The 226111-nt window shown below is 62.7% G+C and carries 223 protein-coding genes, 6 tRNA genes and 1 pseudogene (1 of these 230 cut by a window edge); 88 read left to right on the forward strand and 142 right to left on the reverse strand.

All coding sequences use genetic code 11. The features are described 5' to 3' along the window. Positions 1-81: 81 nt before the first annotated feature. The 8 genes from C7441_RS04870 to C7441_RS04905 all read right to left on the reverse strand — a co-directional run bounded on the left by C7441_RS04870 (position 82) and on the right by C7441_RS04905 (position 8807). Positions 82-1020: an outer membrane protein transport protein gene (locus C7441_RS04870; RefSeq protein ID WP_109611939.1), complete on the reverse strand. Its 939-nt coding sequence runs from the start codon at positions 1018-1020 to the stop codon at positions 82-84. 356 nt (positions 1021-1376) lie between these two features. After that, positions 1377-4160, reverse strand: a complete 2784-nt coding sequence (locus C7441_RS04875) for a valine--tRNA ligase (RefSeq protein WP_109611940.1) — start codon at positions 4158-4160, stop codon at positions 1377-1379. Positions 4161-4442: 282 nt separating this feature from the next. After that, positions 4443-5198, reverse strand: coding sequence for a PopZ family protein (locus C7441_RS04880; RefSeq protein ID WP_425326562.1), 756 nt, complete (start codon positions 5196-5198; stop codon positions 4443-4445). 195 nt (positions 5199-5393) lie between these two features. Continuing rightward, complete coding sequence (locus tag C7441_RS04885; RefSeq protein ID WP_019170486.1) at positions 5394-6779, reverse strand: TolC family outer membrane protein; 1386 nt, start codon at positions 6777-6779, stop codon at positions 5394-5396. A 180-nt stretch (positions 6780-6959) separates the two neighbouring features. Continuing rightward, entirely contained in the window at positions 6960-7634 is a 675-nt protein-coding gene (locus tag C7441_RS04890; RefSeq protein ID WP_109611942.1) for a protein-L-isoaspartate O-methyltransferase family protein, read from the reverse strand. A gap of 86 nt (positions 7635-7720) precedes the next feature. Continuing rightward, positions 7721-7794, reverse strand: a tRNA-Cys gene (locus tag C7441_RS04895). 219 nt (positions 7795-8013) lie between these two features. Further along, entirely contained in the window at positions 8014-8382 is a 369-nt protein-coding gene (locus C7441_RS04900; RefSeq protein ID WP_109611943.1) for an RcnB family protein, read from the reverse strand. Between the two features lie 146 nt (positions 8383-8528). Further along, the gene (locus C7441_RS04905; RefSeq protein WP_019170489.1) at positions 8529-8807 is read right to left on the reverse strand and encodes a hypothetical protein; all 279 of its coding nucleotides are present in this window, start codon (positions 8805-8807) and stop codon (positions 8529-8531) included. Positions 8808-8998: 191 nt separating this feature from the next. On the opposite strand from C7441_RS04905, the gene C7441_RS04910 reads away from it, so the two are divergent. From C7441_RS04910 to C7441_RS04925, 4 genes are all read left to right on the forward strand, one after another. Then, positions 8999-9073 (forward strand) — tRNA-Asn (locus C7441_RS04910). A gap of 318 nt (positions 9074-9391) precedes the next feature. Then, complete coding sequence (locus C7441_RS23950; RefSeq protein WP_170125016.1) at positions 9392-9691, forward strand: hypothetical protein; 300 nt, start codon at positions 9392-9394, stop codon at positions 9689-9691. 156 nt (positions 9692-9847) lie between these two features. Further along, positions 9848-10153, forward strand: a complete 306-nt coding sequence (locus C7441_RS04920) for a hypothetical protein (RefSeq protein WP_109611945.1) — start codon at positions 9848-9850, stop codon at positions 10151-10153. A gap of 283 nt (positions 10154-10436) precedes the next feature. Beyond that, complete coding sequence (locus C7441_RS04925) at positions 10437-11885, forward strand: MFS transporter (protein ID WP_109611946.1); 1449 nt, start codon at positions 10437-10439, stop codon at positions 11883-11885. Between the two features lie 24 nt (positions 11886-11909). Here C7441_RS04925 and C7441_RS04930 read toward each other — a convergent pair whose 3' ends face one another. Together C7441_RS04930 and C7441_RS04935 are read right to left on the reverse strand one after the other, a co-directional pair. Beyond that, entirely contained in the window at positions 11910-12599 is a 690-nt protein-coding gene (locus tag C7441_RS04930) for an RlmE family RNA methyltransferase (protein ID WP_109612180.1), read from the reverse strand. Continuing rightward, positions 12596-13987: a Ppx/GppA phosphatase family protein gene (locus C7441_RS04935; RefSeq protein WP_109611947.1), complete on the reverse strand. Its 1392-nt coding sequence runs from the start codon at positions 13985-13987 to the stop codon at positions 12596-12598. Before C7441_RS04935 ends, C7441_RS04930 begins: the two co-directional genes overlap by 4 nt. 270 nt (positions 13988-14257) lie before the next feature. Between C7441_RS04935 and C7441_RS04940 the strand changes: the two genes are divergently transcribed. From C7441_RS04940 to C7441_RS04950, 3 genes are all read left to right on the forward strand, one after another. Beyond that, entirely contained in the window at positions 14258-15187 is a 930-nt protein-coding gene (locus C7441_RS04940) for a lysylphosphatidylglycerol synthase transmembrane domain-containing protein (RefSeq protein WP_109611948.1), read from the forward strand. A gap of 130 nt (positions 15188-15317) precedes the next feature. Further along, positions 15318-15391: transfer RNA gene (locus tag C7441_RS04945), tRNA-Gln, on the forward strand. A 109-nt stretch (positions 15392-15500) separates the two neighbouring features. Next, on the forward strand, positions 15501-15875 hold the full coding sequence (locus tag C7441_RS04950; protein ID WP_109611949.1) for a hypothetical protein: 375 nt from the start codon (positions 15501-15503) through the stop codon (positions 15873-15875). A 127-nt stretch (positions 15876-16002) separates the two neighbouring features. Here C7441_RS04950 and C7441_RS04955 read toward each other — a convergent pair whose 3' ends face one another. Genes C7441_RS04955 through C7441_RS04980 form a run of 6 tightly spaced genes read right to left on the reverse strand, consistent with a single transcriptional unit; the run spans position 16003 to position 23146 of the window. Next, positions 16003-17625 (reverse strand): AMP-binding protein, encoded by a 1623-nt coding sequence (locus C7441_RS04955; RefSeq protein ID WP_109611950.1) that lies wholly within the window; start codon positions 17623-17625, stop codon positions 16003-16005. A 4-nt stretch (positions 17626-17629) separates the two neighbouring features. Then, positions 17630-18787 (reverse strand): acyl-CoA dehydrogenase family protein, encoded by a 1158-nt coding sequence (locus tag C7441_RS04960; RefSeq protein ID WP_109611951.1) that lies wholly within the window; start codon positions 18785-18787, stop codon positions 17630-17632. A 1-nt stretch (position 18788) separates the two neighbouring features. Then, positions 18789-19601: an enoyl-CoA hydratase family protein gene (locus C7441_RS04965; protein WP_109611952.1), complete on the reverse strand. Its 813-nt coding sequence runs from the start codon at positions 19599-19601 to the stop codon at positions 18789-18791. After that, positions 19594-20088 (reverse strand): MarR family winged helix-turn-helix transcriptional regulator, encoded by a 495-nt coding sequence (locus C7441_RS04970; protein ID WP_109611953.1) that lies wholly within the window; start codon positions 20086-20088, stop codon positions 19594-19596. The genes C7441_RS04965 and C7441_RS04970 overlap by 8 nt, the downstream gene beginning before the upstream one ends. Then, positions 20085-20849, reverse strand: a complete 765-nt coding sequence (locus tag C7441_RS04975; protein ID WP_109611954.1) for an SDR family NAD(P)-dependent oxidoreductase — start codon at positions 20847-20849, stop codon at positions 20085-20087. The genes C7441_RS04970 and C7441_RS04975 overlap by 4 nt, the downstream gene beginning before the upstream one ends. Further along, on the reverse strand, positions 20846-23146 hold the full coding sequence (locus C7441_RS04980) for a bifunctional salicylyl-CoA 5-hydroxylase/oxidoreductase (protein WP_109611955.1): 2301 nt from the start codon (positions 23144-23146) through the stop codon (positions 20846-20848). Before C7441_RS04980 ends, C7441_RS04975 begins: the two co-directional genes overlap by 4 nt. Before the next feature lie 169 nt (positions 23147-23315). Between C7441_RS04980 and C7441_RS04985 the strand changes: the two genes are divergently transcribed. Both C7441_RS04985 and C7441_RS04990 read left to right on the forward strand, forming a co-directional pair. Then, positions 23316-24146 (forward strand): alpha/beta hydrolase, encoded by an 831-nt coding sequence (locus tag C7441_RS04985; RefSeq protein ID WP_109611956.1) that lies wholly within the window; start codon positions 23316-23318, stop codon positions 24144-24146. A gap of 134 nt (positions 24147-24280) precedes the next feature. Beyond that, positions 24281-24517 carry an Lrp/AsnC ligand binding domain-containing protein gene (locus C7441_RS04990; RefSeq protein WP_019170502.1) on the forward strand — a complete coding sequence of 79 codons (237 nt, stop codon included), beginning with the start codon at positions 24281-24283 and terminating at the stop codon, positions 24515-24517. Positions 24518-24627: 110 nt separating this feature from the next. On the opposite strand, the gene C7441_RS04995 is transcribed toward C7441_RS04990, so the two are convergent. From C7441_RS04995 to C7441_RS05010, 4 genes are all read right to left on the reverse strand, one after another. Continuing rightward, complete coding sequence (locus C7441_RS04995; RefSeq protein ID WP_109611957.1) at positions 24628-25431, reverse strand: amino acid ABC transporter ATP-binding protein; 804 nt, start codon at positions 25429-25431, stop codon at positions 24628-24630. A gap of 12 nt (positions 25432-25443) precedes the next feature. Then, the gene (locus C7441_RS05000) at positions 25444-26598 is read right to left on the reverse strand and encodes an amino acid ABC transporter permease (RefSeq protein WP_109611958.1); all 1155 of its coding nucleotides are present in this window, start codon (positions 26596-26598) and stop codon (positions 25444-25446) included. 4 nt (positions 26599-26602) lie between these two features. Then, on the reverse strand, positions 26603-27793 hold the full coding sequence (locus C7441_RS05005) for an amino acid ABC transporter permease (protein ID WP_109611959.1): 1191 nt from the start codon (positions 27791-27793) through the stop codon (positions 26603-26605). 63 nt (positions 27794-27856) lie between these two features. Beyond that, the gene (locus C7441_RS05010; RefSeq protein ID WP_040692334.1) at positions 27857-28894 is read right to left on the reverse strand and encodes an amino acid ABC transporter substrate-binding protein; all 1038 of its coding nucleotides are present in this window, start codon (positions 28892-28894) and stop codon (positions 27857-27859) included. Between the two features lie 437 nt (positions 28895-29331). Here C7441_RS05010 and C7441_RS05015 point away from each other — a divergent pair, with 437 nt between their 5' ends. The 5 genes from C7441_RS05015 to C7441_RS23955 all read left to right on the forward strand — a co-directional run bounded on the left by C7441_RS05015 (position 29332) and on the right by C7441_RS23955 (position 31524). Further along, on the forward strand, positions 29332-30504 hold the full coding sequence (locus C7441_RS05015; RefSeq protein WP_109612181.1) for a cystathionine beta-lyase: 1173 nt from the start codon (positions 29332-29334) through the stop codon (positions 30502-30504). A gap of 129 nt (positions 30505-30633) precedes the next feature. After that, positions 30634-30710: transfer RNA gene (locus C7441_RS05020), tRNA-Pro, on the forward strand. 22 nt (positions 30711-30732) lie between these two features. Next, complete coding sequence (locus C7441_RS05025) at positions 30733-31038, forward strand: ETC complex I subunit (RefSeq protein ID WP_019170508.1); 306 nt, start codon at positions 30733-30735, stop codon at positions 31036-31038. 35 nt (positions 31039-31073) lie between these two features. Then, positions 31074-31150, forward strand: a tRNA-Arg gene (locus C7441_RS05030). A 224-nt stretch (positions 31151-31374) separates the two neighbouring features. Further along, on the forward strand, positions 31375-31524 hold the full coding sequence (locus C7441_RS23955) for a hypothetical protein (RefSeq protein WP_170125017.1): 150 nt from the start codon (positions 31375-31377) through the stop codon (positions 31522-31524). 64 nt (positions 31525-31588) lie between these two features. Here the strand turns inward: C7441_RS23955 and hdaA are convergent, their stop codons facing one another. Genes hdaA through C7441_RS05045 form a run of 3 tightly spaced genes read right to left on the reverse strand, consistent with a single transcriptional unit; the run spans position 31589 to position 34004 of the window. After that, positions 31589-32290 (reverse strand): DnaA regulatory inactivator HdaA, encoded by a 702-nt coding sequence (gene hdaA / locus C7441_RS05035; RefSeq protein ID WP_109611960.1) that lies wholly within the window; start codon positions 32288-32290, stop codon positions 31589-31591. Between the two features lie 12 nt (positions 32291-32302). After that, positions 32303-33475, reverse strand: coding sequence for an AI-2E family transporter (locus C7441_RS05040; protein WP_109611961.1), 1173 nt, complete (start codon positions 33473-33475; stop codon positions 32303-32305). Further along, positions 33447-34004 (reverse strand): CDP-alcohol phosphatidyltransferase family protein, encoded by a 558-nt coding sequence (locus C7441_RS05045; protein WP_109611962.1) that lies wholly within the window; start codon positions 34002-34004, stop codon positions 33447-33449. Before C7441_RS05045 ends, C7441_RS05040 begins: the two co-directional genes overlap by 29 nt. Before the next feature lie 224 nt (positions 34005-34228). Between C7441_RS05045 and purM the strand changes: the two genes are divergently transcribed. From purM to C7441_RS05060, 3 genes are read left to right on the forward strand one after another with little or no spacing between them, the layout of a single operon-like run. Then, positions 34229-35293, forward strand: coding sequence for a phosphoribosylformylglycinamidine cyclo-ligase (gene purM, locus C7441_RS05050; protein WP_109611963.1), 1065 nt, complete (start codon positions 34229-34231; stop codon positions 35291-35293). Beyond that, a complete protein-coding gene (gene purN / locus C7441_RS05055; RefSeq protein WP_109611964.1) occupies positions 35290-35994 on the forward strand; it encodes a phosphoribosylglycinamide formyltransferase in 705 nt (234 codons plus the stop codon). The genes purM and purN overlap by 4 nt, the downstream gene beginning before the upstream one ends. Positions 35995-36039: 45 nt before the next feature. Beyond that, positions 36040-36558, forward strand: a complete 519-nt coding sequence (locus C7441_RS05060; protein WP_109611965.1) for a SixA phosphatase family protein — start codon at positions 36040-36042, stop codon at positions 36556-36558. A gap of 6 nt (positions 36559-36564) precedes the next feature. On the opposite strand, the gene C7441_RS05065 is transcribed toward C7441_RS05060, so the two are convergent. From C7441_RS05065 to C7441_RS05080, 4 genes are all read right to left on the reverse strand, one after another. Then, positions 36565-37461, reverse strand: coding sequence for a cation diffusion facilitator family transporter (locus C7441_RS05065; protein WP_109611966.1), 897 nt, complete (start codon positions 37459-37461; stop codon positions 36565-36567). 63 nt (positions 37462-37524) lie between these two features. After that, positions 37525-39633: a molybdopterin-containing oxidoreductase family protein gene (locus tag C7441_RS05070; protein ID WP_109611967.1), complete on the reverse strand. Its 2109-nt coding sequence runs from the start codon at positions 39631-39633 to the stop codon at positions 37525-37527. Positions 39634-39762: 129 nt separating this feature from the next. Then, on the reverse strand, positions 39763-41640 hold the full coding sequence (locus tag C7441_RS05075; protein ID WP_109612182.1) for an ABC-F family ATP-binding cassette domain-containing protein: 1878 nt from the start codon (positions 41638-41640) through the stop codon (positions 39763-39765). A 148-nt stretch (positions 41641-41788) separates the two neighbouring features. Next, positions 41789-42631, reverse strand: a complete 843-nt coding sequence (locus C7441_RS05080) for a hypothetical protein (protein ID WP_109611968.1) — start codon at positions 42629-42631, stop codon at positions 41789-41791. A gap of 417 nt (positions 42632-43048) precedes the next feature. On the opposite strand from C7441_RS05080, the gene ndk reads away from it, so the two are divergent. Continuing rightward, the gene (ndk, locus tag C7441_RS05085) at positions 43049-43471 is read left to right on the forward strand and encodes a nucleoside-diphosphate kinase (RefSeq protein ID WP_019170521.1); all 423 of its coding nucleotides are present in this window, start codon (positions 43049-43051) and stop codon (positions 43469-43471) included. Between the two features lie 93 nt (positions 43472-43564). On the opposite strand, the gene C7441_RS05090 is transcribed toward ndk, so the two are convergent. The 6 genes from C7441_RS05090 to C7441_RS05115 form a co-directional block, all read right to left on the reverse strand. Beyond that, a complete protein-coding gene (locus tag C7441_RS05090) occupies positions 43565-44350 on the reverse strand; it encodes an META domain-containing protein (protein WP_109611969.1) in 786 nt (261 codons plus the stop codon). 99 nt (positions 44351-44449) lie between these two features. Beyond that, the gene (locus tag C7441_RS05095; protein WP_019170523.1) at positions 44450-44917 is read right to left on the reverse strand and encodes a molybdenum cofactor biosynthesis protein MoaE; all 468 of its coding nucleotides are present in this window, start codon (positions 44915-44917) and stop codon (positions 44450-44452) included. Between the two features lie 7 nt (positions 44918-44924). Beyond that, positions 44925-45191: a molybdopterin converting factor subunit 1 gene (gene moaD / locus C7441_RS05100; protein ID WP_019170524.1), complete on the reverse strand. Its 267-nt coding sequence runs from the start codon at positions 45189-45191 to the stop codon at positions 44925-44927. Further along, positions 45188-45778 carry a CDP-diacylglycerol--glycerol-3-phosphate 3-phosphatidyltransferase gene (pgsA, locus tag C7441_RS05105; protein WP_019170525.1) on the reverse strand — a complete coding sequence of 197 codons (591 nt, stop codon included), beginning with the start codon at positions 45776-45778 and terminating at the stop codon, positions 45188-45190. Before pgsA ends, moaD begins: the two co-directional genes overlap by 4 nt. A gap of 127 nt (positions 45779-45905) precedes the next feature. Beyond that, positions 45906-47984 (reverse strand): excinuclease ABC subunit UvrC, encoded by a 2079-nt coding sequence (gene uvrC, locus C7441_RS05110; protein ID WP_109611970.1) that lies wholly within the window; start codon positions 47982-47984, stop codon positions 45906-45908. Further along, a complete protein-coding gene (locus C7441_RS05115; RefSeq protein WP_109611971.1) occupies positions 47981-48745 on the reverse strand; it encodes an SDR family oxidoreductase in 765 nt (254 codons plus the stop codon). Before C7441_RS05115 ends, uvrC begins: the two co-directional genes overlap by 4 nt. A 402-nt stretch (positions 48746-49147) precedes the next feature. Between C7441_RS05115 and C7441_RS05120 the strand changes: the two genes are divergently transcribed. Next, positions 49148-49807 (forward strand): outer membrane protein, encoded by a 660-nt coding sequence (locus C7441_RS05120; RefSeq protein WP_019170528.1) that lies wholly within the window; start codon positions 49148-49150, stop codon positions 49805-49807. Positions 49808-49869: 62 nt separating this feature from the next. On the opposite strand, the gene C7441_RS05125 is transcribed toward C7441_RS05120, so the two are convergent. The 7 genes from C7441_RS05125 to C7441_RS05155 form a co-directional block, all read right to left on the reverse strand. Next, complete coding sequence (locus C7441_RS05125) at positions 49870-50466, reverse strand: glutathione S-transferase family protein (RefSeq protein ID WP_109611972.1); 597 nt, start codon at positions 50464-50466, stop codon at positions 49870-49872. A 65-nt stretch (positions 50467-50531) separates the two neighbouring features. Further along, the gene (locus C7441_RS05130) at positions 50532-51257 is read right to left on the reverse strand and encodes a ribonuclease T2 family protein (RefSeq protein WP_109611973.1); all 726 of its coding nucleotides are present in this window, start codon (positions 51255-51257) and stop codon (positions 50532-50534) included. A 20-nt stretch (positions 51258-51277) separates the two neighbouring features. Continuing rightward, positions 51278-51718 carry a hypothetical protein gene (locus C7441_RS05135; RefSeq protein ID WP_109611974.1) on the reverse strand — a complete coding sequence of 147 codons (441 nt, stop codon included), beginning with the start codon at positions 51716-51718 and terminating at the stop codon, positions 51278-51280. 66 nt (positions 51719-51784) lie between these two features. After that, positions 51785-52645, reverse strand: a complete 861-nt coding sequence (locus C7441_RS05140) for a 23S rRNA (adenine(2030)-N(6))-methyltransferase RlmJ (RefSeq protein ID WP_109611975.1) — start codon at positions 52643-52645, stop codon at positions 51785-51787. A 2-nt stretch (positions 52646-52647) separates the two neighbouring features. Beyond that, positions 52648-53250: a hypothetical protein gene (locus tag C7441_RS05145; RefSeq protein WP_109611976.1), complete on the reverse strand. Its 603-nt coding sequence runs from the start codon at positions 53248-53250 to the stop codon at positions 52648-52650. Positions 53251-53437: 187 nt separating this feature from the next. Then, the gene (locus C7441_RS05150) at positions 53438-54052 is read right to left on the reverse strand and encodes a P-loop nucleotide/nucleoside kinase family protein (RefSeq protein ID WP_244916064.1); all 615 of its coding nucleotides are present in this window, start codon (positions 54050-54052) and stop codon (positions 53438-53440) included. Continuing rightward, the gene (locus C7441_RS05155; protein WP_019170534.1) at positions 54010-54459 is read right to left on the reverse strand and encodes a DNA polymerase III subunit chi; all 450 of its coding nucleotides are present in this window, start codon (positions 54457-54459) and stop codon (positions 54010-54012) included. Before C7441_RS05155 ends, C7441_RS05150 begins: the two co-directional genes overlap by 43 nt. Before the next feature lie 155 nt (positions 54460-54614). On the opposite strand from C7441_RS05155, the gene C7441_RS05160 reads away from it, so the two are divergent. After that, a complete protein-coding gene (locus C7441_RS05160) occupies positions 54615-54809 on the forward strand; it encodes a DUF1059 domain-containing protein (RefSeq protein ID WP_109611978.1) in 195 nt (64 codons plus the stop codon). Between the two features lie 55 nt (positions 54810-54864). Here the strand turns inward: C7441_RS05160 and C7441_RS05165 are convergent, their stop codons facing one another. Next, on the reverse strand, positions 54865-56361 hold the full coding sequence (locus tag C7441_RS05165) for a leucyl aminopeptidase (RefSeq protein WP_109611979.1): 1497 nt from the start codon (positions 56359-56361) through the stop codon (positions 54865-54867). 373 nt (positions 56362-56734) lie between these two features. Here C7441_RS05165 and lptF point away from each other — a divergent pair, with 373 nt between their 5' ends. The 6 genes from lptF (at position 56735) to rsmA (ending at position 64320) form a co-directional block, all read left to right on the forward strand. Next, positions 56735-57937, forward strand: a complete 1203-nt coding sequence (gene lptF, locus C7441_RS05170; RefSeq protein WP_109611980.1) for an LPS export ABC transporter permease LptF — start codon at positions 56735-56737, stop codon at positions 57935-57937. Further along, positions 57934-59022: an LPS export ABC transporter permease LptG gene (gene lptG, locus C7441_RS05175; RefSeq protein WP_210205607.1), complete on the forward strand. Its 1089-nt coding sequence runs from the start codon at positions 57934-57936 to the stop codon at positions 59020-59022. Before lptF ends, lptG begins: the two co-directional genes overlap by 4 nt. 39 nt (positions 59023-59061) lie before the next feature. Beyond that, positions 59062-61431: an LPS-assembly protein LptD gene (locus C7441_RS05180; RefSeq protein ID WP_019170538.1), complete on the forward strand. Its 2370-nt coding sequence runs from the start codon at positions 59062-59064 to the stop codon at positions 61429-61431. Positions 61432-61526: 95 nt separating this feature from the next. Beyond that, positions 61527-62465: a peptidylprolyl isomerase gene (locus C7441_RS05185; protein WP_109611982.1), complete on the forward strand. Its 939-nt coding sequence runs from the start codon at positions 61527-61529 to the stop codon at positions 62463-62465. Further along, positions 62462-63499 (forward strand): 4-hydroxythreonine-4-phosphate dehydrogenase PdxA, encoded by a 1038-nt coding sequence (gene pdxA, locus C7441_RS05190; protein ID WP_170125018.1) that lies wholly within the window; start codon positions 62462-62464, stop codon positions 63497-63499. The genes C7441_RS05185 and pdxA overlap by 4 nt, the downstream gene beginning before the upstream one ends. Next, positions 63496-64320, forward strand: a complete 825-nt coding sequence (gene rsmA, locus C7441_RS05195) for a 16S rRNA (adenine(1518)-N(6)/adenine(1519)-N(6))-dimethyltransferase RsmA (protein WP_109611983.1) — start codon at positions 63496-63498, stop codon at positions 64318-64320. Before pdxA ends, rsmA begins: the two co-directional genes overlap by 4 nt. Positions 64321-64439: 119 nt before the next feature. On the opposite strand, the gene gmk is transcribed toward rsmA, so the two are convergent. The 7 genes from gmk to fabD form a co-directional block, all read right to left on the reverse strand. Continuing rightward, positions 64440-65096 carry a guanylate kinase gene (gmk, locus tag C7441_RS05200; protein WP_109611984.1) on the reverse strand — a complete coding sequence of 219 codons (657 nt, stop codon included), beginning with the start codon at positions 65094-65096 and terminating at the stop codon, positions 64440-64442. Positions 65097-65099: 3 nt separating this feature from the next. Continuing rightward, positions 65100-65990, reverse strand: coding sequence for a YicC/YloC family endoribonuclease (locus C7441_RS05205; RefSeq protein ID WP_109611985.1), 891 nt, complete (start codon positions 65988-65990; stop codon positions 65100-65102). A gap of 106 nt (positions 65991-66096) precedes the next feature. After that, entirely contained in the window at positions 66097-67275 is a 1179-nt protein-coding gene (mltG, locus tag C7441_RS05210; protein WP_019170543.1) for an endolytic transglycosylase MltG, read from the reverse strand. 117 nt (positions 67276-67392) lie between these two features. After that, entirely contained in the window at positions 67393-68655 is a 1263-nt protein-coding gene (gene fabF, locus C7441_RS05215; RefSeq protein WP_109611986.1) for a beta-ketoacyl-ACP synthase II, read from the reverse strand. Positions 68656-68688: 33 nt separating this feature from the next. Further along, the gene (locus C7441_RS05220; protein ID WP_019170544.1) at positions 68689-68925 is read right to left on the reverse strand and encodes an acyl carrier protein; all 237 of its coding nucleotides are present in this window, start codon (positions 68923-68925) and stop codon (positions 68689-68691) included. Positions 68926-69172: 247 nt separating this feature from the next. Beyond that, entirely contained in the window at positions 69173-69910 is a 738-nt protein-coding gene (gene fabG / locus C7441_RS05230) for a 3-oxoacyl-[acyl-carrier-protein] reductase (protein ID WP_109611988.1), read from the reverse strand. Positions 69911-69964: 54 nt separating this feature from the next. After that, the gene (gene fabD / locus C7441_RS05235; RefSeq protein WP_109611989.1) at positions 69965-70906 is read right to left on the reverse strand and encodes an ACP S-malonyltransferase; all 942 of its coding nucleotides are present in this window, start codon (positions 70904-70906) and stop codon (positions 69965-69967) included. 310 nt (positions 70907-71216) lie between these two features. On the opposite strand from fabD, the gene C7441_RS05240 reads away from it, so the two are divergent. After that, positions 71217-73073, forward strand: a complete 1857-nt coding sequence (locus C7441_RS05240; RefSeq protein WP_483407028.1) for an LTA synthase family protein — start codon at positions 71217-71219, stop codon at positions 73071-73073. 105 nt (positions 73074-73178) lie between these two features. Here C7441_RS05240 and C7441_RS05245 read toward each other — a convergent pair whose 3' ends face one another. Next, complete coding sequence (locus C7441_RS05245) at positions 73179-74822, reverse strand: pilus assembly protein (protein ID WP_109611991.1); 1644 nt, start codon at positions 74820-74822, stop codon at positions 73179-73181. Positions 74823-75282: 460 nt separating this feature from the next. Here C7441_RS05245 and rpsF point away from each other — a divergent pair, with 460 nt between their 5' ends. The 5 genes from rpsF to C7441_RS05270 all read left to right on the forward strand — a co-directional run bounded on the left by rpsF (position 75283) and on the right by C7441_RS05270 (position 78622). Continuing rightward, positions 75283-75720 (forward strand): 30S ribosomal protein S6, encoded by a 438-nt coding sequence (gene rpsF / locus C7441_RS05250; protein WP_109611992.1) that lies wholly within the window; start codon positions 75283-75285, stop codon positions 75718-75720. Further along, the gene (gene rpsR / locus C7441_RS05255) at positions 75720-75968 is read left to right on the forward strand and encodes a 30S ribosomal protein S18 (protein ID WP_019170551.1); all 249 of its coding nucleotides are present in this window, start codon (positions 75720-75722) and stop codon (positions 75966-75968) included. The genes rpsF and rpsR overlap by 1 nt, the downstream gene beginning before the upstream one ends. A 239-nt stretch (positions 75969-76207) precedes the next feature. Continuing rightward, on the forward strand, positions 76208-76783 hold the full coding sequence (gene rplI / locus C7441_RS05260) for a 50S ribosomal protein L9 (protein ID WP_019170552.1): 576 nt from the start codon (positions 76208-76210) through the stop codon (positions 76781-76783). A 154-nt stretch (positions 76784-76937) separates the two neighbouring features. Then, entirely contained in the window at positions 76938-78236 is a 1299-nt protein-coding gene (locus tag C7441_RS05265; RefSeq protein WP_109611993.1) for a cyclopropane fatty acid synthase, read from the forward strand. A 62-nt stretch (positions 78237-78298) separates the two neighbouring features. Beyond that, positions 78299-78622, forward strand: coding sequence for a YnfA family protein (locus tag C7441_RS05270; protein WP_019170553.1), 324 nt, complete (start codon positions 78299-78301; stop codon positions 78620-78622). A gap of 40 nt (positions 78623-78662) precedes the next feature. Here the strand turns inward: C7441_RS05270 and C7441_RS05275 are convergent, their stop codons facing one another. Both C7441_RS05275 and C7441_RS05280 read right to left on the reverse strand, forming a co-directional pair. After that, a complete protein-coding gene (locus C7441_RS05275; protein ID WP_109611994.1) occupies positions 78663-79496 on the reverse strand; it encodes an AraC family transcriptional regulator in 834 nt (277 codons plus the stop codon). 92 nt (positions 79497-79588) lie between these two features. Then, positions 79589-80173, reverse strand: coding sequence for a hypothetical protein (locus C7441_RS05280; RefSeq protein WP_109611995.1), 585 nt, complete (start codon positions 80171-80173; stop codon positions 79589-79591). Positions 80174-80457: 284 nt separating this feature from the next. On the opposite strand from C7441_RS05280, the gene C7441_RS05285 reads away from it, so the two are divergent. From C7441_RS05285 to C7441_RS05305, 5 genes are all read left to right on the forward strand, one after another. Continuing rightward, positions 80458-81948, forward strand: coding sequence for a replicative DNA helicase (locus C7441_RS05285; RefSeq protein WP_019170556.1), 1491 nt, complete (start codon positions 80458-80460; stop codon positions 81946-81948). Positions 81949-82061: 113 nt separating this feature from the next. Further along, entirely contained in the window at positions 82062-83459 is a 1398-nt protein-coding gene (radA, locus tag C7441_RS05290; protein WP_109611996.1) for a DNA repair protein RadA, read from the forward strand. Between the two features lie 60 nt (positions 83460-83519). Then, positions 83520-84119: a CvpA family protein gene (locus C7441_RS05295; protein WP_109611997.1), complete on the forward strand. Its 600-nt coding sequence runs from the start codon at positions 83520-83522 to the stop codon at positions 84117-84119. A gap of 59 nt (positions 84120-84178) precedes the next feature. Then, entirely contained in the window at positions 84179-85645 is a 1467-nt protein-coding gene (gene purF, locus C7441_RS05300) for an amidophosphoribosyltransferase (RefSeq protein ID WP_019170559.1), read from the forward strand. Between the two features lie 117 nt (positions 85646-85762). Then, a complete protein-coding gene (locus C7441_RS05305; protein WP_109612184.1) occupies positions 85763-86512 on the forward strand; it encodes an SDR family NAD(P)-dependent oxidoreductase in 750 nt (249 codons plus the stop codon). A gap of 6 nt (positions 86513-86518) precedes the next feature. Here the strand turns inward: C7441_RS05305 and C7441_RS05310 are convergent, their stop codons facing one another. Beyond that, positions 86519-87046 carry an OsmC family protein gene (locus C7441_RS05310; RefSeq protein ID WP_109612185.1) on the reverse strand — a complete coding sequence of 176 codons (528 nt, stop codon included), beginning with the start codon at positions 87044-87046 and terminating at the stop codon, positions 86519-86521. Positions 87047-87231: 185 nt separating this feature from the next. On the opposite strand from C7441_RS05310, the gene C7441_RS05315 reads away from it, so the two are divergent. From C7441_RS05315 to C7441_RS05325, 3 genes are all read left to right on the forward strand, one after another. Continuing rightward, entirely contained in the window at positions 87232-88119 is an 888-nt protein-coding gene (locus C7441_RS05315; RefSeq protein ID WP_109611998.1) for a DMT family transporter, read from the forward strand. A gap of 77 nt (positions 88120-88196) precedes the next feature. Further along, a complete protein-coding gene (locus C7441_RS05320; protein ID WP_109611999.1) occupies positions 88197-89087 on the forward strand; it encodes a DMT family transporter in 891 nt (296 codons plus the stop codon). A gap of 245 nt (positions 89088-89332) precedes the next feature. Continuing rightward, positions 89333-91558, forward strand: a complete 2226-nt coding sequence (locus C7441_RS05325) for an AMP-binding protein (protein ID WP_109612000.1) — start codon at positions 89333-89335, stop codon at positions 91556-91558. 14 nt (positions 91559-91572) lie between these two features. Here C7441_RS05325 and C7441_RS05330 read toward each other — a convergent pair whose 3' ends face one another. The 5 genes from C7441_RS05330 to C7441_RS05350 all read right to left on the reverse strand — a co-directional run bounded on the left by C7441_RS05330 (position 91573) and on the right by C7441_RS05350 (position 97059). Continuing rightward, positions 91573-92394 (reverse strand): CDP-alcohol phosphatidyltransferase family protein, encoded by an 822-nt coding sequence (locus C7441_RS05330; protein WP_019170564.1) that lies wholly within the window; start codon positions 92392-92394, stop codon positions 91573-91575. Between the two features lie 3 nt (positions 92395-92397). Beyond that, positions 92398-93096: a phosphatidylserine decarboxylase gene (locus C7441_RS05335; RefSeq protein ID WP_109612001.1), complete on the reverse strand. Its 699-nt coding sequence runs from the start codon at positions 93094-93096 to the stop codon at positions 92398-92400. A gap of 93 nt (positions 93097-93189) precedes the next feature. Next, positions 93190-95073 carry an ABCB family ABC transporter ATP-binding protein/permease gene (locus C7441_RS05340; protein ID WP_109612002.1) on the reverse strand — a complete coding sequence of 628 codons (1884 nt, stop codon included), beginning with the start codon at positions 95071-95073 and terminating at the stop codon, positions 93190-93192. Positions 95074-95077: 4 nt separating this feature from the next. After that, positions 95078-95428, reverse strand: a complete 351-nt coding sequence (locus C7441_RS05345; protein WP_109612186.1) for an ArsR/SmtB family transcription factor — start codon at positions 95426-95428, stop codon at positions 95078-95080. Positions 95429-95541: 113 nt separating this feature from the next. Then, positions 95542-97059: a LysM peptidoglycan-binding domain-containing protein gene (locus C7441_RS05350; protein ID WP_170125020.1), complete on the reverse strand. Its 1518-nt coding sequence runs from the start codon at positions 97057-97059 to the stop codon at positions 95542-95544. Positions 97060-97171: 112 nt separating this feature from the next. Between C7441_RS05350 and C7441_RS05355 the strand changes: the two genes are divergently transcribed. Continuing rightward, positions 97172-97783: an LOG family protein gene (locus tag C7441_RS05355; RefSeq protein ID WP_109612004.1), complete on the forward strand. Its 612-nt coding sequence runs from the start codon at positions 97172-97174 to the stop codon at positions 97781-97783. A gap of 31 nt (positions 97784-97814) precedes the next feature. Here the strand turns inward: C7441_RS05355 and rarD are convergent, their stop codons facing one another. From rarD to C7441_RS23715, 7 genes are all read right to left on the reverse strand, one after another. Continuing rightward, on the reverse strand, positions 97815-98732 hold the full coding sequence (rarD, locus tag C7441_RS05360) for an EamA family transporter RarD (protein WP_109612005.1): 918 nt from the start codon (positions 98730-98732) through the stop codon (positions 97815-97817). A gap of 86 nt (positions 98733-98818) precedes the next feature. Then, positions 98819-100435: a citramalate synthase gene (gene cimA / locus C7441_RS05365; protein ID WP_109612006.1), complete on the reverse strand. Its 1617-nt coding sequence runs from the start codon at positions 100433-100435 to the stop codon at positions 98819-98821. A gap of 50 nt (positions 100436-100485) precedes the next feature. After that, positions 100486-101451 carry a prolyl aminopeptidase gene (gene pip / locus C7441_RS05370; protein WP_109612007.1) on the reverse strand — a complete coding sequence of 322 codons (966 nt, stop codon included), beginning with the start codon at positions 101449-101451 and terminating at the stop codon, positions 100486-100488. Beyond that, on the reverse strand, positions 101448-101945 hold the full coding sequence (locus C7441_RS05375; RefSeq protein WP_019170573.1) for a GFA family protein: 498 nt from the start codon (positions 101943-101945) through the stop codon (positions 101448-101450). The genes pip and C7441_RS05375 overlap by 4 nt, the downstream gene beginning before the upstream one ends. A 13-nt stretch (positions 101946-101958) precedes the next feature. Further along, positions 101959-102342, reverse strand: a complete 384-nt coding sequence (locus C7441_RS05380; RefSeq protein ID WP_109612008.1) for a VOC family protein — start codon at positions 102340-102342, stop codon at positions 101959-101961. After that, positions 102339-103757 carry a cysteine--tRNA ligase gene (gene cysS / locus C7441_RS05385; RefSeq protein ID WP_109612009.1) on the reverse strand — a complete coding sequence of 473 codons (1419 nt, stop codon included), beginning with the start codon at positions 103755-103757 and terminating at the stop codon, positions 102339-102341. Before cysS ends, C7441_RS05380 begins: the two co-directional genes overlap by 4 nt. A 118-nt stretch (positions 103758-103875) precedes the next feature. Further along, the gene (locus tag C7441_RS23715) at positions 103876-104121 is read right to left on the reverse strand and encodes a hypothetical protein (protein ID WP_146201429.1); all 246 of its coding nucleotides are present in this window, start codon (positions 104119-104121) and stop codon (positions 103876-103878) included. On the opposite strand from C7441_RS23715, the gene C7441_RS05390 reads away from it, so the two are divergent. Then, a complete protein-coding gene (locus C7441_RS05390; protein ID WP_244425200.1) occupies positions 104120-104257 on the forward strand; it encodes a transcriptional regulator in 138 nt (45 codons plus the stop codon). The two genes, C7441_RS23715 and C7441_RS05390, sit on opposite strands and share 2 nt — an antisense overlap. Here the strand turns inward: C7441_RS05390 and C7441_RS05395 are convergent. Next, complete coding sequence (locus C7441_RS05395; RefSeq protein WP_109612010.1) at positions 104237-104860, reverse strand: LysE/ArgO family amino acid transporter; 624 nt, start codon at positions 104858-104860, stop codon at positions 104237-104239. The two genes, C7441_RS05390 and C7441_RS05395, sit on opposite strands and share 21 nt — an antisense overlap. Before the next feature lie 28 nt (positions 104861-104888). Continuing rightward, a complete protein-coding gene (locus C7441_RS05400; protein WP_109612011.1) occupies positions 104889-105659 on the reverse strand; it encodes an SOS response-associated peptidase in 771 nt (256 codons plus the stop codon). 141 nt (positions 105660-105800) lie between these two features. Here C7441_RS05400 and C7441_RS05405 point away from each other — a divergent pair, with 141 nt between their 5' ends. The 4 genes from C7441_RS05405 to C7441_RS05420 all read left to right on the forward strand — a co-directional run bounded on the left by C7441_RS05405 (position 105801) and on the right by C7441_RS05420 (position 107896). Further along, positions 105801-106211, forward strand: coding sequence for an NUDIX hydrolase (locus tag C7441_RS05405; RefSeq protein WP_109612012.1), 411 nt, complete (start codon positions 105801-105803; stop codon positions 106209-106211). A 58-nt stretch (positions 106212-106269) separates the two neighbouring features. Next, positions 106270-106644, forward strand: coding sequence for a TIGR02301 family protein (locus C7441_RS05410; protein WP_019170580.1), 375 nt, complete (start codon positions 106270-106272; stop codon positions 106642-106644). A gap of 133 nt (positions 106645-106777) precedes the next feature. Beyond that, entirely contained in the window at positions 106778-107035 is a 258-nt protein-coding gene (locus C7441_RS05415) for a hypothetical protein (RefSeq protein ID WP_019170581.1), read from the forward strand. A gap of 75 nt (positions 107036-107110) precedes the next feature. Beyond that, the gene (locus tag C7441_RS05420) at positions 107111-107896 is read left to right on the forward strand and encodes a hypothetical protein (RefSeq protein ID WP_244916065.1); all 786 of its coding nucleotides are present in this window, start codon (positions 107111-107113) and stop codon (positions 107894-107896) included. A gap of 99 nt (positions 107897-107995) precedes the next feature. Here the strand turns inward: C7441_RS05420 and C7441_RS05425 are convergent, their stop codons facing one another. Continuing rightward, the gene (locus C7441_RS05425) at positions 107996-109327 is read right to left on the reverse strand and encodes a dihydroorotase (protein ID WP_109612014.1); all 1332 of its coding nucleotides are present in this window, start codon (positions 109325-109327) and stop codon (positions 107996-107998) included. A 70-nt stretch (positions 109328-109397) separates the two neighbouring features. On the opposite strand from C7441_RS05425, the gene ygfZ reads away from it, so the two are divergent. Together ygfZ and C7441_RS05435 are read left to right on the forward strand one after the other, a co-directional pair. Beyond that, a complete protein-coding gene (gene ygfZ, locus C7441_RS05430; protein WP_170125021.1) occupies positions 109398-110261 on the forward strand; it encodes a CAF17-like 4Fe-4S cluster assembly/insertion protein YgfZ in 864 nt (287 codons plus the stop codon). After that, positions 110262-110876: a YfbR-like 5'-deoxynucleotidase gene (locus C7441_RS05435; protein WP_109612016.1), complete on the forward strand. Its 615-nt coding sequence runs from the start codon at positions 110262-110264 to the stop codon at positions 110874-110876. A 92-nt stretch (positions 110877-110968) separates the two neighbouring features. On the opposite strand, the gene C7441_RS05440 is transcribed toward C7441_RS05435, so the two are convergent. The 9 genes from C7441_RS05440 to rpoZ form a co-directional block, all read right to left on the reverse strand. Then, positions 110969-111451, reverse strand: a complete 483-nt coding sequence (locus C7441_RS05440; RefSeq protein ID WP_109612017.1) for a GNAT family N-acetyltransferase — start codon at positions 111449-111451, stop codon at positions 110969-110971. A gap of 98 nt (positions 111452-111549) precedes the next feature. Beyond that, complete coding sequence (recO, locus tag C7441_RS05445; protein WP_109612018.1) at positions 111550-112311, reverse strand: DNA repair protein RecO; 762 nt, start codon at positions 112309-112311, stop codon at positions 111550-111552. Positions 112312-112329: 18 nt separating this feature from the next. Beyond that, the gene (era, locus tag C7441_RS05450; protein WP_109612019.1) at positions 112330-113238 is read right to left on the reverse strand and encodes a GTPase Era; all 909 of its coding nucleotides are present in this window, start codon (positions 113236-113238) and stop codon (positions 112330-112332) included. Continuing rightward, positions 113235-113957, reverse strand: a complete 723-nt coding sequence (rnc, locus tag C7441_RS05455) for a ribonuclease III (RefSeq protein ID WP_109612020.1) — start codon at positions 113955-113957, stop codon at positions 113235-113237. Before rnc ends, era begins: the two co-directional genes overlap by 4 nt. Position 113958: 1 nt before the next feature. Then, positions 113959-114708: a signal peptidase I gene (gene lepB / locus C7441_RS05460; protein WP_019170589.1), complete on the reverse strand. Its 750-nt coding sequence runs from the start codon at positions 114706-114708 to the stop codon at positions 113959-113961. Positions 114709-114783: 75 nt separating this feature from the next. Further along, entirely contained in the window at positions 114784-115200 is a 417-nt protein-coding gene (gene acpS / locus C7441_RS05465; RefSeq protein WP_109612021.1) for a holo-ACP synthase, read from the reverse strand. 11 nt (positions 115201-115211) lie between these two features. Then, positions 115212-115790, reverse strand: coding sequence for an orotate phosphoribosyltransferase (gene pyrE / locus C7441_RS05470; protein ID WP_109612022.1), 579 nt, complete (start codon positions 115788-115790; stop codon positions 115212-115214). 21 nt (positions 115791-115811) lie between these two features. Then, the gene (locus tag C7441_RS05475) at positions 115812-118037 is read right to left on the reverse strand and encodes a RelA/SpoT family protein (protein ID WP_026060073.1); all 2226 of its coding nucleotides are present in this window, start codon (positions 118035-118037) and stop codon (positions 115812-115814) included. A gap of 117 nt (positions 118038-118154) precedes the next feature. Then, on the reverse strand, positions 118155-118556 hold the full coding sequence (gene rpoZ / locus C7441_RS05480) for a DNA-directed RNA polymerase subunit omega (protein WP_019170593.1): 402 nt from the start codon (positions 118554-118556) through the stop codon (positions 118155-118157). Positions 118557-118858: 302 nt separating this feature from the next. On the opposite strand from rpoZ, the gene C7441_RS05485 reads away from it, so the two are divergent. Both C7441_RS05485 and C7441_RS05490 read left to right on the forward strand, forming a co-directional pair. After that, positions 118859-119446, forward strand: a complete 588-nt coding sequence (locus tag C7441_RS05485; protein ID WP_019170594.1) for a LabA-like NYN domain-containing protein — start codon at positions 118859-118861, stop codon at positions 119444-119446. Positions 119447-119460: 14 nt separating this feature from the next. Then, complete coding sequence (locus C7441_RS05490) at positions 119461-120126, forward strand: uracil-DNA glycosylase (RefSeq protein WP_109612023.1); 666 nt, start codon at positions 119461-119463, stop codon at positions 120124-120126. A gap of 63 nt (positions 120127-120189) precedes the next feature. Here the strand turns inward: C7441_RS05490 and smpB are convergent, their stop codons facing one another. Beyond that, on the reverse strand, positions 120190-120666 hold the full coding sequence (smpB, locus tag C7441_RS05495; protein WP_109612024.1) for an SsrA-binding protein SmpB: 477 nt from the start codon (positions 120664-120666) through the stop codon (positions 120190-120192). A 25-nt stretch (positions 120667-120691) separates the two neighbouring features. Further along, entirely contained in the window at positions 120692-121573 is an 882-nt protein-coding gene (dapA, locus tag C7441_RS05500) for a 4-hydroxy-tetrahydrodipicolinate synthase (RefSeq protein ID WP_109612025.1), read from the reverse strand. Between the two features lie 245 nt (positions 121574-121818). Here dapA and C7441_RS05505 point away from each other — a divergent pair, with 245 nt between their 5' ends. Beyond that, a complete protein-coding gene (locus tag C7441_RS05505; RefSeq protein ID WP_109612026.1) occupies positions 121819-123852 on the forward strand; it encodes a lytic transglycosylase domain-containing protein in 2034 nt (677 codons plus the stop codon). A 58-nt stretch (positions 123853-123910) separates the two neighbouring features. Then, positions 123911-124816, forward strand: coding sequence for an alpha/beta fold hydrolase (locus C7441_RS05510; RefSeq protein WP_109612027.1), 906 nt, complete (start codon positions 123911-123913; stop codon positions 124814-124816). Positions 124817-124999: 183 nt separating this feature from the next. On the opposite strand, the gene C7441_RS05515 is transcribed toward C7441_RS05510, so the two are convergent. Next, positions 125000-126148, reverse strand: coding sequence for a porin (locus C7441_RS05515; RefSeq protein ID WP_109612028.1), 1149 nt, complete (start codon positions 126146-126148; stop codon positions 125000-125002). A 485-nt stretch (positions 126149-126633) separates the two neighbouring features. On the opposite strand from C7441_RS05515, the gene C7441_RS05520 reads away from it, so the two are divergent. Both C7441_RS05520 and C7441_RS05525 read left to right on the forward strand, forming a co-directional pair. Continuing rightward, positions 126634-126724 (forward strand) — tRNA-Ser (locus C7441_RS05520). 192 nt (positions 126725-126916) lie between these two features. Beyond that, positions 126917-127126, forward strand: coding sequence for a hypothetical protein (locus tag C7441_RS05525; RefSeq protein ID WP_026060074.1), 210 nt, complete (start codon positions 126917-126919; stop codon positions 127124-127126). A 156-nt stretch (positions 127127-127282) separates the two neighbouring features. Here C7441_RS05525 and C7441_RS05530 read toward each other — a convergent pair whose 3' ends face one another. Further along, on the reverse strand, positions 127283-127987 hold the full coding sequence (locus C7441_RS05530) for a TetR/AcrR family transcriptional regulator (RefSeq protein WP_244916066.1): 705 nt from the start codon (positions 127985-127987) through the stop codon (positions 127283-127285). 14 nt (positions 127988-128001) lie between these two features. Between C7441_RS05530 and C7441_RS05535 the strand changes: the two genes are divergently transcribed. From C7441_RS05535 to C7441_RS05570, 8 genes are all read left to right on the forward strand, one after another. Then, positions 128002-129204, forward strand: a complete 1203-nt coding sequence (locus C7441_RS05535; RefSeq protein WP_109612030.1) for an efflux RND transporter periplasmic adaptor subunit — start codon at positions 128002-128004, stop codon at positions 129202-129204. Continuing rightward, positions 129201-132287, forward strand: a complete 3087-nt coding sequence (locus C7441_RS05540; RefSeq protein ID WP_109612031.1) for an efflux RND transporter permease subunit — start codon at positions 129201-129203, stop codon at positions 132285-132287. Before C7441_RS05535 ends, C7441_RS05540 begins: the two co-directional genes overlap by 4 nt. 128 nt (positions 132288-132415) lie before the next feature. Beyond that, complete coding sequence (locus tag C7441_RS05545; protein ID WP_109612032.1) at positions 132416-133528, forward strand: pyridoxal phosphate-dependent aminotransferase; 1113 nt, start codon at positions 132416-132418, stop codon at positions 133526-133528. Between the two features lie 143 nt (positions 133529-133671). Continuing rightward, positions 133672-134301: a TetR/AcrR family transcriptional regulator gene (locus tag C7441_RS05550; protein WP_109612033.1), complete on the forward strand. Its 630-nt coding sequence runs from the start codon at positions 133672-133674 to the stop codon at positions 134299-134301. Next, positions 134282-135445: an isovaleryl-CoA dehydrogenase gene (locus tag C7441_RS05555; protein ID WP_109612034.1), complete on the forward strand. Its 1164-nt coding sequence runs from the start codon at positions 134282-134284 to the stop codon at positions 135443-135445. The genes C7441_RS05550 and C7441_RS05555 overlap by 20 nt, the downstream gene beginning before the upstream one ends. A gap of 1 nt (position 135446) precedes the next feature. Continuing rightward, positions 135447-137054, forward strand: a complete 1608-nt coding sequence (locus C7441_RS05560) for a carboxyl transferase domain-containing protein (RefSeq protein WP_109612035.1) — start codon at positions 135447-135449, stop codon at positions 137052-137054. Positions 137055-137123: 69 nt separating this feature from the next. Beyond that, a complete protein-coding gene (locus C7441_RS05565; protein ID WP_109612036.1) occupies positions 137124-137891 on the forward strand; it encodes a VOC family protein in 768 nt (255 codons plus the stop codon). A gap of 34 nt (positions 137892-137925) precedes the next feature. Next, the gene (locus tag C7441_RS05570) at positions 137926-139881 is read left to right on the forward strand and encodes an acetyl/propionyl/methylcrotonyl-CoA carboxylase subunit alpha (RefSeq protein WP_109612037.1); all 1956 of its coding nucleotides are present in this window, start codon (positions 137926-137928) and stop codon (positions 139879-139881) included. Positions 139882-139958: 77 nt separating this feature from the next. Here C7441_RS05570 and C7441_RS05575 read toward each other — a convergent pair whose 3' ends face one another. Further along, positions 139959-141077, reverse strand: a complete 1119-nt coding sequence (locus C7441_RS05575; RefSeq protein WP_425326565.1) for an ABC transporter substrate-binding protein — start codon at positions 141075-141077, stop codon at positions 139959-139961. Between the two features lie 282 nt (positions 141078-141359). After that, positions 141360-141626 carry a sel1 repeat family protein gene (locus C7441_RS05580; RefSeq protein ID WP_019172212.1) on the reverse strand — a complete coding sequence of 89 codons (267 nt, stop codon included), beginning with the start codon at positions 141624-141626 and terminating at the stop codon, positions 141360-141362. A 400-nt stretch (positions 141627-142026) separates the two neighbouring features. On the opposite strand from C7441_RS05580, the gene C7441_RS05585 reads away from it, so the two are divergent. Beyond that, positions 142027-142368, forward strand: coding sequence for a DUF2147 domain-containing protein (locus C7441_RS05585; protein WP_109612039.1), 342 nt, complete (start codon positions 142027-142029; stop codon positions 142366-142368). A 45-nt stretch (positions 142369-142413) separates the two neighbouring features. Here the strand turns inward: C7441_RS05585 and C7441_RS05590 are convergent, their stop codons facing one another. After that, on the reverse strand, positions 142414-143124 hold the full coding sequence (locus C7441_RS05590) for a glutathione S-transferase family protein (RefSeq protein WP_109612040.1): 711 nt from the start codon (positions 143122-143124) through the stop codon (positions 142414-142416). Between the two features lie 173 nt (positions 143125-143297). Here C7441_RS05590 and C7441_RS23960 point away from each other — a divergent pair, with 173 nt between their 5' ends. From C7441_RS23960 to C7441_RS05605, 4 genes are all read left to right on the forward strand, one after another. Beyond that, positions 143298-143468, forward strand: a complete 171-nt coding sequence (locus tag C7441_RS23960) for a hypothetical protein (protein WP_019172209.1) — start codon at positions 143298-143300, stop codon at positions 143466-143468. Positions 143469-143494: 26 nt separating this feature from the next. Continuing rightward, a complete protein-coding gene (locus C7441_RS05595; protein WP_019172208.1) occupies positions 143495-143689 on the forward strand; it encodes a hypothetical protein in 195 nt (64 codons plus the stop codon). A 66-nt stretch (positions 143690-143755) separates the two neighbouring features. Next, positions 143756-145258, forward strand: coding sequence for an AMP nucleosidase (locus C7441_RS05600; protein ID WP_019172207.1), 1503 nt, complete (start codon positions 143756-143758; stop codon positions 145256-145258). A 122-nt stretch (positions 145259-145380) separates the two neighbouring features. Next, a complete protein-coding gene (locus tag C7441_RS05605) occupies positions 145381-146415 on the forward strand; it encodes an endonuclease/exonuclease/phosphatase family protein (protein WP_109612041.1) in 1035 nt (344 codons plus the stop codon). Here C7441_RS05605 and C7441_RS23965 read toward each other — a convergent pair. The 3 genes from C7441_RS23965 to C7441_RS05615 all read right to left on the reverse strand — a co-directional run bounded on the left by C7441_RS23965 (position 146406) and on the right by C7441_RS05615 (position 148943). Then, positions 146406-146564, reverse strand: coding sequence for a hypothetical protein (locus C7441_RS23965; RefSeq protein WP_170125022.1), 159 nt, complete (start codon positions 146562-146564; stop codon positions 146406-146408). The two genes, C7441_RS05605 and C7441_RS23965, sit on opposite strands and share 10 nt — an antisense overlap. Before the next feature lie 11 nt (positions 146565-146575). Next, positions 146576-147169 carry a DUF922 domain-containing protein gene (locus tag C7441_RS05610; RefSeq protein ID WP_244916067.1) on the reverse strand — a complete coding sequence of 198 codons (594 nt, stop codon included), beginning with the start codon at positions 147167-147169 and terminating at the stop codon, positions 146576-146578. 94 nt (positions 147170-147263) lie between these two features. Continuing rightward, on the reverse strand, positions 147264-148943 hold the full coding sequence (locus tag C7441_RS05615; RefSeq protein ID WP_109612043.1) for an electron transfer flavoprotein-ubiquinone oxidoreductase: 1680 nt from the start codon (positions 148941-148943) through the stop codon (positions 147264-147266). A gap of 268 nt (positions 148944-149211) precedes the next feature. On the opposite strand from C7441_RS05615, the gene C7441_RS05620 reads away from it, so the two are divergent. Further along, positions 149212-149871: a hypothetical protein gene (locus C7441_RS05620; protein ID WP_019172203.1), complete on the forward strand. Its 660-nt coding sequence runs from the start codon at positions 149212-149214 to the stop codon at positions 149869-149871. A 35-nt stretch (positions 149872-149906) separates the two neighbouring features. Continuing rightward, positions 149907-150752: a uracil-DNA glycosylase gene (locus C7441_RS05625; protein ID WP_109612044.1), complete on the forward strand. Its 846-nt coding sequence runs from the start codon at positions 149907-149909 to the stop codon at positions 150750-150752. 5 nt (positions 150753-150757) lie between these two features. On the opposite strand, the gene C7441_RS05630 is transcribed toward C7441_RS05625, so the two are convergent. Then, positions 150758-151156: a hypothetical protein gene (locus C7441_RS05630; RefSeq protein WP_109612045.1), complete on the reverse strand. Its 399-nt coding sequence runs from the start codon at positions 151154-151156 to the stop codon at positions 150758-150760. A gap of 132 nt (positions 151157-151288) precedes the next feature. Here C7441_RS05630 and C7441_RS05635 point away from each other — a divergent pair, with 132 nt between their 5' ends. Next, positions 151289-152095 (forward strand): helix-turn-helix domain-containing protein, encoded by an 807-nt coding sequence (locus tag C7441_RS05635; RefSeq protein WP_109612046.1) that lies wholly within the window; start codon positions 151289-151291, stop codon positions 152093-152095. 67 nt (positions 152096-152162) lie between these two features. On the opposite strand, the gene C7441_RS05640 is transcribed toward C7441_RS05635, so the two are convergent. Both C7441_RS05640 and C7441_RS05645 read right to left on the reverse strand, forming a co-directional pair. Next, a complete protein-coding gene (locus C7441_RS05640; protein ID WP_109612047.1) occupies positions 152163-153113 on the reverse strand; it encodes a DMT family transporter in 951 nt (316 codons plus the stop codon). A 133-nt stretch (positions 153114-153246) separates the two neighbouring features. Beyond that, positions 153247-155556, reverse strand: a complete 2310-nt coding sequence (locus C7441_RS05645) for a xanthine dehydrogenase family protein molybdopterin-binding subunit (protein WP_109612048.1) — start codon at positions 155554-155556, stop codon at positions 153247-153249. 166 nt (positions 155557-155722) lie between these two features. Between C7441_RS05645 and pepN the strand changes: the two genes are divergently transcribed. Together pepN and C7441_RS05655 are read left to right on the forward strand one after the other, a co-directional pair. Continuing rightward, the gene (gene pepN / locus C7441_RS05650) at positions 155723-158368 is read left to right on the forward strand and encodes an aminopeptidase N (RefSeq protein ID WP_109612049.1); all 2646 of its coding nucleotides are present in this window, start codon (positions 155723-155725) and stop codon (positions 158366-158368) included. Positions 158369-158508: 140 nt separating this feature from the next. Further along, complete coding sequence (locus C7441_RS05655; protein ID WP_109612050.1) at positions 158509-160833, forward strand: PAS domain-containing sensor histidine kinase; 2325 nt, start codon at positions 158509-158511, stop codon at positions 160831-160833. A 67-nt stretch (positions 160834-160900) separates the two neighbouring features. Here the strand turns inward: C7441_RS05655 and C7441_RS05660 are convergent, their stop codons facing one another. The 31 genes from C7441_RS05660 to C7441_RS05810 form a co-directional block, all read right to left on the reverse strand. Continuing rightward, complete coding sequence (locus C7441_RS05660; protein WP_109612051.1) at positions 160901-163870, reverse strand: bifunctional [glutamine synthetase] adenylyltransferase/[glutamine synthetase]-adenylyl-L-tyrosine phosphorylase; 2970 nt, start codon at positions 163868-163870, stop codon at positions 160901-160903. Further along, the gene (locus C7441_RS05665; protein WP_026060399.1) at positions 163867-165321 is read right to left on the reverse strand and encodes a sensor histidine kinase; all 1455 of its coding nucleotides are present in this window, start codon (positions 165319-165321) and stop codon (positions 163867-163869) included. Before C7441_RS05665 ends, C7441_RS05660 begins: the two co-directional genes overlap by 4 nt. A gap of 2 nt (positions 165322-165323) precedes the next feature. Further along, on the reverse strand, positions 165324-165998 hold the full coding sequence (locus C7441_RS05670) for a response regulator transcription factor (RefSeq protein ID WP_170125030.1): 675 nt from the start codon (positions 165996-165998) through the stop codon (positions 165324-165326). Positions 165999-166171: 173 nt separating this feature from the next. Continuing rightward, positions 166172-167704 (reverse strand): DegQ family serine endoprotease, encoded by a 1533-nt coding sequence (locus C7441_RS05675; protein ID WP_109612053.1) that lies wholly within the window; start codon positions 167702-167704, stop codon positions 166172-166174. Positions 167705-167828: 124 nt separating this feature from the next. After that, positions 167829-168263: a cytochrome c-type biogenesis protein gene (locus C7441_RS05680; protein WP_019172191.1), complete on the reverse strand. Its 435-nt coding sequence runs from the start codon at positions 168261-168263 to the stop codon at positions 167829-167831. A 38-nt stretch (positions 168264-168301) separates the two neighbouring features. Continuing rightward, complete coding sequence (locus tag C7441_RS05685; RefSeq protein WP_109612055.1) at positions 168302-170293, reverse strand: heme lyase CcmF/NrfE family subunit; 1992 nt, start codon at positions 170291-170293, stop codon at positions 168302-168304. 3 nt (positions 170294-170296) lie between these two features. Next, positions 170297-170746, reverse strand: coding sequence for a cytochrome c maturation protein CcmE (ccmE, locus tag C7441_RS05690; protein WP_019172189.1), 450 nt, complete (start codon positions 170744-170746; stop codon positions 170297-170299). A gap of 6 nt (positions 170747-170752) precedes the next feature. Next, on the reverse strand, positions 170753-171895 hold the full coding sequence (gene ccmI, locus C7441_RS05695; RefSeq protein ID WP_109612056.1) for a c-type cytochrome biogenesis protein CcmI: 1143 nt from the start codon (positions 171893-171895) through the stop codon (positions 170753-170755). Positions 171896-172008: 113 nt separating this feature from the next. Further along, complete coding sequence (locus tag C7441_RS05700; RefSeq protein ID WP_026060397.1) at positions 172009-172473, reverse strand: hypothetical protein; 465 nt, start codon at positions 172471-172473, stop codon at positions 172009-172011. A gap of 111 nt (positions 172474-172584) precedes the next feature. Beyond that, positions 172585-173958, reverse strand: a complete 1374-nt coding sequence (locus C7441_RS05705; RefSeq protein ID WP_170125023.1) for an ATP-binding protein — start codon at positions 173956-173958, stop codon at positions 172585-172587. 34 nt (positions 173959-173992) lie between these two features. Further along, on the reverse strand, positions 173993-174658 hold the full coding sequence (locus C7441_RS05710) for a response regulator transcription factor (protein WP_019172186.1): 666 nt from the start codon (positions 174656-174658) through the stop codon (positions 173993-173995). A 75-nt stretch (positions 174659-174733) separates the two neighbouring features. After that, a complete protein-coding gene (locus C7441_RS23970; RefSeq protein ID WP_170125024.1) occupies positions 174734-175033 on the reverse strand; it encodes a hypothetical protein in 300 nt (99 codons plus the stop codon). 99 nt (positions 175034-175132) lie between these two features. Then, on the reverse strand, positions 175133-175339 hold the full coding sequence (locus tag C7441_RS05720) for a hypothetical protein (RefSeq protein WP_019172184.1): 207 nt from the start codon (positions 175337-175339) through the stop codon (positions 175133-175135). Between the two features lie 27 nt (positions 175340-175366). Next, a complete protein-coding gene (locus C7441_RS05725; protein ID WP_109612058.1) occupies positions 175367-179263 on the reverse strand; it encodes a baseplate multidomain protein megatron in 3897 nt (1298 codons plus the stop codon). Positions 179264-179279: 16 nt separating this feature from the next. After that, entirely contained in the window at positions 179280-179717 is a 438-nt protein-coding gene (locus C7441_RS05730) for an NlpC/P60 family protein (RefSeq protein ID WP_109612059.1), read from the reverse strand. After that, a complete protein-coding gene (locus C7441_RS05735) occupies positions 179714-180601 on the reverse strand; it encodes a DUF2163 domain-containing protein (protein WP_109612060.1) in 888 nt (295 codons plus the stop codon). Before C7441_RS05735 ends, C7441_RS05730 begins: the two co-directional genes overlap by 4 nt. Next, on the reverse strand, positions 180598-181239 hold the full coding sequence (locus tag C7441_RS05740; RefSeq protein WP_109612061.1) for a DUF2460 domain-containing protein: 642 nt from the start codon (positions 181237-181239) through the stop codon (positions 180598-180600). The genes C7441_RS05735 and C7441_RS05740 overlap by 4 nt, the downstream gene beginning before the upstream one ends. Before the next feature lie 8 nt (positions 181240-181247). Then, positions 181248-181823 (reverse strand): phage tail tape measure protein, encoded by a 576-nt coding sequence (locus tag C7441_RS05745; RefSeq protein ID WP_109612062.1) that lies wholly within the window; start codon positions 181821-181823, stop codon positions 181248-181250. Next, positions 181808-182050 (reverse strand): rcc01693 family protein, encoded by a 243-nt coding sequence (locus tag C7441_RS05750; RefSeq protein ID WP_109612063.1) that lies wholly within the window; start codon positions 182048-182050, stop codon positions 181808-181810. Before C7441_RS05750 ends, C7441_RS05745 begins: the two co-directional genes overlap by 16 nt. Continuing rightward, entirely contained in the window at positions 182047-182379 is a 333-nt protein-coding gene (locus tag C7441_RS05755; protein ID WP_109612064.1) for a gene transfer agent family protein, read from the reverse strand. Before C7441_RS05755 ends, C7441_RS05750 begins: the two co-directional genes overlap by 4 nt. Then, the gene (locus tag C7441_RS05760) at positions 182376-182792 is read right to left on the reverse strand and encodes a phage major tail protein, TP901-1 family (RefSeq protein ID WP_109612065.1); all 417 of its coding nucleotides are present in this window, start codon (positions 182790-182792) and stop codon (positions 182376-182378) included. Before C7441_RS05760 ends, C7441_RS05755 begins: the two co-directional genes overlap by 4 nt. Positions 182793-182849: 57 nt before the next feature. Continuing rightward, positions 182850-183260 (reverse strand): DUF3168 domain-containing protein, encoded by a 411-nt coding sequence (locus C7441_RS05765; protein WP_019172175.1) that lies wholly within the window; start codon positions 183258-183260, stop codon positions 182850-182852. Continuing rightward, positions 183241-183426 carry a hypothetical protein gene (locus tag C7441_RS05770; RefSeq protein ID WP_146201430.1) on the reverse strand — a complete coding sequence of 62 codons (186 nt, stop codon included), beginning with the start codon at positions 183424-183426 and terminating at the stop codon, positions 183241-183243. The genes C7441_RS05765 and C7441_RS05770 overlap by 20 nt, the downstream gene beginning before the upstream one ends. After that, complete coding sequence (locus tag C7441_RS05775; RefSeq protein WP_109612067.1) at positions 183423-183755, reverse strand: phage head closure protein; 333 nt, start codon at positions 183753-183755, stop codon at positions 183423-183425. Before C7441_RS05775 ends, C7441_RS05770 begins: the two co-directional genes overlap by 4 nt. Further along, positions 183755-184324: a head-tail connector protein gene (locus C7441_RS05780; protein WP_109612068.1), complete on the reverse strand. Its 570-nt coding sequence runs from the start codon at positions 184322-184324 to the stop codon at positions 183755-183757. Before C7441_RS05780 ends, C7441_RS05775 begins: the two co-directional genes overlap by 1 nt. 124 nt (positions 184325-184448) lie before the next feature. After that, positions 184449-185696 (reverse strand): phage major capsid protein, encoded by a 1248-nt coding sequence (locus C7441_RS05785; RefSeq protein ID WP_109612069.1) that lies wholly within the window; start codon positions 185694-185696, stop codon positions 184449-184451. Next, the gene (locus C7441_RS05790; RefSeq protein WP_109612070.1) at positions 185693-186376 is read right to left on the reverse strand and encodes an HK97 family phage prohead protease; all 684 of its coding nucleotides are present in this window, start codon (positions 186374-186376) and stop codon (positions 185693-185695) included. The genes C7441_RS05785 and C7441_RS05790 overlap by 4 nt, the downstream gene beginning before the upstream one ends. Next, complete coding sequence (locus C7441_RS05795; protein WP_019172169.1) at positions 186366-186722, reverse strand: DUF6107 family protein; 357 nt, start codon at positions 186720-186722, stop codon at positions 186366-186368. Before C7441_RS05795 ends, C7441_RS05790 begins: the two co-directional genes overlap by 11 nt. Positions 186723-186754: 32 nt before the next feature. Then, positions 186755-187933, reverse strand: coding sequence for a phage portal protein (locus C7441_RS05800; RefSeq protein ID WP_109612071.1), 1179 nt, complete (start codon positions 187931-187933; stop codon positions 186755-186757). A 13-nt stretch (positions 187934-187946) separates the two neighbouring features. Beyond that, positions 187947-189227, reverse strand: coding sequence for a DNA-packaging protein (locus C7441_RS05805; RefSeq protein WP_109612072.1), 1281 nt, complete (start codon positions 189225-189227; stop codon positions 187947-187949). After that, on the reverse strand, positions 189190-189660 hold the full coding sequence (locus tag C7441_RS05810) for a hypothetical protein (protein WP_146201431.1): 471 nt from the start codon (positions 189658-189660) through the stop codon (positions 189190-189192). Before C7441_RS05810 ends, C7441_RS05805 begins: the two co-directional genes overlap by 38 nt. A gap of 299 nt (positions 189661-189959) precedes the next feature. On the opposite strand from C7441_RS05810, the gene C7441_RS05815 reads away from it, so the two are divergent. The 4 genes from C7441_RS05815 to C7441_RS05830 all read left to right on the forward strand — a co-directional run bounded on the left by C7441_RS05815 (position 189960) and on the right by C7441_RS05830 (position 194765). Next, positions 189960-192116, forward strand: coding sequence for a transglycosylase domain-containing protein (locus tag C7441_RS05815; protein ID WP_109612074.1), 2157 nt, complete (start codon positions 189960-189962; stop codon positions 192114-192116). A gap of 129 nt (positions 192117-192245) precedes the next feature. Further along, positions 192246-192830, forward strand: coding sequence for a DUF1214 domain-containing protein (locus tag C7441_RS05820; protein WP_170125025.1), 585 nt, complete (start codon positions 192246-192248; stop codon positions 192828-192830). Next, entirely contained in the window at positions 192823-193374 is a 552-nt protein-coding gene (locus tag C7441_RS05825) for a DUF1254 domain-containing protein (protein WP_109612075.1), read from the forward strand. The genes C7441_RS05820 and C7441_RS05825 overlap by 8 nt, the downstream gene beginning before the upstream one ends. Positions 193375-193814: 440 nt before the next feature. Beyond that, positions 193815-194765, forward strand: a complete 951-nt coding sequence (locus C7441_RS05830; RefSeq protein ID WP_109612076.1) for a hypothetical protein — start codon at positions 193815-193817, stop codon at positions 194763-194765. On the opposite strand, the gene C7441_RS05835 is transcribed toward C7441_RS05830, so the two are convergent. The 3 genes from C7441_RS05835 to C7441_RS05845 all read right to left on the reverse strand — a co-directional run bounded on the left by C7441_RS05835 (position 194752) and on the right by C7441_RS05845 (position 197765). Then, complete coding sequence (locus C7441_RS05835; RefSeq protein ID WP_109612077.1) at positions 194752-195099, reverse strand: DUF1491 family protein; 348 nt, start codon at positions 195097-195099, stop codon at positions 194752-194754. The genes C7441_RS05830 and C7441_RS05835 overlap by 14 nt on opposite strands. A gap of 100 nt (positions 195100-195199) precedes the next feature. Further along, entirely contained in the window at positions 195200-195985 is a 786-nt protein-coding gene (locus C7441_RS05840) for a peptidoglycan-binding domain-containing protein (RefSeq protein ID WP_170125026.1), read from the reverse strand. Then, complete coding sequence (locus C7441_RS05845) at positions 195960-197765, reverse strand: sensor histidine kinase (protein WP_109612079.1); 1806 nt, start codon at positions 197763-197765, stop codon at positions 195960-195962. The genes C7441_RS05840 and C7441_RS05845 overlap by 26 nt, the downstream gene beginning before the upstream one ends. A 457-nt stretch (positions 197766-198222) precedes the next feature. Between C7441_RS05845 and C7441_RS05850 the strand changes: the two genes are divergently transcribed. Together C7441_RS05850 and C7441_RS05855 are read left to right on the forward strand one after the other, a co-directional pair. Then, positions 198223-198558 (forward strand): DUF5330 domain-containing protein, encoded by a 336-nt coding sequence (locus tag C7441_RS05850; protein ID WP_109612080.1) that lies wholly within the window; start codon positions 198223-198225, stop codon positions 198556-198558. Positions 198559-198617: 59 nt separating this feature from the next. Then, positions 198618-199046: a SufE family protein gene (locus C7441_RS05855; protein ID WP_019172157.1), complete on the forward strand. Its 429-nt coding sequence runs from the start codon at positions 198618-198620 to the stop codon at positions 199044-199046. Here the strand turns inward: C7441_RS05855 and C7441_RS05860 are convergent, their stop codons facing one another. After that, positions 199047-199817, reverse strand: a complete 771-nt coding sequence (locus tag C7441_RS05860) for a DUF6456 domain-containing protein (protein WP_244916068.1) — start codon at positions 199815-199817, stop codon at positions 199047-199049. Positions 199818-199839: 22 nt separating this feature from the next. Continuing rightward, complete coding sequence (locus C7441_RS05865) at positions 199840-200262, reverse strand: helix-turn-helix domain-containing protein (protein WP_244916069.1); 423 nt, start codon at positions 200260-200262, stop codon at positions 199840-199842. A gap of 204 nt (positions 200263-200466) precedes the next feature. Between C7441_RS05865 and C7441_RS05870 the strand changes: the two are divergent. After that, a pseudogene (locus C7441_RS05870) lies at positions 200467-200736 on the forward strand (cytoplasmic protein); the annotation flags it as partial. A 118-nt stretch (positions 200737-200854) separates the two neighbouring features. On the opposite strand, the gene C7441_RS05875 reads toward C7441_RS05870, so the two are convergent. The 8 genes from C7441_RS05875 to C7441_RS05910 all read right to left on the reverse strand — a co-directional run bounded on the left by C7441_RS05875 (position 200855) and on the right by C7441_RS05910 (position 207429). Continuing rightward, positions 200855-201280, reverse strand: coding sequence for a Ros/MucR family transcriptional regulator (locus tag C7441_RS05875; RefSeq protein WP_109612081.1), 426 nt, complete (start codon positions 201278-201280; stop codon positions 200855-200857). Positions 201281-201570: 290 nt separating this feature from the next. Then, entirely contained in the window at positions 201571-201927 is a 357-nt protein-coding gene (gene mnhG, locus C7441_RS05880; protein WP_109612082.1) for a monovalent cation/H(+) antiporter subunit G, read from the reverse strand. Continuing rightward, entirely contained in the window at positions 201924-202253 is a 330-nt protein-coding gene (locus C7441_RS05885) for a cation:proton antiporter (protein WP_019172151.1), read from the reverse strand. Before C7441_RS05885 ends, mnhG begins: the two co-directional genes overlap by 4 nt. Further along, a complete protein-coding gene (locus C7441_RS05890) occupies positions 202250-202723 on the reverse strand; it encodes a Na+/H+ antiporter subunit E (RefSeq protein ID WP_019172150.1) in 474 nt (157 codons plus the stop codon). Before C7441_RS05890 ends, C7441_RS05885 begins: the two co-directional genes overlap by 4 nt. After that, positions 202723-204273 (reverse strand): Na+/H+ antiporter subunit D, encoded by a 1551-nt coding sequence (locus C7441_RS05895; protein ID WP_483407027.1) that lies wholly within the window; start codon positions 204271-204273, stop codon positions 202723-202725. The genes C7441_RS05890 and C7441_RS05895 overlap by 1 nt, the downstream gene beginning before the upstream one ends. A 23-nt stretch (positions 204274-204296) precedes the next feature. After that, positions 204297-204674, reverse strand: a complete 378-nt coding sequence (locus C7441_RS05900) for a Na+/H+ antiporter subunit C (RefSeq protein WP_109612084.1) — start codon at positions 204672-204674, stop codon at positions 204297-204299. After that, positions 204674-205093, reverse strand: a complete 420-nt coding sequence (locus tag C7441_RS05905) for a Na(+)/H(+) antiporter subunit B (protein WP_109612085.1) — start codon at positions 205091-205093, stop codon at positions 204674-204676. The genes C7441_RS05900 and C7441_RS05905 overlap by 1 nt, the downstream gene beginning before the upstream one ends. Next, the gene (locus tag C7441_RS05910; protein WP_170125031.1) at positions 205090-207429 is read right to left on the reverse strand and encodes a putative monovalent cation/H+ antiporter subunit A; all 2340 of its coding nucleotides are present in this window, start codon (positions 207427-207429) and stop codon (positions 205090-205092) included. Before C7441_RS05910 ends, C7441_RS05905 begins: the two co-directional genes overlap by 4 nt. A 305-nt stretch (positions 207430-207734) precedes the next feature. Between C7441_RS05910 and C7441_RS05915 the strand changes: the two genes are divergently transcribed. After that, a complete protein-coding gene (locus C7441_RS05915; RefSeq protein ID WP_109612087.1) occupies positions 207735-209855 on the forward strand; it encodes a S9 family peptidase in 2121 nt (706 codons plus the stop codon). A 46-nt stretch (positions 209856-209901) separates the two neighbouring features. Here C7441_RS05915 and C7441_RS05920 read toward each other — a convergent pair whose 3' ends face one another. The 4 genes from C7441_RS05920 to C7441_RS05935 all read right to left on the reverse strand — a co-directional run bounded on the left by C7441_RS05920 (position 209902) and on the right by C7441_RS05935 (position 213106). Then, positions 209902-210855, reverse strand: coding sequence for a cytochrome c (locus C7441_RS05920; protein ID WP_109612088.1), 954 nt, complete (start codon positions 210853-210855; stop codon positions 209902-209904). 10 nt (positions 210856-210865) lie between these two features. Next, entirely contained in the window at positions 210866-211306 is a 441-nt protein-coding gene (locus C7441_RS05925; protein ID WP_109612089.1) for a c-type cytochrome, read from the reverse strand. Positions 211307-211462: 156 nt separating this feature from the next. Continuing rightward, positions 211463-212059: a superoxide dismutase gene (locus C7441_RS05930; RefSeq protein WP_019172142.1), complete on the reverse strand. Its 597-nt coding sequence runs from the start codon at positions 212057-212059 to the stop codon at positions 211463-211465. Between the two features lie 168 nt (positions 212060-212227). Further along, positions 212228-213106 (reverse strand): branched-chain amino acid aminotransferase, encoded by an 879-nt coding sequence (locus tag C7441_RS05935; RefSeq protein ID WP_109612090.1) that lies wholly within the window; start codon positions 213104-213106, stop codon positions 212228-212230. A 149-nt stretch (positions 213107-213255) separates the two neighbouring features. On the opposite strand from C7441_RS05935, the gene C7441_RS05940 reads away from it, so the two are divergent. Both C7441_RS05940 and C7441_RS05945 read left to right on the forward strand, forming a co-directional pair. Beyond that, positions 213256-213924 (forward strand): haloacid dehalogenase type II, encoded by a 669-nt coding sequence (locus C7441_RS05940; protein WP_109612091.1) that lies wholly within the window; start codon positions 213256-213258, stop codon positions 213922-213924. 207 nt (positions 213925-214131) lie between these two features. Continuing rightward, a complete protein-coding gene (locus tag C7441_RS05945; protein ID WP_109612092.1) occupies positions 214132-214866 on the forward strand; it encodes a L,D-transpeptidase in 735 nt (244 codons plus the stop codon). A 107-nt stretch (positions 214867-214973) separates the two neighbouring features. On the opposite strand, the gene C7441_RS05950 is transcribed toward C7441_RS05945, so the two are convergent. Next, positions 214974-216488 (reverse strand): helicase HerA-like C-terminal domain-containing protein, encoded by a 1515-nt coding sequence (locus C7441_RS05950; RefSeq protein ID WP_109612093.1) that lies wholly within the window; start codon positions 216486-216488, stop codon positions 214974-214976. A gap of 273 nt (positions 216489-216761) precedes the next feature. Here C7441_RS05950 and C7441_RS05955 point away from each other — a divergent pair, with 273 nt between their 5' ends. From C7441_RS05955 to C7441_RS05970, 4 genes are all read left to right on the forward strand, one after another. After that, a complete protein-coding gene (locus C7441_RS05955) occupies positions 216762-218204 on the forward strand; it encodes a methylmalonyl-CoA mutase subunit beta (protein ID WP_109612191.1) in 1443 nt (480 codons plus the stop codon). After that, complete coding sequence (gene scpA, locus C7441_RS05960) at positions 218201-220327, forward strand: methylmalonyl-CoA mutase (protein ID WP_109612094.1); 2127 nt, start codon at positions 218201-218203, stop codon at positions 220325-220327. The genes C7441_RS05955 and scpA overlap by 4 nt, the downstream gene beginning before the upstream one ends. Positions 220328-220392: 65 nt before the next feature. Continuing rightward, on the forward strand, positions 220393-220623 hold the full coding sequence (locus C7441_RS05965) for an AbrB/MazE/SpoVT family DNA-binding domain-containing protein (protein WP_109612095.1): 231 nt from the start codon (positions 220393-220395) through the stop codon (positions 220621-220623). After that, positions 220620-221006: a type II toxin-antitoxin system death-on-curing family toxin gene (locus tag C7441_RS05970; RefSeq protein ID WP_109612096.1), complete on the forward strand. Its 387-nt coding sequence runs from the start codon at positions 220620-220622 to the stop codon at positions 221004-221006. Before C7441_RS05965 ends, C7441_RS05970 begins: the two co-directional genes overlap by 4 nt. A 4-nt stretch (positions 221007-221010) precedes the next feature. On the opposite strand, the gene greA is transcribed toward C7441_RS05970, so the two are convergent. From greA to C7441_RS05990, 4 genes are all read right to left on the reverse strand, one after another. Further along, the gene (gene greA, locus C7441_RS05975; protein WP_109612097.1) at positions 221011-221484 is read right to left on the reverse strand and encodes a transcription elongation factor GreA; all 474 of its coding nucleotides are present in this window, start codon (positions 221482-221484) and stop codon (positions 221011-221013) included. Positions 221485-221546: 62 nt separating this feature from the next. Further along, positions 221547-222548 (reverse strand): asparaginase, encoded by a 1002-nt coding sequence (locus C7441_RS05980; protein WP_109612098.1) that lies wholly within the window; start codon positions 222546-222548, stop codon positions 221547-221549. A gap of 110 nt (positions 222549-222658) precedes the next feature. Next, positions 222659-223402 carry an SDR family NAD(P)-dependent oxidoreductase gene (locus C7441_RS05985; protein ID WP_109612099.1) on the reverse strand — a complete coding sequence of 248 codons (744 nt, stop codon included), beginning with the start codon at positions 223400-223402 and terminating at the stop codon, positions 222659-222661. A gap of 13 nt (positions 223403-223415) precedes the next feature. Beyond that, a complete protein-coding gene (locus C7441_RS05990) occupies positions 223416-224582 on the reverse strand; it encodes an acetyl-CoA acetyltransferase (RefSeq protein WP_109612100.1) in 1167 nt (388 codons plus the stop codon). Positions 224583-224969: 387 nt separating this feature from the next. On the opposite strand from C7441_RS05990, the gene betI reads away from it, so the two are divergent. Next, positions 224970-225563: a transcriptional regulator BetI gene (gene betI, locus C7441_RS05995; protein ID WP_109612101.1), complete on the forward strand. Its 594-nt coding sequence runs from the start codon at positions 224970-224972 to the stop codon at positions 225561-225563. After that, on the forward strand, positions 225560-226111 hold the beginning of the coding sequence (betC, locus tag C7441_RS06000) for a choline-sulfatase (protein WP_109612102.1). It continues 975 nt past the right edge of the window; 552 of the gene's 1527 nt are visible here — the first part of the coding sequence; its start codon is at positions 225560-225562; the stop codon falls past the right edge of the window. Before betI ends, betC begins: the two co-directional genes overlap by 4 nt.

The following is a 226111-nucleotide window of genomic DNA, read 5'->3' on the forward strand; positions in this document are numbered from 1 at the left end:
CTACGTGCGGCTGAAAATCACAGGTCGCCGCCTCAACGAGCCGCCCCGACGGCGAACGCCGCAGATGGCTCAATCCTTAAGTTAGCGCTTATGGGTGCAAGGCCCCGCAGCCAATGTCGCCTCCGAGCAGAAGAGGATGCTTTGCAGCTTGCTCCACTGCACCCATTTGACGGAACCGAAAGCGAGCCAGTCAGGCGCGATGCCGGATTGAACTCGTAGCTCGAGCGACTGCGGCATGACAGCCGAACTGGTCACCTCCGTGCTTTTGCCGAGAAACGGGTTGTCCGGTCTGATGAACCCCGGAATCTGCCTCAGATCCAGCGTTCCGTAAACCTTGTCCAGCTTGACCTCGGAATTGTAGACGAGGCTCGCGCGCAGTGCGATTTCGGGAATTTCGTAAGCCGTTCCGATGCGCCAGCCCGTCCCGTTGGCGGCCATGTCCAGCCGACCGATACCATTTCCGAAAAGATTGCTGCCGGTCATCGTCGGAACCGGCGCTACAAGGCGCTCCTGGAAGCCGTCCAGTTCCTGATAAGAAAGCCCGCCAAGGAAGCGAAGCTGGCCAGGCCCAACCTGGAACTTGTAGGAGCAGGTCGCCGCGTAGCTGTGGCTGTTGACCTTGGTTTCGACATTGTCATTGGCGCCCATCCAGTTCGGGCCGGGATCGCTATGGACGCCCCACGGCTGGGAATAGTTCGCGAGACAATCGATGTTTTCACCGAAGCCCGCCTTGAAGCCAATGCGCGGTATCCAGTAGTCGGACGCCGGCTTGACGCCATTCGCGGGGCCGCCGCCGATCCCGTTCGAGCCGATGCCGTTGTCCGGATTGGTGTCGCGGACGTTGTTCAATTTTCGCTGAGGGTTGACATAAGTTGCCGTCGCTTCCGTCGCGAAGCCCGGTTCGAACAGCAGATCGATGTTGTAACCGTCCCGCTCAAGACCTCCTGCGCCGGCTGTCCCCGACCATAAAACAAAGGCAAGGCCCGCACCGAGAAATGCGCACGGACGCAACAGTGTCATTCATGTGTCTCCCCGAATTGATGACCGAGCTAGAACCATTTCCGCATCGGGCTGCAACCGGGTTTTTCGACGTCCCGGGCCAAAGTGAAAATGCGAGGCCGGACGCAGCTTTTTGCTAGGGTTCGGAAAGGAAAGAAACTGCAGGTTTCCTATTAAAACATGCCTAATAAATGGGCATTCGCGGCCGAGAAAAGGCGCCAAATCAGCATTATCAGTTCAGAATCATGCGCTTGTTGCATAGCAGCAACATCAGGCAGAAAGTTCCTGGCCGGCCATGACCCGGTGTGCCAGCGCCGCCCTGCCGAGGCAGCTTGCCGCCCCCGGAAGGGTGGCAAGCAGAATCATCCATCCCGCCGTCAGCCCGCTTCGCGAACCCGCGCCAGGGCGAGATTGAGCCGCTCCTGCGTCTCCTGGAATTCGGCAAGCTTCTCGCGTTCACCCGCCACCACTTCGGGCGCGGCGTTGGCAACGAATTTTTCGTTCGACAGCTTCTTGTGAATGCGGGCGACCTCGTCGGTCACCTTGGCCAGTTCTTTTTGCAGGCGTGCGGCTTCCACCTTCAGGTCGATCAGGCTGCCCAGCGGCAGACACGCCGTCGCCTCGCCGATCACGATCTGCGCCGAGCCCTTTGGCGCGGCCTCCGCAAAGGTGATTTCCTCGACGCGAGCCAGCCGCTTGATCGCCTGATCCTGACGTGCAAGCCGCTCGCGGGTCGCCTCGTTGGCGCCCACCATCGCCAACGGCGCCATGGCGGCCGGAGGCACGTTCATTTCGGAACGCACCGAGCGGATGCCTGTGACCAGATCGACCAGCCAGTTGATTTCGGCAGCCGCCTCGGCGTCTTCGAAGGAAGGCTCGGGCCACGTGGCGTGGCAGATCAGCGAGGAACGCTCCTGCCCCTCACCCGCGGTAAGCGCCCACAGTTCCTCGGTCATGAACGGCATGAAGGGGTGCAGCAGCTTGTAGATTTCGTCGAGCACGAAAGCCGCGACCGCGCGGCTTTCCACCTTGGCCTGCTCGTCATCGCCCATGAAGACCGGCTTGAGCAGTTCCAGATACCAGTCGCAGAACAGGTTCCAGACGAATTTGTAAGCCGCCCCAGCCGCCTCGTTGAAACGGTAGCTGGTGAGGCCTTCCGTCACCTCGCGCGTGGCGCGCGACAGTTCGGTCAGGATCCAGCGGTTGACGGTCAGCCTGGCGTCCTGCAGCCAGAATTCGTCGTTGCGCTCCACGCCATTCATCTGGGCAAAGCGCGTGGCGTTCCACAGCTTGGTGCCGAAGTTGCGATAGCCGGCGATACGGGCCGGGTCGAGCTTCACGTCGCGGCCCTGTGCGGCCATGATAGACAAGGTGAAGCGCAGCGCGTCCGCACCATATTCATCGACCAGTTCCAGCGGGTCGATGACGTTGCCCTTCGACTTCGACATCTTGGCGCCGTTCTTGTCGCGAACCAGCGCATGCACATAAACCGTGTGGAATGGCTCCTCCTGCATGAAATGCAGGCCCATCATCATCATGCGAGCGACCCAGAAAAAGATGATGTCGAAACCAGTGACCAGCACGTCGGTCTGGTAGTAGGTTTCCAGTTCGGGCGTCTTGTCGGGCCAGCCCAGCGTCGAGAACGGCCACAGCGCCGACGAGAACCAGGTGTCCAGAACATCCTCGTCGCGCGTCAGGATATCGCCTGGCTGGAAGTTCTCCAGCTTATCCTCGACCCAGGCCTTCCACGGGCCTTCCAGCGCCAGATAGTATTCGACCGCCGCGTCAAGGGCTTCCTCCTCGCTCTTTTCCACGAAGATGTGGCCATCGGGACCGTACCAGGCGGGAATCTGATGGCCCCACCAGAGCTGGCGCGAAATCGTCCAGGGCTGGATGTTCTCCATCCAGTCGAAATAGGTCTTTTCCCAGTTCTTCGGAACGAAGTTGGTGCGGCCCTCGCGCACGGAGGCGATGGCCGGCTTGGCCAGCTCGGCCGCGTTCACATACCACTGGTCGGTCAGGAAAGGCTCGATCGGCACGCCGCCGCGATCGCCGTGTGGAACCGTATGGCGGTGCGGCTCGATCTTGTCGAGGAACCCGCCCTCTTCCATGATCTGCACGATCAGCTTGCGCGCCTCGAAGCGATCCATGCCCTGAAGCTGGTCCCACACGCCTTCGCGCATCGGCGTGACTTCAAGGCCCTCAAGGAAGTCCTCATTATCCTTGATGTTTATCGTCGCTTCGGTCGTCAGTACGCTGACGGCGCGCAGCTTGTGCCGCTTGCCCACCTCGAAGTCGTTGAAGTCGTGGGCCGGCGTGATCTTGACTGCACCGCTGCCCTTTTCGGGGTCGGAATACTCGTCCGCCACGATCGGGATGCGGCGGCCGACCAGCGGCAACACCACATTCTTGCCGATGAGATGCTTGTAGCGCTCATCGTCGGGGTGGACGGCAACGCCGGTGTCGCCCAGCATGGTTTCAGGCCGCGTGGTGGCGACGGTGATATAGGTGTTCGGATTCTCCGGATCATAGGTTTCACCCTCGATCGGATAGCGAAAGTGCCAGAGGTTGCCATTGACCTCGATCTGCTCCACTTCCAGATCGGAGATGGCCGTCAGCAGCTTGGGATCCCAGTTCACAAGGCGCTTGTCCTTGTAGATCAGGCCCTGCTTGTAGAGCGTGACGAAGACTTCCAGAACCGCCTTCGACAGCCCTTCGTCCATGGTGAAGCGCTCGCGCGACCAGTCGCAGGATGCGCCGAGCCGTCGCAACTGGTTGAAGATCGCGCCGCCGGATTCGGCCTTCCATTCCCAGACCTTTTCGACGAATTCCGCGCGCGTCAGATCGCGGCGATGGATCTGCTGTTCCATCAGCTTGCGCTCGACCACCATCTGGGTGGCGATGCCGGCATGGTCCATGCCCGGCTGCCACAGCACGTTCTTGCCGCGCATGCGCTCGAAACGCACCAGCACGTCCTGAAGCGTGTTGTTGAGCGCATGGCCCATATGCAGCGAACCGGTGACATTGGGCGGCGGAATTACGATCGAGAAGGCTTCCGCACCCGGCTTGGAACCGGCTCCGGCCTTGAAGGCATCGGCCTCTTCCCAGAGTCTGGCAATTTTCGGTTCGACGGTCTTGGCGTCGTAAGTCTTCTCAAGCATGGGAAATCGATCCGTTTGTGCGGAATTTTGTACTCCGGTGTAAATCGGAAGGGCTCTGGCAAGTCAACAGCAGCAGACTGCCTGCCTGCGCTCACTTCACGCCTACCGTACCGCCTGAGTGCCGAAAGACACCGGCCAGCTGCCTTATGTTGGCGATTGGAGCATGCGCGTAAAGGGTCGGGCGGCGTCAAACCGCTCCGCCAGGCAGCAGCCAAAGACGGCCGCCATCGATTGCCTCCTTGAAAAGAGGCTATTCCAGGTGCGAAAAATCCAGGTTGGGACTCAGCCGCCGCGCGCGACGCGCTCAATCTCCTCGCGCACAAGGCGCTCGACCAGCGTAGGCAGGTTGTTGTCCAGCCATTCCTGCAGCATGGGCCGCAGCATTTCGGCGGCCATATCGTCGAGACTCTTGCGGCTGCGCGCGGCAAAGGCTTCCGACAATTCACCGAAGGCGGCAGCCACCTGCCGTCCGGTATGCTCCGAAATGATCGCAGGCCTGCCGGGTTCAGGCGTTGCGGCCTGTTCGGATGCAGGCGCGGAAACGGGTTGGTCAACGCGCGATTCTTCCGGCTCAAGCGGCATTTCCCGCAGCGCGGCCGTCAGTTCGTCGTCATAAGCGGCTTCGGGCTCCGGTCGCGAGGGTTGCATCTCGGCGGAGGCTTGCACCTGCGCGGCGCTGCTGCTCCATTCCGGCTCAACCTGGGTCGGATTCATCGACTCCTGTCGGTCTGCTGCCACCGCTTCGGACGCCAGCGCCGCTTCAGCCGCAAGTTCGTTTTCCGCGTCGGAAAGGCTCGCCTGCACCTCGGACAGCGAGGATGATTTGTAAGGATCGGTTGCGCGCGCCGCGCGCAACTCGGCGCGGAAGGCATCAACCTCGATCACGGCATTGTCGAGACGGGTATCCGCCGCTTCGCCGGTCGCCTCGTCGGGCCCCTTGCGGACGCTGTCGCTGTCTTCGATGATCCTGCGGATGGAGGCCAGTATCTCCTCCATCGAAGGTTCGCGCTGTACGCTGCTCGTCTGTGCCATCGTCACGTCCGCCGCCCCACATTCCAGGATCGTTCGCGATCCAGCCGCGAACGAATCAACCTGCTCTAACGTAGCGCGCTGACGGGAGTCCGAGAATCCCCAAAGTCGGGGCACTTTCGATTTCAACAGATTAGAAAGGAATCGTGAACATGAAAAAGGGCGCCCGAAAGCGCCCCGATTCGAAACACGATCCCGTCGAACTCAGCGACCGTCCGGCGTGCGCAGGCCGAACCACTTGTCCTTGACGGCCTTGTAGTGCTCTTCCGGCTTGTATTCGGCCACCTGCAATCCCAGCCGCGACGCATAGAGCTGACCCGTCGCCTGCAGAATGCCGTAGCTCGCCACGACAAGCTGGTTCTGCGAATTGGCAAGGTTGATCTGCGCGGTGATGACATCCTGCTGCGAGGTCAGCACGTCCAGCGTGGTGCGCTGGCCGACATTGCGCTCCTCGATGACACCGTTCAGGGCGAGCTGCGCGGCCGAAATGGCCGTGCGGTTGGCGACCACGCCTTCGCGCGCGGAATTGTAGGCCGACCACGCCGAAGCGACGGCAGCGCGAACCTGATCGCGCGCCACATCGACCTGGATGCGCGCCTGGCCGAGCGATTCCTTGTTCTGTCGCACCTGCGCCGATACACGGCCACCCTGGTAGATCGGCACCGTCAAGGTCGCGCCGATCTGCGCGGCGTTGTAGCTCTGGTTGCTCACCCCCGGCAGGCCGGTATTCGGATTGATGCCGTGGCTTTCCTGAAAATTGCGCGACATGGAGGCCGAGCCGGAAAGCTGCGGGAGCAACTGGCCTTCGGCCGACTTGACCGCAAAACCAGCAGAATCGACCAGATGCTGGTTGGCCAGAATCGCCGGGTGGCGCGCGGAGGCTACCGCATAGGCCTGATCGAGGCTCTTCGGCAGCATTTTTGCCAGCGGCGACGCGGCATTGAGCTTGCCCGGCTGGTCGCCAACGATCTGGCGATAGGTCGCCTCGCTGACCGCGACCTGCGCCCGCGCGGCCGCAAGCTGAGCCTGACCGTTGGAAAGCGCGGCTTCCACCTGCGCAACGTCGGTGCGCGTTCCCTCACCCACTTCGAGACGCGAACGCGCCGCACGAACCTGTTCGTCGAGGAATTTGAGATTCTGCTCGCGCAGGACGGCTATCTGTCGGTCACGAATGACGTCCATGTAAGCCTGCGCGGCACCAAACAGCGTGTTCATTTCGCTGTTGCGCAGATTTTCGTTCGCGGCGAACACCTGCGATTCGGCACCCTGCACGTTGTTGTAGGTCTGGAAACCGTCGAAAAGCGTCTGGTTCAACTGCACGGCAAAGCTGCTGGCAGTGATGCGCGTGCCATTGTTCGATGTATAGCTGAAATTGCCGACACCGGTCACCGTCGGGCGATATCCGGACTTGGCGATGGCGACGCTTTCGTCGGTCACGCGTACGCCGGCACGGCCGGAATTCAGTGTGGAATTGTTCTGATACGCCTTGGACAGCGCGCCCAGAATGGTTTCAGCCGAACCCGAATATGTGGAGAGCGCGGTGGCAGACAAAAAGACGGCGGCAAAAATGCCTTTGCGTACAAATGACACGACTTATCCCTCATCCGTTTCAGTAGGAGCCGCATCGATTCGGCGAGCCGGGCGCCCGCTTCGTTGATCCGTCAATGCTCCCTGCTGACCCCTCTTCCCCCACTCAAAGGCACGAGTACTCAGCAATGATGATTCGACATTAAGCCACCACGGCAGCGAGGCAGTCGCAAGACATTCCCATCAAAATTCGAAAGTATGAACACGTTCGAATCCGGGCAGTGGCCGAATTGCCGCATTAAATGCCCTGCGGCCGGTGACAACGCCAGTAGTCTTTAAAAACAGACGAGCAACACCGGCGTTACCCAGGCCCTCGACCGCCACCAGGCGACCGCCATCCTTGAGCTGCTCGAGCAGTGCCTGCGGCAGTTCCTCGATCGCGCCATTGATGAAAATGGCATCGTAAGGCGCCTCGGCGGCGTAACCGTCCTGCAACAGGCCCTGCACCACCGCGACATTGTCGTAACCGAGATGCGAAAGCGTTGAGGACGCCTGTTCGGCAAGCACCGGGTCGCTTTCCAGCGCCACCACCGAACTTGCCAGACGCGACAGCACCGCAGACGAATAGCCGGTGCCGCAGCCGATATCGAGAACGAAGTCGGTGGAGCGAATTCCCGCCAGCTGCGCCAGCTTGGCGAAGGGCGACGGCTCCATCAGATAGCGCGCCGGCTTGCCGGGTTCGGCCGGCGAAATCTCGATATCCTCATCGATATAGGCAAGTTCGCGCCGCCGGGCGCTCACAAAAGCCTCGCGCGGCACGGTAAGCATGGCCTCCAATATGGCGGTGTCCGTCACGTCGGTTGTGCGGATCTGGCCGTCGACCATTTTCACGCGCTGTTCGGTAAAATCAGTATCCATGCCCAAAACAACCCGTCTCGGCGCCAGAGATGCGCATTTCATTGCGGGTAGAACGGCAGATCCCGAATCGGATCACGGCAGCAGATTGGAGGCCTCGCCCGGAATCGAACCGGGGTGCAAGGATTTGCAGTCCTCTGCGTAACCACTCCGCCACGAGGCCTCGCCGCTGCCGGCGCTCTACGCGGGTTCAATATGTTAGCCCCTATCGCGCGTCAAGCCGCTCGCATCCATTCTGAACAAAATCCCCCGCCTCGTTCCGAATGGCCACTTTTCCGTCGTATCGGCTCGGCCATGCCCGGCATACCGTCACCGGCAAGAGCGACGTATGCGTAAAATCGGGGCGATCCCTAGGATCGCCCCGATTGCAGGTTTCGGTCGCTTAACGGCCAGCCACGATGCCCGCGATGATGCCCGAGGCCAGGTTGACCAGCATGTAATTGTTGTCGACGCGCACCCACTGCTGCCCGTGACCGGGGCGCTTCAGTCCATGGCGATGATAGTCGCGCACCGCGGGGCGACGCTTCCAGTCCGACAGTCGCTTGCCCTTGCTCCAATGGGACCGATAGTGCTTCTTCTGGACCTTGTGCGGAGCAACCGGCTTGTGCGCCGACGGCCGATGCGCGGAAGGCTTGTGGCTCTGGGCGTTCTTGTGGCGATATTCCACCTGATGCCCATAGCCCTGCGCCTGCGCCGCGACCGGCGCCACAAGGATGGAGAGTGCGGTAAAAGCAAGGGCGATGCGCTTCATTGGGAGGTTCCTTTCCTGATTGGATAAGGCGACCCTAGCGTCCGCCCGATGAACGCAAACTGAATGGAAGAATTACATTTCCGTAATGAAATCCGTATCTTGACGCATGCGTTTCACAAGCAGGCGCCGACTGGCCTCGCGTCCGTTCAATCGCGCTTCCCGTTCCGTTGCCACCAGCGCCCCAGCTTGACCGCGCCCTTGCGACGGTAGCGGCGTACCAGCGCGAACTCGTAGGAAAGCACGAGCAGACCGACGGGAATCATCCAGAAACCGAGAATCGGCAAAAATCCGAGAAATCCAAGAAATGTGAGACCGATGCCCAGCGCGATGCGCTTGCCGCGCGATTCCGGCAGCGGGATCTCGCGCCCGAGAATCGTGATTCTGCGGCGCGGCGTATTTTCGTCGGTGGTTTCGGGGTCCGCCATCAGCGTCCTGTCTGCTTTTTCACGTTGAAACGGATACCAAGCCGGTGCCAGCCACCGGCGATGCAGCCCTCATATGAGATATTTACGCCTGTTTTCGAGAGCGGCGCAGAAATTTCGGGGAAAATGCATTTTCGCGCTTTGCAAAGCTGAAAGGGGTTTGCTATAGGCTGCCTCGTTCACATGAGCGCTGTTCCCCGGTAGCTCAGCGGTAGAGCAACCGGCTGTTAACCGGTTGGTCGCTGGTTCGAATCCGGCCCGGGGAGCCATTTTCTAGCAAGTGCTCAATTGAATCTCACTTTCATCTGGAATCGACTGACCACCCTCAAGATGCCTTGCGGGAAGAGGCGAGGAATAACCTCAGTCGGGCGCTACGCCATAGCTGGGCCTTTGGCTGCGGTCACAATCGCCCCCCTCCGCGTTCCCTTCTCCCACCTCACCGTCGGCTTTTGGTGTTTAACCTGACTCCCCGTGTGGCCCGTGAAGGGATAATGCGGGTTCAGTAAGGGTCCCTCGTTTTCGCGGGGCTTCGGGCAGTTCAACCTTGAGATGCGGGCGATTTACCGTGTCGATGAAAGGAACCTGACGTGAAAAAGCTTTTCCTCGTCACGACAGCGCTTTTCGCCATCACGACCGTCGCGGTTGCCGGCAGCAACAATGGGAACGGAAACGGAAACGGAAACATCGGCTCCTTCAACGGCAACAACAGCGGTAACGGCAACACGGGCTCCAACAACGGCAACTTCAACGGCAACAACAATTGGGGCTCTTTTTTTGGCAACAACTGTGGCAATTACGGCTCGTCGTTCGGAGGTAATTTCTGCGGCAACGACAACAGACCAACGCCAAAAACCAACAAGCGCCGCAACGACAATGACAAAGGCTAGCTGGGAAGCCTGATAGGGCGCGCCGAACACCGCTGAAGAACACCGAACGGACTGACCTCCATTTGCAACTCCACGTTGGCCAGGCCGTCGGATGGTGACAATGTGGCAGGGCTTCCACTTCGGCACATCTCCCAGGCATAAGGTCTGCGTGCCCGTATGCAGGACGTTTTCCTGCAATCGAAACTTAAAATCCTAGCTATTCCATTGAGCCTTTTGAAAACGCTCTCGAGCAATCTTGCGACTCGGGAGGGCGAATGGAGGCTCAACGTGAACTCGGATTTCGCCGTAGCAAGGCAATTCTTGGAAAAAGCAGAGCAGAGCTTGTGCGGACGCGACACCGCAAGCCGTCAGTTGCGAGAAGCCATCGAATTGTTGGTGGAAGCGGTGCTGACGGCAGAGCATACCGCGCCGCGAGGCGAAGTGGTGATGTTTCCGGCTCAAAAGCGCTCCAACATACGATAAGGACGATCCGCGCCGGGCGGCCGGTATTCCATGACGGGACCCGGCCCCTGTCCCGGCGTGCCTGGCACGTCCTTCCATAATATCCATGCGCGCCTCCCGCACGCGAAACCTGCATCCACATCTGGGGCGGCTTCCCTCACGCAGAAGTGACGCCGCCAGGCTGCTGGCCTAATGGCGCTCGGCTTGTTTCAGCCAGGAAGCGGCGACATATCGGCGCCGCTCATGTAAGTATCACTGGTCGGCGCGGCCGTGCCGGCCAGCTCAGAATGCCCCGGATAGTTTCGTGAATCGCACCATTCCGCTCATTCTCGCGGTCGCCCTTTTCATGGAGAACATGGATTCGACCGTCATCGCGACCTCGCTGCCGGCAATCGCGGCCGACATCGGTACAAGCGCGATCGCATTGAAGCTGGCGCTCACTTCCTATCTGGTATCGCTGGCGATCTTCATTCCGGTGAGCGGCTGGATGGCCGATCGATTCGGCGCGAAAAATGTATTTCGCGCCGCCATCGCCGTCTTCGTGCTGGGCTCGATCGCCTGCGCCGTTTCAAACTCGCTGGCCGCCTTCGTGCTTTCGCGCTTCCTGCAGGGCATGGGCGGGGCGATGATGACACCGGTGGGCAGGCTGGTGCTGATACGCTCGACGCCCAAGCACGATCTGGTCGCCGCAATGACGTGGCTCACCATCCCGGCGCTGGTTGGGCCGCTGGTCGGCCCGCCCGTCGGCGGCTTCATCACCACCTATTTCAGCTGGCACTGGATTTTCCTGATCAATGTGCCGATCGGTATCATCGGCATGTGGCTTGCCACGCGATTCCTGCCGCAAACCGAGACGACCGGCGCACCGCCGCTGGATGCTCCCGGTTTCATCCTGAGCGGCATTGCGGCTTCCGGCATCGTCTTCGGCCTTTCCGTTGTCAGTCTGCCCGCCTTGCCGCCCATCATCGGCATCACCACCGTGGTGATCGGCCTGATCGCCAGCGTGATCTATCTGCGGCATGCCAGGGTTGCGCCGCATCCCCTGCTGGCGCTTTCGCTGTTCCGGAATCAGGTGTTCCGCTCGGCTGTCGTCGGCGGCAGCCTGTTTCGCGTCGGCATCGGCGCAGTCCCCTTCCTGCTGCCGCTGATGCTCCAGATCGGATTCGGGCTGACGCCATTCCAATCGGGCATGATCACCTTCGTTTCGGCACTCGGCGCCATCGGCATGAAGCTCGTAACGGCCTGGGTGTTCCGCAGGTCGGGCTTCCGGCAGGTGCTCATCTTCGGCTCGCTGATCTCGGCGGCGACCATCGGCGTCTACGGCTTCTTCACGCCGGAGACCTCCTATCCGCTGATGCTGTCCATCCTGCTCGTAGGCGGCTTCATCCGCTCGATGTTCTTCACCGGCGTCAACGCGCTCGCCTATGCCGAAGTCAGCGAAGCCGACACCAGCAAGGCAACGCCCATCACCGCCGTTTTCCAGCAGATCAGCATTGCGCTGGGCGTGGCGATAGCGGGCGGCATATTGGAAGTCTGCACACAGTTCCACGGCGGCCCACTGGTCTTGAGCGACTTCCACATCGCCTTCTATCTGGTCGCGGCGATTTCGGCTGCGGCCTCGCTGTTCTTCATCGGGCTTCCCGCAGATGCTGGCAGCGCTGTTTCGGGGCACGGCGGGCGCACCGGCCGGCCGTCGGAAACGCAGCCGCCGGCAACCTCGTCGCGACCGCTTGCACGCAACCGTTCCAAGTGACCCGGAAGGCTTGCCGGCGGGAAGCTACCCCTTGAAATCCTTGGCCAGCAGGTAAAGCTCGGCCGATTCGTCGCGTGAGGCCGGCGGCTTGACGTGATGGACGCTACGGAAGCTGCGTTTCAGCCGGTTGAGCAATTCCGCCTCGGTGCCGCCCTGGAAGGTCTTGGCGAGGAAATGCCCGCCCGGCTTCAGCACCGACATGGCGAAATCGGCCGCCACTTCGCACAGATGCATGGTGCGCAGATGGTCGGTGCGCCGATGGCCGGTGGTCGGCGCCGCCATATCCGACAGCACGATATCCGGTTCGCCGCCCAGCACCTCGATCAGCTTTGTCGGCGCTTCGTCGTCCAGGAAATCCATCTCCAGCACCAGCGCACCCGGCACGCCATCCATGCCCAGATAGTCGATGCCCACCACATGCGGCGTTTCCGGCGCCGATTTCGTGCGTGCCGCCGCCACCTGGCACCAGCCGCCGGGCGCCGCGCCCAGGTCGATCACCTTCAGGCCGGGTTTCAGCAGGTTGTAGCGGTCATCTATCTCGATCAGCTTGTAGGCTGCGCGCGAGCGATAGCCCTCGGCCTTGGAGCGCTGCACATAGGGATCATTCATGTGCCGCTCGAGCCAGCGCCGCGAGGATTCCTTCAGGCCGCTCTTCTTCTTGATCTTGGTTCTGAGAACGCGGCTCGCGCCCGTCTTGTCCGGTTTCTTGTTCATGGGCGTGATCCGTTTCGCCATTGGCGGCGCCAAACGCCGTCATCGGCCATCAATTCGCTCAATATGCCCTCCCGCAGGCCGCGATCGGCTACGCGCAGGCGCTCCGAAGGCCAGACCCGCCGAATTGCCTCCAGGATCGCACATCCCGCCAGCACCAGATCGGCGCGATCCGCCCCGATGCAGGCATTGGCGACACGAGCCTGGAAATCCCAGCCGAGCAGCTTCTCGATCATGCTGTCAACACTGGCATTGTCCATCCAAAGGCCATCCACGCGGCGGCGGTCATAGCGCTCCAGCCCCAGATGGACGCCGGCCAGCGTCGTCACCGTGCCGGACGTGCCGAGCAGATGGAAGCGCGAGCCCTTCATCAGATGGCGTATGCGGTCGCGTTCCTTGAAGGCGGCAAGCAGCGCGGCGACATCGTCCACCATGGCCGCGAAAGTCTCGCGGGTAACGTTACGCCCGCCGAATCGCTCGGCCAGCGACACCACACCGACGGGCAGCGAGGTCCATGACACGATGTGGTTGGCGAGCCGTGGAGAACGCCGGCCGGACAGGTCGATCAGCGCAATCTCCGACGAGCCGCCGCCGATGTCGAACAACACCACCCCGCTGGTATCGCGCTCGACCAGCGAGCCGCAGCCGGAAACCGCAAGCCGCGCTTCGGTCTGCCGGTCGATGATTTCCAGCTTCAGCCCGGCCTCGCTCTCCACGCGCGCCAGAAATTCGGCGCCGTTTTCGGCGGATCGGCAAGCCTCTGTCGCCACCAGCCGTGCGCCGCGGATGGGACGGCTGCCCAGCTTGTCGGCGCAAACCTTGAGCGCCTCGACCGCCCGGTCCATCGCGGCCTGCGAAAGCCGGCCGCTGCCGCTCAGTCCCTCGCCAAGGCGCACAATCCGCGAGAATGCGTCGATGACACGGAACTGGCCCGGCCGCCCCGGCACCGCGACCAGCAGGCGGCAATTGTTCGTGCCGAGGTCCAGCGCGGCGAATATCGGCAGGTCGCCGACATCGTGGCGACGCACCGGTTCGGCCCGATGTTGCGTCGATGCGGTCCTGTGTTCGCGCACCGGCATCGGTGCAGCGCGACGCGCACCGGCGGGTTCCGGTTGTTTTGGCATCGCGCCCTGCCCGCTTGCCGAAGGCTGGCCGGGCTGCTGGCCGTCGCGCGCAAAAACCTTGCGGCCGCGCTTGCGCTTGCGGCGCTTCTTGCCCTTGTGAACGATATGCTGCGGTGCATCGGCCTTCGATTGCCCGGCGGCGTTTCGATGACCCGGCGCCCTTCTCTTCGGGCTACCCGCCTGGTGCGCTCGACCGCCACGCGACGGCCTGCCCACTCTGGACGCACCCGCTTCCGGCGACCTGGCGCCAGCTTCGGGGTCTTCCACCTGCAATGTCCCTCTTGCGCCGCGCGTACTGGAACAGACGCCGCATGCGCATCGAATTTTTCAGTTGCACCAAAGATAACAGCGCTGCGTTCGATCACCAAGCCCGCCGTCGAAAAATCGCATCCGGACGCTCCCGGATCGTCCTTCACGGTTGAACAGCCGGCTTTGATCAGGCATTCCTGAAATAGCAATATTTCTGCGGTGCCGGTCCCGGCTCCGTTCCCCGCACGCCACGAGAGAGGAGAACCCCGCAGGTATGGCCGCAACGCAATGACTTTGAAAAAAATCATCTGGCCCGCGATCGGGCTCTCCGCCGTCGCCTTCTCCGTATGGCTGCTCTACCATGAACTGCGCGGCATCTCGATCGAGGATGTCGGCGATGGACTGGCGGCGATACCGCTGCACCGATGGCTGCTGGCGGGAGTGAGTTCGATCGTCGCCTATATCGCACTGGCCGGCTATGACCGCATTGCGCTCAGTCATCTCGGCAAGCGGATCTCCTTCCTTTTCATCACCATCTGCTCCTTCACCACCTATGCGCTGTCGCACAATATCGGCGGCTCGGTGCTGTCAGGCGCGGTCATCCGGTATCGCGCCTATGCAACAAAGGGGCTGACCGGACAGGAAATCGGGGTGCTGGTCGCGCTCTGCTCCTTCACCTTCGCGCTGGGAGCGCTGCTTCTTGGCTCCTTGCTCCTGATCGGGGAACCGGAAGTGCTGGAGCGATTCGTCGACATCCTGCCGATCTCGGCTTCACGCACCACGGGTTTCGTGCTCCTGGCGCTGATAGGCCTCTATGTCTTCGGAAGCTGGCTGCAGTTGCGCCCTTTGCGACTCGGCAGCCTGCAGATTCACTACCCCCGCCTGTCCATCGTGGCGCAGCAACTCATCATCGGGCCGATGGAATTGATGGCCGCTGCCGCGATCATCTATTTTGCGCTGCCTGCCGAGGGAAATCCCGGCTACTTCATCGTGCTTGGCGTATTCGTGGTCTCGTTTTCGGTGGCGCTGCTGTCGCATGCGCCGGGAGGGCTCGGCGTTCTGGAAGTGGTTTTCCTGGCCGGCCTTTCAGACATGGATCCGGTAAGCGTGCTCGCCGCGCTGGTGGTGTTTCGGCTTTTCTACCTCATCGTTCCCCTGATTCTCGCGCTTTTCGTTGTGCTGCTGTTCGAGAAAAGCCAGTTCTCCCGGCGCGTGTGAAAGCGTATGTGAGGAAACGTGCATTGAAATGCGTTCGGCCCTTGACTATTTAGCGCCCATGGCTAAAACGCACCGCACAAGACAGCAACTGCTGTCGACGCGGCGACATTGTCCTTCGACAAGCCGTTGCTGGGGAATAGGTTAACGGTAGACCAGCGGACTCTGACTCCGTTAGTCCTGGTTCGAATCCAGGTTCCCCAGCCAAAAGTTCTCCAGTCCCTCCGACCATTTCTCCAACAATATCGCATGTCCGGAATCAGGGTGTCGCGTCCCGCGCAAATTGTTGCCACATAGCGCATGCAAGGCGGCGGGCATGAAGCCAGCGGTACAAGTTTTTCTCGCAATATCGGTATGTGCCCTGACGGCGGGATGCGCCACGCCGCCCGGCGCCATCGAAGCCAAGCCCGTAACTGCCGACCGCTTCGGCGATCTGGACTGCCCTTTGCTCATCACCGAGCGCGACCGCCGCATCCAGATTCGCGATCTGTTGGCAGATGCACAGACCGAGCGCTTCCGCGCCGATCTCATCAGCGGCGCATTGACCGGCCTCACGCAATCCATGGTCAACTCACCACGCGAACGTGAGCAAAAGATCGCCGAGGTCAAAGGCGAGATCATCGCGCTCGACCAGCAGATACTGGCAAAGAGCTGCATAATTCGGTTGCCGCCGCAGCCCACGGGAGGTTGACAGCGGCCGTGAGCGCCTGAATAGCACGTCACGGTTACGGAAGCGGGTCTTTTTCGCATCAGCGTGCGGGGCAACGTGCGCCCCGCCACACTTCTCGGCTGTTCCCCCGCGACGGGGTAAGCGTGCGCTACTGCGCGGCGTTCTTCAGCATGAAGCGCTGGATCTTGCCGGTCGCCGTCTTCGGCAGCGCCTCGATGAATTTGATCGAGCGCGGATATTTGTAGGGCGCGATCGTCTGCTTGACGTGATCCTGCAACGCCTTGACCGTCAGGGCATCGGCGGCAACGCCTTCGGCCAGAACCACATGCGCCTGCACGATCTGGCCGCGTTCCTCGTCCGGTGCGCCGATGACGGCGCATTCCGAAACGAAGGCGTGGGCGAGCAATGCTGCCTCCACCTCCGGGCCTGCAATGTTGTAACCGGCCGAGATGATCAGGTCGTCGGAGCGCGCGGCGAAATGGAAATAGCCGTTCTCGTCCTGATAGAAGGCGTCTCCCGTCAGGTTCCAGCCGTCACGCACATAGGTCCGCTGCCGCTTGTCGGCGAGATAGCGGCAGCCCGTGGGGCCGCGCACCGCGAGCCGCCCCACCTCGCCGCGTGGCTTCTCGTTCATGTCCTCATCGACGATCTTCGCCTCATAACCACCAACGGGCTTGCCGGTCGAGCCTGGCGCGGAATCGCCCAGCCGGTTGGTGATGAAGATGTGCAGCATCTCGGTGGAGCCGATGCCGTCCAGCATCGGCTTGCCGGTCTTTTCCATCCAGGCGTCGTAGATCGGCGCCGGCAGCGTCTCGCCAGCCGAGACGGCCACGCGCAGCGAACTCAGGTCCGCCCCCTCCTCCATCGCCGCCAGCATGACGCGGTAAGCGGTGGGCGCGGTGAAACTGATGGTCGCCTTGTAGGTCTCGATGATCTCGATCATCTTCGGCGGCGTGGCTTGCTCCAGAAGCGTTGCGGCCGCGCCGAAGCGCAGCGGGAAGATTGCCAGCCCGCCAAGACCGAAGGTGAAGGCAAGCGGCGGCGAACCGACGAAAATATCCTCCGGCGTGACCGAAAGCACTTCCCTCGCGTAGGCATCGGCGATGATGAGCAGATCGCGATGGAAATGCATCGTCGCCTTGGGCTCGCCGGTCGTGCCGGAGGTGAAGCCAAGCAGCGCGACATCGTCACGGCTTGTCGGCACCGCGTCGAACTTCACCGGCTTGTCGAGCGCGATGCGGTCGAGCTCGGCGTCGTGATTGGCGGTGCCATCGAAGCCGATCACCTTCCTGAGGAATTTTGAGGTCTTGGCGCAGGCGACCATTTCGTCAAGGATGCGGGTGTCGCACAGCGCGAACTCGATTTCCGCCTTGTCAACGATTTTCCCAAGCTCGCCAGCGCGAAGCATCGGCATGGTGTTGACCACCACGGCGCCCGCCTTGGTGGCGGCGAGCCAACAGGCGACCATGGCCGGATTGTTGGCCGAGCGGATCAGCACGCGATTGCCCGGCTTGACGCCGTAGTTTTCCACCAGCGCGTGCGCGATGCGGTTCGACCAGTCGGTCAATTCCTTGTAGGTGCGGCGGCGGCCGTTGCCGATCAGTGCGACATTGTCGCCAAAGCCCTTGGCGACCATGGCGTCGGTGAATTCGACGCCGGCATTGAGGGTTTCGGGATAGTCGAAGCCGTCGAGCAGCAGGTCGGGCCACTGCTCCATCGGCGGCAGGTTGTCACGTGTAAAGGTGTCGGTGTGCGCCGATGGTCCCAGCATTTTGTTATCCTCCCGCCAGTGTCTGCCTGGCTATTATGACTTTCTGCACGTCGGACGCGCCCTCATAGATGCGCAGCGCCCGAATCTCCCGATAAAGGCTTTCAACGACGCTGCCCTTGCGCACGCCGTCGCCGCCATGAATTTGAACCGCCTTGTCGATCACGCTCTGGGCGCGGTCGGTGGCGTAGAGCTTGGCCATCGCCGCCTCGCGGCTGACGCGCGGCGCACCGGAGTCCTTCAGCCAGGCGGCGCGATAGACGAGAAGGGCCGACGCATCGATGTCGAGCGCCATGTCGGCAATATGGCCCTGCACCATCTGCAAATCGGACAGCGGCGCACCGAACAGTTCTCGCGAGGTGGAACGCGACACCGCCTCGTCCAGCGCACGACGCGCAAAACCGAGCGCGGCCGCAGCGACAGTGGAGCGGAAGACGTCGAGCACCGACATGGCAATCTTGAAACCTTCACCCGGCTTGCCAAGCATGGCTGATTTCGGGATTCGGCAGTTCTCGAAAGACAGCCGTGCCAACGGATGCGGCGCAATCACTTCCAGCCGCTCGGCGATCGACAGGCCCGGCATGTCTGCCGGCACGAGGAAGGCCGAAATACCCTTGGCGCCCGGCGCTTCGCCGGTGCGGGCGAAGAGCGTGTACATGTCGGCGATGCCGCCGTTGGAAATCCAGGTCTTTTCGCCGTCGAGCACGTAAGATCCGCCATCCTCGCGTGCCGCCAGATCGAGATTGGCGACATCCGAGCCGGATTTCGGCTCGCTCAGCGCAAAGGCCGAAAGAGCCGCCCCCGCGCGCGTGCGGCTCAGCCACTCGCGCTTCTGTGCGGCCGTACCGAACAGCGAAATCGCGCCGGTGCCCAGCCCTTGCATGGCAAAGGCGAAGTCGGCGAGGCCATCATGGCGCGCCAGCGTCTCGCGGATGATGCACAGGCTGCGCACATCGAGCACGCTGCCCACGTCATCCGGATCGACGGCCGAATATTCGAGCCAGCCGCCCTCGCCCAGTTTGGCCACCAGTTCGCGGCAGGCGGCATCGACGTCGCTATGGTCGATGCCGGCAAGATTGGCAGCCGCCCAGCGGTCGAGTGCATCGGCGAGGACGCGGTGGCGCTCCTCGAAGAAGGGCCAGTTCAAAAAGCTGCGGTCGGCCATGTCAGTCGCCCTTGAAGGCCGGCTTTTCGCGCGCGACGAAAGCGTCGTAGGCGCGCTTGAAATCCTGCGTCTGCATGCAGATGGCCTGCGCCTGGGCTTCAGCCTCGATGGCCTGCTCGATCGACATGGACCATTCCTGGTTGAGCATGGTCTTGGTCATCATGTGCCCGAAATTCGGGCCCTCGGCGAGACGGCGGGCCAGCGCGATTGCCTCGGCGTCGAGCGCGGCGGCATCGACGATGCGGTTGTAGAAACCCCAGCGCTCGCCTTCGTCCGCGCTCATGGTCCGGCCGGTGTAGAGCAGTTCGGAAGCTCTGCCCTGACCGATGATGCGCGGCAGGATCGCACAGGCACCCATGTCGCAGCCGGCAAGGCCGACACGGGTGAACAGGAACGCCGTCTTGGCCTCTGCCGTGGCAAGACGGATGTCGGATGCCATGGCAACGATGGCGCCAGCACCGACGCAGACGCCATCGACCGCGGCAATGATCGGCTTGCCGCAAGTGATCATGGCTTTCACGAGGTCGCCGGTCATGCGGGTGAAGCGCAGCAGGCCCTTCATGTCGAGGTCGAGAAGCGGGCCGATGATGTCGTGCACGTCGCCGCCAGAGCAGAAATTTCCACCGTTGGAGCCGAAAACCACCGCCTTGATATCGTCGGCATAAACGAGCGCGCGGAACACGTCGCGCAATTCGGCATAGCTGTCGAAGGTGAGCGGATTCTTGCGCTCGGGCCGGTCGAGCGTGACCACCGCGATGCCATCCTCCACGCGCCAGCGGAAATGCTTCGCGACGTAACCCGCCATATCAGTCATGATCACCAACCCTCTCGGTCTGTTTGTGCGTGCGGCCCACGACATCAAGTATGCCGATCACCTGCTCGCAGTCCTCCGGCGCCAGATCCGCCAGGATTTCGCTGACCCAGCGCGCATGCGCCGTCGCCATCTTCGCGAACTCCTCCTGCCCCTTTCGGGTGAGGCGCACGAGTGTGGCGCGCTTGTCGCCTTCCACCGGCACGCGCAGCACCATGCCGTCACTGACGAGGCGCTCGATGATGCCGGTGACATTGCCGTTGGACACACGCAGCGCCGCCGACAGCTCGCTCATCTTCAAACCTTCCTCGAAACGGTCGAGCGCGGCAAGAACGTCGAAGCGCGGCAATGTGGTGTCGAACTCGGCGCGCAGGTTTTCGCGCACGATCTGCTCGACGATCTTGGTAATCTTCAGCAGTTTCAGCCAGACGCGCACGCGCGGCCGAACCGGGCCGGAAGCCATCAATTCGTCTGGCAGACGCACGCTCATATCTCGCCTCCCGATACCGACAGGGCCTGTCCGGTGATGGAGCCCGAATGCGGACCGCACAGATACATCACCGCCTGCGCCACCTCTTCCGGCAATACGAAGCGGCCTTGCGGGTTGCCGGCCGTCAGCGCGGCCTCGGCTTCCTGCCGGCTCTTGCCGGTCTTCTGCATAATGTTTTCGATGGAGCGTTCGAGCATCGGCGTCAGCGTGAACCCCGGACAGACGGCGTTCACGGTAATGGCCGTTCCGGCCAGTTCAAGCGCCAGCGAGCGTGTCAGCCCGATCACGCCGTGCTTGGCCGCGGCATAGGCCGAAACATAGGCATAGCCCTTCAGTCCCGCCGTGGAGGCGACCGCGACCAGCCGGCCCTCGCCGCGCTTCAGCATGCCGGCGGCCAGCGCCTGCTGGAAGGTGAGGAAGACGCTGGTGAGGTTGACATCCATCATCCGCTTCCAAAGGTCGAGCCCGGTGCGGTGATAAGGGGCGCTTTCGGCTGCGCCCGCATTGGCGATGACGATATCCAGATCGCCGACTTCGGCGGCGATCTTCCCGAACAGCGCCTTGAGCGAGGCTTCGTCTGTCACGTCGGCGGTCATGCCGACGATGTTCCTTGCGCCCTTCGCCACGTCCTCCAGCGCTTCCATGCGACGACCGGAAACCACGACAGTCGCGCCGGCATCGGCCAGCGCGCGGGCTATTGCCGCGCCCATGCCCGAGCCACCGCCGGTTACCAATGCGCGCTTTCCGGCAAGATCGCTCATACGGCGCGATCCTGTGCCGCAATCTCGGCGGCGCGTTCGGCCAGACGCTGAAGCTGATCGCGACCGGGCAGATACGGATCAGGCCATGCCTCTTGCCTGTCGCCCAGCGCGGCGGCCGCCCGCAGCGTCCAGTAGGGATCGGTCAGATGCGGACGGGCAAGGCAGACGAGGTCGGCACGGCCGGCAAGCAGGATCGAGTTGACATGGTCCGGCTCATAGATATTGCCGACCGCCATGGTGGCCATGCCGGTCTCGTTGCGGATGCGGTCGGAGAACGGCGTCTGGAACATGCGGCCATAGACCGGGCGCGCGGCCCTGGTGGTCTGGCCGGCCGAGACGTCGCAAATATCGACACCGGCTTCCTGAAAGACGCGCGCGATCTCCACCGCCTCCTGCGGCGTCACGCCTTCCGGCCCCACCCAGTCATTGGCCGAGATACGCACCGAGATCGGCTTGTCTTCGGGCCACACCGCGCGGATCGCATGAAAGATTTCCAGCGGATAGCGCATGCGGTTTTCGAGCGAACCGCCATATTCGTCGGTGCGGTTGTTGGTGACCGGCGTGATGAAGGACGACAGCAGATAGCCGTGTGCGGCATGGATTTCGAGCATGTCGAAGCCGCAGCGATCCGCCATTTGTGCCGCCGAAACGAACTGGTCGCGCACCAGATTCATATCGGCGCGGGTCATCGTTTTCGGCGTCTGGTTTTCCTCCGACCATGGCAGGTCGGAGACCGACAGCAACGGCCAGTTGCCATGCTCCAGCGGCTTGTCGGTGCCTTCCCAACCGACGCGGGTCGATGCCTTGCGGCCGGCATGGCCGATCTGCGCGCAGATTTTCGCTTCCGTCTCGGAATGCACGAAATCGACTATGCGCTTCCAGGCAACCTCATGTTCGGGCGCGTAGAAACCGGGGCAACCGGGCGTGATGCGCCCTTCGGCGCTGACGCAGGTCATCTCGATATAGAGCAGCCCCGCACCGCCCTTGGCGCGCTCGCCATAATGCACGAGGTGCCAGTCCGTCGGCGTGCCGTTCACGGCCTTGTATTGCGCCATGGGCGAGACGACGACGCGGTTCTTCAGTTCCATGCCGCGCAGCCTGAACGGCGCGAACATCGGTGCGCGGCGCGTGCCCTGCTGGGCACCCGCATGTTCCTGGAACCAGCCTTCGGCCCCCTCCAGCCAGTCCTTGTCGCGCAGGCGCAGGTTTTCATGGCTGATGCGCTGCGAGCGGGTCAGCAGCGAATAGTTGAACTGCACCGGGTCGAGATGGAAATAGCGCTCCACCTCCTCGAACCATTCCAGCGAGTTACGCGCCGCCGACTGCAGGCGCAGCACCTGCACGCGGCGCTCGTCCTCATAGCGGGCGAAGGCGGTTTCGAGCGATTTTTCGGTATGCACATATTCGGCAAGGGCGACCGCGCTTTCCAGCGCCAGCTTGGTTCCCGATCCGATCGAGAAATGCGCGGTCGCCGCCGCGTCGCCCAAAAGCGCGACATTCTTGTAGGACCAGCGCTTGCACAGCACGCGCGGGAAATTCAGCCAGGCCGAACCGCGGATGTGATTGGCGTTGGTCATCAGCGCGTGGCCGCCGAGATGCCTTGCAAAGATGCGCTGGCAGACCTCGATGCTTTCCTGCTGGCTCATATCGCCGAAGCCGAACTTGTCCCAGGTCTCGGTGCTGCACTCGACGATGAAGGTCGCCGTGTCGTCGTCGAACTGGTAGGCGTGCGCCCAGACCCAGCCGTGCTCGGTCTCCTCGAAGATGAAGGTGAAGGCGTCATCGAACTTCTGGTGCGTGCCGAGCCACACGAACTTGCAGGCACGCACGTCGATATCAGGCTCGAAATGCTCGGCAAATTCGGTCCGCGTGCGCGAGTTCAGCCCGTCGGCGGCGACAACCAGATCATATTGCTGGGCGTAGGCCGCGACATTGTCGATATTGGTTTCGAAGCGCAACTCGACGCCCAGTTCGCGCGCCCGCGCCTGCAACAGAAGCAGCAATTGCTTGCGGCCGATGCCGCAGAAGCCGTGACCGCTGGAAACGGTCTTGGTATCCTTGAAGTGAACGGCGATGTCGTCCCAATAGGCGAAATGCGCGCGGATGGCGTCGGCACTCACCGGATCGTTGGCGGCGAGATTGGTCAGCGTTTCATCCGAAAGCACGACACCCCAGCCGAACGTGTCGTCGGGCTTGTTGCGCTCGACCACGACGATTTCCGCCGAGGGATCGCGCAGCTTCATGCTGATGGCGAAATAGAGACCGGCCGGGCCACCTCCGAGACAGGCGATTTTCATCGGCAATTCCTCCTGATGCGAAAGGATGGCACCGGGTCGCCATAATTTCAAGTATGAAGTTTCAAGCTTGAAGTTTTTTCGACAAGGATGAATTCTGCCTTGCGCAACTGGCAGGGACCGACGGATAAGATGCGGAACTGTTAGAAAGACGTCGAAATCGGGGGAGAGCATGTCGGCAAGCAGGATCACGGATTGGGACAAGGCCTATTCGAACACGATCTACATTCCCGAAGGCCCCGACTATCCGGCGAAATGGGAGGTTGCCGCATCGGCATTTCGCGACGAAATGCGGGATGCCGGGCGCTTGCGCGAGGACATTTCCTACGGCCCGCACACACGCAATCGCTACGATCTCTTCCTGCCGAAGGCCGGGGCCAGGGGCCTCGTGGTCTTCGTGCATGGCGGCTTCTGGATGGCCTTCGACAAATCGGCATGGTCGCATCTAGCAGCCGGCCCGCTCGCACATGGCTATGCCGTGGCGGTGCCCTCCTACATACTGACACCTGAAGCGCGCGTCTCCGACATCACAAGGCAGATCGGCGCGGCCATCGCCGCCGCCGCCCGCGAGATCGATGGCCCCTTATACATAGCCGGTCATTCCGCCGGCGGCCATCTGGTCAGCCGCATGACCACCGCCACATCTCCGCTTCAGCCCGACCTTGCCGCGCGCCTGCGCAAGACCGTCTCGATCTCCGGCCTGCACGACCTTCGTCCCCTGCTGAACACCGAAATGAATGAAACGCTGCGCCTCGACATTGCCGAGGCACATGCGGAAAGTGTGGCACTGCTCGAACCGCTCGACGGCATCGACATCACCTGCTGGGTCGGCGCCGACGAGCGGCCCGAATTCCTGCGCCAGAACCGGCTGCTCGAAAATCTCTGGAGCAGCTTCAATATCGAGATTTCGAGCGTAGAGGAAGCTGGTCGACACCATTTCGACGTGATCGAGGGCCTTGCGGACCCCGATCACAGGCTGGTGCGGACCCTGCTCGGCGTGTAAGAGACGGGAAGAAGCCGCCCAGCTTCCCGCCTGGACACAATGAGAATGTCATCGGCGGTCGGAAATTCGAGTCAACACAGCGCCTTGCACCGGAAGCCTGAAGCGTCGGTCGAGCCCCGTGTCAGGAGAAAGCCATGAAAACCGTATTCGTCCAACTGCAGTGCGTGCCCGGCCAGACCTATGCGGTAGCCGACGAACTCTATGAACGGGAGGTCGCTTCCGAACTCTATTCGACCAGCGGCGATTACGATCTCATGATGAAGATCTATATCGAAGACGACGTCGATATCGGCAAGTTCATCAACGAAAACGTGGCCAATGTGCCCGGCATCGTGCGCTCGCTGACCACGCTGACCTTCAAGGCGTTCTGAGCGGACGGGCTCCGCGCGCCCATAACACCAAGCAAAAAAGCCGCCGGACCGGTTCGACCCGGTTCGGCGGCTTTTGATTGTGCCCACAGCGACGCCGCAGGCGATTTTCGTCAGTGCAGGATCTGGCTGAGGAACAGCTTCGTGCGCTCGTGCTGGGGATTGTCGAAGAACTCGGCGGGTGTGTTCTGCTCGACGATCTGGCCCTGATCCATGAAGATCACCCGGTTGGCCACCTTGCGCGCAAAGCCCATCTCGTGGGTTACGCACAGCATGGTCATGCCCTCTTCGGCCAGGCCCACCATCGTCTCCAGCACTTCCTTGATCATTTCGGGATCGAGCGCCGAGGTCGGCTCGTCGAACAGCATGATACGCGGGTTCATGCACAGCGAACGCGCGATCGCCACGCGCTGCTGCTGGCCGCCCGAAAGCTGGCCCGGATATTTGTTGGCCTGCTCGGGGATCTTCACCCGCGTGAGGAAATGCATGGCAACCTCCTCAGCCTGCTTCTTGGGCATCTTGCGCACCCAGATCGGTGCCAGCGTGCAGTTCTCCAGAATGGTCAGATGCGGGAACAGGTTGAAGTGCTGGAACACCATGCCGACCTCGCGGCGCACCTCATCGATCTTCTTCAGATCGTTGCTCAACTCCTTGCCGTCGACGATGATCTTGCCCTTCTGGTGCTCCTCCAGCCGGTTGATGCAGCGGATCATCGTCGATTTGCCAGAACCGGAGGGTCCGCAGACAACGATGCGCTCGCCGCGCATCACGCGCAGATTGATGTCCTTGAGCACATGGAATTCGCCGTACCATTTGTGCATGCCGACAATGTCGATGGCCACATCCGTTTCCGAGATGTGCATCTTGCCGGTATCAACCTGGATCTCGTCGGCCCGGACTGCGTTTTCTATGGCCATCGGCCAATCCCCTTATCGTTTGTGACCGGTATCGAGCCGGTGTTCCATGTAAATCGAATAGCGTGACATGCCGAAGCAGAACAACCAGAAAATAAATCCGGCGAAGACCAGGCCGCTGATCGGGGTTTGCGGCGATGCCCAGTTGGTGTCGGAGAAGTTCTGGCGGACGATGCCGAGCAGGTCGAACATACCGATGATGGTGACGAGGCTGGTATCCTTGAACAGGCCGATAAAGGTGTTGACGATGCCGGGTATGACCAGCTTCAGCGCCTGCGGCAGGACGACCAGTCCGGTCGTCTGCCAATAGCTGAGGCCGAGCGAGGCAGCACCTTCATACTGCCCCTTCGGAATTGCCTGCAGGCCGCCGCGAACCACTTCGGCCATATAGGCCGAGGCAAACAGCGCCACACCTACCAGCGCGCGCAGGAACTTGTCGAAGGTCATGCCGGCGGGCAGGAACAGCGGAAACATGACGCTGGCCATGAACAGCACCGTAACCAGCGGCACGCCGCGGATCGTCTCGATGAAGATCACGCTGAACAGCTTGATGACAGGCAGCTTCGAACGCCGCCCCAGCGCCAGCAGGATGCCCAGCGGCAGCGAGACGGCGATGCCCACCACCGAAAGCACCAGCGTGACCATCAACCCGCCCCAGCGCGCCGTCTCGACATATTGCAGGCCGAAGACACCGCCGACCAGCAAGACGAAGGCGACGACGGGAAACACGCCGAAAAGCAGAATTGCATTCAGCAATTTGCGTGGGGCGGTGGGGATCAGCATCGGCACCAGCAACGCCACGAACATGATGCCCGTGAGCATGACCCGCCAGCGCTGGTCTATCGGATATTGCCCGAACATGAATTGCTGGAACTTGGCGCCGACGAAGGCCCAGCAGGCGCCGGACCAGCCTTCGGGCTGGATGCCCCCTTGCGCCACCGTGGCGCAATAACTGCGATCCGTGCCGGTCCACTGGGCGTTGATGAAAGCCCAGCCGATCACGGAGGGCAGCACCATCGCGATGATGATGAGCCCCACGACAGTCAGGATCGTGTCGGGAATGGACGCAAACAGGTTCTTGCGCAACCACGCCACGATCCCCTGCTCCGCCGCCGGCGGACGTTCGTCCCCCGCCATTTCGTCGCGAGCGTAGAATTCAGTGTGCGACATCGCTCTACCTCTCCACCAGCGCCATCTTGGCGTTGAACCAGTTCATGGCGCCCGACATGATGAGGCTGAGGCCGAGATAGACGACCATCCAGATCACCACGATCTCAATCGCCTGGCCGCTCTGGTTGAGGATGGTGCCGCCGATATGCACCAGATCGGGATAGCCGATCGCGATCGCCAGCGACGAGTTCTTCGTCAGGTTGAGATATTGGCTGGTGAGCGGCGGAATGATGATGCGCAGCGCCTGTGGCACGATGACCAGCCGCAGAGCCTGGTTGCGGCGCAGCCCCAATGCGTAGGAAGCCTCGGTCTGCCCCTTGTTCACACCCAGCACGCCCGCGCGCACGATCTCGGCGATGAAGGCGGCCGTATAGAAGGACAGCGCCAGATAGAGCGACATGAATTCGGGCTTAATCTGCATGCCGCCGAGCAGGTTGAAGGTCGATTTCTTCGGGAACTCGAAGCTGAGCGGAAAGCCTGCCGCAGCGAATGCAAGCAATGGCAGCCCGACCAGCAGCGCAACCGACGTCCAGAGAACCGGAAACTGCTCGCCTGTGGCCGCCTGCCGCTGATGGGCACGGCGCGCGACGAACCAGCACAGAGCCACCGCGACCAGAAAGGCGACGGGAATCAGCCACGCCCCCTCGCCCCAGATCGGGGCCGGCAGGAAGAAACCGCGATTGTTGAGCCAGGCCCCGAACGGCAGTTCGAGGCTCTCACGCGGCTGCGGCAGGGCCGAAAGCACGCCCAGATACCAGAAGAAGATGACCAGCAGCGGCGGGATGTTGCGGAAAATCTCGACATAGACCAAGCAGATCTTGCGGATCAGCCAATTATCCGACAGCCGGCCGATGCCGACGAGAAAGCCTATGATCGAGGCCGTGATGACGCCCAGCACCGCGACGACGGCCGTGTTGACCAGCCCCACCAGCAGCGCGCGCCAATAGGTGTCGTCCGAGGTGTAGCTGATCAGCGTTTCGCTGATGTCGAAGCCGGCGCGGCCGTGCAGAAATGCAAATCCAGACGAAATGTTGGCGCGTCTGAGGTTCTCGACCGTGTTGCCGACGATCCAGTAGATGAAGCTTACGAGCAGTACGAACAGGACGACCTGGTAGATCAACCCGCGAATTTTCGGGTCATTGTAGAAGGACGCGCCTGAACTGCCGGTATCGCGAATCGTGTCCTGCGAAACCATGGAGTCTCCTTTGCGCGGAGAGCAGGCGGGAGGCGCATTGCGCCTCCCTATGTCAGCACATCCTTAGCGGATGGGCATGGCGTATTGCAGGCCGCCCTTGGTCCACAGGGCGTTCAGGCCGCGCGCGATCTTCAGCGGGCTGCCGGCACCGATGTTGCGGTCGAAAATCTCACCGTAATTGCCGACGCCCTTGATGATGTTGACCACCCAGTCGTTCTCAAGACCGAGATCCGTGCCGAGCTTGGTGCCGGCCTCGGTGCCCAGAACGCGCTGAATGTCCGGGTTCTTGGAGTTCTTCATCTCGTCGACATTGGCCTGGGTGATGCCCAGCTCTTCGGAGAGAACCAGGGCGTTGAACGTCCACTTGACGACGTCGAACCACTTGTCGTCGCCCTGGCGCACTGCCGGAGCCAGCGGTTCCTTGGAGATGATCTCGGGCAGGACGATGTGGTCGTCCGGCGATGCCAGCGTCAGACGGATGGCATAGAGGCCCGACTGGTCGGTGGTGTAGGCGTCGCAGCGGCCGGAATCATAGGCGGCGTTGGCCTCTTCCAGCTTCTCAAACACGACCGGATTGTATTCCAGATTGTTGGCCTTGAAATAGTCGGCAAGGTTCAACTCGGTGGTGGTGCCGCTCTGCACGCAGACCGAAGCGCCCGAAAGCTGCAACGCCGAGGTGACGCCCGGCAGCTTCTTGGCGTTGATCATGAAACCCTGGCCGTCAAAGTAGTTGACGCCGACGAAGTTGAAGCCCAGCGCCGTGTCGCGGTTCAGCGTCCAGGTGGTGTTGCGGGCGAGAAGATCGATCTCGCCGGACTGAAGCGCGGTGAAACGCTCCTTGGCGTTGGTGGGCGTGAACTTCACCTTGGTGGGATCGCCGAAAATCGCCGCTGCGACCGCACGGCAGAAATCAACGTCGAACCCCTTCCACTCGCCCTTGTCGTCAGGCGCCGCGAAACCGGCAAGGCCGGTATTGACGCCGCACTGCAGGAAGCCCTTGGCCTTCACATCGCTCAATGTATCGGCCGAAGCGACCGATGCAGCGGAAGCGGCCAGCCCCAATATGGTGGCGCCGAGAATGGCTTTTATAGTATTTTTCATTCCCACTGACCCTTTTGTCTCTTGTTGTCCGGGGACCAACCCCGTTTCCCCTTAACGAAAGCGCCAGCGTCGCTCCGGCCCATTTCCGGAACGGTCTTATCGAAGCAGATGTGCCCTTGCTGTGCTCCCATTCACGAAAGGCATCGAAAGCGATTATCGCCGTGAGGTCAAGCAAAATGGCCCGAATGAAAGCGATTTGAAAACTTCCTGCCCGAAAACCCGATCCGACGCACTTTCGTTGACGAAAGCAGTTTACGGCAAGCAAAGTTTTGCTTCGCCTTTTTTCCCGTCGCGGGGGACCATGTCCGGGTGTCAATCGTGCTGGATGGCAGTTCGTACACTGGCGCAAGAGACTCCCGAGCTTGCCCGTTCGGCACTGGTTGCGCGGCACGCAACTGCGTTTTATGCCTCTTTATTTCCTTTTGCAGCAGGACATCATGGCCAAGCGAGATTTCACCAATACAGGCATCAACACGCGGCTCGCCCATGTCGGCAACGATCCGCGCGACTTTCATGGCTTCGTCAACCCGCCCGTGGTTCACGCCTCGACAGTGCTTTTTCCCGACGCCGCGACCATGGCCGGTCGCGCGCAGAAATACACCTACGGCACGCGCGGCACGCCCACCACGGATGCACTGGCGGCCGCGATCGATTCGCTGGAAGGGTCGGCCGGCACCATCATGGTGCCTTCGGGGCTGGCGGCCGTGACCGTGCCGTTGCTGGCATTCCTTTCGGCCGGCGATCACGCGCTGATCGTGGATTCGGTCTACGGGCCGACACGCCATTTCGCCGACACCATGCTCAAGCGCCTGGGCATCGAAATCCAGTATTACGATCCGCATGTCGGCGGCGGCATCGCCGCGCTGATGAAGCCCAACACCAAGGTGGTGTTCACCGAGTCGCCCGGCTCCAACACCTTCGAAATGCAGGACATTCCCGCCATCGCCAAGGCGGCGCATGCCGGCGGCGCGGTGGTGATGATGGACAACACCTGGGCCACGCCGCTCTATTTCAAGCCGCTCGATCATGGCGTCGACATCTCGATCCATGCCGCCACGAAGTATCCGGCCGGCCATTCCGACGTGCTGCTCGGCACCGTTTCGGCCAACGCGGCCTGCTGGGAGCGGCTGCACGAGGGTTTCCTTACGCTTGGCGCCTGCCCCGCGCCAGACGACGTCTATCAGGTGCTGCGGGGCCTGCGCACCATGGGCGTGCGGCTGGAGCGGCACGAGCAAAGCACACTGGAAATCGCCCGCTGGCTGGAAAAACAGCCCGGCGTGGCGCGCGTGCTACATCCCGGTCTGGAGAGCCATCCCGGCCATATGTTGTGGAAGCGTGATTTCTGCGGCTCCAGCGGCATCTTCTCGGTCGTGCTCGACGGCGGCGGCCAGAGCCAGGCCCACGCCTTCCTCGACGCGCTGGAAATCTTCGGCCTCGGTTATTCCTGGGGCGGCTATGAAAGCCTCGCAGTGCATGTCTATCTCGGCGACCGCACGATCGCCAAGGGGCCTTACGAGGGCCCGCTGATCCGCCTCCAGATCGGCCTGGAAGATGTCGAGGACATCAAGAACGACATCGCGCGCGGCCTGAAGGCTGCGAGCGCGGTTTAGAAGCGGCGCTCCTTTCCGCAGCGGGCGGCATCTTCGAACCATGCTGCCCGCTGTTTCCTTTGGTCATGCTCGTGTTTCTTGCATTCGGCTCTTGCCATTGCGAGATGCAAACCCTATGGACAGCACGACCGGAGTGTAGCGCAGCCTGGTAGCGCACCTGATTTGGGATCAGGGGGTCGCAGGTTCGAATCCTGCCACTCCGACCACCGCAGGATTGCTGAGGAAACGATGTCCGCGCGCATTTACAGTCCCGCCAAGACGGCCATGCAGTCGGGTAAGGCCAAGACCGGTAACTGGGTGCTCGAATATGACCCGGCCATTCCCCGCAAGATCGATCCGCTGATGGGCTATACCAGTTCGCGCGACATGAAGAGCCAGATTCGCCTGACCTTCGAAACCAAGGAAGAGGCGATCGCCTATGCCGAGAAGTACGGCATCGACTATCGTGTGCAGGAACCCAAGGAAGCCAAGCGGCGACAGATTTCCTACTCGGACAATTTCCGGTATGACCGCAAGACGCCCTGGACGCACTGAGTTCCGCTCGCTGCATCCCGGCCGCCAACAGTTGTGGTCCCGTAGCTCAGCTGGATAGAGCACCGGCCTTCTAAGCCGATGGTCGCAGGTTCGAATCCTGCCGGGATCGCCACAGATTCTTCTAAACATTTGAATTTATAGCACTTCACCCTCCTCACCTGGCGGCGCTTTAGGTGCGTCGCAGCGTGTCCGTCATCGTCAACGATGACACGCATGCGAACATATCAGCAGGCCAAAAAGTCGCGGGATGTACGGATAAGCTGTACGAGGGTTAAGATATATATTATATGCATCTTTAGTGTCTATCTTTCCTTGCATCCGCGGCGGGAGCGTGAAATGAGCAACAATCATTCTTCGAACAGACAGGTCACGACGACGGCCCATGCGGCCAGCGGCGGGGATGGCGGCAGCACCCTTCTGCCAATGCTGCTCGGGGGACTGGTGCTGATTGTGATTGGCGCGATCGTCGTGATGACGTTCGTCTAGCTCCAGGACTGGCGTCAATCCTGCCCGGACATCCAACCCGAGCGGAAGCGGATACATCCTGCCCTCACAGGTCGAATTCGCCCTGCCCTTCGTCCATGGCGTTCAGGATTTCTCCCGCCAGGGCACGGGTGATGCGGGTCTTCTGTTCCAGGCCGGCCTGATCCAGCCGCGCCACGACGCTCATAGCGGTGGACAGCGACCGTTCGATGCGGCGCACCAGATATTGCACCACTGCGGGGTCCACCTCGACCTGACGGTCAGCAAACAGCTTGGTGATGACGCCGGCCAGAAGCAGGTCATCGGGTTCGTCGATTTCTACCGTTGCCGCAGCTTTCAGCCGCGACGCGAGGTCCGGCAGAGTCACGCCCCAGGCGGACGGGAACCGTCGTGCCGTCAGGAGCAGGAAGGAACCGGCGCCGCGAATCTGGTTGATGAGATGGAACAGACCGTTCTGATCGAGAGGTCCGAGATCGGCGTCGTCGATCAGCACCGGGCGGGTCGCATCGAGCGTCGGCAGATGCGTCTCGATGTCGGTTCCCTTGAGCGTCACCGCTGCGGACATGTTGCGCCAGATGCTTGCCAGATGCGTCTTGCCTGCTCCGGCCGGGCCCGCGAGCACGACCACGGGCGCGGGCCAGTCCGGCCAGCGGTCCACCAGCGCGACCGCCTGCGCATTGGCCTGCGACACGACGAGATCGTCACGGGAAAAGCCCGGTGTATGGCCGAGATCAAGCGGCAACTGGCGCGGTGTTTCCGGTTCGCGCATTATCCTACGAATTCATGACTTGGTTTTGCTGCGGTTGCTCTTGGCATGTGCCGTCGCGCCATCAGGCGCTTCGGCGTGCCCCTTATAGAGCGGCGAATCCAGATAGCGCGAAATGGCGAAGCGCACCAGCACCGCGATTGCCGCCGCGGCGGGAACGGCGATGAGCAGGCCCACGAAGCCGAACAGCGCACCAAAGGCGAACAGCGCAAACATCAGCCAGACGGGATGCAGGCCCACGCTTTTGCCCACCAGGCGCGGTTGCAGAATGTTGCCCTCGATGAACTGGCCGATGAAGAAGACAGCCGCCACCGCCACGATCCAGAGCCAGTCCGGCCAGAACTGCACGAAGGCAAGCCCCACCGAAAGCACCAGCCCCGTCAGCGAGCCGACATAGGGAATAAAGCTGATAAGTCCCGCGAACAGGCCGATCAGCACACCGAACTTCAACCCGGTCAGCGTCAGGCCTATTGCGTACATCAGCCCGAGTACAAGGCAGAGCGTGCCCTGCCCACGCACGAACCCGGCGGTCGCCACATTGATCTCGGAAGCAAGCTGACGAACCGTATCGACATAGTCGCGCGGCACCCAGCTATCCACCGTGGCGACCATGCGATCCCAGTCGAGCAGCATGTAGAAGGCCACCACCGGCGTCACCACGAACAGGCTGGCGATGGAAAACAGCGCTATACCCGAACTCCAGATCGACTGGAAAACCGTCGTCAGGAAGCCGAAGCCGGTGGTCAGCAGCGAGTTCAATCCCTCGCGCAGGCTGTTGGCATCCACCCCGAAGCGCTGCTCGATCCATTTCGGGTCGTAGCTGGTGATAAGCCCCTGAAGCTGGGTCAGGTATTCCGGTAGCTTGGCAATGAAATCGGTGAGCTGGGACGCCAGGATCGGTATGAGGATGACCAGCCCCAGCACCAGCACGATGAGGAAGGCAATGAGGATCAGCACTGTCGCGGCGATGCGGGAGAAGCCCAGCCGCTGCAACCTGTCGGCGACGGGATCGAGGAAATAGGCCAGCACCATGCCGGCCACGAAGGGCAGAAGTATGCTGCTGAAAAGATAGATGAACAGCGCCAGCACCAGCGCGCCGAGGATCCAGAAACGGATGTGCCAGCGGAACGCGGCCGCCGCCACGTCCTCCTGAGTCACCTTAACTGTCTGGAGTTCTTCCTTCGCCATAACCGTTCATGTGCCTCAGCCAGTCCACGAGATAGGCCGCAGCCGAAGCAGCGGTCAAGAGGCCGGTCGCCAATATCAGCGCCAGCCGGATCGCGCTGTAATGTATTCCGAAGGCCAGTTCGGCCAACACGAAGCCGGCCAGGACGATCTGCGCGGCGGTGTTTACCTTGGACACCAATAGCGGGCGCATCGTGACTGGGTTGGCCATGACGGTCGCCAAAAGCACGCCACCGACGATCAGCGCATCGCGCGACACGACTAGTATGACCAGCCACAGCGGCAGTTCGTTCATATAGCCGAGCACGATGAAGACGCTGACCAGAAGCAGTTTATCGGCGATGGGATCCAGATAAGCGCCAAGCGCGGTGCGCTGATTGAACCGGCGCGCGACGAAGCCGTCGACCGCGTCCGATATGCCGGCGATCACGAAGCCCGCGAACGCCCAGCCGGCATCGCCGACCAGCAGCGCATAGATCACGCCCGGCACCAGCAGGAACCGCACCATCGTGATCATGTTGGCGACCGTCACCGCACCCCGTCTCCTTCTCTCCAAGCCCGTTACATGGGCAAAACGCACACGTGCTACAAGATATGCGCGCCATCCACCCGCTCTCCACGGTTTTCCGCCGCAAATGGCGGCCTTCCATGCCGCAATCCTTGCGAGGCGGGTCCGTTCATGCGAAGAGCCGCACTATCTCATATCATGGAGGCCGCGCAGCGCGCGCCTGACCGTAACGACCAGAGGAATCGCCCATGAGCGAGCAAAAGAACGGGCTCACCTATGCGCAGGCAGGCGTCGATATCGACGCTGGTAACCTGATGGTCGAGAAGATAAAGCCGATGGTGCGCTCGACCCGCCGTCCCGGCGCGGATGGCGAGATTGGCGGCTTCGGCGGCCTGTTCGATCTCAAGGCCGCCGGCTTCACCGACCCTGTACTTGTCGCCGCCAATGATGGCGTCGGCACCAAGCTGAAGATCGCCATCGAAGCCGGCAAGCACGACACGATCGGCATCGACCTTGTCGCCATGTGCGTCAACGACCTCGTCGTGCAGGGCGCCGAACCGCTGTTCTTCCTCGACTATTTCGCAACCGGCAAACTCGATCCCGAGCAAGGCGCGACCATCGTCAGCGGCATTGCCGAGGGCTGCCGACAGGCCGGCTGCGCACTGATCGGCGGCGAGACCGCCGAGATGCCCGGCATGTATCAGGAAAAGGATTACGACCTCGCGGGCTTCGCGGTCGGCGCGGCCGAGCGTGGCCAGCTCCTGCCCACCGACGACATCGTCGAGGGCGACGTTCTGCTCGGCCTCTCATCCTCGGGCGTCCATTCGAACGGTTTTTCGCTGGTCCGTCGCATCGTGGCGGCAAGCGGACTTGGCTGGAATGACCCTGCCCCCTTCGCCGACGACCAGACGCTGGCCGAAGCGCTGCTGGAGCCGACGCGAATCTATGTGAAGTCCGTCCTGAAGGCGATCCGAAACACGCACGGCATCAAGGCGCTGGCGCATATCACCGGCGGTGGCTTCCCTGACAACATTCCACGCGTGCTGCCGGCCGATTTCTCGGCCGAACTCGACCTTGACACGATCGACGTGCCGCCGGTGTTCTCGTGGCTCACCAAGACGGGCGGCGTCGAAGCAACCGAAATGATGCGCACCTTCAACTGCGGCATCGGCATGGTGATGGTCGTTGCTTCCGGCCAGGCCGCACAGGTGGCTGCGGTCTTGCAGGAAGCCGGCGAGAAGGTCGAGCCGATCGGCCGCATCGTGCCGCGCCGTGACGCCGGCGTCATCTATCGCGGAGCGATCGCGCTATGAACCCGCGCAAGCGCACCGTCATCCTGATTTCGGGGCGCGGCTCCAACATGGCCGCGCTGATCGAGGCGGCGGACGACAGCAGCTTTCCGGCGAAGATCGTCGGTGTGATTTCCGACAAGGCGGAGGCAGCAGGCCTTGGCCTTGCCGCATCCAACGGCATCGCCACACGCGTGGTCGCGCGCGGCGACTTCGCCAGCAAGGATGCCCATGACGCTGCAATCGATGCGGCTCTCAGGGAGTTCGGCGCCGAGATCGTCTGCCTCGCCGGCTATATGCGCCTGCTGACCAACGGCTTCGTCGAAAAGTGGCAGGGCCGGATGATCAATATCCACCCTGCCCTGCTGCCGCTGCTCAAAGGGCTGGACACCCACCAGCGCGCGCTGGACGCCGGCCTGCGCATCCATGGTTGCACGGTGCATTTCGTGACGGCGGCGATGGATGACGGCCCGATCATCGCGCAATCGGCGGTGCCGGTTCTGACCGGCGACGACGAGAAGGCCCTTTCGGCCCGCGTGCTGGGTGCCGAGCATGCGCTGTACCCGATGGCGCTCAGGCTGGTGGCCGAAGGCAAGGCACGCATGGAAGGCGGCAGGACCGTTTTCAGCGGCTTCGAGGCTCCCAACCATAACGGTCTCGTCACGTCTCCCGGCCCGTCGAGCGATCCGGTCGACCTTGAGGCGCTGGCCCGCTTCACGCCTTAAAGGCCCCGCCCTAACTTATCGGAGGCTGCGGGTCCGGAGCGCCGCATGAAGAAGGAACTGCTTCTCCTGCGTCACGCCAAATCGAGCTGGGACGACCCCAGGCTCGAGGACTTCGACCGCCCGCTTGCACCGCGCGGCCGTGCCGCAGCGCCCTTGATCGGCCGGTTTCTGGAGGAACGACACTGGCGGCCGCTCATGGCGCTGGCCTCATCGTCCGCACGAACCCGCGAGACATGGGAACTGGTGTCATCCCGTTTTGCCCACGCTCCCAGCCCCACATTCCGCGACTCGCTCTATGAAGCTTCGGCAGAGCAGCTTCTGGCCGAGTTGCGCCACACGCCCGAAATCGTCGGCACATTGCTCGTCCTCGGCCACAATCCGGGGCTGGAGGAATTTGCATTGCGGCTGGCCGGCGAAGGTTCCGACACCGGAGCGCTCGGGCAGATGCGCAAGAAATTCCCAACCGCCGGGCTGGCGCATTTCGAATTTACCGGGCGGTGGGAGGCATTGCAGTTCGGGGCCGCCCGTCTCACCCATTTCCTGCGGCCGAAGGACCTCGCCTGACGGAGATCAGTGAATGGTTTCCACGGGATGGCAGTTTTCCCGCTCCATCTGCAAGGTGGTGTGATGCAGGTCGAATTTTCCGCGCAAGCTTGCCTCGATAGCCTGACGCACCGCGTCCGGGTCCGCGCCATCGGAGAGTACGGCATGCGCGGTGAGCGAAGGCTTGTTTTGCGTGATCGCCCAAAGATGCAGGTCGTGCACGGATGCCACGCCGGGAACCTCGGCAATCGCCGTTTCCACATCCTCCAGGGCCATGCCGGGCGGAACGCCTTCCAGCAGGATGTTGATGCATTCCTTGAGCAACCCCCAGGTGCGCGGAAACACCATGAAGCCGATGCCGACCGCAACAAGGGAATCGACCCATTGCCAACCCGTCAGCCAGATAACCAGCGCGCCCGCGATCACGCCGAGCGAACCGAGCATGTCGGCCCAGACTTCGAGATAGGCCCCCTTTACATTGAGGCTTTCGTCCTTGTGGCCGGTCAGCAGGCGCATCGAGGCCAGGTTGACGAGCAGGCCGACGACCGCGACCGCCAGCATGCCCAGCGAGGCAATCTGTTGCGGCTCGAACAGCCGCGCATAAGCCTCGTAGAGAATGTAAAAGGCGACGCCGAGCAGGATCAGCGCATTGAACGCCGCCGCCAGTATCTCAAAGCGGGCATAGCCGTAAGTGCGCAGAAGATCGGCAGGCCGGCGCCCGACACGAATGGCCAACAGTGCGATAGCCAACGCCATGGAATCGGTCAGCATGTGCATGGCATCGGAAATCAGCGCCAGACTGCCCGTCACGATGCCGCCGATCACTTCGACCAGCACGAAGAAGAAGGTGAGGGCAAGCGCTATCCGCAAGCGGGTGGCGGGAGTATCGCCGATATCGTGGTCGTGCTGATGGCTTGCGCTCATTGCAATTCTCTTGCGCGGAATGCGATAACGCGGCTGCGCGTTGCGCAGCCACAGGGTCGGGATCTAGCCGGCCGCCCGCACCCACACCTTGTTGTCATGGACGGCCGCACCGCCATAGGGCGCAGGCGCATCCGCGCCCGTCAGCACATTGATGCCCTCGCCGCGCTCATGCGCATAATTCGACCAGATGCCCTCGGCGATCACCACGCCGCGTTTCAGGCCATCGAACAGCCGCGCATGCAGCACCACTTCGCCGCGCTTGTTGCCCACTTCGACACGGTCCCCGGTCGCCACGCCAAGCGCGGCAGCGTCTTCCGGGTGGATCAGCAGTTCCGGCCTTCCTTCCTTCTGCCGGGAGACCGGCGTTTCGGCGAAGGTGGAATTGAGGAAATTGCGCGCCGGCGAGGTCGCCAGCCTGAAGGGATGCTCCTCATCGGCCACTTCGATCACATCGACATGATCCGGAAATTCCGGAAATCGGTTGACCGGCCCGAAAATCCCCATGCTGCGGGGCGGCTTGTTGGGCGCGGCGCCGCCATTCCATTGCGGCTTGAAACGGAATTTTCCGTCGGGGTGTCCGAAGCCTTTCAGGAAATGCGCGTCCTCGAATTCCGGCTGCAGATCGACCCAACGACTTGCCTTCAGGCTGTCGAAGTCGCCCAGCCCGCGCCTGGCCAGCATATGGTCGATGTGCTGGCGCTCGGTCAGGCCGAAGCCCGGCAGATGCGCCACGCCCAACCGCCTGGCCAGTTCCTCGATGACATAGTGATTGGTACGCGGGCCCTCCGGTGGGTCGATCAGCTTGGGGCCGAGCGTGATGTGCTGGTTGCCGCCGCCCTTGTAGATGTCGTCATGCTCCAGGAACATCGTTGCCGGCAGCACGACATCGGCAAGCCTCGCCGTATCGGTCATGAACTGCTCATGCACGCAAGCGAACAGGTCCTCGCGCATAAACCCCTGCACCACCAGCCGCTGCTCGGGCGCGACATTGGCAGGATTGGTGTTCTGGATCAGCATCGCCGTCACCGGCGGGCCACCATAGAGCGCATCCGCTGCCCCCGTCAGCACCGGCCCTATGCGCGAGTGGTCAAGGTAGCGGATATTCGGATCGCGAAACTTCGTGCCTTCCAGAAGCTCGCCATTGAGCTTGTAGATACCCGAATTGGAATGGAACGCGCCGCCGCCCTCATACCGCCAGGCGCCGGTAACCGCCGGGATCGACAGCGCCGCATGCATGTTGACCGAGCCGTTGCGCTGGCGCGAAAACCCGTAGCCGAGGCGGAAAAAGGTGCGTCTGGTCGTGCCCACCAGCCGCGCGAAAGCCTCGATCTCCTCCACCGTAAGTCCGGTGATACCTGCCGCCCATTCGGGCGTCTTCGTGGCGAGATGCGCCTCAAGTCCCTTCGGATCGTCGGTGTATTTCTCGAGATAGTCGCGGTCGGCGAGCCCCTCGCGAAACAGCACGTGCATGACCGCGCAGGCCAGCGCGCCGTCGGTGCCGGGCTTGAGGATGAGACCTATGTCGGCCTGCTTCATCGTCGGCGTTTCATAAACGTCGACAACAACGATCTTCGCGCCACGCTCCTTGCGGGCCTTGATCGCGTGGGTCATGACATTGACCTGCGTGACCACGGCATTCGTGCCCCAGATCACCACGCAATCCGATTTCGCCATCTCGCGAGGGTCGGCGCCGCGCAGGGCGCCGGTGCCCAGCACATAGCCGGTCCAGGCAAGGTTGGTGCAGATCGAGCCGAAGAAGCCGGAATATTTCTTCGCATGGCGCAGGCGCTCGATGCCGTCGCGCTGCACCAGCCCCATCGTACCGGCATAGAAGTAAGGCCAGACCGTCTCGGAGCCGTATCGTTCTTCCGCCGCAATGAACTTCTCGGCGACGAGATCGAGCGCGGCTTCCCAGCTCGCTTCCTTCCATCGTCCGTCGCCCTTGGCTCCGGCACGCACCAGCGGCTTCAGGAGCCGGTCGGGATGGTGGACGCGATCGGCATAGCGGGCGACCTTCGCGCACACCACGCCCATCGTATAGCTGTTGTCCTTTGCGCCGTGGATACGCCCGATGCGATCCGACGCCAGCAATTCGACATCAAGCGCGCAGGTGGACGGGCAGTCATGCGGACAGGCCGAATGGCCAATTCGGATCGGGGAGTGTTGGTTCATGGCGCGAAACTACAGGGTTTTGTTCGCGGGGTGTAGGGCCAATACGGAGCGCAGCTTAACCCTCCCCGCGTGAAAGGATCCTATCCTGCCCCCTGTGGATCGCCTCTTCCCACAAGGGCAGGATAAACCCTACTCCGCCATCGCTTCCTCGTACTCCGTGGACAGCGTCAGCCACTTGTCTTCATGCGTGGACAAGGACGAGGCAAGCTGCGCGCGCTCCCTGGCAAGCTGGGTGGCGGCAGCCGGATCCTTCTCATAAAGGGCCGGATCGGCAAGCTGGTCCTCGATCGAGTCGATGCGCTTGCGGATGCGATCCATCAGCGCCTCGGTGGCGCGGATTTCCTTGGCCACCGGCTCCATGGCCGCACGGCGCGCAGCCGCCTCGCGGCGACGGTCGGCCTTGGAGGCCTCCTTCGCCTCGCGCTTTTCGCGGCGATCGACGGAAACCCCGGTGACCATCGTGCGATAGTCTTCCAGGTCGCCGTCATAGGGTTTTACCGTACCGTCCCTGACCAGCCACAGCCGATCAGCCGTGGCCTCCAGCAGGTGCCGGTCGTGACTGATGATGATCACCGCGCCGGGAAAGTCGTTCAGCGCCATCATCAGCGCCTCGCGGCTGTCAATGTCGAGGTGGTTGGTCGGCTCGTCGAGGATGAACAGGTTCGGCCCGTCAAACGCGGCAAGGCCCATCAGAAGCCGTGCCTTCTCGCCGCCCGAAAGATCCTTGGCGGGCGTGTTCATCTTCTCGGTCGAGAGGCCGAACTGGGCGACGCGCGCCCTCACCTTGGATTCGGGCGCTTCCGGCATCAGCCGGCGTACATGCTCATAGGCGTTTTCCTCGGGCCGCAGATCATCGAGCTGGTGCTGGGCGAAGATCGACACTTTCAGGCCGGGCGCGACCGTCATGGTGCCGGTCTCGCCCTTCAGGCGACCGGACAGCAGCTTGGCGAAGGTGGACTTGCCGTTGCCGTTGGCGCCCAGCAGCGCGATGCGATCGTCGCTGTCGATGCGCAGCGAGAGCTTGCGCAGCACGGGGCTGCCCGGCGTATAGCCGACATCGACCCCATCCAGCGCGACTATGGGGGAAGCGACGGTCTTCACCGGCTCGGGGAAGCTGAAGGGGCGCACATGGTCCTCGACCACGGCCGCGATGGGCTTCATGCGCTCCAGCGCCTTGATACGCGACTGCGCCTGCGTTGCCTTGGAGGCCTTGGCGCGGAAGCGGTCGACGAAGGACTGCAGGTGCTTGCGCTGCGCTTCCTGCTTGGCGCGGCCCTTCTCCTGCAACTCGCGTTGCTCGGCAAGCTGCCGCTCGAACTGGTCGTAGCCGCCGCGCCAGAAGGTCAGCTTCTTCTGGTCGAGATAAACGATCGAATTGACCGCCCGGTTGAGCAGGTCGCGGTCATGGCTGATGAGCAGGACCGTGTGCGGATATTTCGACACGTAGTTTTCCAGCCACAGCGTGCCTTCGAGGTCGAGATAGTTGGTCGGCTCGTCGAGCAACAAAAGGTCGGGCTGCGAGAACAGCACCGCCGCCAGCGCCACGCGCATGCGCCAGCCACCCGAGAAGGACGAGGCCGGACGTTTCTGCGCCGCTTCATCAAAGCCAAGGCCGGCGAGAATGGTCGCCGCACGCGCTTCGGCCGAATGCGCATCGATGTCGGCCAGCCGCACATGGATTTCGGCGATACGATGCGGGTCGGTGGCCGTCTTTTCCTCTTCCAGAAGTGCCGCACGCTCGAGATCAGCCTTCAGCACGATCTCGATCAGCGGTTCCTCGGTGCCCGGCGCTTCCTGCGCCACCTGGCCGATGCGCAAATTCTTCGGCAAGCTGATCGAGCCCGTCTCGGTCGGCTGGTCGCCGGTGATCGCGCGAAACAGAGTGGTTTTGCCGGTGCCGTTGCGCCCGACAAGGCCAGCCTTCGTTCCCGCCGGCAGCGTGAGCGAAGCGTGGTCGAGAAGCAGGCGCCCGGCGACGCGTATGGAAAGATCGTTGACGATAAGCATTGCGGGCTTTTGCACCGGACTCGTGCGGATCGCAAGGCCCACGGCGGCGACCCTGACCACGCCAGTGACGCAAACGGCCCGCGCAATGGCGGGCCGTCGCGGGAGGATGCAGCAAGCAACCGCTGCCCCTTATCTCTTAGTGGCGGCCTTAGCGGCTCGCCATCTGGATCGTGCGGCACAAGGCAACCAGATCCGCGTCGAAGGACGAGGCATTGCCGATGATCTGACGGCAACGGATCTTGAAACGCTGGAGTTCCTGCGCGCTCATACCGGCGACGATGGAGGACATGCCAGGCGTTGTACCGGGGATTCCTCCGGTACCGGGCTTACCGGGAGTGCCCGCGACGCCACCTGGAGTGCCAGGCTTACCGGGAGTTCCCGGAGTACCGGGGGTTCCGGGTGTGCCAGGAGTACCGGGCTTACCCGGAGTTCCGGTCCCGCCGCCAATGCCGATGCTCACCCCGACATTGGCCAAGCCGCTCGGGCCTCCGACATTGGCGCTGACGCCCGCATTGATTCCCGTGGCACCACCGACCGAAGCGGTGGTCTTGGAATCGACCAGACCCTTCGAGCCGCCGACGGTCGTATTGCTGCTGGCATTGATGCCGCTAGAGCCACCGACCGAAGCCGTTGTCCTGGAATCGACCAGACCGCCACGGTCGACAACGGATGTGTTGGTGCTGGCGTTGATGCCCGTCGAGCCACCGACCGATGCATCCACGCCGACATTCGCCAGCCCCTTCGAACCGCCGACGCCAACGCCCACATCGGCATTGAGGCCCTTTGAGCCGCCGACACTCACGCCGAGCCCAAGAGCACCATTCTTGCTACCGCCAATGCTGATGCCGTTGGCCCCGCCGACACTGATGCCGCCGCCGGACCCGCCAAGTCCAAGCCCTCCCAAGCCGCCGGCTGACACGGGTGCGCAAAGTGCCGCCACCATTGCGCCGCTCGCAACGATCCCAGCAAACCTGCCGATAATTGCGCCCATAACTCTCTCCCTCGTGTTTGCTTCAAGACAACATCCGCCGACGCAAAAACGCCGACGACAGGAAGATAATATGGTTATTGCGCACGTTTGGGACTTGAACTTTGTTACTGATTTATGCCTTACTAATATTATACATCAATTAAATATAAAATTACGATACATGTCACTCAGTTATATTGATATTTCAATATTATATATTTAATTCGAACCAAGGCTGCAAAAATACACACTGGACACCGCCCCCAAAATCGGAACAGCATCGCGGGGGGAAGTGAGGCATCCGCGAAACGCCTCCGCAAAAAGCGCGCGGCGCACATCCGCCACTGCGCGTGAAGTGCCTCTCGGCCCTTGGCAATAGGCCGGGCGCCCTGTATAGGGTCCGCCACACTTTTCACCCCATCTGCAGAAGGAAATACCATGGCGATCGAACGCACGTTCTCGATGATCAAGCCGGATGCCACGCGCCGCAACCTCACGGGCGCCATCACCAAGATGCTCGAAGATGCTGGCCTGCGCGTCATCGCATCGCGTCGCGTCTGGATGAGCCGCCGCGAGGCCGAAGGCTTCTACGCCGTCCACAAGGAACGCCCCTTCTTCGGCGAACTGGTCGAGTTCATGTCGTCGGGCCCGACGATCGTTCAGGTTCTGGAAGGCGAGAACGCCATCGCCAAGAACCGCGAAGTGATGGGCGCCACCAACCCGGAGCAGGCTGCCGAAGGCACCATCCGCAAGGTCCATGCCCTGTCGATCGGCGAGAACTCGGTGCACGGTTCGGACGCTGCCGAGACCGCCGCACAGGAAATCAGGTACTGGTTCTCCGACACCGAGATCGTCGGCTAATATCCAGAATCGGATTTCTGGCGCAAAAGCCTGATTTCATTGAAAAAGCCGGAGCGAAAGCCTCGGCTTTTTTATTATCCGGATGGTCGCCGATCAGTCCTGGCTGGCGAAACGCAGAATATCGCGACCCTCATTGTCGGCGAGGTAAAGCTTACCGTCCTCGATGCGGAAGCTGGCCGCCTTGCCCAGCGCGTCAAAGAACTTTCGTTCCTGATCCATGATTGCCGGCGGGCACGCCATGAAGGTGGATCCCAGCGGGCCGATCTTGATGGAACTGCCATCAATCGTGGCCGCGCCGAAATAGTTGTTGCAGGCGCCCTTGCCGCTGACTTTGCCATCGGCGCCAATGCGTAAGGTCGATTGCGCGTAATCGATAACGCCCCCGCCCTCGATGTCCTCGGCCAGCCAGGCGGTATCGGACAGGCCTGCCGGTGCATTCTCGTTCGACGCAGGCTCGCTGGAGGATTTCCTGACCATCGACAGAACCAGCGTCTGTGGCCCTGCATTCAGCGGATCGACCTCGTAACGCGTATCGTTCTCGAACCACAGCGTATGGTCGACGGTGATGTTGGCTTCCAGCGCATAGGAGACATCGGGCTGGATCGCATCGGGATCGAAATGGAGTTCGAATTTGATCGGCACCTGCCCTGCATCAGGAATGATCTGCTGGCCGATGACGGTTGAAGGCTCACCGTCGGGGTTGAGATCCATCAGTTGCACGGTCAGCACCGCGTCGGGCGGCAGGGCGATGCGCTCGCGGTAGAGCACTTCACCGCTAATAACCTTGTCTTCCGCCATGGACTGCATCGGCAGGGCCAGCACGCCCACAAGAAGCGGCGCAAAGCCGAAGATCATGAATTCCGCAATCCTGCCCAGCATGATTTCTGCTCCTCCGCTATGACGGCAAAACTGGACAGAGCATTGCGGTCGTTCCATGTCGAAACGATTAAAAATCCTGCCGGCCGCCGAATCCGGTTTTCAGCGCCGCCAACGCGTGAGGGCTTCGTCGTCGGCTTCCCTGGCTTCCACCCATTCGCCGGCCGTGCCGTCGGCGTGGTGCTCCTTCTTCCAGAAGGGCGCGCGCGACTTCAGGTAGTCCATCAGGAAATTGGCGGCTTCGAAGGCTGCCTGCCGGTGGGCGGAAGCTGCCACCACCAGCACGATATTTTCACCCGGCACGATCCTGCCGTAGCGGTGAATCACGGTCAGGCCCTGCAGCGGCCAGCGCGCAACCGCTTCTGCAGCAATGCGCGAAATCTCGGCCTCGGCCATGCCGGGATAGTGTTCGAGTTCCAGCGCGGAAAGCCTGCCCGCCTCGTCGCGGCATAGGCCCGTGAAAGTCACCACCGCGCCAATATCGGCACGGCCATCGCTTATGCGCGCAACCTCGGACTGGATATCGAAGTCTTCGCGCTGGATGCGCACGTCGCTTGTAACGGAGGACATGCCCGCCTCACCCGCCGGTCATCGGAGGGAACAAGGCGATCTCGCGCGCGCCTGCGATCCGTTCGCCGTGCTCGACATGCTCGTGGTCGATGGCGACGCGGATCACGTCCGGATATTGCAGCGCGTTTTCATATTCCTCGCCGCGGCCCTTCAGCCACAACAAAAGGTCGGCCACGGTCTCGACATCGACGGGCACGGCGATGTCTTCCTCCGGCCGACCGATACGCTCCCGGACCCAGGCGAAATAAACGAGTTTGGTCGGATGTTCTGTCATTCGTCCATTATATGCTTCACGCCGGCGCGGAAATAGTCATAGCCGGTATACAGGGTCACGATAGCCGAAATCCAGAGCAGGAAGATACCGGTCTGCGTCCAGTAAGGCACGATCTTGTCACCCGCAGGCCCAAGAAGCAGGAAGGCTATGGCCACCATCTGGATGGTCGTCTTCCACTTGGCAAGCTGCGTCACCGGCACGCTGACCTTCAGCGCAGCCAGATATTCGCGCAGGCCAGAAACCAGTATCTCGCGGCACAGGATGATGATGGCCGCCCACAACGACCAGCCGGCAATGGTTCGGTCGGTGTCGGCTGCGAGCACCAGCAGGCAGGTAGCGACCAGCAGCTTGTCGGCGATCGGGTCCAGCATGCGGCCGATATTGGAGGTCTGCTGCCAGGCGCGCGCCAGATAGCCGTCGAAATAATCGGTGATGCTGGCGATCAGGAAAATAGCCAGAGCCGACCAGCGCGCGAAATCGCTCGACTTCAGGTGGCCTTCCAGGAAAAAGCACAGCACGACCAGCGGCACGGCAATGATACGGCCATAAGTCAGGATGTTGGGAAGGTTGAACGCGCGCTTACCCATCTTGCTTCCGTTTTTCAAAGCCTTCCCGTCTCCGGTCTTTTCAACATGCGTACTCAAATCAGATACCTCCATGAGGGGTCAACCGGATGAAGGCGCTGGCCCAGCGCTATTTTTCACCACCATGCGTTCATTTCTCGTGAAAGTGGTTATAGACCACCCGCGCGATCGATTCCGAAACACCATCCACGGCCATCAGATCTTCCACTGCCGCGCGGCTCACCGCCTTGGCGGTGCCGAAATGCAGAAGCAGCGCGCGCTTGCGTCCCGGCCCGATGCCGCTGATCTCGTCGAGCGGGTTGCGCGTCATCTCCTTCTTGCGGCGGGCGCGGTGCGAGCCGATGGCAAAGCGGTGCGCCTCGTCGCGCAGGCGCTGCACGAAATAGAGCACCGGATCGCGTACCGGCAGCGTAAAGGATTCGCGGCCCCGGACGAAAAAGCGCTCGCGGCCGGCTTCACGGTCCACGCCCTTTGCGACGCCGATTGCCGTTACCCTCTCCTCCACGCCAAGATCGCCAAGAATCTGGCGCACGGCCGTCATCTGTCCCTGCCCACCGTCGATGAGGACCAGGTCGGGCCATGCCGGGAAGGAGCCGTTCATCGCCTCCTCAGCATCCGCCTCATGCGAATTGTCCGCATCGCCATGCTCCTTGAGCAGGCGCGAGAAGCGGCGCGTCATCACCTCGCGCATCATGCCGAAGTCGTCGCCGGGGGTGATGTCGGTCGAGCGGATGTTGAACTTGCGGTACTGATTCTTCACGAATCCTTCCGGCCCCGCCACGATCATGGCGCCGACTGCATTGGTGCCCATGATGTGCGAGTTGTCGTAGACCTCGATACGGGCCGGCGTGCGCTCCAGCCCGAATGTCTCGGCAAGCCCCGCAAGCAGGCGTGCCTGCGTCGAGGTTTCGGCCAGCCTGCGACCGAGCGCCTCGCGCGCATTCTGCAGGGCGTGATCGACAAGGTCTTTCTTCTCGCCACGCTGCGGCACGGAGATCGTTACCTTGTGGCCCGCGCGCGTGGCGAGCGCCTGCGCCAGAAGCTCCTCTTCCTCGACCTTGTGCGACAGCAGCAGAAGCCGCGGGCTGGGCTTGTCGTCGTAGAACTGGGCGAGGAAGGAGCCCAGCACCTCCTGCGCTTCCAGCGCCGGATCGGCCTTGGGGAAATAGGCGCGGTTGCCCCAGTTCTGGCCGGTGCGGAAGAAGAACACCTGGATGCAGACCTGCCCGCCCTCCTGATGGATGGCGAAGACGTCGGCCTCCTCCAGCGATTGCGGATTGATGCCCTGATGGCTCTGCACATGGCTGAGCGCGGCCAGACGGTCGCGGTAGATCGCGGCACGCTCGAAATCCAGCTCCTCGGCCGCCTCCTGCATGGCCCCGGAAATCTCCGTCTTCACCTTCTGGCTGCGACCGGAGAGGAAGTCCTTCGCCTCATCCACCAGTTCCGCGTAGTCGGCCGTCGAGATTTCGCCGGTGCAGGGACCTGAACAACGCTTGATCTGGTACAGCAGGCAGGGGCGTGTACGCGTCTCGAACACCGAATTCGTGCAGGTGCGCAACAGAAACGCGCGCTGCAGCGAGTTGATGGTGCGGTCAACCGCGCCGGCGGATGCGAACGGCCCGAAATAATCGCCCTTGCGCGTGCGCGCGCCGCGATGCTTGAAAATGCCCGGCGACGGGTGATCCCCGGTCAGCAGGATATAGGGAAACGACTTGTCGTCGCGCAACAGCACGTTGAAGCGCGGCCGCAAACGCTTGATAAGATTGGCTTCAAGCAGCAGCGCCTCGATTTCGGTGCGGGTGACGACGAACTCCATCGTGGCCGTCTCGCGCACCATGCGGCCGATGCGATTGGTGTGGAAGCGGCCTTGTGCATATTGCGTCACGCGCTTCTTCAGATTGCGCGCCTTGCCGACATAAAGCACATCGCCGGCCGCATTCATCATGCGGTAGACGCCCGGTGCGTTGGGCAGGCGCTTGACCAGCGTCTGGATAACCTCGGCGCCGACCTTGCCTTCGGTGTCATCGGGATTGGCGGTCCAGTCGATGGCGGTGAACGGCGAATCAGCAAGCTGCGGCGGGGCCTCGACGTCCGGCCCCTCGTCTTCCTCGACCTCGTGACCGGGCATATAGCCGGCCACGTCGCCGCTGGCCCTGCCGGCGCGCGGCTTGTGAAGAGACTTCAGATTGGGATTTCCGGGATTCATTCCTTTATGCCTGTCACATCCGGCGTCTGCCATGCAAGATGCTGGCCGCCATCGAGCGCGATCATCTGTCCGGTGACGGAGCGCGCTTCCCATAGATAGCGGATCGTGGCGCCGAATTCCAAAAGCGAGGGGCCGCGCCTGAGGATAAGCCCTTCGACCTGCCGCGAGAAGTCCTCGGCCTGCTGGCGGCTGCTGGCCAGCGTCGGCCCCGGCCCGATGGCGTTGACGCGGATGCGCGGGGCCAGCGCCTGCGCCATGGTGCGGGTGGCATTCCACAGCGCCGACTTCGAAAGCGCATACGAAAAATAGTTCGGCGTCGGCTTCAGCACGCGCTGGTCCACGATATTGACCACCAGCCCCTCGGCTTCATGAGGCAGGCTTTCCGCGAACCGCCGTGCCAGCAGGACCGGCGCCTTGAGATGGACGGCGAAATTCCTGTCCCACGCCGCCCAGTCAAAATCGGTGATCTCGTCGGGTTCGAAAACCGAAGCGTTGTTGACCAGCAGCGAAACCGTGCCCAGCGCCGCGCTCGCCTGTCGTACCAAACCGTCTACAGCGCGCATGTCGGTGAGATCGGCCACGACAACGGCAGCCTCGCCACCTTGCGCGGCTACCGATGCGGCCAACTCATCGGCATCGGCACGCGAGCGGTTGCAATGGATGGCGACCGCAAAGCCATTCGCTGCGAGGTCTTCCACAATAGCCCTGCCGACGCGCCTGGCGCCGCCGGTCACAAGCGCGACCCTGCCATTTTCCCGCATTTGTCCATCCCCAATTTTCGGGTGTAAATCCTGCCTGCGGGCGATCCGGTCGCCTTACAGGTTAATTCCCGTTCGCTCCTTTGACGGCAATGTGGCGAGAAACCCGACAGACCGTCCCCGGCAGCGACGCAAATTCACAACTCGATTCAATATAGGCAGCACAAACCATTGAACCAAGGGACCTTTTGCCACTTCGAACACGCTCTCCTGACAGCGGTGTTGCACGAGGGCAACGTCACCTTTCCGCCTCATTAGCGCCAGCTAAACTCCCTATTTCAGGTACTCTCTGGCCGCATTTCGACACGACATTGGGACCGTTAAGACGCCCGACGGGTTGTCTCCCAGACCTGCGGGATGTCTTCCCACAGAAAACTGAAGTGCTGTGGCTAAGGAGTACAGAATATGGAAGCCAAATTGAAATTCGCGCTGCCGTTTGCGGCTACGCTCGGGCTCATCGCCCTCGCTGGCGTTCCCGCCAATGCGGCCGACGTGGTCATGGAAGAGCCACCGGCACCTGCCGCCCCGATGGAACTGCCCCCGCTCAACACCTGGTCCGGCCCCTATGCCGGTGTGAACCTTGGCTACGGCTTTTCCGGCCGCGTCAAGGAGCCGGGCAACAGCATCAAGACCGATGGCTTCGTCGGTGGCGGTTTCCTGGGTTATAACTACCAGGTCGACAACTTCGTCGCCGGTGTCGAGGGCGATATCGGATATGGTGGCCTGAAGGGCGACAATGCCGGTACGGAAGCCAAAGGCGGTCTCAACGGCTCGCTGCGCGCCCGCCTCGGCTATGCCGTTTCGCCGGACATCCTGCCCTACGTCACCGCCGGTGGCGCTGCGCAGAGCCTGAAGGTGACCGAAGGCGGCATCTCCGACAAGAACACCATGGTCGGCTGGACCGCCGGTGCCGGTACCGACATCAAGGTCACCGACAATCTGTTCGGCCGCGTCGAGTATCGCTACACCGACTATGGCAACAAGTCCTTCACGACCGGTGGCGGCACGCGCGACGTCGATGCTCGCGATCACCGCATCCAGTTCGGCATCGGCATGAAGTTCTGATTTTTCCCCGCCTCCGGGCGAGGAATGAGAAGCCGGGCGCCCCAAGCGCCCGGCTTTTTCGTTCAGGCCGGCAGATACGGCTTGAGTTCCAGGAATTTCTCGTCGAAGCGGGCGGCCCACCGCTTGAGCTTCGGACGACCGCGTTCCCACTGGCCGGCAAAGCGCAGATCGAGATAGCCGAGCGCGGCGCGCAGCGCGATCTGACCGGCGGTTATCTTCTTCGGGAGCTTTGGCGGATTGGCGTTCAGCACGTCCAGAGCGCGCGTCACCTTCGTCCATTGCTTGTCGAGCCAGGGCGCATGCACCTTTTCCTCCGGCCGCATGCGGCGTTCGTAGACATGGGCGAGAAGGCAATCGCAAATGCCGTCAGCCAAAGCCTCCAGACGCTCGGCGTCCAGCCGCTTTTCGGCGTTGCGCGGAAACAGCGCATTGCCCGAAATCCGGTTGAGATGCTGGGTGATGACGCGGCTGTCGAAAACGCTGCTGCCGTCATCATTGATCAGAACAGGAATCTTGCCGAGCGGATTGGCCGAAACCAGTTCCGCGCCTTGTGCGCCGGTATCGGTCGGAACGGCGTCCAGTGCCAATCCCGCGTAAGCGGCGGCCATGCGCACCTTGGCGCTGAAAGGCGAAGCGGACGAATAGAGAAGCTTTGGCATGAATTCTTCCGGATGTTGGCGCGACCGGCTGGCCGCTTGCTGAAAACAAGAACAGGAACGGGAGTTCAACCACCGCGCACCGGCGGCATCACCACCTTGGGCAGGCGGCAGGCAGCGCGCCGGTCAACCTCGTCGCATCGCCTGTAGGACAGGTCCCGTGTCATGCAGATACGCACCTCGCGCAGATAGCGCCGGTCGCAGGTCACTGCGATGCCATCGGCGGGAATGCCGGGGTTGTCGCGCAGGAAGGCGCGCTCGACCTCCTGCGGATCGGGCGTGAGATATTTGCCCAGGCGCGTATATTCGGGCGGAATCGTCACCTGCTCGCGGGCGGCGCGCAGCACCTCGAAATAATCTTCCTGCCCCAAACCCGAACAGGTGCCGTGCTTGCGCCATTCATGACCGATGAGCCCGACCGCAGGCATGATGTCGAGAAGCCCGCGCGCCTCCCTCTCGGGCACGCGCGGGCGATTGGTGGGGCAGTCCTGCGGGTAGCCGCGCTCATATTGCGGCCACAACCCATGAACGACAAAAGCGTATGGCCGTCCGCCCCGGCACTGCTGGCTGTTGGCCTGATCCGGATCCGCCTCGCAATAGCTTGGCGACCACGACAGCGACAGCACGTAGAAATCGAAACCCGACCCTATCGGCACCGTAGCGACCTGGGAACGCGCCGGCTCCGCGGCCTTCTGCTCACTCCCGGAAGGTTTGCAGCCGGCAACCAGCACCAGCAAGGCCGCGCCAAGCACAATCGCCACGCGGTATCGCTTGCGGCCGGCATTCACGCACATTGCCTTTTTCGCCGATGCTGTCAGCGCAGAACGCGGCAACGGCCGTCATAGACAAACCAGCGATCGAAGCCCGCCACGCAGAATTCGACATTGTCGCCCATGCCGGCGAAGCCCATTCGGCCCTCGATCAGATACCAGATGTCGCGCATATTGCCGTCGGTCAGGCTGACCCTGGCGCCGCAATAAAGCCTCGCGATCGGCTGGCGCTCGGCCTGGGGCAGATAGCGGGTCTCGTGAATGTCGTAGAAATCGGTGATCCCGACATTCGGCAAATTCGGCACATGCCGAACCTGATAGTCGAAGCGATGCACGATCTTTTTCAGAAAACGCTGATCGGCGCACAGGCTGACGGGCGCCGCCTGCCGCACGATGAAGTCGGCGGCCATGGAAACAGTCGATGTGGAAAAAAGCGAGCCGGCGGCTACGATGGCAGCCATGGCGAATTGAACGAAGCGTGACATAGCTAACCTCGTGAATCATCGCGAACGCAATGCAGACGCAAATAGTGCGCAATGCTCATGCGTCGGTCAACCCGACACGGTTTCCCCGGCAAGCCATTCCAGCGACCAGCCCGAGCCTTTCTCTTCGGCCAGCAAGGCGTGCAATGCCGGCAGCAGCACGTTCAGTTCCCGTTCCAGCGTGTAAGGTGGGTTGACGACGATCATGCCGGTGCCGTCGAGGCGCGGTTCGGACGAAGGCCGCCTGATCTCGAAGCCGATGTCCATGATCTTGGGGATGCCCGCATCAGCGAGCGCCTGCCGGAACCCGGCCACCGCCTTGCGATCCTTGATCGGATACCACAGCGCATAGATGCCGCCTGGCCAGCGCCGGTGCGCACGCTGCAGGCCTTCCACCAGCCGCAGAAACTCGCCCTCCTTCTCGAAGGGCGGATCGACCAGCACCAACCCGCGCTTTTCCTTGGGCGGCAGATGCGCGCCGAGCGCCAGCCAGCCGTCCAGTTCGGTGACGCGGACCTGAAAATCCTCGGCGAAAAGCTCCTTCAGAAGCTGTACGTCCTGAGGATGCAACTCGATCGCCGACAGCCGGTCCTGCTTGCGCAGCAGCCGGCGCACGACAAGCGGCGAACCCGGATAGAAGGAAAGCTCGCCCGACGCATCCGTTTCGCCCACCGCGTCGAGATAGGGCTTCAGCAGTGCGGCCGCCTCGGGTGAGAACGTCGCATCGAGCAGGCGACCAATACCGCCTCGCCATTCTCCCGTCTTGCCGGCCTCCTCCGAACCGAGATCGTAGAGGCCGATCCCCGCATGGGTGTCGATGACGCGGAAAGCCTTGTCCTTCTGCTTCAGATATTCCACCAGCCGCGCCAGAACGGCGTGCTTGACGACATCGGCGAAATTGCCAGCGTGATAGGCGTGGCGGTAATTCATGCTCAGTTCTCGTCCAGTTCCCGCAATTGCGCACCCGATTGCCGCCACCGCATGCGCCGGTGACGGATCATGGCGAAGATCAGGCCGGTGATCCCGGCAGCCATTAGCAGGAAACCGCCGGTCCGCACCACCTCATAGACGGCAAACGCATCTGCCCGAAGGATGATGTCCACCGACTGGATATAGATGCCGGTTTCTTCGCCCGGCTGCACCGAAAACGTATAGATGCCATTCTGCAGGGCCGGTATCAGGCCGGCATCGTCGCGATAGATGCGCTCGTTGGTCTCGGCCGACTTGTCCTCCAGCGTGGCCTCGGCAAAAGTGAGCGGCACTGCCAGCATGCTACGCCCGTCACCGGTAACTGTGAGGCTCAGTATCGAATGACCATCGATCTGTCTGGTTCCGCCAACGATGCGCAGATCGACCGCGACGCGCAGCGGTGCTTCGGACGCCGACAGCGCGACCTCGACCGGCTTATATCCCGTGGCCCGTTCATAGACGCGGTAAGTACCCAGTTCGTGCCCCGTCAGATGCAGTGCAGCCCACGGATAGCCAATTCCAAGCACTGCTCCGGCTGCGAAGACCAGAAGAAACAGAACTCGCATTGCATGTCGCCCGAAAGCACCGGCTCATCCGGCTGCGACCGCCTCATCGGCATCTGTTCCGCAGTCTCACGAAACGGTGCGTGCCCACATTGACGCAGGCAGATAGTGCTGCATCGACCTGTTGTCCGCAATAATACTTCAGACTCCCGAAGGTTTCGCAGCATTGGCCGGCGAGACAGCCATACGGTCAGTCGCTCTGCCGCAGTCTTTCCAGGATTTGATCCACCGTCTGGTCTACATTCTGGGCCGATGTATCGAGCCACAGGCCGATGTGTGGAGTGTGCTCATGCAAGACCTGTCTTATCTGCGCGGCAGTCCAGGAGCCATAGATCGGGTCGTCATAGATATTCTTCGAGCGGGCCCGGTCGCGCGCGGTCAGCACTTCGGCGGAAGGGTCGAGCACCACCACGGCCGGCCGATAGGACTTCAGTCGTTCGGCCGCCCACTCCAGAAACTCGCCCAGAATGACATCCTGATAGACGACGGTGAAACCTGCATCGGCATATTGCGCCGCAACACTCCACGCCAGTTCGTAGCGCAGCCGCAACTGGCGCTCGGCTTCCGGCGGCGGGTTCTGGCTCATCTCCACGCGGCCGCTGACGATCATGCGACGGAAAAGATCGCCGCGCAGATGCACCGCCTTCGGCAACCGCTCGGCCAGCGCCTGCGCCACGGTCGATTTTCCCGCACCCATGCAACCGGTGATGATGACGATGCGCGGAAATCCGTCTGCCGGCGTGGAAGAAGAGAGCCCGCCCGTCACGCCTTGCGCTCCCAGCGACGTTCCGGTGTCTGCTGCCAATAAGTCACCGTGTGCCCCCCTGCCCTGGCAGACTTCCAGTGCTCGCGGGCAGCCTCGACCTGCGCGGTATCATGGCCGTCGAACATGAACACGGCACGCTCGTAGCCTTCAAGGTCAGGCGGCATCGCTCCATCGACCATGAAGCGGATGCGCGCCTCGTTCGGGTTGCCCTGCCCCGTGGTCAACAGCACCGGCTGCTCATGCGGATAGGCTTCGCTGTCCGTCGCATGAGCGAGAAAGGACTCGTCGCGATAGGTCCACAGATGGGCATCCAGCGCATCGCGCCGCTCCTGCGTGCCGGTCTGCACCACGACGCGCCAGCCGCGTTGTACACTCTTTTCGAGCAGCCCCGGCAGCGCTTCTTCCAGCGTCGACTCCGTCAGATGATAAAAGAGAACTTCAGCCATGCGCGCGAACCTACGCGATCGCGCGGCGAATGGAAATGCAAACGGACAGAAGCGGCCGGCATCCGTGGCAAGAGCCCGCTTGTGATTTGTCGGCCATCCTGGACAGGATTATATTACCAGTCCCTGATGTATAGGGGAGTGGCCGGGAGGCGGAGATGACACGCAAGTACATAGACTGCCGCGAATTCCCAAGTGAAATGTCCTGCACCGTCGCGATCTCGGCAGACGGTGAAGAAGAATTGGTCGAAGCTGCCGTTCAGCATGCCGTATCGGTGCATGGAGAACACGATACGCCCGAGTTGCGCGCGGAGATCAAGAAAGCCATCCACGTGGGCGCGCCAGCGGCCTGATCAACAGGCCTGTCCGGTGCGGCCGCATTCAGGCCCGCACCGGACGGATGACTGATTATCCCTCGTAGTTGTCGCGCACCAGCTGGTCGAGCAGCCGGACCCCGAAACCGGACCCCCATGACTGGTTGATCTCGTTCGCCTGCGTGCCCATGGCAGTGCCGGCAATGTCCAGATGCGCCCAGGGCGTATCCTTCACGAAGCGCTTTAGGAACTGCGCAGCCGTGATCGCACCGCCGTGCCTGCCGCCGATATTCTTCATGTCGGCATTCTTGGAATCGATCATCTTGTCGTATTCCGGTCCGACCGGCATGCGCCAGACGCGTTCCTGGCTGGTCTGGCCGGCCGCGAACAGGTTCGCGGCAAGCTCATCGTCGTTGGAGAACAGGCCGGCATGGTGCTGGCCGAGCGCCACCATGATCGCACCGGTAAGCGTCGCCAGATCGATCATGAATTTCGGCTGGAAACGGTCGTTGCAATACCACAGCGCATCCGCCAGCACGAGGCGTCCTTCCGCGTCGGTGTTCAGCACCTCGATGGTCTGGCCCGACATGGAGGTGACGATGTCGCCGGGGCGCTGCGCATTGCCGTCAACCATGTTCTCCACGCAGCCGATGATGCCGATCGCGTTCACCTTCGCCTTGCGTGCGGCCAGCGCATGCATGAGCCCGGTAACGGCGGCCGCGCCGCCCATGTCGCCCTTCATGTCTTCCATACCCGAGGCCGGCTTGATCGACACGCCGCCCGAATCGAACACCACCCCCTTGCCGACGAAGGCGACGGGCCTGGCTTTGGCCCTGCCGCCATTCCATTGCATGACGACGAGGCGCGGCGGGCGCACCGAGCCCTGGGCCACGCCCAGCAGCGCACCCATGCCCAGTTTCTTCATTTCCTTCTCGGTCAGCACCTCCACCTTGACGCCGAGCTTTTCCAATTCCTTGGCGCGCGCGGCGAATTCGACGGGGCCGAGCACATTGGCGGGCTCGTTGACCAGATCGCGCGCCAGCATCACCCCGTCGGCTACGGCCTGCAGGTCGGCAAAAGCCTTTTTGGCGGCCGACGGTTCGGCGCAATGAATGGCGATTTTTGCGGGTTTGGAAGGCGTGTCCTTGCCGTTGGCCTCGTCCTTGCGGGTCTTGTACTTGTCGAAGCCGTAGCTGCGCAGCACGATGCCGGCCGCCAGTCGCGCCACATCCGCAGGTGTGATCGCAACCCCGGCAATGTCTGCCACCACGGCCACCTCGGTGGCCTTGCGCAGTTGCGCGGCAATCGTGCCGCCGAGCTTCAGCCAGGCATATTCATTGAGGTCTTCCGCCTTTCCCGCGCCGATGGCGACGAGGCGATCCAGCGACGAGCCCTCCGGCGCCAGCACATCCACGACGCTGCCCGACTTTCCGGAAAATTCCGACACGGAAAACGCCCGCGCCAGAATCTTGCCTGGATCGCAGGCGGCAGCCGCATCGCCGAGGGCACCGCCTTCGCCGGCCAGAACGATCGCAAGGCCCTTTTTGGGTGCGGCATATTTGACGAAGCTGATTGTCGGCATGAACGTCATCGGTAAACCTGCTTTCGGAAAGAGTTTCGCAAACGAAATTTCACGGGAGATTTCGTCGTTTTACGTCATTTGGCAAGTCACGCCGCCGAACGGCCGGCATTTCGCTGCAATCTCACACTTCAGTGAAAGGCTCGCCCGAGGCGTCTGCACCTGCTAAAGCAGCGTCCGAATCGACGTTAATATCCGGTTAACCAGCTTTTTTGGCGGTTTCTTAGCCACTCCCGACGAAGACTCTCATGCGCCGAACATTTCAGAACGGACGGGCTCTACATCGAACCGATTGTGCCGCCTGCACGGTGCGGATACCTTGCCGGGAACGGCGCTCGGGGAACCGTCGCCATGAACGATCAATAGAACGGAACACCCGCGGCATATGAAGGTCGTTGAACGCTACATACTGCGCCGGACGTTCACCATGTTCCTGGGCGCGCTGCTGTGGACCCTGGCGATCTCATGGACGACGCAGGTGCTGGCCCGCATCAATCTCGTGACCGACAGCGGCCAGTCGGCGCTGACCTTCTTCGAGCTTGCGACCCTCATCCTGCCCTCGGTCATTCCGATCATCGTGCCCTTCGCGCTTATCATCGCGGTGGCGCAGACGCTGTCCACCATGAACACCGATTCCGAGCTGGTGGTGGTAAGCGCGGCCGGCGGGTCGCGCTGGATCCTCATGCGCCCGATACTGGTTCTCGCGGTGCTCGCCAGCGTGTTTTCCTTCGCGGTGGACAACGGCATCGACCCCTATGCGCGCGAGCGCGGACGCCAGCTCGTCGCGGCCGCGCGCGCCGACCTGCTTTCGCTGGTCATCCAGGAAGGCACTTTCCGAAAGGTGGATGACGGGCTCTATGTACAGGTCGCCGAACGGCTTCCCGACGGGCGGCTTGGGGGGATCTTCGTGGCGGATTCGCGCCAGGAGGGCATCGATCTCGTCTATTACGCCAAGAGCGGCGCGGTCGTGCAGGACAGCGAAAAAAGCATGCTGATCATGAGTGATGGCGTGGTGCATCGCAAATCGCCGGAAGGGGAGCTGTCGGTGATCCGCTTCACCTCCTACGCCTTCGATCTTTCGGCCTTTTCGGCGGCGGCGGGCACGATCACCATGTTCCCGAAGGACCGCACGCTGTCCTATCTGGTCAACCCCGATCCCAACGACAAGATTTACCAGAACAACCCGCAATCCTTCCGCGCCGAACTGCACCGGCGCCTGACGGAGTGGCTCTACCCGCTGGTCTTCGCACTGATCGCGCTTGCCGTGGCGGGCGATGCGCGCTCGCATCGCGAAAGCCGCATCAATCCGCTGGTGACGTCGATCACAATCGCGCTGTTCGTGCGCTGGCTGGGCTTCTTCGTCACCAATCAGGCGCAGAGCAATCCGTTGTTCAGCCCGCTGGCTTATGCGGTGCCGCTCGCCGCCTCCATCATCGCGCTGGGCTTTATCCGCTCCAACCGCACGATGGAACTTCCGGTAAGCTGGGCCGAGGGCCTTTCCGACTGGACGCGCAAATCGGGTGATCGCATGACGATGACGTGGCTGCGCCTCACCGGCCGTGCCGGCGCGAGCGGAGGGCGGGCGTGATGGGCTGGACACTCGGTCTCTATTTCTTCCGGCGCTATGCCGCCATCACGGCGTGGTTCTTCATCGGCATCTACGCGCTGATCTTCCTCATCGATTTCACCGAATTCTCCAGCCGCACCTCCGGCCTGCCGAACTTCACCTTTTTCGCCGCCCTATCGGTATCGGCGCTGCGGGTGCCGATGATCGTGCAGCAGACCGTGCCGTTCGTCGCACTGTTTGCGGCGATGGCCACGCTGATCTCGCTCAACCGCAAATACGAACTGGTGATCGCACGCGCGGCCGGCATCTCGGCCTGGCAGTTCCTGTTCCCGCTCTGCATGGGTGCGCTGCTGTTCGGCATCCTGACCGTCGGCGTCCTCAACCCGATTGCCGCACACGGCCTGTCGCGATCCGAGCTTCTGGAAAGCGACATCCGCTCCGGCGCGTCCAACAAAGTATCGGCCGCGAACGCTCCGTGGCTGCACCAGAAGGCCAATGGCATCGACACCATCATCGGCGCACGTGCGGTTCTCAAGCAGGGGCTGGAACTGTCGGACGCCGTGTTCTTCACCATCGACAAGAACGGCGACATCGTCGAGCGCAAGGATGCCGCTCGCGCCGTCCTGGGCGATGGCTACTGGAAGCTCAAGGACGTGAAGGTCTATCGCGACGGCCAGAACGCCGAATCACGTCCGAGCGATCGCGTGGCCACCAACCTCAAGCCCGAATATGTGCAGGAACGGCTCGCGCAGCCCGAAACCATTCCGTTTTTCGAGCTTCCGGCCAAGATCGAGGCGGCCCGCTCCTTCGGCCTTCGGGCCAATGCGTTCGCCATGCAGCTTCACTCGCTGATCGCCATGCCGCTGCTTCTCGTCGCCATGACGCTCATTGCTGCAACAGTCTCCATGCGCTTTGCCCGAATGGGGCAATCCACAACGATGATTCTGGGTGGCGTCGTCGCCGGCTTTCTGCTTTATGTCGTTTCGGTTTTGGTCAAAGCATTTGGCAATGCCGGATTCGTGCCGCCATTCGTGGCCGCATGGTTTCCGGTGGTTGTGGCTATGTTTTTCGGAGTAACTTTCCTGCTATACACGGAAGACGGTTAGTTGGGGGACGTGGTGACATCAGCGAGAAAGACGAACCGCATGGCTCGCCTTTACGGCGCGACGGCGCTCGCCTGCCTTTTCGCCTACGCGCTGCCGGTCGCGACGCCTGCCTGGTCGCAGGAAATCAGCGCGCCCGAGGTGCCGGAAGGCTCGCAGATGCTGCTGGAGGCCGACACCCTCGTCTACGACAACGACAAGAACACCATCACCGCCGTTGGCGGCGTGCGAATCGACTATGGCGGCAACCGGCTGGTCGCCCAGCGCGTGGCCTATGATCGCAAGACCTCGCGTCTCGTGGCCTCGGGCAATGTCGAACTGGTCGACAGCAGCGGCACCAAGGTCTATTCCGACGAGATCGACGTTACCGACGACTTCGCCAACGGCTTCGTCAACGCGCTGCGCGTGGAAACCGTCGACAAGACCTATTTCGCGGCCGAAAGTGCCACCCGCACCGGCGGCGTTCTGACCACCTTCAACAATGGCGTCTACACGGCCTGCAAACCCTGCGAAGCCAAGCCGGATCGCGCGCCGATCTGGCGCATCAAGGCACAGAAGATCATCTGGAACGGCACCGCCAAGACCGTGCGCTTCGAAAAATCGCGCTTCGAGTTCTTCGGCTTCCCGATTGCCTATCTGCCGAGCTTCGAGATCGCCGACCCCACGGTCAAGCGCAAGAGCGGCTTCCTGTTCCCGGGCATCAACTACAAGTCGAACCTCGGCGCCAGTCTGGCGGTTCCCTACTATTTCGCGCTTTCGCCGACATATGACCTCACGGTCACCGCGCACGGCTACACCAAGCAGGGTTTCCTCGGTGAAGCTGAATGGCGCCAGCGCTTCAACTCAGGTGAATACACGCTGAAGATCGCCGGCATTCGCCAGAACGATCCGGGGGCATTCGACCGGGGCGTCAACTCCGGCCCCGTGGACGATCCGAACCGCTTCCGTGGCATGGTCGGCTCGACCGGCCGCTTCGACATCAATCCGCGCTGGCAGTTCGGCTGGAATTTCCTGGCGCAGACGGACAAGAACTTCTCCTACACCTACAATATCGATGGCTATGACAGTTATATCTATCGATCGGAAATCTACCTGACGGGCCTCAACGACCGGAACTATTTCGACCTGCGTGCGATGAAGTTCGACGTGCAGGAAGATCTTCTCGACTCCAATCTCAGCGCCCGTAACGACAAGCAGCCCTGGGTGTTGCCTTCATTCGACTATTCCTTCACGCCGGACGAGCCCGTCTTCGGCGGCGAGCTGAATTTCGACGTCAATTCGCGCGTCGTTCACCGTGACGATCTGGACGTCGGATTTGGGCGGAACCCGCTCACCAACCAGAACTTCGTCGAGCGCGTCCGGGGCATCGACGGCACCGACGGCCGCGTGACCGGGCTTGCGGAGTGGAAGCGCTCCTTCATCACGCAGGGCGGGCTGGTGGTCACGCCGTTGCTGGCCTTCCAGGCCGACGCTGACTATGTCAACCAGACTTCGGCTTCCGTTCTGGCCATCGAACAGATGGCGCAGGTCCAGGGCGTTGCGGCCGACGTTCGCTCTTCCTTCTTCCGCAGCATGGCCACTGCCGGCCTCGAGCTGCGCTGGCCGGTTCTGTTCTCCTTCAGCAGCGGCTCGCAGATCCTGGAGCCGATGGCGCAGATTTTCGCGCGACCGAATGAACGCTATGCCGCCTCGCTGGGCATTCCCAACGAGGACGCGCAGAGCTTCGTGTTCGACGCCACGACCCTTTTCGAGCGCGACAAGTTCTCCGGCTTCGATCGTGTCGAGGGCGGCACGCGCGCCAATGTCGGCCTGCGCTATTCGGGCACCTTCGACAATGGCTGGACCACGAACGCCCTGTTCGGCCAGTCCTATCAGCTTGCCGGACGCAACTCCTTCGCTTCGCCCGATCTCGTCAATGTCGGCGCCTATTCCGGGCTTGAGTCCGATACGTCCGACTTCGTCGGTCTGGTCGGCTTCGCAACGCCTTTCGGCGTTTCGGCTTCCGCCAGCGCCCGTTTGGACGAACAGACGCTGGAAGTCCGCCGCGCCGAGGTGAAGGCAGGCTATTCCACGCGCCCACTGAGCCTCACGGCGCAATATGCGTTCATCCAGGCGCAACCGCTCTATGGCTTCAGTACGGACCGGCAGGAAGTCACGCTCGGCGCCTCCGCCCGGTTCCACGAAAACTGGCGCGCCTTCGGCTCCGGCACCTATGATTTCGAATCGGGCGTTGTAACGCGCGACGCGATCGGATTTGCCTATGACGACGAATGCTTCTCCTACAGCATGTCGATGCTGACGAAGCGCGACCCGCTCAAGCGCCAGGACGATGAACGGACTTTTGGCTTCACCATATCCTTGCGCACGATCGGAGACTTCGGCTCGACGACCGGTCAATTCGCGCAGCGATGACAGTACAACCAAATCGTCATCCTTTCGCCGCATAGAACCGGCATCCGGGGCTTATGTCTTTCCGGCCGAAAATCGAGGACGAGGGATCAGTTAGTATGACTTTGATCAGGAAATACCTCTTTTCCGCAAGCTTTGCCGCACTGGTGGCGTTCGGTTCCGTTCCCGGAATCATGACTGCAACTCCGGCTGTCGCCAGCGAAATCAAGTATGTCGTCAACGGCGTGCCAGTCACCAGCTACGACATCCAGCGGCGAACGGCATTCCTGAAACTGCAGCATCGCAAGGGCAATCTTGCCAAGGAAGCCGGCGACGAAATGGTCGACCAGACGCTGCGCGCAGCCGAAATTCGACGGCTCGGCATCAAGATTTCCGACAAGCAGATCAATGAAGCGTTCGGCCGCTTCGCAAGCTCCAACAAGATGAGCGCGACCCAGCTTACACAGGTGCTGCAGCAGGCAGGTGTTACGGCACAGCACTTCAAGGAATTCATCGGCTCCCAGATGGGCTGGAACCAGGCTCTGTCGGCTCGCTTCAAGGCGCAGAACGGCAGCATGAGCGAGCAGGACGTGGTCCAGCGCATGCTTCAGCAAAAAGGCTCCAAGCCGAGCGCCACCGAATATATGCTGCAGCAGGTGATTTTTGTCGTTCCCGCCAAGGAACGCGGCCAGATCGGCAAGCGCAAGCGCGAAGCCGAAGCCATGCGCGCCCGCTTCAGCGGCTGCGACAAGACGCGTGAATTCGCCAAGGGATTGATCGACGTCACCGTGCGCGATCTCGGCCGCGTGCTCGCGCCCGAGTTGCCGCCCGAATGGGCTGACCAGATCAAGAAGACCAAGACCGGCGGCGCAACCACCGTGCGCGAAACCGAACGTGGCGTCGAGTTCATCGGCATTTGCAGCGCCCGTGAAGTTTCCGACGATCAGGTCGCCAAGATGGTCTTCCAGTCGGAAGGCACCAAGGATCAGCAGGCCGAACAGCTGAACAAGACCTATATGGAAGAACTGCGCAAGCGCGCACGCATCGTCAAGCGTTGACCATTGTGGCACGTGCCAGCAACGCTCCCATACTCGCACTGACCTGCGGCGATCCATCCGGCATCGGTCCAGAGATCGCCATTGCCGCCTGGCAAGCGCGCGACAGCGCCGCTGTTCCGCCTTTCTATCTGCTGAGCGATACCGCACTTGTGGTTGCGCGCGCGCAAATGACCGGGCTGGAGATCGCAATCGAACACACCACGCCTGAAAAGGCCGCCGAGGTGTTTTCCCGCGCGCTGCCGGTGGTGCCGCTCAAGGCGCGCTTCCACGACAGACCCGGCCATCCCGACGCCGCCAACGCCGCAGGGATCATCGAGGCGATAGACCGAGGCGTTGACGATGTCTTCGCCGGCAGGGCCGCCGCGGTCGTGACCTGTCCCATCGCCAAGAAGCCACTCTACGACGCCGGCTTCCGTTTTCCCGGCCACACCGAATATCTGGCTCACCTTGCAGGCACCAAAGTCGGCAAGGCCGTCACCCCGGTGATGATGCTTGCCGGGCCGGACCTGCGGGCGGTGCCGATCACAATCCATATCGCGCTCAGCGATGTGCCAGGCGCCCTCACCCGCGACGCCATCGAAGAAACCGCCCGTATCACCGCCCAGGACCTCAGGACCCGTTTCGGCATCGCGAAGCCGCGCCTGGCCGTTTCCGGGCTCAATCCGCATGCCGGCGAAGGCGGCGCCATGGGGCACGAGGATGAGGCCGTCATCCGCCCCGCCGTCGAAGCCTTGCGCGCCGAAGGCATCGACGCTTTCGGCCCCCTGCCCGCCGACACCATGTTTCATCCGCGCGCCCGCGCCGGCTATGACGTGGCGATCTGCATGTATCACGATCAGGCGCTGATACCGGCCAAGGCGCTGGCCTTCGACGAGACGGTGAACGTCACGCTGGGCCTGCCCTTCATCCGCACCTCCCCCGATCACGGCACCGCCTTCGACATTGCCGGCAAGGGCATCGCGCGCCCCGACAGCCTGATCGCCGCGCTGAAGCTCGCACGCCGGCTCGCGGACAATGAAAGCCATGCATCATGAGCCTCGACGGGCTGCCGCCGCTTCGGGACGTGATCGAGCGTCACGGCCTGCAAGCCAAGAAATCACTCGGCCAGAATTTCCTGCTTGATCTCAACCTTACCGGCAAGATCGCGCGCGCGGCCGGCGATCTGTCCACCTCGACGGTCATTGAAGTCGGCCCCGGCCCTGGCGGGCTGACACGGGCGCTGTTGATGAATGGCGCGGCACGGGTGGTTGCGATAGAGCGTGACGAACGCTGTCTGGAGGCGCTTGCGGAAGTTTCCGCGCACTATCCGGGCCGGCTGGAGGTCATTCCCGGAGATGCGCTCAAGACCGACTTTGCCGCTCTCGCACCCGGCGAGAAGGTCAAGATCGTCGCCAATCTGCCATACAATATCGGCACGGAACTGCTGATCCGCTGGCTGACGGTGGAACAGTGGCCGCCCTTCTATGCATCGATGACGCTGATGTTCCAGCGCGAGGTGGCACAGAGGATCGTGGCGAAACCCGGCACTGAGGCCTATGGACGCCTCGGCGTACTCGCCGGCTGGCGCACCGACGCGCGCATCGCCTTCGATGTGCCGCCGCAGGCTTTCACGCCGCCGCCCAAGGTCACGTCATCGGTCGTGCAACTCCTGCCCCGCGAAAACCCCTTGCCGGCCAATGTGCGCATGCTGGGGCGCATCACCGAAGCCGCCTTCGGCCAGCGCCGCAAGATGCTGCGCCAGAGCCTGAAAGGCATCGAGGGCGCCCGCCTGCTCGAAGCAACCGGCATCGACGGGACTCGTCGCGCCGAAACGCTGGATATTGCCGAATTCGTGGCGCTGGCCAACGCGGTGTAGCGCAGCGCTTCCCTCACTCTTGATGAGCGGTGCGTAGCGTCGGGATGGAGGTGGCGATGAATTTTTACCCTCACCTGCCACGTCATGGCGACCTCCCCGCGCAGGAGAGGTAAAACCGGTCACTCGGTTTCTTCTTCCAGCAGCCCTGCGACGAAATCGAACAGGCCGGGCCGGCGGTCGCGGCGCAGTCGCTCGGCCGTGACGATCGCGCGAACTTCCGCAAAGGCGGCGTTCAGGTCGTGGTTGACGACGACATAGTCGTATTGGCGCCACTGCTCGATTTCCAGCCGCGCGTTCTCCAGCCGTTTGGCGATCACCTCGTCGGAATCTTCCGCGCGGCGCTTCAGGCGAGCTTTCAGTTCCTTCATCGACGGCGGCAGGATGAAGATCGAGACAATGTCGCCACGCATCTTTTCCTTGAGCTGCTGCGCTCCTTGCCAGTCGATGTCAAACAGCATGTCACGGCCTTCGGCCATCGCCTTTTCGGCAGGCTCGCGCGGCGTGGCGTAGAAATTGCCGTGCACCTCGGCCCATTCGAGCAGCTCATCATTGTCGCGCAGGATCTCGAATTCGCGCTTGCTGCGGAAATGGTAGTGGACGCCCTCGATCTCGCTGCCGCGCCGTGCGCGCGTGGTGACGCTGACCGACAGTTCGAGCCCCGGATCGCTTTCCAGAAGACTGCGGGCAATGGTGGACTTGCCAGCGCCGGAAGGCGACGACAGCACAAGCATGAGGCCGCGACGACGAATGGCGCCCACAGAAGTCTCAGCGCTCATATGTTACTCCAGATTCTGTACCTGCTCGCGAAACTGATCGACCACGGCCTTCAGTTCCAGTCCGATTGCGGTAATCGAAGCGGCGTTCGATTTCGAGCACAAAGTATTCGATTCGCGGTTGAATTCCTGCGCGAGAAAATCGAGCTTGCGGCCTGTCACCCCGCCTCCGGCCAGTAACGCACGGGCGGAAGCGATATGGGTCTTGAGCCGGTCGATCTCCTCGCGAATATCCGCGCGTGTCGCCAGGAAAGCAGCTTCCTGATGCAACCGGGCTTCATCGAACCCCGTCGCGGCATCCGTAAGCAGAGCCACCTGTTCGGCCAGGCGCGCACGGATGGCGGCCGGTTCGCGCGAAGGGTCGGCTTCCGCGCGCAGCGTCAACGTCTCCATGGCATCGACATGGCCGTTCAACAGAAGCCCGAGCGCGTCGCCTTCTGCCCTGCGCGCCTGCTCCAGCCCCTCCAGCGCCGTTTCCAGCACCACCAGCGCCGCCGCGTCGAAAGCTGCCCTGGCCTCCTCGGTCTCTGTCGCTTCGGGCATGTCGAGCACCCCGCGCAACGCCAGCAATCCGTCAGCGCTGGCGGGAGCGACGTCGAACTGCTCTTCCAGCCTCTTGGCGAGGCCTGCGAGATCCCGGAGGAAAGCCTCGTTCACCACCGGCTGCACAAGCGCCCCGGCGGCGCGCGTAACGCCAAGCGAAGCCTGTATATTGCCGCGAGAAAAGCGCCGCTGCACCATCTGGCGCACTTGCACCTCCAACCGTTCATAGCCGGGCGGCAGGCGCAGGCGCACCTCGCAACTCTTGCCATTCACCGATTTGAGTTCCCACGCAATCGAAGCGCCGGCGTGTTCCGTCGACGCCCGTGAAAAGCCGGTCATACTCTGCAAGGTCATCCCGCGGCCCTCTCACACGCTGGAATACGGCCGGGCCCGACCAGGTCCGGTCAATGAAACGACTGCGTCCCGCGCCCCGTCCATTCGTCCCCCGGACGAAGCCACGTTATTGAGCCTGTACCTCCGACTGCCCGCCTTCCGCAGCAGCCTTGGCCGCTTCCTCTGCCTGCTTCTTCTGCACGGCGCGCCAGCGGGCCACATTCTGATTGTGCTCGTCCAGTGTCTTGGCGAAGACATGCCCGCCCGTGCCATCGGCCACGAAGTAGAGCTCATCGGTCTGCGAGGGGTTGGCCACCGCCTCCAGCGCCGCGCGGCCCGGATTGGCGATCGGCGTCGGCGGCAGCCCGTTGATCTGATAGGTGTTGTAGGCCGTCGGCTTGTCAATATCGGACTGATAGATCGGCCGATCCGCGGGGCGGCCCTTGCCACCGAACAGGCCGTAGATGATCGTCGGGTCCGACTGGAGCCGCATCTTCTTCTTCAGGCGATTGAGGAACACCGCCGCGACGCGCGGGCGCTCATCGGCGCGGCCTGTTTCCTTCTCCACGATGGACGCCAGGGTCACGAATTCGTTGATGTCGGCCAGCGGCAGGTCAGGTGCGCGGCGGGCCCAGATGTCATCGACCATCTGCTTCTGGTGGGCAAGCATCTTGTCGATGATCGACTGGCGCGTGGCGCCGCGCGTGAAGCGCTGGGTGTCGGTGGCAAGGCTGCCTTCGGCCGGCTGCGCCGCCGGCATGTCGCCCGACAGCGCTTCATGGTGGGCGATGCGCTCGAACGCCTGCTCGACCGTCAGCCCTTCGGGGATGGTCAGCGAATACATCACCGACTTGCCGCTCTTCAGAAGTTCCATCACCTCATGCATGGAAGCGCCGGCCTTGATTTCGTATTCGCCGGCCTTGAGGGCCGAATCATTGCCATATGCGCGCACGCCGAGCCGGAAAATGCGCGAATCGCTGATCAGCCCACGACGCTCGAGCTGGTCGGCTATGTCCTGCACGCCGGTATTCGGCTTCACCAGGAAAGTCTGGTCGACCATTGTCGGCCCACGGCCCTCGAATTCGCGCTTGCCGAAATAGACCGCCGCGCCCCCCGCCAGAACGACGAGCACGATGATCGACAGCAGGAAATTCAGGAAAACCACGAACTGATTGCGCGACGCGCGCGAACGGCGCGGGGGCGGCGTGCCGGCCTCGGGACGAAGCGCCTCGCTGGCGGATTTCGGAACGATGGGTTTCGATGGTTCGGTGCTGCGACCGATTTCAGCATCAGGAGTCGTGGTCATAGCGCCTCAACAATGTTCTTGTCAGTCCCCCACCGAGCCCAGGAATCCATAAGCTGGCCCCGACCCTAAGGGCGATTATGGCAAAATTCGCGGCGAAACGGTCCGCAAGGGACCGTATCAACCGTTATAACGCTGGAAAATCAGCGAGGCGTTGGTGCCGCCAAAACCAAAGGAATTGGAGAGTGCGACATCGACCTGACGGGCGCGCGGCTTGTTGGGAACAAGGTCGATCGCCGTATCCCGCTCGGGATTGTCGAGATTGATGGTCGCCGGGACGATGTTGTCGCGAATGGCGAGGATGGAGAAGATCGCTTCGGCGGCGCCAGCGGCACCGAGGAGATGGCCGATGGACGACTTGGTCGAGGACATCGAAATCCTGGAGGCGGCATCGCCGGCCAGCCGCTCGACAGCGCCAAGCTCAATCGTGTCGGCCATGGTCGAGGTGCCGTGGGCGTTGATGTAGTCGATGTCGCCGGGCTGCAACCCGGCGCGCTTCAGCGCCGCCGCCATGCAGCGGAACGCACCGTCGCCGTCCTCGGACGGGGCAGTGATGTGGTAGGCGTCGCCGGTCAGGCCATAGCCCGTGATCTCGGCGTAAATCTTGGCGCCGCGCGCCTTGGCATGCTCGAGTTCTTCGAGCACGACCACGCCGGCGCCCTCGCCCATGACGAAACCGTCGCGGTCGCGATCATAGGGACGCGAAGCCGTTTCGGGCGAATCGTTGCGTGCCGTGGAAAGCGCCTTGCAGGCGGCAAAGCCGGCCAGCGACAGCCGCGTGACGGGCGATTCCGCGCCGCCGGCAACCATCACGTCGGCATCGCCGAACATGATCAGCCGCGCCGCGTCGCCGATGGCGTGCGCACCGGTGGAGCAAGCGGTGACCACGGCGTGGTTGGGGCCTTTGAGGCCATGCCGGATCGAGACCTGCCCGGAAACCAGATTGATGATGTTGCCCGGAATGAAGAAGGGGCTGATGCGGCGCGGGCCGCGATCCTGAAGGATGAGCGCGTTTTCCGCGATCCCCTCGATCCCGCCGATTCCCGAGCCGATCATCACGCCGGAGGCATGCTGCTCTTCCGGCGTCCTGGGCTCCCAGCCCGAGTCCTTCAGCGCCTCATCGGCGGCCGCAATCCCGTACAGGATGAAGTCGCCGATCTTGCGCAGTTCCTTCGGCTCCAGATAGGCCTCCGGATTGAAGGTGTTGTCGCTGCCGTCGCCACGGGGGATCACATGCGCGATCTTGCAGGCAAGATCTTCGGTTTCGAATTCAGTGACCCGCCGTGCAGCACTCCGACCGGTCAGAAGCTCTCTCCAGCCATGCTCCACGCCCACGCCGAACGGCGAAAGCAGACCCAGGCCAGTGACGACAACACGCCTCATACGGTATTCTCGAAATGCTGTAGCTGACGGCGCTTAGGCCGAAGCCTTGTCGATGTACTTGACGGCGTCGCCGACGGTCAGGATCGTCTCGGCAGCGTCATCGGGGATTTCAACGCCGAACTCTTCCTCGAAAGCCATGACGAGTTCAACCGTGTCCAGGCTGTCGGCGCCCAGATCGTCGATGAAGCTGGCAGCTTCCGTCACCTTGTCGGCTTCAACGCCGAGATGTTCGACAACGATCTTCTTGACGCGCTCTGCAGTGTCACTCATTTGGGCATCCTCGTCTAAAATTTTGTCTGTCTTCGTTAACGGCACGCATGCCGGTAATCAAGTTGAAAGATGTTCCCGCCAGGGAACGTGGCAACGGCGGCAGAAAGTCAGTACTCCGCCGCCGCGCATTCATGGCGGCATTACACGAAAAGCTTGCCGCGTCCAATGCGAAAACGCTGATTCTGCGCGGTTCGGCGCCACCATATACAGAAATAAGCTGTTGCCGGCGCCTTTTCACGGATCGCGATCAGATCATCGCCATGCCGCCATTCACGTGAATGGTCTGGCCGGTGATGTAGGAAGCCTCGTCCGACGCGAGATAGACGACCGCCGAGGCGATCTCGGTGCCGGTGCCCATGCGACGGGCCGGAATGGCCGACATGATGGCTTCCTTCTGCTTGTCGTTCAGCTTCTCGGTCATGGCTGATTCGATAAAGCCGGGAGCAACGCAATTGACGGTGACGCCGCGCGTGGCGATCTCCTGCGCCAGAGACTTGGAAAAGCCGATCAGCCCCGCCTTGGAAGCGCAGTAGTTGGCCTGGCCGGGGTTGCCGGTAACGCCGACGACCGAGCTGATGTTGATGATGCGGCCGGAGCGGCGGCGCATCATCGGATGGGTCAGCTCGCGCGTCAGGCGGAACGTGGCGGTCAGATTGATCTCGACCACGGAATCCCAATCGGCGTCCGACATGCGCACGAACAGACCGTCCTTGGTAATGCCGGCATTGTTGACCAGAATGTCCACGCCTTCCAGTTCGGCCTCGGCCTTCTGGCCAAGCGCCTTGACCTCGTCGCGGTCGGCGAGATTGGCCGGGAACACCTTTACGCGCTCGCCAAGCTCGGCGGCCAGCGCCTCCAGTTTTTCGGCGCGGGTGCCGTGAAGGCCCACGATTGCGCCCTGCTTGTGCAGCGCACGGGCGATCTCTTCGCCAATGCCGCCGGTAGCTCCGGTAACGAGCGCCTTGCGGCCGGTCAGATCGAACATTTTTGACTCCATCTCAAGAGCACGCCCTTCACGCGGGCATCGGTTCTCAATTGTTCAGGCAAGCGCGGCAACAGCCGCTTCCACATCCGCCGGGGTGTTGATCGCGCTGGTGGCGATTTCCTTGTCGATGCGCCGGGCAAGTCCCGAAAGCACCTTGCCGGAGCCCACCTCATACATCGTCTTCACGCCGTTGGCGCCAAACCATTCCACCGTCTCGCGCCAGCGCACGCGGCCGGTGACCTGCTCGACCAGGCGGGCAGCGATCTGATCGGGATCGGTGAGCGGCTGCACGACGACATTGGCGACGACCGGCACCACCGGCGCCTGTTTGGCCACACCGGCCAGCGCCTCGCGCATGGCCTCGGCGGCGGGCGTCATCAGCGCCGAATGGAAGGGGGCCGAAACCGAAAGCATGAGCGCGCGCTTGGCGCCCTTTTCGGTGCACAGCTTCGCCGCAAGCTCGACTGCCGCCCTGGCGCCGGAAATGACGAGCTGACCGCCGCCATTATCATTGGCGATCTGGCAGACCGAATTCCGGCCAGCTTCGGCGCAGGCGGCTTCCACATCGGCCTGCTCCAGCCCGATGATGGCCGCCATGGCGCCCTCGCCCACCGGAACCGCCGCCTGCATGGCATTGCCGCGAATGCGCAGGAGCCGCGCGGTATCGGCGATCGAGAACATGCCGGCCGCGGCGAGCGCGGAATATTCGCCAAGCGAATGGCCGGCGACATAGGCGACCTTGTCCTTCAGTGAGAAGCCGCGCGCTTCCATGGCGCGAAGTGCGGCAAGCGACACCGCCATCAGCGCCGGCTGGGCGTTGGCGGTCAGCGTCAGCGTCTCCTCGGGGCCTTCCCACATGATCGTGGAGAGCTTTTCGCCCAGCGCCTCATCGACTTCCTCGAACACCGCGCGCGCTTCCGGGAACGCGTCGGCGAGGTCCTTGCCCATGCCCACGGACTGACTGCCCTGCCCCGGAAATGTGAATGCGACGGCCATGTAAGGCTCCCGAAATTGTTTCACTTCAAGGCCGTGTGACGCAAGGAAGGCTGCAAAGTCAAGGCCGCGCCCCTTCGGACGCCTGCGCAAAACACGCATTTGGGGCGTTTTGGAAGATCGGGCATTGCCCGCCGCTCACACTCATATTCTCGACCCGTAAGGAGAATTGATTCCTCTCGGCCTCACCACGCACTAGATTTAGTGACAGTTTGATGACAGTTACGTGACGGCTTTTACAGGCGTTGGGGTATTGGAGTTGGCAGGTACGTTTCGATCGGCGCGCAATGTGTCGGAATGCGATGCGTCTGGCATTCCCGGACGCAGGGCCTTGACGATTCGGGTGGTCGCGACCACCACGCTGACGCTTTTCATCTCGGCGGCCCTTGTCTTCTGCGTCGAACTCATCTCGCGCGGATCGCTGTCGCAGACGCTGGCCTTTTTCCAGCAGCCCCTGCGCCCAAGCTGGACCACGGTGGCGCTGTTCGCGCTGCTCCTGATTTTTCTCGACGCGCTGATCGGGCGCGCGTATCACGCGCTCTTCGTCATCGCGCCGGTTGTGCTGGTGCTTGCCTTCATAGGGCACCAGAAATCGCTGTATCTGGGCGACCCGCTCTATCCTGCCGATTTTCTCTATGCCCGCCAGATCGTGGAACTGCTGCCGCTTCTGGCCAGCGACCGTCCGCTTGCGGCCGTCGCGATCACCTGCGGGATCGTTGCGGGCCTCGTGGCACTTGTCGCGGCTTGGAAATTCTGGCGACCGCGGGCGCCGGCCTTGTCGATGCGCGGGCGGATGGCGCGGCTCGGCATCGCGCTGCCGCTGCTCATTTTCTTCGGCTCCATCATGGACTATGCGACCTATTCCTGGGTCCGCGACCGGCTCCAGATCATCCCCATGATGTGGGACCAGAAGGAAAACTATAACAATAACGGCTTCGCGCTTGCCTTCGCGCTCAACGTGCCGATGGCCAAGGTGGTGGCGCCATCGGGCTATTCGGCCAAGGCCATCGAGGCCATCCCGCAGGCCGGGCCTGCCCTGCCGGTTCTGCCCGCCGAACGGCCCGACATCATCCTGGTGATGAACGAATCTTTCTGGGACCCGACCCGCCTGCCCGGCATCACCATCACGCCGGACCCGATCCCCAATGTGCGGGCGCTGCAGTCCGGCCACGTCTTTTCGCCGGAATTCGGCGGCATGACCGCCAATGTCGAATTCGAGGCACTGACGGGCTTTTCCAACGCTTTCCTGCCTTATGGCAGCATTCCCTACCAGCAATATGTGCGCGGCCCCGTACCGTCTCTCGCCAGCTTCCTGCGCAGCGAAGGCTATGATACGCGCGCCTTCCACCCCTTCGCCGGCTGGTTCTGGAACCGCACGCCGGTCTACCAGGCCTTCGGCTTCGAGCATTTCATGTCGCAGGAGACCCTGCCGCAGCTTGCCGCGCGTGGGCCACTGGCCTCCGATGCGGCACTGGTGGAGGAAATAATCGACCAGGCGGACCGGACCTCGGCCCCGCTCTTCTTCTTCGCCGTCACTCTCCAGAACCATGGCCCCTACGCGCCCGGCCGCTATTCGGATGCGACGCATAGCGTGGAGGGCGAGGTGAGCGAGGCCACCAGGGGCGCGGTCATCAGCTACGCCGAAGGCGCGGCGGACGGCGATCGCGCATTCGCCCGCCTCGTGGAATGGGCGCGCCAGCGCGACCGCCACACCATCGTTGCCATGTTCGGCGATCACCTGCCGCCGCTTGGCCCCGTCTATGTCGAGACCGGCTTCATGGAAGGCAATGTCGCCAAGCGGCGCGCGCCGCTGCCGCAAATGGCCGTTCAGCACGAGACCCCGCTCGTGGTGTGGTCGAACCGCAGCGGTGGGGTCGAAGGCATTGGCTCGATCAGCCCGTCATTCCTGCCGCTGGAACTCATGAAGACGGCAGGCATCAGCCATCCCTATTACACCGGCTTCCTTGGCGCGATGCGCGAGCGCTATCGCGTGGTCGATCGCAACATGCTGGTCGGGGCCGACGATGCCAGCACGCCCGACTGGTCGCAGGCCAAGGTCATCGACCCGGCGATCCGCGATTTCCGATTGCTGCAATACGACATGATCTTCGGCAAGCACCATGGCGCCAAGACGTTCTTTCCGCAGCCCATGCCCGCCGGCATGATGTAGCCTCCGGCAAGGCCATGTCCCGAAAACAATCCGGCCCGAAGATCGCAACCGATCTTCGGGCCACAGCTTTTCAACTCTCCGGAAGCAGGCAGCCCCCTTTCAGCATCAATTCGTGATGTAGAGCTGTGAAATCGCAAAGGCGATGTTCTGGAAGGCTTCCTTGAGCTGTTCCTGGTTTTTCGTCGGATAGTAGTTCGCGGTCGTTGATGCGCATTTGCTGTAGAGCTCGCGGTTGGCCGCGGTATCGGCCCCGAGCACGACGGTGAAGACGCGCACGCCCTGGTCCTTCAATGTGGTGCACATGCCCTGCGTCATGGTGTTGACGTTGGTCAAAGCCTTGCTTCTGTTCGCATTGGAATCGAGCCGCTTCGAGCTCAGATACCCATAAGAGCCGTAATCCGATCCGTTGAAATTGGATTTCTGGCCGAAGACGTTGTTTTCGCCATCGGTGAAGACCACGACCACCTTGGTCGTGCCGTCCGAATTGAAATCATCGCCCGTGCCGAACCTGGGCGACAGCACGCGGTGCCCCCAGGCCAACCCTTCCGACACGTTGGTACCGGAGCCATTCCAGTAGGTCATCTTGCTGATCTCGGTCTTGAGTTTATCGAGATCGGCGGTCAGCGGTGCCAGCGGCGTCGGGCAGGCGTAGTTTGGTCCGGTGGTCAGCGGCGGGGTCGCTGTGATCAGATAGTCGGTCTGCACCGTCATTTTCGAGATGGCGGTATACTTGGAAGTCGATTTCTGAGTGGCGATTTTTGTTGATTCACTGTCGGAACTTTTTGCCGGGTCCCTGAGATAGCTGTTGTTGAACACGCTGGTATCCGCGTTCTGTCCTTTGGCCGGGGCACCCGGTTCATCCGGTGCGAAGTAAGGCACGAACATCGTGGCCGGAACCAGAGGATCAGGCACGGTATCGTTAAGGTTGTACGGAGATGGCCGCGCTTCGACACACCCTTTCCAATCGACTCGAGGATCTGGCGTATCCGGATATTTCGGGTTCAGGCCGAGGAACAACTTCCAGTGCCCCGGACGCTTGCCGTTGGTAAGCTTGTCGAAATTGCTGCCGTTGCTTGTGTTCTCAGCCGCTGGAATTTCCAACCGCTTGTCGATCCACTCTTCCTTGAGAAAATCGGGATTGTTGATGTTGACCGCGGTCACGAAGGGCACCAGCGCCGCCCGTATCTCGCGTTGCGGGTGCTGGGTCTTGGCGCTCTGAAGAATGGTGACGAGGTTGGTGGCGCCCTCGCGCAGCGCCTTCATGTTCGACTCACCCATCGAGCCGGTGTTGTCGAGCACCAGCGCGACCTCCAGCTTGGCGGTCGACTCAAACGCGCTGGACGCTGCGGTGACATGCCTGTTGCCGCCGAAGAAGAAGCCGAAAGTCAGGGGTACATCGGCTTCGGCGGTAGCCGAGGTGCGGATGTAGTTGATGCCCGGATCGACCTCCAGCGTGGCCGTCGCATCGTCCAGGCCGTTCTTGCCGGCGATATTGGCCTTGAAGTAGCGGTCGAAAATCTCCTCACGCGTCAGCGGCTTGCCGCCGCCGGTCTGTGCCGAGGACGCGTCGGCCAGACGCGAGGCCGCCAGCACGGCCGAATCGAGCGCGTTTTGCAGATTGGATTTCGCAGTCATCAGATTGGCGACATCGAGCGCCAGCCCGACACCGGCAAGAACGGCCGGAGCGGAAATCGCAAACATCATCGCGAAATTCCCGCTCCTGGACCGCAGGAAGCGCTTCACAAGCATCGTTACCCCCGCTTATGCCCGGATCGAAGCGAACTTTCTGCACCGCGTAAGGTGAAAAACCTGTGACCGGCGTCTCGGGTAGGACGACAAATTGGCGGTGGTGGTTAAGGATAGGTTCGCAACCTATCTGGTAGTTTCAGCATTTGCCGCCGCCGAATGCTGCGCACTGAGCGGGCGGCGCGATGCGCGAAACCGGCCTTTTTTCTTGCCTTCCGGCGAAAATGCTGTAAAGAGCCGCCATCTGTCGGTTCCGGCTGGGGGCTGAACGGAGGGCCGGAGGTTTTTCTATCAGGAAAATCGCCCGCGTGAAGCAAGAAGCGCTTCCGCCTCCCGTGTCTCCGCTCTCGACCGTCTCGTCATGCTCCTTTCTTCTCCCGCGGGTGCCAAGCCCAACGGATCAGAGAAGTTGCAGAGGCTTAGCCGCCGGCGCCGGACAGGGAAACGAAGAAAGGCAAAGAACATGGCTCTCTACGAACACGTGTTTCTTGCCCGCCAGGACCTTTCGCAGCAGCAGGTCGACGCGCTCGTGGAGCACTACAAGGGCGTCATCACCTCGCACGGCGGATCGGTCGGTCGGGTCGAGAACTGGGGACTGAAGTCCCTCACCTACCGCATCAAGAAGAACCGCAAGGCCTATTACACGCTGATGGACCTGACCTGCCCGCCGGCCGCTCTCAACGAGATGGAGCGTCAGATGGGCCTGTCGGAAGACGTGCTGCGCTTCATGACCGTCAAGGTCGAAGCCCACGAGGAAGGCGCCTCGGCAATGATGCAGAAGCGCGAAGAGCGTTCCGAGCGCGGTGACCGCGGCTTCGGCGACCGTGGTGGTCGCAGCTTCGGCGATCGTGATCGTGGTCCGCGCCGTCCGCGCGAACAGGCTGAAGGAGCTGCAGAATAATGGTCGACATCAACCAGATCCCGACCCGGCGTCCGTTCCATCGCCGCCGCAAGACCTGCCCGTTCTCCGGCGCCAACGCCCCGAAGATCGACTACAAGGACGTGCGTCTGCTGCAGCGCTACATTTCCGAGCGCGGCAAGATCGTTCCGTCGCGCATCACCGCCGTCAGCCAGAAGAAGCAGCGCGAACTCGCCAAGGCGATCAAGCGCGCCCGTTTCCTCGGCCTGCTGCCCTACGTGGTGAAGTAAGACATTCCGGTCTGCCGCTTCTTGCGCAGGCCGTATGATGTGAAGGAAGAGGCGGCCCGCCGCCTTTTCCCCTCCCCGCGAAGGGCGCGGCGAGCGACATGAAAAATCCCGAGTTGGGCCACCATGCCCTAACTGCCGGACAGGCAGGACAGCGACCGAGGCGCAAAGCCGCCACTCAAGCTTCCTGCCGTCCTGACAAGAAATCAGCCGCATCGCGGCACAGACAAAGGACAGGAACGATGGAAGTCATCCTTCTCGAACGTATTTCCCGCCTCGGCCAGATGGGCGACACCGTCAAGGTCAAGGACGGCTTTGCCCGCAATTTCCTGCTGCCGCAGGGCAAGGCGCTGCGCGCCAACGAAGCCAACAAGAAGAAGTTCGAAGGCCAGCGCGCCCAGCTCGAAGCCCGCAACCTGGAGCGCAAGTCCGAAGCCCAGCAGGTGGCCGACAATCTTGACGGCAAGACCTTCGTGGTCGTGCGTTCGGCCGGCGAAACCGGTCAGCTCTACGGTTCGGTTTCGACCCGCGACATCGCCGACATCGTCACGGCCGAGGGTTTCTCGGTCAGCCGCACGCAGATCGAACTCAACCACCCGATCAAGACCATCGGCCTGACCAATGTGGCGATCGCGCTGCATCCGGAAGTCGAGGTCACCATCACCCTCAACATCGCCCGCACCGCCGACGAGGCCGAGCGCCAGGCTGCCGGCGAGAAGCTCGATTCGGCCGAAGCCATCTACGGCGAGGACATCAACGAGAACGCCCGTCCGGACAGCTTCTTCGACCCGAACGCGGAAGAAGACGAAGAGCTCTGATCACATTTCACGAGACGCTGTCGTCTCGCGTGAACTGGACCAAAAAACCGGGCCCCTGGCCCGGTTTTTTTTGTACAAACTGGAACTATTGCAGATGCGGCGCTTTGAAGCACAATAGGGGCAACCCAGTTTTGCCTTAATTGCGGGTGTCGCTATGAATATACTGTTGCAGCGCATCGTTGAACGCTTGGTGCGCACCGGAAACCTCACCATTACCAGCGCCAATGGCAGTAGCCGGAGCTTCGGCGATGGCACGGGAGATCCGGTTCACGTCGTTTTCAGAACCGGCCATGCAGAACGCGCCGTGGCCATGGACCCCATGCTGGCGCTGCCGGAAGCATTCATGGACGGTGAGATCGACATCGTGGAGGGCGATGTCCTCGGTCTCCTGCACACCGCCTACCAGAATATGGGACCGGGCGGCGTGGAGGCTGCATGGACCAAGGCGCTGGAGGGTCTGCGCCATGCTTTCCGCCGCTTGCAGCAGCTTAATACCACCAGCCGCTCGCGGCGCAACGTGCAGCGCCACTACGATCTGTCGGGAGAGATGTACAAGCTCTTCCTCGACGAGGACATGCAGTATTCCTGCGCCTATTTCGAACGCCCGGACATGACGCTCGATGAGGCGCAGCTCGCCAAGAAGCGCCACATCGCCGCCAAGATGCAAATGAAGCCCGGCCTTTCCGTGCTCGACATCGGTTCGGGCTGGGGGGGGCTCGGCCTCTATCTGGCCCGCAACTTCGAGGCCGACGTTCTGGGCGTTACGCTTTCGACCGAACAGCACACCGTTTCGACCGACCGCGCCCATGCGGAAGGGCTGCAGAACCACGTCCATTTCGAACTGCGCGACTATCGTCATCTGACCGAGCGGTTCGACCGCATCGTTTCGGTGGGCATGTTCGAGCATGTCGGCGTCAACCACTACCGCGCCTTCTTCGAGAAATGCGCAACACTGCTCAAGCCCGATGGCGTGATGGTTCTGCACTCGATCGGCCGCAACGGCCCGCCCTATGCCACCAACGCCTTCATCCGCAAATACATCTTCCCCGGCGGCTACATCCCGGCTCTGTCGGAAGTTCTGCCGGTGATCGAGAAATCGGGGCTGATGGTCACCGATATCGAGATCCTGCGCCTGCATTATGCGGAAACGCTCAAGCACTGGCGCGAGCGCTTCATGGCCAATCGCGACAAGGCAAAGGCGATCTATGACGAACGCTTCTGCCGCATGTGGGAGTTCTATCTTGCCGGCTCGGAAGCCTCGTTCCGCTGGCAGGAGATGATGAATTTCCAGATCCAGCTCACCCGCCGCAACGATGTCCTGCCCATCACGCGCGACTACATGGCCGAGGCCGAACAGGCGCTGGCCATGCAGGACAACCAGACCACGGCCGAACAGCAGGACGCAGCCGCCGCCCAAAAAGGCAAGAAACGCATTTCGGAGGCTGGCGAATAGTCGCCAGCACTTGCCTTGCGGCCGCCCTGCCCCGACAAAGGCACGGAACCGGAGGGACGGCAGTGAGCATTCCGATCTTCATTGCAGCCGCGATCTGCGAGATCGCCGGCTGCTTTTCATTCTGGGCATGGTGGCGGCTGGAGAAATCGCCGCTCTGGCTGGCGCCCGGCATTGCCCTGCTGGTGGCCTTCGCATGGCTTCTCAGCCTCGTCGATTCGTCCGCCGCCGGCCGCGCCTATGCCACCTATGGCGGCATCTACATCGCCGCGTCGCTCGGCTGGCTCTGGCTGGCCGAGGGCGTGCGCCCCGACCGTTGGGACCTGCTGGGCGCCACGGTCTGTTTTGTCGGCGCCTGCATCATCCTGTTCGCGCCGCGCGCGGCATAGCCGAAGGCGGCGGGGCGTTTCCACTTGCCGCCGCTTGCGATCAGGCTTTCAGCGGAATCCAGATTTCCAGCCCGCCATTGCCGGTTCGACCATCGAATTCGGGTCCATAATGTTCGAAATTCGGCGCATCAGCCGCCTCGAATTGCGAATTCGGCAGCCAATTTCGCCAAATCGCATGCACCGTATTGCGGATTTTCGAGACATGATCGCGGTGGGCAAAGACCGCATATTTCTGCGCGGCCAGCCGCACGCAACTGAACTCCTTCGGCATTTCCGAAAAGTCGGTCACCTCGACGCCCGAGACATATTCGAAGCTGCTGTCGTCGAAATTGCAGCAAATGCCGTACCAGGCATTCGGCACGGCGCCGGGGATACTGCCCTGATAGGCGTTGAAGCGCTGCCACAGCGCGGGGATGGCGTTGTTGGGGCTATCAAACGCATAGCGTTCGCCCAGACCGGCAATGAGCATAGGCTTGCCGTCGACGAAGCGCGGTTCTTCCAGCTTTGCAGTCGGTGTATCGTCCATAATGATCGGCTCCACGAGTTCGAGATTGTCGAGATGACGCTGCGCGCGCAGGGCTTCGGGCGTCAGCCCGAACTGCTCGCGAAACGCCCGCGTGAATGCCTCGTGGGAGCCGTATCCGGCATCGAGCGCCACCGCCAATATGTCGGGCGCGCCGCCGGCCAGCGCCCGCGCCGCCACGCTCAACCTGCGCCCGCGCAGATAACGGGTGATCGAACGCCCGGTTGCGGCGGCAAACGCCCGTGACATGTGAAATCGCGAAACCCCGGCCACACCGGCGATGTCATCCAGACAAACCTCGCCGGCGAAATGGCTTTCGACATACCACAGGGCTTTCAATACCGGGTCCATGACACTCCCACTCAGGCAATGCCCGATATGCCGCCATTTCGGGGAGCCGGCTTGATCGCGCTTGCGGTGCGGCCGAACTTCCTTGTGATCTCCTATCGCTGCGCGGGCGTGACGACCTCATAGGTGCAAGCAAAGGAAGCAGCGGCTATCCGGTAGGTATCGGTCGGGTCATCGGGCACCTGAACGATCGCATCGCCCGGCCGGGCAACCATCCTTTCGCCCCAGGGCGCGGTGAAGGCGAATTCACCTGTCTCCCGCGGCACGATGAAATAGCCCATATCCGTGCCTTTCGGGATGAATGTCCGATAGCCCTGCGCATCCGCCTTCGATTGCGGTTCGCCGTAACGGGTCGGAAACTTCGCGGCCTTCACCAGAATTTCCTCGTTTCCGGTTTCCGGGCAGCGGTTGCGCACCACCCAGTCGCCCTCCTCGGCCGGTTTGGACTTCGTCTCCACGCCCTCGCCCCTGATGGTCGTGACGATTATCTCTCCAACCACTGCGGGGCGCGCATCCACCGGCTTCGTCTTGCGGGCAATGCCGGTCCTGCCGCCACTCTTCATGTCGGCAAACAGCGCGACCTGATCCTTGCTCGAAACCTCCCCGGCCATGGCATACGAAGCGCCCGCCAGGCCGCCCAGCAACAGGGCGCAGAAAAATCCGGCATATGCGGTTCTCATCGCATCAGTCCTTGCAGAGAATGCTCCCCGCCATAACAGCACGGACGGCGCCCGCCGCCAACACCGTTCAAGGGCGATTCGGCTCGCTTGAATATTCTTGTTTTGTTCTTAATTGCGGGCTACGGTTCTGCATTGAGCGTCAAGCTGATTCACCGCCCTGCGAATCCAATCCTGTGGATGAGATGTGCGTTTTGTGGACCGCTTGCGCATAAGTTCAGCATTGACCGACTCCTGAAGCCCCTCTTCTGCTAACCAGAAAGCGGAACGGGATTTTTGGGGAAACGATGGCAGAGGCGGCACGCAAGTTCGAAGTGGCGGAAACACCGCTTTATCGGGAGGCTCCGAACAATATCGAGGCCGAGCAGGCGCTGCTGGGCGCGATTCTCGTCAACAACGACGCCTTCTATCGCGTCTCGGATTTCCTGAAGCCCGCGCATTTCTACGAGCCTCTACACCGCAAGATCTTCGAGATCGCCGGCGAGTTGATTCGCATGGGCAAGATGGCCAATCCGGTCACGCTCAAGACCTTCCTGCCCGCCGACGAGAAAGTCGGCGACATGACGCTGGCCCACTATCTTGCCCGTCTGGCGGCCGAGGCCGTCACCATCATCAACGCCGCCGACTATGGCCGCGCCATCTATGACCTCGCGACGCGCCGCGCGCTAATCACCGTTGGCGAGGACATGGTCAATATCGCCTATGACGCGCCGGTGGACGTTTCCCCGCAACAGCAGATCGAGGACGCCGAGCGGCGGCTGTTCGAGCTTGCCGAAACCGGGCGCTACGATGGCGGCTTCGAGAGCTTTACCGATGCGGTCAAGACCGCGGTGGACATGGCCAACGCCGCCTATATGCGCGACGGCCATCTGTCCGGCATCGCCTCGGGCCTGCGCGATCTCGACCACCGCATGGGTGGCCTGCAACCTTCCGACCTGATCGTGCTTGCCGGTCGTCCCGGCATGGGCAAGACCTCGCTCGTCACCAACATCGCCTTCAACATCGCCCATGCCTATGAACCGGCGCAGCAGGCGGACGGTTCGTTCAAGGCCGCCAATGGCGGCGTCATCGGCTTCTTCTCGCTCGAAATGTCGTCCGAGCAGCTCGCCACGCGTATCATTTCCGAGCAGACGGAAATCCCCTCATCGAAAATCCGCCGAGGCGACATCAACGAGGCCGATTTCGAAAAGCTGGTGGCCTGCTCACAGACCATGCAGCGCATTCCGCTGTTCATCGATTCGACCGGTGGCATATCCATCGCCCAGCTCGCCGCGCGCTCGCGCCGCCTGAAGCGCCAGCGCGGGCTGGACGTCATCATCATCGACTATATCCAGCTCATGCAGGGCTCGTCGGCCAAGGCCTCGCAGAACCGCGTGCAGGAAATCACCGAGATCACCACCGGCCTGAAGGCGCTGGCCAAGGAACTCAACGTTCCCATCATCGCGCTGTCCCAGCTTTCGCGTCAGGTGGAAAGCCGCGACGACAAGCGCCCGCAGCTTTCCGACCTTCGCGAATCGGGCTCCATCGAGCAGGACGCCGACGTGGTGCTCTTCGTCTACCGCGAGGAATATTATCTCAAGAACAAGGAACCCAAGCCCGGCACCGAAGAGCACATCAAGTGGGAAACCGATATGAACGAGGTGCGCGGCAAGGCCGAGGTCATCGTCGCCAAGCAGCGGCACGGCCCTACGGGAACGGTTTCGCTGGCCTTTACCGGCGAGTTCACCCGCTTCTCCGATCTGGCGGAAGAGCATCATCTGCCGGAACGGTTCGAGTAGCCGGGTGATGGGATTTTTTTCTCCCCACAAGGTGAGCGCTCTGGCGCAATGCTTTGCCGCCATCCCCGTCCACTTTACGGATCGGCCTTCCCCTCAAGAGGGAAGATAAGGTCATGGCCAAAACCCGCGTCCAGTTCGTCTGCCAGAACTGCGGCACCGCCCACACACGCTGGGCGGGCAAATGCGATGCCTGCGGCGAGTGGAACACGCTGGTCGAGGAAGGCACCAACAGCGGCATCGGCGGCGGCCCGGCCTCCATACGCAGCGCGCGCAAGGGCCGACCGGTAACTCTCACCTCCCTTTCGGGCGACATCGAGGATGCACCGCGCATCGCCTCGGGCATAGGCGAGCTCGACCGCGCCACGGGCGGCGGCTTCGTGCGCGGTTCGGCCCTGCTCATAGGCGGCGATCCCGGCATCGGCAAATCCACCCTGCTCACGCAGGCGGCGGCGGCACTTGCCGGCCGTGGCCACCGCATCGTCTATGTCTCGGGCGAAGAGGCGGTGGCGCAGATCCGCCTGCGCGCGCAGCGGCTCGGCGTGGCGGGCTCAAGCGTGGAGCTGGCGGCCGAAACCAATGTCGAGGACATTCTGGCGACCATCGGCGAGGGCAAGCGGCCCGATCTCGTCATCATCGATTCGATCCAGACGTTGTGGACCGATATTGCGGATTCAGCCCCCGGCACGGTCACGCAGGTGCGCACGTCCGCACAGGCGCTGATCCGCTACGCGAAATCCACTGGAGCGGCCGTGGTGCTCGTCGGCCATGTCACCAAGGAAGGCCAGATCGCCGGCCCGCGCGTCGTCGAGCACATGGTGGACGCCGTGCTCTATTTCGAGGGCGAAGGCGGGCACCATCACCGCATCCTGCGCACGGTGAAGAACCGCTTCGGCGCGACCGACGAGATCGGCGTCTTCGAGATGTCCGACAAGGGCCTGCGCGAGGTGGCCAACCCGTCCGAACTGTTCCTGGGAGAGCGCCATGCACAGGCGCCCGGCGCGGCCGTCTTTGCCGGCATCGAGGGCACGCGGCCGGTGCTTGTGGAAATCCAGGCGCTGGTGGCGCCCTCCACGCTCGGCACGCCACGGCGCGCGGTGGTGGGCTGGGACAGCCCGCGCCTTGCCATGGTTCTGGCCGTGCTGGAGGCCCATTGCGGCGTGCGCTTCGGCCAGCATGACGTTTATCTGAATGTCGCCGGCGGCTACCGCATTTCCGAACCGGCAGCGGACCTCGCGGTTGCGGCCGCACTGGTTTCGTCGCTCACCGGCCTTGCTCTTCCGGCCGATTGCGTCTATTTCGGCGAAATCAGCCTTTCGGGCGCTATCAGGCCGGTTGCTCATGCGCAGCAGCGCCTCAAAGAAGCCGAAAAGCTGGGCTTCGGACAAGCCGTGCTGCCCAAGGGCAGTGAGGAAATGTCCGGCGCAATCGGATCCGGCGCATTCCAGCCCGCAACGCTGACGGACCTCGTCGTGCGTATCGCGGGTTCCCTGCGCAGAAAGACGGACGATTGACCGGGGCTTGTGCCAAACGCGGCACGGTGCGGCAAGGCGCTTTGATGGAGTGGGAACGACATGCCGATTACGCTGCTTGACGGAATTCTCGTCGGCTTCACGCTGGTTTCGGCAATGCTTGCCATGGTGCGCGGTTTCTCGCGCGAGGTGCTTTCGATCGCCTCCTGGATCGCGGCAGCGGCCGCCGCCTACTTCTTCTACCCCGCAGTGCTGCCCTATGTGCTGCCGCATATCGACAATGAAAAGATCGCGATGGGCGCCGCCGCGGGCATCGTCTTCATCGTCGCGCTGATCGTGGTGACGGTCATCACCATGAAGATCGCGGATTTCATCATCGACAGCCGCGTCGGCGCGCTCGACCGCACGCTCGGTTTCCTCTACGGCGCCGCACGCGGCGTCCTCGTCGTCGCGGTCGGGCTGATGTTCATGAACTGGCTGCTTGGCGCCAATCCCCCGACCTGGATCTCCGAAGCCAAATCGAAGCCGCTGCTGGAAGGCATCGGCATGAAAATCGAGAATTTGATGCCCGAGGACCCGGAAAAGGCTATTTTGAAACGGCTGAAGCCGGATGAAACGCCGGATGCCGAACCGGGCACGCCGCCCGCTGACGACACGACGGGCGACGCGACGCAGGACAGCAGCCCGCCTGCCGACAATTGAAGGTAGCGCGAAGCGCGCAACCGCCCTATATGAGGGTTTTCTAAAGAGAGACCGCCACGATGGCCCAAGTGGACGACACCTTGCCCGGCGAGGCCGATGACCATTTTCACGACGAATGCGGCGTGTTCGGCATTTTCGGCCGACAGGATGCTGCCGCGATCGTGACGCTCGGCCTGCACGCGCTGCAGCATCGCGGACAGGAGGCAGCGGGCATCGTTTCCTATGACGGCTCGCAATTCCACGTCGAGCGTCATGTCGGCCTGATCGGCGACACCTTCACCAAGCCAAGGGTGATCGAGCGTCTGAAAGGCAACCGCGCAATCGGCCACACGCGCTACGCCACCACTGGCGGCTCGGGCCTGCGCAACGTGCAACCGCTGTTCGCCGAACTTGCGGACGGCGGTTTCGCCATCGCCCACAATGGCAATATCACCAACGCCATGACCGTCCAGCGCACCTTGCAGAAAGAGGGCGCGATCTTCTCCTCCACCTCGGACACCGAAACCATCCTGCATCTCGTGGCGACCAGCCGCGAGAAGGATTTCAACGCCCGTTTCATCGAGGCGGTGCGCCAGTTGGAAGGCGCTTTCTCGCTGGTCGCGCTGACGTCGAAGAAGATGATCGGCTGCCGCGATCCGCTGGGCATCCGCCCCTTGGTGCTGGGCGACCTCGACGGTTCCTATATCCTCGCCTCCGAGACCTGTGCGCTCGACATTATCGGCGCACGTTTCGTGCGCGACGTGCAACCCGGCGAGATGGTGATCATCACCGCCAAGGGGATTGAGAGCCTGTTCCCCTTCGAACCGGTCAAACCGCGCTTCTGCATTTTCGAATATGTCTATTTCGCCCGTCCCGATTCGACGATCGAAGGCCGCAATGTCTATGACGTGCGCAAGCGCATCGGCATGGAGCTGGCGATCGAAAGCCCGGTCGATGCCGACATCGTCGTGCCGGTGCCCGATTCCGGCACGCCGGCTGCCATCGGCTTTGCCCAGCAGGCCGGCCTGCCCTTCGAGCTCGGCATCATCCGCAACCACTATGTCGGCCGCACCTTCATCCAGCCGAGCGATTCCATCCGCCACATGGGCGTGAAGCTCAAGCACAACGCCAACCGCCGCATGATCGAGGGCAAGCGTGTGGTGCTGGTCGACGATTCCATCGTGCGCGGCACCACCAGCCAGAAGATCGTGCAGATGGTGCGCGAGGCCGGCGCCCGCGAAGTGCATATGCGCATCGCATCGCCGCCGACGCGTTCGTCCTGCTTCTACGGCGTCGATACGCCCGAGACGGCCAAGCTGCTCGCCTCGCGCATGTCGATCGAGGAAATGGCCGATTTCATTCGCGTCGATTCGCTCGGCTTCCTGTCCATTGACGGGCTCTATCGCGCCGTTGGCGAAGCACAGCGCAACATGGAGCAGCCGCAATTCTGCGATGCCTGCTTCAGTGCCGACTATCCCACTCGCCTCGCCGATTTCGAGGGCGCAGACAATGTTCGCACGCTGTCGCTGCTGGCCTCCAGCCAGTAAGAGCCGTTTGGTTTTGCAGGACCGTCCCTCACCGCCTCCCCCGCTTTTTAAGGGAGAGGCGGTTCGTACAGAAAACCGATGAGGGGCGGTTCGCCATTTTTCATTCGAGCGGAATTCATGACGACCGAAACTCCAGATCTTTCCAATCGTGTTGCTCTCGTCACCGGCGCCTCGCGCGGCATCGGCTACCAGATCGCCAAGCATATGGCGGCCGCCGGCGCGCATGTGATCGCGGTGGCGCGCACCGTGGGAGGGCTTGAGGATCTTGACGACGAGATCAAGGCCGCCGGCGGCCAGGCGACGCTGGTGCCGCTCGATCTTACAGACATGGACGGCATCGACCGGCTCGGCGGCGCGATCAATGATCGCTGGGGCAAGCTCGACATCCTCGTCGCCAATGCCGGCGTGCTTGGCGTCATCTCGCCGATCGGCCATGTCGAGGCGAAGGTGTTCGACAAGGTCATGGCGGTGAACGTCACCGGCACCTGGCGTCTGATCCGCTCGGTGGATCCGCTGCTGCGCAAATCCGATGCCGGCCGCGCAATCGTTCTGTCGTCGGGTGCCGCGCATTCTGCGCGGGCATTCTGGGGGCCTTACGCGGCGTCCAAGGCCGCGGTCGAGACGCTTGTGCGCTCCTGGTCCGACGAGACCCGCAATATGCCGCTGCGCGTCAACAATGTCGATCCGGGCGCGACCCGAACGGCCATGCGCGCGCAGGCCGTTCCGGGCGAGAACCCCGACACGCTGCCTACCCCGGCGGAGGTTGCGCGCAAAATCCTGCCGCTTGCCAGCCCTGCCCTTCGCGAAACGGGCATGCTGTTCCAGGTCCGTCAGGATCGTTTCGTCTCCTACCGCGATCCGAAATAAGGCGGACTACATCCGCGCCGCTGGGCGATGGCAACTGGCCATCACCGACAGTTCCGGCCGGCTGTTGAGCGTCTGGAAAACCACGCAGTAGCGTTCGGTCAGCTTCAGCAGCGTATCGATGCGCTCCTGCGGCTCGTCGGTGTCGAGATCGAAACTCAGGCGGATGGCGCGGAAGCCGACCGGGACATCCCTCGCCACACCCAGCGTGCCGCGAAAATCAAGGTCGCCCTCGGCTTCAATCCTGGCATCCAGCAAACGGAATTCCAGCGCGGTGGCAACCGCTTTCAGCGTCACCCCGGCGCACGCCACAAGAGCTTCCAGCAGCATGTCACCGGAGCAGAGCTCCGAACCGCTGCCGCCGGTTGCCGGGTGCAGGCCGGCAACCGCCAACGCCTTCCCGGTCTCCACCTTGCAGGCAATCGACTGGCTGTCGATCGAACCTCCGGCACGCAGCGTGACCAGTGCGCGCGAAGCATCCTCCCGATAGCTTTCCTTGAGCGGTGTCTGCACCGCCTTCAGTTCCGCCGCGTCCATGCCGGCCTCCCGAACGGTTGCTTCCACATTCTATCACGCTTCGCGGCCCGCACCTCAATCCGGTCACGCCTGCGCCAATGCTCGTGAGCGCTCTGGCTTAGCCCGAGCGCCCCGCGTGGTCGTATAGCAGGATGTTGCCGCCCGCCTGCGCCGACGGCTTCACTCCTGCACAAGGACCCGCACGCATGGTCAATGCCGTCATTCTCGACACCCGCGAACGCATCTATGCGGGCATCCTGCTGACGGGGATCGCCTATTTCATGTTCTCGACCCAGGATGCCTTCATCAAGCTTCTGGTGGCCGGGCTTTCGGTCTGGCAAATCCTGTTCATCCGCAGCGCGACGATCTTCATCGCCTGTTCGGTCATCGGCGGCCGCGAACTTCTGGCGAAATCATGGAACTCATCGGCTTTCATGCCGATGCTGTTCCGCAGCTTCCTTATCCTCGGGGCGTGGCTGTGCTACTACAATGCAGCCAGATATCTGCAGCTTGCCGAACTCACGACGATCTATTTCGCAGCGCCCGTTATCGTCACCATCCTGTCGATCTTCATCCTCGGCGAAAATGTGCCACTGCTGCGGTGGATTGCGGTGCTCCTCGGCTTCATCGGCGTCTATGTGGCCTGCGATCCGGTCGCGCTCGGCATCAGCATTCCGGTGGCGATGGTGCTGGTGGCGGCCTGCCTGTGGGCGCTTTCCATCGTGCTGATCCGCAAGATCGCGCTCTACGAAAGCAGCATGGTGCAGATGATGCTCAATAACGGCTTTTTCCTCATCATCGCCGGCATACCGCTGATTTTCGTCTGGCAAACGCCTGCGCTGAGCGACTGGCTTCTGCTGATCGGTGTAGGCGCCATTGGCGGGCTTGGCCAATGGGCGCTGTTCGAGGGCATGAAGCGGGCACCGGTCTCTGTCATCGCGCCGTTTGAATACACCTCGCTGGTATGGGCCTTTGCCTTCGGTTATGCCATCTGGGGCGACGTGCCGCGCCGCGAGGTGTTCTTCGGAGCTGTCCTCATTTTCCTTGCCGGCGTGGTCATCATCGTCGGCGAACGCTTCCGCAAGGCGGGATGAGCACCAGCGCCAGCCCATGCCGACACGACCCTGTCAGCAGCGGCGGCCTAGAATATCCGGAAGCGGCAGGAGGAAATATGACCACCAGCGACCACAACACCGAACACCTGCTCGGTATCGTGCTCGTCACCGCTTCGGCGGCGGTGTTCGGCCTCGCCGGCGTGCTGACGAAATCGATCGATGCGCCGCCGCTGGTCATCGCCTGCTGGCGCGGACTTGTCGGCGCGGTGCTGATGATGGGCTACCTCTACTGGCGCCGCGGCGATACCGGCTCGCCACAGGGTCTGAAACTCGGCTGGCGCGGCTGGCTGATGGCCACCATCGGCGCCGCTTCCAGCCTTGCCTTCATTACGGCCTTCAAGAACACCTATGTCGCCAATGTCGCCATCATCTATGCCACCGCGCCCTTCGTGGCGGCTCTCTTCGCATGGCTCCTGATGCGCGAGCGGGTGCGCGGCCAGACCATGCTGGCCGCCGTGCTTTCGCTGGCGGGCGTGGGGCTGATGGTATTTTCCGGCCTCGGCACCGGACAGCCTTTCGGCGATGCGCTGGCGCTGGTGATGACCGCGACAAGCGCGCTCTACATGGTTCTGATCCGTACGTTCCGCGACACGAATGCAATCTGGGCCGGCGCGGTCTCGGCGTTCATGGTGTTCGCACTTGCATGGTTCGTCGACGATCCGCTGGCCGTTTCCGCACATGACATCGTATTGCTCGGGGCCTTCGGCGTCTCATTCGCGCTTGCCTCGATCCTGTGGACGGAAGGCGCGCGGCGGGTTCCCTCGGCAGAAGCAGGCCTGCTCGGCTCGGCCGAGGTCCCCTTTGCAGTGCTGTTCGGATGGCTCTTCCTGACCGAACTGCCGCCCGCGGCTAGCCTTATCGGCGGAGCGGTGGTGCTCATGGCGGTATTTGCCCATGCCGGCCGCGACTGGATGCAGGCGCGCGCGCTGCGCTCGGCCGGAACCTAAAAAATCCGGTTCTCCCGGAACCAATGCCGGACCCATGCGTTGGTGGCGCTGGACGGGCTCGTCCCCATGCCCAACCCCTGCCCGTCCCCCTACTCCAGCCGGCTTGCGAGCCGGCTTTTTCTTTGCTGGCGCTCGCCTCCCGCGCACTCAATCACGAATTCATTGACGTGGGCGCAGCATGGTCTAACCTTCGCCCCCGAACGGTCGCCAAGAACCGTCGGCCAGACAGGTGCAGGGAGAGTGGCATGATCCTGACTGGAACCATAGCTCTTTGCATACTCGCCGCTTACGTGGGCGGCGCGCTGTGGCTTGTGGTGCGGCTGGGCCTGACGCTGCATCAGGCGCTTCTCTATCTGCCGCTCAAGCTTCTTTACCGCATCGACGACGCCCGCATGCGCAGGGTGCGCAAGGCGGAAGCGCCGGTGGTTTATGTCGTTTGTCACCAGGCACGGCTCGACCCCGCGCTCATGCTGTCGCTGTTGCCGGATGACACGCTGCACATACTCGACGAGGCATCGGCCCGCTCGCACTGGCTGGAGCCGTGGCGGGAACTGGCCCGCACCATCGCCTTCAACGCCGAGCATGTTTTCGTCAGCCGGCGGTTGGTTCGGGTGCTGAAGGGCAAGGGCCGGCTCGCAGTCTACCTGCCGGACGATGTGGAGCCCGGCACCAAGGCTTTCCGGCTCTATCGGGCCGTGGCCCGCATCGCACTCCGTGCCGACGCCAAGGTCGTGCCCGTGTTCGTTGCCGGCGCGCGCCATCTGCCTTTTTCGCTGACGCCGCGCCGGAAAGCCCGGCGCAGATTGTTCCCGAAACTCACTGTCAGTACGCTCGAGCCCCTCACCATTTCGGACCTGATGGCGCGCAATGTCACGCAACCGGCCCGTGCTTCCAATGCGCTGTTCGACCGCCTCGCCGAGACGCGCCTCGAAGCCACCGGCCCGACCCGGACCCTGTTCCTGGCAACGCTGCAGGCAGCCTTCACCAATGGCGCGCGGCGCATTGCCGTGGAGGATACCGGCGGCGAAGCGCTCGACTATCGCCGCCTGCTCATCCGCACGCGCCTTGTCGGGCTCAAGCTGGCCGCGATCACCGCGCCTGGCGAAGCCGTCGGGATCATGCTGCCAAACGGCAGCGACCTGGTGCTGACGCTGCTGGGGCTTTCCTCCAGCAGCCGCGTGGCGGCCATGCTGGACTATAGCGCCTCGCCCGACGCCGTCACGGAAGCGGTGCGCACCGCCCTCGTGCGCACGGTGATCTCCTCGCGCGCCTTCGCCGAGAAAGCCAATCTGGGCGACGTGGTGGACGCCGCCGAAAAGGGCGGTACGCGTTTCGTCTGGATCGAGGACCTGCAGGCACGCATGTCGCTTGCAGACCGTATCGCGGCGGCAAGCTTCTGGTGGTGGCCGGTTCACGCCCAGGATGCGGAAAAGCCCGCCGCCATCATGTTCACCCCCGGCTCGGAGGGAAAGCCGAAGACCGTCGTGCTGTCAGCCGACAATATCATGGCCAATGCCATGCAGATCGCTGCACGTATCTCGTTCGGCCCCGGCGACAAGCTCCTGAACGTGCTGCCGGCCTATCACGCTTTCGGCCTCACCGGCGGCATCGCGCTGCCGCTGGCCACGGGCATGCGGCTGTTCCTCTATCCCTCGCCGCTGCACTATCACATCATTTCGGAAGTCGCGGACGAAATCCATCCGACCATATTGCTCGGCACGGATGCGGTGCTTGCCGGCTATGCGCAAAACGCGAAACCCGGCGCCTTCTCCAGCCTGCGTTTCGCGCTGGTGGCGGCCGAACCGGTGCGCGCCGAGACCCGGCGCGAGTGGCGCGAGCACTTCGGCATGGAGATCGTGGAAGGCTATGGCCTGACGGAAGCCTCGCCGGCGGTATCGGTGAACACGACAACCCATGGGCGGGAGGGCAGCGCCGGACGCCTGTTGCCGGCCATGAAAATGCGGCTGGCGCCAGTCGAGGGCATTGCAGAGGGTGGCCGGCTGCTGATCCAGGGTCCCAATCTGATGCTGGGCTATATGAGCGCCGAGGCTCCCGGCACGCTACAACCGCTTGGCGAGGGCTGGTTCGACACAGGCGACGTCGTTTCGGTCGACCGCGACGGTTTCATCACCGTGCTCGACCGCGCCTCACGCTTTGCCCATATCGGCAGCGACATGGTCTCGCTGGGAACCGTGGAGGCGCTGGCGCAAAAGCTTTGGCCCGAAGAACGTCACGCAGCAATTGCCGTTGCGGCGGTCGCGCGCGGAGAGCGCATCGTGCTCGTCACCACTTCGGAAGATGCCGATTGCGAGGAAATCCGTCGTTCCGAACGGCTGGGCAAGTCCAGTCCGCTGCTGCCCGACGAAATCGTCAAGGTGGCAAGGATGCCGCTGCTCGGCTCCGGCAAGATCGACTACAGCGCGGTGCGCCATCTCATCGACGAGCAGACCGGCAACGAGGCAGCCGCCTGACAGGCGGCCCGGCCTCACTTTCCGGAAGAGAACGAGGCCTCGGTCTCTTTTGCCTCCTCGATGCGCGCGCGGCGTGAATAGGCGCGTGCGCTGAACGGCAACGACAGCAGATAGCCAATTACCGAGACGGACAGGGTCTGCCACGGATAGGTAACCAAAAGCAGCACGTAGAGCGAGACGCCCAGAATGAGCGGTAACACCGTGTCGCCGGGGACCTTTATCTTCTTGCCCGAATAGACCGGCAGGCGGCTGACCAGGAGCAGCGCGATCAGCACCGTGAAGAGCGCGCAGATGAAGCCGAAGATACGACCCGGCTCCACCACCCCCATGAACACCAGATAGATCGGCAGCATGACGATGACGGCGCCGGCGGGAGCCGGCACGCCGACGAAATATTCGGCCTGCCATGTGGGCCGGTCCTCGTCTTCGTCGAGTACATTGAAGCGAGCCAGCCGCAGGCCGCAGGCGATGGCAAAGAGCAGCGCGGCGATCCAGCCAGGCGAGCCCGCTCGGTCAAGCAGGAATGCATAAAGCACCAGCGCCGGCGCGACGCCGAAATTGACGATATCGGCCAGCGAATCCATCTGTGCGCCGAATTTCGACGTGGCCTTGAGGGCACGGGCAATGCGACCGTCGATGCCGTCGAGGAAAGCGGCGAACAACACCATGACCACGGCGATCTCGAAGCGCATCTCGAAGGCGAGACGAATGCCGGAAAGGCCGGCGCAGATCGCCAGCACCGTGATCAGATTGGGCAGGATCATGCGCAGCGGAATTTCGCGGATGCGCGGGCCGCCGCGGCCATGCGGTTCAAAAGGCTGGAATGGCGCAGGCATGGTTCAGCCGATCCGCACGAGTGGCGTGGCCGCGTCGCCGCCGAACTCGGCGATGACGGTTTCGCCGGCAACCGCGGTCTGCCCCACGGCCACGCGCGGCGCGGCTTCCGGCGGAAGGAACACGTCAACGCGCGAGCCGAAGCGGATCAGGCCGAAGCGCTCACCGACAGTGATATTGCTCTCGGCATCGGACCAGCAGACGATGCGCCGCGCCACCAGCCCGGCGATCTGCACCACCGCGATGGTGCCGTTGGGGCTGTCGATGACGAGACCGTTGCGCTCGTTTTCGCTCGAGGCCTTGTCGAGCTCGGCGTTGAGGAATTTTCCGGGACGGTGCTCGATGCGGGTGATGCGGCCACGTACCGGCGAGCGGTTCACATGGCAGGAAAACACGTTCATGAACACCGAGATGCGGGTCATTTCGGCAGTGCCGAGGCCCAGTTCGCGCGGCGGCACGGCCGGCCCGACAGCCGAAACCACACCATCGGCCGGGCTGATGACCAGCCTGTCGTCAACCGGCGTGACGCGCGGCGGGTCGCGGAAGAAATAGGCGCACCATGCCGTCAGAATCAGCCCGACCCAGAACAGGTTGATCGAGAAAAAACCGAGGACGATCGTCGCGGCGGCGAAGGCACCAATGAAGGGATAGCCTTCCCTGTGCACGGGAACGAAAACGTTCTTGACGGTGTCGACGAGGCTCATCGGGCGGGGGCGTCTCCAGTGGAAATGCCCGCCTGCTTACCGGAAAGCTCGGCGCGCCGCAACGCGACATTGAGGAAAAGCCCGGCGCACCGGTCAAACTTCCTCGGTCTTGCGGCGCACCACCACGCCCAGTTCGTCGGTGGCGCGGGCAATGCGCAGCCGCTCCTCGGCCTCGCTCGCTTCACGCTGGCGCGCCCACATGGAAGCATAGAGACCGCCATGATGCAGCAGCGAGGAATGGGTGCCGCGCTCGGCAATGAGACCATCCTTGAGAACGATGATCTCGTCGGCCGAAATAACCGTGGAAAGCCTGTGCGCGATCACAAGGGTGGTACGCCCGCGGCTGACCAGATCGAGCGCGGCCTGGATTTCCTGCTCGGTATGGGTGTCGAGGGCCGAGGTGGCTTCGTCCAGCATGAGGATCGGCGGGGCCTTCAGGATGGTGCGGGCAATGGCCACGCGCTGCTTTTCACCGCCCGAAAGCTTCAATCCGCGTTCGCCGACCATGGCCTTGTAGCCTTCCGGCAAATGCTCGATGAACGGACCGATCTGCGCCATTTCGGCCGCGCGCCTGACCTCCTCGTCGGTGGCGCCGGGGCGGCCGTAGCGGATGTTGTAGGCGATGGTGTCGTTGAAAAGCACGGTATCCTGCGGCACCATGCCGATCGCCGCGCGCAGCGTTTCCTGCGTCACGTCGCGAACATCCTGACCGTCGATCAGGATGGAGCCCGACTGCACATCGTAGAAGCGGAACAGCAGGCGCGAAATGGTGGACTTGCCAGCGCCGGACGGCCCAACGATGGCCACCGTCTTGCCGGCCGGCACCTCGAAGCTGATGCCTTTCAGGATCGGCCGCTGCGGATCGTAGGCGAAGTGAACGTCGCGGAACTCGACCTTGCCCTGGCCGATGGCCAATGCCTTGGCCGCAGGCTTGTCGACGACCTCCTGCTTCACGTCGAGCAGATCGAACATATGCTCGATGTCGGTCAGGCCCTGACGGATCTCGCGATAGATGAAGCCGATGAAATTCAGCGGCACAGAAAGCTGCATGAGCATGGCGTTGATGAAGACGAAATCGCCGATGTTCTGCGTGCCGGCCATCACCTCGCGCGCCGACATCCACATGGCCACCGCCATGCCGGCGCCGAAAATGGCGCCCTGCCCGAAGTTCAGCCAGCCGAGCGAGGTCCAGATGCGGGTGGCCGCGATCTCATAGCGGGACATGGAACGGTCGAAACGCTCGGCCTCCATGCGCTCATTGTTGAAATATTTGACGGTTTCGAAATTCAGCAGCGAGTCGATCGCCTTGGTGTTGGCGTCGGTGTCGGACTCGTTCATTTCGCGGCGGATACCGATGCGCCAATCGCTCGCCCAAACCGTGAACCATGTATAGACCGCGACCGTGACGGCCACCACCAGCACGTAAAGCCAGCCATAGGCGACCGCGAAGATCACCGCCGTGAGTGCGAATTCCAGCAGCGTCGGCAGCGTATTCAATATGGTGAAGCGAACGATCGTCTCGATGCCCTTGGTGCCGCGCTCGATGACGCGCGACAGCCCGCCGGTGCGCCTCTCCAGATGGAAGCGCAGCGACAAAGCGTGAAGATGCACGAAGGTCTTGTAGGCGAGCTGGCGGACCGCATGCTGGCCGACGCGGGCAAACAGTGCGTCGCGCAACTGGTTGAAGCCAAGCTGCGCCAGCCGCACCACGTTGTAGGCAAGCACCAGCATGACCGGTGCCAGCAGGAAATCCGGCAGCGGCGGCTGCGGCGCATGATCGCCCGCGAGCGCGTTGGTGGCCCATTTGAAGAAGTACGGAACACCGACGAGGATAACCTTCGCCAGAACCAGATAGACCGTTGCCCACACCACACGTGCCTTCAGGTCGGCCCGGTCAGCCGGCCACATATAGGGCCACAGGTTGAGCAGCGTTTTCAGCGTGGAGCCGGAATCGGCGGAAACTGTCTTGTCGGCCAAAATATCATGCCTTCGAATTGTGTTCTTCGCCGCCGGAGCAGCATCCATGGATCAGATGCGCCGCACGGCTGGAGAAATCCTGCAGGGCTTCACGGTCGAGTTCGTAGCGCGAGCGCTGCCTTTCGGGTGAAAAGCGCACCAGTCCGGCCTCAACCAGAACTTTCAGGTGCTGCGAGACCGTCGATTGCGCCAGATCGAGCCGTTCCACCACGTCCTTGCAGCAACAGGAACTGCTGCCTGACAGGTAGCGCAGGATTTCGATGCGCGCCGGGTGCGACAGCGCGGCAAACCGCGACGCCAGATCTTTCGTGGCGGCGGTGCTGCAGCTTTCGATGGAGTCGACGCATTCATTCATCGTATATCGGCGATATACGATGAATGGGATCTTGGCAACAGCCTTGCAACGCCATTGCATCGCCGGTCCGCTGCTCAGAAGCCGCGGACCGGCGATGACGCCTTCGTAGAAGTTTATTGCGGCGGCAGCGTGGTGGCCTGCTCGCCCACAGCCTTCAGGTTCGCCGCCTCGCCCTGGCTGGTCTTTTCCGGAACCTTGAATACCTGGCCCGGCCAGATCAGGTTGGGATCGCGGATCTGCTCCTGATTGGCCAGATAGATGGTCGAATAACGCACGCCAAGACCATAGACGCGCCGCGAGATGCGCCACAGCGAGTCGCCGCGCCGGATGATGACCGCGCCCTCGACATTCTGCAGCTTGGGCGACAATTCATCGGGGGTCGTTGCGGCGATCTCGTGCGAACCGGACTGCGGCTCGACACCCTGCGGCTGCGCGCCGGAAACCTGCTCGGGCTCCTTTTCAGTTCCCGCCGCCGGTGTAGCCTGCGGCGCCACAGCCGATTGCGCCTCGCCCGCTTCGCGTTCGAAGGGCACGGCGGCGCGCGCCACGACCTTGGCGCCATCCGGAGACAGCGCATCCACGCGGATGATGTAGTCTCCGGCAGGCAGGTCACGTTCGGTTTCGATCAGGAAACGTCCGCCCGGCGAGGTCACGACCTCGCCCAGCAGGATGTCGTTGGCGTAGCCGCGCACCTTGCGACCGGGATCGGCAGTGCCGGCGATGAAGACCTTGCGGCCTTCGATCTCGACGGCCTCGACCTTGACGGCCGGACCAGCAGCCACGGCCGGCGCGTCAGCCTTGCCGGGTGTGGTTTCAGGAGCGACAGCAGCCTGTTGCTGCGGCTTCTCCGCAGTTTCGGCAGCCGGGGCCTCGGGCTGCGCCACCGCGCCACCAGAGGCCGCTGGCGTTTCGGCGGAAGGCTTCGCGACCTTCTCGGGCTGAGGCACCGAAATCAGCTTGCTCGGCGCGCCGGGCTGCTCGACCAGCGCCAGAACCTGGCCGCTGCGCGTTTCGGGTATCGAAACCACCGCCGTTTCCGGGGAAGTGGAAACCACGGAGTCGGGATTGGTCGAGCGCAGGACGATCTGATGAGCGCCCGGCTTCAGGGGCTCGTCGATGGCCACGGCGAAATCCCCTTCCGGGCCGGCGACCGCGTTGCCGATGACCTTGGCGCCCAGAACGATCTCCACCTTTGCATTCGGTGCTGCCTTGCCGGCGATGACCAGTGATCCATCGGCCTCCGCGCGCACGATATCGAAAGAAGGTGCCTGTACTGCGGCGGCGACATCGGGGGTCTTTCCGGCCGTTGCAGCCTCTTCCCCGGCCTCTCCGGTAGCAGCAGGAGCCGACGGCGGGGTGGCGGCTTCAGCCGGTGGTGCCTTATTCTCTTCCGCAGGAGCCGCCTTGCCCGCATCCGGCAGGGCAGCGGCAGGCTGCTTGGGCTGCTCCTGTGCCGGCAGCCTCGACTCCTTGAGGTCGGGTTGCGGCGTCGATGCATTCGGCAGCGCGGCGACCTCCTGTGGCTTGCCACTCAGATACGGATCGAGGGCACCCGCATAGTAGGCGGTAGCTGCGGCTGCCGCCACGCCACCTGCCAAGAATATCAATGCCCTGCCTACAGCGCCTGCCATGTTTCCTGCCCCTTAGCCATTCCGCCCGTCTACCCCGTTTTTACGATAGCGACAAGAAAAACCCCTGCAATGGTCTTGACCGAACCGGCCTGGATAATCACCAATCATCTTCATGAATCCGATTCGATCCGTCTGTGTTTATTGCGGCTCCTCGCCGGGCCGGAGCGAGAAGTACATCAAGGCCGGGCACGTGCTGGGCCGATCGCTCGCGGAAGCCGGGTTGCGCCTCGTCTATGGCGGCGGCACCAAGGGCATCATGGGCGCGGTTGCCGATGGCGCCTTGCGCGCGGGCGGCAAGGTGTCCGGCATCATTCCTCGCTTCCTGATCAACAAGGAAGCGACCGAGAATGCGCTCGGCCGCCTGGACGAGCTGATCGTCACCGACAACATGCATGAGCGCAAGCACATGATGTTCGAAAAGTCGGACGCTTTCGTGGCGCTTCCCGGCGGCATCGGCACGGTCGAGGAAATCGTCGAGATCATGACCTGGGCGCAGCTTGGGCACCATCGCAAACCCATCGTGTTCGCCAATGTTGACGGCTTCTGGGACCCGATGCTCACGCTGCTGGACCATATGCGCGCGGAAGGCTTCGTCCATACCGGCCATCTGGTGCAGCCACTGGTGGTCAATCAGATTGAAGCCGTGGTGGCGGCAATCCTTGCCGAAGGCGCCGTTGTGGACGCGCCCACCACAGGCGTGCAGACCCTCATCGACAAGATGTGACGGCCTTGTGCCGCCACGGCCGGGCGGCGGTCTATGCGGCTTCCTGCCGTGCGGCGGGCCGATGGAAGAACCCCGACCAGGTATAGATCGCCAGCGCCAGCCAGATCAGCCCGAATGCTGTCATGCGTACGCCGTCGAACGGTTCGTCGAAGGCGAACACGGCGATGAAGAAGATGATGGTCGGCGCGATATATTGCATGAGGCCGATGGTGGAGAGCTTGAGAAGCTTCGCACCGAAGGCGTAAAGCAGCAACGGCACCGCCGTTATCGGCCCGCAGGCCAGCAGAAGGCCGATGTCGCCTGGGCTGGAGAACACGAAATGCCCCTGCCCTTGCGCCTGCAACCACAGAATATAGGCAAAAGCCGGCAAGGCGAGAATCAGCACCTCCAGGAAGAAGCCCTGGCTCGGGCCGATCGGCAGCGTCTTGCGCAGGAAGCCATAGACCGCGAAGGTCGCCGCCAGCGCCAGCGACACCCACGGCAATCCGCCCGCGTCGAAAGCCAATATCAGCACCGCCAGGACCGCAAGGCCGATTGCGACAAGCTGGAAGCGGTTCGGCTTTTCGCCCAGCAGCACGGCCCCCATCGCCACGCTCAGCAGCGGGTTGATATAGTAGCCAAGCGCCGTTTCCAGCGTTCTGTCGACAGAGATCGCCCAGACATAGATGCCCCAGTTGCAGGTGATGAAGGCCGCCGTGACTGCCGCCATCAGCATCGTGCGCGGCGAGCGTAGCGCCACCTTCACATCCGCCGTGCGGCCAAGCACCAGCAGCGTGACGCCTGCAATGGGCAGCGACCAGAGGATGCGGTGCGCAACCACCTCCGCCGCCGGAATATGCGCCACCAGCTTCATGAAAAGCGGCAGCGCGCCCCACAACAGATAGGCTGACAGCGCAAACAGAAAACCGCTGTTGCCTGTGGCGTCAGACGTGGTGGGCTCGGAAGTCATGCGCCACCTATGCGCCGGTTCGTTGCCGGAAACCACCGTAAACTTTTGATGGAACGTTGACTTTCGCTTATGCCAGCGACGACGTGCTACTCTGCCGCCACCAGCCCTGCCATCTCGCGGTTCTTCATCAGCTTGTAGACGATCGAATCCATCAACGCCTGGAACGAGGCGTCGATGATGTTGTCGGAGACGCCCACAGTGGACCAGCGCGCGCCGGTGGAATCATGGGATTCGATCAGCACGCGGGTGATCGCCTCCGTGCCGCCATTGAGGATACGCACCTTGTAGTCGGCCAGTTCCAGATCGGCGATTTCGTGCTGGAACCTGCCCAGATCCTTGCGCAGAGCGATGTCGAGCGCGTTGACCGGGCCATGCCCCTCGGCGACAGACATCTTCTCCTCGCCATCGACGATGACCTTGACGATGGCCTCCGACACCGTCTTCAGCGCGCCATTGGCGTCATAGCGGCGCTCGACCATGCAGCGGAACGAGGTCACCCGGAAGAAATCCGGCACCGTGTGCAGGAAGCCGCGGGCCAAGAGCTCGAAGCTGGCATCGGCGCCTTCGTAGGCGTAGCCCTGCGCCTCGCGGTCCTTGACGGCGGCGATCAGTGAATCGAGACGGCCGTCATCCTTCGGAACGTCAATGCCGCGCCGCTTCAGTTCGGCGATGAAATTGGCCTTGCCGCCCTGATCCGACACCATGACCCTGCGGCGATTGCCCACCGTTTCAGGCGGCACATGCTCGTAGGTCTGGGGCTCCTTGATGAGCGCGGAGGCATGGATGCCCGCCTTGGTCGCAAAGGCCGAAGCCCCGACATAGGGCGCCTGCGCGTTCGGCGCACGGTTGAGCAGCTCGTCGAAATTGCGCGACAGGCGCGAAATGCCTTCCAGCGCCTCGACCGAGATACCGGTTTCGAAACGCCCGGCAAAAGTGGGCTTCAGCACCAGAGTCGGGATCAGGGTGGTCAGATTGGCATTGCCGCAGCGCTCGCCGATGCCGTTCAGCGTGCCCTGGATCTGGCGCGCGCCGGCCTCCACCGCGGCAAGCGAATTCGCGACCGCCTGCCCGGTGTCGTCATGGGCGTGGATGCCAAGATTTGTGCCGGGGATGCCGGCAGCGATGACCTTGCCGACGATCTCGCCCACTTCGGAAGGCTGCGTGCCGCCATTGGTGTCGCACAGCACCACCCAGCGTGCGCCGGCTTCCAGCGCGGTGCGGGCGCAGGCCAGCGCATAGTCGGGATTTGCCTTGAACCCATCGAAGAAATGCTCGCAATCGACCATGGTTTCGCGCCCAGCTGCCTGGGCGACCGCAAGGGAGGCAGAGATGGACTCGAGATTGTCCTCATTGCTGCAGCCCAGCGCCACGCGCACATGGTAGTCCCAGCTCTTGGCAACGAAGCAGATCGTATCCGACTTCGCCTGCAGGAGTGTGGCCAGCCCCGGATCGTTGGAGGCCGAGACACCCGCCCTCTTGGTCATGCCGAAAGCGGAAAACCGGGCGCGCGTGGTGCGCTTTTCGGTGAAGAAGGCGGTGTCGGTGGGGTTAGCGCCCGGATAGCCGCCCTCGACATAGTCGAGACCGAACGCATCCAGCATGGCGCTGATCGCAATCTTGTCCTCGATCGAAAAATCGACGCCCGGCGTCTGCTGGCCGTCGCGCAGTGTCGTGTCGTAGAGGTAGATGCGTTCTTTGGTCATTGTTTCTGTGCTTTCGTCGGTCCACCCGGCACATGGGGCGGCATTTCAATTCAGGCTTCGCGCTTTCCGCCATATTGATCGGTGGCGCGTATGAGCCTGTCGAGGATGCCGGGCTCGGAATAGGCGTGGCCGGCTCCTTCGATCAGGTGGTATTCGGCTTCGGGCCAGGCCTTGTGCAGTTCCCATGCGGTGACGGGCGGACAGGCCATGTCATAACGGCCCTGCACGATGACGCCGGGGATGCCCTTGAGCTTGCCGGCGTCGCGGATGAGCTGGCCGTCATCCATCCAGCCGGCATGCACGAAATAGTGGTTCTCGATGCGCGCAAAAGCGAGCGCGAATTCATCCTCGCCGAACTTGTCGCTGGTTTCGGGCTCCGGCAGCAGGGTGATCGTCTCGCCCTCCCACACGCTCCATGCCTTGGCGGCGGCGATGCGCGTGGCCTTGTCGTCGCTGGTCAGCCGCGCGCGATAAGCCTGCACGAAGCTGTCCCGCTCCCGTTCGGGGATTTGTGCAATGAAACGCTCCCATTTTTCCGGGAACATCAGGGATGCGCCGTGCTGGTAGTACCAGTCCACCTCGCTGCGGCGGAGCGTGAAGATGCCGCGCAGCACCAGTTCGCTGACGCGTTCCGGATGTGTTTCGGCATAGGCCAGCGCCAACGTCGAGCCCCAGGAGCCGCCGAACACCAACCATGTGTCGAAGCCGGTCATCTCGCGCAGGCGCTCCATGTCGGCCACCAGATGCCATGTTGTGTTGGCTTCGAGTTCCGCATGCGGGGTCGAGCGGCCACAGCCGCGTTGGTCGAACAGGATCACGTCATAGAGCTTCGGATCGAACACCTGCCTGTGCTTTGGCGAAATGCCGCCTCCGGGGCCGCCATGCAGGAACACCGCAGGCTTGGCGCCACGCGTGCCCACCCGCTCCCAATAGACGCGATGGCCGTCGCCGACATCGAGCATACCGCTGTCGAACGGTTCGATTTCGGGATAGAGCGTGCGCAACGTCTCGGTCATTCCGTTTGCCCTTTTCGTGGCGGCCATGTTTCCGTGTCATGGTCGGGGTGCTGGTAGGAGACGAGTGTCGCCAGGAACTCGGCCGCGTTCTCGTCGGCCATGGTCTCCTCACCCGGCAGATTGGGCACGTCATCGACATAGGGAAGCTTCGCTTCAATGCCCCACTGAATGACCGGGGCAAGTTCCGCCGGTTGATCGAAGGCGCCGATCATTATCGCCATGCCATCCGGAGCCTCGTAAGTGAGCGGCGTGCCACATTTGCTGCAGAAGCCGCGCGAGACATGATTGGACGAGCGAAACCGGCCCGGCTCGCCGCGCGTCCATTCAAGCTTCGCGCCGCGCACGGAGACGAGCGGGGCGTAGAAGCCGCCACTCGCCTTCTGGCACATGCGGCAATGGCAGATCGAGGCATCCCCCAGCGCGCCCTCGATGCGAAAACGCACCGCGCCGCACTGGCAACCGCCGCTGTAGACAGGCTTGTTGTCCAGGCTCATTGCGCAACTCCTGTCATTCGGGCGTGTGACAGACGGCCTCGACATTGTTGCCGTCGGGGTCGAAGACGAAGGCGCCATAGTAATCGGGATGGTAATGCGGGCGCAGGCCCGGCGCACCATTGTCCCTGCCGCCGGCAGCGATTGCCGCCGCGTGGAATGCGTCCACCTCCGCACGCGAGCGCGCCGTAAAAGCATAGTGACGGCCCGGCCCCGTATCCGCCGCCTCATGCAGCCAGAAGGTAGGCCGGTCGCGGCCATAGCCGCCGACTTTCGCGCCGCCGGTATATTCGGCCGGCACCATCATCAGGAGCGACGCGCCAAGCGGGGCCATGGCCTTGTCGTAGAAAGCCTTCGAGGCTTCGAAATCACGCACGATTATGCCAAGATGATCGATCATCGCCTTACCTCCCATGTGGTGACGCGTTCGCCGGTGGTCGGGTCCTTCCCATCCTTGAGCTGGACGCCCTGTTCCAGAAGCTCGTTGCGGATGCGGTCGGCGGAAGCCCAGTCCTTCGCCGCGATGAACGCGAGGCGCTCCGCGATCGCCCCGGCAACGGCATCTTCGTCCACATCCGCCGCCTGAAGCTGGAAGCCGAGGAACAGGAGCGCGGATTTCAGTTCCGCCGCAGCCCTGGCGTCGGATGCAGCCTCGTTCGCCAGATGCGACATAAGCTGAAAGACCGCGCTCGTGGCCAGATCGTCGGACAGCGCCTCCACCACACCCGCCGGAACCGGCGCAGTCTCGGTCGGGGCCATATCGGCAGCGCGCTTCCACTTGCGCAGAGTGTTTTCGGCCTCTTCAAGCTTGCGCACTGAAAAGTCTATCGGCTCGCGATAATGCGTCATCAGCATGGCCAGACGCAGCACTTCGCCCGGCCAGTTGCGGCCGCCGAATTTTTCCGTTTCCAGCAATTCGTTGATGGTGACGAAATTGCCTTCGCTCTTTGACATCTTGCGGCCTTCGACCTGCAGGAAGCCATTGTGCAGCCAGTAATTGGCCATGACAGCGGTGCCGTGGGCACAACGCGACTGGGCGATCTCGTTTTCGTGGTGCGGGAAGATCAGGTCGAGCCCGCCGCCATGAATGTCGAACACCTCGCCGAGATATGCCGCACTCATGGCCGAGCACTCGATGTGCCAGCCGGGCCGGCCCCTGCCCCACGGGCTGTCCCAGCCCGGCTCTTCGGGCGAAGAAAGCTTCCACAGCACGAAGTCGCCGGGGCTTTTCTTGTGCGCATCTACGGCGATGCGGGCCCCGGCCTGCTGCTCGTCCAGATTGCGCTTCGAAAGCTCGCCGTAATCCGGCATGGAGCCGGTGTCGAACAGAACTTCGCCAGCAGCTTCATAGGCATGGCCGCGTTCGATCAGGCTTTGAATCAGGCTGATCATGTCGGCCTTGCCATCGGCGCGGGGCTGTACGAACTCGGTCGCGCGCGGCTCATATGTGGGCGGCAGGGTGCCGAGCACCGCCACGTCCTTGTGGAACTGGTCGGCGGTCTTCTTCGTGACCTTCGCGATGGCCTCGTTGAGCGGCAGGTCGGGAAAATCGCGCAAGGCACGCGCATTGATCTTGTCGTCCACGTCGGTGATATTGCGGACATAGGTGACATGATCGTCGCCATAGAGGTGTCGCAGCAGCCGGAACATCACGTCGAAGACGATCACCGGCCGCGCATTGCCGATATGGGCGAAGTCGTAAACGGTCGGGCCGCAGACATACATGCGCACATTGTCGGGGTCGATCGGCACGAAGTCCTCCTTCGTGCGCGTCAGTGTGTTGTGGAGCCGCAAGCCCTTAAATCCGTTCGACATTCAAAATCCCAGTCCGTTCGGCAATCCGCTGCAGCGGACGCGTTGAGGCTCCAGCCTGCTGGCCGGGGCGTTTGTCCTGTCGAGAGAAAAGGCGAAAACGTCCAGACCAGCGCGTGCGCTAGCCAATAATGCAAATGCCGCAAATGGCGAAAGGCGTTTTCATGGCAAGCTTTATCGCCTCCGGCGTTTTCGGCGTCAAGTCGCAACTTGCCGAAAACCGCCGTTCTGGCGTCGCTACAACGGTCGATAAGATTTTATTAAACATGAAACCATCGGCATCTCCGGCGTCACGATTTGGTCCCAAAGCGGGCGAACGATAAGCCGGATCGAAAACCAACCAGGGGAAGGAAACAATGTCGGCCATGAAGAGCGAAGCAGACCGTATCCGCGCTCAATATGCGGCGCTGACCAAGCACTATCGCGCCATCGGCCCCGCGGCCATTCTTGCCGCCGTGCTGGCGGCCAAGAAGCGCAAGCCCTCAGCCAACAAGCCTGCTTGACAGGCTGAAGCCGATACTGGTCATCACCAGCCCTATCAGCACATCCAGCACCCGCCATGCCGACGGCCGGGCAAAGATCGGTTGCAGCAATCGCGCACCATAACCAAGCCCGAAGAACCAGACGAAGGACGCCAGCATGGCGCCCAGAGCATAGGCGAGACGGTCGGCCCCGTCATAGCGGGCCGACAGTGACCCCAGCAGCACCACCGTGTCGAGATAGACATGCGGGTTAAGGAAGGTGAAGGCCAGGCACGCGGCAACTGCCGACTTCAGGCTGGCTTCACCCACATTGGCGGCTTTCAGAACGTCGGGCCGCATCGCGCGGCGAAAGGCGATGAACGCATAGCTGAAAAGAAACAGCGCACCGCCCACGGTGACGACATTGATGAGCACCGGCGACTGCGAGATCAGCGTGCCCAGACCTGCAACGCCGGCCGCGATCAGCACGGCATCCGAAAGCCCGCAGATCAGGCACAGAATGAACACATGCTGCTTCAACAGCCCCTGTCGCAGGATGAAGGCATTCTGCGCGCCGATGGCGACGATGAGGGACGTGCCGAGCAGGAAGCCCGACAAAGCCGCGGTAGAGGAAGTCGAAATCATCGAGAAAGCCGCTTGCTGGGAACCGGAACTAGAAAAGCGTCATCTGCGCCGGATCGGGCGGACGTGCCTTGCCACGCTCGGCTTTAGGCGGCTCCGAGGCCGATATCAACTCGGCGCGCTCCTGAATCTCCGGCCCGACATTTGCCACCTTGTTCACCAGATCGGAAACCGGGATCGCTTCAAAGAAATCCGGCTCGGTCGGGCGTAGCAAGTCGGCAACGTCGCGCGGCTCCTGAAAGCGGCAATCCAGCCAGCGCGAAAAGTCATGCTGATGGATCACCACGGGCATGCGCTCATGGATATGCGCAATGTCCCGGCTGGCGCCGGTGGTGAGGATCGCGCCGGTGTCCATCTCCGCCCCACCCGGCTCGGCATAGGTTTCCATCAGGCCGGCAAAGGCGATCACGCCGCCCTGCCGGGGACGGATCCAGTAGGCTTGCGTGCGCTTGCCGCCAACCTGCCGCCATTCGTAGAAACCGGAAGCGGGAATGAGGCTGCGGCGGTGGCGCATGGCGGCGCGGAACGAACTTTTCTCCGCGGCGGTTTCGGAACGCGCGTTGATCAGCAGCGGGAAGTCGCGCGTATCCTTCACCCAAGCCGGAAGCAGGCCCCAGCGCACCAGAAGCGAGCGGCGGTCGGGCAGGTTGGAGCCGGGCTGGCGCGGTTCGCCCGCCGTAACCATGAGGATTGGCTGCGTCGGCGCGATGTTGTATCGCGGCGGAAACGCCTCCAGATCGGGCACGGAAAACGCCTCATCGACCTCTTTGGGCGTGGCAGTCAGCGCAAAACGTCCGCACATTCCTTCACAATACCGTTTGGCCTTCACAATACCGCTTGGTTCGAGGAGGCAATCTGACGGTGGAAATCCGTCACGGCAACCTGTATCGGTTGAACCGGAGGGCTCGTCCCCAGCCAAATCGGGCCGACAGGAAGGCACAATATGTCCGCACGACAGACTATACCTGCGGTTTCGGTGGCGCTGATGCGCGGCGACAGCATATTGCTGGTCAAGCGTGGCCAGGCGCCGTCGCGCGGATACTATGCCTTTCCGGGCGGCCGCGTGGAACCCGGCGAGACCGACGAGCAGGCCGCGCGGCGGGAGCTTCTGGAGGAAACCGGGCTGGAAGTCGGCGAGATCATGCCGTTGCGCGCCTATATGATCGAGGCGGAGCGCGACGGACGGGAAATCATCTATCGGCTGCAGGTGTTTGCCGGGCGCGATCGCGGCGGCGAGCCGCGTGCCGATACCGACGCCGAGGAGGCTGCCTTCTTCACGCTGGCCGAGATGGATGCCTTGCTCGTCACACCCTCCGTTCTGGAAGTTTCGCGCGAGCTTTTGAGCAATCGATAAGCTGGGAATTGTGGCATCCGTGCCTTGCGGCTGACAAATTGTTTCGCCAAAAGGCGATATGCGCCGCATTTTGCTGCTTTTTACTGCGTTTCTTGTTGCCACATCGGCCGTCACACTGCCGACACGGGCTGCGGAAGCGCCCTTCGAGAACAGCCTGATGCGGCTTTCGGAAGTGCTTGGCTCGCTGCATTTCCTGCGCAATCTGTGCGGCGAGAAAGGCACCCGGTGGCGTGATGAGATGCAGAAGCTGCTCGACGCTGAAAAGCCCGACGAAACACGGCGTGCGAAACTGGTCGCCAGCTTCAATCGTGGTTACCGCTCGTTCGAGGGAACCTATACGAAGTGCACGCCTTCGGCCACCGAAGCAATCGCGCTTTACATGAAAGAAGGCGAGACGCTGACGAGAGAAGTTACCGACCGCTATGGGAATTAAGGACAGGTTTACTTTCCCTGCAATGCCGGTCGTACATGGCTTCGTCATTGTGCTAGGTTGTTAACGGGACATTAAAGGGAAAGCTCAAGTTGGCCCGAATGCGGGTCCGGACTTGAAGGGGTAGAAGATGAGTATGCAACGCGCGACCGGCGACCTTGACGAACTGGTCAGGGAAGAAAAGCGCCTGACGGCGGTAGAGTGCCACAACGAGGCGTGGGCCGAGGGTTTTTCGGCCGGTATCGAAACCGAAATCCTGGCGGAAACGGCGCTCGACACCGCTTTCTGCGAAATCCTGCGTGCCAATGGCGAAGCCGCCGCGCTCGCCTTGCTCGACCATATCCGCGAAAAAGTAATCGCCGGCGAGTTCGAACCGGAACGACTGCGGCATTGATACATCCCCAACGCGGCCGATTCAGTGTAAAAGGCTGACCGGACACCGAATCCAAGTACGCGGAGAGGATGGGACATGCAGACAACGACGCGAAGCACATCGGGGACCTTGAAGAACAGGGGCTTCGCGACCCTTCTGTGGCTGGCCACGGCAGGTATTTTCATTCCGGGCTATTTCATCTCCACGCAACAGGCTGCCGCGCTGAGCGAGATAAAGCGCGAGGAATTGCCTGCAACGCCGGCCGCCCCGGCCGAAACGCAGACCGCGCCGGACCAGGCCGCGCCGCCCGCCGACGAGCAGACGCCTTCGGAAGCTCCCGATCCGGATGAAGCCGAACCCAGCCAGGTGACACCGGCGACCCCGCATCTGGGCGAAGATCCGAACGCACCGCTGCCCGAAATCATCTACGACATAAGCAAGCTTCCCGAGCCGGTGCAGAATATGCGCCAGCAGCTTCTGGATGTGGCCCGGAGCGGCGATCCGGAAAAGCTGCGCGCACTGCTCGTCACCACAGGCGATGATGCGACCCAGCTTTCAGTGATTGGCCTGGACGAAGACCCGATCACGTTCCTCAAGGATCAGTCCGGCGACAAGAACGGCGAGGAAATCCTTGCCATTATCGAGAACCTGCTGAACGCGGGCTATGTCCATCTCGAAGCCGGCACGCCGGAAGAGGTCTATGCCTGGCCCTACTTCTTCGGCATGCCGCTCGACCGGCTCACCGCGCGCCAGCGCGTGGAACTGTTCAAGATCGTGACCGCCGGCGACTATGAGGACATGAAGAGCTACGGCGTCTACAACTTCTACCGCCTCGGCATTACGCCGGAAGGCAAATGGGCGTTCTTCGTGGCCGGCGAATGAGGCCGCCAGTTTTGCCGAACTGAATCAAAATCGCCCGCCAGGCATCTGCTTTGGCGGGCGATTTCGTTTTCACGCTTGAGGCATTTGCCCCAGCTTTGATCAGGCCGGCAGCGCCTCGGAAAACAGGACCGGCTGCCCCCGCCCCGGCGCGACGATCTCGCCTTCCCACATCACCCGCGTGCCGCGAATGATGGTGCCGACGGGCCAGCCCTTCACTTCCCTGCCGTCATAGGGCGTCCAGCCGGCCCTGGATCCGGCCTGCTCGTTGGTGATGGTCTCGCGGCGCTTCATGTCCACGACGGTGAAATCCGCATCGTAGCCGGCCGCGATGCGGCCCTTGCGCGCCATGCCGAACAGGCGCTGCGGGCCGTGGCTGGAAAGATCCACGAAACGTTCCAGCGTCAGCTTTCCGGCATTGACGTGGTCGAGCATGATCGGAACAAGCGTCTGCACGCCGGTCATGCCCGAGGGCGAGGCCGGATAGGGCTTTGCCTTTTCCGCAAGCGTATGCGGTGCGTGGTCGGAGCCGAGCACATCGACGATGCCCTGGCTGATGCCATGCCAGACGCCATCGCGGTGACGGGCATCGCGCACCGGCGGGTTCATCTGGATCAGATTGCCGAGCGTCGCATAATCCTCCGACGACAGCGTCAGGTGATGGGGCGTCGCCTCGCAGCTCGCCACATCCTTGTGATGTTCGAGGAAATCGATCTCTTCCGCCGTCGAGATGTGCAGCACGTGAATGCGCGCGCGCGCCTCGCGCGCAATGCGCACGAGGCGCTCGGTGCAGAGCAGGGCTGCGATCTCGTCACGCCAGACCGGATGCGAGGAGGGATCGCCCTCGATGCGTTCGCCGAGACGTTCACGCAGGCGGAACTCGTCCTCCGAGTGGAAGGCGGCGCGGCGGCGCGTATTCTTCAGGATCGAGCGAACGCCCTCGTCATCCTCGACCAGAAGATCGCCGGTGGAGGAACCCATGAAAACCTTGATGCCCGCCGCACCCGGCAGGCGTTCCAGCTCGGCGACGTCCTTCGCGTTCTCGCGCGTGCCGCCAACCCAGAACGCGAAGTCGCAATGCATGCGGTTCGTGCCGCGGGCAACCTTGTCGGCCAGCGCCTCTTCGCTCGTGGTCAGAGGATTGGTGTTGGGCATCTCGAAAACGGCGGTGACGCCGCCCAGAACCGCCGCGCGCGAGCCGGTTTCCAGATCTTCCTTGTGCTCCAGCCCCGGCTCACGGAAATGCACCTGGCTGTCGACCACGCCCGGCAGGATATGCAACCCCCGGCATTCGATGGTTTCGGCGGCCGAAGCCTGGCGCAGATCGCCGATCGCGGCGATGCGGCCATCGCGCACGCCGACATCGCGCACGCCCGCGCCATCATGATTGACGACCGTGCCGCCCTTGAGGATGAGGTCGAAAGTCGCTGTCATTTGCCACCTTGCTCCTGGGTTTCGTGGGGCTTACGTAATGACCAGTCGATTTTCAAGTCAGGTTATGTCCATGCCTTCAACCCCGCTTCCCGACCGCACCCTCATTTCCGTGACCGGAGCGGACGCCGAGCATTTTCTGCAGAACCTGATCACCACCGATCTCGACGCGCTTGGCGAGGGCGAGGCAAGGCCCGGCGCGCTGCTGACCCCGCAGGGCAAGATCATGTTCGATTTCCTGATCTCACGCGCTGGTTCCGGCGGTTTCCACGTTGAATGCCGCGCTGACATCGCCGACGATTTCCTGCGCCGGCTGATGCTCTACAAGCTGCGCGCCAAGGTGGAGATTGCCAAGCAGGAACAGACGCTTGTGGGCGTTTCGTGGGATTCCGATTCACCGGCTTCCAGCAACGATTCAATTTCGGTGCGCGACAACCGATTCAGGGAGCCGGCAGCAGCCTGGCGCATCTATGCCGCCAGCATCCGCGCAACGGCGGACCTTGCGGGGTGGCACGCCTATCGCATCGCCAGTGGCGTTGCCGAAAGCGGCAGCGACTACGCCCTGGGCGATGCTTTTCCGCATGACGTGCTGCTCGACGAAACCAATGGCGTGGGTTTCCGCAAAGGCTGCTATGTCGGTCAGGAGGTCGTGTCGCGCATGCACCATCGCGGCACCGCACGCCGCCGCGTGATGCTGGTTTCGGCCGACACGCCCCTGCCCGATCCGGGCACCGGCATCCTCGTCAATGGCCGCAACATCGGCACGCTCGGTTCCGTTTCCGGCGCGCACGGCCTCGCCATCGTGCGGATCGACCGGGTGAAGGACGCGCTTGACGATGGCGCCGCGATCGTTGCGGCCGAAATCCCCCTGACGCTCTCCATTCCGGCCTGGGCGAAATACACCCTTCCCCAGCAAGCCGGCGCGGAGGAGACATAAATGGCCGACAGGGCCGGCGCGCCGCAGCGTGCCTGGCAGCGCATGCTTTCGGGCCGCCGTCTCGACCTGCTCGACCCGTCTCCGCTTGACGTGGAGATTTCCGACATTGCGCACGGGCTGGCCCGCGTGGCCCGCTGGAACGGTCAGACTGAGGGCGATCACGCCTTTTCGGTCGCGCAGCATTCGCTGCTGGTGGAAGCGATCTTTTCGAGACAGGCGAAGGCCCCCTCGCCCGACGAGCAGCTTGCCGCACTGCTGCACGACGCGCCCGAATATGTGATCGGCGACATGATCTCGCCTTTCAAATCGGTGGTCGGCGTCGGCTACAAGCAGGTGGAGCAGCGGCTGCAGCGCGCCATCCACATCCGCTTCTCGCTTGCGCCCGACATCAGCGAAAAGCTGAAAAAGGAGATCAAGCGGGCCGACCAGATCGCCGCCTATTTCGAGGCGACGCATCTGGCCGGCTTCTCGGTGCAGGAAGCCACCAAGTTTTTTGGACGCCCACGCGGAATTTCGGCCGATGCGTTCGATCTGTCATGCCGCCCGGCCAAGACGGCGCAGGCCGCCTTCGTGAAACGCTTCACGACCATAGAACACATGCGCAAAAAGACCTAGAGCAGCGGACGTTCTGACGAACGCGGCTCCGCTGCCCCAGCCCGGTTTTCTTAGCTGCGTTTATGCGACGCCAGAGGATTCCGCCCCGCCAGTCACCCATGGTGGACCGATGTCGCCATTCTTGACGGCGGTTGGAGCCGCTTTTCATAACACAACGCAGTCATGCCGTCGGCATAATGGTTCCGGCGCGCTGCAAAGCGCCTGTAATGACCGTTCTCGTAACGGTTGATCGCGCGCAGATTGTCCAGCCGAACGTCAACCCGCATTGCCTCGCAACCTTTCGCGGCTGCCGCCTTCTCGGCCTCGGCAAGAAGTTCACGTCCCAGGCCGCGTCCATTGACGGGGTCGACCGCAAGCGAATGGAGCCGCGCCCAGGGGCTGCCAGCCCTGTAGAACACCGCGCAATAGCCTTCCAGAACGCCATTGTCGCAAGCGACCAGAAGCAGGACGCTGCGACTGCGGATCATGTGCCGGAAGGCGCGGCGGGACGTGCGACGATTGAGGAACGCCAATGTTTCGACTGCGACGAGCGCATCGGTGTCATCAGAACGGGCCGGACGGATTTTCGCTGACATCGAGCCGGAAGACCTCGCAGGAAAGGCTGCGATAGCAGGCGCAACGTTGCTGCCGCTGCGATAACGCAAAGGCGCGGATAGGGTTGCGCACTTCGCGTTCAGGCCGCGCTGTCGCCGGGTTGGCGGGGCTTTGCCGCCCGGTGCTTGCGCAGCGCATTGAGGAAGCCTGCCCGCGCTTCGGGCGAAGCCAAGCCACGCGGCTCATAGACATGTCGGACAAAGAAAAATTCCGTCAGTCGGAACGCCTGCTCGACAGCCGCCAGTTCGGCATGCGCATCCGGCTCGCCGATCAGGAAGGCCGGCAGCGGCAAGAGCTTGTCATGCCATGGCAAACCCGCCTCCCGCGACACTGCACGGCCCGATTTCGGCGAGACATAGACAAGCCCTTCTCGGCGGCCTGTGGCCGCGCATTCGCTGAGATCGAGGCCGAAACCGAGCTCTTCCAGCATCACCAGTTCGAACCGCACCGCGAGTTCGCCGGCTGTCGCGACCTCGTCCAGATGCTCGATTAGCAGCCCCAGCATTTCATAGAGGTGAGGATGCGGGTCGCGTTCGGGCAACAGCCGCAGATGCGCGGCGAGCGTCTGCAATCCATAGACCGCGCATGCGCTTTCAAACAGCCGCGCGGCATTGAGTTCCAGCGCCTCGACCTGGAACATCCCCATATGCTCGTCCAGCCGCGCGCGCCAGGTTATATCGACGCGATTGCCCGCCTGCAGCACCGGCTGCGCCTTGCGGGACCGCCCGCCGCGCACCATGCCGAGGTGGCGGCCATGGGCGCGCGTCATCACCTCAAGTATGACGCTGGTTTCGCCATGCTTGCGGGTGCCAAGGATTATGCCCTCGTCGCGCCATTCCATGTCCGGAGATTCAGCCGCTCAGTGCGGGAATTCAAGTCCCATCTCGCGATAGCGCTCGGGATCGTCACCCCAGTTCTCGCGTACTTTCACGAACAGGAAGAGATGCACCTTCTGTTCGAGGATTTCGCCGATGTCCTTGCGCGCGGCCTGCCCGATGGAGCGGATCGTCTCGCCCTTGTGGCCAAGCACGATCTTCTTCTGGCTGTCGCGCTCCACATAGATCACCTGCTCGATGCGCACGGAGCCATCGGGCTTTTCCTCCCACTTCTCCGTCTCGACATGCGAAGAATAGGGAAGTTCCTGATGCAGCCGCAGATAAAGCTTTTCGCGGGTGATCTCGGCCGCCAGTTGCCGCATGGGCAGATCGGAGAGCTGATCCTCGGGATAGTACCATGGGCCGGCCGGCAGGGCCTTCGCCAGATGATCGAGGATGGCCTTGCAACCCGCTCCCGTCAGCGCCGAAACCATGAAGGTGGCATCGAAGGAAACGCGCTTGTTGGCCTCCTCGGCCAGCAGCAGCAGGCTTTCCGGCTTCACCCGATCGATCTTGTTCAGCACGAGAATCCTGGGCTGGCGCACTTCGGCCATATTGGTCAGGATCGCATCCGCATCGCCCCTGACGCCGCGCTCAGCGTCGATGATGACCATGACCATGTCGGCATCCTTGGCCCCGCCCCAGGCGGTGGTGACCATGGCCTGGTCGAGCCGGCGACGCGGCTTGAAGATGCCGGGCGTATCCACGAACACGATCTGCGCGTCGTCGTGCGTGGCGATGCCGCGCACGATGGCGCGCGTGGTCTGCACCTTGTGGGTGACGATCGACACCTTGGCGCCGACAAGCTGATTGACCAGGGTCGACTTGCCGGCATTCGGCGCGCCGATCAGGGCAACGAAGCCAGAGCGGGTGGCGGGTTCGGCTTCGCTCACTGTTCACTTCCTTCCTGGCTCCAGACGCCCTCGCGCCGGAGCATGGTTGCTGCCGCGGCCTGTTCGGCCTCGCGTTTCGAGCGGCCGGTTCCGAAGGCCGGCTCGAATTTCCCGACGCGGACGCTGACCGAAAACAGCGGATCATGGTCCGGGCCCTCGCGGCCCTCGATCCGATAGGACGGGGTCGCGCTGGCCGCCTGATGCGCCCATTCCTGCAACTCGGTCTTGGGGTCGCGACGGGCGGCTCCGCTGACCTTGGAGCGCGGCTCCCAATAACGCAGGATGAAGCTGCGGGCGGCGTCCAGTCCACCATCGAGATAGAGCGCCGCGATCAGGGATTCCAGCGCATCGGCGCGAATGTTCACGCGCTTGCGCCCCGCAAGGCTCTTCACTTCGCTGCCTGCACGGATCAGTTCAGCCAGACCGATTTCGTCGGCGATCTCGGCCAGCGCCTCGGCATTGACCAGAGCGTTGAGCCGCACCGACAATTCGCCTTCCGCTGCCAGCGGAAAGGCCTTGAACAGCATGTCGGCAATCACCAGCCCCAGCACCCGGTCGCCCAGGAACTCGAAGCGCTCATAATCCGCGCCCGGCTTGACGCCGCGCGCACTGGCATGGGTCAGCGCGCGCTGCAAGCGTTGGAGATCGGTGAATGTATGTCCGGTGCGCTCGCGCAATATATCCGCAAGCGCCTGCCCGGTCGGTCGTTTGAGTGCCATGCTAGCGCACGAAGGTGAAGAGGCGCGAGCCGCGCACCTGCGTCGGCCACTTCCAGATCTCGAGCGGGCTGGCGCCCCCGGCGATCGAGAAGAAGATGATGTTGGCGCGGCCCACGAGATTCTCTTCCGGCACGTAGCCGACCGAGAACCGGCTGTCGGTGGAGTTGTCGCGGTTGTCGCCCATCATGAAATAGTGGCCTTCCGGCACCACGAATTCGCGCGTGTTGTCGCCGATGGAACTGGGTGTCAGATCGAGCGTGTCGTAGGATACGCCGTTGGGCAGCGTCTCGCGATAGACATCGACGGGACGATTGACCTCGGTGATGTCCGGATTGTCGATCTGGCCGACCTTCACGCGCGGAACGGCGACATCGTTGATGAAGAGCTGGCCGTCGCGCATCTGAATACGGTCGCCCGGCAGGCCGACCACACGCTTGATGTAATCCAGCGACGGGTTGGGCGGGAACTTGAAGACCACGACATCGCCGCGCTCGGGCTCGCTGCCCCAGATGCGGCCGGAAAAGAGATTCGGCGAAAACGGCAGCGAATAGCGCGAATAGCCATAGGCCCATTTCGTCACGAAAAGGTAGTCGCCCTCAAGCAGGGTCGGGCGCATCGACCCCGAAGGGATGGAAAACGGCTGAAAGAGAAAGGTGCGAATGACCAGCGCAAGCAAAAGCGCCTGGATGATGACGCTGACCGTCTCGCCAAGCCCGCCGGATTTTTTCTCAGGTTTATCAGCCACGCTCATCTCATCCTCAATTGTGGATTGCGTCTGGGTATAAGGGCTTGGTGCGCAAGGAGCAATGCGCGCGTCTCACGAGCCTCAGGAAAATGGCGGTTCTTCGACAGGCAAGGCTTCTATTATGACAAAGGCCTGGGCCAGCGGGAAATCATCGGTGATCGTCAGGTGGATGACGCCGCGATGCCCCGGCGGAAGCATTTTTTCGAGTTGTGCCGCCGCCCCACCCGTCAACTGCATGGTGGGCTTGCCGCCGGGCAGGTTGACCACGCCCATGTCGCGCCAGAAAACACCGTGCGACATGCCCGTGCCGAGCGCCTTGGAGCAAGCCTCCTTCGCCGCGAAACGCTTGGCATAGGAGGCCGCGCGCTCCTTGCGCCGTTCGGACTTCGCCTGCTCGATCCCGGTGAAGACGCGGACCTTGAAGCGCTCGCCATAGCGCTCCAGGGACTTTTCGATGCGCCTGATATCGATGAGATCGCTTCCGATGCCGATGATCACGGCCCTGCCCCTCAGATGTTACGGCTACCCGGCTTGACCGCCGGAATGGCTGCCAGTTCCGGTGGCAGCGCATCGGCCGGATAGGCCGGGACCTCATATTCGGCGAGCGCGACCAGCGGCACACCGACATCGCTCTTGCCAGCCGAACGGTCGATGATGCAGGCGGCCGCTGCGACTTCGGCGCCCAGCTCGCGCAGGCATTCTATCGTCTCGCGGATCGACAGGCCCGTGGTGACGATATCCTCCACGATGACGACGCGCGCACCCTTCGGGATTTCGAAGCGGCGCAGGCGGAAGACGCCCCCTTCCCGCTCAACCCAGATTGCCGGCACGCCGAGATGGCGCGAGGTTTCATAGGCCGGGATCAGCCCGCCGATGGCAGGCCCCACGACATAGTCGATCTTGCCCGGCACTTCGGCACGGATTTTTTCCGCCAGCGCGCGGCACAGCTTCTCCGTCTTGTCGGCATGCATGAAGACGCGCGCCTTCTGCAGGAAGACGGGACTGCGCAGCCCCGAGGTGAGGATGAAGTGGCCTTCGAGGACCGCACCCGCTTCGCGAAAAATGTCCAGAACCTGTTCGGTATTCATGATGCTCCCGCAGTCATATGGTCAGCCGTTGACGCGCTTGGCATCGCTGACGCTCGAGTTTTCCTTGAGCTGCGAGAGCAGCCGGTTCAGATGCTTCAAATCCCAGACCTCGAGATCGATCAGCATTTCGGTGAAGTCGGGCGCAGTGCGCACCATCGACAATGTATGGATATTGGCGTCGTTCTCGGCGATCACCTGCGCGATCTCGGCCAACGAGCCCGGCGCGTTGATCGCAATGACCGAGATGCGGGCGGGGAAACGCTCCTTGGTTTCCTCGTCGATGTCCCAGCGCACGTCGACCCAGCGCTCCGGCTGGTCGTCGAAGGCCGTCAGCGAGGGCGACTGGATCGGATAGATGGTGATGCCCGAGCCCGGCTGCATGATGCCGACGATACGGTCGCCCGGCACCGCGCCCTCGGGCGCAAAGCGCACCGGCAGGTCGCCACGCACGCCGCGGATGGGCACTGCACCGCCCGTCGCCGCGCGGCTTCCCTTGCGTGGAGAGCCTCGCCCCGGAATCTGGAACAACATGCCGGCGGCGTTGCGGATTTTCGACCACCCTTCCTCGCGCTGCTTCGGCGCCTGCGTGACGCGCTCGTCCTTGAAGTCAGGGTAGACGGCCTTCATCACATCCGTGGAGGAAAGCTCGCCGCGGCCGACGGAGGCCAGGACGTCCTCGATGTCCTTGCGCGCCAGCCGGTGCAATACCGGCTTCAGCACATCCTTGGAGAAGGTCTTGTCGGCACGCTCGAAAGCGCGCTCGAGAATGCGCACGCCAAGGCCGGAATATTGCTTGCGGATCGCATTCTTGGTCGCACGGCGGATGGCGGAGCGCGCCTTGCCGGTGACGACGATGGATTCCCACGCGGCGGGCGGAACCTGCGCCTTGGAGCGGATGATCTCCACCTCGTCGCCGTTCTTCAGCTCCGTCATCAGCGGCATGATGCGGCCGTTGATCTTGGCGCCGACGCAGGTGTCGCCGACATCGGTATGCACCGCATAGGCAAAGTCGATGGGCGTCGCCTTGCGCGGCAGGGCGATCAGCATGCCCTTGGGCGTGAAGCAGAACACCTGGTCCTGGAACAGTTCCAGCTTGGTGTTTTCCAGGAAATCTTCCGGATTGTCGCCCTCGGCAAGCTGCTCGATGGTGCGCCGCAGCCAGGCATAGGCATTGGTTTCCTTCGAGATGCTGTGGCTGGCGCTGACCTTGCCGCCCGTATCCTTGTAGAGCGCATGGGCGGCAACGCCATATTCGGCGACCTTGTTCATCTCACGGGTGCGTATCTGCAATTCGATGCGCTGGCGCGACGGGCCGACGATGGTGGTGTGGATAGAGCGATAATCGTTCTGCTTGGGGGTGGAGATATAGTCCTTGAAGCGCCCCGGCACCATCGACCATGTCGTATGGATGGCGCCCAGCGCCAGATAGCACTGCTCGACCGTATCGACGATGACGCGAAAGCCGAAAATGTCGGAAAGCTGCTCGAAGGACAACGCCTTGGCTTCCATCTTGCGGAAGACGGACCATGGCTTCTTCTGACGGCTCGTGACGGTCGCCTTGATCGAATATTTCGTGAACAGTTCCGAAAGCGAGTTTTCGATTTCGGCGATCACACCCTTGTTGCGTTCGGAAACCTCGGCCAGCCGTTCGGTCACAGTGCGGTAGGCTTCGGGATTTATATACTGAAACGCAAGCTCCTCCAGTTCCTCGCGCATGCCCTGCATACCCATGCGGCCGGCCAACGGCGCATAGATATCCATGGTTTCCTCGGCGATACGCAGGCGCTTGTCCTCGCGCATATGGTTGAGGGTGCGCATATTGTGCAGCCGGTCGGCCAGCTTGACGAGCAGAACCCGCACGTCTTCCGAGATCGCCAGCAGCAGCTTGCGCAGGTTCTCCGCCTGCTCCGCCTTCTTGGAAACCAGGTCGAGCTTCTTGAGCTTCGTCAGCCCCTCCACCAGCTTGCCGAGATCGGGACCGAAGAGTTCGTCGATTTCCTGACGGGTGGCGGATGTGTCCTCGATGGTGTCATGCAGCAGCGCCACCGCGATGGTGGCCTCGTCCATGTGCATGTCGGTGAGGATCGCGGCCACTTCGAGCGGATGCGAAAAATACGGATCGCCTGAAGCGCGCTTCTGATGGCCATGCTTCTGCATGGCGTAAACATAGGCTTTGTTGAGAAGCGCCTCATTGACGTCGGGCTTGTAGCGCTGCACGCGCTCGACAAGCTCATATTGACGCATCATGGGCCAGATCTCACACACATAATAAATATGAATCATGCGCCGGATCGAACAATCCGGCGCATGTCATAAATAACCACGAAACGACCGGCACGGAAGTGCCGGCTTCATCGCAACGGATCAGAAATCGTCGCTTTTTTCCGGCGCAACGAGACCTTCGATGCCGGCGAGCAGGTCTTCCTCGCTCATGCGGTCGAAAGTGATGTTCTCTTCTTCGCGGTCGTCCTCGGCAGCAGCCACGGCAACCTCGGTCTGGTCGGCAAGCGCATGACCTTCGGCTTCGGGTTCGTCCACCTCGACATGCTTCTGCAGCGAATGGATCAGATCTTCCTTGAGATCGCCCGGCGACAGGGTCTCATCGGCGATCTCACGCAGCGCCACGACCGGATTCTTGTCGTTGTCACGCGGAACGGTGATGGCCGCGCCCTGGGAAATCTGCCGGGCGCGATGACCTGCCAGAAGCACCAGCTCAAAGCGGTTGTCGACCTTGTCGATGCAATCTTCAACGGTTACGCGGGCCATGACTGCCCCTTTCATGCACGGATGTAGTGGAAAACAGCGCGGGTCATAACCTGAATGACCTCGAAAAACAAGCATAAAGCTTGCTATCGCACGCAGCCAGCCATTCGAGAACGCCCCGCAGGCGCCCGTGCCACCCGAATTGTAACAATTTATTTCAGAGTGTCATAAAATCCTTGGAATGGAACCGCGTCAGCGATAATTTCGAACATAATAAAGTCGCGAAAATCACTTTTTACAGGCAACCCCTAAACGACGTGTGCGTTTTTGAAGGAATTGCCTATTGCCCCCAAAGGATATTTCACATGTTTGACCCTCGTGAAAAGATTGCTCTCTTTATAGATGGGGCAAATCTCTATGCCACATCGCGCTCGCTTGGCTTCGACATCGACTATCGCAAGTTGTTGGCGAGTTTTCAGAAGCGCGGCTATCTGCTGCGCGCCTACTATTACACGGCCCTTGTCGAGGATCAGGAATATTCCTCCATCCGCCCATTGATAGATTGGCTGGACTATAACGGCTTCAAGGTAGTGACCAAGCCGGCCAAGGAGTTCACGGATTCGACCGGACGCCGCAAGATCAAGGGCAATATGGACATCGAGCTGACGGTTGACGCTTTGGAACTGGCTGACGTCATCGATCACTATGTCATCTTCTCGGGCGACGGCGATTTTCGCACATTGGTCGAGGCGCTTCAGCGGCGCGGCAAGAAGGTGAGCGTGGTTTCCACCATGGCCTCGCAACCCCCGATGATCTCGGACGACCTGAGAAGGCAGGCCGACCACTTCATCGACCTGATGACGCTGAAGGCCGAGATCGGCCGCGACCCGTCGGAGCGGCCGATACGCAAGGTCGAGGCCGCAAACCCTGATGCGGATGGCGACGACTTCTGATACGTCCAGTCGAGATGACGATTCCCGCAACGGTCGAACCGCCGCGCGACTGCCCGCTGTGCCCGCGCCTTCATGATTTCCTCGCTGTCTGGCGCGAGCGCGAACCGGCGTGGTTCAACGCGCCCGTGCCCACCTTCCTCCCTCCGGAGGGACAGGACGGCGTGCGGCTTCTCATCATCGGCCTGGCGCCCGGCCTGCGTGGCGCCAACCGCACCGGAAGACCGTTCACCGGCGACTATGCCGGCGACCTGCTCTATGACACGCTTATTCGTTTCGGCCTCGCCCGCGGGAAATTCGAGGCGCGGCCCGACGACAGCCTGGAGCTGATCTCGACGGCCATCACCAATGCGGTGAAATGCGTACCGCCTGAAAACAAACCGATCGGGGCCGAAATCAACACCTGCCGGCGCTTCCTGCACCGCAACATCGAACGCTTCAAAAATCTGGAGGCGATCCTGACGCTCGGCACCATCGCCCATCAATCGACGGTGCGCGCATTGGGCGGGCGCGTTGCCTCACACCCGTTCAGCCATGGCGGATGCCAGAAGATCGGCAAGATCACGGTTTTCTCGAGCTATCACTGCTCGCGCTACAACACCAATACCGGCCGCCTGACCACGGAGATGTTCGTCGACGTTTTCAGGCAGATACGCGCGGAACTGGACGCTCGAAGCGAATAATCGCCTCGATCAGACACGAAGCCGCCGTGTCCTCAGGCCTGCCCCCAGTGAGAAAAAAGCCGCTTATCCCCGCTCCTTGAGCAGGCGCCCCTTCTCGCGGTTCCAGTCGCGTTCCTTTTCGGTCTGGCGCTTGTCGTGCAGCTTCTTGCCGCGTGCGATCGCCAGCAGCAGCTTGGCGCGACCCTTTTCGTTGAAGTAGATCTTCAACGGCACCATGGTCATGCCTTCGCGCTCGACAGCCTGCGCCAGCCTCGCCATTTCGCGCTTGTTGAGCAGCAGCTTGCGGCGGCGGCGCGGCTCATGGTTGAAGCGATTGCCCTGAAGATATTCAGGCACGTAGGAGTTGATCAGCCAAATCTCGCCACCCTCTGCAGAGGCGTAGGATTCCTGGATATTCGCCTGCCCCTGGCGCAGCGACTTGACCTCGGTGCCGGTCAGCACCAGACCGGCCTCGATCGTGTCGATGACCTCATAGGAAAATCGCGCCTTGCGATTTTCCGCGGCAACCTTGTTGTTGGGATCGGCTTTCTTCTGGCTCATAGATTTGCAGCGCGGCAGGCCCGCGTCAGTTGATCAGTCCGGCGTGCTTCATCGCCGCATCGATCCGCTCAGCGGTCGATTGCTCCACTGTCATCAGCGGCGAACGCACCAGGTTTTCCACCTTGCCCAGCTTCGACAGCGCATATTTTGCGCCGGAAACGCCCGGCTCGAGGAAGATCGCCTTGTGCAGGGGCATCAGCCTGTCCTGCAGTTCCAGCGCGCGCTCCTTGTCGCCGTCCAGGGTTGCTTCCTGGAACTGGGCGCAAAGCCGGGGCGCAACGTTGGAACTCACCGAAATGCAGCCCACGCCGCCATGCGCATTGAAGCCAAGAGCGGACGCATCCTCGCCGGAAAGCTGGACGAAATCCTTGCCGCAGGTCATCCGCTGTTCCGAGACGCGTTCCACCTTGCCGGTGGCATCCTTCACGCCGACGATATTCTTGAAGTCGTGCGCCAGGCGGCCCATCGTTTCGGGCATCATGTCGATCACCGAACGTGGCGGGATGTTGTAGATGATGATCGGCAGGCTGGTCGCACGGGCGACGGTCGCGAAGTGCTCGTAGAGTCCGCGCTGGGTCGGCTTGTTGTAATATGGCGTGACGACCAGAACGGCATCCGCGCCCACCTTTTCGGCATGCCTGACCAACCCTACCGCTTCGGCCGTATTGTTGGAACCGGCACCGGCAATGACAGGCACCCTGCCCCTGGCCACATCAACGCAGGCTTCCACCACCTGGCGGTGCTCTTCATGCGAAAGCGTGGGCGATTCACCCGTCGTTCCCACAGGCACAAGCCCCTTGGTGCCCTCTTCTATCTGCCACTCGACAAAGGCCCGGAAGCATTTTTCGTCGAAACCGCCACCCTGCTGGAACGGCGTAACGAGCGCGGTCATCGAGCCTCTGAACATTGATGCAACTTTTCTGCAGCCTTGCGGTCTGGCAGCCCTTTCTGATGTCGCGGCTTTACTATCCGAAAACGCGACGGCGCACCATAGTCTTGAGATGCCCGATCGCAAAGATCGCGGCCGGTCGAACAATTTCAATTGGACCAACTGCGATAACGATTCGTTAACCTCCCCTTCACCGGCAAGGATTAGGGTTACGGCAATCCATCCAAGAGTGTATCGTGACCGTATCCGGGATTTCGAAGAGCATGCGTGCCAACAGGCAATATCGCCTCGCGCTTCTTGGCGCGATCATCACCCTGATGCCGGCCACCGCCATCGGCGCGACGGTCGACTCCCAGTTGACCGCTGCAATCCCGACCGCACGCCCAGCCGGTCTTCCCGACGTAGGAACGCCTGCCGACAGGAACATCTCGACGCTCAAGAGCGGCCTCGATGCGCTTGCCGCGAAGGACATCGACCGCGCCCGCACCATCCGCGACGGCTTGCCTGCGGATTCGCTCGATCGCCACATTCTTGCCTGGGCGATTGCGCTGCGCGGCGGGGATCAGGTGCCAAGCGGCGAGATCGCCGCGGCGGCACAAGCCCTTCCCGGCTGGCCCGCAATGGCCGTACTGAGGCGCAACAGCGAAAAAGCCCTGTTCCGCGAAAATCCCGCCGCGCAGACCGTGGTGCGCGCCTTCGGCAATACGCAGCCGCAGACCATAGAGGGCGGCATCTCGCTCGCACGGGCGCAGATGGCGCTCGGCAACAGCCGAGCCGCGCGTGCCACGCTGTCGCCGATCTGGCGTACATGGAAGATGGAGGCCAGGGATGAAACCACCATCATCAGGGAATTCGGCGATCTGATACCGGTCACGGATCATCGCTTCCGCATGGAGCGCATGCTCTACGCCGATCGCATCAATTCCGCCCAGAGGGTGGCGAAGCTGGCGGGAGCGGAAGCGCTCGCCAATGCCTGGAGCGCCGTAATCCGTGGCGACCCGGCCGCCGGAAAGCTTTTGGACTCGGTGCCGGCCAGCCAACGCTCGACCGGCTATTTCTTTGCACAGGCCAGGTATCTGCGCCGCAACGACAATATCGTGCAGGCGGCGGCAGTCATGCTGCGCGCGCCCAAAGAAAAAGCATTGTTGATCGACCCGGACGCATGGTGGCTCGAAAGACGCGTGCTGTCGCGCGAACTGGTCGACAAAGGCGATATGAAGACAGCCTATCGCATCGTTGCCGCCCATGCAGCCGAAAGTCCGGCCAATGCGGCCGACGCGGAGTTCCATGCCGGCTGGTATGCCCTGCGCGGCCTCGATGACGCGAACAGGGCAGCCAAGCACTTTGCGCGCATTGCCGATCTTGCGGAAGGCGCAATCTCACGCTCGCGTGCCTATTACTGGCTTGGCCGCGCCGCCGAGGCCGGCGGCCCCGGAGACGCAAAAGCCTATTTTGCGCGTGCGGCGGACTTCGGAACCACCTTCTATGGCCAGCTTGCCGCCGAGCGCATAGGTCGCAAGGCGCTGAAGATCACCTACCCGGTTCCGAGCGCGGCGGACCGCAGCAATTTCAACCAGCGCGAAGCCGTGCGCGCCATCAAGCGGCTGGAGGAGGCGAATGCATCCACGCTGGCCGATACGCTCTATCGCGACCTCGCCGGGCAACTGACCAGCCCAGGCGAACTCGCCCTACTGGCCGTGATGGCCGAAAAGCGTGACAACCATTTCCTGGCACTGAGGGTCGGCAAGATCGCCGCCGGGCGGGGCATCGACATCGGCGCCCTGTCGCACCCCATCGGCGTCATTCCCGCAACCGCCAATATTTCAGGGTCCGGCAAGGCGCTGGCCTACGCGGTGGCCAGGCAGGAAAGCGAATTCAATGTAGGCGCGGTGTCCGGGGCAGGCGCGCGCGGTCTGCTGCAACTGCTGCCAGGCACGGCAAAGGAAGCCGCCAGGAGGGCGGGCATGCCGTTCTCACCGGCTCGCCTGACGACGGATGCGGGCTACAACGCCGCGCTCGGCGCCACTTTCCTTGGCGAGCAACTCAGTCGTTTCAATGGCTCATATGTGCTGACCTTCGCGGGCTACAATGCCGGACCGCGACGGGCGCAGGAATGGGTGAACCGTTACGGCGATCCACGCGGCAAGAATGTCGATGCGGTGGTGGACTGGATCGAGCGGCTGCCCTTTGCCGAGACACGCAGCTATATCCAGCGTGTGATGGAAAACTATCAGGTCTACAAGATGCGCCTTTCGGGCAAGTTCGACATTATTGGCGATCTGGTGAACGGCCGCTGAGTTCTCACCTTCGGTCGCCGGCGACCGAACTGTCCATCCCCTCATGCGAGAGGCCCGAATGGCCGGAAAGCCTGATTTCTCGGACTTCTACTACACCGCTACCGACGGGTTGCGTCTCCACGCACGCATCTATGGCGATACGATCGACGACATCGCTCCGGTCGTCTGCCTTGCAGGGTTTACACGCAACGCCCGCGATTTTCACGAACTTGCCCTTTATCTGTCGCGCAAGGCCCGTCCCCGGCGCAAGGTGATTGCTTTCGATTATCGCGGACGGGGTCAATCCGCCTATGACAGCGACTGGCACAACTACAATGTCGCCACCGAGACGACCGACATACTGACCGGGCTCACGGTGCTTGAAATCGAGCACGCCGCCTTCATCGGAACGTCGCGCGGCGGCCTCGTCATCCACCTTCTGGCGGCGCTGCGCCCCTCGCTACTGCAAGCGGTCGTGCTCAACGATATCGGCCCCGTGATCGAAGGTGAAGGACTCGCGCATATCCGCGCATATCTCGAAAACGCCCCTCACCCGAAGGATATTGACGATGCCGTCGTCATACAGCAGGCCGTCCATGGACAGGCCTTCTCGGCGCTCATTCGGGAGGATTGGCTGCGTTTCGTCAAGGCGATCTACCGTGAAAACGACGGCAAGATGGTTCCCGACTTCGATCCGTCTCTCCTTAAAACATTCGCGGATGCGGATCTGAGCGTGCCCTTGCCTGAACTCTGGCCGCAGTTCGAATCCCTGATTCAGATTCCGCTGCTGGTCATCCGGGGTGAAAACTCGAAGCTTCTCTCCCCGGCAACCGTGCAGGAAATGCTCCGCCGTCACCCTGGCGCCAGGACGCTGACAGTGTCAGGTCAGGGCCACGCTCCCTTGCTTGAGACGGCGGCCCTGCCCCGGCAGATCGCGTCATTTCTCAACCGGGCGAGCGACATGACAAAGCCCGCGGTTCAGTAGACCCGAACGACCGGCGCCCGCGCAGCTCCATCTTCGTCGGCATAGCCTGCCGGGATTCCCACATTATTCACCCCAGAAAGCTTGCTGGCGAAAAGGCTTAGGCTTGCCATCCGGCCACTGAACCCTTCAACGAAAAAACCCGGCGGTTGCCCGCCGGGTTTCTCAAATCAACCGGTAAGTTGATTAGAACGAGCGCTGGAAGCGCAGGAAGCCTGCGAAACCGTCGTCGATCTTGACCTTGTTGTCGTCGTGCCAGGAGCTCCAGGCAACTTCCGGAGTGATCGTCAGGCCCGGAACGAGCTGGTAAGCGACGTTGGCGATGACCGAAACGTCCTTGTTCTCGAAGTACTGAGCCTGGAGGTTGAAGGAGGCCTTCTCGTTGAACTTGAAGGTACCACCGCCCCAGACAGCCCAGTTGCCGCCCCAGGTCTTGTAGAAGCTACGCGTGACATTGTCGTCGGTGCCGTAGCCGCCCATCACGAACAGCGACAGCTGGTCGTTGACGTTGACGTCGAGGCGAACCTTACCGGCCCACTCTTCGAAGACCGAGTCGTAACCGACGACGCCCGAGACACCGCCCCAACCCTGGGTGAAGGCAGCACCGGCAACCACGTGCGGAACGTAGGAGTCGAGGGTGAAGTCACCATTGCCTTCTTCAACGGCGACCGCAGCCGAGAAGCCGTTACCACCGGTGTAGGTGTAGGCGATCTGGTGCGTGTCGAACGGTCCGTAACCGCCGTTGATCTCGCCCTGGATCACGTTGCCAGCATAGCCGGTGAGCGTGGAGAACAGCGAGTCGGTCTTACCGATGCGGAAACCACCCAGCTCGATGAAAGCGTGGTTGATGCCGACGCTGGTGCCCGTGCCGGTCCAGCCGCCGACCACTACCTCATTGCCATCAGCGTCAACAAAGGTGCGGTCGCCAGCGCCGGTGTTCCAGTCGAAGTTGATGTGCATGTAGGCGCGCAGGGTGCCGAGTTCGGTTTCCGAACGGGCATCGAGCTGCAGGGCGGCGCGGGCGCGCTTGTAGTAGGTGTCGTTGGTGTCGATCACACCGTCGGTCACGAAGTCCTTCTTGTCGACGACGTTCTGCAGACCGCCGTAGCCGGCAGGGCCACCGTCGCCGACGCGGATGTCGTAACGCAGATAGCCGCCGACGCGCAGGCAGGTCTCGGTGCCCGGGATGTAGTAGAAGCCGGCGCCGTAGACGTCGCAAACGCGAACGTATTCCATCGGCTCGGGCTCAGCGACGACGACAGCGTCGGCCGCGCGAGCGCCGGAAACTGCGACGAGAGCCGCAGCGGAGCCGAGAAGAAGGCTCTTGATGTTCATTTTCTGACCTCCAGTCAAAAGTTAAAAAGCGGGTCTGGGTATTTTTGCTGAAGGACAGCGTTTCCCTGCCCCATCCCCAATGCTGAAAAAGACACGACTGCTCGCCCCTTCCTCGAAGCCGACATTACTCACGGAGCCGTGAGGTTCAACCGGGATTGTGCGCCGACTGCCCTCCCCCAAATGCGATCGGGAAACGCTGTGGCGGAAATGCCACGATTTGGCAGGGCACCGAAAGAACTCGTTAACCTTTGAGCCGATTTTCATCCCAACCCGCCTATATAAAGAAGTGTCGTGGAAGCTCCGCCAGCCCCCCCCTGCACACCATCCGATTCGACGAATCGGCGTAAAATGGGACATATGCACTGCCTCCACCCCAGGTCCGGGGATGCCTTTTCGGCGGTATTTCGCTTTTCCTGCTCTTTTTTTGGAAAAGGCGATCTATCTTGTTGCTTGTGCGCGTCCTTTTCTTTATCCAGCGGATCGCCGGAGAGGTGGCCGAGTGGTCGAAGGCGCTCCCCTGCTAAGGGAGTAGAGGTCAAAAGCTTCTCGTGGGTTCGAATCCCATCCTCTCCGCCAGCAAACCTCATCATCACAACATGATCGAATCACGGCGCCTTAACGCGAGGGCCGGCGTGCAACCGCACCCTGACAAGCAGGCTGTCAGCGCCTCCGGCATGGATTCAGCCGAATCCCCCATCGGTTGCATTTGAATCAAATGCAACTGTGGATATTCAACCTCCGATAACAGAATCGGCGCTCAATCCGGCCATGAGCACACAAGACCGATATGACGTCATCATGGACCCCACGGACACCTGGACCGTCTGGGATCTCGTCAACGACGAACCCGCCATGTTCGGCGAGCACGTTCTGGCCGGGCTGACACAGGCCGAAGCCCACGCCGCACGCGACGTCATGAACGACGCCTGGCGGCGCCTCAGGCAGAACGCCCTTCAGAAACATATCGATGCCGCATAGAACCGTATGCGGGAAGCGGATCGCTCCCGCAGTCGTTTTCACATTATTTTGAACAGTCGCGAGCGAAAGATCTCAAGCGCCCGACCGGCCTTGAAGTATCAACCCTAACCGCAGGACCCGATTCCGAAATCCGGCAGCTTGCCAAACTGTGGGTCGTCACATCCCTGTCTGCGGGGGCTGACGGTCTACTTGTGCAGCGGAGGCAAGCCCGGACAGCGCCGCCAGCGCTGCATCGCTCTCTTGCGCAGTCAACACATCCACGTCGAACAGGCGAAGACTGCGCATTCCTTCCAGCGCCAGATAAACCATCAAGGCCACATTTTCATTTTGCGAGCCGGCTTTCATCCGATCCAGGAGAACCCGGTGGAAACGCCGGACAGGCACGAGGAAATCGGGGTTCTCCGCCATGGCTGCCAGAATGCCGGAAGGCGGCGGCTGACATCGCTGGAGTTCGGCCGCAAACAATTCCAGATAGGCCACAAGCAGACTGTTGGGCCTGTCCTTGAGCGCCCTTTCCCTTTCGCAGAGCTCGGCATCGAAGTCTTGCAGATGCTGCTCCACCAGCACCTCAAGCAGCCTTGCCTTGTTGGGGAAATGATAAAGCAGCCCGCCCTTCGAAATGCCCGCGCGCTGCGCCACGGCGTCGAGCGACAAGTGTCCCGGCCCGACATCGCGCGCCACATCCTGTGCGGCAGCCAGAATTTTTTGCCGGACCGAGACCTTGCTTTTCGTCATGAGAATCTCCGGGGAGCGGAATTGACAATACCGTCCAGACGGTACAGTAAATGCCGCTCCATTTTCAACGGTTGCGTTTTGGTTTAGCCAAGACGTTCGGAAAATCGTCCTGCCAGGTTCATCCAATCGCGGTGTCGTCCATGATCAAGCGTTTCATTATTGCCATTATATTCCTCATTATCGTCTGCGGCGGCATTGTCGGCTTCAACCTCTTCCGCGACCGGGCGATCGAACAGTTCTTCGCCAACATGCCCGTGGCCACACTGGCTGTCTCATCCCAGACGGTCGAGCCGATCACCTGGACACCCGGCATCGAGGCTCTTGGCACGGTCAGTGCCTCCGAAGGCGTGGACCTGACCGTCGAGGCCCCCGGCATCGTGAAGGAGATCCTGTTTTCGCCCAATCAGCAGGTGAAAGCCGGCGAGGTGCTCGTGCAACTCGACGATGCCGCCGAACGCGCCGACCTTGCAGCCACCAGGGCGCAGGCCGCGCTTGATCAGACCACGCTCGACCGCGCGTCTGTGCTGCAAAAGCGCGGCGTGGGCTCGGAAGTGACGGTGGATTCGGCGCGGGCGGCAGCGGATGCATCGAGTTCGCAGGTTCTCAAGCTCCAGGCCCTGCTCGACCAGAAGCAGCTTCGCGCGCCCTTCTCGGGAACAATCGGCATTCGTCGCGTCAATATCGGCCAGTATCTGTCGCCGGGCACGATCGTCGCCACGCTCCAGGATCTCGATAAGCTTTATGTCGATTTCTCGGTGCCAGAGCAGCAGCTCGACCTGCTAAAGATCGGCGGCGCCGTCCGTTTCGGCGTCACCACGGACAACATGCCGTTCACCGGCAAGATCATTGGCATCGAGCCCAAGGTCGATCCGGTTTCGCGCCTGGTCCGGGTGCGCGCCGAGGTCGCCGATGCCGATGGCAGGCTCAGCCCCGGCCAGTTCATCCAGGCGCAGGTAATGCTGCCGGAAGAGAAGAACGTGCTTGCGCTTTCGCAGACGGCGGTCGTTTCCAGCCTCTACGGCGATTTCGTCTTTGTCATCCGTCCGCCGGAAGCGGTGAACGGCGAGGCAGCGAAGGAAACGAAAGCCGGTGGCGAAGGCAAGGCCGCCGAGGCCGAGAAGAAGGAACCCGAGGCGGTCGGAGAGCCCAAGCTCGTTGCGCGCCAGGTCTTCGTCAAGACGGGCCGCCGCTCCAATGGGCTGGTTGAGATCCTCGAAGGTGTTTCGCCCGGCGACGTGGTGGTGACAGCCGGTCAGAACCGCCTCTCCAACAACACGCCGGTTTCGATCGACAACACGATCAATCCCGCGAACCCGGCAAAGCCGGAGGCTGACGCGAAATGAGTTTCTCCGACATCTTCATTCGCCGCCCCGTCCTGTCGACGGTCGTGGCCCTCATGATCCTGTTGCTCGGCTTCCAGGGCATTTTCAACCTTTCGGTGCGCCAGTATCCGAAGGTCGACGAGACGGTGATCACCATCACCACCTCCTATCCGGGCGCCAGTGCCGACCTGATCCAGGGCTTCGTCACCGCGCCCATCGCGCGTGCGGTGTCGACCACGGAAAACATCGACTACGTCACCTCCAGCAGCATGCCCTCCGTCAGCACCGTGACGGTGCAGATGAAGCTTGGCTCCAACCCCGACGTGGCGCTGACGGACGTCATGTCCAAGGTGCAGCAGGTCCAGAGCGACCTGCCCACCGATGCCAAGGACCCGACCATCGTCAAGGGCACCGGCCAGCAATTCGCGATCATGTATCTGGCGATGCAGAATCCAAACATGACCGCGGAGGAACTGACCGAATATATCGAGCGCGTCATCCGTCCGCGCGTTTCGACCATTCAGGGCGTTGCCGAGGTTCAGGTTCTGGGCGCCGCCAACTTCTCGATGCGCGTGTGGATCGACCCGGTCAAGCTGGCGGCCCGCGGCCTGACGGCCGCGGAAGTGCTGGGCGCGATCAACTCGTCCAACTTCCTTGCCGCTCCCGGCAAGACCAAGAACGAGTATGTCGCCTATTCGATCACGGTGCAGTCCACGCTGCAGACACCGGATGCGTTCGGCGCGCTGCCGCTGCGTTCCGATGAGAACGGCGTCGTGCGCCTGCGCGACATTGCCCATGTCGAGCTTGCCGCCGAAAGCACCGACACGGTCGTCAACTTCAACGGCAAACCCGGCACGTTCATCGGCATCTTCCCGACCCCGTCGGCCAATCCGCTCGATACGGCGGCTGCCGTCATCAAGGAACTGCCGGAAATCCAGTCAAGCCTGCCGGAAGGCATGACGGCCACGATGGTCTACGATTCGACCGAGACCATCAGCGCGTCCATCGAGGAAGTGTTCAAGACCATCGCCGAGGCGGTCGCCATCGTCGTCGTGGTCATCCTGCTCTTCCTCGGCTCCTTCCGTTCCGTGCTGATGCCGATCGTGACCATTCCGCTGTCATTGATCGGCGTCTGCTTCATCCTGCTGACGATGGGTTATTCCATCAACCTGTTGTCGCTGCTGGCCATGGTCCTGGCCATCGGTCTCGTCGTGGACGACGCCATCGTGGTGGTGGAGAACATCCACCGCCACATGGAGGAAGGCATGTCGCCGATGCAGGCGGCATTCAGGGGCATGCGCGAAATCTTCGCGCCGGTCGTGGCCATGACGATTACATTGGCCGCCGTGTTCGCGCCGCTCGCCTTCACCGGCGGTCTTACCGGTTCGCTGTTCCGCGAATTCGCCGTGACGCTTGCCGGCGCGGTCGTGATCTCCGGTTTCGTGGCCGTCACCGTTACGCCGATGATGTCGGCGCGCCTCCTCAAGCCCGGCCATGGCCGCTTCCAGGCCCTTGTCGACCGGACCTTCGACAATCTGGCCAACCGCTATGAACGGCTGGTGTCCGGCTCGCTGAAATATCGCCCGGTCACGCTGCTGATCGTGATCGCGCTGATCAGCGTCACCGGCTTCATGTTCTTCAAGACGTCCAGCGAACTGGCGCCTGAAGAGGATTCCGGCGCCTTGTTTGCCCTGCTTACCGGCCCGCGCTACGCCACCAGCGACTATATGGACCTCTACACCAAGCAGATCCGCGGTCTGACCGAAGATTTGCCGGAGTTGCGCGCCAACTTCTCGGTGATCGGCATCGGCAATGCGACCAACAGCGGCTTCTCGGTATGGGCGTTCAAGGACTGGGCCGATCGTGACCGGTCGCAAAAGGAGATTCAGCAGGACATCCAAAACCGGCTGAAGCCGGTGGCCGGTGTCGAGGCGCTGGTCTTTGCCCCGCCTTCGCTGCCGGGCGCCGGTGGCGGCCTGCCGATCTCCATGGTCATCCAGTCGACCGGCGATCCGAGCCAGGTCTATGAAATCGCCGAGGAGATCAAGCAGAAGGCGCAGGCCTCCGGCCGCTTCATCGTCGTGCAGAACTCGCTGGCGTTCGACGCTCCGCAGGTGACGATCACCATCGATCGCGACCGCGCGGCGGCCCTCAACATCCCGATCCGCGACATCGGAACCACGCTTGGCCTGCTGGTGGGCGGCGGTTCGATCGCGCAGTTCGATCGCGATTCGAACAGTTACGACATCATCATGCAGGTGCCCGACCAGTTCCGGAACAACCCGGAAAGGCTGGGCGAATTCTACGTGCGAAGCTCCACCGGCGAAATGGTGCCGCTGTCGGCGGTGGTCAACATCAACACCAATGCCTCGCCCTCAGCGATCGAGCAGTTCAACCAGCTCAACTCGGCAACGATCTCGGCGCTTCCCCTGCCCGGCGTGACGACGGGTGATGGCCTGGCAACGATCGAGAACATTGCCGAGCCATTGCTGCCGGCCGGCTTCTTCGTCGACTACTCGGGCCAGTCGCGCCTCGAAAAGGAGCAGGGCAACACCATCATCATCGCCTTCGTGCTGGCGGTGGTGGTGATCTATCTGGTGCTGGCGGCGCAGTTCGAGAGCTTCCGCGATCCGCTCATCATCATGATGTCGGTGCCGCTGTCGATCTTCGGCGCAATCGTGCCGCTGAACATGGGCCTGGGAACGCTCAACATCTACACCCAGGTGGGCCTGATCACGCTCATCGGCCTCATCACCAAGCATGGCATCCTGCTCGTCGAGTTCGCTAATCAGCAGCGCGAGGAGCATGGTCTGTCGCGGCGCGAGGCCATCGTGGCTTCGGCCAAGGTGCGCCTGCGACCGATCCTGATGACGACCGCCGCCATGGCGCTGGGCGTCGTGCCGCTGATCACCGCCGCCGGCGCCGGTGCTGCGGCGCGCTATTCCATGGGCCTGGTGATCTTCTCCGGCATTCTGGTGGGAACCCTGTTCACCCTGTTCGTGGTGCCGATGTTCTACACCTTCATTGCCAGCAAGAAGATCCATCACAAGGATGCGGTGGAGGAACCGGCCCCCGATGACGGGGAACCTGTCCCGCAGCACTGACGCGATCCAAACGCCCGGACCTTGTTCCGGGCGTTTTTCGTTCCGGATACAATCTTCTGGATTTTTGCCCGCCGCTGCGCGATGACGTGCCCTGAATTTTCCGTACGAACATTGAAAGCAATATCGCCATGTCCATCCGTCCGCCCCTGACCCCGTTGATCGAAGCGCTGCCGGCGACCGTTCCCTTCGTCGGACCGGAGGCGCAGCAAAGAGACAGCGGCCGCGCTTTCCGCGCCCGCATGGGCGCCAATGAAAGCAGCTACGGCCCCTCCCCGCGCGTGATTGCGCGGATGGAGGAAGTCGCAAGGGACATGTGGATGTATTGCGACCCGGACAATCACGATCTGCGCGTTGCACTCGCCGCTCATCTGGGCATCGGCAAGGACAATGTCGTCATCGGCGAAGGCATAGACGGCCTGCTCAGCCTTGCGGTGCGCATGTATGTTTCGCCCGGCGATGCGGTCGTCACCTCGCTCGGCGCCTATCCGACCTTCAACTTCCACGTAGCAGGCGTGGGCGGCCGGCTGGTCCCGGTGCCTTATGAAAACGACCGCGAAAGCCTTGATGGCCTGCTGGAAGCGGTGAAGCGCGAGAAGGCGCCGCTGGTCTACCTCTCCAACCCCGACAATCCGATGGGAACCTGGTGGGAAACGGACGAGCTGATCCGCTTCATGGACGCGCTGCCCGAGACCACAATGCTGATCCTTGACGAGGCCTACGGCGAGACCGCGCCGGCTTCCGCCCTGCCCCCGGTTCAGGTCAACCGGCTGAACCTGCTGCGCATGCGCACTTTCTCAAAGGCCTATGGCCTGGCCGGCATCCGCTGCGGCTACGCCTTCGCCGATGCCGAGGTGATCGCGAATGTCGAAAAGATCCGCAACCACTATGGCGTCAGCCGCATGGCGCAGATCGCCGGGCTGGAAGCGCTGGCCGACCAGCCCTATCTCGCCAGCGTCGTCGCCAGGGTTGCAGCTGCACGCGACCGCATCTCGGCCATCGCCCGCGACAACGGCCTGTCGCCCATTCCCTCCGCCACGAACTTCGTGACCATCGACTGCGGCCGCGATGCCGATTTCGCAATGCGCGTGATGCAGAATCTGCTCGCGCGCGACGTCTTCATCCGCAAGCCGATGGCGCCGGTGCTCAATCGCTGCATCCGCGTCAGCGTCGGCCTCGACCACGAGATCGACATCTTCGGCGAGGAACTGCCACGCGCTCTCGCCGACGCCGCCAAGGGCTGATCTTCAAGCGGCGGGCCTGCACCCGGCCCGCCGTTTCTTTCCCGTTCTCCGCTTTATTCGGCTGCGTCTCCCGCATCCGGCTTTTTCGTCTCTTGAATTAATTGAACGTTCGTTTTATTATTTATCCAAGGATGAGGAATGCCATGGCGCGAACGACAGGTTCCGACGGCGAGAAAACAGAAGCAGCGATCCGGGAGGCGGCGATCAATCTGATCGCGCGCTTCGGCTACGAGGCTGTTTCCATGCGCCAGCTTGCCGCCGAAGTGGGCGTGCAGGCGGCAGCGCTCTATCGCTATTTCCCAAACAAGGAAGACCTCCTGTTCACGCTGATGCGTGAGCATATGGAAGGGCTGCAGGCGGCCTGGATACAGGTGCGCCCCACCGGGTCGGATCCGCGCGCGCGGCTTGCCGCCTTCGTACGCAATCATATCCGCTTCCATGTCGAGCGCAGGCATTCGACCCATGTTTCCAACATGGAGCTGCGCAGCCTTTCGCACGACAATCTCACGCATATTCTGCGGCTGCGCACTGCCTATGAAAAGGAATTGCGCCAGATCCTGCGCGACGGCGCGGATGCCCGCGCCTTCGTGGTCGACGACATCGGCCTCACGGCCATTGCCATCATCCAGATGATCACCGGCGTGATCGTCTGGTTCCGTCCCGACGAGCGGCTGTCAGTCGCGGAAGTCGCGGAAACCTATCTAGCCATGACCATGCGCCTGACTGGCGCTGAAAGCCCTCGGGAGGTGCAGCATGTACACGCACACGCTTGATTTCGGCCAGGGCGAGGACATAGACGCCCTGCGCGACATGGTGCGCCGCTTCGCGCAGGACAAAATTGCTCCGCTCGCCGCCGAGACCGACCGTTCCAACGAATTTCCGGCGCATCTGTGGGAGGAATTCGGCGCGCTCGGCCTGCTCGGCATAACGGCCAATCCGGATTTCGGCGGCAGCGGCATGGGCTATCTGGCGCATGTGGTGGCGATGGAGGAGATTTCGCGCGCCTCGGCCTCGGTCGGGCTTTCCTATGGCGCGCATTCCAATCTGTGCGTCAACCAGATCAACCGCTGGGGCACGCCTGCACAGAAGGAAAAATACCTGCCCGCGCTCTGCGCCGGTGAAAAGGTCGGTGCGCTGGCCATGTCGGAATCCGGCTCCGGCTCGGACGTGGTGTCGCTGAAACTGCGCGCCGAAAGGCGCAATGACCGCTTTGTCCTCAACGGCACCAAGATGTGGATCACCAACGGCCCGGATGCCGATACCCTGATGGTCTATGCCAAGACCGATCCGGAGGGGAAATCACGCGGCATCACCGCTTTCGTGGTGGAAAAGACCATGCCGGGATTTTCCGTTGCGCAGAAGCTGGACAAGCTTGGCATGCGCGGTTCCAATACGGGCGAACTCGTCTTCGAGGATGTGGAGGTTCCGTTCGAAAACGTTCTGCATCAGGAAGGGGCCGGCGTTGAAGTGCTGATGTCGGGCCTTGACTATGAGCGCACGGTGCTGGCAGGCGGGCCGCTCGGCATCATGGCCGCGTGTCTCGATGTGGCCGTACCGTACGTGCACGAGCGCAAGCAGTTCGGCCAGCCGATCGGTGAGTTCCAGCTCGTTCAGGGCAAGCTCGCCGACATGTACACGACGATGAATGCCTGCCGTGCCTATGTCTATGGCGTCGCCTCGGCCTGCGACCGTGGCCAAACCACCCGCAAGGACGCCGCCGGCTGCATTCTCTACGCCGCCGAAAAGGCCACCCAGATGGCACTGGACGCGATCCAGCTTCTCGGTGGCAATGGCTACATCAACGACTATGCGACCGGACGCCTGCTGCGCGACGCCAAGCTTTACGAGATCGGCGCCGGCACCAGCGAAATCCGGCGCTGGCTGATCGGCCGCGAAATCATGTCGGAGAGCTTGTGACATGCCGGTTATCCAGTCCCGACTCTCCCCCTCATCCGAGACGTTCAAGGCCAATGCCGAGCATATGCGCGCGCTGGTGGCCGACATTTCCGGCAAGGCCGAGACGGTCGAGCGCGGCGGCTCGGAGGACGCGCGCAAGCGCCACACCTCGCGCGGCAAGCTGTTGCCGCGCGAGCGCCTCGCCCAGCTTCTCGATGCCGGGTCGCCGTTCCTCGAAATCGGCCAGTTCGCCGCATGGGGCATGTATGGCGGCGACATTTCCTCAGCCGGCATGGTCGCGGGTATCGGCCGTGTCGAGGGCCGTGAGGTGATGGTGGTGGTGAACGACGCCACCGTGAAGGGCGGCACCTATTATCCGGTGACGGTGAAGAAGCATCTGCGGGCGCAGGAAATCGCCACGCAGAATAATCTTCCTTGCGTCTATCTGGTCGATTCCGGCGGCGCGAACCTGCCAAACCAGGACGAAGTCTTTCCCGACCGCGAGCATTTCGGTCGCATCTTCTACAATCAGGCCAACATGTCGGCGGCAGGCATTCCGCAGATCGCCTGTGTCATGGGTTCGTGCACGGCGGGCGGCGCCTATGTGCCAGCGATGTCCGACGAGACGATCATGGTGCGCAACCAGGCCACCATCTTCCTCGGCGGCCCGCCGCTGGTGAAGGCGGCCACCGGCGAGGACGTGTCCGCCGAAGAACTCGGCGGCGCGGATGTGCACACAAGGCTTTCGGGCGTCGCCGATCACTATGCAATGGACGACACGCACGCGCTCGCCATCACACGCCAGATCGTCAGAAACCTGAATCGAAAGAAGACGATAGGCCTCGATCTTGGAAAACCGATTCCACCGCTTTATGCACCGGATGAGATTCACGGCGTGGTGCCGACCGACACCCGCAAGCCCTATGACGTTCGCGAGATCATCGCGCGCATCGTGGACGGTTCCGAGTTCGACGAGTTCAAGCAGAATTACGGCGCTACGCTCGTCACGGGCTTTGCCCATATCCACGGCATGCCGGTGGGCATTCTGGGCAATAACGGCGTACTGTTCTCCGAAAGCGCGCTGAAGGGCGCGCATTTCATCGAGCTGTGCTGCCAGCGCAAGATCCCGCTGATCTTCCTGCAGAACATCACCGGCTTCATGGTCGGGCGCAAATATGAGGCCGGCGGCATCGCCAAGGACGGCGCCAAGCTGGTAACGGCCGTAGCGACCGCGCAGGTGCCCAAGCTGACGGTGATCGTCGGTGGCTCCTTCGGCGCGGGCAATTACGGCATGTGCGGCCGCGCCTATTCGCCCCGCTTCCTGTGGATGTGGCCGAATGCGCGCATCTCGGTCATGGGCGGCGAGCAGGCCGCAACCGTGCTTGCCATGGTCAAGCGCGAGGGTATCGAGCGCAAGGGCGGAAGGTGGAGCGCCGAGGAAGAAGCCGAATTCCGCGCACCGATCCTCGAAAAATACGAGCGCGAGGGGCATCCGCTCTATTCCTCGGCGCGTTTGTGGGACGATGGCATCATCGATCCGGCAAGAACCCGCGACGTGCTGGCGCTTAGCCTCTCGGCAGCCCTTAACGCGCCGGTGGAGGACACTAGATTCGGTGTCTTCAGAATGTAACTGGTCATTGGCCGCGCCGCGCGCGACCGCAGTGAGGAACTCAACGCGTAACGACGAAGGGAGCCTGACATGCCTGCCAATCCAAATAAATTCGTCTGGTACGAACTCATGACGAGCGACGTGGATGCCGCCGAGGCATTCTACAAATCGGTCGTCGGCTGGAATTCGGAGCCATGGGGCGGCCCGGACATGCGCTACATCATCATGAAGGCGGGCGAAACGGGCGTCGCCGGCATGATGGCCACGCCGAAGGAAGCGGAGGGGATGAAGCCGGCCTGGGTCGGCTATATCTATGCCGACAATGTCGATGCCGCCACGGAAGGGGTTCGCAAGGGCGGTGGCAACGTGCTGCGCGAACCCGATGACATTCCCGATGTCGGCCGCTTCTCCGTCGTTGCCGATCCTCAAGGCGCGGTGTTCATGCTGATCACGCCGAAGGGCGAAGAAGGCGCACCGGTTCCCCCGATGACACCCGGCCATATCGGGTGGCACGAATTGATGGCAACCGAATGGGAAACGGCCTTCTATTTCTACTCCAACCAGTTCGGATGGACCAAGGATGAGCCGATGGATATGGGGCCGATGGGCGTCTACCAGCTCTTCCGAACCGGGGGCGACAACGCTGTCGGCGGCATGATGACCAAGCCGGCGCAGATCGAAGCCCCCTACTGGCTCTATTATTTCAATGTCGAAGACATCGACAAGGCGACCGAGCGTGCCCTTGAAAACAAGGGGCAGGTCATAATGGGACCGATGCAGGTTCCCGGCGGAAGCTGGGTCTGCCAGTGCATCGACCCCCAGGGCGCGCTTTTTGCCCTAGTCGGTGCCCGAAAGTGAGCGGCACTGGCCGACAGCTTTATCCGGAGGATGAATGTTTTCCAAAATCCTGATCGCCAATCGCGGTGAGATTGCCTGCCGCGTCATCCAGACTGCGCGGCGCGTGGGTGTCCGTACCGTTGCTGTTTATTCTGACGCGGATGCAAGCGCGCTTCATGTGGCGATGGCTGACGAGGCGGTGCATATCGGCCCTTCCCCGGTCGGTGAAAGCTATCTGCGTGGCGACAGGATCATCGAAGCCGCCAAGGCGACGGGAGCCGAAGCCATCCATCCCGGCTACGGCTTCCTTTCGGAAAACCCGGATTTCGTGGATCAGGTGACGGCGGCCGGACTGGTTTTCATCGGCCCGTCCGCCGCTTCGATCCGCGCCATGGGACTGAAGGACGCCGCCAAGCGGCTGATGGAGCAGGCTGGCGTGCCAGTGGTGCCGGGCTACCACGGCGAGGCGCAGGAAATCGTGCCGCTTGCCTCCAAGGCGCGCGAAATCGGCTATCCGGTGCTGATCAAGGCGCGCGCCGGAGGCGGCGGCAAAGGCATGCGCCGCGTTGACCACCCGGATGATTTTCCCGAAGCCCTGTCAAGCGCGCGGCGCGAAGCCAAGGCAGCCTTCGGCGACGACCGCGTGCTGGTCGAAAAATATGTCGAGAAGCCGCGCCATATCGAGGTGCAGGTGTTCGGCGACAATTTCGGCAATGCCGTGCATTTGTTCGAACGCGATTGCTCCGCGCAACGCCGCCACCAGAAGGTGATCGAGGAAGCCCCCGCCCCCGGCATGACGCCCGAGATGCGCAAGGCCATGACCGATGCGGCAGTAAAGGCCGCCAAGGCCATTTCCTATTCGGGTGCGGGCACCATCGAGTTCATCGTGGACGCATCCGAAGGGCTCAGGCCCGATCGCTTCTGGTTCATGGAGATGAACACCCGCCTGCAAGTGGAGCATCCGGTAACGGAAATGATCACCGGCGTCGATCTGGTCGAATGGCAATTGCGTGTGGCGGCCGGCGAAAAGCTGCCGAAAAGCCAGAAGGAGATCGCGCTTTCCGGCCATGCCTTTGAAGCGCGCATCTATGCGGAAGACCCGCAGCGCGATTTCCTGCCGGCCATCGGCACGCTGCATCATCTCAGTTTTCCGACCGAAACGCCGGCGGGCTCGTCCATGCGCGTAGAGACCGGCGTGCGCCAGGGCGATGCCATCTCGCCCTACTACGATCCGATGATTGCCAAGCTGGTGGTCCATGCGAATGATCGAAGCAGCGCGCTGCAAGGGCTCACGGAGGCGCTGAAAGCCACCCGCATTGCTGGATCAACCACAAACATCGCCTTCCTGGCGGCGCTGTCTCAGGACGCTGATTTTGCTTCCGGCGATGTCGATACCGGTCTCATCGGCCGCAAGCAGGAAGCCCTGACCGCCATTCCCGAGCCGGGCGGCAATATCGTGGCGCGCGCCGCCCTGGCAGCCTCCGGGTCAAGGCCCGGGGGAGCCATGTCGGACGACCCGTGGGCGAGCCTTTCCGGCTACAGCCACTTCCATCCGATCGAGCGCCGTACGGTTCTGCGCCGCGGCGAACAGGAACTGCATGCAGGCGTGACGGCACAGCCGGATGGTCGCTATCTGGTACGTATCGGCGACGGCACTGCGACCGTTCTTTCAAAGACCGATTTCCAGGACACGGTTTCATGGCCGGGGCACGTCACCGTGTTCGCCGATGGTGCGGCCTTCACCTTCGCCGTGCCGGACCCATTCGCGAGTGCGGAAGAAGCCGACGGCAGCGCGGGCAGCATGCGCGCGCCGATGCCGGGGCTGGTCAAGCTGGTACGGGCAACCGAGGGCGAAACGGTGAAGAAGGGACAGCCCCTGCTGATCCTGGAGGCGATGAAGATGGAGCACACCATCGCTGCCCTGCATGACGGCATCATCGCCGAAATCGCAACCGAGGGCGAACAGGTGATGGACGGAACCGTTCTCGTGCGTTTCGTAGAGGAGGCGTAGGCGGCGCCACCAATCGGGAAATGAAAATGGCCGGGTTGCCCCGGCCAAATCCAGTTATCCAGGCTCGTGCGGCAGTCTTACTGCTCGATCGGCGCGTATTTGCCGTCGTGCCACTGGTTGATGTCGTAGGCGGCGTTCTTCAGATCGCCCTTCTCGTCGAAGGTGACTTCGCCCACCACGGTCTGGATTGGCTGACCGTTTTTCAGCGCCTCGGCGACCTTCATCGGATCGTCGGTGCCGGCGCGCTCGATGCCCTGCGCGAAGGCCTGGATCACTGCATAGGAGAAGAGCGTGAAGCCTTCCGGCACGAAGCCGCCGGCCTTGATCTTCTCCACCGCTTCCTTGGCCTCTGGCCGGGCCTGCGGATCGGACGGGAACACGAACATGGTGCCCTCGCCGGCCGGTCCCGCGATCTGCCAGAATTCCGGCGATGCGATCGAATCGGGCATGATGAGTTGGAACTTGAAGCCCTGCTCTGCCGCCTGACGCAGGATCAGGCCGGCCTCCGGATGGTAGCCGCCGAAATAGACCACATCGGCCTTCAATTCCTTCAGCTTGGTCACCAGCGCCGAATAATCCTTTTCGCCAGCATTGATGCCTTCATAGAGGACTTCCTTCAGGCCGTTTTCGTTCATCGTCTTGCGCACGGCGTCCGCCACGCCCTGACCGTAGGCGCCCTTATCGTGCATGACCACGACGTTCTTGCCTGCATATTTCTTTGCGATCCACGGCCCGATGAAGGCGCCCTGCGCGTCGTCGCGCGTGTAGAGACGCATGATGGTGGACCAGCCCTTGGCGGCCGCATCGTCGGTCATGACGGGGTTGGACGAGGCCGGGCTCATCATCAGCGCGCCGGCTTCGGCATAAACGGCAGAGGCGGGGATGCTTGAGCCCGAGCAGGCATGTCCGTCGATGAATTTGACGCCGTTGGCGACGATGCGGTTGGCAACCGAAACGGCCTGCTTTGGATCGCAGACGTCATCTTCGATCGAGATGGCGATCTGGCGCCCCATGACGCCGCCCTTCTCGTTGATGGCCTTGGCGGCAGCTTCCGCGCCCTGTTTGAACTGGTCGCCGATATTCGCCAACTGGCCGGTCATCGGCCCCACCACCGCGAAGGTGATGTCGTCGGCGCGCGCGGCCTGCGCCGCCAGAATGAAGCCGACGAGCGCAGCCCCCACTACTGTTTTTTTGATCACTTTGTTCTCCTCCGAAGTCGGCTAGCCGCCGAGTGCTGCCCTTGTTGTCCGGGCAACATCAAATACCATTTGCGGCTCCAGCCGCGCAACAAAATCGGAATGGGCCGGCGGAACGCAAAAAGGCCGCGCCGAGCTTGTTCGCACCGGTCGCGGCCTGTTTGATGGCACCCTTTCCGGAATGCCTCTGTCGCCGTTTTTCATCCGCGCGGTCGGCCCGCCTCCAGGCAGCCGCGTTCTCAATGGCCGGGCCTTCCGACAGGCCCACGGCTGACAAACTTGTCAGTGCATGGTCATCCACTGGCGCGCTTCGCGCAGCGCCTGTGCGATCTCCAGTTTCGACATCGACACCGAAAGTTCGGCGCGAAGCGCTGCCGCACGCGCCGAGCCCTTGATCGCGGCGATGTTGAACCATTTGTGGGCGGCGACGACATCGACGTCGCAGTCGCGTCCGCTGGCGTACATCATCCCCAACTCGCAAAGCACATCGGCCTGAGCGGTGGTTCCCATCGCGCCGAAGCCGGCTTCAAACATCTCATAACGCGCCATTTCGAAGGTCCCTGTCCGTTGCTGGAGAGCGCCTCGTTCTGTCGTCGCGGGCTGCTCTTCCGATGCTTCGAAGGATGAACCCGAGGCTTGAACCCGCCGTTAAATGGCTTGCTTAACCGCCGGCAAACAAAGTTCAAACAAGAAGTAAACGTTTGAATTCATTAAGGATGGGAACGCAGGCGCGGCAAGGGATTTGCAGAAAAATCGATGAAAATGTTACGGCGCGCACGCAATACTTCCCTAACCATGAAAGCGATCCACGCCGGCCGCCGCACAAGCGCCAAGGGCTAAAAACCCGGAAACTCCACGGCGCTTGCCGGACGTGTCGACTGGCTTACCTTTGCGTAAGCGGCGGAACGACACGGGAACAGGGGCGCCCGCCACGCTGGAGGACATAGAGATGCTTCGCTGGTCGAGCATGGTGGCGGCGACGCTGCTGGCGTGCGGAACGGCGTGGGCCGATCCCATCGAAGGCAAGTGGAAGACACAGAGCGGCGAAACCGCGACCGTCACCAGTTGCGGCGACGACTTCTGCATCACGATGACGACCGGAAGACATGCCGGAAAGCAGGTCGGCAAGGTGACCGGAGGCGGCGACGGCAACTATAGCGGCTTCATCACCGATCTCGATGAAAACGAAACCTATCAGGGCAGTGCCCGGCTCAGTGGAAACACGGCAAGGCTTAGCGGCTGCGTGCTGGGCGGCCTGATCTGCAAAAGCCAGGACTGGACGAAACTCTGACGCGCGGCCCGCCATTTGCTGGCAGGCCGCTGGCAGCTCTTCGCTTCACGCGCGGGCGCGCTGGCCGAAGAGGATGTTCTGCGCTTCCTTGTCCGTGGCGAGGTTTTGGCGCTCGCGTTCTTCCTTGCCGATGTCGATGCCGCGACGCACGGCCGGGCGCGCCTTCATCGTCTCGAACCAGCGCTTGAGGTTGGGAAACTCGTTGATGTCCTGGCCCTGGCGCTCATAGCCCATGGTCCAGCCGATGCTGGCGATATCCGCGATCGAATAGTCGCCGGCAAGGAAATCGCGGTCGGCCAGCCGCTTGTTCATGACGCCGTAGAGGCGATTGACCTCATTGGTATAGCGATCGATGGCATAAGGCACCTTTTCGGGCGCGTAGATGCGGAAATGGTTGGCTTGTCCGGCCATGGGGCCGAGCCCGCCCATCTGCCAGAACAACCATTGCTCGACCTCAACGCGCTGGCGCTCGTCGGTCGGGTACAGCTTGCCGAACTTGCGGCCGAGATATTGCAGGATGGCGCCAGACTCGAAAACCGAGATCGGCTTGCCGCCGGGTCCCTCCGGATCGATGATCGCGGGCATGCGGTTGTTGGGCGAGATCTTCAGGAAAGACGGCTCGAACTGCTCGCCGCGACCGATGTTCACATATTTGATGACATACGGAACGCCCAGTTCCTCGAGCATGATGGTGATTTTCCAGCCATTGGGGGTCGGCCAGTAATAGAGTTCGATCGGCTGGGTCTGGATGGTCATGCACTCTCTCCTTTTTTCGGACGCATTCCGCAGATAGTCACGCATCGTCCGAACACAAGCAGCCGGATCACAACGCGTCGATTAATAAAATTGAACCTAAGATGAACGGCCATCTCAGCATCCGTTCAGTCGCGTTCAGGCAATCTCCTCAGCATTGAAGGAGAAGCCACCCGATGCTCGCTCGCCGGTTCACCATCGTCTGTCTGTTGATGGCCCTGTTCGGCATGTTCCTGTCGCTGCTCGTTGCTCATGAAGGGCGCTCACGGCACGGCTGGGAAGAGGGAATGGTGCGCTCCTGCGTCTATGAAAGCGGAATGGCGTGCAACCTCATCAGCCGTAACTGAAGCGGCCTAGCAGAGAACCTTGTGACATGAACCACACGACCGGACTTCTTGCGAACACATTGCGCGTGATGCCGCGCGCGCTGCTGCTGCTGGGCCTTCTGGCGGCTCCGGTGCTTGCCGTTCCCGCCGCCCGCGGCGCAAGCAGCACGACCATCGAGGCTCCCGCGCCCAAGAAGATGGGCATGGGCTTCGTGATCCTCATGAGCCTGCAGCGGGCCTGATAAAAAAGCTCTGCACGCCTCGCCCGCCCCTCTCCCAAGGGCGAAAGCAAGTCTCTATATTGGGTTATGGAAAAAAGAACCTACCCTGAACCCATCGAAACGATTTCCTGCCCCGAGCCTTATGGGCAGCAAAGCTTTACGGATGCCGGCGAAGCTGTCGCCGCCCTGAAATCCCTTTACGAACGCAACACCGCCTTCCTGCGCAACGCCTTCACGGCCCTGGCCAGGAACGGCGATCCGCAGCGCCGCTATCGCGCCTTCTATCCCGAGGTCAGGGTCACGACCACGTCGCACTCGCTGGTCGATTCCCGGCAGGCTTATGGCCATATGCCGCTGCCGGGCCGCTATTCCACAACCATCACCCATCCCGAACTGTTCGAAAGCTACCTTATCGAACAGTTGCAGCTCATCATGCGCAATCACGGCGTGGAAGTTACGGTGGCGGAATCCTCCACTCCCATTCCGTTACATTTTGCCTTCCTGGAGGGCACGCATGTGGACGGCTCCATCGCGGAACTCATCAAGCGGCCGATCCGCGACGTCTTCGACGTGCCGGACCTCGACGACACCGATGACCATATCGCCAACGGCACCTTCGAGACCCTCGCCGGCGAGCCGAAACCGCTGGCCCCGTTCACCGCGCAACGCATCGATTATTCGCTGCACCGCCTGTCGCATTATACGGCGACCAGCCCCGAGCAGTTCCAGAATTTCGTGTTGTTTACGAACTACCAGTTCTACATCGACGAGTTCTGCCTCTATGCCCGCGAACTCATGGCCAAGGGCGGCGAAGGCTACGAAGCCTTCGTCGAGCCCGGAAATGTCGAGACCAGGGCCGGCGAAACGCGACCTTCCGGCCTGGCCACGACGTTGCGCATGCCGCAGATGCCCGCCTATCACCTGAAGAAGGCGGGACATGCCGGCATCACCATGATCAATATCGGCGTCGGCCCCTCCAACGCCAAGACCATCACCGACCACGTCGCGGTGCTGCGGCCGCATGCCTGGCTGATGCTGGGCCACTGCGCGGGCCTTCGCAACACGCAGGCGCTGGGGGACTATGTGCTGGCGCATGCCTATGTCCGCGAAGACCACGTGCTGGACGACGACCTGCCGGTGTGGATCCCCATCCCGCCGCTCGCCGAAATCCAGGTGGCGCTGGAAGAGGCGGTGGCCGAGGTCACGGGGCTTTCCGGCTACGAACTCAAGCGCATCATGCGCACCGGCACGGTCGCCACCATCGACAACCGCAACTGGGAACTGCGGGACCAGCGTGGGCCCGTGCAGCGCCTGTCGCAGTCGCGCGCCATCGCGCTCGATATGGAATCGGCCACAATCGCCGCCAATGGCTTTCGCTTCCGTGTGCCCTACGGCACGCTGCTGTGCGTTTCCGACAAACCGCTGCATGGCGAGTTGAAGCTGCCGGGCATGGCGACGGAATTCTACAAGCGGCAGGTGTCCCAGCATCTTAGCATCGGCATCCGCGCGATGGAAAAGCTGGCCGAAATGCCCATGGACCGGCTGCATTCGCGCAAATTGAGGAGCTTTTCGGAGACCGCGTTCCAATAATGCGCCCAGTTATTGCGCCGAAAGACTTGAAATCCCGACCGGCCGCCTGATCTCTTCTGGCGGTCGGTTTTCATAGATCGGGCATCTTGAATGGGCCTCATTCCTGTCGGTAAGAACGTGGCATGAACAGGACTCCGCTCCACGATATCGGCTCATTGGCGCTGCTGGCCGCACTTCTCCTGTCGCTGCCGCTGGTTGCGGGCTTCTTCGGGACACTGCATCCGGCCCTAGACTCGCTGGCGCATTTCCGCATGCATCTCGCCGTTCTGATGGTGATCGCGGGGCTGGTGCTTCTGGCAAGGCGGTTTTGGCTCAATGGCATCGTCACCGTCGCCTTCGGCGTTGCCGCACTGGCGACGGTCAACAGTTTCATGCCTATCCTCGGACCCGGCAGGGTTCACGCCAGCCTGCAGCCCGACGAGACCGAACAGCCCGTCTACAAGCTGCTGCAGATCAATCTGCGCTACAACAATCCCGAGCCCAACAAGGTGCTTTCGCTGATCGGTCGCATCCGACCCGATGTCGTGACGCTGGACGAGGTCTCGGAAATGTGGGCCGACAAGCTTGCGCTGCTGTCGTCGGCCTATCCCCACAGCATCCAGTGCCCCTACCCGAACGGCGTTTTCGGCGTTGCGATCCTCTCGACACGACCGTTTGTCGAAGGCAGGGAAGGCAGATGTCATGAGCGTGGTTCGTTTGCCGTCGCTCCCGTCGATTTCGGTGGCCGCGCGGTCGATGTGGCCGCACTCCATCTCGGCTGGCCCTGGCCGTTCCATCAGGCCGGGCAGATCGAAACGCTCGCCGATCCGCTGGGAGGGCTCGGGGCGACCGCCCTGCTCGCCGGCGACTTCAACGCCACGCCATGGAGCGCCGCCGTGGCACGGGTGGCGAAGCTCGGAGGGCTGACGCTCGTGCCATCGGCAGGCCCCACCTGGCAATGGCACGGATTGCCCGAATTCCTGCGCTTCAGCGGCCTGCCGATCGACCACGTCCTGCACAAGGGCAATGTGATTGCGATCTCCGCTCACACGCTCGGCGAGGTCGGCTCGGATCACCTGCCGGTTCTGGTCGAGTTTGCGCTGAAAGCCGCCGCTTTCGAGCCGCAGGAAGAAGGGGAAACGTCTCTGGCGGAGCTGGAGCACGATCGCTACAGATAGGGATGGGTTTTCGGCATAGACCATGCCTCGAAAACAACCGCTTGGCGCACCACGGCATTTCCGAAAGTCATCGCGCTCCAAATGCCGGCAATCATCAAGCCGGCTGAAGCATGGAAGGCAATGGTGGCGGCATCCAGGGACACCGCCACGATGCAATTCTTCAGTGACTGGTCAACAGAGCGACGAGACCGTCGACATTGCCATGATACTGATGCTCCTTGGCGTCGAACTGACGCTGGCGGGCTTCGTAGTCCGTATAGACAGCCTTGACGCGGCGGCGCACGTCGTTCTGCGACTTCGCGCAATCCGGATCGTTGTCGTTGGCGACGCCGACGACGGCTGCCTGAGCGGCATTCACCATTTCCTTGGCGATACGCCCATGCGTCTCTTCATGCGTGCGCACGCCGGACATGAACTTGGTCCAACGTGTCTGAAGGTCGGCCGGAACGGCATTTGCCAGGCGCGGATAGCGATAGGTGATGGTCAAAACCGCATTGGCGCTTCTGAGCCGGCAGGCACTGGCACCCTTTTCCCAATCGAGGTTCCATCGCACGTCGTACCGGGTCGCGGCCATGGCGCGCGCCAGCAGGCCGTGCTTGGGACCGCTACGCTGCATGGTTTTCATAATTTCCGCACCGTTACGTCCGGCTACAGCATAGGTCTCGGTCCTTACCACGACCTTGCTGTTGCCCGCATGGGCAACACTCGTCAGGCCACAGACAAGGGCAAACAGGGGGATTCCGACTGCGCGCATTGACACCTCCAGGGGGATGGGATGCCAAAGAAGCACATTAAGTTTCGTATTTCAACAATTCCTTAAATACAGTCGGGCCGATCAGGGAAAATCCTTACATGTTCGGGTAGACCGGCCCCTCACCGCCCTGCGGCGGAACCCAATTGATGTTCTGGTTGGGGTCCTTGATGTCGCAAGTCTTGCAGTGGACGCAGTTCTGCGCGTTGATGACGAAACGCACGTCCTTCGCCGAAGGATCGGCCGCAGCATTGCCGTCGGCATCCACCCATTCATAGACGCCGGCCGGGCAATAGCGGGTCGAAGGACCGGCATAGATGTCGTGCTCCGAGCGCTTCTGCAGGTCCATGTCAGCCACGACCAGGTGAACCGGTTCGTTCTCCTCATGGTTGGTGTTCGACAGGAACACCGAGGACAAGCGGTCGAAGGTCAGCACGCCATCGGGCTTCGGATAGTCGATCTTCGTGTATTTGGAGGCCGGCTCCAGCGACGCGGCGTCGGTCTTGCCGTGCTTCAGCGTCCCGAAGGGCGAGAAGCCGAACAGGCTGTTGCACCACATATCCAGCCCGCCGAGGCCGACGCCAACCAGCGTGCCGAACCTCGACCACAGCGGCTTGACGTTGCGGACCTTTTTCAGATCCTTGCCGATCGCGCTGGCCCGCCATTCGTTCTCGTAACCGATGATCTCGTCATGGCTGCGGCCATCGGCGATGGCGCTGGCGACATGCTCCGCCGCCTGCATGCCCGACAGCACAGCGTTGTGCGAGCCCTTGATACGCGGCACGTTGACGAAACCGGCCGAACAACCCACCAGCGCACCGCCCGGAAAGGTCAGTTTCGGCACGGACTGCCAGCCGCCTTCGGTGATGGCGCGGGCGCCGTAGGAAATACGCTTGCCGCCTTCGAAGGTGCCGCGGATCGCGGGATGCGTCTTGAAGCGCTGGAACTCCTCGAAGGGCGAAAGATAAGGGTTCTTGTAGTTCAGGTGGACGACGAAGCCGACCGCCACCAGATTGTCCTCGAGGTGGTAAAGGAACGAGCCGCCGCCGGTCTTCATGTCGAGCGGCCAGCCGAAGGAGTGCTGCACCAGGCCCGGCTTGTGCTTCTCCGGCGCGACCTGCCAGAGCTCCTTGAGGCCGATGCCGAACTTGCCCGGCTCGCGGCCGTCGTCCAGCTTGTACTTTGCGATCAGCTTCTTGGCGAGCGAACCGCGCACGCCCTCGCCGATCAGCACATATTTGCCCAGCAGCGCCATGCCCGGCGCGTAGTTGGGGCCATGCGAGCCGTCGCGCTCGACACCCATGTCGCCGGTCACGACGCCGGTGACTGCGCCCTGGTCGTCATAGATGAGATCGACGGCCGCGAAGCCCGGATAGATCTCGACGCCCAGCGCCTCGGCGTGTCCGGCCAGCCAGCGGCAGACATTGCCGAGCGAAACGATGTAATTGCCGTGATTGTTCATCAGCGGCGGCATGAAGGCATTGGGCAGGCGCATCGACCCGGCAGGCCCGAGCACGAGGAAATGGTCGTCGGTCACCGGCGTCTTGAACGGATGCTCGCTCTCCTCGCGCCAATCAGGCAGCAGGCGATCTATGCCGATGGGATCGACCACGGCGCCGGACAGGATATGCGCTCCCACCTCGGCGCCCTTTTCCAGCACGACAACGGAAAGCTCTGGATTGATCTGTTTCAGCCGTATCGCGGCGGACAGGCCAGCCGGCCCCGCGCCGACGATGACCACGTCGAATTCCATGCTTTCGCGTTCAATCTCACTCATCAAGTCCTCCGCACTGGCTTGGCCCGGTCAGGCATCCTGCTGGCTCCGCGCTCCCATAGCGCATCCGAAAGCGACGCGAAACCGCGCAACTGACATATTGCGGAGTTTGCAACACCATATCATTTACCGCCGCGCAAGCTACTCAGCATTGACGTAAACGTCAATTAAATGTGGCAAGCCTGCGGCAATACATCCGTGGGCCACGATTCCTATTTTCGGTGCATTTTCCTGGATTTCCGATCGCCCGTTTCTGAGGCATACTGCCCTGATGCGGCAGATGGAGCTTTCGGGGTCTGTATCGGCGCATTTCGGCTCGGCATGCCGCCTGGCATTGCTGTGGATCGGCTGCCTGTCCGCTATGGTCGCGACCTCCCCTCCCGCTGCAACGCAGGGCGTGACATCGGACGAAGGCCCGTGGCTTGCCGGGGCCTATTCCTTCTCCGACGAGCTTGGCGGCTTTCGCATCCGCTCAGCAACGGGCAAAGGCACCAAGGCCGATCCCATCGTCATTGGCGAGGAACTGTATTCGGCAAGTCCGGTGACACTGGTGATGCGTGCGACAAAGCCCGTCCGCGCCTTCGACTTCTCCGGCGAATATGCCAATGGCTTCCTTTACATGCGCCTGCGGGTGATGAACGCCAGTGAACTGGGCTGGGTGGAATTCGAGTTCGAGCTACAGGAAATACTGGGGGAACCGAGCCTGTTCGGCGACGGCCTGTCCTTCGACCAGCGGCGTGGCGATGCCGAAGCGATCTCGTCCGACAGCTTCACGCATTTCGACCGCGACTTCGAGCCTTACGACCGGCTGCTGTTCACGAACGGCAAGATCGACCCGCGCCGGATCGGCACATTCGGCTTCCTGATCACCGATTACACGCCGAACCGCACATTTTATCTGGTACAGAACCCGCGCATCCCATCGACCTGACTTGCTTTCGCCGCACGCGCGGAAGATTGTAGGGCATGACCTCCATCATGAGACATGGACAGCCGGACCCGCGCGAGTTGCTGGCCTTCTACGCCGACGCCGGCGCCGACGAGGCGCTCGCGGAAGAGCCGGTGAACCGCTTTGCGCAGGCCGCCGCCCCGACCCGAGCGCCGGAAACCGCGTCGCGCCAGCCTTCCGACGCTGCTCAATCAACGCCGGCGCGCGCGGCGACCCCTGCGCCGCGCCCGGCAGCACCGGCGGCTGTTCCCGACGAGGCTCAGGCGGCGCTCGCGCGCGAGCTTGCGGCTCAGGCAGGCACGCTGGAAGAACTGCGCCGGCAGATGGCCGCTTTCGATGGCTGCAACCTGAAATTCACCGCCAAGAACCTCGTCTTCGCCGACGGCAACCCGGAGGCGGAGGTGATGCTGGTGGGCGAAGCTCCGGGCCGTGACGAGGATCTGGAAGGGCTGCCTTTCGTCGGCCGCTCCGGGCAATTGCTGGATCGCATGCTGGCGGCGATCGGGCTTGACCGGAAATCGGCTTACATCGCCAATGTCATACCGTGGCGTCCGCCCGGCAACCGCACGCCCACCCCGCATGAAACGGAAATCTGCCGCCCTTTCATCGAGCGCCAGATCGAGCTGGCCAATCCGAAGGTGCTGGTGACGCTCGGCGGGCCGTCCGCCAAGCTGCTGCTGAACACCACCGATGGCATTTTGCGCCTTCGTGGCAACTGGCGGACGCATCAGACGAAAGCCGGCGTGACCATACCGGCGATGCCGACGCTGCACCCAGCCTATCTGCTGAGAAATCCCGCCCACAAGAAGCTTGCATGGCGGGATTTTCTCGAGATCAAGGCCAGGCTCGCGCAGTTGGGATAGCGCCCTCAGGCGGCCTGCGCGGTTGCGCGGCGCAGGCCGATGAATTGCAGTTCCGCGAACAGCGCGACGGCAACCGCCTGCACCACGACGAATGCAACGCCAAGGGCATTGGGCGATACGAGCCCTGAAACCAGCAGGCCCAGACTTGCTGCGACCCAAAGCGCGTTGATGCCGATGATGTCGATGAGCGCCAGCCGCGCCACGGCTTGCCGCCTGGCCGTTATCAGCAGGAACGCGACGAAAGGCACCAGCACGACGCCGGCCCAGAAGAGCAAGTCCTGCGGCAACCCCAGCAGCGGCGCAAGCAAGGGCGCGCCAACAATCGCCAGAAGAGCGGTTGCGCCGCTCGCCACCGCGTCCAGCAGGAGTGCGTTACGCAGGAATGGTGTGACGGAAACGTTCATGGGTTTTCTCCTTGGATTCGGCCGCATCGGCATTCAAGCACCGAGCGAATCCAAGCCTGTCAGGTGAAAGAGCATCCGGCGATTACGTGACAGGTAATAGAATTGGCGCAACCGATCGCCTAACGTGGTCGCATGAACACGCAGCCGCATTCCGCCGGAACACTCATTCGCGAATGGCGCACGCGCCGACGCATGAGCCAACTCGACCTCGCGGCCGAGGCCGCAATTTCACAACGCCATCTGAGCTTCGTTGAAAGCGGACGTACCGCACCGTCGCGAGAGATGGTGCTGCATCTGTCCGAGCAACTCGATATTCCGCTTCGCCAGCGCAACCGTATTTTGCTGGCGGCCGGCTACGCGCCCATCTTCAGCGAAAGAAAGCTCGACGACCCCACGCTGGCTCCGGCCATGACGGCCGTGGAAATGGTGCTGAAAGGCCATGAGCCTTTTCCCGCCATCGCCGTGGATCATCACTGGAACCTTGTCGCGGCCAACAGCGCCATCGGCCCGCTGCTGGAAGACGTCGCGGATGCCTCCCTGCTCGCGCCACCGATCAATGTGCTGCGGCTCAGCTTGCATCCGCAAGGGCTCGCCCCGCGCATCGTCAACCTGCACGAATGGCGCACCCATCTCATCGAAAGGCTCAGACGGCAGATCGACGCCTCGGGCGACACAGTGCTGGCCGATCTCGAACGCGAGTTGCTTTCCTATCCGGGGGCAGTGCCGACCTCGCGCATGACGCATCCCGATATAGCGGCAATCGCCCACCCACTGCGGCTGAAGATGGGAAAGGAAATCCTGTCCTTCATCGGCACCATAACGGTCTTCGGCACGCCTCTCGACGTGACGCTGTCTGAACTGGCGATCGAATCCTTCTTTCCCGCAGACCCCGAAACGGCGCTGCTCCTGCAAGGAATGGCGGCCAAACAGCAGAACTGAAAACTTCACGGCTTGAATCGGTTTTCGGAGCCAGGTGCCTGTTATGGAATCGAACTGCGCGTGCTCTTCAGCTCTGCGACGGCGCTGTCTGGCGAACCGCCGCCGCATGTTTGAGACCGAGCCGCTGTTCCCGCCAGATGATGAATATGCCCGCGCCCACCACGATGATGCCGCCGACCAGCATATGGATGGTGGGCAGGTCGCCGAAGAAATAGTAGCCGACCGCGATGCTGAGGATCATCGAGCTATATTCGAACGGGGCGACCGTCGAGGCTTCCGCATAGCGATACGCTTCCGTCATCAGCAACTGGCCAAGGCCGCCGCATATGCCGGCCATGACGAGCAAGGCGATCTGCATGGCGCTGAGCGGCACCCAGCCGAACGGATAGGAGATGAGCGACAACAGGGTCGCGGTCAGCGAAAACCACATGACAACGGTGCTGGTACGCTCGGTATGGACGAGGCTGCGCACGAGGATCATGGCAATGGCCGAGAACGCCGCGCCCAGAATGGCGGCCGCCACGCCCAGCGCCTCCTCGTTGCCCATCGCCGCGCCGCTTTCGAACAGGGTCAGCTTCGGCCAGGAGATGATGAGCACCCCCACCAGTCCGATCACCACCGCGCTCCAGCGATAGATGCGGATCGTCTCGCCAAGGAAGATCGAACTGAACACCACCACCAGCAGCGGCTGGGCATAGTTGAGCGTGATCGCCTCCGGCAACGGTAGCCGCGTCAATGCGAAGAAGGTGAGCGCCATGGAGATCACGCCGACCGTGCCACGCGCGACATGGTTCAGCGGGCGCGCGGTATGGAAGGCCGTCCGCAACTCCCTGCGGCACCCCAGGAAAGCGAGGATCAGAAGCATGGCGAAAAAAGAGCGATAGAAGACGATCTGGCCCGCCGGCACATCGCCAGCCGCCTTGATCAAGGACGACATGGTCACGAATACGGCCACCGAAACGATCTTGAAGCTGATGCCGGTAAGCGGCCGGTCAACCCGCGGGCTCGAGCGTTTCATGGCTGCATGGAAGCATTCTGCCGAAGGCGGTTTGAGACAGGATCGGAGTGTTCGGCGCAGGCCGGGCTTGACGCCTCGCCGACCCGGAAACGAAATCTTCCCGTGCAATCAGGGAACGCTGTCGCTGGATTTTTCACTTTGCGGCCAAGGCGTCCCGGATCATTGCCCAAATGCGCGACGGCGTCGCCGGCATCTCGATATGCCCGATGCCGTAGGCGCGGTAAAGAGCGTCTGTGACGGCATTGAGCGTTGCCGGCGTGGAACCGATGGCGCCCGCCTCGCCTGCCCCCTTCATGCCGAGTTCATTGGTGGTGGAGGGCACGTTGCGCGTCTCGAAATGCAGCCACGGCAGGTCGTCGGCGCGCGGCATCGCATAGTCCATGAAGCTTGCGGTCAGAAGCTGCCCATCCTCGGAATAAACCGCCTCTTCCGCGAGCGCCTGGCCGATGCCCTGCACCACGCCGCCATGCACCTGACCGGCAAGCAATATCGGGTTCACCGTCGCGCCGAAGTCGTCCACGATGGTGTAGGCGGCAATTTCCGTTTGTCCGGTTTGCGGGTCGATCTCGATCTCGCAGATATGGGTGCCGTTCGGATATGTGGCCTCGTGCTGCACGAATTCGCCCGACGCCTTGAGGTCGTCGGGCTGTCCGGCCTGCGCGATCTGCGCGAATGTGATGGAACGGTCCGTTCCGACGATCCGCGCGGTGCCGTCGATCAGCTCTATGTCGTGGGACGAGGCCTCGAGCTCGTCCGCCGCGATGCGGCTGATCTTTTCCGCCAGCGCCTCGCCGGCGCGCGCGGCCGAAACGCCGCCGAGCGGGATGGAGCGGGAACCACCGGTGCCGCCGCCCGTGGCGAGGCGATCGGTGTCGCCTTGGACCATCCTGACCTGCGCAACGTCGATGCCGAGCTTTTCGGCGACGAACTGCGCATAGGCCGTCGCATGGCCCTGCCCGTTGGATTGCGTGCCGATCAGCAGCGTCACGCTGCCGTCCTCGTTGAGCTCGACATGCGCCGGCTCCGATCCGGCAAAGGCGCAGGCCTCGATATAGGTGGCCATGCCGATGCCGCGGATCTTCCCTTCCGCCTTCGATCCGGCCAGCCGCCCTTCAAAACCCTTCCAGTCCGCCCGCTTCATGGCAAGGTCCATATGACCGACGAATTCGCCGACATCGTAAAGCCGCCCGGTCTGTGTCCGGTAAGGGAATTGCTCGGGCCTGATGAAATTGCGGCGGCGTATCTCGTCGGGGCCGATGCCGAGATCGCGGGCGCAGGCATCCACCAGCTTCTCGATCAGGAAAGCGGCCTCGGGACGCCCTGCCCCGCGATAGGCATCCACCGGACAGGTGTTGGTGTAAACGCCGGTGACGGTGACATCGAGCGCGTCGATGTCATAGGCGCCCGTAGACATGGTCACGCCAATATAGGGGACGATGGGGCCATACTGCGAGCAATAGGCGCCAAGATTGGCAGTGAGACGGATGCGCAGCCCAAGAAAGCGTCCGTCGCCGTCCATCGCCATCTCGGCGACCACGAAATTGTCGCGGCCCTGCGCATCGGTTAGGAAATGCTCGGTGCGATCCGCCGCCCATTTGACGGGTCGGCCAAGGCGCCGCGCGGCCTCCAGCACCAGCGCATGCTCTCGATAGACGAAGGCCTTCGTCCCGAAGCCTCCACCGACATCGGGCGTCACCACGCGCAACTTCTCCGGCCCCATGCCAAACACCTGCCCGGCGAGGATCGTGCGCATGGAATGCACGCCCTGCGAGCCGCTGGTGAGCTGGAAGCGATCCTCGTCGGCCAGCCATTCGCCGATGGCCGAACGCGGCTCCATGAAATTGCAGACGAGCCGGTTGTTGATGAACTCGATGCGCGTGACGCGCGCGGCCTTTTCGAATGCGGCCTCGGTCTTCACCGCATCGCCCAGTTCGTAGAGAAAGGCGCGGTTGGTTCGCAGTTCCGGCCACACCAGCGGCGTTTCGGGGTCGAGGGCAGTGGCCGTGCTGCCGGCGGCGTCCTCGCTGTCATAATCGACCTCGATCAGCTCGGCAGCGTCCTGCGCCTGTGCGCGCGTATCGGCCACGACGAAGGCCACCGCGTCGCCGACATAATTGACCCGATCGGTGCAGAGAATCGGAATGTCGCGGGTCGGCGCCTGCGATCCATCCGGCTGGCGTTGCATCACACCGGATTTCAGCTTGCCGAGATTTGCCACATCCTCCCCGGTAAGCACCAGATGTACGCCCGGCGCGCTCCTGGCGGCATCTGCTGAAACCGCCCTGATCGAAGCCTTCGCCTGAGGAGACCGCAGCACATAGCCATGCAGCATGCCGGGCAGCGCAATATCGTCGGTGTAGCGGCCACGCCCGGTTATGAAAGCTTCATCTTCAAGGCGCAATACCGATGCGCCCATCCCGAATTTCGGCGTGACGATGGTCATGATTGCCCCGCAAATGTTCGGTAGGGAATGTGGGCCAGATAGGTTCCGCTCGAGTTTTGTCGAGGTCGGGATTGGTGTAAAGAGCGATACCATCACCTTTTGGTGGGCCAGATGCCGCCGCCGGCTGAACGAAAGCGACAGCGCGCTCAACAGGAAAGTCGTCAGGATGCGTACAGATACCGGCCAGGTGTTTCGGCTCGAAGACTATCGGCCGAGCGACTATCTCATTCCTTCGACCGGCCTTACCTTCCGGCTTTCGCCGGACAACACGACAGTCATCACCGAACTGGCCATCGAACGCCGGGATGGCGTGAACGGCACGCCGCCGCTGGAGCTGGATGGCGACGGCCTGGCGCTGCGGCGCATCGAGATCGACGGAAAGCCACTGGAAGAAACCGCCTATGAGGCGACGCCCGATCGGCTTCTCATCCACGAACCGCCACACTCAGGCAGCTTCCACCTGCTGATCGAAACGCAGATCGCGCCCGCGCGCAATGAAGCGCTGATGGGGCTCTACCGCTCCAACGGCGTCTATTGCACGCAATGCGAGGCCGAAGGCTTTCGCCGCATCACCTATTTCCTCGACCGCCCCGACATTCTCTCGGTCTATACGGTGCGCATCGAGGCGCGGCGCGACGAGGCCCCGCTGCTGCTTTCCAACGGCAACCCGCGCGAGCGCGGCGAACTTGCCGACGGCAGACACTATGCCGTCTGGCACGACCCCTTCCCGAAACCCTCCTACCTGTTCGCCCTCGTCGCCGGCGATCTCGGCCGCGTCGGCGACAGTTTCGTCACGGCATCGGGCCGGCAGGTGGAGCTCGGCATCTATGTCGAGCGCGGCAAGGAGCGCCTCGCCGCCTATGCGATGGACGCGCTGAAGCGCTCCATGCGCTGGGACGAGGAGGTGTTCGGCCTCGAATACGATCTTGACGTGTTCAACATCGTGGCGGTGTCGGATTTCAACATGGGGGCCATGGAGAACAAGGGCCTCAACATCTTCAACGACAAATATGTTCTGGCCGACGAGGAAACCGCCACCGACGCTGATTTCGCCAATATCGAGGCGGTGATCGCGCATGAGTACTTTCACAATTGGACAGGAAACAGAATCACTTGCCGCGACTGGTTCCAGCTTTGCCTCAAGGAAGGGCTGACCGTCTTCCGCGACCATGAATTCTCGGCCGACCAGCGGTCGCGCGCGGTCAAGCGCATTGCGGAGGTGCGCACGCTGCGCGCGCATCAGTTTCCGGAGGATCAGGGTCCGCTTGCGCATCCCGTGCGGCCGCGCCGCTATCGCGAGATCAACAACTTCTATACCGCGACCGTCTACGAGAAGGGCTCGGAGGTGGTGCGCATGATCCGCACCATCCTTGGCGCGAAAAAATTCCGCGAGGGAATGAACCTCTATTTCGAGCGCCACGACGGCGACGCCGCCACGGTCGAGGATTTCCTGAAAGTGTTCGAGGACGTGTCAGGCCGCGACCTGTCGCAATTCGCGCTCTGGTATCATCAGGCCGGCACGCCCACTGTCGTCGCCAGCAGCTCGCATGACGCCAGGACCGGCGAGTTCACGCTTGAGATCGAGCAATCGGTGCCACCGACCCCGATGGAAAGCCGCAAGCGGGCGATGCACGTTCCGCTGGCCTTCGGCCTGGTCGGTCCCGATGGAAATGACATCGCCTATACCGCCGCGAACGGCGCCGACGTGGAGGACGGCATCATCCATCTGCACAAGCGCAAGCATATGGTCAAGTTCTCCGGTATCGCGCAGCGGCCGTCGATCTCGCTCAACCGTGGCTTTTCCGCGCCGGTCACGCTTTCGCTGGAGCAGAGCAGCACGGATCGCGCCTTTCTGGCGCGTCACGACAGCGATGCATTCTGTCGCTGGCAGGCATTCAACACGCTGCTGACCGAGACGCTGATCTCGGCGTTCCGCAGCGTTCTCGGTGGCAAGCAGCCGGACTTCGCGCCGGATTTGCCGCAGCTCGCGGGCACGATCGCGGCCGATGAAGAGCTGGAACCTGCCTATCGCGCGCTCACATTGACACTGCCCGGCGAAGCCGACATGGCGCGTGAGATCGGCTCCAACATCGATCCCGATGCCATCCACATGGCCCGCGAGGCGCTGCTGCGCGCCATCGGCGAGGCAAACCGGAATCTTTTCAGCGAGCTCCATGTAAAACTTCGCGTAGATGGCCCCTTCAGCCCGGATGCGGCCAGCGCGGGGCGGCGGGCCTTGCGGAACACGATGCTGGACTATCTCTCGGCTCTGCCGGATGGCGCGGCGCGGGCGGCCGATCATTTCGACACAGCCACCAACATGACCGACCGCATTGCCGCGCTTACCGTGCTTGCCCACCGCCACCGCGCATCGGATAACGCGCGGAACGCGCTGGCGTCCTTCGAAGCGAAATACCGGGGCGATGCGCTGGTCATGGACAAATGGTTCCAGGTGCAGGCCTCCATGCCGGGCGCGCAGGCCGTCGAGGTCGTCCGCGCGCTGATGGAGCACCCATCCTTCTCGATGGCCAACCCGAACCGCGTGCGCTCGCTGGTCGGCACATTCGCCAGCGCCAACCAGACCGGCTTCCACCGGGCGGACGGGGCCGGTTACGACCTGTTCGTCGATGCCGTTCTGGCGGTCGAAAAGCGCAACCCGCAGGTGGCCGCCAGGCTGGCGACGGCGCTGCGCTCATGGCGCTCGCTGGAGCCGGGGCGGCAGGCCAAGGCGCGCGAGGCGCTGCTCAGGATCGGTGCCGCCAAGGGGCTTTCGGCTGACCTGCGCGACATCGTCGAGCGGACGCTGGCCTGAATCTCACAAATTTTACGATTTTTAAGGCTTTTCTCGCCCGCCCTCTGGACAAGGCGAATCACCTTTGATTCCTTATGGATGATTCGGATGTGCGGTGTTGCCGGATCGATCTTAACGAAATGGGTTATGGGGAGCCATTCATGGCTAAGGCGGACGCGTGGGGCGCGCCCGATGGCAGTGCTTTTGCCCAACGCAAGGGCGGCACTCTGGCAGGAAACGCGAAGCTGATCGCTGCGCCGGCCTATCGACGCCTGCTGGCCGCCGAACCCTTCCTGCGTCGCTCCATCCCCGCCCTGATCATCGTCTTCCTGCTGGTCATCGCCGGCGTGCGCGCGCTCTCGCTGATGGCGTGGCACGAGGACGTGGAACGCAATGCCAAGATGGTTCTCAGCCTTGCGTCCGGAAATCTGGCGGCTTCGGTCGATCTGCTGGCAAAGGACGGCAGCAATTTCCCCGAGGCCAGCAGGGGGCTTCTGGAGCGCACGATCCGGCAGAGCGCCATAGGCGAACGCCATGTGCTGGTCATCATGGACGGCGCCTTCCGCGTCGTCGCCGCTTCGCCGCAACCCCTGCATTGGGAAGGCAAGGCGCTGGACGGCATCGTGACCGGCGGCCAGCCGCTCTTCATGTTCGGCACACGCGCAGGCGTCATGGACGTACGCATCGACGGCCAGGACTGGTACGCTGCGGTGAACATCGCCGGCGACCGCAAGGCCGCGTCCGCAACGCTGATCCCGGCGGAAGCCGTGTTTGCCGAATGGCGCAGGACCGTCTCGCTCAACGTCACCCTCTTCGTGGTGACTGCGGCGGTGCTGATCATCATCCTCTATGCCTATTTCAGCCAGGCGGCGCGCGCGCAGGCGGCGGACAGGCTCTTCGTCGACGCGCATCAACGCATCGACATGGCGCTGGTGCGCGGACGCTGCGGCCTGTGGGACTGGGACATGGTGCGCGGCAAGATGTACTGGTCGCGCTCGATGTACGAAATGCTCGGCTACGAGCCCTGCGACGACATGCTGTCCTTTGGCGAGGTGGACGACATCATCCATCATGAGGACGGCAACCTGTTCGAACTCGCCAACCGCGTGGTGGCGCGCGAGATCGACTCCATCGATCAGGTCTTCCGCATGCGCCATGCCGACGGCCATTGGGTGTGGATGCGCGCCCGCGCGCAGGTGATCGACCCCGATGCCCCGGAAATCCAGATGATCGGCATTGCCGTTGACGTCACCGAACAGCGCCATCTGGTTCTGCGTTCGGAAGCGGCCGACATGCGCCTGCGCACCGCAATCGAAAACATCACCGAATCCTTCGTGCTTTGGGATGCCCAGAAGCGCCTGGTGATGTGCAACAGCAAGTACCAGCAGGACAACGGCCTGTCGGATCGCGACGTGGTGCCCGGCACCCCGCGCCAGGTGATCGAACAGCGCATGAAGGCCTATGCCGCCGAACGCCGGCTGGCGAGCGCCACCATCCAGCGCGGAAGCGCGACCTTCGAGCGGCAGCTGGCCGACGGCCGCTGGCTGCAGGTCAACGAGCTGAAGACGCGCGACGGCGGCACCGTTTCGGTGGGCTCCGACATCACCCAGATCAAGCAGCATCAGGAAAAGCTGGTCGAAAGCGAGCGGCGACTGATGGCGTCCATCCACGATTTGAGCGTGGCACGCCGCGCCGAGCAGGAGCGCTCGCGCGAACTGGTGGAGATCAACAAGAAATACATGAAGGAAACGGAACGCGCCGAGGCGGCCAACCGAGCAAAGTCCGAATTCCTCGCCAACATGTCACACGAACTGCGCACGCCGCTCAACGCCATCATCGGCTTCTCCGAGCTGATGTCGTCGGGCCTGTTCGGCCCGCTCGGCTCCGACCGCTACGAGGAATACACGCGCGACATTCTCACCAGCGGCCAGTATCTGCTCGGCGTCATCAACGACATTCTCGACATGTCGAAGATCGAAGCGGGTCAGTTCTCCGTCGAAAGCGAGCAGATCGATCTTTGCCCGCTGATCAGCGAGACGGTGCGGGTGATCTCGTTGCAGGCGGCGCAGAAGTCGATCACGGTGGAAACCAAGATTGCGGAAGCGATGTCGGTCTATGCCGACCGCCGCGCGATCAAGCAGATCGTCATCAACCTGCTCTCCAATGCCGTGAAATTCACCGGCGAAGGCGGTCACATCACCGTGCGTGCTCGCAATGTGGCGAAGGCGCTGATGATCACCATAGAGGACAATGGCTGCGGCATCCCGAAAAGCGCGCTCAGCAAGCTCGGCCGGCCCTTCGAGCAGGTGCAGAACCAGTTCTCGAAGAACCATACCGGCTCCGGGCTGGGGCTTGCCATTTCCCGCTCGCTGACGGAACTGCATGGCGGCGCGCTGAAAATCCGTTCTGCCGAAGGCAAAGGCACCATCGTTTCGGTGCGCATCCCGGCCCGGCAGTCTGCCGCACCCGCGAAGGAAGCCGCTTAGGGCTATATCTATTCATTTGAGCATGATCTTTTCCGAAAATCGGCTTTCCACTTTTCGGGATCATGCTCTATGAGCGCTTCCTCGGCTTGAGCAGGGCCTGGAAATCGGCGCGCACCTTGCGTGATGTCTCCTTCAGGTGCGCTTCCAGCACACCGAAGTCAGGCAGATCGGTGGCGCGCAGCAGCAGATCGGCAAGGCCGGGGGGCATGTCTTCCCGCTCGAACGGTCCGGTGAGGCAGAGCCGGATCATCTGCGTCAGGTCCAGATAGAGCATGTAAGCATCGACCAGTTCCTGCCGCGTCTGAGGGTCGGCAAATCCGGGATCGAGTTTCGCCAGAATCTCCGCCGTGCCGGTGCCGTTCGGACCGCCGCTGCTGCAATGCGTCAGCACCGCCACCTGCGCGATGAATTCCAGGTCGATCAGCCCACCGGGGATGAGCTTTATGTCCCAGAGATCGCGCGGTGGTTTTTCCTCCTCGATCATCTTGCGCATGTCGGCCGCTTCCTTCGCCACCTTCGCGGCATCGCGCGGCAGGGCGATGATTGCGGAGACATCGCCTTCCACGCTTTTGCAGAAGCCGGCATCGCCTGCCACGGCGCGGGCACGGGTCAGCGCCATATGTTCCCATGTCCACGCATTCTCCCGCTGATAGCGGCGGAACGACTCGATATGGGTGGCGACCGGCCCCTTGTTGCCGGACGGGCGCAGGCGCAGATCCAGCTCATAAAGCACGCCCTCGGCGGTCGGAGCAGAGACGGCGGCGATCAGGCGCTGGGTCAGGCGCGCATAGTAGTGCGAGGGCGCGAGCGGCTTTTCTCCATCGCTCTCCTCTGCGTCCGGATCGTGATCGTAGAGCAGGATCAGGTCCACGTCCGAACCGGCGGTCAGTTCGCGGCTGCCGAGCTTGCCCATGCCGAGGATGGCGACCTTGCCGCCCTTCACCTTGCCGTGGCGCACGGCGAATTCGTCGATCACCGCATCCAGGGCCGCGCCGATGGTAAGGTCGGCCAGGTCCGAGAACGCCTTGCCGGCCCTGCCCGCGTCTATGGCTCCGGCCAGCAGCCGCACGCCGATCAGGAATTTCTGTTCGGCGGCGAAGATGCGCAGCCGGTCCAGAATATCCTCGTAGGTCTTGGCCGGATCGAGGAAAGCTTCCAGCCGCGCCGCCAGATAGTCCCTATCCGGCAATTCAGACAGAAGCGCGGGGTCCAGCAGGCCGTCGAACACATGCGGACGGCGCGTCACGATGGTTGCGAGGCGCGGAGCCGTGCCCATGATGGTGGCGAGCAGCCGCAGCAGGGCCGGATTGGATTGCAGCAGCGAGAAAAGCTGGATGCCAGCCGGCAGCCCGGCAAGGAATTCATCGAAGCGCATCAGGGCTTCGTCGGCGCGATGTGTCTTGCCGAACGCTTCCAGCAGCGCTGGCGTCAGTTCGGTCAGGCGCTCGCGCGCTTCGGCCGACTGAGTGGCGCGATAACGGCCGAAATGCCAGCTACGGATCACACGGCAGATGTCGCTCGGCCGCTGGAAACCCAGCTTGTGCAGCGTCTGAAGCGTATCGGGATCGTCCACGTCGCCGGTGAAGACCAGATTGCCGACCCCGGCGGAAAGCTCGGGCGCGGTCTCAAACAGTGCCGCATAGTGCCGCTCGACCTGATGCAGCGCGGCGCGGAATTCGGCGGCAAAGGCATCCTTGTCGGCGAAAGCCAGCATATGGGCGATGCGCTCGAGCCCTTCATCATCTTCGGGAAGCGTGTGGGTCTGCTCGTCCGCGACCATCTGGATGGCATGCTCCACCCGTCGCAGGAACCAATATTGCCGCGTCAGTGCATCGCACGCCTCGGCGGTGATCCAGCCACGCGCAGCAAGCTGGGCAAGCATGGGCACGGTTTCGCGGCCGCGCAGTTCCGGAAAGCGGCCGCCGGCGATGAGTTGCTGCGTCTGCACGAAAAACTCGATCTCGCGGATGCCCCCCCGGCCGAGCTTGACGTTATGGCCCTTCACGGCGATCTCGCCGTGCCCCTTGTGCGCGTGGATCTGGCGCTTGATCGAATGGACGTCAGCAATTGCGGCGAAGTCCATATATTTGCGCCAGACATAGGGCTGCAGCTCCTTCAGGAATGCGGCGCCGGCCTTCAGGTCGCCGGCCACCGGCCGGGCCTTTATCATGGCCGCACGCTCCCAGTTCTGGCCGCGGCCCTCATAGTAGAGCAAGGCGGCCTGCACCGGTATTGCCAGCGGTGTCGAGCCGGGATCGGGGCGCAGGCGCAGATCGGTGCGGAAGACGTAGCCGTTTTCCGTACGGTCCTGCAGGATGCGCACCAGCCGACGCGTGAGGCGCGCGAAGAGATCGGCCGCATCGAGCGGGTCAGTCACCGCCGGAGCGTCCGGCTCGAAGAACACCACAAGATCGATGTCGGAGGAGAAATTCAGCTCATGGGCGCCGAGCTTGCCCATGCCCAATATGATCCAGCCGGAGCCTTCGGTCGGATTGGCGGGGTCCGGCAATGTCAACTTTCCCTGCTGATGAGCTTCGCGCAGCAGGAAATCTACGGCAGCAGAGGTACAGGCATCGGCAAGATCGCTCAGGCGGCGCACCGTGACGGCGGCCTCCGCCTGTCCGGCCAGATCGTCCAGCGCGATCAGGAAATGGGCTTCCAGTTTCAGCCTGCGAAGCGCGGCCATCAGGCTTTTTTCGGAGACGTCTTCCGCACCGACCGTGTCCGTTATTTCCGCGAGAATGGCGGAAAGCCTCTGCGCGACCGACTGATCGAACAGGTTTTCGAGGATTTCGGGCCTGCGCCGGGCGCAGTCGCGCATGAAGACGGACAGATCGAACACGCCTTCCAGAAAGGCTTTCAGCCTGCCCTTGCCGTCGAGCAACGCCGCGAGGCGTGACAAGTCGTCGTGGCGCGCGGCATCGGCGATCTCGGCGATTTCGCCGACGGCGCGCTCGCGGTCGAGCGGGATCATCTCGGGAACGGGGCCGTCGAACCAGACCTGGTCTTTCGCCTTGCTCGCCAGCCCTGCTTTCATTTCCCGGCCTCGCTTTGTGGAAAGGTCATCGTCACCGATAATCCAGGATCGGCGGAGGCAAGTTCAAGCCTTCCGTGATGAAATTTCATGACCGCCTTGCAGAGACTGAGGCCAAGCCCGGAACCCGGCTGGGAACGGCTCTTTTCCAGCCGCACGAAGCGTTCGGTGGCGCGCTCACGGTCCACGGGATCGGGAATGCCCTGCCCATTGTCAGCCACCCGCAGGCGAACCTCCTGCGCGCCTTTCTCAAGCGTGACCTTCACCGTCGGCGTGCCGGTCGAATCCAGTGAATATTTGATGGCATTGTCGACGATATTGGAGAGCGCCTGCGCGATAAGCTCGCGATTGCCATTGACCATGAAAGCACCCTCCACCGGCGCTTCGAGAACCACGCCGCTTTCCTCCGCGACGGGCTCATAGAGCTCCACCACGTCGCGCACGGCAGCGGCCAGATCGACCTTCGTCACCGGCTCGGAGGAATAGCCGGCCTCGAGGCGGGAGATCATCAATATGGCGTTGAAGGTCCTGATGAGCTGGTCGGATTCGGCAATCGCGTTCTCCAGCGCCGCGCGATAATCCGCCGGCGTTCCGTTGCTGGAAAGTGCGGCCTCGGCACGATTGCGCAGGCGCGTCAGCGGCGTCTTGAGATCATGAGCGATGTTGTCGGAAACCTGCCGCAGGCCCTCGTTCAGGTCCTGAATGCGGGCGAGCATGTTGTTCAGGTTTTCCGACAGGCGATCGAATTCGTCGCCCGCGCCCGTTACCGGCAGGCGACCTGACAAATCGCCGCCCATGATGCGGCGGCTGGCGCCGGACACCTGATCGATGTGCTTCAGCGCCCTGCGGCCGACGAAATACCAGATCAACAGGGCACCCAGCCCCATCATGCCGAGCGCCGCCATCAAGGCACGCTGGACGACTTCGCGGAAGCGCTCCGGCTCCGTGAGGTCGCGGCCGACGAGGACGATCATCTGGTTAGGCAGGCGCGAGACGAGAGCAATCGCCTTGTGCCGGGGCGGCGACGGTTGCGCTGCGCCGGACGTGGATGAATCCGCGGTACGGCGATCCGGATTGTTGTCGCCGAAGCGCTGATAGGCAAAAGGCCGGTCCGTCCAGCCATCGGTGGAGAGTACTCCCAGTTCCAGGCTCTCCACATTCCCCGAGAGGATACGGCCATTCGCGTCGGCGATCAGATAGAGATTGGCTCCGGGCTGGCGCGCGCGCCGTTCTATCGTGCGCACGAGATAGGGCAGTCCGCCGCGCTGATAGGACTGGGCGAGCCCCTGCACCTCCTCGGTGATCGTCTCCATCGTTTGCGTGGTCAGCATGCGCGCGGAAAGCGACGTCATGTAGAAAACGAGCAGGATCGCGCAGAGCGTGAACAGGATGAGGTAGAGCGCCGACAGCCGCGCGGCCGTCGTCTTCATGATTGCCGGCAGTCTGAGCGCCATTCCTAACCGGCCTTGAGCATGTAGCCTGCCCCGCGAACCGTGTGCAGGATCGGGCTGTCGAACCCCTTCTCGATCTTGCCGCGAAGCCTCGAAACGTGAACGTCGATGACGTTCGTCTGCGGGTCGAAATGATAGTCCCAGACGTTTTCCAGCAGCATGGTGCGCGTGACCACCTGCCCCGCATGACGCATGAGATATTCGAGCAGGCGAAATTCGCGCGGCTGCAAGGTTATGTCGACTGCCCCCCGGCGTACGGTGTGCGACAGCCGGTCGAGTTCGAGATCGCCGATGCGATAGACCGTCTCGCTCTCGCGCGACGTGGCGCGACGGTTCAGAACCTCGATGCGCGCAAGCAGTTCAGAGAATGCGTATGGCTTGGTCAGATAGTCGTCACCGCCGGCACGCAAGCCAGTCACGCGGTCATCGACTTCGCCAAGAGCCGACAGGATCAGGACCGGGGTGGTGTTTCCGCGCGAACGCAGCCCGGCGATGACCGAAAGCCCATCACGGCGCGGCAACATGCGGTCGATGATCATGACATCGTAGTCGCTCGATTCCGCCAGAGCGAAACCGGTTTCGCCATCTCCCGCGACATGCGCGGTGTGGCCCGCTTCCTCCAGTGCCTTTTCAAGATATTCCGCTGCTTCGCGGTCGTCTTCTATAACGAGAATCTTCATGGGGCCACTATAGTTGATTTCGGCAGGCTCAAGGATACTTACGTGCATTGCCGACCTCCAACAAGATACGGCAGCAGGCGAACCTGCTGCCGTACGGGGTGGATGGAAACTGACAATCAACCACCCCTACCGATGCGCCAACACACACAGGACACATCGGAGAGTGTGCTCAATCAGCCATTGCTCACCGGCAGCGTGACGAAGCGGCTGGCGTCGTCACGCGTGACCTGGACGAGCACGGCCTTGCGGCCGGCCTTGGCGGCGTCCGCCATGGCCTGGGTTATGTCGCCCGCGCTCTTCACCTCCGCTGAATTGACTGAGGTGATGACGTCGCCGGCCTGAATGCCGCGATCGGCGGCATCGCTGTTCGGGTCCACGGCCGTGACGACCAGTCCCTTGCCGTCATCTGCGCCGGTGACGGTCAGGCCAAGGTCTGCCAGCGCGTCAGCCTGATCCTCCGGCGTCGCCGGCGCTTCGGTCGAAGCCTGCTTTTCAGAGGAAGGCAGGACGCCGAGATCGAGCTTGAGCGTCTCCGACTTGCCATTGCGCCAGAGCGTCACATCCACGGCCTTTCCGGGCGGGTTGGCGGCGATGATGCGTGCCAGTTCCCGCGACGAGGAAACATCCTTGCCGTCGACCTGGGTGATGATGTCGCCTGCAACGACGCCCGCCTTCTTGGCCGGTCCGTCATCCTGCACGCCGGCAACCAGCGCACCCTTGGCATCCTTGAGGCCGAGAGATTCGGCGATTTCGGACGTGACCGGCTGGATCTGAACGCCGAGCCAGCCGCGCTTGACGTTGCCGTCCTTGATCAGATCCTGGACGACCTGCTTGGCGGTCGAGGCCGGGATGGCGAAAGCAATGCCGACATTGCCGCCCGAGGGTGAGAAAATGGCGGTGTTGATGCCTACGACCTGACCGCTGAGGTTGAAGGCCGGGCCACCGGAGTTGCCACGATTTACCGCCGCATCGATCTGGATGAAGTCGTCATAGGGGCCGGCGCCGATGTCGCGGCCGCGCGCCGAGACGATGCCGGCGGTGACCGTGCCTCCAAGGCCGAACGGATTGCCGACCGCAACGACCCAGTCGCCGACGCGAATTGCGGAATCGTCGGCAAAATCGACATAGGTGAACTTGCCGCCGTCCTCGACCTTGAGAACGGCCAGATCGGTGCGCGGGTCGGTGCCGATCAGCTTGGCGTCGAGTTCCTTGCCGTCATTGGTGACGACGGTGAAGGCCGAGCCGTCTTCCACGACGTGGTTGTTAGTTACCAGATAGCCGTCTTCAGAGATGAAGAAGCCCGAGCCTTGCGCCACGGGACGCGGCTTGCGGTTGTGGTCACGATGCCAGCGGCGGCCATCCTGCCAACCCCGTTCACCTTCGCCACGGAACTGGCGGAAGAAACGTTTCATCGGGTGATCGTCGGGAAGGTTGTCGAAGCCCTGCGAGAACGGAGAGAAGCCGTCATCGGACATCTGGTCGACCTTGGCCTTGACGCGCACGCTGACCACGGCCGGCGTGACGCGCTCGACCACATCGGCGAAGCTCGGGACCTGCGGCGCATCGACCCGGACGGCGTCGGCCAGAACAGGCGTGGTTTCGGTGGTGACTGCGGTGAGGCCGATGGCGCCTGCAATGGCGACGGAAGCGGCCGCGGCCAGAAAGCGGCTGCGGCTCTTCGAAACCGTATTGGGGGAATTCGTCATGAGCTATCCTCTTGAAAGCGGGTGCGACCGAACCGCACCCTCTGCCAAGAGTGATAGAGTGGCCTACATTACAAGGCTCTTTCCGCGGGATGAAACTTTCGTAATGTTTGCCACGCGGAGGTCGTCACGCCTTCCGATCGTCGTGCAGGATAGCCTCAAGGGCCTGCTTCTCCTGCTCGCTCAGGGCAGAAACCTCCGCGACCCGCCGCGTGCGGACGGAATAGAGAACAGCAACGGCGCCACAGAGCAGCAATGCCAGCGGAGCCCCCCACAACAAGAGCGTATGCAGGCTGAGCCGCGGCTTCAGCAGCACGAATTCACCATAGCGGGAAACGATGTAGTCCAGAACTTGCTCGTCGCTGTCGCCCTTCGTCAACCTTTCACGCACAAGCACACGCAGGTCGCGTGCGAGATCGGCGTCGGACTGGTCGATGGACTGGTTCTGGCAGACCATGCAGCGCAGTTCGCTGGACAACGCCCGCGCGCGTGACTCCAACGCAGGGTTCTTGAGCACTTCATCCGGCTGCACTGCATGCGCAATGCCGCCGAAAGCCAGCATGCCGGCCAGCGTTGCGGCCACTATCCCAGGAAATTTCCTCATGACGCCGCCGGCTTCGGTTTGTCGGCGATACGGGTCGGCTTGCGCGAAGGCGCGCCGACGCGCAGGCGTCGGTCTGTGAGCGACACCGCCCCGCCCAGCATCATCACAAGCCCGCCGAGCCAGATCAGCGTCACCAGCGGCTTCCACCACATATGCACGACGACAGCGCCCTCGGGGAGTTCGTCGCCCAGTGAAACATAGAGCTGGCTGAACCCCATGGTCCTGATGCCGGCTTCGGTGGTCGGCATGCGGCGGGCCGGATAGAAGCGCTTGGATGAGATCAACGCCGCACCATCCTTGCCAGCAGCATCGACCAGCACGAAACGCCCACGATCCTCGGTGAAGTTCGGGCCCTGGAACGGACGAAGCCCTTCAAACCGCACGATGCGTCCGGCGATCTCTGTGGTTTCTCCGGGCTTCATGGTCAGGATGCGCTCGGCTTCGAACGAAACGACGCCGACGATGCCCAGCACCGTCAGGCCGATGCCCAGATGCGCCAGCGCCGTGCCGAACACCGAGCGCGGCAGGCCGGCAAGGCGGCTCAGTGCGATGCGCCCCGAAACCTTGCCGAAGCCGGACTTCAGCACGAGGTCGGTCAACGCCCCCAGAACCAGCCAGAAGGCGATGCCGATGCCGAGCGCGGCGAAGACGGTTGCGCCATCAATGAACAGCACAGTCACCAGCATCGCGATCAACGCGCCCCCGAATGCCATCATCAGGCGTTGCGCGGCTGCATATATGTCGCCGCGCTTCCATGCCAGCAGCGGTCCGAACGGCACGAGCAGGAGAAGCGGCACGATCAGCGCGCCGAAGGTGAGGTTGAAGAAGGGCGCCCCTACCGAAATCTTGTCCCCGGTCAGCGCTTCCAGCACGAGCGGATAGAGCGTACCGATAAGCACGGTGGCGGTAGCCGTGGTGAGGAACAGGTTGTTCAGCACCAGCGCGCCTTCACGCGAGATCGGCTGGAACATCCCGCCAGCCGTGAGGCTTCCGGCGCGCAGCGCAAACAGCGCCAGCGAACCGCCGATAAAAAGCATCAGGATGCACAGGATGAACACGCCGCGGCTTGGATCCGTGGCGAAGGCATGAACCGACGTCAGAACGCCCGAACGGACGAGGAAGGTGCCGAGCAGCGAAAGCGAAAAGGTGAGGATCGCCAGGAGCAGCGTCCAGATCTTCAGCGCCGACCGCTTTTCCATGACGATCGCGGAGTGAAGCAGCGCGGTGCCGGCCAGCCACGGCATGAAAGACGCGTTTTCCACCGGGTCCCAGAACCAGAAGCCGCCCCAACCCAGCTCGTAATAGGCCCAGTAGGAGCCCATGGCGATGCCGCCGGTCAGGAACACCCAGGCAGCAAGCGTCCACGGGCGCACCCAGCGCGCCCAGGTGGCGTCGATCTTGCCTTCGATGAGTGCGGCGACCGCGAAGGAGAAGCAGACCGAGAAGCCGACATAGCCCAGATAGAGAAGCGGCGGATGCACCGCCAGCCCGATATCCTGAAGGATCGGGTTGAGATCGCGCCCTTCGATCGGCGCCGGAACAAGCCGGGCGAACGGATTGGACGTGGTGAGAATGAAAAGGAAGAAGGCCGCGCCGATCCAGCCCTGCACCGCCAGCACATTGGCGCGCAAGGTTGCGGGAAGGTTGGCCCCGAAGGCTGCCACCAGCGCGCCGAAGAAAGTGAGGATCAGCACCCACAGCAGCATAGAGCCTTCGTGATTGCCCCATGTTCCGGTGAACTTGTAGAGCATCGGCTTCAATGAATGGGAGTTTTCCCACACATTGGCGACCGAGAAGTCCGACTGCATATAGGCCGTGGTGAGCGCCATGAACGACAGCGCCGTCAGGGCGAAGCCCGTTACCGTCACGGGGCCGCCCACGGCCATCAGCCGCTCGTTTCCGGTTCGCGCGCCGAACAGCGGCACGACCGATTGCACCAACGAGAGCGCGAAGGCGAGGACGAGTGCGAAGTGACCGATTTCAACCATGTGTCAGTTCGCCTTTCCGGAGCCGTCTTCCCACACGCCTTTGGCCTTCAGGCTGTCGGCCACTTCCTTGGGCATGTAGTTTTCGTCATGCTTGGCAAGCACACTGTCAGCGACGAACACGCCATCAGATCCAAAGCTGCCTTCGGTGATGACGCCCTGCCCTTCCCGGAACAGATCGGGCAGGATACCGGTATAAGTCACCTTCACCGTGTTTTCCTGATCCGTGACGGCAAAGCTCACCTGCGTGCCCTGTCCGCGGACGATGGAGCCGTTCTCGACCAGCCCGCCCAGGCGGATGCGCTGCCCCGGCTGCAGCGTTGCAGCCTGCAAATCGGCCGGCATGAAGAAATACGAGGCCTTCTGGCCGAGCGCGTAAAAGGTCAGCGCCGTGGCACCGATCAGGAAAGCGGCGCCCACGGCAATCACGGATAACCGTTTCTGCTTGCGGGTCATTCAAAATTACTCCGTCGCCGGCAAGCCGAGCGAAGTTGCGAATTCGGCGAATTTCCGGCCGTCATCGGAGGTCTTTCCCAAGGCGGCAAGCCCACGCTCCAACGTGGAGCGGGCATCGTCGTTCCTGCCGAGTACGAGATAGGACCGCAAGAGCCGCTTCCAACCCTCCGCATCATGCGGGTTTTGGCGCAGCTTTTCGTCGAGGCCTGTCACCATGGTTTCGATCATGGCCTTGCGGTCTTCCGGCGCCATCGAGGCGGCCGCATCCATGTCCTGTTGCGTCGGGCCGGATGCCGGAGTTTCACCGGTGACTGCGGCCATGCGTTTGCGCGTCTCGGCCAGAGCCTCCTGGGTCGGCTGACGCCAGGGGGAATCAGCAGGTAACACAGCCAGCATTTCCTGCCACGCCGCCGCCGCGTCCGCCATCTTGCCGTCTTGCACCAGCCCGGTCGCGAGATAGAATCGCGCTTTCGGCTGATCCTTCTCCAGCCTCAGCGCCCGCTCGAACGCCTGCTGCGCCTCTGCCGAAACGACGCCGGCGCCGGCATTGGTGACTGCTTCGCCCAAACCTGCCTCGCGATCGGCCGTGGAACCGAGCAGGCGGATGGCATTGCGATAGGCTGTCACCGACTGATCGTAGCGGCCCATGCGCAGGTAAACCGGCGCCAGCACGTCCCAGCCACGCCCGTCTTCCGGATTGGAGGCAAGATGCGCCTCGGCCCGCCCTATAAGTTCGTCAACCGTGCTGTCGGCCGGATTTTGCGCAAGTCTTTCCTGCAGGGGCTGGGACGGAATGTCCGGGGAGCCAAGCATGCCGTAGAGTCCCCAACTCACCAGCGGAACGGCGAGCACCGCAACTGCGCCCATCAGGCGGCCGAGCTTCGGCAGGCGCATTCCTCGCGGCCGATCCGCCTCGGCCTTTCCGATTCGGATGATCCGACGCGCAATCTCCGCCCGCGCCTGTTCGGCATCGGCAGGCTGGATCAAACCACGCTCGGCATCGCGTTCCAGTTCGGCAAGCTGGTCGCGATAAACTTCGAGATCATGATCGCTTTCGGACGAATCACCTTGCGAACGACCCGCCAGCGGGAGCAACACCGCCAGGCTGGCCCCAAGCGTCAGCAAGGCGGCAACAAACCAGAACACCATGGGTCCTTAATAGTCCTCACTGGCATGCATGCCAACATGCAAGACCTGCGGCGGATTGACGACTTGCCAGCCTATCCGCCTGCTTTCATTCGGTAGAAATCACAAATCAGAAATCAGGTCAGAGGCGTCCAGCTTCCGTCCGGATTGCGGCAGGCAGTGCCGCGCGCCGCGCGCGATTGCCCGTTGATGTAAACGGTCTGCGTATACTGTCGGCAATCCTGCGATCCGACTCTATAGGGCTGCGCGGCCACGACCTGCCCGGACCTGCCCTGCTGGTTGCCCTGCCAAAGCACGGGCTGTCCGCTCTGCGTATACTCCAGCGCGCGATACTCTGCCTCCAGCGCCTTGCGGCGCTCACCGTCATCGAGCCCGGCACCGATCGTCCCCCCAACGAGGCCACCGCCCATGGCGCTTATGATCGTGGAGGCGACTTTGCCGTTTCCGGAGCCAGCCGCGCTTCCCGCCGCCGTTCCCAGCGAAACGCCCGTAGCCGTGCCGCTTTGGCCGCCCTTGAAGCCGGTTGTGGTGCATCCTGCGACAGCAAGCAAACCGACAACCAGCGCCGCGCCAATCTTCATGCTTGCCATCGATTCGAGATTTCCTTCTTTGATCAAAGGCTTGAGAGTTCCGGTAAATTCGATATTTGGCCGAAATTAGGCCACGAAACCCGACTTCATCCAAAGTAATTTCTATTGGACGCTGCGAAGTTGAACAACTGCTTTAAGTCCCCCAAGGGCAGATCGTTCCAACATAAGGTTTCCGCCATATTCGTTGACGAGATCGGCAACGATCGCCAGACCAAGTCCCGTTCCGGGTTTGGTTTCGTCCAGACGCCGCCCACGCTTCAGCGCCTCGCGGGCCTTCGCCTCCGGAATGCCGGGACCGTCATCCTCTATCGCCAGGGAAAACAGCCCCGTGCTGGCCTGATGCGGAACAAGCGCGGCCGAAATACGCACCTTGCCCTTCGCCCACTTCATCGCATTTTCGAGCAGGTTGCCGACAAGCTCTTCCAGATCCCCGCGCTCGCCGCCGAACACGATGTCTTCGCTCGGCAACAGCAATGAAAGCTCGGTATCGGGGTTGAGCTTGGTCATCACCCTGACCATGCGCTGCAGGACCGGGCCCACCGGCGTTCGGTAGACCACGCTGTCGCGCTGGGCTGCCACACGGGCACGCTGGAGATAGTGTTCCACCTGGCCTTGCATGGCGGATGCCTGATCGATGATCAGTTTCCCGCGGCTTCCGCCAAGCGTCCTTCCCTCGTTCAGCAGCACCGCCAGCGGCGTCTTGAGAGAATGGGCGAGATTGCCGACCTGCGTGCGGGATCGTTCGACAATGCGCTTGTTGTTCTCGATCAGCGCGTTGGTCTCGTTTGCAAGCGGCTCGATTTCAGCGGGAAAGCGCCCGTCCAGCCGCTGCGCCGTACCCTCCCGCACAAGCGCGAGCGCGGCGCGCACCCGGTTCAGCGGGCGCAGCCCGAGCAGGATCGCGATGGCGTTGATGGCGATCATGCCGAACCCGAACAGCGACAGATAGAAGAAAAGCCGGCGATCGAAGATGCCGATCTCGTTTTCCAGCTCGCTGCGGTTGCCCATCACGCGGAAGCGGGCAATGCGGTTCTTGGCGTCGAGGACGAACTCGCTCTCCATGACCTCGATTTCCTCGCCGGCAATACCCTGTGTGCGGTAGTTGCGCTGGAACGAGGAGTTGAAAGGCACCTCGGAGGCCGAAGGCGACGGAATCGGCTCGGTCATGGAAGGAGAACGCAGCCCCCCGCTCAACCCTTGCGAAACCGATTCGACCGACCAGTACCAACCGGAGTTGGGCTCCGAGAACCGCAGATCGCCCAGATCGGGGCCGCCGGTGAGGACGCCGGGTTCCGATACCCCGACGGAGCCGATGAGATTGAAAAGATGCGCTGAAAGCAGGCTTTCGAAGCCGCGCTCGCTCGTCTGGCGATAGAGGGTGGTGATGACCGTGTAGATAACGATGAGCGCCACCACGGCCCAGATGGTCGAGAATGCGATAACGCGGAAGGTGAGCGAGCGTGGCCCGAACGTCATCCACATTTTCCGCGGGGCGTACCGGCCTGCCATCTCATGCCGAAGGCTCGCGCATGCGATAGCCCATGCCGCGAACCGTCTCGATCAGGTCGGCACCCATCTTCTTGCGAAGACGCCCGACGAAAACCTCGATCGTGTTGGAATCACGATCGAAATCCTGATCGTAGAGATGCTCGACCAGTTCCGTGCGCGAGACCACCTGGCCCATATGATGCATCAGATAGGCAAGCAGGCGGAATTCATGGGAGGTGAGCTTGAGCGGAACGCCGTCGACATCGGCCTTGGATGCCTTGGTGTCCAGGCGCAAGGGGCCGCACGACAGTTCGGACGAAGCATGGCCGGCCGCACGACGAATGAGCGCGCGCACGCGCGCCAGCACTTCCTCGATATGATAGGGTTTGGTCACATAGTCGTCCGCGCCGGCATCAATGCCCGCGACCTTGTCGCTCCAGCGGTCGCGCGCCGTGAGAATCAGGACAGGCATCTTGCGCCCGTCGCGTCGCCAGCGTTCGACCACGCTGATCCCGTCCATCTGCGGCAGGCCGATGTCGAGCACCACTGCATCATAGGGTTCGGTATCGCCAAGGAAGTGCCCTTCCTCGCCATCATAGGCGCGGTCGACCACATAGCCGGCATCGCTCAACGCGTCCGCAAGCTGGCGGTTCAGTTCCTTGTCATCTTCGACGACCAATATACGCATGCTATCCGCCTGTAGTCCCTGTTTCGGGCAGGTATAGGTCGTTTCCGCACCGATGGAAAACTTCGCGCGCCACCCTCAATTCTGCGGCACCACAAATTCGGCCCGGCGCGGACGTTGGCCGTCCTTGCCCGGCACCAGCACCACGATCACGCATACGGGCTGGCCGCCTTGCGTGGAAGCGCTTGCTCTGGCGAGCGTGCCCCCGTTCTGCGAGGCAACCCGTTGCCCAATCGCATAGCAATCGGCAGCGGCAACGACCATTGTCCCCTGCTCCTGCGAGCGGGCTGAAGATACAGCCTGCACCGCAGGCGCAAGCACGCCCAGTGCACACAGGGCCATGATGGCAGATCGGAACGTATAACGGGGCATCTTCATGGTTGTTGCTTGTAGCCGGTGACTGCTGAACACGAAATGAACACAGATCAGCAGCAAATGCGCCGAGCGGCAACCCTTGGCCGGAAAATGCCCGGTTTTTCAGCCGATCCTGTTTTTCGCGGCCAACCGCCCGATGATCGCAACTATACCGCCCAGCGCGGCGACGGCCTGCAGGATCGAATCCGTCAGAAGCGCCTGATCCGTATCGCTGATGGTCAGACCCGCCAGCCCGGCACCTGCCGCGGCCACCGTGATCAGCGCGGCCCATATGGTGCGCGACAGATACCAGGGTTTGTTTTCCGTCATGCGTGCTCTCCTTGTTCGCACATGAAATCACTGCAACGGGAAATGTCGGCTCACCGGCAATCCCCAACCCACAGCAGTGCTGAACTGCCTGACCGTAACGTCGAACGCGGTCGCCGAAGCCAGGTCGCCCACGATCGACACGGCCGGATAAATCCATCGCGGCTCCGATACGACGACCGAACGAAGCGGCGTGCCGTCCGGCAATGCGATGTCGATACGATACTCCTCGCGCTCTTCGCCCAGCGGCACGTCCTCGGGCGCCCAGTCGTCGGCGTTCAGCCTGCCGCGCCTGATCCAATTCAGCGAAACGTCCCCGTTCGCCGCTCGCTTCGCATTGAGATGGACCGGCGCCAGTGGCAGCAAGGCGCGCAGGCCACCCGCCGCCGAAATCGCCGCGAAGCGTTCGTCGGAAAAGTCAGCGCCTATCGGACCGACCCGCCAGTTGAGCGTCCGGCCGATTTCGGAAGGCAGCAGACCAGCCGGCTGAACCGCGTCATCCAGCACCACGAAATCCGCGCCTGTCATGGCTCCGGTTTCCATCGCATCGGCCGTTCCCAGTTGCCCGCGCAGCAGATCGGTCAAACGCCACGTATCCGGCGCAATCTCTTCGGCAGTCTGGAACTGAAGGACTTCCCACACGCCGTTGTGAGCGCGCACGGCAGCGGCATTCGCGCCGTTCAGCAGTTGCAGGCGACTGACGCTGCTGGCCTCGGCATCGAACAACTCGACGATGAGCGATGCCTTCCTGTCGATGCGTCCTTCGAAACCCGCGCCCAGAGGCTCCAGAAGCCGCCCCATCCGGGCGGGCCGCGAAATCGCACCGCGCTGCGCGAAGCCGGTCTGCTCCGGCGAGACGAACAGCAACTGGCTTCGCCAGGGCTTTTGCCAGACCGCAACCCGAAACTGGTCTTGCGCCTCACCTCCATTGGGGCCGACTGGCAGGTCAAGAAGCTGGAGATACGGCTGGCCAACCTCCACGGCCGGCGGCACCGGCGGCACGATCTCCTGCGGATGCCAGGTCGCCGGTGCCGAGCGCGCGACCTGCCGCGCCGAAACCTTGCGGACCAACCCGTCCTCGATTTCCGTGACGATGAAATTGGCGCCGTCCTGGCGTGGCAGCCTCACGACCGTTCCCGGCGTGATCTCCGGGCTCGGATTCGGCACCGCAAAGCTGACGGTTTCACGCGCCGACCAGATGCGGCGCATCCAGTCATCCAGCAATGCCTGTGCCTCGCTCGCCTCCAGCACGCCGGGGAATGAAATAACATGCTGCCGGCTGCCGCCCGCGCCCAGCCGAAGCGAGCGCACGGACGCCGTCTGATATTCGATGAGCGGATCGCGGAACGCGAGGATGCCCTCGACCGGCAATTGGTGATCCGGCGCACGTACCGTCTCCATGGTCGGGCCGCGATCCTCCACCACCAGTTCATCCAGCTCGATCACCGAGGCCGCCTGCGCGGAGTTGCTGCGGAAAACCAGCCCGCCGGCTTCCTCCTGCACGGCAAGGTCGAACAGTTCGACGACCGGCTCCAGAGCCTCACGCGCCGAACAAAGATCGGAAATCACGTATCCCTGCACGGTGCCATCGGCATTCACTGCGTTGGCGGGCGGCAGCCCGTGGTCTTTCAGTATCTGGTCCACCAGCGCCTCGACGGATGGATTGTCGATGCGCCCGTTGAGCCAGTGCCCCCGGCTCCAGTTGTCACCGTCCGACCATACATTCTTGTGCAGCGGGAATGCCGGGAACGGACGGGCATCCCATGCCCAAAGATAGATGCGTGAGCTATCCACCATCCGTCCGCCATATGCCGCAGCTACCGGATTGTTCGTCTCGTTGAAGCCGATACCGCCAGGCTTCCAGTAACCGGCATGCGCCTCAAGAAACCTTTGTTGGGCAAGGTCGGAGCGCCCGCCATTCGAAAAATAGGGAACCGCGTTTTCGGCGGACTTGGGATCGGGAAAGACATTGGGCTGGTTGGTGCCCTTGTCCACGGCGGGGCAGCCGAGTTCGGTAAACCAGATCGGCTTGGAGCCGGGCACCCACGCCGTGGATGTCTTCGCCTCCAGCCCGCCGATGCGGTCATAGTGCCGGTTGCTCCACCAGCTCACCAGGTCCTTGTAGCGATAGACCCATGGCTTGCCGTGGGCTCCGTCCGTTATCGGCGTGCGCTCGCGCCGCAAGCGGGCCTGATCGGATGGATAGTACCAGTCGAAACCCTCACCGCCGCCGATTGCCTTGCGCAAACCGGCCGGATCGTAAGGACCGCGAAACCCATCCGGGTTGGGCGCGACATAGTCCGCGTCGCGCCAGTCCGAAAGTGGCATATAATTGTCGATGCCAATGGCGGTGATTGCCGGGTGCGCCCACAGCGCATCCAGATGGAAATGAACATTGCCGCTGCCATCGGCGGGCTGATGCCCGAAATATTCGCTCCAGTCGGCCGCGTAGGTGATAGCCGCCGCGCTTCCGAGAACCGCCCGGACATCGCCGGCAAGCGCGCAAAGCGCCTCCACGAAGGGAAAGGCGTCGTTGTGGTCGCGCAAGGTGGTCAGCCCGCGCAACTCGGTCCCGACCAGAAAGGCATCGACGCCGCCGGCAGCCACGGCGAGATGCGCGAAATGCAGCAGGAAACGCCTGTAACCCCAGTCATCCGCCGTTCCATGGAAACGAATGGTGTTCGACGTTGCCGAAAACTGCCCGCTCGTAGCCGTTCCCAGAAAACCCGCCACCTGCGCGCGTGCCGCCGCCGTTCGGTCGGCCGTGCCGGGGCGCGACGGCGCGGGATTGCAGGTGATGCGCCCCCGCCAGGGGTAACGCGCCTGCCTTGCGTTGCCATAAGGGTCGGGCAAGGTGTTGTCGGCCGGCACGTCCATCATGATGAAGGGATAGAGCGTGGCTTTCAGGCCGCGCGCCCGGATCTCGCGGATCGCAGCGATGATGCTGGCATCGGATGGCGTTCCGCCATAGGCGGAGCCGTTGCCCGACCAGGACACCAGCATCGCGCTCTCACGCGTAATGCCGGAGGCGACCCACTCGCTCGACAGGCCTGCCGTGCTGCGATGGGTCACCCCCGGCCGGATGCGGCATTCGCCGGCGCGCAGATCGTTGCCGAACCAGGTCGCGACAACGGCAACATGCTCCAGGTTCGGGCACAGCATCTGCAACTCATCCAGCGAAGCCGCAATATCGGTTGCGCCGTGAAGCATGTGGCGGTTTTCGGCGCCCGTCTCGCCGGGGCGCTTCTGCCGCTTCACCAGTTCCGGCGCGAGGCCATATTCGGTCGCGCCGGGAATGAGGCAGACCGCCCGAACCTGCTTCGTCAGTTCGCCGACCGGTCGCAACACCTCGAACTGGAATTGCGGGATGCGGTTGCCGAACTCGGTGAGCGGAAAGCGGTCGATGACGACATAGGCCACGCCGCGATAGGCGGGAGCGTTGCCGCCTCCCTGCCTTGCGGAAATCAGCGGGTCCACCGACTGGCTTTCAGTGCCGCGATAGACGCGCATCTCATAGTCATTGCGGTCGATTTCGCGCCCATCCGCCCAGACGCGGCGGATGCCGGCGATCTCGCCTTCGCACAGGGCAAAGGCGGCATTGGCGAAATAGGAATATTCGGTCACGCGCGGGCCACCCTTGGAGCCCTGCCGCGTGGTCGTCTTCTGCTCCTCGAAGCGCGTGGCCCAGATAAGCGTGGCACCCAGCCGCGCCGTTCCGTAGACCCGTGGCAACGATGCCCCCTCCTCGGCGGTAAACGGGCGCGCACCCGTCAACCTCGGCCCTTCGATGCGGCGTGTGCTGTCGATCAGCGCCCTGTCCACGACGTAGCCGGCCAGCGCGCCGGCGGCCGAGCCAATGGCGCCGCCGACAGGGCCGAGCATGCCGCCAAGCATCGCGCCGGCAGCTTGCAGCAGAATGGTTGCCATCGTGGCCTCCGGGAAATCAGATGGGTTTGTCTGGGAATGCGAACATGCCGGCGATGCGGCTCCGCCATTGCGGCACAAGCGCCGAGATCACCACGGCACTGCCCTGATAGGCATGGATGAACCTGTCATCGGCGACCATGATTGCGGCATGCTTGGCCGGCAGATGCGCACGCCAGCGAAACAGCACGAGATCACCGGCTCCAGGCCCCTCCCGCTTTTCGACGCAATGCCGCCGCGCCGCAGCCAGCAACCTGTCCTGCCCACCCGCCTCGGCCCAGTCCGGCGCGTAAGGCCCCGGCTTCTCAGGCCCGCGGCCGTAGACCGCCTGCCACACGCCCAGCACAAGGCCAAGACAATCGCAGCCCACCCCCTTGCGCATACCCTGATGCCGGTAGGGCGTGCCGAGCCAGCCCGTCGCCTCCGCCACGATCATTTCCGGGATGGAGCGACTCATGGAACCACAGGGCCACCGTCGAAGCGGCCTCCCTCCGTGACATAGCCGTAGGCGGCATCATTGCCAGGCAGATGCGGGAAGCCGCGGAAATTCATCGCATTCGAGAATTTCGACTTGCAGGTGGCAAAACTCCTGTCACAGCCGGCGGTGATGGAAAATGCATCTCCCGGTTCGATTTTCGGACCCGGCTGCTGAAGGGTCAGTACGACCCCGCGCATGTCCTTTCGGTGATCGACCACTCGGTTCTTGCGGCCGGCGCCGCCGCCCGAGGTCCAGACAAGCACTCCATGAGAAAACCAACCCGGCTCGAAGGCATCAAGACCTGAGACCACTATGGTGTCTCTTTCCTCGCTCGCCGACGCCATGCCCGTTGCGGCATAGGCGGAACCGGCAAGCGCGAAGCCGCAGCGCACATCGCCCAGTTCCGCATCGCAGGCGCGCGCGACATAGCGTCCGTTCGGCTGATCCAGCGCATGTACGAGGCTTTCCAGCTCCGCAACGAAGCGGCCGTCACTGCGCGTGATCTTGCCGATCGTGGCGGTACGCAGCCGCGCGAACTGCTCCGGCTTGCGCCAATTCACCAGCAGCGTTTCCACTTTCGCGCCGTCATAGAGGCCAGCGGCGATGTCCTCGTCGCTGATATTTGCCGCAGACAGCGCGCCTTCGACATCGACCGTATCGACGGCAAGGCCCAGCGTGTCGCGCGCCTCGCTGGCGCTGAAGCCGGTTTCGGGTTCGAAGCGGGTGCCATCGACCGTCAACAGCCAGTCATGGTCGGTATAGCCGGTCACGATGCCATCCGTCCGCGTCAGCCGCCAGCAATGGCAAACGGTCGTGACGTCGCGGCCCAAATGATCGGCGAAGGCAGGCGGATAGATGCTCAAAGCTGCACCTCGACCAACGGGATCGACGGAATCTGCCCTGCCTTGAACGCTGTCAGGCTCATCGACATGCGCTCCGTGTCGAAGCGAACCGGCACGTCGAATTCGAAACCGGCAGTGACGGCCGCCTCGGTCGCAGGCGCCTGCTGCAATACGATCTCTCCGGTCGCATCGTCGAAGGTGAAGTCGCCGGCATCAAGCTCCGCCGCATCGACCGCAACCTGCAGAGACGAAAGAACCGGCTTCCAGATCAGTCGCAGATAGGCGTCCTGCCCGGTACCGTAGCTCTTCACCAGCTTGAAGCGTCTGGCCGTTCCGTCACCGACCCCCAGCAATTGATCGGTGGGCGAAGGGATTGCCTGCGGACGGCACGACTTCATGTCGAACGGATCGCGAAAACGGAACGCATGCAGGGATCCTCGCCGCGCCTCGAAGAAGACGAGCACATCGTGCAGTTCTTCCAGAGACTTCACGCCGGTGCCGGCATCATAGACATGCCGTGACTGGGAAAACCGCGCATTGCGCTTTTCCCGACCCGATGTCAGCGAAACGATCTCGTTGCGCCGTTCGGGTCCACCGGTCGCGCCGAAGGACACGGCGAGCGGAAAGCGCACGTCGTGAAAACTGGAAAGCTCTGACATTCGCCACCTCAAAAGGTTCGGCTGCCGCGCGACACGGCGCGCGCCAGCATGCCGGTGATCTGCGCCTCGAATTTGCGGAACGATGCTGCGTCGGTCGCGGTGACATTGAAGACGACATTCACCGGGGTTCCCCCACCGGTAGCGGCCACGCCCAGCCGGCCATCCGGCGCGCGCTGCAGGGGCATGATCGCCTCTGGCCCCGCCTCGCCCATCAGCCCGAAACTGGCCCCTATGGGAAAATAGCTCGGCGCCGACACCACGCCGCCGCTCGCAAAGGGCACGACATGCCCAGGCACGCCTCCATTGGCGAAGGGCAGCGCGCCCGCCAATCCGCCGAACAGGTTTGAAAGCAGCGAGCCAGCCAGCGATTGCAGCGGCTTCAGCCCCTGCTCCAGCGCCATGCCGGCAAGATTGAGCCCGATCCGGCGCAGGACGTCGTCCAGTTCGCGCCCGCTCAGCGCGGCCCCCTTTAGTGCGCCGGTGAGCTGCGTGCCAAAACGGTCCGACAGCTTCTCGAGATTTTCGAGTGCCGCCTGAAACGGCGCGGTATCGGCGTTGATCGAGACGGTCACGTCTTCAACCATGCGTTCTCCTCATTGTGTGGGATGTCTGGAAAGGCGCGCATCAGCGCGGCAAGGTCCGCGCGCCGTGGCGCTTCATCGCCGTTGCGCGTAAAGACGCTCATGGCGCGCTCGAACTCGCGCGGCGTCATGGCCCAGAAGGTTTCGGGCGAAAGCCGCAGCAGGCCGAACCCCATCGCCATGACATGGTCCCAGGGGAATTCGCGCGCCGTGCCTGCTCCGGCATTCAAGGGTTTGTGGTGGCGCCTGCCGCTCCGAATGTCGCGGTCAGAAGTTCCGCCACAATCGCGGCAAAGCCGGCAACGCCCCCGGCAGTTTGCAACTTGCCGACCTCATGGTCGGCGATGTCGTGGCCCCCGCCGCGCAGACCAGCCGCGACGATGCGGATGATGTCGAGCGCCGAAAGCCGCCCGCGCGAAAAGCGCTCGACGAGTGCCCCGAGATCGTCGGCCGCATAGGTTGCTTCCAACTCCGCAAGCGCGCCCAGCGTCAAACAAAGCCGATAGGTCTTGCCGTCGAGTTCCACGTCGACCTCGCCGCGCCGCCGGTTTGCCGTCATGGCATCACCGTGAAGCTGACCGGACCGGCGGATTCGAGCGCCATCTCGAACGTCACCTCGCCGTCATGCGCGCCGGTATATTCGAGCGAGGTGATCTGGAAGGCACCTTCCACGACACCGAAATCCGGCACCGCGAGTTGCCATTTCGAAATATCACCGGCGAAGAAGCGGGCGCGTATCTCGGCATCAGACTGCTGGTCCCTGAAGATGCCCGAGCCGCTGATCGAGGCGCGCTGAACGCCGCTGCCGGCCAGCAATTCGCGCCAGCGGCCGACGGAATCGGCATCCGTCACGTCCACCGTCTGGCTGTTGAAGGCGATGCGCTTGGAGCGCAGTCCCGCAACCGTGATGAAATCGCCCAGGCCCGTGGAATCGAGCTTGAGCAGAAGGTCCTTGCCCTTCTGTGCGACCATGACAGGTCTCCCGAATTGTATTGATGTGGACGACGCGATCGCGCGCAGGCCTGAAGTTCAGGCCAGGTCTTCGATTACCGCGCGATAGCGAAGCAGGCCGTGGTGAACCGAAAGGTCCTCGTCATATCTGGTTTCGGCAAATTCCAGCCGCATATTCACCAGATGATGGTTGTCGAGCGCCAGCGCGCCGCCGTCGAGGCGCGTCTTGGCGGCCTCCATGATCTCCAGCGCTTCCTTCCTGCCTCTGGCCTTCGACCAGATGTGGAGAGTGAAAAGATGCTCGCTGCCGTTTTCCGTCCCCGTGCTCCAGTCATAGACACTGGTGCGCCCGAAGGTCAGATAGGGAAAGGGCTGGTTCGGCGGCGCGCGGTCATAGATCTTCGGCCCGCCGAGCAACCCGACAAGCGCGGCGTCGGCCTCGAGCGTGGAGAAGATCGCCTTTTGCAGGTCAGCGGCCGATCCGGTCATTGCCTTTCCCCTTCCCGTGCATTTCGGCGTCGACGGTCCTGTGGCTTTCACGCGGCGCCGAAATGCCGGCACGGTAGCCCTGTTCCGCCTGTTCCGCCAGATCGTGCGCCCGCCAGCGCAAGGCGCGCAGCAGGCCGTCGAGTGTCACCACGATAGACATCTTCACGGTTTGCCCTCCAGCGTGCGGCAGACCAGATAGCGCCCGGTCTCGTCGGGATCGTGAACAGTGACGATGCCGAAAACCCGCCCCTGCCCCGCAAAGCGCATCCCGCTCGCCACGCCGTCGCGCCAGCGCATGGTGATGCGGTGCGAAACCGCCTGTTGCGCCTGGTCGGCACCCGCGAGGCTTTGCGCCGAGATCGGCTCGATCATCGCAAAGACGGTCGCGATCTCCGCCCAGTTTTCGACCTGGCCGCCGAGATCGTCGCGCTGGCTGCCGCTTTGCTGAAGCGACAGTTCGGTGCGCAGCTTTCCCGGATCGATGAATTCCGCCATCACAGCCTCCGGTCGCGATAGCCGGCGATCAGGCGGTCATAGCCCGCCGGGTAAGAGACCGGCTGGTCGGCCGTACCGTAGGCGGCGCGGAACTCATACCAATGCGCCACCAGCACGGTGACGGCGCGCTTCAGCAAATCCGGCACGTCCGTTCCGGCCTCGCCGAAACCGGCGCAAAAATCGATCTCTATACCGTTCATCGCCCGCAACGGTCCCGGCCGCCTTTCGATGTGCAGGCGTGCCGGCCGCGACAGCGTGTCGAGCTGATAGTCGGCGGGGCCGAGCACGGAGGCTTCACCCCTGTCGCCGAATATCGTCGCCGAAAGCACCGCGCGCACCGGGTGGCGCATCAGCGGCACACAGCCATAGTCCGGCCAGCGATCGAAAGCGAGCCGCCAGTTCTGGTTGATCATGGCCACGCCGGTCGTGCGCTCGACATCCTCGCGCGCGGCCCGGATCAGGCTAGTGAGAAAATCATCCTCGCTGTCATGTGCGATGCGCAGATGGCGCTTTATCTCGTTCAGGCTTACCGGCTCGACGGCAGGGTCGACCGTTCGCAGAAGCGTCATGCGACTACCTTCTATGATGGGAGAAAAAAGTGGCGGCCCCGGAGGAGGACGGGCCGGAGCCGCCATCGGCAGCGTGAAGGCGCAAGGGGTGAGCGCGCGTCACATCAGCCGAAACGATGCGCCGTCAGGCGGCGGCGAACTTCAGCAGCTTGATGGCATCGAAGTCCTGCACGCCGCCGCCCACGCGTTTGGTGGTGTAGAACAGCACGTAGGGCTTGGCGCTGTACGGATCGCGCAGCACGCGCACGCCGGTGCGGTCGACGACGAGATAGCCGCGAGCGAAATCGCCGAAGGCGATCGGCGTCGTGCCGGGGGCAGCGTCCGGCATGTCCTCGGCCTCCGCCAGCGGGAAGCCCATCAGCATGGCGCGCTGGCCGGGCGTCGCGGGTGGCTGCCAGAGATAGTTGCCGTCGGCATCCTTGAGCTTGCGCAAGGTGGCCTGGGTCTTGCGGTTCATCACCCAGTTGGCATTCTGGCGGTAGCCCGCCTTCAGCGCATAGACCGTGTCGATAAGCACGTCCGAGGCATCCGCATCCGGAAGCTCGCCGTCCACGCCGGTGAAGGTGCAGCCAATCTTGCCCCAGGCCCAGCTCGACTCGGCGATCTGGTCGTAGTCCAGGAAGCCGCGCGGCTTGTTGACGCCGTCGCCCTTGATGAAGGCGGCCCCCTCCTGCTCGGCGAAGGCCGCTTCCACCTCGCTCGAAATCCACTCATCGAGATCGACGACGCTGTCTTCGAGCAGCGAGGCGGTGGCCGCCGGCATGGCATAGAGCTCCATGGTCGGGAACTGCAGTTCGGCCAGCGTCGAGGCCGCCGTTTCCGGGCGCGCGGTGGTCTCGCCGACCCAGCCGACAGCCGGGCCGCTGATCGAGAACGGCTTTTTCAGCACCGCACCGGACACCTGCCGCACCGAGGCGATGGAGCGGACCGGCGACAATGCGGCCAGCCGCTTGCCGATTTCGCCCTCGGTTTCGTCCGGCACCAGATAGCCGCCATCCTGACCGGAGCCGTAGGACATGGCCTTGGCGTCAAGCGAGCGCAGATGGCGGTCGTCACCGCTGCGCATATAGGCCTCGAAGGCTGCCTTGTGTTCGGTGCGTACGATATTCACGCCGTCGCGAACGAGGGCCGGGCGCGCCTTCTTCAGCGCGAGATTGTCAAGTACGCGCTTCTGTTCGTCGAGCGCGCGCGAGATGCGATCCACCTTTTCGGTGACGAGGACGTCGGCGCTGCGCTTTTCCAGGTCCGCCAGCCGCTCGTCATTGCTGTCCTTGAACGCCTCGAAGGTGGTCATGAACTCGCCGAACGCATCGGAAAGGTCGAACTCTCCGGCCGACTTGGTTTCGAGGCCATCGATATTGGCTTCAATCATGTAAGGGACTTCCTTGTTTCGTTGATTATGCGTGTGGCCTGCCGGATCGTTTCCAGCAGCGCCGCTTCCGGTCCCGCGGCGGCGTCCCGCCCGCCCACGAGACTTGCGAAACCCTTGGAGATGACCCTGCGGGCCTCGCTTCGCGTCAGCCCGGCATCCCGCCTGAGCCAACTTTCGAATTCGCGTATGGTCGGCAACCGCCGCCCCTTCACCGTCTCGACGCGAGCCTCGGGCAGCATCGGGAAGGTCACGATGGAGATTTCCCAGAGGTCGGCCTCCAGTATGCGGCGCACGCCGCTCGCCGCGTCGCGCCTGGTGCGCACGGCATGAAAGCCGATGGACAGGCCGTCGAGTGCGCCGCCGCGCATCAGGTTCAGCACGTCGCGGGCACGGCCGACATCCTTGGCCAGCCGTCCGCGCACGAACAGGCCACGCGCATCCTCACGGATTTCCGTCCAGGCGCCGATCGGCTCGTTGGGGTCATGCTGGAAGAGCATGCGGATGCCCGACGCGCCGCGCGCCTTCAGCGACCGTGCGAACGCGCCGCGCTCGACCACGTCCTTGCCGAGATCGACCTTGCCGAACAGGCTGGCATAGCCGGAAAAGGTGCCGTCCGGCTCCACGTCGCCCAGCACGAGATCGACATATTTGCGTTCGCATGACATGGCGTCAGCGCCCATCCGCATTCTCCCGTTCCGTTTTCTTCTGCAGAATCCTGCCAAGGCCGTTGCCCTGAAAGGCACGCATGGCGAAGCCGAGCGCCCACCAGGCGCAGAGACTGGCGACCGCCGAGCCCATCAGCACCATTTCGCCCGGCCCGATCAGGTCCTGAATGCCGAGTTCCGTTGAAATCTTGAGACCGGCGGTGCCGCCGAAGACGAGGCCGCAGACCACGCCAACGGCAAAGCGCGCGGCCGCCTCATGCCTGCCGTGCGGCAGGATATAGGCCAGCGAGATGGCCGAACCGGCGACCGCGCCGGCACCCTTGGCGAGCCAGATCCAGCTCGCCTGAGACATGTCCGTCATGTTGGAGACTCCTCGTGATTGGCGTGGCCCGATCACGTCAGGTCGCGCGGCTGATAGCCCACCGCCTCGCGTTTCTCGTCGTCGGTCAGGAAGCTTGCCGCCTCCAGCCGCAACCACAGTGCGTCCCGTTCACCCGAAAGACCTTCCACGCAATCAGCGTCGTACCAAAGCCTGAGATCGGGGCCGAAGGCCGGCGCCAGCCAGGCCGAAAGCTCCTTGGCAGTACGGGCAACCAGCGGCAGGATGGTCAGCCGATAAAAGGCGCGGTTCGCCTCCTGATAGTTGGCATAGGTGTTGTCGCCCGGAATGCCGAGCAGCATGGGCGGCACGCCGAAGGCCAGCGCAATGTCACGGCCGGCGGAATGCTTGGCCTCGATGAAATCCATGTCCTTGGGCGTCAGCCCCATGGCCTTCCAGTCCAGCCCGCCTTCCAGAAGCAGCGGACGACCGGCGCGCGTCGCGCCCGAATAGCCCTCCTCCAGTTCCTGCTTCAGCCGCTCGAACTGCTCGTCGGTGAGGTTGCCGCCCTCCTTCGGCGCATAGACCAGCGCGCCGGAGGGCCGTGCCGAATTGTCGAGCAGGGCCTTGTTCCAGCGGCCGGCGGCGTTGTGGATGTCGAGCGCCATGAGCGCCGCTTCCAGCGGCGGAAAGCCGTAATGATCGTCCAGCGGATGGAACAGCGAGAGATGCAACGCCCCACCACCCGGCGCGAGACCGATCTGCGTCCGCCGCTTCACCGAACCTTCCTGGTATTCCAGCGCCGACGGCCAGCCGGTCATGTCGGTCAGCACCCGCACCCGGTCGGGGCGCAGCAGATGCAGTTCGCGCGCGCCCCCGCCCGCCTCGATCATCTCGACATAGGCGTTGCCGGACAGAAGCAGATGCCCGTACAGAACCTCAAGGAAGGTCGCGCCTGCCTGCCGCTGGTTTGGCCGGCCAAGCAGATTCAGCAGCGGATGGTCGTCCATTTCCGCCGCGCCTTCATAGAGAAGCCACGGAATGGCCGATGCGGTCTCGACAATCAGCCGCACGGCGCGATGCACGACGGGGTTGCGCATGAACCCTTCGCGCGCCAGCGCCGTATAGTCGCGATGCGTCCAACGGGCCTCGCCCTGCGCATGCAAAGTCACGAAACCCAATCCGCCGCTTTTGCGCTCCGGGCGCGCGACATCGTTCCCCGCATTGCGAGGCCAAGGCCATTTCCAAGCCATATGTTCTTCCTGTTTAAAGAAATTCGCGGATACGCGGGCTCGCCGAGCGATCCGGCATCAACTCATTCACGGCCCAGACCAGCGCGTCGAGCCGATCCGGCGAACGGCCGTTCGAGAGCCCGTTGGGGCCGAAATCGCACATTTCGTCTTCCAACTCGGGAAAGCGGCCGGCGTGGCGCACCCTGCCCTGCTGGTAGAGCATCGCCACCGGCTCGGCACGCAGCCACTTTCCACGCCTTGCCCGCACGGCCTTCACCGGCACCGCGGCATCGACCGCGCGGATCACGGCCGTCACCATGTCACCGCCCTGATTGACTTCGGCAACGAGGCAATCGGCCCCAAGCGCGTGATAGAGCGCCACCGCCGCGCCGGCCCAGTCCTGCGGCCGAGCGGCTTTCATGCTGGCATCGGCCAGCATGATCACCGCTCCGCTCTCGTCGAGCCCCGCCGCAACAATGCCGCAGGCATCGGAAGCCTTGTGGGAAGATGCCGGCGGATCGATCGCAACGACGATGCGCTGCAACTGCGGCAGCCCATCGAGGCGGGCATTTTCCAGCGCCGCCCGCGACCACAAGGCATCCTCGCGATCCTCGATCAGCTCTCCTTCCAGCTCCTGCCGGCCAAGCCGTGTGCCACCATAGCGTTGTTCGACCATGTGCAGGAAGCCTTCCGCCAGATTTCCGGCATTGTCAGCTGTGCGCATGCGTGTCTGCAGCACCGTGGGGTCGGCCATCAGCCTTTTGAGCAGTTTGGTCGGGCGCGGCGTGGTGGTGATGAGCTGCCGTGGCATCTGCCCGAGCCTCAGCCCGAATTGCAGCATGTCGAAGCAGGCCTCGTCGTTCTTCCATTTGCCGAGTTCGTCGCACCAGGCGGCCTCGAATTGCGGACCGCGCAGGCTTTCAGGGTCTTCGGAAGAGAATATCTGGGCTATCGCCCCATTGTCCCACACCAGTCGCCTGCGGCTCGCCTCGAAGCGGGGCCGGTCGTGACGCGAGATCGTCACGATGCCCGACTGCCCCTCGATCATCACCTCGCGCACGTCACCCAGCGTCTCGCCGACCAGCGCGATATGACCATGCCTGCCCAATGCGAAAGGGGAAAAACCCCGTACCAGGCTGTTCACCCATTCGGCGCCCAGGCGGGTTTTGCCCGCACCGCGCCCGCCGATCACCAGCCAGGTCCCCGGCTGCGCGGTGAGCAGATATTGCTCGATGCGGGCCTGGAGCAGCCACTCATCCTCGATCAGCCAGATATTCTCATCCCGAAGGCTTTCTTCGGACCAGTTCCCTTGCATAACCCGTAGCGAGTTCGACAATTCGTTCGTCGATACGCTTGAGAAATCCTGCCATGTCCGCATCGCGCTTGGTCTGCTTTTCCTTGGCCTTGGCCTCTTCGTTCTCGCGCGTGATGTCGCCGATCTTCTCGAGCGTGCGCATCAGTGCCGAGATCGCTTCTATACGGGCCTTGTCCAGCCCGACCGCGCCCTCCCCGGTGCCGATGCCGAGTGCCTCAATTTCGCCCAGCAAACCGTTGATGACCCTGGCGACGCGGGCTTCCACCTTGCCAGCCGCGACGGGCTCCGGGCGGCGCCAGTCTTCCCGTTTCGCCCGTGCCCTTATCGTGGCAACGGACCATCCGCAGAGCGGGGCTATCTGTTCCAGGGTCGGCCGCTCGCTCTCATAAAGCGCGCGCGCCGCCATCCACCGTTCCGTGGCGCGTGTTATCATCTCAAGCTCTCTGGATTGTTGAAGGCGACTGGAGAAAGGTCTGTGCCGGGAAGCCTGAAGGGCCTGCCGGCTACACTTTTCCGACGATAGGCAAACACTACCAAAGCACCGTCACGGTGTCAAGAATATATTCCTATTTCCGGGTGATTTTTTCGCGCCCCTGTGCAAGGCTTGGATTTCAGGCCCGCTATCCGGTAAGATTGTGGGGACAGGGCAATTTCGAAACCTATATTTACAGTCCAGCAACTGCCGCATGCTTTTTCAGAGTCTCAGTAACCCGTAAGCCGGATGGCGGTGACATGCAGGACCCCTCCGAAAAAAAGCAGATACCGAAAGCGCCGAAGGCCGGGCGGCTGCTGGCTATCGACGCCTGGATCGATTCGTCGCTTTACGAATCGGGCTTCAAGGCACGACAATTCTGGGAATCCGTCACCATCTTCTCCCGCCGCTTCCGCGTCAGAGGCTGGCGGCGTGGCGTTATCGAAGTCCTGAGCGAAGGTTTCACCATGGGCGCGGCCGGCTCCGTGCTCATGCTGGCGCTGGCACTCCCCGCGTTCGACGAAACGGTCGGCAACTGGCGCCAGCAGGACGACTTTGCCGTGACGTTTCTCGACCGCTACGGTAACGAGATCGGCCAGCGTGGCATCAACCAGCGCGATTCCGTGCCTGTCGACGAGATGCCTGACTATCTGATCAAGTCGGTGCTGGCGACCGAGGACCGCCGCTTCTTCGACCATTACGGCATAGATTTCATGGGGCTGGTGCGCGCCATGTCGGAGAATGTGCGCGCCAATTCCGTGGTGCAGGGCGGATCGAGCATCACCCAGCAGCTCGCGAAAAACCTGTTCCTCAACAATGAGCGCACCGTCGAACGCAAGATCAAGGAAGCGTTCCTCTCCGTCTGGCTGGAACAGAACCTGTCGAAGAAGGAAATCCTCCAGCTTTATCTCGACCGCGCCTATATGGGCGGCGGCACGTTCGGCATCGCGGCGGCGGCAGACTTCTATTTCGGCAAGTCGGTCAAGGACCTCAATCTGGCCGAATCCGCCATGCTGGCGGGATTGTTCAAGGCGCCGGCGAAATATGCGCCGCATATCAACCTGCCGGCGGCGCGCGCGCGCGCCAATGTGGTGCTGTCCAATCTCGTGCAGAGCGGTTTCATGACCGAAGGCCAAGTGCTGTCGGCCCGCCTGCACCCGGCCAATGTGGTCGACAGGGGCGACCGCAAGAGCCCGGACTATTTCCTCGACTGGGCCTTCGACGAGGTCAGGCGCATTGCCGCCGCATCCGGCGTTCATTCCCTCGTCGCGCGCACCACGATCGACATGAATATCCAGAAGGCCGCCGAGGAATCGGTCGAGTTCAATCTGCGCCAGCACGGTAAGGAATATCGCGTTACCGAGGGCGCGGTGGTGGTGCTTGAAAACAACGGGGCCGTGCGCGCGATCGTGGGCGGGCGCGACTATGGCGCGAGCCAGTTCAACCGCGCCACCAAGGCGCTGCGCCAGGCAGGCTCATCGTTCAAGCCCTACGTCTATGCCACGGCCATGGAGCACGGCTTCACGCCTGAATCCGTCATTTCCGATGGGCCGATAAGCTGGGGCAACTGGTCGCCCAAGAACTACGGCCGCAGCTTTGCCGGTCGCGTAACGCTGACGACGGCACTGCTGCGGTCGATCAACACCGTGCCGGTACGTCTCGCCAAGGATTATCTCTCCATTCCGCCGATCAAGGCGATGGCCGAGGCGATGGGCGTCGAATCTCCCGTCAGCTCCCACAAGACGATGGTGCTGGGCACTTCGGGCATGACCGTCATGGATCAGGCCACCGGCTACAGCGTGTTCGCCAATGGCGGCCTGGCCGGCGAGCGGCACGGCATCCAGCAACTGATCACCCATTCGGGAAAGGTCATCTACGACTGGGACCGCGACCATCCGCCATTCAAGCGCGTGCTTTCCGAGAAGGCCGTTTCCGAGATGAACTCGATCATGGTGCAAAATCCGGAAGTCGGCACCGCCCGCCGCGCGGCCCTTGCCTCCATCCGCTCGGCAGGCAAGACCGGCACGACGCAATCCTACCGCGACGCATGGTATGTGGGCTTTACCGGCAACTACACCGCGGCAGTCTGGCTCGGCAATGACAACTACTCGCCCACCCGCGACATGACGGGCGGCTCGCTGCCGGCAATGGTGTGGCAGCGGCTGATGACCTATGCGCACCAGAATATCGACATCAAGCCGATCCCCGGCATCAAGAACCCCTATGTCGATCCGAAGGTGGCCGAGAAAGCGGCCGAGATGGAACGCAAGAGCGTGGCCGCGGTCGATGCCGATATGGGCCGGCCGCCGATCCTTTCCAGCACGACCACGCGTGTCCTGCGCGAGATGAACGATGTGTTCCGCAAGGCACCCGTGCTCGCCACGCCCGCCGAGCCGGAAAAGCTTTCGGGGCTGTGACCTGCGCTTGTTCCCTGCTCTTCCTTTCCAACCGAAGCCTCCCCTTGCCACGACCATACCCGTTGTTCGGCTTGCCTTGACCTGCGCCGGCGGGATATGCCCAACTGACGTTCCACGTTCCGGCGTCTCATGCTCAAGACCATATTCCTCGTCGCACTGACCCTGGCCATCGCGATCGGCGGCGGGGCCGCCAGCGTGTGGTATGTGCTGAACCTGCAAAACGGGGTCGGCGCCGTCACCATCGGCGACTGGACGGCCTTTCCCGACCTCGGCACGCCGGATACGGACCCCTATTCGAAGGCACGCGTGGCGCGCGAAGGCATTCTCACCCTCGGCCGGGCGGAAGGCCTTGCCTTCGTCGCCGAGAACGATTCCTCCGGCGCCGAACTGCGCCGCGGCTGCAGCTACACGGTACAAGGCACGGTTCCGCCTTCGCGTTTCTGGACGATCCATGCCGCCGACGAGAGCATGAACGTCATCAACGGGCTCAAGCAGCGGGCGCCGGCGCTGCATTCCTATGAGATGCTGCGCGAGCAGGACAATTCCGTGTCGATCGCGGTCAGTCGCACCCCTGCCCCCGGCAACTGGCTGGCGGTGGACGGAACGGGCAAGATGTTCCTGATATTGACACTCTACGACACCACCATTGCCAGCAGCACCGGCGTCGCCGATGTGAAGCTGCCGCGCATCATCAAGGTGGGGTGCAATGCTTAGGCTGCTGCACGCACTGCTCCTCGGGCTCGTCGGGGCCGGCATCGTGCATATCGCGGTGCTGCTTCTTCTGCCGATGATTTCGCAAAACGACGCCTGGTCGCGTCTGGCCGCATCCTCCGACCTGTACAAGATCACGCGTCTGGACGCCGAGTCCGGCGTAACGCCCGTGGTCAGGTTGGTCGATCCGCTCTTCGACGCGGCGGCCTGCCGCTTCGACCTGTCGGACGGCGTTCTCAAGGTAACGGCAAACGGCCACGCGCCCTTCTGGTCGGTTTCGGTCTACAACCGGGCCGGCGAAAACATCTACAGCTTCAACGACCATACGCTGCCGGACGGCGGCATCGACTTCATCGTGCTTACATCCACGCAGCTGGTGGAACTGCGCAAGGAAATGCCGGAAGGCCTCGACAAGTCGATCTATGTCGAATCCCCCGACGAACAGGGCATCGTCGTGGTGCGCGGCTTCGTTCCCGACAAGAGTTGGGAAAAGCAGGTGGTTGACTTCCTTGGCGGCATTTCCTGCGCGCCGGAGCAGCAGCAGTGACTGCGCGAAGGGGCAACCTGCCGTTCAGTGGCGCGGCGACGGTTTCGCGGGATCACTGCCGCCCTGTGCGTCCATCGCCGTTCCTGTAGCTGCGGTCTCCACGGCAGCGCGCCGTTCGTAGCGCACTCCGGGGAAGATGATGACGGATGCCATTTCAGCCGGCGGCCCGGCGGGTCTGTTCGCCGCTTTTCGCGGCACGAAAGACAGTATGCTGCCCATGACACGCGTTCCCTCTCGGTTCGACCGGAGCAACTACGCAACGCCTCCACCGCCATCTGGCCAGCAGAGAGTTAACGGACTTATAACGGATCATCGGTAAGTTTATCTTTATTTCGGAAGCGTCCCCCTGGCCGGCGCCCAGGCGAACCCGCTTCCGGGATGTGTCTGTGTGCGTTTGTGGCGTGGTCTTTGTGTCATCTTCAGATTTCAGGCGCCTTGCCTTGAAGGGCGAAGCAGGAAGAAGCGAGAGGCTGTTTCGCGCCGCCATCTCGGCCTTCTGCTCGTTGACACGTCCCTCGCGCCGTGAAATCGCCCAGCTTGAAGATCTGGCGCTGCCATTGTTCGACTTCGTCTCCGTGGAGGCCCGCCGCTTCGCGGCCGCCGCGCTCTCAGAATGCGAATATGCGCCGCGCGCGCTCCTGATGCGGCTGTGCAATGAAACCGTGGACATTGCCGCGCCGCTGCTCATCCGCTCCCGCCAGTTGGCCGATGTCGACCTCATCACGCTGATCGGCCGGCACGGCCTGCCGCATGCGCGCGCGATCGCCCGGCGACCGGGCCTCAATCCCGCAATAGCGGGGCTGGTCAAGGCACTGGACAATGCCCGGCTGAAAGATGCTTCAGCGCAGGCGCACGACGTGCCGAAGCCGGCCGCAAGCGAAACATCCGATGCGGACCGCGCGCCGGGCGCTTCGGCGGAAGATGCCCGCCGCCGCCTGCGTTCGATGATGCTGCCCTCGGGAAAAGCGCCCGAAGAAGGAGCGACGGCTGATCCCGCCGCCATCTATCCCAAGCTCCGCGACAGCGCCCTGACGGGCAACAATGCGCTGTTCCAGATCGCCGTGGCCAGCGCGACAGGGCTCGACTATCGTTCGGCCGGTTCTCTCGTGGAAGGAAAGGATCAGCCCCTGCTGATGGCGGTGCTGCGCCTGTTCGATCTCAGCGAGGAGCGCGCCTTCCTGATCGCGGCGGCCCTGTTTCCCGGCGCATTCGCGCATCCCGAAGCGATCCGGCTTTTCCTGCTGCGGTATCGGGCGATCGATGGCGAAACCGCGCAGAAGCGCGTTCAGGCTTTCAAGGCGGATGCGATAGCCTCCGCCATTCGCCATACGGTCAAGCCAAATCCCGCGCCCGCCTCTTCCCCGGCAGGCGTACGGCTCAGGGCGTCGTGATGGCGAGCAGTTCCTCCGGCGGCGTCTGACCCGCCTCGATCTCAACCACCCAGATATCGGGATCGAAACGCTTTTCCTTGTCGAGCCGGGCCTCGACCGCTGCGTCGTCGTCGCCGCTGTAGAGCTCAGAAAAATGACGCTCGTCGGGCCGGGCTGAATCGTAGGTCGTCTGCGGGGCCGGTCCGAACAATGCGACCTCGCCCAACCGGTTGCGCGACAGCACAAACACCGCTCCCGCCTCGCTCGCGCCGCGTCTGACCACGGCGGCGAAACCGCCGGCCGCGAAAACCCGGCGCAGCAGGGCTGAAACCCAAAGATCGGTGGTGACACGCATCGGCATTCGCTCCGGCAACAACCGGTGCTGCTTTATCGGTAAGCGGGGTCCATTGCCAGAGATTCGCAACGCGCATATCGGCATGAAAGCGCGGCGGGCCTCAATCGGTCAGGCCGATTTCCTTCATCTTGCGATAGACCGCTTCCTCCGGCTCGCCGGTTTCGGGCAGGCCGAACAGCGACTGGAATTCGCGGATAGCCGCCTTTGTCTGGCTTCCGGCGACACCGTCGATGCCGATGCTGTCATTGCCGAAGGCGCGGAGCCCCTGCTGGATCTTTGCAATGCGCTCCGCGGGCGGCATGGCGGCAGGTTGCGGAACCGGCACCGGGCGCTGCGCGGCGGGCACGGAACCGGCAGCCGGAAGTGCCGGCCGCGGCTGCGGGGCCGGCGGAATGGCGCCGGTTCTCGGCGCGGCGTCCAGATGGCTCAGAAGCTCGTCATCGATCTGGCCCGAAACGGGAACACCGATCTTTCGCTGATAGGCTTCGATGGCCCTGGTGGTCGCAGGCCCGCTCAGGCCATCGACGGCGCCGTCATAGAAATTCAGCGCCTTCAGCGTGGCTTGCACCTGCTCAACGACCGGGTCGCCGGCCGCGCGAACAGGTTCTGGCTCCGGGCGCTCGATGCGAATGGTGGTTTCGGGCTCGCTGGGAACATTGTCCTCCAGCGGCCGGCTGAACTCGCGCGTGGCGAAAAAAGCCCCGGTATGCGCATGCGGCTGATACCACAGGGCGTTCGCCGAAACGTAGAACAGCGACACCAGAAAGGCAGTCGTGCCGCCGACAAGAACCGGGTTGCGCGAAATCGCGCCACCGATAACCGCAACGCCTTCCTGCAACGGCCCCGGCTTTGCCCGCCGCCTAGCCTGCTTTGCGGAACGAGCCATGCCCAACCTCGATCGTTTCGCCATTCGCGTGCAACGACACCAGAGCGCCACGCTCGGCGCGCGGGTCGGCAGGCATCGACGGTCCGGCAACAGGCAGGCTGATCGTCACCGTGGTGCCCTCGCCCACAGCGCTTTCGATCGACATCGTGCCTTCATGCAGCGTCACCAGCCCCTTGACCAGCGAAAGCCCGAGCCCCGTGCCTTCGAACTGCCGCGTGTACTCGTTCTGCACCTGCGTGAACGGCCGGCCGAGACGGCACAAATCGTCGTCGGCAATACCGATGCCGGTGTCGCTCACCCAGAAATGCAGGCGTGAGCCGAGCCTCTTGGCTCCGACGCTGACACTGCCGCCATTGGGCGTGAACTTGATGGCGTTCGAGACGAGATTGATCAGCATCTGCTGCACCGCGCGGCGATCGGCAAGGATTTCGCCGCTTTCCGGGGCAATCTGCGTCGTCAGCGAAACGTCCTTGGCTTCAGCCTGCAGGTTCATCATGGAGCGGCACATTTCCACCGCATCGGCAAAGCGGAAGCTCTCCGGATTGGTGGAATAGGTACCGGCCTCGATGCGCGAGACGTCGAGGATCGAGTTCACCACCGCCAGAAGATGATGACCGGAATCGCGAACCAGCGTCACATATTCTTTTTGCCGCGGATTCTGGAAGCCGCCAAAAGTCTCGTGAAGCAGCATGTCGGAAAAGCCGATGATGGCGTTGAGCGGCGTGCGCAATTCGTGGCTGACAGCGGCAAGGAAACGCCCCTTGGCCAGTTCCAGCTCGCGGGCGGCATCGTCGGCCTCGGCAAGATCGGCGCGCAGGCGGGCGACCGCTTCGTTTTCGCGCACCAGCGCCACGAAGTCCGCGCCGTTTTCGCCACGCATGAACTCGACCGAAAACGGACAGTAATTGTCCGCCGGGGAGGTTTCGTCGATCCGCGGCAGGCGCAGACGCGCCTCCACCTTGCGATGGCGCATACCGCCGCGCAGATCGGCCAGTGCGCACAGATAGGCGACGCGGTCCGAGATATGAACGCGGTCGAACAGCCCCGCGCCCAGCAGCAGTTCGGGCTGCAAGCGCATCGTCGTGCGGGCCTGTGCCGAGACATCGGTCACGTCACCGCTCGGCGTCATGTGGATGATGACGCCATCGAGCATGTCTTCCAGACGCTCACGGCTGGCCGGCTCTTCGTCTTCGCGCGTGGCGTCCGACAAACCGTGCATCCTGGGCAGCAACGTCAGGAGATAAGCGAGCGGCACGATCCAGTGCCAGCCGGCAGCCGGAGCAGCGTTCCCAAACAAGGTGGACCCCAGAAGGGCCTGCAACGGCAGGACGGCGAGCGCGGCAATACCGGCCCAGAGAGCCGCGCGCGGCATGCGCTTCTGCCACCACGCCTCTATCGGCAGCGCCAACAGCATGACCGTCATGGGAGATGTCAGGCCACCGGCCGCGGCCAGGACAGCCGTCAGCAACACCGCGCCGAACCCCAGCATCGCCGGGCCGGCAATTTCTTCCCTGCCGCTTGCCGCAAGCAGCAGCGCGCCGAGCCAGGCCACGCCGCATGTGGCGCAGATTGCCGTCACCGTCGCGGTGACGCCGAGCGAGGCCGGCATGAACAGCCCGATTGCAGCAGCCGCGAAGAAGGGCGCGACCAGCAGCGTGCCGAGCAGGCGCCGCTGGGCCGCGCGCGCGGCATTATCCTGGACCGAGGGATGCACCAACCGGTCGCAGACGGCGTCTATCGCGCCGAACACTTCGCTGGATCTGGTGACGAACGAACTCACACAACGCACTCACTACTGGCCCGCTTGGCGGGGCGCTTTTGATTGACCTCGAAACTCGCACCCAGCCTTTAAAGAAAGGATAAGGCAAAGCCCGTGGAGCCCCCGTCAAAGGCGGATATGGAGCTTTCGACGGCAAAAAACCGGCACAGTTTCGTGCATGGTAAATGAAGTGTAATGGGATTCTCGCAAAGCGCCGGATCGTCGTTGCAGCTTCATCCAAACTGGCGCGGCGGTGACAAATATCGCGAGAATCCAGCTGTTGGATGGTTACCGGAACGTAAAGACGACACACCGCAACGCCGAATGGCGACGGCACCTCGCGGGTTGGTAAAATTTGAATCAAGTTTTCGGAAAATGCCGACCACTTGTGCAAGCCGACCTTTGCGCGACAATGTGATAGTAGCTTCCGGCCAAGGCGGGCGTCACAGCCCGGCCGGCATGGATATGAGGCAAGGAAATGGGTTTTCTGCTGCGGATGGCATTCTGGTTTTCGCTGGTCCTGCTCGCTCTGCCGTTCAACTTCGGCGGCGAGGACAGCGATCAGCCCAGCGTCGGCGCCGTCCAGGCTTTCATGGCGGTGCGCGAAGCGATAGGCGATCTCAGCAACATCTGCGAGCGCAAGCCGGATGTCTGCGAAACCGGCAAGTCGGCTCTGCACACCGTGGGCGTGCGCGCCCGCGAAGCGGCCCGCATCGCCTATGAATTGCTCGACAGCCAGCTTGGCGAATCCCGCCCGGCGCCCGACCAGCCCGACACCGACACGACGACTGCGGGCATTCCCGCGAAAGAATGAGCCAGCCTGCGATGCTCTTTTTCCGTGACGCCGCCTCTTTCAGTCACTATATCGAGGCCATGACTGCGACGATCCAGGAAATCCGCGACGACTTTTCCTTTCTCGACGAATGGGAAGACCGCTATCGCTATGTCATCGAGCTTGGCGAGGCACTGCCGGCGTTTCCCGACTCGGCGCGTACCGATTCCCACAAGGTGCGCGGTTGTGTCAGCCAGGTGTGGCTGCTGACCGAATATGGCGAAGGTGCCGACCCGGTCATCCGCTTCCAGGGCGATTCGGACGCCCATATCGTGCGCGGCCTTGTCGCCATCCTGCTCGCCCTGTTTTCCGGACGCCGCGCCAGTGAGATCGTGGCCACCGACGCCGAGGACACGCTGCGCGCCCTCGGCCTCGACGATCATCTCACGCCGCAGCGTTCCAACGGCCTGCGCGCCATGGTCAAGCGCGTCAAGCGCGATGCGGAAGGCGCGTTGCGCCAGCCTGCCTGATCATCCCTCCATCCTGGGACGATAATCCTCGCTGCCCCAGTGCAGCACCCGCTTGTGCGGGGACCGCGCCTGCGGCTCATAATGCCGGCTGAGCACGCCGAGCGCCGTTTTCAGCACGATCTTGGCCGAACGCACCGGCCATCCCCGCTCCGTCTCGACGAGCTCGAGCCCCTTCAGGAAGCAGCACACATCCACCAGCACGCCGGAAAGCTCCGGCCCCACGGCAGCCAGCGCGCGCTCGACGCGCAGGCGCGCAGCCAGCGCCACGTCGGTGAGATCGGCGATCCCGTTGCCGCCGTCGCGGCGACCGGATGAGACGCTCGCCACCCAGTTGGCGCCCATGCGGGGCATGATCTGCCCACGCGTATAGTCGGCCCGCAGTCTCTCGCCAGAACGGAACTCCGCGTCGGACAGGAACGGAACGCCCTTCTTGGTGCGGCGGCGCGCGAGTTGGCCAAGGGGCGATTCCGAGAGATTGACGATGGCGAGCGTGCTCGCACCGTCCTGCTCGATGGCAACGACACCCAGATCGCGCTCCGCCCGCCCACCGGACGGCCGGCTTTGTCCTGTCGGAGAGGCCAGCGGCCCCGACAGGAAAATCCTGTTCCCGTTGCGCGCCAGAAGCCCCTCCTCGATCATTTCCGAGATGACGTCCTGCGACGCGGAAATGGTGCCGCGCTCACCCCCATCGAGCAGCACGCCGCCCGCCCGGGCCGCTGCCCGCAGCAGGACATCTCCACCGGACAGGAAGCGAAGCACCCGTCGTTTCATGATTCTGCTCCTTCCCGGCATCTCACACCCTGTCCTTGAAAGCGGCCAGAACCACGCGCTCGACCATCGCGACGAGGCGGTCGAATTCCTCCACGTCGCGCATATCCTCGATCGTGTGGCATGCATACATTACCGTGGTGCGCTCGCGCCCGAACCCCTTGCCGATGTCGTACATGGACAGGCGCAGCACCACATGCGCCACATACATCGCGATCTGGCGCACGCGCGCCACGTCCAGATTGGTGCGGCCGGTGCGCCGAAGCTCCTTGCCACAGACATTGAACAAGGCCGCGACGATGTCGATCAGGCTGTCGCAGAGTTCGACTGCACGCTCCTCCCGCCGTTCGTTAAGAACAAGTCGTTGGCGTCGCGCTTGCCCCTTTGCTTGCGTCTCCGCTTCGACCTTTGACTTTCTGGATGTCGCAGTCGTGAACACAGAACTCATCCCTCCGCTAAAATAGGAATTAATTCTTATATCGACTCCGGACATATATGTGAACAAAATAGGAACAAATATCCCACCCTAAAATTAACAAGCCCCTGAAACGCAAGGAGCTTTTTTAGGAAGTGCCGGTTTTCGCGAACGCTTTCATCCCCCACCCCGGCAACGGCCCGATAGTGCGTTCATAGGATTGCGAGAGGAAAATCCATGAATGACATCCATGCCGAATATCGGGCCTTCAGGGAGAGACAGCATGCACAGGCCACAAATGCCCGACAGATGGCGGCCCTGCACCTGGTCTGCGGCATCGACCTTCAGGTCGCGCTCGCTGCGGGGCCGGAACTGAAGGCGAAATTCACGCTGCGACTGGAAAGGGCGCTGGAGCGCGAGCGTCTGCGCGGAATGCGCCGCCACTGGAGCTACGACCTCAACCGGCATATCGCGCTGAAACAGGCGCTCGACCGGCTGCACGGCCGCGATACGGTGGCCGGAGACGGCAAAGTCACCGGCAAGCCGCGCTTCAGGAGATGCGCAAATGCAAAACGGCGCCCGAAGGCGCCGTCAGAATCTCGTTAGATTACAAGGAGGCGCAGCTTTACTGCGCCTTGCGCTTGCGGCCCAGGCCCATCTTCTTGGCAAGCTGCGAACGAGCCGCCGCATAGTTGGGCGCGACCATCGGATAGGCGGGGTCAAGGCCCCACTTTTCGCGATACTGGTCGGGCGACATGTTGTAGTGGGTCATCAGGTGCCGCTTCAGCGACTTGAACTTCTTCCCGTCCTCGAGACAGATGATGTAGTCGTCATGGACGGAACGTTTCGGGTTGACGGCCGGCTTCTGCTTGTCCACCGGCGGCTGTTCGACGGCACCGCCGACACGGCCGAGGGCTGCATGCACATCGGCGATAAGATTAGGCAATTCACCAACCGGCACAGGATTGTTGCTGACATAAGCTGCGACAACATCGGCTGTCAGCTCAATCAGCATTTCATAGTTTCTATTCGGCGTTTCGGCAGCGTCCATTTTCTTCAGGCCCCATAGTCAAATTTGAAAAGCGCCCCTTTTCTAAACCACGGGGCATCGCGCGAGATACCGAAGGGAATGTTCCGCCACGATTCGCGTTCCCTCTTTTTTTGAACTTAACAGCAATTCAAGTCAATTAAATATTTTGTTATTTCTACATTACGAGCCGATCACAAGTAATATTTACGTATGTAATCTGCGTGAAGTGCATCATTGTATCGCGATCCGGCCAGAATGTGGCGAAGCAAACCATACGGAAGCGCGCAAATACATCTTCTGCTTTAGGGAAATCAACTTTGGGTGGTTTGGCGAGGTTGGGCAGCGTCCGCCATGTCATCCCTGACCGAGCCCTGCCACAGTCGATAACCGGCTGAATGGGCGGCCTTTGCCAGCAAATGCGCAGAAATCGGCGCTGTCAGCAAGAAGAATGCAACACCGGCGAGGGCTCTGGTGGCGATCGCGAAATCATGCGCCTGTACAGCGAGAGCTATGAGCACGACGCAGGAACCCAGCGTCCCCGCCTTCGAGGCGGCGTGCATGCGTGTATACAGATCAGGCAGACGCAGCAGGCCGACCGACGCGGTCAGCGTGAAAAGCGCGCCGATCACGATCAGTATGCCGGCGACATAATCGATCAAGACACTCATTGGCCTGCCTCCCCGGGCGCCGCGCGCCTTGGCGGAATTTCCGGATCGGCCTTGCGGCTGATGATGAAGCGGGCGAAGGCCACGGTCGCCAGGAAGCCCACGAGACCGAGCGCGATGGCGATATCCACGTGGAAGGAAAATCCGGTCTTGATGCCAAGCACGGCGATGAAGCCGATGGCCACGGCCACCAGCATGTCGAGCGCCAGCACCCGGTCCGGCAATGTCGGCCCGCGCAGGATGCGCAGCACCGTCAGCAGGAACGACAGGCACAATATTCCAAGCGCAATCATGACGCAAAAGGCTAGAAAGCTTTCGCCGGAGATCATCGGAATGCCTCCATAATCTTGCGCTCGAACCCCTCGGCGATGTCGCGGCGCGCGGCATCGGGGTCAGAGCAATCGATGGCATGGACGTAGAGCGTGCGCCGGTCTTCCGACACATCGACCGACAGCGTTCCGGGCGTCAGCGTGATCAGATTGGCCAGCAGCGTGATCTCGAAATCGCGATCGACCTGCAACGGGTAGGAAAAAATGCCCGGACGCAGATCCATGCGCGGCGACAGGACCAGCTTTGCCACCCGCCAGGCCGAAACGATCAGCTCCTTGACGAACAGGACAGACAGCGACAGCACCCTCAAGGGATGAAAGGCGCCGGACGACTTGCCGACCTCGTCACGAAAGAGGAACAGGCTGGCGATGCCGAGAAGCAGGCCGAACAGCAGGTTTGGCGGTGAGAAGGAGCCGGTCACGGCTGCCCAGGCAACGGCCAGCAAAAGCACGGACAAAAGGCGCAGCATCAGCCACCTCCCGCCGGAAATACGGCTTGGATATAGGGCGCGCTTTCCAGCAGCCCGTGGGCAGCCTGCGCAGCGATACGTATGACGGGTTCAGGCACGATGCCGATGAGCAGGATCGGCACGGCGAATGCGATCAGAACCCCCTGCCCCAGACTGCGGCTTCCGGTTGCGGCAGCAGTCACATGCCGCCCGTCGACTGCGGGTGCGTCGCGCCAGAACGCCAGCAGGAATATGCGCCCCATCGCGATGGTGGTGAGGAAGCCGGTGAGCAGGATCGCACCCGCCAGCCACCAGGCGCTGGCCTCCAGCGCGGCTTTCACCAGCAGGATTTTCGGCCACAGCCCCGATGCCGGTGGCAGGCCCGCGGCGGCCAGCACCAGCAGGAAGGCAATGGCCGTCAGCAGCGGCGACAGGCGATAGAGACCGCCAAGCTCGTGTAGTGAAAAGCTGCCGCCGAATTCCCGCATCATGCCGGCAAGCATATAGAGCGCGCCCATGGTGAGCATGGAATGCACCGCATAGAAGATCGTGCCCGACAGCCCGGTCTCCGATCCAAGCGCCAGCCCCGCCAGCATGACGCCCACGCTCGAAATGACGAGGAAGCCGAAGGCGCGGCGCGTATCGGCCTGCGCCAGCGCGCCGAGCACGCCGAGTATCATGGTGGCGGCGGCCACCCAGCCGATGGTTTCGGCAAGAATGCCGCGCTCGACCGGAAACAGCATCACCAGCGTGCGCAGCAGCGCATAGACGCCGATCTTGGTCAGCAGCGCGCCAAACAGCGCCGCGATCACGATACGCGGCGTGTGATAGGAGGCCGGCAGCCAGAAATTGACCGGGAAGGCAGCCGCCTTCATGCCGAAGGCGAGCAGATAGAGGGTCGCCAGCGTCATCAGCGGCCCCGTGCCGCGCAGACCGTCTGCCTTGCGGGCGATATCGGCCATGTTGAGCGTGCCGAAGGTGCCATAGAGATAGGCGGTGGCGATCAGAAAAAGCGTCGTCCCGACCAGATTGAGAATGGCGTATTTGGTCGCGCCGTCGATCTGCGCCTTTTCCGAGCCCAGGATGAGCAGGCCGAAGGAGGCGATGACGAAGACCTCGAACCAGACATAGAGATTGAAGATGTCGCCGGTCAGGAACGCGCCGCTGACACCGGCCATCATAAGCATCAGGAACGGATAGAAGCCATAGCGCCGGCCTGAAACGCCAATGTCGCGGAAGGAGAAGACGGCGCAGATCAGCGCGACCACGCCCGCGGTCAGCGCAAAGACCGCGCCGAGCGCATCCGCGGTGAAGGAGATGCCGAATGGCGGCAACCACCGGCCCATCGTCATGGCAAGCGGCCCTTCTGCCAGCACCCGCTTCAGCAGTGCTGCGTCCACGCCCACCAATATCGCCAGGCCGATCATCGCGACGATGCCATGCCAGCGCATTTCGTGGCGGAACATCAGGAGAAGCGCGCCGAAGACGAGCGGCACCACGACCGGCGCAATCACCAGCCAGTCGGCGGCGGCGACCGGAGCGGTGATCATGGCGCCGGAAATATCGGTCATGCCTGAAACTTCGCCCGCCATCGTCAGTATCCTATCGGCGGCAGCGGCTCGCCCGCCGGCTCGGCCACGCGCATGCCATCGGTGTCATCCGTGCCGATTTCCTGATAGGCGCGGTAGGCCAGAACCAGAAGGAAGGCGAAGAACGAGAACGAGATGACGATCGCCGTCAGGATCAGCGCCTGCGGCAGCGGGTTGGAGATGGGCCCGACCGGCGTATCGGCTCCTTCGGGAATGATGGCCGCCACCTCGCGCAAAATGCGCCCCGCGGTGAAGATCAGCAGGTTCACGGCATTGCCGAAGATGACGACGCCCAGCAGGATGCGAACGACATGCTTCGACAGCATCAGGTAGATGCCGACCGCGAAGAACAGCCCGACAAGGGCGGCAAAGACGGGTTCCATCAGTTGTCCTCCCGTTCCTCGAGCGCCAGCGCGATGGAGGTGATGGAGCCCACGACCACGAGATAGACGCCGATGTCGAAGAACATCACCGTCGAAAAATCGACTTCCATGCCCAGCAGATGCACCGAAGTCCAGATGCCGGTGAGAAAGGGCACCTCGTAGACGAAGGACAGCAGGCCGGACAGGGCTGAAAGCAGCAGTCCGAAACCCGACACCGCCATTGGATGGAAATACATCGCCCGCCGCACGGCCGGCACGCCATGGGCTATGCCAAGGATAGCGAAGGCCGAAACGGCGATCAGCCCGCCGATGAAGCCGCCGCCCGGCTCGTTATGGCCGCGCAGCAGCACGAACACCGAAAACAGCAGCATCAGGCTGCTGAGATAGGGGGCCGCGGTGCGGAAGATCAGGGTCCTCATTGCGCGCGCTCCGTCTGCTTGGAAACCGCTTGCGCACCGTCCTTCGCGCGGATGCGGATCAGCGCGAGAATCGCCAGCCCCGCGATCATGACCACGGCAATCTCGCCCAGCGTGTCGAGACCACGGAAGTCGACGATGATGACGTTGACGATGTTGCGGCCATGCGCGATCACCTTCGCGTTGACCTCGAAGAACCTGCTCAACGTGTCATCGAAGGGCAGTTGCGTCACCTTCAGCAAGAGCAGGCCGAAAGCAAGGCCGCAGGCCGCCGAAACGGTAACGTCCAAAGCCTTCTGGCCGAGCGGGCGGTGCTCGGAAACCGCCAGCCGCAGCCGCGTCATCACCAATGCCAGGATGACCACCGACAGCGTTTCCACCATGAACTGGGTGAAGGAGAGATCCGGCGCACCCAGCAGCATGAACAGCAGCGCGACCGCGAAGCCCTGTATGCCCAGCGACACGATCGCCGTCAGCCTGTTCCTGGCATAGACCACCGCACCGAGGCCGATGACCGCTATCGCCACCACAGTCAGCTCATAGAACCAGAATTCCGTCACTTGCGGCATCGCGGGGAGCTCGTCGAAGGCCACCATCGGTACGAGTATCGACAGCGCGACCGCTATGAAGGTGGCCGTGAGATATATGTCCAGCCGCCCGCTCTGAACGATACGCGTGACCGCCACCGAGAGCCGCACCAGCGCCTTGATGCTCTGGTCAAAGCCGCGATCCGGCCCCCAGCCGATCGTCCTGACCAGCGATGCCATTGCCGCGCGCAGTCCCGTCTGGCCGAGATAGGCCACAATACCCAGAAGCACCGTCAGCACCGACAGTGCGAGCGGCAGGCCAAGATGCGGGATTGTCGAAATCTCGACCGCAACCGGCTCGCCGGCCACCGCGCTCGCCATGGGGCTGGAAAACAGGTGGTGCGCGAAGGGCGAGAAAAGCCCCGCCGCAAGCCCGCATACTGCCAGCACAAGCGGGCCGAGCCACAGCAGCAGCGGCCCCTCATGCGCCTTCCTGGGCGCATCGCCCAGCGGGCCGATGAAGGGTTTCAGGCCGACGGCGAAGGCGATGGCGAACATCAGTGCGTTGCCCACCACGGCCACCAGCGTCGCCGCCACCGCCCACATATCGGTGCCGGCGAGCGCGGCATAGATCTCTTCCTTGGCGAGGAAGCCGAAGAACAGCGGCAGACCGCCCATTGAAAGCGCGGCGAGCAGGCCGGCGGTGAAGGTTATTGGCATTGCGCGGCGCAGGCCGCTCAGCGAAGCGATGTTGCGCGTGCCGGTTTCATGGTCGATCAGTCCGGCAACCATGAACAGCGCACCCTTGAACATGGAATGCGCGATCAGATAGAGCACTGCCGCCTCGACCGCGACTTCCGAGCCGAAGCCGGTCAGCATCACCAGAAGTCCGAGCGACGCGACGGTGGTGTAGGCAAGCATCAGCTTCAGGTCGGACTGGCGCACCGCAAGCAACGTTCCCACGAGCAGGGTCGCGCCCCCGAACAGCGGCAGCACGGTTTCCCATGCGGCCGTGTCGCCCATGACCGGGTTGAACCGCATCAGCAAATAGACGCCCGCCTTCACCATGGTGGCCGAATGGAGATAGGCCGACACCGGCGTCGGCGCTTCCATGGCGTTGGGCAGCCAGAAATGGAAGGGAAACTGGGCGGATTTGGTGAACGCACCGCCCAGCAGAAGCACGAAAGCGCCTGCATAAAGCGGGCTGCTGCGCAGCGCCTCGCCCGAAGCCAGCAACGTCGAGAGTTCGTTGGCGCCCGTTGCCATCGCAACCACCAGCAGGCCGGCGAGCAGCGCAAGACCGCCAAGGCCGGTCACCACCAGCGCCTGCAGCGCGGCGCGGCGCGAGGCCTCCCGGCGATGGTCGAAGCCGATCAGCAGGAAAGAGGCGATCGACGTCAGTTCCCAGAACACGAACAGCATCAGGAAGGAATCGGCCAGCACCAGCCCCTGCATCGCGCCCATGAACAACAGGATGAAGGAGAAGAACCGACCCTGCTGCTCATGGCCTTTCAGATAGCCGCCGGAATAGAGCACGATCAGCGTGCCGATGCCGGAAATAAGCAGCGCGAATGTCAGCGACAGCCCGTCGACATACCAGGAAAAGCGCACGCCGAGGCTGGCTATCCAGTCGAAGCCACCGGACACAGAATTTCCGCCCGCAACGGTTTCGAGCATTCCGCCGAAATGCAGGAATATCCAGAGCGGCGCCAGCGCCAGAACCCATGCCGCGTTGTGTTTCAGGACACGTGTGAGCAGCGGCGCTGCCAGAGCGGCCACAAACGGCAATATCAGTGCCAGAAATGTCAGCAGCGCTTCCCCCGTCCCCTTTACGGGCCGATCCGCGAATTCTCGTCACTTTTCGGCAAAAACTGTCGCGAGTGGAATAAACGGACGATCCGCACCGGGCAAGTCTTTCCGGCATGATCAACAGCTTCCGGCAATGCTTGCCAACAGGTTAGACGCGAACTTGCCGCGCGCCGCGCGCGCAACACTTAATGTCGTAGCAATCGACACCGCTTTGCCGGGCATTCTGGCTCAATTGGCCGAAGGCCCCTTGAACCGGCAGGCCGGCATGTGTTCACTCCGCGTTCGAAAGTTCATTCCAGCGAGGCGATATGTCCGACAGCGCAATATTTCCGCAAATGAAGGCCCCGGAGACCCAAGAGCACCCGGTCGAGGATACGTGGCACGGGATCACCAGGGTCGATGAATTCGCGTGGCTGAGGGCAACCAACTGGCAGGAAGTGTTCCGCGATCCGTCCACGCTCGACCCGGCCATCCGCGCGCATCTGGAGGCGGAAAACGCCTATCAGCGCGGGCTGATGGCCGACACGGAAGAGCTGCAGAAGAGCCTCTTCCAGGAGATGAAGGGCCGCATCAAGGAAGACGATTCGTCCGTGCCGATGAAGGATGGCCCCTTCGCCTATGGCTCATCCTTCAAGAAGGGCGGCGAGCAGCCGCGCTTCTTCCGCATCCCGCGCGATGGCGGCGAGCAGGAAATCATACTCGACGGCGACGTGGAAGCCGAAGGCAAGGCCTATTTCCGCATCGGCGGGCTCGACCACTCGTCGGACCACAAGCGCCTGCTGTGGGCCTTCGACGACAAGGGCTCCGAATTCTTCACGCTGCATGTGCGCGATCTGCCCACCGGCAAGGACCTCTCGGACCGCATCGAGGACACCGGCGGCGGCGGGGTGTGGAATGCCGACAACAGCGGCTTCTTCTACACGCGCCTCGATGAAAACCATCGTCCCTCGAAGATATTCTTCCATACGCTCGGCACCGCGCCCGCCGAAGACCGGCTGGTGTTCGAGGAAGCCGATCCCGGCTTCTTCATGAATGTCGGCGGCTCGCGCCGCAAGGACTGGATATTCATCAGCATCAACGACCACGAGACATCCGAATATCACCTGCTGAGCATGGCAAAGCCGGACGCCAGACCGCTGCTGGTGGCCGCGCGCGAAACCGGCATCCAGTACGACCTGGAGGAAGGCGGCGACGTCTTCTTCATCCTGACCAATGCCGACGGCGCCAAGGACTTCAAGATCATGACCGCCCCGGTTTCCGACCCGGTACGCGCCAACTGGAAGGAGCTGGTGCCTCACGAGCCCGGCCGGCTGATCCTGTCGGTGATGGGTTTTGAGAATTTCATGGTTCGGCTGGAACGCAAGGACGGCCTGCCGCGCATCGTGGTGCGCGACCGCAAGACAGGCGAGGAACACATGATCGCCTTCGAGGAGGAAGCCTATTCTCTGGGCCTCGCGGGCGCCTACGAATACGACACGGATGTCATCCGCTTCTCCTATTCCTCGATGACGACGCCGAGCCAGTTGTTCGACTACGACATGCGCACGCGCGAGCGCACCCTGCTGAAGACGCAGGAAGTGCCTTCCGGCCACGATCCGGACAACTACGTCACGCGCCGGCTGATGGCCCCCGCGCATGACGGCGAACTGGTGCCGATCTCGTTGATCTACCATCGCGACACGCCGCTGGACGGCTCGGCCCCATGCCTGCTCTATGGCTATGGCTCCTACGGCATCACCATTCCGGCGTCGTTCAACACCAATTGCCTGTCACTGGCCGATCGCGGCTTCGTCTATGCGCTGGCCCATGTTCGCGGCGGCAAGGACAAGGGCTATGGCTGGTATGAGGACGGCAAGCGGGCGAAGAAGACCAACACCTTCCTCGATTTCATCTCGGTCGCGCGGCATCTGGTGGCCGAGCGCTACACGGCCCATGACCGCATCGTGGCGCAGGGCGGCTCGGCGGGCGGCATGCTCATGGGCGCGATTGCCAATATGGCGCCCGAGGCATTCGGCGGCGTGGTTGCGGAAGTCCCCTTCGTGGATGTGCTCACCACGATGCTCGACGACACGCTGCCGCTGACCCCGCCAGAATGGCCGGAATGGGGAAATCCGATCGCCTCGGAGGACGACTACAAGATCATCGCCTCCTATTCGCCCTACGACAATGTCGAGGCGAAAGACTATCCGCCCATCCTCGCCGTCGCCGGCCTCACCGACCCGCGCGTGACCTATTGGGAGCCGGCGAAATGGGTGGCGCGGCTGCGCAAGCTCAAGACCGACAAGAACCCGGTCCTGTTCAAGATCAATATGGATGCCGGCCATGCCGGCGCGTCGGGCCGCTTCTCGCGCCTGGAAGAGATCGCCTACACCTATGCCTTCGCGCTGAAGGTCACGGGCCGGGCGGGCGTCGCGCCGGCCGGAAGATAAGACAGGACCATGATAGCACCGAACGCAGGGCTGCGTTCGGTGCAGGTCAGCTTGAAGGCTTCTGCTGTCGCGGCGGATAGCCGTTCGGATGCGGCGGGATAGCCTTGAGATAGGCGGCAATCGCCTCGCGATCCTCTTGCGTCAGTCGCTCCATATTGCGCTGCACCTCGACCATGGTGCCACCGACGGAATCGTAGTCGGGCGTAAAGCCGGTCTCCAGATAATTGACGATGTCGTCCTGCGACCAGTCGCCGATACCGCCTTCGCCGGCGGTGATGTTGGGTACGATGCCGTCGCCTTCAGCTGCGGCGGCACCCGCCAGCCATTGGGCGGTTTTCGCCGCGCCGGTCATCTCGCGCGGCGTGTGGCACTCGCCGCAATGGCCGGGCCCTTCCGCCAGATAGCGTCCGCGCAGGACCGCGTCCGTGGGCGGATCGTCAAAGGCGATCACCGGTCCGTCGCTCAGGTAAAGATGCTTCCAAAGCCCGAGCCCGCGCCGGACATTGAACGGAAAGCTTAAGGAATGCTCGGGCGCCCTGCCTGCCACGGCAGGCAGCGTCTTCATATAGGCGTAGAGATCGGCCACGTCCGACGGCTTCATGCGGGCATAGGACGTGTAGGGAAACGCCGGGTAGAGATGTTCGCCCTCAGGCGAAACGCCGCGCATGACCGCATTGGCGAAGTCTTCGACCGACCACGCGCCGATGCCGTCCCTGGGATCCTGCGAAATGTTGGGCGCGACAAATGTTCCGAACCCGGTCTTCAGCTCGACGCCGCCGGCAAGCTCCAGCTTGGCATCGCCTTCGGCCTTGGGGCGCGCATGGCAGGAGGCACATCCTGCTGCCCAGAACATGCGTTCGCCTCTCGTGGCATCCCCCTGCCCCAATGCCGCGAGCGCGACATCGTCAAGCCTGACCGGCGCAGTCAGCGCCCAGAAGGCCCCGGCGCCGACCGCGCAAACCGCGACCGCGCCGATGGCCAGTCTTGCGACAATACCCATCAGATCGGAGTTAGCCCTTCTTGATGCGGAACGTCTCGTGGCAGGAACCGCAGTTCTGCGAAACCTTGCCGAATTCGGCCTTGAAGGCATCGAGATCCGCCGGTGACGCCGCGACCGCAGCCGCCGTATCGGTCCTGAACTTTTCCACGGCCTTCTGGAAGCCTTCCATGTCTTCCCAGATCTTCGGCGAAGCGGTCGTGTCGCCGCCGGTCTCGGTGCCTTCGGGGAAGAGCTTGGCGACGTCGATCTTCTGAGCGTCGTCGTTGAGTGTCTTCAGGGCGGCCATGACGACATCGGCGTCGAAAGGCTCCGCGCCCTTGGCGATGCCGGCGATGCTTTTGAGCGCCTTGCCATTCGCCTTCATGATCGCCTGACGTTCAGCGATCGGGTCCGCGAAAGCCGCCGTCCCGGCAAGTGCGAGTGCGGAAAGGGCAAGAACCAGTCTCTTCATAAAAAACCTCCAGGTTGCGATTCGGCTGCCTGAGAACGCCAATAGCGAAATTGGACGAAAACATTCTGACATGCTCTTCACGCTTTCGTTATCGGATGCATAGCCCCGACATGAAAAACCCCGGACAAGCCGGGGTTTTTGCAACACGGAAAAGGATCAGGCCTTTTCGTAGAGTTCCAGGACGTGGTCCCAGTTGATGAGGCTGTCGACGAAGGCCTCCAGATACTTCGGACGCGCGTTGCGGTAGTCGATGTAGTAGGAGTGCTCCCATACGTCGACGCCGAGGATCGGGGTCGCGCCGTGAACCAGCGGGTTCTCGCCGTTCGGGGTCTTGGAGATTTCCAGCTTGCCGTCCTTCACCGAAAGCCAGGCCCAGCCCGAGCCGAACTGGGTGGTGCCGGCAGCAATGAAATCGGCGCGGAACTTGTCATAGCCGCCGAGATCGCTGTCGATCGCCTTCTGCAACGCGCCGGGCAGCTTGTTGCCGCCGCCGCCCTTCTTCATCCACTTCCAGAAATGGATGTGGTTGTAGTGCTGGGCAGCGTTGTTGAAGAGACCGGCGTTCTTGCCGAACGACTGCTTGACCACTTCCTCGACCGACAGGTTTTCCATGCCCGCCTCGGCAGCAAGCTTGTTGCCGTTGTCGACATAGGCCTTGTGGTGCTTGTCGTGGTGGTATTCCAGCGTCTCCCTGGACATGAAGGGCTGGAGAGCCTCGTAATCATAAGGCAGGGCGGGCAGTTCAAAAGCCATTGGTCATACTCCCTCAATTGGCAAAATTCGCCGGATCGTCTTACCGGACACACATATGATTGAATCGTTACCGAACAACCCCTTGTTCGTCGTTGCCCCCATGAAACGCTCGTGACGGCGAAACCGGCAGCCTGTTTCTGCCGGTTTCGACCCAATGACGCCAAGCGTTCAGCCGACGGGCGTGGAATGCGCCCATTCCCAATAAAGCTCCCTCGCCTTGCGAGCGACCGGACCGGGCTGCAATTCGCGGTTTTCGAATTTCGTCACCGGAATCACCTTGGAATGGTTTCCGGTCGAGAAAATCTCGTCGGCCTCCATGAAGTCGCGCACGGTGAGCGTCTTTTCGGTGACGTGGAAACCATTTCCGGCCAGCAGCGACATCGTGCGCGAGCGTGTGATGCCGGCAAGGAACGTGCCGTTGGCCGCGGGCGTGAAGACCTGCCCCTCCTTGACCAGGAAGATGTTGGACGAGCCGGTTTCGGCGACATTGCCGAGCATGTCCAGCACAAGCGCGTTGTCGAAGCCGCGCATGCGCGCATCGAGAATCGACCGCGCATTGTTCGGATAGAGGCAGCCCGCCTTCGCGTTGGTGGGCATGGTTTCGATGGTGGGGCGCCGGAAGGGCGAAACGGTCATGGAAAAGCCGGAAGGCGGTTCCATCGGCGATTCGTAGAGGCACAGGCAGAACCGCGTCGAGGCCGGATCGACCGGCACGCCCATATAGCCGCCATGCTCGCCCCAATACATCGGGCGGATATAGACGGCGGTCTTGCCATCGAATTTCTTCAGCCCGTCCCAGGTCAGGCCGACGATGTCCCCGGCGCTCATCGTCGGCTTCATGCCAAGCGCGATGGCCGAATTGTTCACCCGCGCCGAATGCAGATCGAGATCGGGCGAGACGCCCTCGAACCAGCGGCCGCCGTCGAACACGGTCGAGCCGAGCCACATGGCGTGGCTGCGCGGGCCGATGACAGCCACGTTGCCTTCGTGCCAGTCGCCGTCGACATAGGTCCAGGTTTTCGTTTGCGCCGCTGCTGCAAGTGACATGCTGCCCACCTTTCGATCCGAACGGCGGCAATGGAAGACGCTTTGACCGTTGGCGTCAACCGGCCGGCATCAGGAAATGTTGATGCCAGCGGCTCCCCGCAATAGAGTGAGGACCGCCGTTCATCGCCAGACGTTGCACGAGAGTCCGCATGCACCACACCGCCTTTGTCTTCGATGCCTACGGCACGTTGTTCGACGTGCATGCCGCGGTTCGCCGCCACGCCGGCGCAATCGGCCCCGAAGGACAGCTCCTGTCCGAAATCTGGCGCGCCAAGCAGCTCGAATATTCCTGGGTGCGCTCGCTGATGGGGGCGTATTCAGATTTCTGGCAGCTCACCGAACAGGCCCTGGACTTCGCCTTCAGGAAGGTTCCGTCCGCAGACCGCGGCCTGCGGCAAGACCTGCTCGACGCCTATTGGCATCTCGACTGCTATCCGGAAGTGCCGGCCGTGCTTCAGGCCCTGAAAGCGGCGGGCGCGCGGCTTGCCATCCTGTCGAACGGCTCGCCGGCAATGCTGGAGGCGGCGGTCCGGTCGGCGGCGCTCGATCAGGTGGTGGACGACATTTTCTCGGTCGATGCGGTTCGCCGCTTCAAGACCGACCCGCAGGTCTACGACATGGTCACGACCGGATGGCGGCTCTACCCCCACGCGATTTCCTTCCAGTCCTCCAATCGCTGGGATGTGGCCGGGGCCACGCGCTTCGGCTTCCGCACGGTCTGGATCAACCGCACGAACCAGCCGGACGAATATCGCGACCTGCAGCCGGGCCTGATCCTGCCCTCGCTCAGCGGATTGCTGACCGACGAGCGAAGCTGATGCACCGACGCAACAAGTGGCCGAAAAGCCACAGTAGTGGCGCGGTCACATCTTCGCCTTTCTTTCTTCACCCTGACGCCAGATTCGGAACCACCTATCGGCCTCCATCTTAATGGGGAGGGAATGGGCGCACCGCTCGCGGAGCGTTCACGGAATTTTGTGATGTCGTTCACGAATCTTTTCGACATCCGGAACTAGAAGGGCAACATGACCGATTCGATCTTCTCCTCCCGCCTCAGCCGTCGCGGCTTCCTCAGCGCGGCGGCAGTCAGCGCCGCCTCCCTCACCGTTTCTGCCTGCAGCACGGTTTCCCGCTCCAACTATATCGACGGGCCCGCCCCGGTGGCGCCGCAGGTCAGCGTCGACGAAACCTTCGGCGACTATACGACCATGTACAGCGCCGTGGTCGACGAGGGGTATGAACTCCCCGCCATCCCGATCAAGAAAATGAACAAGCGCTTCCTGCGCCAGATCGTGCAGGACCCGACCGGCGAGCGCCCCGGCACCATCGTGGTCGATACCTCGAACCACTTCCTGTACCTCGTGCGCGAGGGCGGCGAAGCCATGCGCTATGGCGTCGGTCTGGGTCGCGCGGGTTTCGAATGGTCGGGCCGTGCGGTCATGCAGTGGAAGCGCAAATGGCCGCGCTGGACCCCGCCGGACGAGATGATCGGCCGCCAGCCGGAACTCGCCAAATACAGCGCCGCCAATGGCGGCATGCAGCCCGGCCTGACGAACCCGCTGGGCGCGCGCGCCCTCTACATCTTCCAGAACGGCGAAGACACGCTCTATCGCCTGCACGGCTCCCCGGAATGGTGGTCGATCGGCAAGTCGGTTTCGTCGGGCTGCGTGCGCCTGCTGAACCAGGACATCATCGACCTTTATGATCGCGTGCCGAACAAGTCGCCGATCGTCGTGACGGGCAGCCTCGGCACCGCCTGACAAGGCTCCAGCGGATAGACAGAGCCTGACGACGCTGTGCGAAAGTCATCAGGCTCCAGACCGAACGGGTAACGGAGCGGCGCAGACATCTGCGCCGCTCTTTTTATTTACTTGCGCAGAACGCCCAGAATGCCGCGCACCAGTTCGCGCCCCAATGTGGACCCGACCGAGCGCACCACCGACTTGATGGCCGCTTCCGCCACGCTCTGGCGGTTGGAAGCGCGCGGCCGGCTGCCGTTGCGGCCACCCTGCTGCGAATCGCCGCCGAAATCCGGCAGCGTCCAGCCGCTGCCCTCCTGCTGGGCTTCCGCCTGCGATTGGCCGGCCCGCTTCTGCAGCATCTCGAAGGCCGATTCGCGATCCATCATCTGGTCGTACTGACCGGCAACCGGGCTTACGGCCATCACCTTCTGTCGTTCCTCCGGCGTCAGCGGGCCGATGCGCGAGGATGGCGGACGAATCAGGGTTCGCTGCACCATCGAGGGGATGCCCTTTTCCTCAAGCGTCGAAACCAGCGCCTCGCCGGTGCCGAGGCTGGTGATGGCCTGGAACGTATTGAAATCGGGATTGGGCCTGAACGTATCGGCGGCGACCTTCACCGCATTGGTCTCGCGCGGCGTGTAGGCGCGTAGCGCATGCTGGACGCGGTTGCCGAGCTGCGCCAGCACCGTCTCCGGCACGTCGAGCGGGTTCTGCGTCACGAAATAGACGCCCACGCCCTTCGAGCGGATGAGCCGCACCACCTGCTCCACCCGCTCCAGCAGCGCCTTCGGCGCTTCGTTGAACAGCAGATGCGCTTCATCGAAGAAAAAGACCAGACGCGGCTTTTCGGGATCGCCGACCTCGGGAAGCTCCTCGAACAGCTCCGACATCAGCCAGAGCAGGAATGTCGAATAGAGACGCGGATTGGTCATCAGCTTGTCGGCAGCCAGCACGTTGACCGCGCCGCGCCCGTCGCGCGTGGTACGCATGATGTCTGCGATCCGCAGCGCCGGCTCACCGAAGAAATTCGCGCCACCCTGCTGCTCCAGCACCAGAAGCGAGCGCTGGATGGCACCCACCGATGCCTTGCTAACATTGCCGTAGCGGCCCGAAAGCTCGGATGAGCGGGTGGCCATATTGGCCAGCATGGACTGCAGATCCTTCAGATCGAGCAGCAGCAGGCCTTCCTCGTCCGCGATGCGGAAGGCGATGTTGAGCACCCCTTCCTGCGCTTCCGTCAGGTTCATCAGCCGCGCCAGCAAGAGCGGTCCCATCTCACTGATCGTGGCGCGGATCGGGTGCCCCTGCTCGCCGAAAATGTCCCAGAAAACGGTGGGCGCCTCACGGAATTCATACGGATCGAGCTTCACTGCCTCGGCGCGCTTCGAAAGAAAATCCTTCGGCTCTCCGGCAATGGCAATGCCCGAAAGGTCGCCCTTGATGTCGGCACAGAAGACCGGCACGCCGGCATCGGAAAAGCTCTGCGCCAGCACCTGCAGCGTCACCGTCTTGCCGGTGCCTGTCGCGCCGGTGATCAATCCGTGCCGGTTGCCATATTTCAGCAACAAACTTTCAGGCCGCTGGTAGCTGTCGTCCGGCTTGCGGCTGGCACCGATGAAAATGCTGTCTTCCTGCGCCATGTTCTCTCTTGTCTTCGACAAAACCAAATCGTTCAGGACGGAACATGAGGTATAGTTGCCTGGATACAGCCCCACAATGGCAATCGACCATTTTGGCTTATTGAGGCTTGCAGTCGGCATCCCGGTTTGGCAATCGAAGATATGGACATGCCTCACGCGGGGATGTCCCTGTGCCCGACATTGTCGCCATGCCCAACCTATGTTGCATTGCGATGGGACCGGCGCAGCCATAAATTCAACTGGCCTGCATGGTCAGGACCAAGAGGGATGAGGATGGACGCACGAAGCGTTTTCGGCGATGTCGAGTTTCCACCGAGCGATCGGGACCGCTGGATCGCGCTGGCGCGGAAAGCGCTTGCCGGTGCCTCCTTCGAGGAAAAGCTGGTTTCGCACACGGATGACGGCATCCGCGTCGAACCGCTCTATGAGCGTCCGGCTGGCGCGGAGTTCCTTGCCCGCCAGAATCCCAACGCTCTCTGGATCATGGCGCAGCGCATCGACGATCCGGACCCCGTGCGCGCCAATGCGCAGGCGCTCGCAGAGATCGAACAGGGCGCGACCGGCCTTGCGCTTGTCTTCGACGGCGCCCCCAACGCCTTCGGCTATGGCCTGCCGGGCACGCCGGAAGTGCTTGACAAGGTGCTGGATGGCGTCGCGCTCAACCGCACCTATCTGCGCATCGACGTCCACCCTTCCAGCCGCGCCATGGCCGACTGGCTGGTCGCGATCCTGACCAAGCGCCGCGTCGATCCCTCCAGGCTGAATGTTTCCTTCGGCATCGACCCCGCCGCCATTTTCGCGGGAACGGGGCGGCTGCGCATGTCGATCGAGGCGTTGCAGGCCTCCATGCCGCAATCGCTGGCGCATTTCTTCGCGCTCGGCGTTCCGGGCGTGCTGCTGGAGGCGGACGGGCGGGTGCTGCACAATGCCGGCGCGACGGAGGCGCAGGAGCTTGGCATGATGCTCGCCGCCGCGGTGGCGCATCTGCGCCTCTTCGAGGAAGCCCGGCAGGCACTGGTCTACGCCGCGCCGCATATCGGTTTCTCGCTCAGCGTCGATCAGGACCAGTTCCTGTCGATGGCCAAGATCAGGGCGCTGCGCAAGCTGTGGGCGCGCGTGCAGCAAAGCTGCTCGATTGCCCCCTCGCCCGCGGTGATCCATGCCGAAACATCCTACCGGATGATGACGTTCAAGGACCCCGAAACGAACATATTGCGCACCACGCTGGCCGGTTTCGCGGCGGCGGTGGGCGGCGCGGATTCGCTCTCGATCCTGCCGCACACCATCGCTCACGGCCTGCCGGACGCCTTCGCGCGGCGCATTGCCCGCAACACGCAGCTCATCATGGCCAATGAAAGCAATCTCGGCTTCGTCGCCGACCCCGGCTCCGGTTCCGGCGCTGTCGAGGCGCTGACAGCCGAACTGTGCGAGGCGGCCTGGCGCGAGTTCCAGACGATCGAAACCGAAGGCGGCGTGCTCAACAGCCTCGCGCGCGGCAACATCCAGAAGCGTGTCATGGAAGCGCGCGACCGCCGCGTGGCCGAGTATCGCGAAGGCCAGCGCGCGCTGGTCGGCACCACGATCTATCCTGCGGCCCAGGAACGGCCCGTGGCGATCATCGACGCCGAGCGCCATCCCACGCCGACCGACGGCACGGTTTTCTGCGAGCCACTGCCAGCCACGCGGCTCGATGACCTGATCGGAGCCAATGCATGATTCCCGACTTTTCCAAGCTTGACTGGACCGATCCCTGCTCAGAGCAGGAAGGCACCGAGGCCGATATCTGGCACACGCCGGAAGGCATCGCCGTCAAGCACCGCTACGGCCCGCACGATCTGGCCGACCTGCCGTTCCTCGACACGTGGCCGGGCATCGCGCCCTATATCCGCGGCCCCTACCCGACCATGTACGTCCAGCAGCCCTGGACGATCCGCCAATATGCCGGCTTCTCGACGGCGGAAGAATCCAATGCCTTCTACCGGCGCAATCTCGCCGCCGGCCAGAAGGGGCTTTCGGTCGCCTTCGACCTTGCCACCCATCGCGGCTACGACAGCGACCATCCGCGCGTGGCGGGCGATGTCGGCATGGCCGGCGTGGCGATCGATTCCATCCTCGACATGCGCCAGCTCTTCGACGGCATCCCCCTCGACGAAATGACCGTCTCCATGACCATGAACGGCGCGGTGCTGCCGATCATGGCGCTCTACATCGTGGCGGCCGAGGAACAGGGCGTTGCACAGAAAGACCTCGCCGGAACCATTCAGAACGACATTCTGAAAGAGTTCATGGTGCGCAACACCTACATTTATCCGCCAAAACCCTCGATGCGGATCATTTCCGACATCTTTTCCTACACTTCGCATCACATGCCGAAGTTCAACTCGATCTCGATCTCCGGCTATCACATGCAGGAGGCGGGGGCGACGGCCGACCTGGAGCTTGCCTACACCATCGCGGACGGGATCGAATATGCCCGCGCCGGTGTGGCCGCCGGGCTCGACATCGACAAATTCGCGCCGCGCCTGTCCTTCTTCTGGGCCATCGGCATGAATTTCTTCATGGAGGTCGCCAAGATGCGCGCCGCGCGCCTGCTCTGGGCCGGGCTGATGCAGAAGAATTTTGCGCCGAAGGACCCGCGCTCGCTGTCGCTGCGCACGCATTGCCAGACCTCGGGCTGGTCGCTGACCGCGCAGGACCCGTATAACAACATCATGCGCACCATGATCGAGGCGATGGCAGCGACGCAGGGCCACACCCAATCGCTGCACACCAACTCCTTCGACGAGGCGCTGGCCTTGCCGACCGACCATTCGGCGCGCATTGCCCGCAACACCCAGCTCATCCTGCAAAAAGAATCCGGCACCACGCGCATCATCGACCCGTGGGGCGGCTCGGCCTATGTCGAGCGCCTGACCCACGATCTCGCCGCGCGCGCCATGTCCCACATCGAAGAAGTGGAAAGCCTCGGCGGCATGGCTGCCGCGACCGAAAAGGGCATTCCCAAGCTGCGCATCGAGGAAGCGGCCGCCCGCACCCAGGCGCGCATCGATTCCGGCGAGCAGGTCGTCGTCGGCGTCAATGTCTTCCAGCCGGAGCAGGACATCGAGGTCGACGTGCTGAAGGTCGACAATGCCGAGGTGCGCGCCCGCCAGCTCGCCAAGCTGCAGCAGCTGAAGGGCACGCGCGATGTCGCCGCGGTCGAGACCGCGCTGGATGCCCTCACCACGGCCGCGAAAGCCGATGGGAACCTGCTCGAATTCGCCATCAGGGCCGCGCGGGCCAAGGCGACCGTGGGCGAAATCTCGCTCGCGCTGGAAAAGGCCTTCGGCCGCCACGTCGCCACCATCCGGACCATCTCGGGCGTGTATCGCTCGGAGATGGGCGATAATCCCGCCGCAGACCGCACCCAGCAACTGGTGGAGACATTCGAGAAGAAGACCGGCTCCAGGCCGCGCATTCTTGTCGCCAAGATGGGCCAGGACGGCCACGACCGCGGCCAGAAGGTGATCGCCACCGCATTCGCCGATCTCGGCTTCGACGTCACCGTCGGCGCCATGTTCCAGACCCCGGACGAGATCGCCAGGCTCGCGGCCGAAAACGATGTCCACATCGTCGGCGCCTCGTCGCTGGCGGCCGGCCACCTGACGCTCATTCCGGAATTGCGCGACGCGCTGAAGCGGCTGGGCCGCGAGGACATCATGATCGTCGCGGGCGGCGTGATCCCGCCGCAGGACCACGATGCCGTGCTCGGGTCGGGCGCGACCGAGATTTTCCCACCCGGCACCGTCATCCCCGAAGCCGCGTCACGCCTGCTGGAGAAGCTGCTCGGGCAGGAATAATCAACATTTTGCGTGTTAACACGATACGTGTTATATCTTCCGTTATAACAACGACGGAGGCGACGATGAATGTCGTGGTGCGAAAGATCGGAAACTCCGAAGGTGTGATCCTGCCAAAGGAAGTGCTCGACCGGCACAACCTTCGCGCCGGAGACACGCTCGTGCTCATCGAAGAGGGAAGTGACCTCAAGCTGCGTCCGGCCTCGGATACTCCCGAGGAGTTCGAGCGCAAGATGAAGATCGCACGGGAACGGATGAAGAAATACGAGGTTGCCTATCGGGCTCTCGCCAAATGACCGAATTCCACTCGCGGGAATTCGTCGAAGCGATGCACGCGGAGCAGCTGCGCCTTCATGGTGGTGCCGCCGGTGTCCGCGATGAAGGAATGCTGGAATCGGCGCTCGCACGGCCGTTGCAGAAGCAGGCCTACGGCGAGCCCGATCTGTGTGAACTCGCGGCGGCTTATCTGTTCGGCATCGTCAAGAACCATCCTTTTGTGGATGGAAACAAGCGAACCGGATTCGCCGCCGCCGACCTTTTTCTCTATTTCAACGGCCTCAGCATCGAGGCCGAGCAGGAAGACATTATCCAGTTCGTGCTGATGGTGACAGCCAGCGAAATCGACGAAGCGGGAGCGGCCGACTTCTTCCGCGATCACACCGAACCGGTCGCGGACTAAACCCTCACCCCACCTTCAACTCGGTGATTTCCCATTCCTTGCCGTTGACAGTGGCGGTCTCGCCGACGCCCTTGCCGAAAAGCGCTGCCGCCATCGGCGAGGCATGGGAGATCATGCCCTGGGCCGGATCTGCCTCGTCCTCGCCGACGATCTTCCAGGTCCTGGCGTTGCCGTCCTCGTCCTCGATCGTCACCCGCATGCCGAAGCGCACGACATCGCTGTCAGCTTCCGGAACTGAAAGCTCCGCCGTTTCCCGGCGGGACGCCCAATAGCGCAGGTCGCGCGAAACAAGCGCGATGCGCTCGCGATTGCCCTCGCGCTCAGCGGCCCCAAGCTCCTCGCGCAGCGCGCCAAGCGCGGCGTCGATCATGGCGAGGCCGTTTTCGGTCACAAGGTTGCGATGCTCGCTGACCGGCCTTTCGCCGATGCCGGCGATTGCATTTTCGCTGTCTTCTTCGCGGGTGAAAGCTCTGCTCATGCAGCGAGCTTATGCGTTGTCCGGACTTCCTACAAGCCACTCCGAAACGGCTGAAGACCGGTTCAGGCAAGCTCTCCAGCAGGGCGCAGGCCGCCCACTTCGATGCCGTTCCAGTTGGTCAGGCGCGGACGCGTGAATTCGGCGATCTCATCTGCCAGCGCGTCCCCCTTCAACAGACGGGCAATGACCGCTGCGACCGTCACTTCCGCAGCGCGGCTGGCGCCGTCATCGCATTTCAGGGCGATGCCGAGGCCAAGCTCCGGCACCGCCGCGCAAAACACGCCTTCCGCCCCGACCTTGGTGAAAACCCTGCCCTTGGCCACATTCATCAGGCGCGTGTCGAACCGGTCGGTGCCGCCGACATAGAAGGGCTCGGCCATGCAGGCCGCAAACAGCCGCGTTGCCGCCTTGGCCCGCTCCTGACCCAGACCAACGCCCGTTGCCATGCGGGCAAAACCCCGCGCGAGGTTGCGCAGCGGTACCGCATAAGTGGGGATCGAACAGCCGTCCGTGCCGCGATTGTCGGCGTTGTGCGCGGCTCCGGTCACGTCCTCCAGCGCCCCGCGCAGCATCTCCTGATAGGCATGGTCGGCGCGCACATAGCCGCGATGTTCTATCCCTCCATGGCAGCAGGCACAGAGAAAGCCGGTGTGCTTGCCGGAGCAATTGTTATGCAGCGCATTGGCCGTGCCGCCCGAGCGTGCCAGCTCGATGGTTGCCTTCTGGTAGGAAGGCCAGTGCGCGCCGCATTCCAGCGCCTCCACATCCAGTCCGGCTTTCGCCAGCATGGCGCGGGCCAGTTCCACATGCCCGACTTCGCCATTGTGCGAGGCGCAGGCCAGCGCCAGTTCCCTGTCGCCGAAGCCGTAGGCATCGGCAGCACCGGTCTCCACAAAGGGCAGCGCCTGGATCGACTTCACCGCCGAGCGCGGAAAAACCGGCCGCTGGGTATCACCGATTTCCAGCATCGCCTTGCCGTCCGCGTCGAATACGGCAACCGCGCCGCGATGCCTGCTTTCGACGTGGCCGCCGCGCAGAACTTCGACAAGGACCGGATTCGACATGATTATGACCCTGCTGGATATTCGTTGCGGCCTTGATAGCCGCAGGAACCGGCGATGCAAGGGAAAACGGGCGGCGGCGAGCAGGGCCGCGCTTCAAGCGGTCCGGCGGGCTAAATCTCCGCCTGCACGCCCGCGGCCAAAAACCCGCCATCGACGGCAAGCGTGTGGCCGTTGATGAAGCTCGCCTCGGGCGACAGCAGGAAGGAAACAGCCGCCGCGATCTCTTCCGGCTCGCCGTGACGCGCCTGCGGCACCTGCCCGATCCACGCGCGCCTCAGCTCGGGTGGATATGCGGCGGCATCATCATCCTCGCCCGACAGCCCCGGCGCGACGCAATTGACCCGCACGCCGCGATTGCCGAATTCCAGCGCCAGCACTTCCGACATCAGCTTCACACCGGCTTTCGACGCGCCATAAGCCAGGTGACCGCGATTTGCCCGCAAGCCTGAAACCGAGCCGATATTGACGATGGAAAGGGACTGGCCCATGCGCTCCAGCGCGGCGCGGGCGGCAAGGAAGGAGCCGACCAGATTGACGTCGAGCAATTCGCGCAGCAATTCGGCGGTGGTATCTTCGGCGGAGACGTGGCGCAGGATGCCGGCGGCATTGACCAGCCCGCCGATCAGCCCCAGCCGGTCGACCACTTCGTCGAAGCCGGCCTCCACCTCGTCCTCGTCGGTCACGTCCGCCTGAATGAAGATGACGTTCTCGGCCGCGAAAAAATCCTCGGCCGCAGCCAGTGCCTGCTCGTCGGCATCGATGATCGCCACGGGCCAGCCGTCATCCAGAAGCCGGTGGGCAATTGCCATGCCTGTTCCCGATGCGCCTCCGGTGACGACGGCCGAGTGCCTCATGCGTGAGAATGCCTCATCTGATGCGGTCGAGGATCGAAACGTAATTGGCGACGGCAGCGCCACCCATGTTGAAGATGCCGCCGAGCTTCGCGCGCGGCACCTGTATGCCGCCAGCCTCGCCGGTAAGTTGCATGGAGGTCAGCACATGCATGGAAACGCCGGTGGCGCCAATTGGGTGGCCCTTGGATTTCAGGCCGCCCGATGGGTTGACCGGCAGCTTGCCATCCTTGGCGGTGTAGCCTTCCATGGCAAGCTGCGCGCCCTCGCCCGGCCTCGCCAGCCCCATCGCCTCATATTCGATCAGCTCGGCGATGGTGAAGCAGTCATGCGTCTCGACGAAGGACAGGTCGGAGAGCGTCACGCCGGCCTTCCGCAGCGCGCGCTTCCACGCCTCCTCACAGCCTTCGAAAGCGAGGATGTCGCGCTTGGACATGGGTAGAAAGTCCTGCACATGCTCGTTGGCGCGGAAGGCCACCGCGCGGCGCATCGAGAGTGCGTCGGAGCTGTCCATCAGCACGAGCGCGGCCGCGCCATCCGATACCAGCGAGCAGTCAGTGCGCTTGAGCGGGCCGGCGACGAACGGGTTCTTTTCGCTTTCGGTGCGGCAGAACTCGAAGCCGAGATCCTTGCGCATCTGCGCATAGGGGTTTTCCACGCCGTTCTTGTGGTTCTTGGCGGCGATCATCGCCAGCGCGTCCGACTGGTCGCCATAGCGCTGGAAATAGGCCTGCGCGATCTTGCCGAAGACGCCGGCGAAACCGGCGGGCGTGTCGCCGTCTTCCGGCAGATAGGAGGCTTTCAGAAGGTTCTTGCCAATCTCGGCGCCGGGCGTCGTCGTCATCTGTTCGGCGCCCACCACCAGCACGACCTTCGCAGCCCTGGCGTCGATGGCGCGGATGCCTTGCCGCACGGCGGCGGAGCCGGTCGCGCAGGCGTTTTCCACGCGCGTCGCAGGCTTGAAGCGCAGCCGGTCATCCGTCTGCAGAACGAGGCTTGCGGTGAAATCCTGCGGGGAGAAGCCGGCGTTGAAATGGCCAAGCACGATCTCGCCCACATCGTCCGGGCCGAGACCGGCATGGTCGAGCGCTTCGGCCGCCACCTTGGTAATCAGGCTTTCAAGCGTTTCGCCTTCCAGTTTGCCGAAGCGCGAATGCGCCCATCCGACGATGCAAGCAGTCATGGGACTCTCCAATAGCCTTGGTCTTCTAGCACATTACGCGCACGCGCGTAACTGTTCAATCGTGAACATAAAGCGCCGACGCCTTATCCTCCTCCTTATAGGGAGAGCAATCGATATGGCTCGCCCACCCCCACCCCGTTTCCCCATTAAAAGGCGGGAAAGGAAGGGCCAGCTTCGCCCGCAGTGCTTCTCTCCCCGTTGATTGGAAAGGACGGGGGAAACACGTGGCTCGCCCCGGAATGGTGGCTTGCGAAGCAAGCCGGAGTTGGTGGCGAACTCCCACATGCGATGCCGCTCCACAAGCAAAAGCAACCGCCCCACAAAATGGCGGGATTTTTATTGATTGATCAGTCAATTAAAAATAGGATCGCTTCAGGAGGAATTTGAGTGCCCAAGGTCGGAATGGAACCGCTGCGCCGCAAGGCGCTGATCGACGCCACGATCTCCGCGATCGGTGAGCGCGGGTCGCTGGACGTCACCATGTCGGAGATCGCCGGCCGCGCCGGCGTGTCGTCGGCGCTGGCGCATCACTATTTCGGGGCCAAGGACGAGCTTTTGCAGGCCACCATGCGACACCTGCTGTCCGAACTGGGCACCGACCTGCGCGCCGCACTGCACATGGCCGCCACCGCCCACGAGCGCGTGCTGGCCGTCATCGCGGTGAACTTTTCCGACAAGCAGTTCCGGGCCGAGACCATCGCCGCCTGGCTGGCCTTCTATGTCGAGGCGCAGAAGTCGCCCGCCATGCGCCGCCTGCTGCGCGTCTATGCGCGCCGGCTGCATTCGAACCTGATGAGCGGTCTTTCAAAGCTCATGCCGCGCGTCGAGGCCGACCATGCCGCCGAAGGCATCGCCGCCCTGATTGACGGATTTTACATCCGCCGCGCCCTCAAGGACGGAACACCGAACGCGGTGAGCGCGGTCGCGGTGATCGAAGACTATCTCGAAACGAAACTCCAGCAGCACAAGACAGCTTCATGAGCAGCCGCCCCAACATACTGATCATCATGGTCGACCAGTTGAACGGGACGCTGTTCCCGGACGGCCCGGCCGACTTCCTGCATGCGCCGAACCTCAAGGCGCTGGCCGCGCGTTCGGCCCGCTTCCGCAACAACTACACCGCCTCGCCGCTCTGCGCGCCGGGCCGCGCCTCCTTCATGAGCGGGCAGCTACCGTCGCGCACCGAGGTTTATGACAACGCCGCCGAATTCGCCTCGTCGATCCCGACTTTCGCGCATCATCTGCGCGCGGCCGGCTACCACACCGCGCTTTCGGGCAAGATGCATTTCGTCGGCCCCGACCAGTTGCACGGCTTCGAGGAGCGGCTGACCACCGACATCTACCCGGCCGATTTCGGCTGGACGCCCGACTACCGCAAACCGGGCGAGCGCATCGACTGGTGGTATCACAATCTCGGCTCCGTCACCGGCGCGGGCGTCGCCGAAATCAGCAACCAGATGGAATATGACGACGAAGTCGCCTTCCTCGCCGGCCAGAAGCTCTACGAGCATGCGCGCGCCTCGGAGGAC

Source organism: Pseudaminobacter salicylatoxidans (genome assembly GCF_003148475.1).
Taxonomy (GTDB): Bacteria; Pseudomonadota; Alphaproteobacteria; order Rhizobiales; family Rhizobiaceae; genus Pseudaminobacter; species Pseudaminobacter salicylatoxidans.

Coding starts and splice junctions, on each gene's coding strand:
- C7441_RS04870 (WP_109611939.1), bottom strand. CDS start 1,020: ATGACACTGTTGCGTCCGTGCGCATTTCTCGGTGCGGGCCTTGCCTTT.
- C7441_RS04875 (WP_109611940.1), bottom strand. CDS start 4,160: ATGCTTGAGAAGACTTACGACGCCAAGACCGTCGAACCGAAAATTGCC.
- C7441_RS04890 (WP_109611942.1), bottom strand. CDS start 7,634: ATGGATACTGATTTTACCGAACAGCGCGTGAAAATGGTCGACGGCCAG.
- C7441_RS04900 (WP_109611943.1), bottom strand. CDS start 8,382: ATGAAGCGCATCGCCCTTGCTTTTACCGCACTCTCCATCCTTGTGGCG.
- C7441_RS04905 (WP_019170489.1), bottom strand. CDS start 8,807: ATGGCGGACCCCGAAACCACCGACGAAAATACGCCGCGCCGCAGAATC.
- C7441_RS04920 (WP_109611945.1), top strand. CDS start 9,848: ATGCAGGACGTTTTCCTGCAATCGAAACTTAAAATCCTAGCTATTCCA.
- C7441_RS04930 (WP_109612180.1), bottom strand. CDS start 12,599: ATGAACAAGAAACCGGACAAGACGGGCGCGAGCCGCGTTCTCAGAACC.
- C7441_RS04940 (WP_109611948.1), top strand. CDS start 14,258: ATGACTTTGAAAAAAATCATCTGGCCCGCGATCGGGCTCTCCGCCGTC.
- C7441_RS04950 (WP_109611949.1), top strand. CDS start 15,501: ATGAAGCCAGCGGTACAAGTTTTTCTCGCAATATCGGTATGTGCCCTG.
- C7441_RS04955 (WP_109611950.1), bottom strand. CDS start 17,625: ATGCTGGGACCATCGGCGCACACCGACACCTTTACACGTGACAACCTG.
- C7441_RS04960 (WP_109611951.1), bottom strand. CDS start 18,787: ATGGCCGACCGCAGCTTTTTGAACTGGCCCTTCTTCGAGGAGCGCCAC.
- C7441_RS04965 (WP_109611952.1), bottom strand. CDS start 19,601: ATGACTGATATGGCGGGTTACGTCGCGAAGCATTTCCGCTGGCGCGTG.
- C7441_RS04970 (WP_109611953.1), bottom strand. CDS start 20,088: ATGAGCGTGCGTCTGCCAGACGAATTGATGGCTTCCGGCCCGGTTCGG.
- C7441_RS04975 (WP_109611954.1), bottom strand. CDS start 20,849: ATGAGCGATCTTGCCGGAAAGCGCGCATTGGTAACCGGCGGTGGCTCG.
- C7441_RS04980 (WP_109611955.1), bottom strand. CDS start 23,146: ATGAAAATCGCCTGTCTCGGAGGTGGCCCGGCCGGTCTCTATTTCGCC.
- C7441_RS04985 (WP_109611956.1), top strand. CDS start 23,316: ATGTCGGCAAGCAGGATCACGGATTGGGACAAGGCCTATTCGAACACG.
- C7441_RS04990 (WP_019170502.1), top strand. CDS start 24,281: ATGAAAACCGTATTCGTCCAACTGCAGTGCGTGCCCGGCCAGACCTAT.
- C7441_RS04995 (WP_109611957.1), bottom strand. CDS start 25,431: ATGGCCATAGAAAACGCAGTCCGGGCCGACGAGATCCAGGTTGATACC.
- C7441_RS05000 (WP_109611958.1), bottom strand. CDS start 26,598: ATGTCGCACACTGAATTCTACGCTCGCGACGAAATGGCGGGGGACGAA.
- C7441_RS05005 (WP_109611959.1), bottom strand. CDS start 27,793: ATGGTTTCGCAGGACACGATTCGCGATACCGGCAGTTCAGGCGCGTCC.
- C7441_RS05010 (WP_040692334.1), bottom strand. CDS start 28,894: ATGAAAAATACTATAAAAGCCATTCTCGGCGCCACCATATTGGGGCTG.
- C7441_RS05015 (WP_109612181.1), top strand. CDS start 29,332: ATGGCCAAGCGAGATTTCACCAATACAGGCATCAACACGCGGCTCGCC.
- C7441_RS05025 (WP_019170508.1), top strand. CDS start 30,733: ATGTCCGCGCGCATTTACAGTCCCGCCAAGACGGCCATGCAGTCGGGT.
- C7441_RS23955 (WP_170125017.1), top strand. CDS start 31,375: ATGAGCAACAATCATTCTTCGAACAGACAGGTCACGACGACGGCCCAT.
- hdaA (WP_109611960.1), bottom strand. CDS start 32,290: ATGCGCGAACCGGAAACACCGCGCCAGTTGCCGCTTGATCTCGGCCAT.
- C7441_RS05040 (WP_109611961.1), bottom strand. CDS start 33,475: ATGGCGAAGGAAGAACTCCAGACAGTTAAGGTGACTCAGGAGGACGTG.
- purM (WP_109611963.1), top strand. CDS start 34,229: ATGAGCGAGCAAAAGAACGGGCTCACCTATGCGCAGGCAGGCGTCGAT.
- purN (WP_109611964.1), top strand. CDS start 35,290: ATGAACCCGCGCAAGCGCACCGTCATCCTGATTTCGGGGCGCGGCTCC.
- C7441_RS05060 (WP_109611965.1), top strand. CDS start 36,040: ATGAAGAAGGAACTGCTTCTCCTGCGTCACGCCAAATCGAGCTGGGAC.
- C7441_RS05065 (WP_109611966.1), bottom strand. CDS start 37,461: ATGAGCGCAAGCCATCAGCACGACCACGATATCGGCGATACTCCCGCC.
- C7441_RS05070 (WP_109611967.1), bottom strand. CDS start 39,633: ATGAACCAACACTCCCCGATCCGAATTGGCCATTCGGCCTGTCCGCAT.
- C7441_RS05075 (WP_109612182.1), bottom strand. CDS start 41,640: ATGCTTATCGTCAACGATCTTTCCATACGCGTCGCCGGGCGCCTGCTT.
- C7441_RS05080 (WP_109611968.1), bottom strand. CDS start 42,631: ATGGGCGCAATTATCGGCAGGTTTGCTGGGATCGTTGCGAGCGGCGCA.
- ndk (WP_019170521.1), top strand. CDS start 43,049: ATGGCGATCGAACGCACGTTCTCGATGATCAAGCCGGATGCCACGCGC.
- C7441_RS05090 (WP_109611969.1), bottom strand. CDS start 44,350: ATGCTGGGCAGGATTGCGGAATTCATGATCTTCGGCTTTGCGCCGCTT.
- C7441_RS05095 (WP_019170523.1), bottom strand. CDS start 44,917: ATGTCCTCCGTTACAAGCGACGTGCGCATCCAGCGCGAAGACTTCGAT.
- moaD (WP_019170524.1), bottom strand. CDS start 45,191: ATGACAGAACATCCGACCAAACTCGTTTATTTCGCCTGGGTCCGGGAG.
- pgsA (WP_019170525.1), bottom strand. CDS start 45,778: ATGGGTAAGCGCGCGTTCAACCTTCCCAACATCCTGACTTATGGCCGT.
- uvrC (WP_109611970.1), bottom strand. CDS start 47,984: ATGAATCCCGGAAATCCCAATCTGAAGTCTCTTCACAAGCCGCGCGCC.
- C7441_RS05115 (WP_109611971.1), bottom strand. CDS start 48,745: ATGCGGGAAAATGGCAGGGTCGCGCTTGTGACCGGCGGCGCCAGGCGC.
- C7441_RS05120 (WP_019170528.1), top strand. CDS start 49,148: ATGGAAGCCAAATTGAAATTCGCGCTGCCGTTTGCGGCTACGCTCGGG.
- C7441_RS05125 (WP_109611972.1), bottom strand. CDS start 50,466: ATGCCAAAGCTTCTCTATTCGTCCGCTTCGCCTTTCAGCGCCAAGGTG.
- C7441_RS05130 (WP_109611973.1), bottom strand. CDS start 51,257: ATGTGCGTGAATGCCGGCCGCAAGCGATACCGCGTGGCGATTGTGCTT.
- C7441_RS05135 (WP_109611974.1), bottom strand. CDS start 51,718: ATGTCACGCTTCGTTCAATTCGCCATGGCTGCCATCGTAGCCGCCGGC.
- C7441_RS05140 (WP_109611975.1), bottom strand. CDS start 52,645: ATGAATTACCGCCACGCCTATCACGCTGGCAATTTCGCCGATGTCGTC.
- C7441_RS05145 (WP_109611976.1), bottom strand. CDS start 53,250: ATGCGAGTTCTGTTTCTTCTGGTCTTCGCAGCCGGAGCAGTGCTTGGA.
- C7441_RS05155 (WP_019170534.1), bottom strand. CDS start 54,459: ATGGCTGAAGTTCTCTTTTATCATCTGACGGAGTCGACGCTGGAAGAA.
- C7441_RS05160 (WP_109611978.1), top strand. CDS start 54,615: ATGACACGCAAGTACATAGACTGCCGCGAATTCCCAAGTGAAATGTCC.
- C7441_RS05165 (WP_109611979.1), bottom strand. CDS start 56,361: ATGACGTTCATGCCGACAATCAGCTTCGTCAAATATGCCGCACCCAAA.
- lptF (WP_109611980.1), top strand. CDS start 56,735: ATGAAGGTCGTTGAACGCTACATACTGCGCCGGACGTTCACCATGTTC.
- C7441_RS05180 (WP_019170538.1), top strand. CDS start 59,062: ATGGCTCGCCTTTACGGCGCGACGGCGCTCGCCTGCCTTTTCGCCTAC.
- C7441_RS05185 (WP_109611982.1), top strand. CDS start 61,527: ATGACTTTGATCAGGAAATACCTCTTTTCCGCAAGCTTTGCCGCACTG.
- rsmA (WP_109611983.1), top strand. CDS start 63,496: ATGAGCCTCGACGGGCTGCCGCCGCTTCGGGACGTGATCGAGCGTCAC.
- gmk (WP_109611984.1), bottom strand. CDS start 65,096: ATGAGCGCTGAGACTTCTGTGGGCGCCATTCGTCGTCGCGGCCTCATG.
- C7441_RS05205 (WP_109611985.1), bottom strand. CDS start 65,990: ATGACCTTGCAGAGTATGACCGGCTTTTCACGGGCGTCGACGGAACAC.
- mltG (WP_019170543.1), bottom strand. CDS start 67,275: ATGACCACGACTCCTGATGCTGAAATCGGTCGCAGCACCGAACCATCG.
- fabF (WP_109611986.1), bottom strand. CDS start 68,655: ATGAGGCGTGTTGTCGTCACTGGCCTGGGTCTGCTTTCGCCGTTCGGC.
- C7441_RS05220 (WP_019170544.1), bottom strand. CDS start 68,925: ATGAGTGACACTGCAGAGCGCGTCAAGAAGATCGTTGTCGAACATCTC.
- fabG (WP_109611988.1), bottom strand. CDS start 69,910: ATGTTCGATCTGACCGGCCGCAAGGCGCTCGTTACCGGAGCTACCGGC.
- fabD (WP_109611989.1), bottom strand. CDS start 70,906: ATGGCCGTCGCATTCACATTTCCGGGGCAGGGCAGTCAGTCCGTGGGC.
- C7441_RS05245 (WP_109611991.1), bottom strand. CDS start 74,822: ATGCTTGTGAAGCGCTTCCTGCGGTCCAGGAGCGGGAATTTCGCGATG.
- rpsF (WP_109611992.1), top strand. CDS start 75,283: ATGGCTCTCTACGAACACGTGTTTCTTGCCCGCCAGGACCTTTCGCAG.
- rpsR (WP_019170551.1), top strand. CDS start 75,720: ATGGTCGACATCAACCAGATCCCGACCCGGCGTCCGTTCCATCGCCGC.
- rplI (WP_019170552.1), top strand. CDS start 76,208: ATGGAAGTCATCCTTCTCGAACGTATTTCCCGCCTCGGCCAGATGGGC.
- C7441_RS05265 (WP_109611993.1), top strand. CDS start 76,938: ATGAATATACTGTTGCAGCGCATCGTTGAACGCTTGGTGCGCACCGGA.
- C7441_RS05275 (WP_109611994.1), bottom strand. CDS start 79,496: ATGGACCCGGTATTGAAAGCCCTGTGGTATGTCGAAAGCCATTTCGCC.
- C7441_RS05280 (WP_109611995.1), bottom strand. CDS start 80,173: ATGAGAACCGCATATGCCGGATTTTTCTGCGCCCTGTTGCTGGGCGGC.
- C7441_RS05285 (WP_019170556.1), top strand. CDS start 80,458: ATGGCAGAGGCGGCACGCAAGTTCGAAGTGGCGGAAACACCGCTTTAT.
- radA (WP_109611996.1), top strand. CDS start 82,062: ATGGCCAAAACCCGCGTCCAGTTCGTCTGCCAGAACTGCGGCACCGCC.
- C7441_RS05295 (WP_109611997.1), top strand. CDS start 83,520: ATGCCGATTACGCTGCTTGACGGAATTCTCGTCGGCTTCACGCTGGTT.
- purF (WP_019170559.1), top strand. CDS start 84,179: ATGGCCCAAGTGGACGACACCTTGCCCGGCGAGGCCGATGACCATTTT.
- C7441_RS05305 (WP_109612184.1), top strand. CDS start 85,763: ATGACGACCGAAACTCCAGATCTTTCCAATCGTGTTGCTCTCGTCACC.
- C7441_RS05310 (WP_109612185.1), bottom strand. CDS start 87,046: ATGGACGCGGCGGAACTGAAGGCGGTGCAGACACCGCTCAAGGAAAGC.
- C7441_RS05315 (WP_109611998.1), top strand. CDS start 87,232: ATGGTCAATGCCGTCATTCTCGACACCCGCGAACGCATCTATGCGGGC.
- C7441_RS05320 (WP_109611999.1), top strand. CDS start 88,197: ATGACCACCAGCGACCACAACACCGAACACCTGCTCGGTATCGTGCTC.
- C7441_RS05325 (WP_109612000.1), top strand. CDS start 89,333: ATGATCCTGACTGGAACCATAGCTCTTTGCATACTCGCCGCTTACGTG.
- C7441_RS05330 (WP_019170564.1), bottom strand. CDS start 92,394: ATGCCTGCGCCATTCCAGCCTTTTGAACCGCATGGCCGCGGCGGCCCG.
- C7441_RS05335 (WP_109612001.1), bottom strand. CDS start 93,096: ATGAGCCTCGTCGACACCGTCAAGAACGTTTTCGTTCCCGTGCACAGG.
- C7441_RS05345 (WP_109612186.1), bottom strand. CDS start 95,428: ATGAATGAATGCGTCGACTCCATCGAAAGCTGCAGCACCGCCGCCACG.
- C7441_RS05350 (WP_170125020.1), bottom strand. CDS start 97,059: ATGGCAGGCGCTGTAGGCAGGGCATTGATATTCTTGGCAGGTGGCGTG.
- C7441_RS05355 (WP_109612004.1), top strand. CDS start 97,172: ATGAATCCGATTCGATCCGTCTGTGTTTATTGCGGCTCCTCGCCGGGC.
- rarD (WP_109612005.1), bottom strand. CDS start 98,732: ATGACTTCCGAGCCCACCACGTCTGACGCCACAGGCAACAGCGGTTTT.
- cimA (WP_109612006.1), bottom strand. CDS start 100,435: ATGACCAAAGAACGCATCTACCTCTACGACACGACACTGCGCGACGGC.
- pip (WP_109612007.1), bottom strand. CDS start 101,451: ATGACCGAGACGTTGCGCACGCTCTATCCCGAAATCGAACCGTTCGAC.
- C7441_RS05375 (WP_019170573.1), bottom strand. CDS start 101,945: ATGAGCCTGGACAACAAGCCTGTCTACAGCGGCGGTTGCCAGTGCGGC.
- C7441_RS05380 (WP_109612008.1), bottom strand. CDS start 102,342: ATGATCGATCATCTTGGCATAATCGTGCGTGATTTCGAAGCCTCGAAG.
- cysS (WP_109612009.1), bottom strand. CDS start 103,757: ATGTCGAACGGATTTAAGGGCTTGCGGCTCCACAACACACTGACGCGC.
- C7441_RS05390 (WP_244425200.1), top strand. CDS start 104,120: ATGAAGAGCGAAGCAGACCGTATCCGCGCTCAATATGCGGCGCTGACC.
- C7441_RS23715 (WP_146201429.1), bottom strand. CDS start 104,121: ATGGCCGACATTGTTTCCTTCCCCTGGTTGGTTTTCGATCCGGCTTAT.
- C7441_RS05395 (WP_109612010.1), bottom strand. CDS start 104,860: ATGATTTCGACTTCCTCTACCGCGGCTTTGTCGGGCTTCCTGCTCGGC.
- C7441_RS05400 (WP_109612011.1), bottom strand. CDS start 105,659: ATGTGCGGACGTTTTGCGCTGACTGCCACGCCCAAAGAGGTCGATGAG.
- C7441_RS05405 (WP_109612012.1), top strand. CDS start 105,801: ATGTCCGCACGACAGACTATACCTGCGGTTTCGGTGGCGCTGATGCGC.
- C7441_RS05410 (WP_019170580.1), top strand. CDS start 106,270: ATGCGCCGCATTTTGCTGCTTTTTACTGCGTTTCTTGTTGCCACATCG.
- C7441_RS05415 (WP_019170581.1), top strand. CDS start 106,778: ATGCAACGCGCGACCGGCGACCTTGACGAACTGGTCAGGGAAGAAAAG.
- C7441_RS05420 (WP_244916065.1), top strand. CDS start 107,111: ATGCAGACAACGACGCGAAGCACATCGGGGACCTTGAAGAACAGGGGC.
- C7441_RS05425 (WP_109612014.1), bottom strand. CDS start 109,327: ATGACAGCGACTTTCGACCTCATCCTCAAGGGCGGCACGGTCGTCAAT.
- ygfZ (WP_170125021.1), top strand. CDS start 109,398: ATGCCTTCAACCCCGCTTCCCGACCGCACCCTCATTTCCGTGACCGGA.
- C7441_RS05435 (WP_109612016.1), top strand. CDS start 110,262: ATGGCCGACAGGGCCGGCGCGCCGCAGCGTGCCTGGCAGCGCATGCTT.
- C7441_RS05440 (WP_109612017.1), bottom strand. CDS start 111,451: ATGTCAGCGAAAATCCGTCCGGCCCGTTCTGATGACACCGATGCGCTC.
- recO (WP_109612018.1), bottom strand. CDS start 112,311: ATGGAATGGCGCGACGAGGGCATAATCCTTGGCACCCGCAAGCATGGC.
- rnc (WP_109612020.1), bottom strand. CDS start 113,957: ATGGCACTCAAACGACCGACCGGGCAGGCGCTTGCGGATATATTGCGC.
- lepB (WP_019170589.1), bottom strand. CDS start 114,708: ATGAGCGTGGCTGATAAACCTGAGAAAAAATCCGGCGGGCTTGGCGAG.
- pyrE (WP_109612022.1), bottom strand. CDS start 115,790: ATGAATACCGAACAGGTTCTGGACATTTTTCGCGAAGCGGGTGCGGTC.
- C7441_RS05475 (WP_026060073.1), bottom strand. CDS start 118,037: ATGATGCGTCAATATGAGCTTGTCGAGCGCGTGCAGCGCTACAAGCCC.
- rpoZ (WP_019170593.1), bottom strand. CDS start 118,556: ATGGCCCGCGTAACCGTTGAAGATTGCATCGACAAGGTCGACAACCGC.
- C7441_RS05485 (WP_019170594.1), top strand. CDS start 118,859: ATGTTTGACCCTCGTGAAAAGATTGCTCTCTTTATAGATGGGGCAAAT.
- C7441_RS05490 (WP_109612023.1), top strand. CDS start 119,461: ATGACGATTCCCGCAACGGTCGAACCGCCGCGCGACTGCCCGCTGTGC.
- smpB (WP_109612024.1), bottom strand. CDS start 120,666: ATGAGCCAGAAGAAAGCCGATCCCAACAACAAGGTTGCCGCGGAAAAT.
- dapA (WP_109612025.1), bottom strand. CDS start 121,573: ATGTTCAGAGGCTCGATGACCGCGCTCGTTACGCCGTTCCAGCAGGGT.
- C7441_RS05505 (WP_109612026.1), top strand. CDS start 121,819: ATGCGTGCCAACAGGCAATATCGCCTCGCGCTTCTTGGCGCGATCATC.
- C7441_RS05510 (WP_109612027.1), top strand. CDS start 123,911: ATGGCCGGAAAGCCTGATTTCTCGGACTTCTACTACACCGCTACCGAC.
- C7441_RS05515 (WP_109612028.1), bottom strand. CDS start 126,148: ATGAACATCAAGAGCCTTCTTCTCGGCTCCGCTGCGGCTCTCGTCGCA.
- C7441_RS05525 (WP_026060074.1), top strand. CDS start 126,917: ATGAGCACACAAGACCGATATGACGTCATCATGGACCCCACGGACACC.
- C7441_RS05535 (WP_109612030.1), top strand. CDS start 128,002: ATGATCAAGCGTTTCATTATTGCCATTATATTCCTCATTATCGTCTGC.
- C7441_RS05540 (WP_109612031.1), top strand. CDS start 129,201: ATGAGTTTCTCCGACATCTTCATTCGCCGCCCCGTCCTGTCGACGGTC.
- C7441_RS05545 (WP_109612032.1), top strand. CDS start 132,416: ATGTCCATCCGTCCGCCCCTGACCCCGTTGATCGAAGCGCTGCCGGCG.
- C7441_RS05550 (WP_109612033.1), top strand. CDS start 133,672: ATGGCGCGAACGACAGGTTCCGACGGCGAGAAAACAGAAGCAGCGATC.
- C7441_RS05555 (WP_109612034.1), top strand. CDS start 134,282: ATGTACACGCACACGCTTGATTTCGGCCAGGGCGAGGACATAGACGCC.
- C7441_RS05560 (WP_109612035.1), top strand. CDS start 135,447: ATGCCGGTTATCCAGTCCCGACTCTCCCCCTCATCCGAGACGTTCAAG.
- C7441_RS05565 (WP_109612036.1), top strand. CDS start 137,124: ATGCCTGCCAATCCAAATAAATTCGTCTGGTACGAACTCATGACGAGC.
- C7441_RS05570 (WP_109612037.1), top strand. CDS start 137,926: ATGTTTTCCAAAATCCTGATCGCCAATCGCGGTGAGATTGCCTGCCGC.
- C7441_RS05580 (WP_019172212.1), bottom strand. CDS start 141,626: ATGGCGCGTTATGAGATGTTTGAAGCCGGCTTCGGCGCGATGGGAACC.
- C7441_RS05585 (WP_109612039.1), top strand. CDS start 142,027: ATGCTTCGCTGGTCGAGCATGGTGGCGGCGACGCTGCTGGCGTGCGGA.
- C7441_RS05590 (WP_109612040.1), bottom strand. CDS start 143,124: ATGACCATCCAGACCCAGCCGATCGAACTCTATTACTGGCCGACCCCC.
- C7441_RS23960 (WP_019172209.1), top strand. CDS start 143,298: ATGCTCGCTCGCCGGTTCACCATCGTCTGTCTGTTGATGGCCCTGTTC.
- C7441_RS05595 (WP_019172208.1), top strand. CDS start 143,495: ATGAACCACACGACCGGACTTCTTGCGAACACATTGCGCGTGATGCCG.
- C7441_RS05600 (WP_019172207.1), top strand. CDS start 143,756: ATGGAAAAAAGAACCTACCCTGAACCCATCGAAACGATTTCCTGCCCC.
- C7441_RS05605 (WP_109612041.1), top strand. CDS start 145,381: ATGAACAGGACTCCGCTCCACGATATCGGCTCATTGGCGCTGCTGGCC.
- C7441_RS05610 (WP_244916067.1), bottom strand. CDS start 147,169: ATGCGCGCAGTCGGAATCCCCCTGTTTGCCCTTGTCTGTGGCCTGACG.
- C7441_RS05615 (WP_109612043.1), bottom strand. CDS start 148,943: ATGAGTGAGATTGAACGCGAAAGCATGGAATTCGACGTGGTCATCGTC.
- C7441_RS05620 (WP_019172203.1), top strand. CDS start 149,212: ATGCGGCAGATGGAGCTTTCGGGGTCTGTATCGGCGCATTTCGGCTCG.
- C7441_RS05625 (WP_109612044.1), top strand. CDS start 149,907: ATGACCTCCATCATGAGACATGGACAGCCGGACCCGCGCGAGTTGCTG.
- C7441_RS05630 (WP_109612045.1), bottom strand. CDS start 151,156: ATGAACGTTTCCGTCACACCATTCCTGCGTAACGCACTCCTGCTGGAC.
- C7441_RS05635 (WP_109612046.1), top strand. CDS start 151,289: ATGAACACGCAGCCGCATTCCGCCGGAACACTCATTCGCGAATGGCGC.
- C7441_RS05640 (WP_109612047.1), bottom strand. CDS start 153,113: ATGAAACGCTCGAGCCCGCGGGTTGACCGGCCGCTTACCGGCATCAGC.
- C7441_RS05645 (WP_109612048.1), bottom strand. CDS start 155,556: ATGACCATCGTCACGCCGAAATTCGGGATGGGCGCATCGGTATTGCGC.
- pepN (WP_109612049.1), top strand. CDS start 155,723: ATGCGTACAGATACCGGCCAGGTGTTTCGGCTCGAAGACTATCGGCCG.
- C7441_RS05655 (WP_109612050.1), top strand. CDS start 158,509: ATGGCTAAGGCGGACGCGTGGGGCGCGCCCGATGGCAGTGCTTTTGCC.
- C7441_RS05660 (WP_109612051.1), bottom strand. CDS start 163,870: ATGAAAGCAGGGCTGGCGAGCAAGGCGAAAGACCAGGTCTGGTTCGAC.
- C7441_RS05665 (WP_026060399.1), bottom strand. CDS start 165,321: ATGGCGCTCAGACTGCCGGCAATCATGAAGACGACGGCCGCGCGGCTG.
- C7441_RS05670 (WP_170125030.1), bottom strand. CDS start 165,998: ATGAAGATTCTCGTTATAGAAGACGACCGCGAAGCAGCGGAATATCTT.
- C7441_RS05675 (WP_109612053.1), bottom strand. CDS start 167,704: ATGACGAATTCCCCCAATACGGTTTCGAAGAGCCGCAGCCGCTTTCTG.
- C7441_RS05680 (WP_019172191.1), bottom strand. CDS start 168,263: ATGCTGGCTTTCGGCGGCATTGCGCATGCAGTGCAGCCGGATGAAGTG.
- C7441_RS05685 (WP_109612055.1), bottom strand. CDS start 170,293: ATGGTTGAAATCGGTCACTTCGCACTCGTCCTCGCCTTCGCGCTCTCG.
- ccmE (WP_019172189.1), bottom strand. CDS start 170,746: ATGACCCGCAAGCAGAAACGGTTATCCGTGATTGCCGTGGGCGCCGCT.
- ccmI (WP_109612056.1), bottom strand. CDS start 171,895: ATGGTGTTCTGGTTTGTTGCCGCCTTGCTGACGCTTGGGGCCAGCCTG.
- C7441_RS05700 (WP_026060397.1), bottom strand. CDS start 172,473: ATGAAGATTGGCGCGGCGCTGGTTGTCGGTTTGCTTGCTGTCGCAGGA.
- C7441_RS05705 (WP_170125023.1), bottom strand. CDS start 173,958: ATGACGTTCGGGCCACGCTCGCTCACCTTCCGCGTTATCGCATTCTCG.
- C7441_RS05710 (WP_019172186.1), bottom strand. CDS start 174,658: ATGCGTATATTGGTCGTCGAAGATGACAAGGAACTGAACCGCCAGCTT.
- C7441_RS23970 (WP_170125024.1), bottom strand. CDS start 175,033: ATGAAGATGCCCCGTTATACGTTCCGATCTGCCATCATGGCCCTGTGT.
- C7441_RS05720 (WP_019172184.1), bottom strand. CDS start 175,339: ATGACGGAAAACAAACCCTGGTATCTGTCGCGCACCATATGGGCCGCG.
- C7441_RS05725 (WP_109612058.1), bottom strand. CDS start 179,263: ATGGCAACCATTCTGCTGCAAGCTGCCGGCGCGATGCTTGGCGGCATG.
- C7441_RS05730 (WP_109612059.1), bottom strand. CDS start 179,717: ATGAGTCGCTCCATCCCGGAAATGATCGTGGCGGAGGCGACGGGCTGG.
- C7441_RS05740 (WP_109612061.1), bottom strand. CDS start 181,239: ATGTCAGAGCTTTCCAGTTTTCACGACGTGCGCTTTCCGCTCGCCGTG.
- C7441_RS05745 (WP_109612062.1), bottom strand. CDS start 181,823: ATGGTTGAAGACGTGACCGTCTCGATCAACGCCGATACCGCGCCGTTT.
- C7441_RS05755 (WP_109612064.1), bottom strand. CDS start 182,379: ATGACGGCAAACCGGCGGCGCGGCGAGGTCGACGTGGAACTCGACGGC.
- C7441_RS05760 (WP_109612065.1), bottom strand. CDS start 182,792: ATGGTCGCACAGAAGGGCAAGGACCTTCTGCTCAAGCTCGATTCCACG.
- C7441_RS05765 (WP_019172175.1), bottom strand. CDS start 183,260: ATGACCGGATCGGCCGCTGACCTGCAAAAGGCGATCTTCTCCACGCTC.
- C7441_RS05775 (WP_109612067.1), bottom strand. CDS start 183,755: ATGGCGGAATTCATCGATCCGGGAAAGCTGCGCACCGAACTGTCGCTT.
- C7441_RS05780 (WP_109612068.1), bottom strand. CDS start 184,324: ATGACGCTTCTGCGAACGGTCGACCCTGCCGTCGAGCCGGTAAGCCTG.
- C7441_RS05785 (WP_109612069.1), bottom strand. CDS start 185,696: ATGATTGAAGCCAATATCGATGGCCTCGAAACCAAGTCGGCCGGAGAG.
- C7441_RS05790 (WP_109612070.1), bottom strand. CDS start 186,376: ATGGGCGCTGACGCCATGTCATGCGAACGCAAATATGTCGATCTCGTG.
- C7441_RS05795 (WP_019172169.1), bottom strand. CDS start 186,722: ATGACGGACATGTCTCAGGCGAGCTGGATCTGGCTCGCCAAGGGTGCC.
- C7441_RS05800 (WP_109612071.1), bottom strand. CDS start 187,933: ATGGCTTGGAAATGGCCTTGGCCTCGCAATGCGGGGAACGATGTCGCG.
- C7441_RS05805 (WP_109612072.1), bottom strand. CDS start 189,227: ATGCAAGGGAACTGGTCCGAAGAAAGCCTTCGGGATGAGAATATCTGG.
- C7441_RS05810 (WP_146201431.1), bottom strand. CDS start 189,660: ATGATAACACGCGCCACGGAACGGTGGATGGCGGCGCGCGCGCTTTAT.
- C7441_RS05815 (WP_109612074.1), top strand. CDS start 189,960: ATGCAGGACCCCTCCGAAAAAAAGCAGATACCGAAAGCGCCGAAGGCC.
- C7441_RS05820 (WP_170125025.1), top strand. CDS start 192,246: ATGCTCAAGACCATATTCCTCGTCGCACTGACCCTGGCCATCGCGATC.
- C7441_RS05825 (WP_109612075.1), top strand. CDS start 192,823: ATGCTTAGGCTGCTGCACGCACTGCTCCTCGGGCTCGTCGGGGCCGGC.
- C7441_RS05835 (WP_109612077.1), bottom strand. CDS start 195,099: ATGCGTGTCACCACCGATCTTTGGGTTTCAGCCCTGCTGCGCCGGGTT.
- C7441_RS05840 (WP_170125026.1), bottom strand. CDS start 195,985: ATGGCTCGTTCCGCAAAGCAGGCTAGGCGGCGGGCAAAGCCGGGGCCG.
- C7441_RS05850 (WP_109612080.1), top strand. CDS start 198,223: ATGGGTTTTCTGCTGCGGATGGCATTCTGGTTTTCGCTGGTCCTGCTC.
- C7441_RS05855 (WP_019172157.1), top strand. CDS start 198,618: ATGACTGCGACGATCCAGGAAATCCGCGACGACTTTTCCTTTCTCGAC.
- C7441_RS05860 (WP_244916068.1), bottom strand. CDS start 199,817: ATGAAACGACGGGTGCTTCGCTTCCTGTCCGGTGGAGATGTCCTGCTG.
- C7441_RS05865 (WP_244916069.1), bottom strand. CDS start 200,262: ATGAGTTCTGTGTTCACGACTGCGACATCCAGAAAGTCAAAGGTCGAA.
- C7441_RS05875 (WP_109612081.1), bottom strand. CDS start 201,280: ATGGACGCTGCCGAAACGCCGAATAGAAACTATGAAATGCTGATTGAG.
- mnhG (WP_109612082.1), bottom strand. CDS start 201,927: ATGAGTGTCTTGATCGATTATGTCGCCGGCATACTGATCGTGATCGGC.
- C7441_RS05885 (WP_019172151.1), bottom strand. CDS start 202,253: ATGATCTCCGGCGAAAGCTTTCTAGCCTTTTGCGTCATGATTGCGCTT.
- C7441_RS05890 (WP_019172150.1), bottom strand. CDS start 202,723: ATGCTGCGCCTTTTGTCCGTGCTTTTGCTGGCCGTTGCCTGGGCAGCC.
- C7441_RS05895 (WP_483407027.1), bottom strand. CDS start 204,273: ATGACCGATATTTCCGGCGCCATGATCACCGCTCCGGTCGCCGCCGCC.
- C7441_RS05900 (WP_109612084.1), bottom strand. CDS start 204,674: ATGGAACCCGTCTTTGCCGCCCTTGTCGGGCTGTTCTTCGCGGTCGGC.
- C7441_RS05905 (WP_109612085.1), bottom strand. CDS start 205,093: ATGAGGACCCTGATCTTCCGCACCGCGGCCCCCTATCTCAGCAGCCTG.
- C7441_RS05915 (WP_109612087.1), top strand. CDS start 207,735: ATGTCCGACAGCGCAATATTTCCGCAAATGAAGGCCCCGGAGACCCAA.
- C7441_RS05920 (WP_109612088.1), bottom strand. CDS start 210,855: ATGGGTATTGTCGCAAGACTGGCCATCGGCGCGGTCGCGGTTTGCGCG.
- C7441_RS05925 (WP_109612089.1), bottom strand. CDS start 211,306: ATGAAGAGACTGGTTCTTGCCCTTTCCGCACTCGCACTTGCCGGGACG.
- C7441_RS05930 (WP_019172142.1), bottom strand. CDS start 212,059: ATGGCTTTTGAACTGCCCGCCCTGCCTTATGATTACGAGGCTCTCCAG.
- C7441_RS05935 (WP_109612090.1), bottom strand. CDS start 213,106: ATGTCACTTGCAGCAGCGGCGCAAACGAAAACCTGGACCTATGTCGAC.
- C7441_RS05940 (WP_109612091.1), top strand. CDS start 213,256: ATGCACCACACCGCCTTTGTCTTCGATGCCTACGGCACGTTGTTCGAC.
- C7441_RS05945 (WP_109612092.1), top strand. CDS start 214,132: ATGACCGATTCGATCTTCTCCTCCCGCCTCAGCCGTCGCGGCTTCCTC.
- C7441_RS05950 (WP_109612093.1), bottom strand. CDS start 216,488: ATGGCGCAGGAAGACAGCATTTTCATCGGTGCCAGCCGCAAGCCGGAC.
- C7441_RS05955 (WP_109612191.1), top strand. CDS start 216,762: ATGGACGCACGAAGCGTTTTCGGCGATGTCGAGTTTCCACCGAGCGAT.
- scpA (WP_109612094.1), top strand. CDS start 218,201: ATGATTCCCGACTTTTCCAAGCTTGACTGGACCGATCCCTGCTCAGAG.
- C7441_RS05965 (WP_109612095.1), top strand. CDS start 220,393: ATGAATGTCGTGGTGCGAAAGATCGGAAACTCCGAAGGTGTGATCCTG.
- C7441_RS05970 (WP_109612096.1), top strand. CDS start 220,620: ATGACCGAATTCCACTCGCGGGAATTCGTCGAAGCGATGCACGCGGAG.
- greA (WP_109612097.1), bottom strand. CDS start 221,484: ATGAGCAGAGCTTTCACCCGCGAAGAAGACAGCGAAAATGCAATCGCC.
- C7441_RS05980 (WP_109612098.1), bottom strand. CDS start 222,548: ATGTCGAATCCGGTCCTTGTCGAAGTTCTGCGCGGCGGCCACGTCGAA.
- C7441_RS05985 (WP_109612099.1), bottom strand. CDS start 223,402: ATGAGGCACTCGGCCGTCGTCACCGGAGGCGCATCGGGAACAGGCATG.
- C7441_RS05990 (WP_109612100.1), bottom strand. CDS start 224,582: ATGACTGCTTGCATCGTCGGATGGGCGCATTCGCGCTTCGGCAAACTG.